General features: G+C 34.0%; 191 protein-coding genes, 3 tRNA genes and 2 pseudogenes (1 of these 196 cut by a window edge). 119 read left to right on the top strand and 77 right to left on the bottom strand.

The genetic code is table 11. The features are described 5' to 3' along the window. Nucleotides 1–300 (top strand): annotated as a pseudogene (locus tag BMX53_RS05920) (IS4 family transposase); the annotation flags it as partial. A gap of 23 nt (nt 301–323) precedes the next feature. On the opposite strand, the pseudogene BMX53_RS05925 reads toward BMX53_RS05920, so the two are convergent. The 5 genes and pseudogenes from BMX53_RS05925 to BMX53_RS05945 form a co-directional block, all read right to left on the bottom strand. Continuing rightward, a pseudogene (locus BMX53_RS05925) lies at nt 324–1,415 on the bottom strand (peptide MFS transporter); the annotation flags it as partial. 540 nt (nt 1,416–1,955) lie between these two features. Next, the gene (locus tag BMX53_RS05930) at nt 1,956–3,593 is read right to left on the bottom strand and encodes an MFS transporter (protein WP_074745084.1); all 1,638 of its coding nucleotides are present in this window, start codon (nt 3,591–3,593) and stop codon (nt 1,956–1,958) included. A 191-nt stretch (nt 3,594–3,784) separates the two neighbouring features. Beyond that, the gene (locus BMX53_RS05935) at nt 3,785–5,323 is read right to left on the bottom strand and encodes a peptide MFS transporter (RefSeq protein WP_063176870.1); all 1,539 of its coding nucleotides are present in this window, start codon (nt 5,321–5,323) and stop codon (nt 3,785–3,787) included. A 39-nt stretch (nt 5,324–5,362) separates the two neighbouring features. Next, nucleotides 5,363–7,132 carry a peptide MFS transporter gene (locus BMX53_RS05940; protein WP_063176869.1) on the bottom strand — a complete coding sequence of 590 codons (1,770 nt, stop codon included), beginning with the start codon at nt 7,130–7,132 and terminating at the stop codon, nt 5,363–5,365. A gap of 80 nt (nt 7,133–7,212) precedes the next feature. Then, nucleotides 7,213–9,378 (bottom strand): S9 family peptidase, encoded by a 2,166-nt coding sequence (locus BMX53_RS05945; RefSeq protein ID WP_063176868.1) that lies wholly within the window; start codon nt 9,376–9,378, stop codon nt 7,213–7,215. A gap of 213 nt (nt 9,379–9,591) precedes the next feature. Here BMX53_RS05945 and BMX53_RS05950 point away from each other — a divergent pair, with 213 nt between their 5' ends. From BMX53_RS05950 to BMX53_RS05990, 10 genes are all read left to right on the top strand, one after another. Next, a complete protein-coding gene (locus tag BMX53_RS05950) occupies nt 9,592–10,908 on the top strand; it encodes a hydroxymethylglutaryl-CoA reductase, degradative (protein ID WP_074745086.1) in 1,317 nt (438 codons plus the stop codon). After that, a complete protein-coding gene (locus tag BMX53_RS05955) occupies nt 10,908–11,828 on the top strand; it encodes a GYDIA family GHMP kinase (RefSeq protein WP_074745088.1) in 921 nt (306 codons plus the stop codon). The genes BMX53_RS05950 and BMX53_RS05955 overlap by 1 nt, the downstream gene beginning before the upstream one ends. 362 nt (nt 11,829–12,190) lie before the next feature. Next, nucleotides 12,191–13,129, top strand: a complete 939-nt coding sequence (locus BMX53_RS05960) for a hypothetical protein (RefSeq protein WP_074745090.1) — start codon at nt 12,191–12,193, stop codon at nt 13,127–13,129. A 22-nt stretch (nt 13,130–13,151) separates the two neighbouring features. After that, nucleotides 13,152–13,652, top strand: coding sequence for a hypothetical protein (locus BMX53_RS05965; RefSeq protein WP_074745293.1), 501 nt, complete (start codon nt 13,152–13,154; stop codon nt 13,650–13,652). 80 nt (nt 13,653–13,732) lie between these two features. Then, on the top strand, nt 13,733–14,125 hold the full coding sequence (locus BMX53_RS05970; RefSeq protein ID WP_074745092.1) for a hypothetical protein: 393 nt from the start codon (nt 13,733–13,735) through the stop codon (nt 14,123–14,125). Nucleotides 14,126–14,226: 101 nt separating this feature from the next. Beyond that, nucleotides 14,227–15,234, top strand: coding sequence for a TQO small subunit DoxD (locus tag BMX53_RS05975; RefSeq protein WP_074745094.1), 1,008 nt, complete (start codon nt 14,227–14,229; stop codon nt 15,232–15,234). Between the two features lie 64 nt (nt 15,235–15,298). Continuing rightward, nucleotides 15,299–16,027 (top strand): YqjF family protein, encoded by a 729-nt coding sequence (locus BMX53_RS05980; protein WP_074745096.1) that lies wholly within the window; start codon nt 15,299–15,301, stop codon nt 16,025–16,027. Between the two features lie 157 nt (nt 16,028–16,184). Further along, entirely contained in the window at nt 16,185–16,856 is a 672-nt protein-coding gene (locus BMX53_RS05985) for a carboxypeptidase-like regulatory domain-containing protein (RefSeq protein ID WP_074745098.1), read from the top strand. Nucleotides 16,857–16,871: 15 nt separating this feature from the next. Continuing rightward, complete coding sequence (locus BMX53_RS19075) at nt 16,872–17,045, top strand: hypothetical protein (RefSeq protein ID WP_167357240.1); 174 nt, start codon at nt 16,872–16,874, stop codon at nt 17,043–17,045. 1 nt (nt 17,046) lies between these two features. Beyond that, nucleotides 17,047–17,664, top strand: a complete 618-nt coding sequence (locus BMX53_RS05990) for a hypothetical protein (protein ID WP_074745100.1) — start codon at nt 17,047–17,049, stop codon at nt 17,662–17,664. Between the two features lie 13 nt (nt 17,665–17,677). Here the strand turns inward: BMX53_RS05990 and BMX53_RS05995 are convergent, their stop codons facing one another. Continuing rightward, complete coding sequence (locus BMX53_RS05995) at nt 17,678–18,088, bottom strand: hypothetical protein (protein WP_074745102.1); 411 nt, start codon at nt 18,086–18,088, stop codon at nt 17,678–17,680. A 9-nt stretch (nt 18,089–18,097) separates the two neighbouring features. Next, nucleotides 18,098–18,649: a hypothetical protein gene (locus BMX53_RS06000; protein ID WP_063176859.1), complete on the bottom strand. Its 552-nt coding sequence runs from the start codon at nt 18,647–18,649 to the stop codon at nt 18,098–18,100. Nucleotides 18,650–18,774: 125 nt separating this feature from the next. Here BMX53_RS06000 and BMX53_RS06005 point away from each other — a divergent pair, with 125 nt between their 5' ends. From BMX53_RS06005 to BMX53_RS06065, 13 genes are all read left to right on the top strand, one after another. After that, on the top strand, nt 18,775–19,998 hold the full coding sequence (locus tag BMX53_RS06005; protein WP_074745104.1) for a BaiN/RdsA family NAD(P)/FAD-dependent oxidoreductase: 1,224 nt from the start codon (nt 18,775–18,777) through the stop codon (nt 19,996–19,998). Nucleotide 19,999: 1 nt separating this feature from the next. Further along, nucleotides 20,000–20,479, top strand: coding sequence for a PH domain-containing protein (locus BMX53_RS06010; RefSeq protein ID WP_038984847.1), 480 nt, complete (start codon nt 20,000–20,002; stop codon nt 20,477–20,479). Nucleotides 20,480–20,683: 204 nt separating this feature from the next. After that, nucleotides 20,684–21,319: an isochorismatase family protein gene (locus BMX53_RS06015; RefSeq protein WP_074745106.1), complete on the top strand. Its 636-nt coding sequence runs from the start codon at nt 20,684–20,686 to the stop codon at nt 21,317–21,319. A gap of 409 nt (nt 21,320–21,728) precedes the next feature. After that, nucleotides 21,729–22,370, top strand: a complete 642-nt coding sequence (locus BMX53_RS06020; protein ID WP_074745295.1) for a DUF6266 family protein — start codon at nt 21,729–21,731, stop codon at nt 22,368–22,370. A 295-nt stretch (nt 22,371–22,665) separates the two neighbouring features. Continuing rightward, nucleotides 22,666–23,337 carry a hypothetical protein gene (locus BMX53_RS06025; protein WP_074745108.1) on the top strand — a complete coding sequence of 224 codons (672 nt, stop codon included), beginning with the start codon at nt 22,666–22,668 and terminating at the stop codon, nt 23,335–23,337. A 130-nt stretch (nt 23,338–23,467) separates the two neighbouring features. Next, entirely contained in the window at nt 23,468–24,553 is a 1,086-nt protein-coding gene (locus BMX53_RS06030) for a diphosphomevalonate decarboxylase (RefSeq protein ID WP_038984850.1), read from the top strand. Between the two features lie 60 nt (nt 24,554–24,613). Beyond that, entirely contained in the window at nt 24,614–25,018 is a 405-nt protein-coding gene (locus tag BMX53_RS06035; protein WP_038984881.1) for a hypothetical protein, read from the top strand. A gap of 38 nt (nt 25,019–25,056) precedes the next feature. Continuing rightward, nucleotides 25,057–25,650, top strand: coding sequence for a penicillin-binding protein activator LpoB (locus BMX53_RS06040; protein WP_038984851.1), 594 nt, complete (start codon nt 25,057–25,059; stop codon nt 25,648–25,650). A gap of 15 nt (nt 25,651–25,665) precedes the next feature. Beyond that, a complete protein-coding gene (locus tag BMX53_RS06045) occupies nt 25,666–27,102 on the top strand; it encodes a COG3014 family protein (RefSeq protein WP_074745110.1) in 1,437 nt (478 codons plus the stop codon). A gap of 9 nt (nt 27,103–27,111) precedes the next feature. Beyond that, nucleotides 27,112–27,465 (top strand): C1orf53 family protein, encoded by a 354-nt coding sequence (locus BMX53_RS06050; protein WP_038984853.1) that lies wholly within the window; start codon nt 27,112–27,114, stop codon nt 27,463–27,465. Between the two features lie 72 nt (nt 27,466–27,537). Further along, entirely contained in the window at nt 27,538–28,476 is a 939-nt protein-coding gene (locus BMX53_RS06055; RefSeq protein WP_038984854.1) for a mevalonate kinase family protein, read from the top strand. Between the two features lie 65 nt (nt 28,477–28,541). After that, nucleotides 28,542–29,465, top strand: coding sequence for a geranylgeranylglycerol-phosphate geranylgeranyltransferase (locus BMX53_RS06060; protein ID WP_038984855.1), 924 nt, complete (start codon nt 28,542–28,544; stop codon nt 29,463–29,465). A gap of 79 nt (nt 29,466–29,544) precedes the next feature. Continuing rightward, nucleotides 29,545–30,543, top strand: a complete 999-nt coding sequence (locus BMX53_RS06065; RefSeq protein WP_038984856.1) for a pseudouridine synthase — start codon at nt 29,545–29,547, stop codon at nt 30,541–30,543. Nucleotides 30,544–30,590: 47 nt separating this feature from the next. Here BMX53_RS06065 and BMX53_RS06070 read toward each other — a convergent pair whose 3' ends face one another. From BMX53_RS06070 to BMX53_RS06080, 3 genes are all read right to left on the bottom strand, one after another. After that, nucleotides 30,591–31,013, bottom strand: coding sequence for an energy transducer TonB (locus BMX53_RS06070; RefSeq protein WP_074745112.1), 423 nt, complete (start codon nt 31,011–31,013; stop codon nt 30,591–30,593). Between the two features lie 125 nt (nt 31,014–31,138). Beyond that, complete coding sequence (locus BMX53_RS06075) at nt 31,139–31,870, bottom strand: pirin family protein (protein ID WP_038984858.1); 732 nt, start codon at nt 31,868–31,870, stop codon at nt 31,139–31,141. Nucleotides 31,871–31,958: 88 nt separating this feature from the next. Continuing rightward, nucleotides 31,959–33,230 carry an acetyl-CoA hydrolase/transferase family protein gene (locus tag BMX53_RS06080; RefSeq protein WP_074745114.1) on the bottom strand — a complete coding sequence of 424 codons (1,272 nt, stop codon included), beginning with the start codon at nt 33,228–33,230 and terminating at the stop codon, nt 31,959–31,961. A 142-nt stretch (nt 33,231–33,372) separates the two neighbouring features. Between BMX53_RS06080 and map the strand changes: the two genes are divergently transcribed. Both map and BMX53_RS06090 read left to right on the top strand, forming a co-directional pair. Next, the gene (gene map / locus BMX53_RS06085; RefSeq protein ID WP_038984860.1) at nt 33,373–34,191 is read left to right on the top strand and encodes a type I methionyl aminopeptidase; all 819 of its coding nucleotides are present in this window, start codon (nt 33,373–33,375) and stop codon (nt 34,189–34,191) included. Nucleotides 34,192–34,207: 16 nt separating this feature from the next. Further along, nucleotides 34,208–34,975, top strand: a complete 768-nt coding sequence (locus BMX53_RS06090; RefSeq protein WP_074745116.1) for a class I SAM-dependent methyltransferase — start codon at nt 34,208–34,210, stop codon at nt 34,973–34,975. 677 nt (nt 34,976–35,652) lie between these two features. Here the strand turns inward: BMX53_RS06090 and BMX53_RS06100 are convergent. Together BMX53_RS06100 and BMX53_RS06105 are read right to left on the bottom strand one after the other, a co-directional pair. Continuing rightward, entirely contained in the window at nt 35,653–36,675 is a 1,023-nt protein-coding gene (locus BMX53_RS06100) for an SseB family protein (RefSeq protein ID WP_074745120.1), read from the bottom strand. Between the two features lie 376 nt (nt 36,676–37,051). Further along, nucleotides 37,052–38,170 (bottom strand): hypothetical protein, encoded by a 1,119-nt coding sequence (locus BMX53_RS06105; RefSeq protein WP_074745122.1) that lies wholly within the window; start codon nt 38,168–38,170, stop codon nt 37,052–37,054. 154 nt (nt 38,171–38,324) lie between these two features. Here BMX53_RS06105 and hxpB point away from each other — a divergent pair, with 154 nt between their 5' ends. The 6 genes from hxpB to BMX53_RS06135 all read left to right on the top strand — a co-directional run bounded on the left by hxpB (nt 38,325) and on the right by BMX53_RS06135 (nt 45,774). Beyond that, nucleotides 38,325–38,993: a hexitol phosphatase HxpB gene (gene hxpB / locus BMX53_RS06110; RefSeq protein WP_074745124.1), complete on the top strand. Its 669-nt coding sequence runs from the start codon at nt 38,325–38,327 to the stop codon at nt 38,991–38,993. Nucleotides 38,994–39,031: 38 nt separating this feature from the next. After that, on the top strand, nt 39,032–40,282 hold the full coding sequence (locus BMX53_RS06115; RefSeq protein WP_074745126.1) for a type IX secretion system plug protein: 1,251 nt from the start codon (nt 39,032–39,034) through the stop codon (nt 40,280–40,282). 57 nt (nt 40,283–40,339) lie between these two features. Continuing rightward, entirely contained in the window at nt 40,340–40,735 is a 396-nt protein-coding gene (gene apaG / locus BMX53_RS06120) for a Co2+/Mg2+ efflux protein ApaG (protein ID WP_038984867.1), read from the top strand. A 448-nt stretch (nt 40,736–41,183) separates the two neighbouring features. After that, entirely contained in the window at nt 41,184–42,809 is a 1,626-nt protein-coding gene (gene pruA, locus BMX53_RS06125) for an L-glutamate gamma-semialdehyde dehydrogenase (protein ID WP_038984868.1), read from the top strand. Nucleotides 42,810–43,306: 497 nt separating this feature from the next. Continuing rightward, a complete protein-coding gene (locus BMX53_RS06130; protein WP_074745128.1) occupies nt 43,307–44,899 on the top strand; it encodes a trimethylamine transporter TmaT in 1,593 nt (530 codons plus the stop codon). Between the two features lie 2 nt (nt 44,900–44,901). Then, nucleotides 44,902–45,774, top strand: coding sequence for a universal stress protein (locus BMX53_RS06135; RefSeq protein WP_074745130.1), 873 nt, complete (start codon nt 44,902–44,904; stop codon nt 45,772–45,774). A 35-nt stretch (nt 45,775–45,809) separates the two neighbouring features. On the opposite strand, the gene rsmG is transcribed toward BMX53_RS06135, so the two are convergent. After that, nucleotides 45,810–46,439: a 16S rRNA (guanine(527)-N(7))-methyltransferase RsmG gene (gene rsmG / locus BMX53_RS06140; protein ID WP_038984871.1), complete on the bottom strand. Its 630-nt coding sequence runs from the start codon at nt 46,437–46,439 to the stop codon at nt 45,810–45,812. Nucleotides 46,440–46,553: 114 nt separating this feature from the next. On the opposite strand from rsmG, the gene BMX53_RS06145 reads away from it, so the two are divergent. Together BMX53_RS06145 and BMX53_RS06150 are read left to right on the top strand one after the other, a co-directional pair. Then, entirely contained in the window at nt 46,554–47,744 is a 1,191-nt protein-coding gene (locus BMX53_RS06145; RefSeq protein ID WP_038984872.1) for a pyridoxal phosphate-dependent aminotransferase, read from the top strand. Between the two features lie 81 nt (nt 47,745–47,825). Further along, nucleotides 47,826–48,404, top strand: coding sequence for a Crp/Fnr family transcriptional regulator (locus BMX53_RS06150; protein WP_038984873.1), 579 nt, complete (start codon nt 47,826–47,828; stop codon nt 48,402–48,404). Between the two features lie 53 nt (nt 48,405–48,457). Here the strand turns inward: BMX53_RS06150 and gpmI are convergent, their stop codons facing one another. Further along, a complete protein-coding gene (gpmI, locus tag BMX53_RS06155; RefSeq protein WP_074745132.1) occupies nt 48,458–49,975 on the bottom strand; it encodes a 2,3-bisphosphoglycerate-independent phosphoglycerate mutase in 1,518 nt (505 codons plus the stop codon). Between the two features lie 193 nt (nt 49,976–50,168). On the opposite strand from gpmI, the gene BMX53_RS06160 reads away from it, so the two are divergent. After that, nucleotides 50,169–50,912 (top strand): murein L,D-transpeptidase catalytic domain family protein, encoded by a 744-nt coding sequence (locus BMX53_RS06160; protein ID WP_074745134.1) that lies wholly within the window; start codon nt 50,169–50,171, stop codon nt 50,910–50,912. 68 nt (nt 50,913–50,980) lie between these two features. Here the strand turns inward: BMX53_RS06160 and BMX53_RS06165 are convergent, their stop codons facing one another. Further along, nucleotides 50,981–52,573, bottom strand: coding sequence for a L,D-transpeptidase family protein (locus BMX53_RS06165; RefSeq protein ID WP_083394387.1), 1,593 nt, complete (start codon nt 52,571–52,573; stop codon nt 50,981–50,983). A 178-nt stretch (nt 52,574–52,751) separates the two neighbouring features. Between BMX53_RS06165 and BMX53_RS06170 the strand changes: the two genes are divergently transcribed. Next, a complete protein-coding gene (locus BMX53_RS06170) occupies nt 52,752–54,632 on the top strand; it encodes a TonB-dependent receptor plug domain-containing protein (protein WP_074745136.1) in 1,881 nt (626 codons plus the stop codon). A gap of 175 nt (nt 54,633–54,807) precedes the next feature. Here the strand turns inward: BMX53_RS06170 and BMX53_RS06175 are convergent, their stop codons facing one another. From BMX53_RS06175 to BMX53_RS06205, 7 genes are all read right to left on the bottom strand, one after another. Continuing rightward, nucleotides 54,808–55,458: a WG repeat-containing protein gene (locus BMX53_RS06175; protein ID WP_063176839.1), complete on the bottom strand. Its 651-nt coding sequence runs from the start codon at nt 55,456–55,458 to the stop codon at nt 54,808–54,810. Nucleotides 55,459–55,530: 72 nt separating this feature from the next. Further along, complete coding sequence (locus BMX53_RS06180; RefSeq protein WP_074745138.1) at nt 55,531–56,280, bottom strand: SDR family NAD(P)-dependent oxidoreductase; 750 nt, start codon at nt 56,278–56,280, stop codon at nt 55,531–55,533. Between the two features lie 25 nt (nt 56,281–56,305). Beyond that, the gene (locus BMX53_RS06185; RefSeq protein WP_074745141.1) at nt 56,306–58,645 is read right to left on the bottom strand and encodes a DUF748 domain-containing protein; all 2,340 of its coding nucleotides are present in this window, start codon (nt 58,643–58,645) and stop codon (nt 56,306–56,308) included. 68 nt (nt 58,646–58,713) lie between these two features. Further along, on the bottom strand, nt 58,714–59,286 hold the full coding sequence (locus tag BMX53_RS06190; RefSeq protein ID WP_038988305.1) for a pentapeptide repeat-containing protein: 573 nt from the start codon (nt 59,284–59,286) through the stop codon (nt 58,714–58,716). A gap of 79 nt (nt 59,287–59,365) precedes the next feature. After that, on the bottom strand, nt 59,366–60,511 hold the full coding sequence (locus BMX53_RS06195; protein ID WP_074745143.1) for a glutathionylspermidine synthase family protein: 1,146 nt from the start codon (nt 60,509–60,511) through the stop codon (nt 59,366–59,368). 3 nt (nt 60,512–60,514) lie between these two features. Further along, a complete protein-coding gene (locus tag BMX53_RS06200) occupies nt 60,515–60,898 on the bottom strand; it encodes a hypothetical protein (protein WP_038988307.1) in 384 nt (127 codons plus the stop codon). Between the two features lie 7 nt (nt 60,899–60,905). Next, entirely contained in the window at nt 60,906–61,196 is a 291-nt protein-coding gene (locus tag BMX53_RS06205) for a hypothetical protein (protein ID WP_074745145.1), read from the bottom strand. Between the two features lie 133 nt (nt 61,197–61,329). Between BMX53_RS06205 and BMX53_RS06210 the strand changes: the two genes are divergently transcribed. Further along, nucleotides 61,330–62,205 (top strand): helix-turn-helix domain-containing protein, encoded by an 876-nt coding sequence (locus tag BMX53_RS06210; protein WP_074745147.1) that lies wholly within the window; start codon nt 61,330–61,332, stop codon nt 62,203–62,205. A 55-nt stretch (nt 62,206–62,260) separates the two neighbouring features. Here the strand turns inward: BMX53_RS06210 and BMX53_RS06215 are convergent. From BMX53_RS06215 to BMX53_RS06225, 3 genes are all read right to left on the bottom strand, one after another. After that, a tRNA-Trp gene (locus tag BMX53_RS06215) sits at nt 62,261–62,331 on the bottom strand. Between the two features lie 51 nt (nt 62,332–62,382). Beyond that, a complete protein-coding gene (locus BMX53_RS06220; RefSeq protein ID WP_038988310.1) occupies nt 62,383–62,757 on the bottom strand; it encodes a DUF983 domain-containing protein in 375 nt (124 codons plus the stop codon). Nucleotides 62,758–62,903: 146 nt separating this feature from the next. Further along, nucleotides 62,904–63,620 (bottom strand): hypothetical protein, encoded by a 717-nt coding sequence (locus BMX53_RS06225; protein WP_074745149.1) that lies wholly within the window; start codon nt 63,618–63,620, stop codon nt 62,904–62,906. Between the two features lie 338 nt (nt 63,621–63,958). On the opposite strand from BMX53_RS06225, the gene BMX53_RS06230 reads away from it, so the two are divergent. Then, complete coding sequence (locus BMX53_RS06230; protein WP_063176832.1) at nt 63,959–64,549, top strand: cytochrome b/b6 domain-containing protein; 591 nt, start codon at nt 63,959–63,961, stop codon at nt 64,547–64,549. A gap of 392 nt (nt 64,550–64,941) precedes the next feature. On the opposite strand, the gene BMX53_RS06235 is transcribed toward BMX53_RS06230, so the two are convergent. Beyond that, nucleotides 64,942–65,970, bottom strand: coding sequence for a hypothetical protein (locus BMX53_RS06235; RefSeq protein WP_074745151.1), 1,029 nt, complete (start codon nt 65,968–65,970; stop codon nt 64,942–64,944). Between the two features lie 126 nt (nt 65,971–66,096). On the opposite strand from BMX53_RS06235, the gene BMX53_RS06240 reads away from it, so the two are divergent. Beyond that, nucleotides 66,097–66,483 carry a hypothetical protein gene (locus BMX53_RS06240; RefSeq protein WP_143061406.1) on the top strand — a complete coding sequence of 129 codons (387 nt, stop codon included), beginning with the start codon at nt 66,097–66,099 and terminating at the stop codon, nt 66,481–66,483. A gap of 10 nt (nt 66,484–66,493) precedes the next feature. Then, nucleotides 66,494–66,934 (top strand): hypothetical protein, encoded by a 441-nt coding sequence (locus BMX53_RS06245; RefSeq protein WP_074745155.1) that lies wholly within the window; start codon nt 66,494–66,496, stop codon nt 66,932–66,934. 48 nt (nt 66,935–66,982) lie between these two features. Here the strand turns inward: BMX53_RS06245 and BMX53_RS06250 are convergent, their stop codons facing one another. After that, nucleotides 66,983–68,377 (bottom strand): hypothetical protein, encoded by a 1,395-nt coding sequence (locus tag BMX53_RS06250; RefSeq protein ID WP_074745157.1) that lies wholly within the window; start codon nt 68,375–68,377, stop codon nt 66,983–66,985. Nucleotides 68,378–68,689: 312 nt separating this feature from the next. Here BMX53_RS06250 and BMX53_RS06255 point away from each other — a divergent pair, with 312 nt between their 5' ends. From BMX53_RS06255 to BMX53_RS06270, 3 genes are all read left to right on the top strand, one after another. Next, nucleotides 68,690–69,691, top strand: coding sequence for a phosphotransferase (locus BMX53_RS06255; protein ID WP_074745159.1), 1,002 nt, complete (start codon nt 68,690–68,692; stop codon nt 69,689–69,691). 281 nt (nt 69,692–69,972) lie between these two features. After that, nucleotides 69,973–71,199, top strand: coding sequence for a site-specific integrase (locus tag BMX53_RS06260; RefSeq protein ID WP_074745299.1), 1,227 nt, complete (start codon nt 69,973–69,975; stop codon nt 71,197–71,199). 196 nt (nt 71,200–71,395) lie between these two features. Then, nucleotides 71,396–72,511 carry a Fic family protein gene (locus BMX53_RS06270; RefSeq protein ID WP_006260539.1) on the top strand — a complete coding sequence of 372 codons (1,116 nt, stop codon included), beginning with the start codon at nt 71,396–71,398 and terminating at the stop codon, nt 72,509–72,511. Between the two features lie 874 nt (nt 72,512–73,385). Here the strand turns inward: BMX53_RS06270 and BMX53_RS06275 are convergent. The 11 genes from BMX53_RS06275 to mce form a co-directional block, all read right to left on the bottom strand. Beyond that, nucleotides 73,386–73,856 (bottom strand): JAB domain-containing protein, encoded by a 471-nt coding sequence (locus BMX53_RS06275; RefSeq protein WP_063176823.1) that lies wholly within the window; start codon nt 73,854–73,856, stop codon nt 73,386–73,388. A 184-nt stretch (nt 73,857–74,040) separates the two neighbouring features. Next, the gene (locus BMX53_RS06280) at nt 74,041–74,553 is read right to left on the bottom strand and encodes a hypothetical protein (RefSeq protein WP_006260541.1); all 513 of its coding nucleotides are present in this window, start codon (nt 74,551–74,553) and stop codon (nt 74,041–74,043) included. 2 nt (nt 74,554–74,555) lie between these two features. Then, complete coding sequence (locus BMX53_RS06285) at nt 74,556–75,482, bottom strand: relaxase/mobilization nuclease domain-containing protein (protein ID WP_074745163.1); 927 nt, start codon at nt 75,480–75,482, stop codon at nt 74,556–74,558. Between the two features lies 1 nt (nt 75,483). Next, complete coding sequence (locus tag BMX53_RS06290; RefSeq protein WP_006257449.1) at nt 75,484–75,783, bottom strand: plasmid mobilization protein; 300 nt, start codon at nt 75,781–75,783, stop codon at nt 75,484–75,486. 98 nt (nt 75,784–75,881) lie between these two features. Continuing rightward, nucleotides 75,882–76,790, bottom strand: a complete 909-nt coding sequence (locus tag BMX53_RS06295) for a toprim domain-containing protein (protein ID WP_074745165.1) — start codon at nt 76,788–76,790, stop codon at nt 75,882–75,884. A 194-nt stretch (nt 76,791–76,984) separates the two neighbouring features. After that, a complete protein-coding gene (locus BMX53_RS06300) occupies nt 76,985–78,226 on the bottom strand; it encodes a primase-helicase family protein (protein WP_006260545.1) in 1,242 nt (413 codons plus the stop codon). Between the two features lie 98 nt (nt 78,227–78,324). Next, the gene (locus BMX53_RS06305; protein ID WP_006260546.1) at nt 78,325–78,612 is read right to left on the bottom strand and encodes a helix-turn-helix transcriptional regulator; all 288 of its coding nucleotides are present in this window, start codon (nt 78,610–78,612) and stop codon (nt 78,325–78,327) included. A 91-nt stretch (nt 78,613–78,703) separates the two neighbouring features. Further along, a complete protein-coding gene (locus tag BMX53_RS06310) occupies nt 78,704–79,528 on the bottom strand; it encodes a hypothetical protein (RefSeq protein WP_074745166.1) in 825 nt (274 codons plus the stop codon). 186 nt (nt 79,529–79,714) lie between these two features. Continuing rightward, a tRNA-Ile gene (locus BMX53_RS06315) sits at nt 79,715–79,788 on the bottom strand. A gap of 24 nt (nt 79,789–79,812) precedes the next feature. Continuing rightward, a tRNA-Ile gene (locus tag BMX53_RS06320) sits at nt 79,813–79,889 on the bottom strand. Nucleotides 79,890–79,958: 69 nt separating this feature from the next. Next, nucleotides 79,959–80,360 carry a methylmalonyl-CoA epimerase gene (gene mce / locus BMX53_RS06325; protein ID WP_038986093.1) on the bottom strand — a complete coding sequence of 134 codons (402 nt, stop codon included), beginning with the start codon at nt 80,358–80,360 and terminating at the stop codon, nt 79,959–79,961. A gap of 70 nt (nt 80,361–80,430) precedes the next feature. Here mce and rbfA point away from each other — a divergent pair, with 70 nt between their 5' ends. The 6 genes from rbfA (at nt 80,431) to BMX53_RS06355 (ending at nt 88,980) form a co-directional block, all read left to right on the top strand. Then, entirely contained in the window at nt 80,431–80,823 is a 393-nt protein-coding gene (gene rbfA, locus BMX53_RS06330; protein WP_038986091.1) for a 30S ribosome-binding factor RbfA, read from the top strand. A gap of 1 nt (nt 80,824) precedes the next feature. Continuing rightward, nucleotides 80,825–82,030, top strand: a complete 1,206-nt coding sequence (locus BMX53_RS06335) for an ABC transporter permease (RefSeq protein WP_074745168.1) — start codon at nt 80,825–80,827, stop codon at nt 82,028–82,030. Between the two features lie 498 nt (nt 82,031–82,528). Next, nucleotides 82,529–85,054 carry a tetratricopeptide repeat protein gene (locus BMX53_RS06340; protein ID WP_074745170.1) on the top strand — a complete coding sequence of 842 codons (2,526 nt, stop codon included), beginning with the start codon at nt 82,529–82,531 and terminating at the stop codon, nt 85,052–85,054. Beyond that, nucleotides 85,054–86,832: an HSP90 family protein gene (locus BMX53_RS06345; protein ID WP_074745172.1), complete on the top strand. Its 1,779-nt coding sequence runs from the start codon at nt 85,054–85,056 to the stop codon at nt 86,830–86,832. The genes BMX53_RS06340 and BMX53_RS06345 overlap by 1 nt, the downstream gene beginning before the upstream one ends. A gap of 4 nt (nt 86,833–86,836) precedes the next feature. Continuing rightward, nucleotides 86,837–87,916, top strand: a complete 1,080-nt coding sequence (locus BMX53_RS06350; protein WP_074745174.1) for a hypothetical protein — start codon at nt 86,837–86,839, stop codon at nt 87,914–87,916. Nucleotides 87,917–87,918: 2 nt separating this feature from the next. Then, nucleotides 87,919–88,980 carry a hypothetical protein gene (locus tag BMX53_RS06355; protein ID WP_074745176.1) on the top strand — a complete coding sequence of 354 codons (1,062 nt, stop codon included), beginning with the start codon at nt 87,919–87,921 and terminating at the stop codon, nt 88,978–88,980. Nucleotides 88,981–89,039: 59 nt separating this feature from the next. On the opposite strand, the gene BMX53_RS06360 is transcribed toward BMX53_RS06355, so the two are convergent. After that, on the bottom strand, nt 89,040–90,347 hold the full coding sequence (locus BMX53_RS06360) for a hypothetical protein (RefSeq protein WP_074745178.1): 1,308 nt from the start codon (nt 90,345–90,347) through the stop codon (nt 89,040–89,042). Between the two features lie 442 nt (nt 90,348–90,789). Here BMX53_RS06360 and BMX53_RS06365 point away from each other — a divergent pair, with 442 nt between their 5' ends. Further along, nucleotides 90,790–91,791 (top strand): 2-hydroxyacid dehydrogenase, encoded by a 1,002-nt coding sequence (locus BMX53_RS06365; RefSeq protein WP_074745180.1) that lies wholly within the window; start codon nt 90,790–90,792, stop codon nt 91,789–91,791. Between the two features lie 201 nt (nt 91,792–91,992). On the opposite strand, the gene BMX53_RS06370 is transcribed toward BMX53_RS06365, so the two are convergent. Next, the gene (locus tag BMX53_RS06370; RefSeq protein ID WP_074745182.1) at nt 91,993–94,362 is read right to left on the bottom strand and encodes an outer membrane beta-barrel family protein; all 2,370 of its coding nucleotides are present in this window, start codon (nt 94,360–94,362) and stop codon (nt 91,993–91,995) included. Between the two features lie 38 nt (nt 94,363–94,400). Continuing rightward, nucleotides 94,401–96,782: an outer membrane beta-barrel family protein gene (locus BMX53_RS06375; protein WP_074745184.1), complete on the bottom strand. Its 2,382-nt coding sequence runs from the start codon at nt 96,780–96,782 to the stop codon at nt 94,401–94,403. 462 nt (nt 96,783–97,244) lie between these two features. Between BMX53_RS06375 and BMX53_RS06380 the strand changes: the two genes are divergently transcribed. Then, the gene (locus tag BMX53_RS06380; protein WP_038986075.1) at nt 97,245–97,529 is read left to right on the top strand and encodes a helix-turn-helix domain-containing protein; all 285 of its coding nucleotides are present in this window, start codon (nt 97,245–97,247) and stop codon (nt 97,527–97,529) included. A gap of 126 nt (nt 97,530–97,655) precedes the next feature. Here the strand turns inward: BMX53_RS06380 and BMX53_RS06385 are convergent, their stop codons facing one another. From BMX53_RS06385 to BMX53_RS06410, 6 genes are all read right to left on the bottom strand, one after another. Continuing rightward, nucleotides 97,656–98,657, bottom strand: coding sequence for a beta-ketoacyl-ACP synthase III (locus BMX53_RS06385; protein ID WP_038986073.1), 1,002 nt, complete (start codon nt 98,655–98,657; stop codon nt 97,656–97,658). 166 nt (nt 98,658–98,823) lie between these two features. Beyond that, entirely contained in the window at nt 98,824–99,717 is an 894-nt protein-coding gene (locus tag BMX53_RS06390; protein ID WP_063176807.1) for a helix-turn-helix domain-containing protein, read from the bottom strand. A 150-nt stretch (nt 99,718–99,867) separates the two neighbouring features. Beyond that, on the bottom strand, nt 99,868–103,053 hold the full coding sequence (locus BMX53_RS06395) for an efflux RND transporter permease subunit (protein WP_074745186.1): 3,186 nt from the start codon (nt 103,051–103,053) through the stop codon (nt 99,868–99,870). 26 nt (nt 103,054–103,079) lie between these two features. Next, the gene (locus BMX53_RS06400; RefSeq protein WP_038986069.1) at nt 103,080–104,141 is read right to left on the bottom strand and encodes an efflux RND transporter periplasmic adaptor subunit; all 1,062 of its coding nucleotides are present in this window, start codon (nt 104,139–104,141) and stop codon (nt 103,080–103,082) included. Between the two features lie 26 nt (nt 104,142–104,167). Beyond that, nucleotides 104,168–105,487: a TolC family protein gene (locus BMX53_RS06405; RefSeq protein WP_074745188.1), complete on the bottom strand. Its 1,320-nt coding sequence runs from the start codon at nt 105,485–105,487 to the stop codon at nt 104,168–104,170. After that, entirely contained in the window at nt 105,487–106,089 is a 603-nt protein-coding gene (locus BMX53_RS06410; RefSeq protein ID WP_063176804.1) for a TetR/AcrR family transcriptional regulator, read from the bottom strand. The genes BMX53_RS06405 and BMX53_RS06410 overlap by 1 nt, the downstream gene beginning before the upstream one ends. A 1,272-nt stretch (nt 106,090–107,361) precedes the next feature. Between BMX53_RS06410 and BMX53_RS06415 the strand changes: the two genes are divergently transcribed. Both BMX53_RS06415 and BMX53_RS06420 read left to right on the top strand, forming a co-directional pair. After that, nucleotides 107,362–108,336 (top strand): polyprenyl synthetase family protein, encoded by a 975-nt coding sequence (locus BMX53_RS06415; protein WP_074745190.1) that lies wholly within the window; start codon nt 107,362–107,364, stop codon nt 108,334–108,336. Between the two features lie 9 nt (nt 108,337–108,345). Further along, nucleotides 108,346–108,693, top strand: a complete 348-nt coding sequence (locus BMX53_RS06420; protein WP_038986063.1) for a hypothetical protein — start codon at nt 108,346–108,348, stop codon at nt 108,691–108,693. Between the two features lie 60 nt (nt 108,694–108,753). Here the strand turns inward: BMX53_RS06420 and BMX53_RS06425 are convergent, their stop codons facing one another. Beyond that, nucleotides 108,754–109,329, bottom strand: a complete 576-nt coding sequence (locus BMX53_RS06425) for a hypothetical protein (RefSeq protein ID WP_074745301.1) — start codon at nt 109,327–109,329, stop codon at nt 108,754–108,756. Between the two features lie 114 nt (nt 109,330–109,443). Between BMX53_RS06425 and BMX53_RS06430 the strand changes: the two genes are divergently transcribed. The 9 genes from BMX53_RS06430 to dgt all read left to right on the top strand — a co-directional run bounded on the left by BMX53_RS06430 (nt 109,444) and on the right by dgt (nt 121,704). Then, entirely contained in the window at nt 109,444–112,215 is a 2,772-nt protein-coding gene (locus BMX53_RS06430) for a 2-oxoglutarate dehydrogenase E1 component (RefSeq protein WP_074745192.1), read from the top strand. A gap of 50 nt (nt 112,216–112,265) precedes the next feature. Continuing rightward, entirely contained in the window at nt 112,266–113,486 is a 1,221-nt protein-coding gene (odhB, locus tag BMX53_RS06435; RefSeq protein WP_074745194.1) for a 2-oxoglutarate dehydrogenase complex dihydrolipoyllysine-residue succinyltransferase, read from the top strand. 90 nt (nt 113,487–113,576) lie between these two features. After that, nucleotides 113,577–114,203, top strand: coding sequence for an SGNH/GDSL hydrolase family protein (locus BMX53_RS06440; RefSeq protein WP_074745196.1), 627 nt, complete (start codon nt 113,577–113,579; stop codon nt 114,201–114,203). A 261-nt stretch (nt 114,204–114,464) separates the two neighbouring features. Continuing rightward, on the top strand, nt 114,465–115,442 hold the full coding sequence (locus BMX53_RS06445; protein WP_038986057.1) for a ribonucleotide-diphosphate reductase subunit beta: 978 nt from the start codon (nt 114,465–114,467) through the stop codon (nt 115,440–115,442). 29 nt (nt 115,443–115,471) lie between these two features. Then, on the top strand, nt 115,472–117,865 hold the full coding sequence (locus BMX53_RS06450; protein WP_074745198.1) for a ribonucleoside-diphosphate reductase subunit alpha: 2,394 nt from the start codon (nt 115,472–115,474) through the stop codon (nt 117,863–117,865). Between the two features lie 230 nt (nt 117,866–118,095). Continuing rightward, entirely contained in the window at nt 118,096–118,320 is a 225-nt protein-coding gene (locus tag BMX53_RS06455; RefSeq protein ID WP_063176796.1) for a hypothetical protein, read from the top strand. A gap of 114 nt (nt 118,321–118,434) precedes the next feature. Then, complete coding sequence (locus BMX53_RS06460) at nt 118,435–119,520, top strand: hypothetical protein (RefSeq protein WP_074745199.1); 1,086 nt, start codon at nt 118,435–118,437, stop codon at nt 119,518–119,520. 104 nt (nt 119,521–119,624) lie between these two features. Continuing rightward, nucleotides 119,625–120,338, top strand: a complete 714-nt coding sequence (locus tag BMX53_RS06465) for an AAA family ATPase (protein ID WP_074745201.1) — start codon at nt 119,625–119,627, stop codon at nt 120,336–120,338. Nucleotides 120,339–120,357: 19 nt separating this feature from the next. Further along, a complete protein-coding gene (gene dgt, locus BMX53_RS06470; RefSeq protein WP_074745203.1) occupies nt 120,358–121,704 on the top strand; it encodes a dGTP triphosphohydrolase in 1,347 nt (448 codons plus the stop codon). Nucleotides 121,705–121,790: 86 nt separating this feature from the next. Here dgt and BMX53_RS06475 read toward each other — a convergent pair whose 3' ends face one another. From BMX53_RS06475 to rplU, 3 genes are all read right to left on the bottom strand, one after another. After that, complete coding sequence (locus tag BMX53_RS06475) at nt 121,791–123,116, bottom strand: hypothetical protein (protein ID WP_074745205.1); 1,326 nt, start codon at nt 123,114–123,116, stop codon at nt 121,791–121,793. A 362-nt stretch (nt 123,117–123,478) separates the two neighbouring features. Then, the gene (rpmA, locus tag BMX53_RS06480; protein WP_006257409.1) at nt 123,479–123,739 is read right to left on the bottom strand and encodes a 50S ribosomal protein L27; all 261 of its coding nucleotides are present in this window, start codon (nt 123,737–123,739) and stop codon (nt 123,479–123,481) included. A 24-nt stretch (nt 123,740–123,763) separates the two neighbouring features. Then, nucleotides 123,764–124,126, bottom strand: coding sequence for a 50S ribosomal protein L21 (gene rplU / locus BMX53_RS06485; RefSeq protein WP_038986049.1), 363 nt, complete (start codon nt 124,124–124,126; stop codon nt 123,764–123,766). 361 nt (nt 124,127–124,487) lie between these two features. Here rplU and BMX53_RS06490 point away from each other — a divergent pair, with 361 nt between their 5' ends. The 3 genes from BMX53_RS06490 to BMX53_RS06500 all read left to right on the top strand — a co-directional run bounded on the left by BMX53_RS06490 (nt 124,488) and on the right by BMX53_RS06500 (nt 128,349). Then, nucleotides 124,488–125,807, top strand: coding sequence for a M16 family metallopeptidase (locus BMX53_RS06490; RefSeq protein WP_038986048.1), 1,320 nt, complete (start codon nt 124,488–124,490; stop codon nt 125,805–125,807). A gap of 17 nt (nt 125,808–125,824) precedes the next feature. Then, nucleotides 125,825–127,876: a M16 family metallopeptidase gene (locus BMX53_RS06495; protein WP_074745207.1), complete on the top strand. Its 2,052-nt coding sequence runs from the start codon at nt 125,825–125,827 to the stop codon at nt 127,874–127,876. 92 nt (nt 127,877–127,968) lie between these two features. Next, nucleotides 127,969–128,349 carry a heavy-metal-associated domain-containing protein gene (locus tag BMX53_RS06500; RefSeq protein WP_244154478.1) on the top strand — a complete coding sequence of 127 codons (381 nt, stop codon included), beginning with the start codon at nt 127,969–127,971 and terminating at the stop codon, nt 128,347–128,349. 368 nt (nt 128,350–128,717) lie between these two features. Here BMX53_RS06500 and gldD read toward each other — a convergent pair whose 3' ends face one another. The 3 genes from gldD to mutY are packed head-to-tail and all read right to left on the bottom strand — an operon-like array spanning nt 128,718 to nt 130,846. Continuing rightward, nucleotides 128,718–129,302: a gliding motility lipoprotein GldD gene (gene gldD, locus BMX53_RS06505; RefSeq protein ID WP_074745209.1), complete on the bottom strand. Its 585-nt coding sequence runs from the start codon at nt 129,300–129,302 to the stop codon at nt 128,718–128,720. Nucleotides 129,303–129,348: 46 nt separating this feature from the next. Further along, nucleotides 129,349–129,792 (bottom strand): single-stranded DNA-binding protein, encoded by a 444-nt coding sequence (locus BMX53_RS06510; RefSeq protein WP_038986043.1) that lies wholly within the window; start codon nt 129,790–129,792, stop codon nt 129,349–129,351. 4 nt (nt 129,793–129,796) lie between these two features. Continuing rightward, nucleotides 129,797–130,846 (bottom strand): A/G-specific adenine glycosylase, encoded by a 1,050-nt coding sequence (gene mutY, locus BMX53_RS06515; protein ID WP_074745211.1) that lies wholly within the window; start codon nt 130,844–130,846, stop codon nt 129,797–129,799. A gap of 139 nt (nt 130,847–130,985) precedes the next feature. Here mutY and BMX53_RS06520 point away from each other — a divergent pair, with 139 nt between their 5' ends. The 3 genes from BMX53_RS06520 to BMX53_RS06530 all read left to right on the top strand — a co-directional run bounded on the left by BMX53_RS06520 (nt 130,986) and on the right by BMX53_RS06530 (nt 136,859). Then, entirely contained in the window at nt 130,986–131,282 is a 297-nt protein-coding gene (locus tag BMX53_RS06520) for an HU family DNA-binding protein (RefSeq protein WP_074745213.1), read from the top strand. Between the two features lie 285 nt (nt 131,283–131,567). Further along, nucleotides 131,568–133,124 (top strand): Rne/Rng family ribonuclease, encoded by a 1,557-nt coding sequence (locus tag BMX53_RS06525; RefSeq protein ID WP_038986104.1) that lies wholly within the window; start codon nt 131,568–131,570, stop codon nt 133,122–133,124. Between the two features lie 342 nt (nt 133,125–133,466). Then, entirely contained in the window at nt 133,467–136,859 is a 3,393-nt protein-coding gene (locus BMX53_RS06530; RefSeq protein ID WP_074745215.1) for a hypothetical protein, read from the top strand. 54 nt (nt 136,860–136,913) lie between these two features. Here BMX53_RS06530 and pbpC read toward each other — a convergent pair whose 3' ends face one another. From pbpC to BMX53_RS06545, 3 genes are read right to left on the bottom strand one after another with little or no spacing between them, the layout of a single operon-like run. Further along, nucleotides 136,914–139,292, bottom strand: coding sequence for a penicillin-binding protein 1C (gene pbpC / locus BMX53_RS06535; RefSeq protein ID WP_074745217.1), 2,379 nt, complete (start codon nt 139,290–139,292; stop codon nt 136,914–136,916). A 60-nt stretch (nt 139,293–139,352) separates the two neighbouring features. After that, complete coding sequence (locus BMX53_RS06540; RefSeq protein ID WP_074745219.1) at nt 139,353–144,878, bottom strand: alpha-2-macroglobulin family protein; 5,526 nt, start codon at nt 144,876–144,878, stop codon at nt 139,353–139,355. Between the two features lie 14 nt (nt 144,879–144,892). After that, complete coding sequence (locus BMX53_RS06545; RefSeq protein ID WP_063176214.1) at nt 144,893–145,336, bottom strand: nucleoside deaminase; 444 nt, start codon at nt 145,334–145,336, stop codon at nt 144,893–144,895. 74 nt (nt 145,337–145,410) lie between these two features. On the opposite strand from BMX53_RS06545, the gene BMX53_RS06550 reads away from it, so the two are divergent. From BMX53_RS06550 to BMX53_RS06560, 3 genes are read left to right on the top strand one after another with little or no spacing between them, the layout of a single operon-like run. Continuing rightward, nucleotides 145,411–147,177 (top strand): 1-deoxy-D-xylulose-5-phosphate synthase, encoded by a 1,767-nt coding sequence (locus BMX53_RS06550; RefSeq protein ID WP_074745221.1) that lies wholly within the window; start codon nt 145,411–145,413, stop codon nt 147,175–147,177. 3 nt (nt 147,178–147,180) lie between these two features. Further along, nucleotides 147,181–148,383 carry a DUF3078 domain-containing protein gene (locus BMX53_RS06555; protein WP_063176216.1) on the top strand — a complete coding sequence of 401 codons (1,203 nt, stop codon included), beginning with the start codon at nt 147,181–147,183 and terminating at the stop codon, nt 148,381–148,383. Between the two features lie 11 nt (nt 148,384–148,394). Beyond that, nucleotides 148,395–149,090, top strand: coding sequence for a porin family protein (locus BMX53_RS06560; RefSeq protein WP_074745223.1), 696 nt, complete (start codon nt 148,395–148,397; stop codon nt 149,088–149,090). Here BMX53_RS06560 and BMX53_RS06565 read toward each other — a convergent pair. From BMX53_RS06565 to BMX53_RS06595, 7 genes are all read right to left on the bottom strand, one after another. Further along, nucleotides 149,078–149,692 (bottom strand): hypothetical protein, encoded by a 615-nt coding sequence (locus BMX53_RS06565; RefSeq protein ID WP_074745225.1) that lies wholly within the window; start codon nt 149,690–149,692, stop codon nt 149,078–149,080. The genes BMX53_RS06560 and BMX53_RS06565 overlap by 13 nt on opposite strands. Nucleotides 149,693–149,703: 11 nt before the next feature. Next, entirely contained in the window at nt 149,704–151,158 is a 1,455-nt protein-coding gene (gene rpoN / locus BMX53_RS06570; protein WP_038984367.1) for an RNA polymerase factor sigma-54, read from the bottom strand. Between the two features lie 111 nt (nt 151,159–151,269). Continuing rightward, the gene (gene asnS / locus BMX53_RS06575; RefSeq protein ID WP_038984365.1) at nt 151,270–152,703 is read right to left on the bottom strand and encodes an asparagine--tRNA ligase; all 1,434 of its coding nucleotides are present in this window, start codon (nt 152,701–152,703) and stop codon (nt 151,270–151,272) included. A gap of 264 nt (nt 152,704–152,967) precedes the next feature. Next, nucleotides 152,968–154,062 (bottom strand): Glu/Leu/Phe/Val dehydrogenase dimerization domain-containing protein, encoded by a 1,095-nt coding sequence (locus BMX53_RS06580; RefSeq protein WP_074745227.1) that lies wholly within the window; start codon nt 154,060–154,062, stop codon nt 152,968–152,970. 193 nt (nt 154,063–154,255) lie between these two features. After that, nucleotides 154,256–154,819, bottom strand: a complete 564-nt coding sequence (frr, locus tag BMX53_RS06585) for a ribosome recycling factor (protein WP_038984361.1) — start codon at nt 154,817–154,819, stop codon at nt 154,256–154,258. 9 nt (nt 154,820–154,828) lie between these two features. Beyond that, a complete protein-coding gene (pyrH, locus tag BMX53_RS06590) occupies nt 154,829–155,548 on the bottom strand; it encodes a UMP kinase (RefSeq protein ID WP_038984359.1) in 720 nt (239 codons plus the stop codon). 45 nt (nt 155,549–155,593) lie between these two features. Further along, nucleotides 155,594–156,391, bottom strand: coding sequence for a patatin-like phospholipase family protein (locus tag BMX53_RS06595; RefSeq protein WP_074745229.1), 798 nt, complete (start codon nt 156,389–156,391; stop codon nt 155,594–155,596). Between the two features lie 170 nt (nt 156,392–156,561). Between BMX53_RS06595 and BMX53_RS06600 the strand changes: the two genes are divergently transcribed. Beyond that, entirely contained in the window at nt 156,562–157,161 is a 600-nt protein-coding gene (locus BMX53_RS06600) for a thioredoxin family protein (RefSeq protein ID WP_063176220.1), read from the top strand. A gap of 77 nt (nt 157,162–157,238) precedes the next feature. On the opposite strand, the gene BMX53_RS06605 is transcribed toward BMX53_RS06600, so the two are convergent. Further along, the gene (locus tag BMX53_RS06605; protein WP_038984354.1) at nt 157,239–157,856 is read right to left on the bottom strand and encodes a YiiX/YebB-like N1pC/P60 family cysteine hydrolase; all 618 of its coding nucleotides are present in this window, start codon (nt 157,854–157,856) and stop codon (nt 157,239–157,241) included. Between the two features lie 186 nt (nt 157,857–158,042). Here BMX53_RS06605 and BMX53_RS06610 point away from each other — a divergent pair, with 186 nt between their 5' ends. Further along, the gene (locus BMX53_RS06610) at nt 158,043–158,411 is read left to right on the top strand and encodes a hypothetical protein (RefSeq protein WP_074745231.1); all 369 of its coding nucleotides are present in this window, start codon (nt 158,043–158,045) and stop codon (nt 158,409–158,411) included. Between the two features lie 198 nt (nt 158,412–158,609). Here the strand turns inward: BMX53_RS06610 and BMX53_RS06615 are convergent, their stop codons facing one another. From BMX53_RS06615 to BMX53_RS06635, 5 genes are all read right to left on the bottom strand, one after another. Beyond that, nucleotides 158,610–159,188, bottom strand: a complete 579-nt coding sequence (locus BMX53_RS06615; RefSeq protein ID WP_074745233.1) for a DUF4240 domain-containing protein — start codon at nt 159,186–159,188, stop codon at nt 158,610–158,612. Between the two features lie 860 nt (nt 159,189–160,048). Then, entirely contained in the window at nt 160,049–160,765 is a 717-nt protein-coding gene (truB, locus tag BMX53_RS06620) for a tRNA pseudouridine(55) synthase TruB (protein WP_038984349.1), read from the bottom strand. A 2-nt stretch (nt 160,766–160,767) separates the two neighbouring features. After that, nucleotides 160,768–161,574, bottom strand: a complete 807-nt coding sequence (locus BMX53_RS06625; protein WP_038984348.1) for an undecaprenyl-diphosphate phosphatase — start codon at nt 161,572–161,574, stop codon at nt 160,768–160,770. Between the two features lie 18 nt (nt 161,575–161,592). Next, nucleotides 161,593–161,853 (bottom strand): DUF3098 domain-containing protein, encoded by a 261-nt coding sequence (locus BMX53_RS06630; RefSeq protein ID WP_074745235.1) that lies wholly within the window; start codon nt 161,851–161,853, stop codon nt 161,593–161,595. 2 nt (nt 161,854–161,855) lie between these two features. Beyond that, nucleotides 161,856–162,737 (bottom strand): cell division protein FtsX, encoded by an 882-nt coding sequence (locus BMX53_RS06635; RefSeq protein WP_074745237.1) that lies wholly within the window; start codon nt 162,735–162,737, stop codon nt 161,856–161,858. Nucleotides 162,738–163,047: 310 nt separating this feature from the next. On the opposite strand from BMX53_RS06635, the gene leuS reads away from it, so the two are divergent. Then, on the top strand, nt 163,048–165,861 hold the full coding sequence (leuS, locus tag BMX53_RS06640; protein ID WP_074745305.1) for a leucine--tRNA ligase: 2,814 nt from the start codon (nt 163,048–163,050) through the stop codon (nt 165,859–165,861). A gap of 225 nt (nt 165,862–166,086) precedes the next feature. Here leuS and BMX53_RS06645 read toward each other — a convergent pair whose 3' ends face one another. Further along, entirely contained in the window at nt 166,087–166,467 is a 381-nt protein-coding gene (locus BMX53_RS06645; RefSeq protein ID WP_038984345.1) for an SPOR domain-containing protein, read from the bottom strand. Between the two features lie 217 nt (nt 166,468–166,684). On the opposite strand from BMX53_RS06645, the gene BMX53_RS06650 reads away from it, so the two are divergent. The 27 genes from BMX53_RS06650 to tsaB all read left to right on the top strand — a co-directional run bounded on the left by BMX53_RS06650 (nt 166,685) and on the right by tsaB (nt 201,023). Then, nucleotides 166,685–167,959: a c-type cytochrome gene (locus BMX53_RS06650; RefSeq protein ID WP_063176226.1), complete on the top strand. Its 1,275-nt coding sequence runs from the start codon at nt 166,685–166,687 to the stop codon at nt 167,957–167,959. A gap of 34 nt (nt 167,960–167,993) precedes the next feature. Next, complete coding sequence (locus BMX53_RS06655) at nt 167,994–171,050, top strand: TAT-variant-translocated molybdopterin oxidoreductase (protein ID WP_063176227.1); 3,057 nt, start codon at nt 167,994–167,996, stop codon at nt 171,048–171,050. A 38-nt stretch (nt 171,051–171,088) separates the two neighbouring features. Further along, nucleotides 171,089–172,498 (top strand): NrfD/PsrC family molybdoenzyme membrane anchor subunit, encoded by a 1,410-nt coding sequence (nrfD, locus tag BMX53_RS06660; protein ID WP_038984342.1) that lies wholly within the window; start codon nt 171,089–171,091, stop codon nt 172,496–172,498. Between the two features lie 6 nt (nt 172,499–172,504). Beyond that, the gene (locus BMX53_RS06665; RefSeq protein ID WP_038984341.1) at nt 172,505–173,032 is read left to right on the top strand and encodes a DUF3341 domain-containing protein; all 528 of its coding nucleotides are present in this window, start codon (nt 172,505–172,507) and stop codon (nt 173,030–173,032) included. Nucleotide 173,033: 1 nt separating this feature from the next. After that, complete coding sequence (locus BMX53_RS06670; protein ID WP_074745239.1) at nt 173,034–173,582, top strand: c-type cytochrome; 549 nt, start codon at nt 173,034–173,036, stop codon at nt 173,580–173,582. Nucleotides 173,583–173,613: 31 nt separating this feature from the next. Next, the gene (locus tag BMX53_RS06675) at nt 173,614–174,921 is read left to right on the top strand and encodes a TroA family protein (protein ID WP_074745241.1); all 1,308 of its coding nucleotides are present in this window, start codon (nt 173,614–173,616) and stop codon (nt 174,919–174,921) included. A gap of 17 nt (nt 174,922–174,938) precedes the next feature. After that, nucleotides 174,939–176,105, top strand: a complete 1,167-nt coding sequence (locus BMX53_RS06680) for a cytochrome c oxidase subunit II (RefSeq protein WP_038984338.1) — start codon at nt 174,939–174,941, stop codon at nt 176,103–176,105. A gap of 28 nt (nt 176,106–176,133) precedes the next feature. Continuing rightward, entirely contained in the window at nt 176,134–177,936 is a 1,803-nt protein-coding gene (locus BMX53_RS06685) for a cytochrome c oxidase subunit I (RefSeq protein ID WP_038984337.1), read from the top strand. 91 nt (nt 177,937–178,027) lie between these two features. Further along, nucleotides 178,028–179,056 (top strand): Holliday junction branch migration DNA helicase RuvB, encoded by a 1,029-nt coding sequence (gene ruvB, locus BMX53_RS06690; protein ID WP_038984336.1) that lies wholly within the window; start codon nt 178,028–178,030, stop codon nt 179,054–179,056. A 23-nt stretch (nt 179,057–179,079) separates the two neighbouring features. Further along, on the top strand, nt 179,080–180,006 hold the full coding sequence (queG, locus tag BMX53_RS06695) for a tRNA epoxyqueuosine(34) reductase QueG (protein ID WP_074745243.1): 927 nt from the start codon (nt 179,080–179,082) through the stop codon (nt 180,004–180,006). Between the two features lie 64 nt (nt 180,007–180,070). Next, nucleotides 180,071–182,350 carry an NADP-dependent malic enzyme gene (locus tag BMX53_RS06700; RefSeq protein WP_074745245.1) on the top strand — a complete coding sequence of 760 codons (2,280 nt, stop codon included), beginning with the start codon at nt 180,071–180,073 and terminating at the stop codon, nt 182,348–182,350. Nucleotides 182,351–182,445: 95 nt separating this feature from the next. Beyond that, nucleotides 182,446–183,027: a Holliday junction branch migration protein RuvA gene (gene ruvA, locus BMX53_RS06705; protein WP_038984333.1), complete on the top strand. Its 582-nt coding sequence runs from the start codon at nt 182,446–182,448 to the stop codon at nt 183,025–183,027. Between the two features lie 3 nt (nt 183,028–183,030). After that, nucleotides 183,031–190,521, top strand: a complete 7,491-nt coding sequence (sov, locus tag BMX53_RS06710; RefSeq protein WP_074745247.1) for a T9SS outer membrane translocon Sov/SprA — start codon at nt 183,031–183,033, stop codon at nt 190,519–190,521. Nucleotides 190,522–190,578: 57 nt separating this feature from the next. Next, nucleotides 190,579–190,959 carry a glycine cleavage system protein GcvH gene (gene gcvH / locus BMX53_RS06715; protein WP_038984331.1) on the top strand — a complete coding sequence of 127 codons (381 nt, stop codon included), beginning with the start codon at nt 190,579–190,581 and terminating at the stop codon, nt 190,957–190,959. Then, nucleotides 190,949–191,329, top strand: coding sequence for a VanZ family protein (locus BMX53_RS06720; protein WP_038984330.1), 381 nt, complete (start codon nt 190,949–190,951; stop codon nt 191,327–191,329). The genes gcvH and BMX53_RS06720 overlap by 11 nt, the downstream gene beginning before the upstream one ends. Before the next feature lie 51 nt (nt 191,330–191,380). Further along, entirely contained in the window at nt 191,381–192,127 is a 747-nt protein-coding gene (deoC, locus tag BMX53_RS06725; protein ID WP_038984329.1) for a deoxyribose-phosphate aldolase, read from the top strand. Between the two features lie 391 nt (nt 192,128–192,518). Then, entirely contained in the window at nt 192,519–193,433 is a 915-nt protein-coding gene (cyoE, locus tag BMX53_RS06730) for a heme o synthase (RefSeq protein WP_074745249.1), read from the top strand. A gap of 1 nt (nt 193,434) precedes the next feature. Next, nucleotides 193,435–194,019 (top strand): cytochrome c oxidase subunit 3, encoded by a 585-nt coding sequence (locus tag BMX53_RS06735; protein WP_063176232.1) that lies wholly within the window; start codon nt 193,435–193,437, stop codon nt 194,017–194,019. 44 nt (nt 194,020–194,063) lie between these two features. After that, nucleotides 194,064–195,044 (top strand): cytochrome c oxidase subunit 3, encoded by a 981-nt coding sequence (locus tag BMX53_RS06740; RefSeq protein WP_063176233.1) that lies wholly within the window; start codon nt 194,064–194,066, stop codon nt 195,042–195,044. 18 nt (nt 195,045–195,062) lie between these two features. Then, nucleotides 195,063–195,419, top strand: a complete 357-nt coding sequence (locus BMX53_RS06745; protein ID WP_038984325.1) for a cytochrome C oxidase subunit IV family protein — start codon at nt 195,063–195,065, stop codon at nt 195,417–195,419. A gap of 78 nt (nt 195,420–195,497) precedes the next feature. Continuing rightward, entirely contained in the window at nt 195,498–196,157 is a 660-nt protein-coding gene (locus tag BMX53_RS06750; protein ID WP_244154479.1) for a hypothetical protein, read from the top strand. Nucleotide 196,158: 1 nt separating this feature from the next. Beyond that, nucleotides 196,159–196,782, top strand: coding sequence for an SCO family protein (locus BMX53_RS06755; RefSeq protein WP_063176235.1), 624 nt, complete (start codon nt 196,159–196,161; stop codon nt 196,780–196,782). Between the two features lie 10 nt (nt 196,783–196,792). Then, entirely contained in the window at nt 196,793–197,335 is a 543-nt protein-coding gene (locus BMX53_RS06760) for a DUF420 domain-containing protein (RefSeq protein WP_038984322.1), read from the top strand. A gap of 12 nt (nt 197,336–197,347) precedes the next feature. Continuing rightward, the gene (locus BMX53_RS06765) at nt 197,348–197,578 is read left to right on the top strand and encodes a hypothetical protein (protein ID WP_074745251.1); all 231 of its coding nucleotides are present in this window, start codon (nt 197,348–197,350) and stop codon (nt 197,576–197,578) included. Between the two features lie 77 nt (nt 197,579–197,655). Next, nucleotides 197,656–199,092: a TolC family protein gene (locus BMX53_RS06770; protein WP_074745253.1), complete on the top strand. Its 1,437-nt coding sequence runs from the start codon at nt 197,656–197,658 to the stop codon at nt 199,090–199,092. A 6-nt stretch (nt 199,093–199,098) separates the two neighbouring features. After that, nucleotides 199,099–200,349 carry an efflux RND transporter periplasmic adaptor subunit gene (locus BMX53_RS06775; RefSeq protein ID WP_038984320.1) on the top strand — a complete coding sequence of 417 codons (1,251 nt, stop codon included), beginning with the start codon at nt 199,099–199,101 and terminating at the stop codon, nt 200,347–200,349. Between the two features lie 2 nt (nt 200,350–200,351). Further along, nucleotides 200,352–201,023: a tRNA (adenosine(37)-N6)-threonylcarbamoyltransferase complex dimerization subunit type 1 TsaB gene (tsaB, locus tag BMX53_RS06780; protein WP_074745255.1), complete on the top strand. Its 672-nt coding sequence runs from the start codon at nt 200,352–200,354 to the stop codon at nt 201,021–201,023. 69 nt (nt 201,024–201,092) lie between these two features. Here the strand turns inward: tsaB and BMX53_RS06785 are convergent, their stop codons facing one another. Then, the gene (locus BMX53_RS06785) at nt 201,093–201,860 is read right to left on the bottom strand and encodes a mechanosensitive ion channel family protein (protein WP_074745257.1); all 768 of its coding nucleotides are present in this window, start codon (nt 201,858–201,860) and stop codon (nt 201,093–201,095) included. Nucleotides 201,861–201,863: 3 nt separating this feature from the next. Then, nucleotides 201,864–203,867, bottom strand: coding sequence for a thioredoxin domain-containing protein (locus BMX53_RS06790; protein ID WP_074745259.1), 2,004 nt, complete (start codon nt 203,865–203,867; stop codon nt 201,864–201,866). A gap of 150 nt (nt 203,868–204,017) precedes the next feature. On the opposite strand from BMX53_RS06790, the gene BMX53_RS06795 reads away from it, so the two are divergent. Further along, nucleotides 204,018–206,297, top strand: coding sequence for an inorganic phosphate transporter (locus BMX53_RS06795; RefSeq protein WP_063176240.1), 2,280 nt, complete (start codon nt 204,018–204,020; stop codon nt 206,295–206,297). Between the two features lie 674 nt (nt 206,298–206,971). Here BMX53_RS06795 and BMX53_RS06800 read toward each other — a convergent pair. Continuing rightward, a complete protein-coding gene (locus BMX53_RS06800) occupies nt 206,972–207,871 on the bottom strand; it encodes a NifU family protein (protein ID WP_074745261.1) in 900 nt (299 codons plus the stop codon). Nucleotides 207,872–207,985: 114 nt separating this feature from the next. Here BMX53_RS06800 and BMX53_RS06805 point away from each other — a divergent pair, with 114 nt between their 5' ends. From BMX53_RS06805 to BMX53_RS06815, 3 genes are read left to right on the top strand one after another with little or no spacing between them, the layout of a single operon-like run. Further along, the gene (locus BMX53_RS06805) at nt 207,986–210,607 is read left to right on the top strand and encodes a T9SS type B sorting domain-containing protein (protein WP_244154480.1); all 2,622 of its coding nucleotides are present in this window, start codon (nt 207,986–207,988) and stop codon (nt 210,605–210,607) included. Nucleotides 210,608–210,614: 7 nt separating this feature from the next. Further along, entirely contained in the window at nt 210,615–211,619 is a 1,005-nt protein-coding gene (locus BMX53_RS06810) for a PorP/SprF family type IX secretion system membrane protein (protein WP_038984312.1), read from the top strand. A 49-nt stretch (nt 211,620–211,668) separates the two neighbouring features. Beyond that, the gene (locus BMX53_RS06815) at nt 211,669–212,178 is read left to right on the top strand and encodes a gamma carbonic anhydrase family protein (RefSeq protein ID WP_038984311.1); all 510 of its coding nucleotides are present in this window, start codon (nt 211,669–211,671) and stop codon (nt 212,176–212,178) included. Between the two features lie 412 nt (nt 212,179–212,590). Here BMX53_RS06815 and BMX53_RS06820 read toward each other — a convergent pair whose 3' ends face one another. Both BMX53_RS06820 and BMX53_RS06825 read right to left on the bottom strand, forming a co-directional pair. Beyond that, entirely contained in the window at nt 212,591–213,361 is a 771-nt protein-coding gene (locus BMX53_RS06820) for an alpha/beta fold hydrolase (RefSeq protein WP_074745263.1), read from the bottom strand. Beyond that, nucleotides 213,361–214,074 carry a pyridoxine 5'-phosphate synthase gene (locus BMX53_RS06825; RefSeq protein ID WP_074745265.1) on the bottom strand — a complete coding sequence of 238 codons (714 nt, stop codon included), beginning with the start codon at nt 214,072–214,074 and terminating at the stop codon, nt 213,361–213,363. Before BMX53_RS06825 ends, BMX53_RS06820 begins: the two co-directional genes overlap by 1 nt. A gap of 93 nt (nt 214,075–214,167) precedes the next feature. Between BMX53_RS06825 and BMX53_RS06830 the strand changes: the two genes are divergently transcribed. The 14 genes from BMX53_RS06830 to clpX all read left to right on the top strand — a co-directional run bounded on the left by BMX53_RS06830 (nt 214,168) and on the right by clpX (nt 229,829). Beyond that, nucleotides 214,168–214,836, top strand: coding sequence for a CBS domain-containing protein (locus BMX53_RS06830; protein ID WP_063176245.1), 669 nt, complete (start codon nt 214,168–214,170; stop codon nt 214,834–214,836). Nucleotide 214,837: 1 nt separating this feature from the next. Then, on the top strand, nt 214,838–215,725 hold the full coding sequence (locus BMX53_RS06835; RefSeq protein WP_074745267.1) for an NAD kinase: 888 nt from the start codon (nt 214,838–214,840) through the stop codon (nt 215,723–215,725). Between the two features lie 137 nt (nt 215,726–215,862). Continuing rightward, a complete protein-coding gene (gene porG, locus BMX53_RS06840) occupies nt 215,863–216,576 on the top strand; it encodes a type IX secretion system protein PorG (RefSeq protein ID WP_074745269.1) in 714 nt (237 codons plus the stop codon). After that, nucleotides 216,577–217,317 carry an isoprenyl transferase gene (locus BMX53_RS06845; RefSeq protein WP_038984305.1) on the top strand — a complete coding sequence of 247 codons (741 nt, stop codon included), beginning with the start codon at nt 216,577–216,579 and terminating at the stop codon, nt 217,315–217,317. It begins immediately after the preceding gene. A gap of 13 nt (nt 217,318–217,330) precedes the next feature. Beyond that, on the top strand, nt 217,331–219,997 hold the full coding sequence (locus BMX53_RS06850; protein WP_038984304.1) for a BamA/OMP85 family outer membrane protein: 2,667 nt from the start codon (nt 217,331–217,333) through the stop codon (nt 219,995–219,997). 30 nt (nt 219,998–220,027) lie between these two features. Continuing rightward, a complete protein-coding gene (locus BMX53_RS06855; RefSeq protein WP_074745271.1) occupies nt 220,028–221,380 on the top strand; it encodes an OmpH/Skp family outer membrane protein in 1,353 nt (450 codons plus the stop codon). Nucleotides 221,381–221,413: 33 nt separating this feature from the next. Further along, on the top strand, nt 221,414–221,929 hold the full coding sequence (locus BMX53_RS06860) for an OmpH/Skp family outer membrane protein (protein WP_038984302.1): 516 nt from the start codon (nt 221,414–221,416) through the stop codon (nt 221,927–221,929). A gap of 71 nt (nt 221,930–222,000) precedes the next feature. Next, nucleotides 222,001–222,780, top strand: coding sequence for a glutamate racemase (murI, locus tag BMX53_RS06865; RefSeq protein ID WP_074745273.1), 780 nt, complete (start codon nt 222,001–222,003; stop codon nt 222,778–222,780). A 353-nt stretch (nt 222,781–223,133) separates the two neighbouring features. Continuing rightward, complete coding sequence (locus BMX53_RS06870) at nt 223,134–224,387, top strand: OmpP1/FadL family transporter (protein WP_074745275.1); 1,254 nt, start codon at nt 223,134–223,136, stop codon at nt 224,385–224,387. Nucleotides 224,388–224,405: 18 nt separating this feature from the next. Beyond that, entirely contained in the window at nt 224,406–226,022 is a 1,617-nt protein-coding gene (locus BMX53_RS06875) for an SGNH/GDSL hydrolase family protein (RefSeq protein ID WP_074745277.1), read from the top strand. 32 nt (nt 226,023–226,054) lie between these two features. Beyond that, entirely contained in the window at nt 226,055–226,411 is a 357-nt protein-coding gene (locus BMX53_RS06880) for a phage holin family protein (RefSeq protein WP_063176252.1), read from the top strand. Nucleotides 226,412–226,508: 97 nt separating this feature from the next. After that, nucleotides 226,509–227,831 carry a trigger factor gene (gene tig / locus BMX53_RS06885; protein WP_063176253.1) on the top strand — a complete coding sequence of 441 codons (1,323 nt, stop codon included), beginning with the start codon at nt 226,509–226,511 and terminating at the stop codon, nt 227,829–227,831. A gap of 93 nt (nt 227,832–227,924) precedes the next feature. Further along, nucleotides 227,925–228,584 (top strand): ATP-dependent Clp endopeptidase proteolytic subunit ClpP, encoded by a 660-nt coding sequence (gene clpP / locus BMX53_RS06890; RefSeq protein WP_038984296.1) that lies wholly within the window; start codon nt 227,925–227,927, stop codon nt 228,582–228,584. 3 nt (nt 228,585–228,587) lie between these two features. Next, nucleotides 228,588–229,829: an ATP-dependent Clp protease ATP-binding subunit ClpX gene (gene clpX / locus BMX53_RS06895; RefSeq protein ID WP_038984295.1), complete on the top strand. Its 1,242-nt coding sequence runs from the start codon at nt 228,588–228,590 to the stop codon at nt 229,827–229,829. Between the two features lie 218 nt (nt 229,830–230,047). Here clpX and BMX53_RS06900 read toward each other — a convergent pair whose 3' ends face one another. Beyond that, nucleotides 230,048–230,686 carry the 3' end of an IS1182 family transposase gene (locus BMX53_RS06900; RefSeq protein ID WP_074745279.1) on the bottom strand. The gene runs 810 nt beyond the window's last position, so 639 of the gene's 1,449 nt are visible here — the last part of the coding sequence; the start codon falls outside the window, past its right edge; it ends in the stop codon at nt 230,048–230,050.

The raw sequence follows: 230,686 nt of genomic DNA on the forward strand, positions 1-230,686 counted from the left end.
TTTGATATTCAGATAGCGCAAACAACTATTGTGTTTATACAGTATTTACTCATAAGTATCCGTTATAGAATGGAAGCTTATGAAACTATTGGAGGTCTATTTAAAGACCTCAAGCAAGATTATATTGAAAACAAATTGAACGTTAGATTATTAGCTGTAGTAGCCTTAATACTTGATGTTTTGGAAAAACTAGTAGAGTCTATTGATATTCATGATATTACAACTAAAATAATTGATAATATTGAATCTTTTGGACTTTTATCCAATAATTATCACTTTAAATATCAGGCTACTACGTGAAAGTAAATTGGTGCGAAACTTGAGTTAAATAATAGTGCTTTGTCACCAGACAGAACTCGCTGTGTGTTATCACGTGCGAAGATGATTAACGATGTAGCTCCTTGCTCAAACGACATCCAGAAGAATATGGTAAAGAAAGCAAAGATGATAACCGCAATCATACGATCTCTAACTACTTTAGCATATCTCACTATACGCGATATAATTAACCACATCAATATTAATAGTCCTGTGACAACTACAACTGCTTTACCATCCATCCCAAATATCTCTGCTGGGAACAATCTAATCTTACCTACGATATAGAATACATCACTAAAGGCATATAAGAATCCAATGATAGTGGTAATAGCTATTAGTATATAGTCTAGTGTTGTAAATGGATTGCGTTTAAGTTCATCCTGTTGAGCAGGAGTTAAGTCTTTTGTGTCTATAGATGTTTCTTCTTTTACTTCTGTAGATTTATTAGGAACATCGCCTATAGCTCCAAATATAGGTTTAGCAAACCAGAATTGTAGAGTACCTAGTAACATGAAGATACCTGCTAATCCAAATCCATAGTGCCATCCGATACGCTCTCCAATGTATCCACATAGCATCATACCAAAGAATGCACCTGCATTAACTCCCATGTAAAATATAGTATAAGCTCCATCTTTTTTCTCAGGGAATGATTTGTACATCTCTGATAGGATAGAAGTCATATTTGGTTTAAAGAATCCTGTACCTACTACTAGTAGTACTAATCCTAGATACATAAAGAATTCTGTTTCTAATGTCATAGAGGCGTGTCCTAGCGTCATTATTAATGAACCTACAACAACTGCCCATCTATAGCCTATATATTTATCAGCTAGTATACCTCCGAAGATAGGAGTAATATATAGTAGCATTGCATAAGTAGCGAATATAGCTCCAGCATCTACTACGCTCATTTCCCATCCAGGATTAAGCCCAATAACTGACATCGTTAAGAACTGAATAAGTAATACGCGCATTCCGTAGAATGAAAATCGCTCCCACATCTCTGTGAAAAATAGAACGAATAATCCTGAAGGATGTCCCAGAACTTTGCTATCGAAGAAATTCGGTCGTGCAGAAGTAGAGTTTTCCATGTGTTTAATAAATAGTGTAATTAAGTTAGTAATAGTCGATTACTATTGATGTTGTAATCTTGTCATAATGGCTAAAAATAGTAAAATAAACTTAAGTTTAATTGTTTTAGTGAAAATTATAAGCGGTTTTTATTGACAGAATGATATTTTTTGCTGGATTTATTTGATTATTGACAATTTTAGGCTTGCAATCGGTGATGTATCAAGAAAAGTGTAAATCAGAAAAGAGATTAACTGATAATATGATAATAATTAAGTAGTTGTGTTTTTTTAATGATGGCCTAGTGAATAGAGGTAGTCTATATGCAAATAAACTATAGAAGGAGCTGTTATTTTTTGGAAGAGTCCAATAGTTGCGACCATAAATGGTCAAAACATTCATAGTAGCTCAAAGAGGTCACTATTAGAATAGTGTTGAGGTAGAAGAGGTAGTTTTGTGTAGTGATTAATTCACCAACGTTCTTTGAATTATTGTTTTGAGATATAGGCATAAAAAAACACCTTAGTCTCTTAAGGTGTTTATATATCTAGAATTTTAGATTATTTTTTTTTCTTTTCGATAGGTCTAATAACCAACCTGTCATAGATCACTAAAGTGATTACTGAGAAGATACCAATAGCGAAGATTACATACCATATTTTATTAGGGTTATAAGTATTCCACAGCATATCTACCATTTCCCAGTGAGATAAACCTAGTTTTTGTTCTGCTAAAGCGAAATATTCGTTCTTAGAGAAAGGGAAGTGTACTTGGCTAATATCAATACTCTTTGATACCGCAAAGTCTTTGAACGATTGTATAACAGTAGGCCAATCTACAGATTCAGCTTTAAGGTTAAACTGTTTTTCGAATGCTGAGATAGACATATTAAGGGTCTTAGCACCTTGTTCGATAAACTGCTCATGACTTACTACTTCAGGCATTGGAACATTACGAGTAGCCATCTCTGTTTTTAGTAGAGATAATTTGTCTGACCAAGATTGGTATAAGTTTCCTGATATAAAGTCTGTAACGAAGTAACTAGCAGCAACTGGTAAGAAGTATGTTCCTTGGTATAAACCATCTTTTCCTTTAGGTGTAATCAACGAGATGAATGAAGATACTGTAGGACTAGACATCATCTCTCCGATAGAGAAGATCATAGTCCCTAAGATTGTGAACAAAGGATTGTGTGTATAGAACGTTAAACCTACACCAATACTTGCTATTAATGCTCCTCTGATTACAGCATTGATATGACGCATCTTAGTCACGAAGTATGAAATAGAGACTTGACAAATGATAATCATAAACGAGTCAATATTAGTAAACCACTCTGGTTTTACTTGACCATCTTGTGTAAGTAATGTCCCTAAGAAAGGTACATTTTCATTAATCCATTCACTTAACACAGCAGAGTTAACCCAGTCTTCGATGAAGTTAGGAAGTGTATTAAATAACTGGTTAAACATGGTCCAGAAGCCAATCATTAACAATAATAGAATTCCTAAACGTACATCTTTTAGAGCTTCGAATATACCTAATACAGAATCTTTAATAGCTTTACCGATAGAGTCTTTAGGCTTTTCTACTTTCGATTCTTTGTAGAAAAATAATACCACAATTAGATTAATAGCAATTACAATGGCTGCTTGTATAAAGATGATTTTCCATCCATAAGTAGTACGTAATCCTGATGACATTGCAGGACCGATAAACCCTCCGATGTTAACCATCATATAGAAGATACCAAAACCTAATGTACCAGTAGATTCATCTGTATTACTCGCAATAATTGCTGATGCTACAGGTTTAAAGAATGCTGCTCCTACTGCAACTAATAAGAATGCTGCATAAACATTAGTAAATGCTGTTACTTCTCCTAAAAGATAATAACCAGCAATCATAATGATAAAGGAAATAATCAATGAAATCTTGTAGCCTATACGGTCAGCGATAACTCCAAAAAATAGAGGGAGAAAGTATAAGATACCTACTACACCTCCCATGATACTACCCTTCTGTACGTGGTCAAACCCAAGTCCTCCCATGTCAGTAGAACCTACTAAATAAAGGCCTAATAAAGTGTAGATACCATACCATGCCCACCGTTCCATCAGTTCCATAAAACTGGCTATCCAGAAGTTTTTATTGAATGATCTTACAGTTTGTCCAAATGTTTTATTATTCTGCGACATGGGATTAGGTTGTTTAAAATTTAAAGGGGTTAAGTTAAGTCCTATATTCTATTCTGCAATGGATGAGAACCAAAAATTTGCTATTCAAATAGAAATATTGATGTAATCGGAGTAATTAGGATAATGTATTTAGATATAAAAAAAGCGCCTTAGTTACCTAAGACGCTTTATATGATAAGTGAGTAGAAGTATTATCTAACTTCTTGCATTAGTTTTTTCATCAATGGAGAAAGTGCAATTAACACAACTCCTGCTATTACAGCATATAGACCTAAGTCTTTATATCCTTCTGTATAAGATATTAATGCGTCATAGTTAGGGTGATTTCCTGTTGCTTCTTCACTAAGGTGAGAAGACATAGATGCTCCTATAATTCCTGCTACATACTGTCCGTATGCACTAGCTAAGAACCACATACCCATCATCATTCCTTGTAAGTTAGCAGTAGATAGTTTAGTCATAATCGAAAGACCGATTGGTGATAAACATAACTCTCCTAATGTGATGATTAATAAGGCAAATGTAAAGAAATCTAAAGAAGTCATACCAGCAGCATCAGCAAATAATCTTGTTGCGAATAGTGCGTAATATCCAGCTCCTAATAGGATAAATCCTAGACCGAATTTCATTACTGTATTAGGTTCAATCTTTTTCTTAGCCATCCAGATCCATAATAGACCTAAGATAGGTGCGATAAAGATGATGAAGAAAGCTCCTCCAGAGTTGTTCACTCCATTAGGATCTAAATGCATACCTAATAATTCTGGTGTTAAGTTTTTAGCTGCGAAGATACTTAGTGACCCTCCTGCTTGTTCGTAGATACCAAAGAATAATACTGAGAAGAAAATAAATACTAAAGCAGCGATAATTTTCTTACGCTCAGAAGAATTTAATTTAGTCATCTCGTAGAATAAGTAGATTAATGCTGCAGGACCTACAGTGTACATAAAGTAAGCTGTATATTCTGTGTTATCAATCATAAATACAATAACAGGAACCATACAGAAAGTTAAGATATATGTACCTACTTCTTTCCATAAAGGCATTCTTGTTTCTGTACCATCTTTAGCAACTTGTTTTGGTTGTAATCCGATAGGACCTAAGTGTCTTTTAGTAAAGATGAAGTTGATTAAACTGATCAACATTACAAAAGCTGCTAAACCAAAAGCAACACTCCAGCGGTGGTCGTGTCCGATAGTATCTGCAAAGAAGTGACCTTTACCAATAGCGATACATACGTATCCTCCGATAAGTGCACCTAAGTTAATCCCTGCGTAGAATAATGAGAATCCTGCGTCTGTACGCTCATCTCCTTTTTTGTATAAGTATCCTACCATTGTTGAGATATTTGGTTTAAAGAAACCTGTACCAATAACAGTAAAAGCAATACCTACAAAGAAGTATGCGTGTGGGTCAATTGCAAGAATGATACTACCTAAGATCATCATTGAGCCTCCCCAGAAAAGAGATTTACGGAAACCTAAGATTTTGTCAGCGAAGATACCTCCTAAGAAAGTAAATGCGTACACGAATGCTTGTGTAGCTCCGTATTGTAAGTTAGCTTGTGCTTCTCCAAAGTGTAGTTGGTCGATCATAAAGAAAACCAACATTCCTCTCATTCCATAGAAGCTAAAACGCTCCCACATCTCTGAGAAGAATAAGCTCCATATTTGTTTCGGGTACTTACCCGAAAAATTCTGAATCTCTTCTAATGTCTGTGTTTGACTCATTTTTTTATTTAATTTATTATTGTGCAATGCACAGTGTTCTTATCGAACACCATGCATTAGTTTTTTCAATAATGGGTTCACTAACATTACCATTACTGCAGCTGCAGCTGGAATTAAAGTGAATAAGAAGAAGAAGTGACTAAGAGAGTATTCTTCTTTGATATTTTCGATTTGTCCCCCTAAGATAGCTGCAAATTTCTGTGCAATAGCAAGAGCTAAATACCACATACCAAACATAAATGCAAGCATTTTACCAGGTACTAATTTAGAAACATAAGATAGTCCTACAGGTGAGATAAATAATTCTCCTAAGGTATGGAATAAGTATGTTAAAATTAGGAATATGATTGACATTTTTACTCCTTCAGTAGCTCCCATAGAACCTAATCCTAAGATTAAGAATCCGATAGCTACGAAGATTAATCCAATACCATACTTGAATGCAGCTGGTGGATTATATTTAGAATCCCATAGTTTAGATACTGTAGATGCTAAAGAAATAATGAAGAATGAGTTCAAGATAGAGAACCAAGATACAGTGATCTCAGAAACCTCTTTATTGAATTCTGCGTTCAACATATAGATAGCCATAGCCCAGATACCAGCAAAACAAATGAATAAAATCACATTAGACATTGCAATTTTAGACCATGTAGCTTTAGCTAATAATACTAGTACCCAAGATATAATAAGTAATGGAATAACTGTTAAACATGTATTGATAATGTTGAATGCAAGTAATGCTGTTCCTTCTAAAGATCTATCTACATAGTCTCTAGCTACTAACACTAATGATGTAGCTCCTTGTTCGAAACTCATGAAGAAGAACATTAGGAAGAATGCTAATAAGATTACTGCAAACATTCTATCTCTAATTACTTTTCCGTAACGTAAAATACGTGAAATCACCAAGTATAAGAAGGTAACTAAGGCAATGATAGCCATCATGTTTTGTCCTCTTAACGCTTCGGTATCTAAGAATGCAAATAAGTCTAATACACCATTTTTAGATAATGGGTCATTAAATGCATATAGTAAACCAATAACTGATACAATACCAATTAAGATGTAGTCAACTAAAGTGTAAGGGTTTTTAGTTTCTTCATCTTCTTTGATTTGCTCTGGTGTTTTAGCTACAGTAGTGTCTACTTTTTTAAGTTCACCTAAGTCTCCCATTAATGGTTTTGCTAACCAGAACTGAATAGTACCTAAAAGCATGAAAATACCTGCTAATCCAAATCCATAGTGCCATCCTTGTGTTTCTGCAAGGTAACCACAAAGCATCATTCCGAAGAAAGCTCCTGAGTTAACTCCCATGTAGAAAATAGTATAAGCACCATCTTTTTTGTCTGGTAATGATTTGTACATCTCTCCTAAGATAGAAGGCATATTCGGTTTAAAGAAACCTGTACCAATCACAAGACAAGCAAGACCTACGAAGAACCATAATTTAGAAATTCCTTCTGCAGCCATAGATGCGTGACCTAAAGTCATAATGATTGCTCCTACAATAACAGCCCAACGTGAACCGATGTATTTATCTGCAATCACTCCTCCTAAGATAGGAGTAAGGTATAATAACATGGCATAAGTACCATATAAAGCACCTGCTTGTTCTGCTGACCAGCCCCATCCAGAGAATGCATCTCCGAAGATAACTTTAGCAGTTAAGAATTGAATTAATAGGACTCTCATTCCGTAGAAAGAGAAACGTTCCCACATTTCTGTAAAGAACAGAACGAATAGACCTGCTGGGTGACCAAGCACCTTTGATTTAAATAGATCTGAGTTAGCTGTTTCTGCTGACATTTAAGTAAATATTAGTTTGTTTTAGTTCGTACATATTGGTGATATAGTACTTTGGTTGGTTTTGGTTGTAAGGTTTTGGCTTATAAATTGTTTAAGATGAAATTAGTCATCTTAGTGTATAATTGTAATCTAGTGTTACCTCCTGAGATACCATGGTTTTTGTCTGGGTAGATTAACCAATCGAAATCTTTGTTCTTTTGAACTAATGATTCGATCATTGCCATAGCGTTTTGTACGTGTACATTATCATCAGCAGTACCGTGGATAAGTAAGTAACGACCTTTTAGCTTTTCAGCATGTGTGATAGGTGAGTTATCATCATATCCTTTTGCGTTCTCTTGAGGAGTAGTCATATATCTCTCTGTGTAAATGCTGTCATAGTATCTCCAATTAATAACTGGTGCTACAGCGATAGCCATTTTAAACACATCATTTCCTTGTAAAAGAACATTTGAAGACATAAATCCTCCGTAACTCCATCCCCAAATACCAATTCTGTTAGTATCTACATAAGATTGAGTACCTAGGTATTTAGCAGCGATGATTTGATCATCTACTTCATATCTACCTAATTGGTTTTGAGTTACTTTTTTGAAGTCAGCTCCTTTAAATCCAGTTCCTCTACCATCTACAGTTACTACTATATATCCTTTTTGAGTAAGCATAGCGTGCCAGTAGTCATTAGAGTCATTCCATTTATCTGCTACAGACTGTGAACCAGGTCCACTGTATTGATACATAAATACTGGATACTTCTTAGAAGGATCAAAGTCTTTAGGCTTCATTACCCAAGCATTTAATTGTAATCCGTTTACAGTTGGGATTTGGATAAACTCTTTAGTAGGTAAGTTGTACTCTACTAGTTTGTTTTCTAATTCTTTGTTGTTAAGAATTTCTTTTACCACTTTACCACTCTTAGAATTCTTTAAAGTGTATGTAGGAGCAGTTGTGTTAGAAGAATAGATATTGATAAACTGTTGGAAGTTAGGGCTAAAGATAGCGTTGTTAGTTCCTAAGTTATCAGATAATTTTTGTTTGTTTTTACCATTAAGGTCTATTGAGTAGATACCTCTATAGATAGAACCTTCTTCTACAGATTGGTAGTATAATTTCTTGTTTTTAGCATCTATACCATAGTAATTAGTTACTTCCCAGTTACCTTTAGTAATTTGGTTTACTAATTTACCTTCTTTGTTATAGTAGTATAGGTGATTGTATCCATCTCTCTCACTTTGCCATACGAAGTCGTTATTGTCTAAGAAAGTAAGTGTATTTACATCTACATAAGCTTTATCTTTTTCGTTTAAGATAAGTTTCTTGTCTAATGTAGTTCCGTCGATAAAGAATATCTTAAGGTCGTTTTGATGTCTATTGATAACCTGAGCACTTAAGTACTTGCTATCATTCGTCCATTTAATTCTAGGAATATAGAAATCATTGAATTCGCTTAGGTTTACTTTCTCTGTTTTACCTGATTTAAGGTCAAAGATGTGAATCGATACTAAAGAGTTCTTTTCTCCTGCTTTAGGATATTTAAATTTATCTTGAGTAGGATATAGACCAGTTCCATAGATATCCATTGAATATTCTGGTACATCAGTCTCGTCAAATTTTACATAGGCTAATTTGTCTCCATCTTTGTTCCAATCAAACATACGTACGATACTGAACTCTTCTTCGTATACCCAATCAGAAATACCGTTAATGATATGATTCTTCTTACCATCATTAGTGATTTGTTGTGTTTTTTGAGAAGCTACGTCATATACAAAAAGGTTGTTTTGATATGCATAAGCGATCTTAGTACCATCATTAGAGAATGTAGGTTCCATAATTTTATGGTCTGCTACTTTTACTAATGTGTTTTTAGTAGGATTGTACAAATAAAAGTCTGCTAAAGCTGAACGACGGAAGATAGAAGTAGAGTTAGTACCTATCAATATTTGCTCTTCTTTGTGATCAAACACATAAGTGTCGATAGACTTTATATTTTGAAAAGCACTAGTAGAGAAGATAGTCTTTGCTTTCTCTAATGTTTCAAAATTGTATAAGTTGATTTCTTGTTGGTCTTTAGCAATGCGTTCAATACGAGTGTATTGATTTGATTTTTCCATCGAATTGACAGATTGCATTACTTTAGTTCTGAATGTACCATTCCAAATTTCTTCTTGTTGAATTTGCCTCTGAGCAACTCCAATTTGTGTGGCGATGATACAAAATAGTAAGGTTAGGTTAAGGTGTTTCATTGTGTATTTAATCGAAAAAACTTCCAATTTTAATGAAAAAATATGATTTACACCAATTTATTTTTTGAATAAGGCAAAAAAAGCTTAATTCTATTGACGCTATATTGGTAATAAATTTCATAATATGATAAACAAAAAGTACTAATAGCTGTTTTTTTAGTTTTTTTAACCTTGTAAGAATGAGTTATCTTTGTGGCATAAACAAAAATAAAGATGGAAGGTAATATTAATGGATTCTCTAAGCTGAGTAAACGTGACAAAATCAATTGGATAGCACAAACGTATTTTTCTAATTCTACAGATATCGTTGAATTAATAGAACAATATTGGAATTCAGATGAAGAATTACAGAAACTCCACGATGAGTTTATAGAGAATACAATCACGAATTTTTATTTGCCTTTTGGTGTTGCTCCTAACTTTAAGATAAACGATAGATGGTACACTGTGCCTATGGTTATCGAAGAGAGTTCTGTAGTGGCAGCAGCTTCTAAAGCTGCAAAGTTTTGGTCTGAAAGAGGAGGTTTTAAAACAACTATTCTTGGAACTGAGAAAATAGGTCAAGTACATTTTATATATAAAGGTGATAAGAATAAACTAGTTGAGTTTATCAAATCGATAGATAAGAAGTTCTATGAAGATACCACTTCTATTACGCAAAACATGCAAAAGCGCGGTGGAGGTATCTCTGCTATAGAACTGAGAGATAAAACTGCGGATGTAGATAATTACTATCAACTGCATGTTACTTTTGAGACAAAAGATAGTATGGGGGCAAACTTCATTAACTCTTGTCTTGAGCAAATCGCTAAAACTTTAAAATCTGAAGCTCTTAACCATATTGCATTTACTGATGAGGAGAAGGCAATAGATGTAGTGATGAGTATCTTGTCTAACTATGTGCCTAATTGTGTGGTTAGAGCTGAGGTGAGTTGCCCTATAGAGGATCTTAAAGGAAAAGATATTAAAGAACCACAATTATTTGCAGAGAAGTTTGTACAAGCTGTGCGTATTGCAGAAGTAGAACCTTTTAGAGCAGTAACCCATAATAAAGGTGTGATGAATGGTGTAGATGCTGTAGTGTTAGCGACTGGTAATGACTTTAGAGCTATCGAAGCCGGAGTACATGCTTATGCTGCACGTAATGGGCAGTACAGTAGTTTATCACATGCAAGTATAGAGAATGGTATCTTTAGATTTTGGATAGATCTACCACTAGCATTGGGAACTGTAGGAGGATTAACTTCTTTACACCCTATGGTAAAGGTAGCTCTAAAAATGCTTCAAAGCCCTTCTGCTACTGAATTAATGCAGATTATAGCAGTTGCAGGTCTAGCACAAAACTTTGCAGCTGTAAAATCACTTACAACGACTGGAATTCAGCAAGGACATATGAAAATGCACTTAATGAATATATTAAACCAATTTAAAGCTAATGATGCTGAACGAGTAAAGGTAGTAGCTCACTTCGAGAAACACGTAGTAACTCACAGTGCAGTAGTTGAATTATTAGAAAGTCTTCGTAAATAATGATACAAGAGTATTATAGCAACGGTAAGCTTCTTATATCAGGAGAGTATGTAGTACTAGAAGGAGCAAAGGCTTTTGCTCTTCCTACTCAATATGGTCAATCTTTATCAGTTAAAGAGAATAGTAGTAATATAATTTCTTGGACTAGCTATGATGTAGATGGACAAGTGTGGATGAAGGAAGAGGTAGCGATTTCTGATATATACGGTACTGAGAGTATACCTGATGGAAGTAATTACTATCAAACCTTAGTAGAAGTATTGAGAGCTGCTCATAAACAGAATCCTGCTATATGTGTAGAGAGCAAAGGTTATGAGGTAGTTTCTAAGCTTACCTTTCCTCGTTTGTGGGGATTAGGTACATCTTCTACTTGGATCAATAATGTAGCTCAATGGTTTGATATAAATCCTTATCAATTACTACAAGAATCCTTTGGAGGCAGTGGTTATGATATTGCATGTGCTCGCTATAATACAGGAGTTTTTTACACCCTAACAGATTTATATAATCCCAAAGTTGAATTAATAGACTTTAAACCTCCATTTGCAGATAATATATATTTCGTTTATCTCAATCAAAAGAAGAGTAGTAAGGAGGCAATAGCCAACTTTAGAGCACAGAAATCTTTGATTAGTGAACAAGTAAAACGCATTTCAGAGATCAGTGTAGAGATGAGTATGTGTACAGAGCTAATTGATTTTATGAACCTTATGAATGAACATGAGGCTGTTATGAGTCAAATATTAAAAGTACCTACTGTGAAAGAAAGCTTATTTAACGACTTCAATGGTTCTATTAAAAGCCTAGGAGGATGGGGTGGTGACTTCGTAATGGTTGCTACCACTGAGAATCCAAAAGATTATTTCAAATCTAAAGGATATGAAATAATGATAAAATACACAGATATGATAATTTTTTAGAAGTTTAACTTCTATTTTAGATTTAAATGCAGTACTTTTAAGCTTTCATAATATAGTATTTTTAAGATTACAACTTATTAGATTCATTAGTAGGATTTGATGTTTAAGTAAGTCTATCATTAATTAAAGAAGAGGCATAAGTGCTATGTTTTGAGTACTGATTTAAGTAATGATTATTAGATTCTACTAATGCTTAATGTAGGTTTTAAGTAAAGAGTGTCTGGAACTTTATGAGCAAATTGGAGAGAAAGACAAACGAGAGGCTACCGTAACTGGTAGCCTCTTTTATTTTATAGATATTTGTCAATATTTTAATTGCTATTGTTTTTTAGTAGCTTCGTTTTGTAGATTAATCAATTGTTATGGCCAATAGAGAACTAATTAATATAACTAAGTTTTTACAGGAGAAAGGCTTCGAGTTTTTAGAAGGTTTAGTGACGCTTTTGAGTTTTGCTGAGAATAAACGCTTAGTGACTGAAACTTTTTTTAATGAAGATGGAAAGCTTCTTACAGACAGAGTGCTGTATGAAGAAATGCTAACGGAAGAAGGGGAGCTAGTGTTTTTAGAATTAGCTAATGATTGGTTTGTCTATATTAAAGAAGATCATACTAGAACAGGAGATAGTAAATATCTTACTCAACTATATAAAAATAAAAAGGCAATTGTAGATAAAGTACAGAAGTATACTCAATGGTCTTGGGCATTAGGAGTATCTAATCATTGGGCTATAGGTATTAATAACCCTAAAGGGAATGGATACTTAGAAGATACGTTATTATTTACTGTTGAGAATACAATAGAAGGGAGAGGTCTATATGTAATGTATCGCAATGAAGAGGTTGGATATGAAGTTGAGTATATGGAATACAATAGAACACTTGGTGGATGGGACTATGAAGGGGAGTTTAAGAAATATGCGATTATCTGTCACAGTCATAATTTAAATGAAATAGAAAATACAGTACAAGGTATTCTGAATCCAGGTGATGAGAACTTACTTAAGTTTATTCAGTATGGTTATTGGTATGTAGTGACTAATAAGTTAATGGCAGGATATAGTAATTATGAAGATGGAGAGCTACTATATTTCGCAAGTACAGATAAATTGTTTTTAGAAGTAGCCTATGAACGACAATTGTTTAAAATTATATTAGGTCGAGTAAAGCACAGTATTACTAAAGGAACTGCCATTATCCATTCAAATAATATAGAGAAATCCATTACCTATTATGTAGAAACAGAACGGGAGTTAGTCAGAAAATTAGAAACATTGTCTTGTATGTCAAATGAATTCGTATAATGAAGAATTGAAAAAAGAAAGTATGAATAGATATTACAGTTATGATCATTTAGACTTAGAAGGAAGAGAAGATTGCAAGAGTTATTATGAAGTATCTGAAGAAGGAGTTTATTTGTGCAGTATTACTTGTAATAAAGGTATTTGGACCAATAGTTATATACAAGTAGAAGATGGTGAGTTCTTTTTACCAGAAGCAATATTAGAACAAGAAGACAAAGAATTCCTAACAGAGATTAGTAGAGTAGAATTTACCAAAGCTCTTCAATTAAGTCAAGCTAGTTTTAAGACAGAGTGGATAGAATTTAAGTCAAGAGCAATGTCTTTATGTGAAGGAGAGATAAGTTGTTTCTACCCACAGGGAGTTGTGATTAAGCTAAATGAACCGTTCTATGGATTAGCTGATTATGATCAGTGTGCTAAAGTCGTACCTAGTGAACAAATGTATCCTGGTACTCCTGTTCGTTTTACAGTTGATTTTATTGATGAAGAGAATTATATCCTACATTTAACTATCAGGGTTTAACAATACTTTGTCAATTAGAATTGTTAAAATTAAACTTAAAGGGCTATTTTTGAGCTTTTAAAGATGAAAATATATATCAAGTGTTAACCTTAAAAAAGAAAATAGCTGTACAAATACAATGTTACCTATGGGTAGCGCTATTGTTATTTACTACAGTAGGATGTTCGGCTAAGAAAGCTTTCTTTGAGGTATCAGGTATTGAAGTAGGTAGTCCTTTAAACGCAAATAAAGCATTAGGAATAAACACTTCTACTAGTTGTGATATAGAGACTTCATCTTTAACTGTTTCTTCAAAACAGTTAAAACAAAAAGCAAAAGGAATATTAGCACATTCTCTGTTTCATACAGCAGAGATAGACTTAGCTTTATTCCATCATACGACTGGAGTACAACCTGATTATATCCTTAATGTAGTAGGTACTGATCCTCCTAAATACGTGTTGTATCAGCAGTTTAAATTAGCTATTGCTTAATCAATTTAAAAAGAATAGAGACAAGCTCTTATATAATAAAGAGTACTTGTCTTGGTAGACTATTTAAAACAAATTGATTACAATATTTTTAATTTAAAATCATGCAAATATTTAATAAGCAGTCGTATACTACGGCTGGATTCTTTACTCTAGGACTTAGGTTAGTTATAGGGTGGACATACTTTTCTGCTTTTTGGCGTAGATTAATTCTTGAGAACAAACTTATAGAAGAAGAAGCTGGGTATATTGGAGTGAAGTTTAATCACTTTTTACCAAATGCTTTAGGTATTAAACCACTTATAGAGTATTTAGTTACTCATCCAGAAGCCCTGTGGTGGTCTATGGTAATCTTTACTATTGTAGAAGCCATTGTTGGGTTATTTATCATGCTTGGGCTATTTACTCGTTTGATGTCTGTAGGTGTCTTCTTCCTCGCTATGGGAATCTTATTGGGATCAGGATGGATCGGAACGACTTGTTTAGACGAATGGCAAATAGGAGTATTAGGTGTTGCATCAGGCTTTATGTTGTTCCTTACAGGAGGAGGTTATGGTTCTCTTGACTATTATTTCTCTAAAAAGGGGAAAGCATTTACTACTAAGAAATGGTTTAGTTACCTAGGTTCGGGCGAACTTTATATTAAGAACCTTAAACCTATTGTATTCATTGGTTCATTTGCTATTTTATTTTTGACATTATACACAAATCAAGTTTTTCATGGGGGTGTATTTGGTACACTACACAATAAGTCTGTGAAACCTAAACTTGAATTAGCAGATGTAACTTGGCATGGTGATAAATTAGAATTTGAAGTATATAGAGTAGAAGGAGCCGATGTTTATGGCTCATTCTTGATCGGAGTACAATTAGAAACTACTGACGGAGAGATTCTTTATAAATGGGATGGAGAAGCACTTGCTAAGATGGAGAAGGACAATATCAATAATCACTATGTGGCTAAGGTAGCTCCTGGAAAACACAGTCTTGTTATTCCATTAGGTGCGAAAGCTATCATGACTTTTAATCCAGAAATACCACATCCAGGAAAGAGTGTTGTACTTCGTCTAATAGATATCAGTGGATTAGAGTGGACTGCTGAAGTGAACTAATATAAAGAGTTTATTATGAGTGTGGTAACTGATAAAATCCGTAAATTGCTGTAAAATTGTAATTATGAGTGTACTAGAAGATGTATTAAAGTCTGTGTCCCATAGACCATGGGCTTTACCAGAAGAACAATGGTTATTCTATCAAGAGTGGAATAGAGCTATCTTTCTTCATTTTGAGGTTCCTTATGATGTACTAAGAGCATTGGTACCTGAAGATCTAGAGATCGATGATTTAGATGGTAAACACTACGTATCTATAGTACCATTTACGATGGAGAATATACGCCCTCGTAGTTTGCCTGCAGTAAGCTTTATCTCTGACTTCGATGAGATTAATGTACGGACCTATGTGAAGATGGAAGGTAAACCAGGTGTTTACTTCTTGAATATAGAAGTAGGAAAAAGCCTATCAGCATTCGTATCTCGTACAGTATCCGGTCTTCCTTATGAAAAGTCAGAAATGAAAAGAACTACTGATACTTATATGTCTTTAAATGAAAAAAAGAGTTTCTTTTTAAGAGCAAAGTATGAGATAGGTGATGTAGTTCAGACCAAGACGTCTTTAGATAAATGGTTGACAGAGCGCTATTGTCTTTATGTTTATGTAGATGAAGAGCTTTACCGCTATGAGATACATCACAAAGAATGGGAAGTACATACCATCTCATTCGAAACTTTAGAGTTTGACTATCGTATAGGAGAGTTACACTTGACAGAAGATAATGTGATTAGTCAACATTATTCTCCTGGTGTAGTAGTAGCTTCATGGGATAAAGAAAAGATAAACTTGTAAGATTTATAATATTATAGTAGAAGCCTCATTGCAATGCAATGAGGCTTTTTTGTTGAATTATAATTGTTTTTGTGACATAATGTACTGTATATATGTTTTCTTAATTATATTTGGTAATAAGTAGTGATTGATATCTAACTTTTAAAGCCAACTCTTTATGAAATACAGAATCGAAATACCAGAGCCATGTCATGAAGACTGGAACCTAATGACCCCTCAGGATAAAGGGAGACACTGTGCTGTATGTGATAAAGTAGTCGTTGACTTCTCTAAAGCAAGTAAGCAAGAGATCATTAATCACATAAAGAAAGAGGGAAAGATATGTGGGCGTATTCCACGTCAGTATATAGGACTAAACTTAGAAGAGGAGAAGATCAGAAAGTCTTTTGGGCTAAATGGTATGGTGGCTACAATGGTAAACTTATTAGCACTAACAACGATAAGTACAGCTGTAGCTCAAGAGAAACCTAAAGTAGAATCTGTATGTCAAGATACTAAGACGAGTACTCCTTTAGCAACGTTAGTGCAGAGTACAACTAAGAACGAGAATACAAGGGTGATTAAAGGAAAGACTTATGAAGGTGGATTAGAATTGCCAGGTGTAACTATTATGATAAAAGGGACTGATATAGGTACTCAGAGTAATCTAGCAGGAGAATATGAATTAGTTGTTCCAGAAAAATATAATACTAAACGATTAACTATAGTTGCAAGTTTTATTGGGTTGAGTGATGTGAAGGTAAAAGTAGGTAAATCAAAAGATAACGTAGACTTCCATTTAGAAACGAGTGGTGAAGTTTTGGGAGATATAGAAATAATTAGGTACTAAGTAAAACAAGAAAAAATGAAGAGAAGTAAAGGATTATTAATAGTAGGTCTATTAATGATATCTATAGGAACGAGCTTAGTAGCAATGCAAAACTTTGGAATAGGTTTATTTTTACTTATCTCAGCAGTAGTAGTGTTACTATTTGCGTTAGGCATCAGTATTAAAGAAAAACGCAATACTAAAAAGTAGTATGGAACATTGTATTATTACATCTGTAACTCGTGATATAACCAAGGAAGAAGTTGAAAAAGTATTTGGAAAAGGTATAGAAGATGAGGTTTTGAAGTTTTGGAATACTTATGAATGTTTACTTTATAATAATGGGATAGCTCTTTTTGGGTTTGATGAGGCTATTGAAAGAAATAGTACATATGAGGTGAATGATTATGTGCCAGATTATTATATGATAGGGAATGATAGTGGAGGTACTGGTATCTTTTTGAAAAGAGGAGATAAAGAATTCATTGTTTACTATCTAGGTTTAGGGGCATTGGGCTCATTACCTTTTGAGTCTTTGGGTATTTCTTTTTTTGAGTGGATAGAAAATGACCCTACCTTAGAAGAAGAGGAAGAGTTTAATTATTTTGATATTATTGTTACAAAGAAACCTGCTGAATTGACTAAGTTTATCTTTGATTTAAAGAAAGAGTTTGATTTGACTATATCTTTAGGGGAGATAAAAAAACAAATAGAGGAAGAGCACTTTGTAGTGCGTCAGAACTTAATTGAAGGAGTTTATAAAAATTTAGTAGATAGATTAAATCAGAAATATGATAACTGTATAAGTTATAAGATTTCTAAAATTTAATCAATGAGAAAACCTAAGACAATAGCTTCTGTAAGCTCATGATCTTATTCTCTCTACCCCAATCATACGTTTTAGAAGTATCAGCTATATGCTTATATAATAGAAGTGCTTTTCTGTTTAGGAGAGCACTTTTTTCGTTTAGGTCACCCTTACATTTTAGTGCCATTAGTTTTAAGATATCTGCTAATGATTCTAGGTTCTCTAAGTCCATCCCATCTATACGAAGTAGGTAGGCTAAAGCTTCTTCATCAGTAGTTTGTATAAGAGAGTCTATATCTAAGAGTAGATTATCTTTAAGAGATGAGGTGAAGTCTTGTACTTGCTGTTCCGTCTCAAAGTCATCGATAGGTAATGAATTAAAAACGGCTCTTAGTAATTGAGCCGTTTGTTGTATCATTCTAAGTACGAGGTCTCTTCTTTCCATATCGGTAGACTATCGTATAGGTCGTAAGGTATTGCTAAACGTAACTTTAAACGGAGTTTGTTTATTGCCGTTATTCTTCATCACATAGATAAATTTAAACATCTTTGCGTGATCACTCTCTATTGTAAGTGAGCCACCCGTGTAGCTGTCTTTTAATACTATGTTCTGTGTGTTCTCTACACGAATAGACTTTGCTATACCTGATCTTAGGTCACTCATAGTCATTCCGTAGTAGTACGATTTACTATCCCCTTTTACAGAGATATTCTCTCCTTTATACCCTTTAGTTAGTATCACTACTGAGTAGTTATCAGCAGTAGCCTTAATATTTTTTAGGTAGTTGTCTTTAGTCTTGTCTGTTACAGATCTAAAGTCATCTCTTACTTGTGCATAGTCAGGTAAGTCAAGGACATCTTTTTCTTCAGGAAGTCTTTCTTCCTCTTTAATTTTTTCGATACGCTCATCAACGGTTAATTCTTTAGGCGGTGTGGTGGCTACATGTGATGCAGATTTACACATGGAGAATAAAACGATTAAAGCTAAGAAAGGTAATTTTTTCATATTCTTAATTTAACAATGATAGTGATGCGATCGTAAGTAAGTATCTTTGTTGCTGTAAAGATAATTTTTTACAGCCAATAAAAAAACTGTAAGGAGGAGTCTTAAACGTTAAAATAGAATATTAGATGAATTATGACGTCATATTAGTCGGAGGTGGAGCAGCTGGTTTTTTTACAGCTATCAATCTGGCAGAACAAAATAAAGGACTTAAAATAGCAATTATAGAGCGCGGTAAAGAGGTACTCTCTAAAGTGAGAATATCAGGAGGAGGTAGATGTAATGTTACCCATGCTTGTTTTGATCCTAAGGAGTTGACACAGTTTTATCCTCGTGGTGCCAAAGAGTTGTTAGGGCCTTTCCATCAGTTCTGTTCAGGCGACACCATAGAGTGGTTTGATCGTCACGGAGTAACACTGAAGATAGAAGAAGACGGAAGAATGTTTCCAGACACAGACTCATCTCAGACTATTATAGACTGCTTTATGAAGGCAGTTCGCGAGTTGAAGATAGATGTTATTACGAGTAGTAGTGTACAAGGAATCTTTAAGAAAGAGAATAGTTGGAAACTAGATACTACGACTGGTAATTATGAAGCGACCTACCTAATCATGACTACAGGTAGCAATCCTAAGATGTGGAACATTGTATCAGAGTTAGGACATAAGATTATCGAGCCTGTACCATCCCTATTTACCTTTAATATTAGCGATAAACGCATCAAAGATTTGATGGGAGTAGCTACACCTGCTGAGGTAAGTGTAAAGGGAACTAAGCTAGAAGCATCAGGACCATTATTAATCACCCATTGGGGGATGAGTGGGCCAGGTATATTGCGTCTATCAGCATGGGGAGCACGTATCTTAGCAGAGAAGAAATATCAGTTTCACATCACGGTTAACTGGATGCCTCAGCACAGCTTCGAATCATTAAAAGAAGAGTTGCAACGCATCCGTAAAGACCATGCTAAGAAGAATGTCATTAAGCGTATAGAGCTAGATCTACCTAATCGCTTATGGGAACGTATGGTAGTAATCTCAGGTATCTCAGAAGACACTAAATGGGCAGATGTGACGAATAAACAGTTAGATATACTATGTGGCGAACTTACTCAAGGGGAATATCAAGTCAATGGTAAGAGTACGTTTAAAGACGAGTTCGTTACTGCGGGAGGTGTCGATCTAAGAGAAGTAAACTTTAAGACCATGGAGAGCAAGCTACATAACAATCTATACTTCGCAGGAGAAATATTAAATATAGATGCCATCACAGGAGGTTTTAACTTTCAGAATGCATGGACGAATGGATATCTAGCTGCCGCAGCTATCACAACTAAAATAGAAGGGAACTAATATGAAATTTAGCTATTATAATATCACGAGTAAGATACTCTTATTTGTGTTTTGCTTATTGCCTTTCTTAGGGATGGCTGTCTTCTTTATACAGGTAGGTAATGGGTTGACGATGTCATTAGGAGGGTTAATGATCTTCTTGATTTTGGTATTTACCTATAAGAGTTTTTTTATCAAAGTAAGTATAGACGAATCAGGGGTGACCTATAAGAGTTTACTTAAAGAGAAGCACCTTAGATGGGATGAGGTTAAGGATATACTTATCGTAGTCAGAGAGAGAAGATCCGTACCAGACTACTATAGATTCGAAGAATGGATGAATGCTGGCAAAGCAGGTAAGAGTTACTTTGTTTTGTTTAGAACTACAGAAGGATTTCCAGTTAACCCTATGTTTATGTTTAGTGCTCCTATAGATGAAGACTATATCAGTGTACAGTTTAGACCTGCTATAAAGCGAGCTATAGAGAAATATCAGAAATAAAGAAAAGGAATAGAGAACAGCACTCTATTCCTTTTTTTGTGCTATTATGAAGGTAGAGTGATAGTGAAGAGGTGATGCACTTATATAAGTGTTGATAGGATCGTACAGTTTATGCTTGCTAAAAACTCTTCTTAATTTAGATTAAGCGATTTTTGTTGATACTGAAGCTATTTTTGAAATATCAAATTTTAATAAATAGTAATTATGAACAAGTTAACACGTATAAATGCAGAAGACGTAGCCTTCTTATTAATCGACCATCAAAGTGGATTGTTTCAAACAGTAAAGGATATCGAAGTAGCTACACTTCGTGAGAATGTAAAAGTATTGGCAGAGATAGCTGCAGTAGAAAATATCCCAGTAATCACGACTGCATCAGAACCAAAAGGGCCTAATGGACCGCTAATGCCTGAGATTCATCAGTTGGCTCCACATGCGCAGTATGTAGGACGTAACGGAGAAGTGAATGCATGGGATACTAAGGAATTCGCAGATGCTGTGAGAGCCACAGGTAAGAAAAAGCTAGTGATTGCTGGTGTATTGACTAGTGTATGTGTTGCTTTTCCAGCTATATCAGCAGCGGCAGAAGGATTCGAAGTATTTGCTGTGATAGATGCTTCTGGAGATATGAGTCCTATGTCAACACAAGTGACGATGAATAGACTGATGATGGCAGGAGTAATCCCAATTACGACTACAGCAGTATTAAGCGAAATCCTTAAAACGTGGAGACATAAGGACGCAGCTGTATATGCTAAAGGTATGTCAACAGTAATGCCTAATTACTTAGCACTAATCGAGAGTTATCAAAAGGCTCAAGATGTAGCATTAGAGAAATAACAAATAGAAGAGGAAGCTTTAAAAGAAAGTTTCCTCTTTTTGTTTATAGTAGATTGATGCTTAAGAGAGGATATGATGAGGTGATTTTTGATTGGATGACCCCTATAGTAGAGAATGAGGCGATGTCTATATTGTTTCCTTGGACATTCCTTGGAGTTTCGTAGGAGATTCATGGCTGTAGGATGTTTTTGTCGAAGGAATGTCCTCGTATACTCCTAGAATACCTCTACCTATCAGAATGAAAAACCTGGAGCAAACCTGGTGATAAATAAATAAAACAAAATAAATTCTGAACAGATCCGAATCAATATTCCTTCCAAAAACGTATTTACTAGCCTGATTAAGAGTCCAAAAAATGGACTACCTGATAAATGAAAAACAGATATATTACCTTGTCAATAAAAAAATCATGGCAGAAGCAAAAAGAGGAATATTGGGAGGAGTATCTGGTAAGGTAGGCCCTGTAGTAGGTGTTCAGTGGAGAAATAGATTTTTTTGGAGGAGTAAAGCAGAGCGAAGCAATAAATCGGCTACAGAGAAACAATTACTCCAACAGGCAAAGATGACATTAGTTTCAGGATTCTTAGCCAAAGGAAGATCATTTATCAATAAATACACCCCAAAAACAATGGGCAAAAAGTCAATGATTAATGGTACAGAGCAGCAGTCATCCTATCTCCTCAAGCACGGTGTAGGTATAGAGGATAACCAATCTTATCTCTTGCTCAACTTAGTGACTATGTCTGTAGGGGTACTTCCTGTGGCACATATAAGCGAAATCAATATACTAAATGATAGACAAATAGAGTTTAAATGGAAAGACAATAGCTTTAATGGTATTACATTAGATACAGATTTATTATGTGTAGTCTTATTTCACAGTGAGATGGACGAACTACATATCTGTGAGAATATTGGACAACGTGTAGATAAAGTTGGGCGTGCTTCTATACCTGATAACTGGACAACAGACAATATACATCTATGGACTATGTGGAAGAATGCAGACGAAACACTTAATAGCACTAGTCTATATCATGAAGTAGGATAAATGGACAATGAGGAATGAATAATGAGCCTTCGGCATTCTGTGAGAGTACTGGTGTGCTGTCATCAGTAGGGGGTGAAGTGCTATTCACCCTACAATGTATTTGTGCAATGGTTTATGGGGCGTAAAGTAATCGCCCGTACTAGTGTTGTTTGCGGGGTGTAGAGTATTTACGCTCATAATAGTGTTGTTGGATAGTATAATTTAATGTGTTTGATTTGGATTAGTATTAATCTTTATATTAATTAACAAAAAACATTATATTTATATCTGTTTTAAAGAAAATGAAATTGTTATTATGAGAGATAATATAAAGTATGGTGTTAAGCTTTCGGGAGTGGGAGTTTTTAGCTTTCTGAAGTTAGCTGTAGTAGGAGTGTCTAGTGCTATTATTAGTTTAATCACGGGGATAGTGTTACTGTCTAATGGATTGTTAGTAGATGAGCAAGGGAAGGCTTATGAGAGTTCGTTCAGCACATTTATTAAGGATTATCCTTATTTGTCGATCTTGTTATTGTTGACAGTGATTAGTATATATTTTGTTTTCTCGTTTGCTAGTCAGTACGCAATGCGCAAGGTAGCTAGTCGTGTGATAGAGGATAAGGCAGAGACTTACCTTGAGCCAATGATGGATAAGGCGATGGATAAAACACTAGGTAATATTAGTGAAGAGGAGAAGAGAAGTATGATACAGAGAGGACTTGACTATTCTGTACTGAAGCTTCAGACTGTAAGTAATATTAAAGAAGAAAGCTCTAATAGATGGGTGAAATATTTATTAGCCTATGGATTCTCTAAGTTAAAGTTAGACGACATCCCATTCGGAGATGAGAAATTTAATGTACGCGATGAGATTAAGAAGCGTGTGATGATAGCGATTAAAGATTTCGCTACTCCTTCTTCACAGTTGTTTTGGGCTATTGTGATTTACCACTGGTTAGTGATTGGCGTTATCTTGTTTATGAGATAATATCTCTTCGAATAGACTGTTTATTAACTGCATTCGTATAATTGTTAAGAGGTGCCATAGATAACTTTTAGTCAAATAGAGGTGCTGTCAATAAAAGATAGTATTTTTGTCTGAAAGAAATCACAGTGCAATGAATATAGAAGACTTTATTTTTGATAGAGAGATAAACTTAAACAGTGTTATAGACGGGAGCTTCTCATGGAGTTCACCTAGTAATATTGCTTTAGTTAAGTATTGGGGAAAGAAAGATAATCAAATACCTGCTAACCCTTCGTTGAGTTTTACATTAAATAACTGTAAGACAGAAACGACAATGACTTATAAAGTAAAGTCAGAGAAGGGAATTAGTTTTGATTTATTATTCGAAGGAAAACCAAAAGAAGACTTCAAGCCAAAGATTCAAAAGTTCTTTGAGAGAATTGTGAAGTATTGCCCATACATTGAAAATTACCATTTCGTTATCGATACTAAGAATACCTTTCCACATAGTTCAGGGATAGCTTCTTCGGCTTCAGGTATGGCTGCTATGGCTGTGAATGTAATGTCACTGGAGAAGAAACTGAATACAGATATGACAGAAGAGTTCTTTAATCAGAAAGCTTCTTTCTTAGCTCGTTTAGGGTCTGGTAGTGCGTGTAGAAGTGTAGCTGGTAGTGTAGTGGTATGGGGAGCGCAGGCAGATATACCTAATAGTTCAGATTTATACGGGGTAAGTTTCCCATTCGAAGTACACGATAAGTTTAAGCATTACTGCGATACTATTCTTTTAGTGGATAAAGGCGAGAAGAAAGTGTCTAGTACTGTAGGACATGACTTGATGCATAACCACCCTTATGCACAACAACGCTTTGGTCAAGCTCATGAGAACTTGTCTAAGTTGAAAAAAATATTGATAGAAGGTAATTTAGAAGAGTTTGTTGCGTTAGTAGAGAGCGAAGCTCTAACTTTACACGCGATGATGATGACTTCGATGCCTTACTTTATCTTGATGAAGCCTAATACACTTCAGATCATTGAGAAAATCTGGGCATTCAGAGAAAAGACATCAATACCAGTGTGTTTTACATTAGATGCTGGGGCAAATGTCCACGTTCTTTACCCAACTAGTGATAAAGACTTCGTTAGTACATTTATTAGACAAGAGCTTGCTGAATTCTGTCAAAATGGACAATTTATAGACGATCAAATAGGAATGGGATCATTATTAATCAAATAATTTTTGTAATTTTATACTACGGTATGCTAATTGCATACTATGAACTTAAAATTTGAAGATATGAAACAGTTAATGACAATTTTTGGTTTAGCAATAGTAAGTTTGTTTTTTAATCAAGCTACTTATGCACAGGAATTAGCTCCAGATCAAAACCCTAACTATAGAGTTAGTATGGTTAAGTATATGGCTGTTAAAGATTCGTTGACTAGTACAATGAGTACAACTGTACAAGATACTTATAAAGCATACGATTGGTATGAAGCTAAATTAGAGCGCAAAGCTCAAAAGAGACAGTGGAAACACGAAGAGCGTATGGCTCGAGCTAAATATGGTAGAAGTTATTCTAGCTATGATAATGGCTACTATGGTAATTACTACAACAGATATAATTCTGGATGGAGTAATTGGAATAATTGGAGACCTAGTATCGGGTTTAAGACTGGGAACTGGTGGTTCTCAATCTAGGATTTAAAAAACAATATGAAAAATAAAAAATAGGGATTATGCAAATTAAACGTATAGCATTAGCTGCAGTTTTAGCTGTGTCTGGATTAGCAATCACTTCATGTGGACGCCAAGTAACTAGAGTAAGTACTGAAGATACTATCGATATCAGCGGTAGATGGAATAACTCTGACTCTAGAGAGGTAGCTCAGGCTATGACAAGACAAATATTAGAAGAGCCATGGATCTATAACTTTAAAGAAGAGAACGAGGGTAAAAAACCTGTAGTTATCGTAGGTATGGTATATAATAAGAGTCATGAGCACATCGAAGCTGAAACATTCACTAAAGATGTAGAGCAGGCTTTTATCCAGTCTCAAAAAGTACGTTTAGTGCAAGGTGGAAAAAAACGTGATGAATTACGTGGTGAGCGTGCTGATCAACAAACGAACGCTTCTGCATCTTCTATGAAGAAATTTGGTTTAGAACAAGGAGCTGACTTCATGTTACAAGGTTCTATCAACTCTATCGTAGATGCTCACAAAAAGAAAAAAGTGGTTTATTACCAAGTTAACTTAGAGTTGACTAATATTCAAACAAACGAAGTTGTGTGGATTGGTGAGAAGAAAATCGCTAAGTACGTAAAAAACTAATTTAAAGGAAAATAGATGGTTTTAAGTAGAACCATATATTCTGTTATAAAAACATCATTGCTTATGGCGGTGATGTTTTTCGTGTTTGGATGTGCTACCTATCACGATAGGATAACAGATTATTATCAGAAATTAGGAGCTTCTGAGTTTGATCTTGCTGATAAGGCTTTGGACAAAAACTCTTTGTTACAGAAGCCTAGAAACCTGCTTCTTTTTTATATGGAAAAGGGGAGGGTAGCACACCTAAAAGGTGAATACGAAGTAAGTAATAGATATTTTAACCAAGCAGATTTATTAGTAGAGGATGGACTAAATACCACTGGTGATTTGGCTGTAGGTCTGTTCTTAAACTCTATGTCTCAAAATTATAAAGGAGAGGAGTTTGAGATTTTTATGCTTCATTATTATAAAGCTCTAAATTATATGTATTTAGGACAGGCTAATGAGGCAATAGTAGAAGCTAGACGTATCTCTCTGCAAAACTATGCTCAAGGTGATAAGTATAAGGAGAAAGCTACGCGCTACTCTAAAGATGCTTTCTCTCTGAACTTGCAAGGTTTAATCTATGAGTACAACAATAATTATAACGATGCTTTTATCGCTTATAGAAATGCTGTAGAGACTTATCAGTCTTCTAAAGATGGTACGTACTACGGTGTGGCTATGCCTACTCATCTAAAGTATGACGTGATGCGTATGGCTGCTAGAAATGGTTTTAATGGTGACTTAGCTAAGTATGAACGCGACTTTAACTTAAAACTAAAGAATCTGCCTGAATCGCCAGGAGGAGAGGTAGTTATTTTTTGGGAGAATGGTAGAGCGCCAATTAAAGAGCAAGAAAACTTATTCTTTACCTTAGCTAAAGGAGAGTCAGGAAGTTTAGTGTTTACTAATGCTTTAGGATTTGTGATTCCTCTTGACTTTGGTATTGCTGGTAAGACTAACTTAAATGATATTCACAGTGTGAATATTGCTTATCCTAAGTATATTGTACAGCCGTTGCCTTATAATAGTGCGACTGTTGTGACTAATGAGTCTACTAAAAGCTCGTTTGAGAAAGCTGAGGATATTGATGCTTTAGCTGTTTTGACTTTAAAGGAAAGAGCGGGTAAAGAGTTAGGTCAGATCTTAACGCGTGTAGCAGTTAAGAAAGCTGCGGAATACGCTGTGAAGGCTGCTGCTAAATCGAATGGGAGTAATGGTAATCCTGATGCTTTATTAGAAGGGATTGGTTTAGGTGTACAGTTGTTTAATATGTTTTCGGAGAAAGCAGATACTCGTAACTGGCAGACACTTCCAGCCCAGGTTAACTATACTCGTGTACCTCTACAGTTAGGTAAGAATACGATTAAAGTAACAATGGAACGCCCTAATGGACAGCGAATAGAGCACAATGTAGAGATAGAAGGTAATGGTAAAATGAAGTTCTATAACTTCGCTACTATGAATTAATATAGGATTATGAGTAAAGATAGAGTGTGTACACACTGTAAGACACCTATAGTATGTAATACAGATGATATTCAGGCATGTGACTGTACTAAAGTGGATATATCAAATGAAACACGTGTTTTTTTAGCAGGTTCGTTTCATAAGTGTCTGTGTAATGACTGTTTGACTAAGTTTGACCAGATGGTAGAATCGTGTAAAGGGAAAGAGTTCCCTAAGCGTAGAAGTGAGATGCAAGAGGGGGTTCATTATTATATGGAGAATGAGTATTTCGTCTTTACAGAACTGTATCATATGATGAAAGGACAATGCTGTCAAAATGGATGTAGACATTGTGTTTATGGCTTTAAAAACAGATATTTATAAAAAATTAAAGGTAAAAAAGAGGGTGTGCAGATATAATGTGTATTTTTGCATCGTGAATTTATAATAACAGCTATGAAAGGACCATTATTTTATTCAAAGATTCTTCTTTTTGGAGAATATGGAATTATTAAGGACTCTAAAGGATTATCTATACCTTATAATTTTTATAAGGGAGCATTAAAGATGTCTGAGAACTTAGAAGGGGTGGCTTTAAAGTCTAATCAAAGTTTAAAGAACTTCGCTGCTTATCTACATGATATGCAAGAGCAAGAGCCTACTTTGGTTAAGTTTGATCTAGAACGTTTAAATACTGAGATAGAAGAGGGATTATACTTTGATTCAAGTATTCCTCAAGGATATGGTGTGGGAAGTAGTGGAGCGTTAGTAGCTGCTATCTATGATCAATATGCTTATGATAAAATCACAGTATTAGAGAACCTTACTAAAGACAAATTACTTGTATTAAAAGGTATATTCGGTAAGATGGAAGCTTTCTTCCATGGTACTAGTTCTGGTTTAGATCCATTAAATAGTTATTTAAGCCTGCCTATCTTAATTAATTCAAAGGATAATATCGAGCCTGCGGGTATTCCATCTCAAAGTGTTGATGGAAAAGGTGCAGTATTCTTGATTGACTCTGGAATAGTTGGAGAGACAGCACCTATGATTACTATCTTTATGGAGAATCTGAAAGATCAAGGATTCCGTCAGATGCTAAAAGATCAGTTCGTAAAATATACTGATGCATGTGTGGAGAACTTCCTTAAAGGTGATGTGAAGTCTTTATTTAGCAATACGAAGTTGTTGTCTAATGTAGTATTAAATCACTTTAAACCTATGATTCCTGAGCAATTCCACAGTGTATGGCAAAAAGGAATTGAGACTAATGACTACTATTTAAAATTATGTGGTTCAGGTGGTGGAGGATATATCTTAGGGTTTACACCTGATATAGATAAAGCTAAAGAGTCTTTAAAAGATTATAAATTAGAAGTGGTATATCAGTTCTAATCAATATATGAAAAAATAAATGTTATAACCTTTCGCTCTTGCGAAACAAAATTGAAACAAGGGAAATGCTGTCTAGGAAAAATAAGTTGCTCTTAGCGAAGATATTTAGCTTGTTCTCAGTAGTGAGAGGTTATAACATTTTTATTATAGTATTGGCGCAATACTTAGCGTCTATATTTATCTTCGCTCCAGATATTAGAGCGTTAGATGTTGTTTTAGATTGGAAGTTGTTTCTAATCATCTTTGGGTCCTCATTAGCGATAGCAGGAGGATATATTATCAATAACTTTTATGATGCAGAGAAGGATTTAATTAATAGACCTATTAAGTCTATGTTAGATCGTTTAGTAAGTCAGACGACGAAGCTACGTGTGTATTTTGCACTTAACTTTTTGGCTGTAGGGATTGTATTCCCAGTGTCTTGGCATGCTTCATTATTCTTTTCTGCCTATATCTTTTTGTTGTGGTTTTATTCTCATAAGTTAAAGAAGTATCCTATCATTGGTAATCTTACAGCTTCATTATTAGCTATTTTACCTTTCTTTAGTATTCTGATGTACTTTAGATTCTATTATCCATCTATCTTTTTGCATGCAGCGTTCTTGTATTTGATCATCTTGATTAGAGAGTTGATAAAGGATATGGAGAATATTAAAGGAGACTTTGCTAATGATTATCAGACTATTCCTGTTCGCTTTGGAGAAGTAAGAGCTAAGCAATTAATCACTTTAGTAACATTGTTGACTCTGATACCTATCTTATTACTTTTAGAGAATAAGAATATTGGGTATATGGTGTATTATTTTTATTTGAGTGTGTTGGTTTTAGTATTGTTCTTGTATCGATTGTGGACATCTAAGACTGTAACGCAGTATCACAGTTTACATCTTAGCCTAAAAATATTGATATTATTAGGTGTTTTTTCTATTGTTTTGATAGATCCAGAGGTGCTAATAAATGGTAAGATACTAATAGAAGAAAAGTTGTAAGTCCTAAAAGTTGTGTAAACTTTTATAGTTATATAAATTAATGCATAGAATAAAACTATCTTTGCAAAAATCTTTTGATATGAATAACGGTAAGTCGAGTTCAGGAAATAATAAATCGAACCGCTCAGGAAGTAAGGGGGCAGCGGGTAAGAAGTCTTTTGGTTCTAGAGATGGAGCTAAGAAGTCGTATAGTGGAAATGACAGTAATAAGAAGTCTTTTGGTTCTAAAGATGGAGCTAAAAAGGCGTATAGTGGAAGTGATAATAATAAAAAACCTTTCGAATCTAAAGAGGGTAAAAAGCCTTTTGGTGCTAATACTGCTAAGAAGTATGATAGTAAACCAAGAGTGAAGAATACTCCGAAAGAAACTGATGAAATACGCTTAAATAAATATATTGGTAACTCTGGTGTTTGTTCTCGTCGTGAGGCAGATATCTATATAGTGTCTGGTAATGTAACTGTGAATGGAGTAGTGGTTACTGAGTTAGGATATAGAGTGAAGAAGACTGATGTGGTAAACTTTGACGGGACTGTTTTAACTCCTGAAAAACTTACTTATGTTTTGTTGAACAAACCAAAAGGGTTTGCAACTATCAATGAGCCTATAGTGTCTTCTGAGAATGTATTGAGCTTACTTAAAGGAGCATCTAAGTATCCTCTAGCTCCTATCGGACGTATGGATAAAACAACTATTGGATTAATGTTGTTTACAAATGATACTAACTTATTACAGAAGTTAAATTCAACAGACTCTCGTTCTTCTAAGTTGTACCATGTGTCTTTAGATAAGAATTTGAAATATGAAGATTTAGAGAAGGTTCAGAAAGGTGTTTATATCGATGAACGCCGTGTTTTTGTAGAAGAGGTATCTTATGTGGATGACCAACCTAAAACAGAAATAGGAATTAAATTAAAAGCATCTAACGTGAAATTAGTTAGAGCTATCTTCGAATCTCTTGGGTACAATGTTATTAAACTTGACCGTGTAATGTATGGTCAATTAACGAAATGGAACTTACCTAGAGGTAAATGGAGATTCTTAACTGATGAAGAGGTAAGAAACTTAAAGAATAGCTAATCTGATTTTAGATATACAAAAAGCTCGCTAGTGATAGCGAGCTTTTTTTATTTGGGAACATTTATGGTAAATGGCAATCTATGTAATGATTTAATCACTTTTTCTCCTTGCATAGCTGGTGTCCATTTCATCTTCTGGAGTATTGTGATTGCTTGTTTTCCAGCTATATCATTCATACAATTAGTAAGTGTAAAGTTGGTAAGTGAACCATCTGTTTCAACATTGAACTGCACAGTAAATGTTAGCTCTTTAGTACCTTCTGGTAAGTTAGGTATTTTGAATTCATTTAAGAATGCTTCATTGAATGCGGCTTTACCTTCAGGATAATGTGCCGCTACTGTCACAGGAGTGTTCGAGGTCTTTTTGCATTTACAGGTAGTGTCTTCTGTATTGTTTTTAGTACTGTGTTCTTGAGAGTAAGTATTTACAGTTATAAATAACAAAGTTAATACGGTTAGTACTTTTTTCATAGTTTGAATTTTCTATTAAAGGTACTTGTTTTTAGTTAGTTATATTTTTGAATGTTTGAATAGTGATATAAAAAAAGGTGAACAATTGTATTGTCCACCTTTGTAAGTTGTATTATATAATATTTTTATTGTAAGTAACTTGGTAATTCCATAGGTATTTCCATTACTAAAACTTGGCTATTCTCATTAGCTTTAATTGTAAAGCTCTCTTCTCCATCTATCCCTACAGCATCTCTTCTGTGTAAGATGTCTTCTCCTACAGTGATATCTCCTTCTAGTACGAATAAGAATACTCCGTTAGATTTGTCTTTTAGCTCATAAGTAAGTTCTTTACCTTGCTCTAAGTCAGTCATGTGAAACCAAGCATTCTGATGAATCCATACTCCTTTATCATCTGGATTAGGAGATAAGATTTGATCCCATTGATTGATTCTATCTTCTTTGTTTAGTTTTAACTGATCATAACGAGGTTTTACGTTCAACTTGTCAGGGAATATCCATATCTGTAAGAATTTACTTTCCTCGTTCTCATTTGGATTAAATTCACTGTGTTGAACACCTGTACCAGCACTCATTACCTGAATTTCGCCTTCGTTAATGATAGTTCCATTTCCCATACTATCTTTATGAGATAAGCTTCCTGATAATGGGATAGAGATAATCTCCATATTATCATGTGGATGAGTACCAAATCCCATACCTGCGGCTACATTGTCATCATTAAGTACACGTAGTACACCGAAGTGTATTCTATCGTTATTTCTGTAGTTAGCGAAGCTAAAAGTATGATGTGATTTTAACCATCCGTGATTAGCATATCCTCTACTGTCGGCTGTGTATATAATTCTTGTTTTCATGTCTCTAATGTTTTGTAGTACAAAGATATGACACGTAATGTCCTAACTCCCTTAATGTAGGTTAAGAAGTTCTTATAACACTAGTAGCCTATTTATTACGCGTGTTATCGAAGTACTCTCTTAAGATATCCTCTCTAAAATCTGGATGAGCAATATTAGCTAGAGCATGTACGCGATCTACAATTGACTTTCCTCTAAGATCAGCTACACCATATTCTGTAACGATGTATTGAGCATGAGCACGAGAAGTTACTACACCAGCACCTTTTTTTAAGAATGGAACAATCTTATTGCCTCCCTTTTTAGTTGTAGCAGACATGGCTATAATAGCTTTTCCACCTTGGCTTCTAGTAGCACCACGCATAAAGTCTACTTGTCCTCCCACACCAGAGTAAATATTAGCCCCTATAGAGTCAGCACATATCTGACCTGTAACATCAATCTCAACAGCAGAGTTGATGGCTATCATCTTTGGGTTTTGTTGAATGATAAAAGGATCATTTGTATATGAACACTCTCTTAGTTCAAAGAAAGGATTGTTATCTACATATTTATACAATTTCTCAGTACCTATAAGGAACGTAGAAATAGCTTTCCCATTAGATATAGTTTGTTGCGAACAGTCTAGCGCACCTGCCTCTATCAAGTCAATAACTCCGTCTGCAAACATCTCTGTGTGCAATCCTAAATGTTTGTGATTCTTTAGGCGTTGTAATACTGCTTCTGGTATAGAGCCTATCCCCATCTGTAAAGTACTACCATCCTCTATCATTTCGGCTATATATCCACCTATCTTATCTTCTACTTCTCCGAACTCAGCACTGTATTCTGTCAATAGAGGAGTGTGGTGTTCTACCAGTACATCTATCTGAGATATGTGTAATACAGCATCTCCAAAGGTTTTAGGCATATAGTTATTTACCTGTGCAATAACTAATTTAGCAGAGCGTATAGCTGCTGCTGCAGCTACTACAGAAGGCCCTAATGAACAGTATCCGTTTTCGTCAGGTGTAGAAACTTGAATTAGAGCAACATCTAGAGGCACTAATCCATTATCAAAAAGCGATGGAAGTTCACTTAGAAATACTGGAGTATAAGTACCATTGCCTTCTCGAATGGTATGTCTAACATTACCTCCCACAAAAAATGAGTTTACAAAAAAGCTCTCTTTATACTTCGGATCAGCATAAGGTGCATTACCTAAAGTATGGATGTGACAGAACTCTACATTTCTTAGTTCTGATGCTCTTGCAACTATTGCATCTATTAAATGATTAGGAGTACATGCTACTGCATGTAGATAGATACGGTCGCCAGACTTGATAAGCTTAGCAGCTTCTTGTGCTGTAGTATAATTCATTTGTTGTGTGTATTTCTTGGGTAAGACAATTTATTTCTTTAAAAGTACAGCATTAGTATATATAAGGCAAACAAAAAGTCTGTATAATCATTTTTTCATTGGTTGTAATAGTGTAATTTTGTAGGATATAAAATTTTAAGGTATGATAATTCCAAAAACTCTTGAAGAAATCGAGTTGATGAGACAGAGCGCATTGCTTGTTTCTAAAACATTAGGAATGATAGCTACAGAGCTAAAACCAGGAGTAACAACTTTAGAGCTTGATGCAAAAGCTGAAGAATTTATTAGAGATCACGGAGCAGTACCAGGATTTAAAGGCCTTTACGGTTGTCCTTCTACATTGTTGACAAGTGTGAATGATCAGATTGTACACGGATTACCTACAGATCGTCCTTTAGAAGAAGGAGATATCGTATCTGTGGATTGTGGTACAGTGATGAATGGATTTTATGGTGACCACGCTTACACATTCGAGATTGGTGATGTAGATCCAGCTACTAAGAAGTTATTACAGATTACAAAAGAATCTCTTTACGTAGGTATTAGAGAGTTCAGATTAGGAAATAGAGTAGAAGACGTAGGTAGTGCTATCCAACGTTACTGTGAGAAAGAAGGATATACTGTAGTACGAGAGCTAGTAGGTCACGGATTAGGACGTAAGATGCACGAAGATCCAGAAATGCCTAACTACGGTAAACCAGGTAATGGTAAACGCTTTGTAGAAGGTATGGTAGTCGCTATCGAACCTATGATTAACTTAGGTACTCGTAATATCAAACAACTTAATGATGGATGGACTATAGTTACACGCGATGGTAAGCCTTCAGCACACTTTGAGCACGATGTAGCATTAGTGAACGGTAAACCAGAATTACTATCTACTTACCAATATATCTATCAAGCATTAGGTATTACTAGCAACGAAGAAGATGAGTTTAGAGCTAAACCATTAGTTCTATAATTACTCAATTCTGTTGATGAAGAAGTTATTCAAAACAATATTGAACATAGTACCTCGACCGATATTAATTCGGTTGAGCTACGTTGTTCGACCTCTTATGGCATGGTACCTTAAGGGAGATACTTATACGGATCCTATAGACGGGAAGAGCTTTAAGACCTTCTTGCCTTATGGCTATGCTAAGCAGCGTCCTAATGTACTTTCTCCTAGTACCCTTTCACTAGAGAGACACCGCCTCCTATGGCTTTATCTTCAACGCGAAACAGACTTTTTTAGCTCACCTAAGAAAGTACTACACTTCGCACCCGAACAAGCTTTTTATAAACGCTTTAAGAAGCAGCCCAATTTAGATTATACTACTACAGACTTAGAATCACCTTTAGCAGACGTTAAAGCAGATATCTGTAATCTTCCTTTTGAGGATAATAGCTTTGATATGATATTGTGTAATCACGTATTAGAGCATATTCCTGATGATACTAAAGCAATGCATGAGCTTTACCGTATCCTTAAACCAGGAGGAATGGGGATATTTCAAATCCCACAAGATATGTCTCGTGCTGTTACTTTTCAAGATGATAGTATAACAGATCCTAAAGAACGTACTCTTATATTTGGTCAATACGATCACGTACGAGTATATGGACGTGATTATTTTGATAAACTTAGATCAATTGGTTTTACTGTAGTCGAAGAAGACTTTATCCATAAACTTACCCAAGAAGAAGTGATTAAGTACTGCCTAGCAGAAGGAGAGATTATACCTGTGTGTTATAAGCCTTAAGTGGTAATGAGGAATGAACAATGAGGAATGAACAATGAGGAATGAATAATGAGGAATGAATAATGACACACCGTATTTAATGTAGAGACGGCAATACATTGCGTCTACCATAAAGTATTTTTATCACACATCATAACGACTGTCTGGTATAAGTATGCGATATTGTGTTATATATTAAGTGGCTTATAATCTAAAAATACTTCTTACATTCTTATTCCAGTGTTTTTGTAGGAGTACAATAAATGTAAGTTCTAATGTAGAAATGATACCTCCCAAAAGAAATATATTTGCCAATCCATGTGTTGAATTTAAAAGTAACTCTGCTAAATAAAGAATCATACATATAGTCCAAGAGTAATTAAGTATTGTTTGTGGTAAATAAAAGTTATTGAACTTGAGATAGTTTATAGTAAATAGGAGTATTCGAAGTAGTATTAAGACAATAAGTATTTGGGTAATAAATACATTTTTGACTATAAATGTTGTTACTATTATAGGAAGCCAGCCGATAGTATTTATAAGACTATAGTATTTGTTTACGTTGATTGTTGGTATACATAATAATAGATTAAACAAGATTATTGTCACAAGTAGTGTATCATAGTATACTAGACTGTTTTTGAATAAGTATACCATGATAAATAAAAATATTACACTACATCTTGTTATAATTCCTTTCATGCGATCATATCCTCTATACTAGGTCTTTTTATTTTACCTGTTATCACGCTTTCTATCATAGACTTTATGTTCTGGTTAATAGGATCATTAGGCTCTATTAGTAACGCCTGGTTTATTAGAGCTAATGCTTCATCGTCTTTTTGAATTAGTATCAAGTTAGCAGCATGATTAGCCATTAAGGTATGGTCATCCGAAGCTCTTCTTAATGCTTCTTCAGAGTATGATACCGTCTTGTCTATATCATTAATATACATAGCCTCAATAGAAGCCTCTCTAGGTACATCGGGATTATCTAATTCTATAGAACACGCTTGTTCTAGCATATTTAATGCTTCTTGATGACGGTCCAATACTTGATAAGACTTAGCCATTAAGAACATACTTGGCCAGTGGTTTGGATATAGTTCTAATGCTTTTTTAAACCCATTGATTGAGTCTTCAAGACGTTTAATGTTATTATCGTCTAAACTATCCTCTTTCTCACCTCCTAGTATAATTAATCCTTCTTGGTCTTTTATTGCCTGGTTGTATAGCAAGTTGAATTGTTCTATATCTTGTTCGTCTATACTCTGATTATTTATACTATCATCTATTACACTGTAGATAGAGCCATCTAGTAAGTCTTTAATCTCTTCAGGGATTAGCACTTTACTATTCGGTGAATAAGGATTAAGTATTAATGTATTGCCTGATGTGAATTGAAATAAGTCTTGCGCTGTCAATGTTATGTAAGGCATACCTTCTTTCAGTTCTCCATTGTCATAAATTCTATCCAAAGAAGAGAATATTGGTATCATACCATTGTCGAATGTGATGATTTGTACTTTAGTATTTTCTCCTTCCGTTAGAGTATTAGTATCTCCGTGATGTAAAGCAATTAGTTCGCTAGCTAGTAGTTGCTGATAAAATGCTTTTAGAGCATTAGTATCTATATCTTTATTTAGAAGACATTTCTCTAGTTCATTTTCAGGAAATGTATTAGTACTCTTTTTCTTTTTGAATAGGTCAAATAATCCCATAGATTTAGTGTGTTAATTCCTTTTAGCTATCTATTCTAGATAGTGAAATATATAATGATAGAGTTGTTTTGGTAATAATAAATCAAACTTAATGAATTTTGATGTAAATGTGTTTGAGTATTTGAATAGATAGGTATATCTGAAAATAAACAATTCTAGAGAGTTTAAAGTCATTTAGGATAAATAATGAGGATCCACCGTATTTAATGTAGAGACGGCAATATATTGCGTCTACTGCAAAGTATATTCCACAACGACTGTCTGGTGTAAGTTCTTTATAACGGATATTTTATTTAAGAATTAAAACATTAATAGAAATTCCTCTTTTTTGATAATTTCATTGATCAGTGTAGTCATTGTTAGTACATGATTCTAATTAATAAAATACGTAGTTACCTTTTCCATCGGTTTTATACTTTGAGATATAATCCAACTTATAGTCTTGTAGGTCTTTGTATACACATTCAGCCACATCTATTTTTTTTAACCTTACCGTTTCATTAATTATAAGATCAGTTTTAAAAGACTCATTTTTACCAGGCTTGTGTATCATATTCTCACCTACTAAACTATAAATAGGGTGTCCTTTATACCAGAGAATTAGTTTAAGACAAACAAGAGTATTTTTTAATATATAAAATATTACATATAATACTAGTAATGAAAAAAGTGCGTAAGCACCTGCTTTAAATATAGCCAAGATGGTTATACCATCTCTATCTAGTTGAACAAAGTAAGGAATTAATACTCCGAAAAGCACAAGCATCAATATGATTTTTGACACAGTGTATTTTCCTACACTAGGAGCAATTATTTTTATTTTTATGCGGTTTATAGTTGTTAGTAAAATAAATGATAGGGCAGTTATCACTAATAAGTATTGTGGTATAAATACAAAGGGAATTATCATAAAGAATAGTAATCCATTGTAAGTAGTTTTGTTTTTTGGAATATAATAATATAGTAACCCCAGAATTATGATAGCTATTGCTAATATCAGCTTAGTCGTCAGGTCGAAAGGGTTTAGTCTGATGTGTAGTGGTGTATTGACACCATCATTTACTACTAGATATTTCTTACTTAAAAGTTCAGTGTCAAAAGTCAGATAATTACCATCATCATCTTTCATGAATGAGATGTTTATATTATCAGAAGTTGTAAGTTTTGGGAAGTTTATATCTTGTTGTTTGACGTTTTTTCCATTTTGATCCTCTAAGATAAAATAAAGTTTATATACAAGTTTCTCATTACTAAATATCGTTTTAGTTTTTCTTTCTTGTATCTTATAATTACCCAAATTAACCCATGGTTTGATGGAGATAGGCTGTCTAGAACGTTTAATTTTATTATAGAATAGTTTAGGAGAGAATGATTCATCATTAAGTATATTCTCTGTTTTATGATTATCTATAGTGTAGTAAAGGTCTATGCCGCTAATAAATAGTAGAATGCATGACAGTATTTTTACCCAAAGACTTGTTTTTAATGATTTCATAGCATGTTTAATGTCGTTCTAATTTACTAAAAAAATACTGTGATATACACTGTTTTCTGTTTAATCTGATTTCTTGTGATGTCTTAAACTAATTCTAAATAACCTTCGGTATCCGTGAGGTTATCCGTATCTTCGTATATATTTTTGACTGATTATGGAAGATAAGAAGATAACGACAGTACTTTTTGATATGGATGGAGTCTTGATTGACTCAGAAGGTTTTTGGCAACAAGCAGAAGAGGAAGTTTTTACCTCTATGGGGGCTACTTGGGATGAAGCGATAGCTATTCAAACACAGGGTAAAACAACAAGAGCAGTGACTGAGTTATGGTATAACCTTTATCCATGGGAAGGAAAGTCTATAGAAGAAGTAGAGCAAATGGTGATCGATAGAGTAGATGAATTAATTAGTACAGAAGGAGAAATAAAAGAAGGAGTAATTCAGACTTTAGAATTTTTAGAGGAACGTAATATCAAGATTGGATTAGCAACTAATTCGCCAGAATCTTTGATTGTTACTGTTTTAAAGCGTTTAGGTATTAAGAAGTACTTCCAGACTATCGTTTCTTCTGAACATGTTGAGCACGGTAAACCTGCACCAGATGTATATCTAAGAGCAGCACATAATCTAGGTAGTCAGCCTAGTGAGTGTCTAGTAGTAGAGGACTCTTTTACTGGTGTTACAGCAGGTAAGAATGCGAAGATGACGGTAGTGGCTATACCTGATGCTGAGCAGTATAATCAAGAGAGATTTGATATTGCTGATTTTAAATTGAATAGTATGATTTTTTTAAACGAAAAAATTGTACCTTTTTTGCAATAATAAGGTAAGAGTTTATTGTATCTATAAAAGTTGATATTATGCGAATTAAGGTTGTGTCTATTATTGTCTGTTTGTTGCTTGTCGTTTCGATGCGAGCACAGGCGCCTCAAAACTTCACTGCAGACTATATTAAGTCTGTTGGATTTATGAGTAATAATAGAGCTGTTAATCCATTCTTTCAACTAGGTGATAGCTTTACTTTACAGTTTGATGATTTATATGGCGATGACAGTGATTATTATTACCGCATTAAGGCATATAACTATGACTGGACTCCTTCTAAGCTTAGACCTATAGATTATATAGACGGATTAGACAGACAGCGTATATTGACGTATGAGAACTCGTTTAATACATTGCAGAATTATACTAATTATAAGCTGACTTTGCCTACTCCTCGTTATCGTATACTTAAGAGTGGTAATTATGTGTTAGAGATATATAATCAGGATGACGAAGTGATTATCAGACGCAAGTTTGTTCTTTATGAGAATGCAGTCAATGTACCTGTACAGATTAAGAGAGCACGTAACCTTGATTTCATTGAGACTAAGCAGAACGTAGAGTTTAGTGTATTACTAGGAGAGGCTGTGTATCAGAATCCAGTGCAGAATATTAAGGTAGCTATTTTTCAAAATGGTAGATGGGATTCGTTTATCACTGATATTAAGCCGCAGTATACGATGGGTAATGACCTAATCTATAAATATGATGAGCAGACACAGTTTTGGGCTAACAATCAGTTTTTAAACTTTGATAATAGTGATATAAAGCAAGTGACGAACATGATCGGTTCTATCACTAGAGATAACGGCATTTATAATACCTATTTATATACGCATGAGAGTCGTAAGAGTAAGGGATATACATATTTCCCAGATATTAATGGGAGTTTTTATCCACGTACGATAAATGGTCGTAATGCTGTGACAGAAGCAGAGTACAGTTGGGTTTATTTTAGTTTTAAACCAGAAGAAGACACACCAACAGGGCTAGATTATTACGTTACAGGGATGTTTAATGACTATGCATTAATCCCTGCTAATAAGATGAATTATAACGAAGAGAAAGGGTACTATGAACAGACGATGTTAGTCAAACAAGGTTTTACTAACTTTAACTATACCGCTGTTTATAAGGGAGTGGTAAGTCCAGACTTAGCACCTGATGGCAACTTTGCGATGACTACTAATCGATATCAAGTAATCGTATATTACAGAGGTAATAGCGATCTATATGATAGAGCGATAGGGATTGGGGAAGGAAATGCAGAGAATATAGTGTACTAATGTGTACAGTATAAAGAAACGAGGATCAATGTGTGTTTTAGTAAGTAAAATAACAAGATGGAAAAGATGATTTCACAAACGACAAAGGGAGTAAAAGTAACAGTAAAGACAGAATACGAGGGCAACTTTTTTAAAACTAAGAAGGTGAGCTACGCGTTCTCTTATACCATTACGATAGAAAATGTATCAGATCATTATGTACAAGTTAAGGGTCGTTTTTGGGAAATATATGATTCACTAAATAGTGCTAAAGTAGTACATGGTGAAGGAGTAGTGGGTGAACAGCCTATTATAGAGCCAGGTTCTAAGTACACGTATAGTAGTGGCTGTGTTCTTAACTCTCCATTAGGAGGAATGAAAGGGTTTTATGAAGTGATGAATATGAGTACGAATAGATTTTTTAATGTAGAAATCCCTTCTTTTAAACTTTCGGCACCATTTGTGCTAAACTAATAATAGTAAGTTTTCGCTTTCATAGAGCGATATTTATATTTGAGATTTTAGAGAAAGCCTATCACAGTTGTGGTAGGCTTTTTTGCGTTTATTGTTAATTATGAGTAAGTCAGAATTGGGATGGTTGACTGTTGGTAGGTATGTGATAGACTTTTTTGTCTTTATTCCAGAAACATTCTAGAGTAGTTTGGAATTTGAGTCATCGGGTAGTGGTCTAGTAATTTAGGACTAAAATTACTTGATAACTACCCTATTATTATCTCATCACAATTTTATGGCCTAAATATCAGTGTTTTGATAAGTTAGTTTGGTTTTTTATAGATCTGTTATTCAGGTTTTTGTATATATTGAAACGTTGGATTTAACTAAAAGGTAAAAACGGCTTTCAATTTTTTTCTTTATATTTGTAGAACATACATTTAGAAACTACATAAATTATAAGCGTAATATGTCAAAAGGATTCTATCAAGTTCCGACTGCGTTCAATGAGCCAGTTAAGTCTTATGCACCAGGAACAAAAGAAAGAGAATTGACTTTGAACTCGTTCAAAGAGCAATACAACACAACAGTTGATATTCCATTATACATTGGTGGAGAAGAAATCAGAACAGGAAATACAAAAGATTTATTCCCTCCATTTGATCACAAACATAAATTAGGTGTTTACCACGAAGCGGATAAAGCATTAGTAGAGAAAGCTATCGCTACTGCATTAGAAGCAAGAAAAAAATGGGCTGCAATGCCATGGGAACACAGAGCATCTATCTTCTTAAAAGCTGCTGAATTATTAGCTGGTCCTTACCGTGCTAAGATTAATGCTGCTACAATGATCGCTCAAGCAAAAACATTACACCAAGCTGAGATTGACTCTGCATGTGAGTTTATTGACTTCTTACGTTTTAACGTGGAGTACATGACTCAAATCTACTCTGAGCAACCTGCTTCTGTAGATGGTGTATGGAACAGATTAGAGCACCGTCCGTTAGAAGGATTCATCTACGCGATTACTCCATTTAACTTTACGGCTATTTCTGGTAACTTACCTTCTGCTCCAGCTATGATGGGTAACGTAGTAGTATGGAAACCTGCTGCAACTCAAATTTACTCTGCTAGAGTAATCGTTGAGGTGTTTAAAGCTGCTGGTTTACCTGATGGTGTTATTAACGTAGTATATGGTAACTCTGGAATGATTACTGATACATTATTAGACAGTGCTGATTTCGCAGGTATCCACTTTACTGGATCTACAGGTGTATTTAACAGCATGTGGGCTCAAATCGGTCAAAATATTAATAAATACAAAACTTACCCTCGTATCGTAGGTGAAACTGGTGGTAAAGACTTCGTATTAGCTCACCCTACAGCTTGTCCAAAAGAGGTAGCTGTAGCGTTAACTAGAGGTGCTTTCGAATACCAAGGTCAGAAGTGTTCTGCTGCTTCTAGAGCTTATGTTCCTGCTTCATTATGGAATCAAGTGAAAGAGTACATGACTGCTGATTTAGCAACTATCAAAATGGGAACTCCAGAAGATCCTACTAACTATGTATCTTCTGTTATCACTGAAGCTTCTTTTGACAAATTAGCAAAAGCTATTGATCAAGCGAAAGCTGACGCTGATGCTGAGGTAATCTTAGGTGGTAAATATGATAAGTCTGTAGGTTACTTTATCGAACCAACAGTTATCTTAACTACTAATCCAAAGTACACTACTATGGAAACTGAGTTATTCGGACCTGTATTAACTATCTACGTTTACGAAGACGCTAAATGGGCTGAGACTCTTAAATTAGTTGATGAAACTTCTATCTATGCATTGACAGGAGCTATCTTCTCTGGATGCCGTTACGCTATCGCTGAGGCTACTGAAGCATTAGTTAACTGTGCTGGTAACTTCTATATCAATGATAAACCAACAGGTGCTGTAGTAGGTCAACAACCATTCGGTGGAGCTAGAGCTTCTGGTACTAACGATAAAGCAGGTTCTATCCTTAACTTACTTCGTTGGGTATCTCCAAGAACGATTAAAGAAACTTTCGTTCCTGCAACTGACTATAAATATCCTTTCTTAGGATAGTCAATTATATAAGAAAGGCGGTTGCAAAAGTGCTAACCGCCTTTTCTTTTATCACTAGAATTCAATTCAGTGCTTTTTATTGGGGATGTATTACCAGATATGGAGTGATGTTATATACGTACTCAGGTGATACTACTAAGTAAGAATACACTATCTATTTTGCTTTTATCTTTTTTCAACGTCAGAAAAAAGTCCCTTTTTATTAGGATCGTTTTTGAAGAGATTACTTTGGGATAAGTGCTTATCAAGACGACTGAGTAAAAATATACATCTATTTTGCTTTTATTATTTTTCGATTGCTGAAAAATGATCCTTTTTTATTCTTAAAGTGCTGGGTTATAATTATTAATTAGGCCTAGATTTTAATCTAATCAAATCTTTAGTCTACCGCTTAGGTCACTCTTAGAGTAGGACTTGCTATGTCTTATAGTGATGTGAGAAGGTGTGTACTATCAGATGATATTAGTTAGATCTGGGTTGTAACAAAAATATAACTCATGTTTAAAAAATTACTTGAAAATAGACAATTGGTGATTAATCCACCTGTCTTTATTACCTCTATTTTATTAATAGTAGCATTAATACTTACTTGCGTTCTTTTTCCTGAAAAAGTAGGTGAGTGGTTTCCTGCTGCTCAGTTAGCTGTAACCTCTAACTTTGGATGGTTCTTTGTTCTAACAGTAAATGTGATTTTGATATTCGCTATATATCTTGCTTTTAGTAAGTTTGGTAAGATACGGTTAGGAGGAGATGATGCTGAACCAGAATTTACTAAGATGTCTTGGTTTGCCATGCTCTTTAGTACAGGTATGGGGATTGGTATTATGTTCTTTAGTATTGCAGAGCCAGTGTCCCATTTCTTTAATACTCCTCGTCCTGTAGATAGCGATATAGAATCTGCTGTACAGGCTATGCAGTTCACTAGTCTTCACTGGGGACTACACGCATGGGGTATTTATGCTATGGTAGGGTTAGCATTAGCTTTCTTTGGGTTTAATCGAAAACTACCTATGACATTCAGATCACTATTCTACCCATTTTGGGGTGAGAAGATACACGGCTGGTGGGGACATATCATAGACATTCTATCTGCGTTAGCTACTGTATTTGGTTTATCTACTTCGTTAGGATTAGGAGTGATACAGATTACAGCAGGATTAGAATATCTGTATGGATGGGATATTACTCTTGGAATGCAGGCAGGTATTATCTTATTTGTAATTAGTATTGCTACAATCTCAGTATTCTCAGGATTAGATAAAGGGGTAAAGCTGCTGAGTAATGCGAATATGTATATCGCAGCTAGCTTTATGTTATTGATATTTATATTAGGGCCGACACTGTTTATTATGAAAGGGTATGTAGAGAATACAGGTGCATATCTAGCTAACTTTATAGATATAAGTACATGGAACGATACTTATTTAGGATCAGGTTGGCAGAATGTATGGACTATATTCTACTGGGCATGGTGGATAGCATGGTCTCCTTTTGTAGGGAGTTTCATTGCACGTATATCTAAAGGGCGTACCGTTAAGGAGTTTGTGTTAGGTGTATTAATTGTTCCTGGGCTAATCACACTACTGTGGATGAACGTATTCGGAGGAAGTGCTTTACATACGATATTATCTGGAGATGTGACGATGATTGCAGCTGTGAAGGCTGATGTATCTACTGCTTTATTCGTATTCTTAGAGAACTTTCCATTTACAAAGTTTCTATCTATCGTAGCGATAGTGTTGATATTCTCCTTCTTTATTACATCGTCTGACTCTGGTTCTTTGGTAGTAGATAATATTACTTCAGGTAGTAATGGAGAGTCACCAGTATGGCAGAGAGTATTTTGGTCTTTTGCTCAAGGGATTATCGCTATCGTATTGTTATGGGGTGGAGGATTAGATGCTCTACAGACAGCAGTGATTATCACTGGACTTCCTTTTGCAGTAATACTCTTGGTGATGTGTTATAGTTTGCAAAAAGGATTGAAGGAGGAGTTGACTAAGACTACCAAAAAAGCTAAGTCAAAACAAGAGAAGAGCTATAAGGAGATTATAGCAGAGTTATTAGAAGAAGAACCTCAAAACAAGTAATTATGGAAATGAACAAGAAACTAGATATTTTAGTAGGATTAGACTTGTCTATAATGGATCAGTTCTTACTGAAGTATATGCAAGTGTTAGATCAGATATTAGATATAAATAAAGCGACTTACATACATAACCTAAAGTTAGGGGAGTTACCTAAAGAGCTTATGCAGCCTGAGAGTATCTCTCGTATTAAGGAGAGAATAGAGAACAAGCTAACTCAATATTTACATTTAGCAGGTGTAAGTTATGACTTTGAAGTTATTGTAACTGTAGAGGGATATACTGAGCTAGCTTTTATGAACTTAGCTAAAAAAGCTACTTATGATTTATTAGTACTTGGTAATAAGCAAGAGTTAGAAGGTACTGGGGCGCTTAGTGATAAGCTCGTACGTATATTCCCATCGTCTATACTGTTAGTGCCTGATACTTTTAATGTACCTATTACGACTATCATTGATGCGATTGACTTCTCTAAGTATACGACTGCAATTATGAGTTGGGCTGATCGCTTTAAGAATAATTCGAAAGGACAGCGAATAGAGCATTCAGCTGTTTATGTGTCTAAGTCTTATCTAGGATCTTATCCTACGATGACCACAAGAGAGTTAGAACGTGTAACGCGTGAGGATATAAAAGAGAAACAGGACAAGTGGAATAAGCGTTATGCTAATTATTCTGATATAGATATCGTACCTGCAGGTGAACGAAATGTATCTGCTTCGTTAATCGAGTATGCGAGAAGTAAGGAGGCAGATCTGCTAATATTAGGTGTGAAGGGAACCACTGGATTTAAAGAGATATTCTTAGGAAGTGTAGCGAATCACTTACTACATCGTCCGACGAATACTTGTCTACTATTCGTAAAGCATAGTAAATAAAACAATAAAGGCTGTCTTCTCAGACAGCCTTTATATTATCCTTTATATTTAAGAGGTAGATAAACTACTTTTTTTGTTTCAAAGAATTCATCAGAGAAGATATTCGCTAAGTCAAATTGTACTGCCTTAGGGAAGTCTTTTAGTTCTTCTGTTAGGTCACCACCTTTTAGATATAAAATACCATTCTCAAACTCGTGAATGTTCTCTTTCTTCGTTTTATGTCTAATCCATTCTACGAAGTCAGGCATATTAGTAACGGCTCTACTTACAATGAAGTCAAACTTCTCGTTTATAGTTTCTGCACGTTTCTGTTCAGCTTTTACATTCTTAAGACCAAGTGCATTCACTACTTCGTTTACTACTCTTATCTTCTTAGCGATGATATCGATTAAGTAAAAGTTAGTCTCAGGATATAATATAGCCAATGGTACACCTGGAAAACCTCCACCTGTTCCTACATCTAGTATTGATGCACCAGGTAAAAATTCCATCACCTTAGCTATTCCTAATGAGTGTAATACGTGTTTAGTGTATAACTCATGTATGTCCTTACGCGAAATAACGTTGATTTTAGCATTCCAATCCGTATATACTTCTTCCAATTTCTCAAATTGAGCAATTTGTTCAGGAGTTAAATCAGGGAAATATTTTAAGATTTCTTCCATGTCGTAAATTTTGACAAAAGTAGGCTTTTTCTTGTTAATAAATAAAAGATAACACGGATTAATAGAGATATAATAATTACCTTTGGTGATAAGTTCCATTAAAATCGCAAAGAGATGAGCAATCAATTTCTATCAGATAGAATAAATAGTCTAACTACTTCACAGACATTAGCAATGGCTGCGAAGGCAAGAGAGTTAAAAGAACAAGGCGTAGACGTGATTAGTTTAAGTCTAGGTGAGCCAGATTTTAATGCTCCAGAGTTTATTAAAGAAGCTGCTATTCAGGCTATAAAAGATAACTATAGCAAGTATCCTCCTGTGGATGGGTATAAAGAATTAAAAGAAGCTATTAGCCATAAGTTTAAAAGAGATAATAATCTAAATTATGCTCCTAGTCAGATTGTAGTATCTACTGGGGCTAAACAGTCATTATATAACGTGGCTCACGTAATGATTAATCCTGGTGATGAGGTGGTAATTCCTGCTCCATACTGGGTAAGTTATGCAGAGATTGTGAAGATGGCTGAAGGAACTCCTGTAGAAGTACCAACTAGTATAGAGAGTGATTTTAAAATTACTCCAGAACAACTAGAGGCTGCTATTACTCCTAAAACGAAGATGATTTGGTTCTGTTCTCCTTGTAATCCAAGTGGATCAGTATATAGCAAAGAAGAGTTTGAGGCAATAGCTAAAGTATTAGAGAAATATCCTAATATCTTCATCTTATCAGATGAGATATATGAACATATTAACTTCACTGGTAATCACTGTAGTATTGGTACTATTGGTAATCTGATAGACCGTACAATCACTGTGAATGGTATCGCTAAGGCATTTGCGATGACAGGTTACCGTATAGGATATATTGGTGCTCCTGAGTTTATCGCTAAAGCATGTACTAAGATGCAAGGACAGGTAACTTCTGGAGCTAATAGTATTGCACAACGTGCTACTATTACTGCAGTAGAAGCAGATCCAAGTGTATTAAAGGATATGGTATCTGCATTTAAAAACAGAAGAGACTTAGTAGTTGGGTTATTAAGAGAAATACCTGGTGTGAAGATTAATGTACCTGAAGGAGCATTCTATGTGTTCCCTGATATGTCTTCTTTCTTTGGTAAAACTCTTCAAGGAGTAAAGATTGATAATGCAGATGACTTATCTATGTATTTATTAGAGAAAGCTCACGTAGCTACTGTAACTGGTGTTGCGTTTGGTAATCCTGACTGTATTCGTATGTCGTATGCGACTAGTGAAGATCAACTAAAAGAAGCTTTTAGAAGAATTAAAGAAGCATTAGCATAGTTTTATGATATTAAAAGAGCCCTCATGTAGGGCTCTTTTTAGTTTATTGTTTATTTTTATACTTTAATAAAAGATTATCAAGTGGACTTATTATTACAGAGCATCGCTAAACACGTTACATTGACTAAAGAAGAACAACAGATTGTCTTGGATTCTTTTACAGTAACTCGTTATCCTGCTAAGACTAAATTGCTTAGTGCAGGTGAAGTATGTATTAACTCTACATTCGTATTATCAGGTATATTGCGTAACTATTGTCTAGATGATCAGGCTGTAGATCATACAGTAAGCTTTGCTGCTCAAGGATGGTGGATTGCAGATATGTATAGTTTCTTATCTCAGAAACCAGGTAATTCGTTTATAGAAGTAGTGGAGGATGCTATAGTGATGACGATGAGTAGAGATCATCAGTTAGCTCTGTTTGATAGAGTACCTAGAGTAGAACGTTACTTTAGAGTATTGATCGAGCGTTCGTTAGTAGCTAATCAACAACGTCTAATGGATAACTTGACCCTACCTGCTGAAGAACGTTATACACGCTTTTTAGAGCGTTTCCCTGAGATTAAGTATTGTCTACCGCAAAAACAGATTGCGTCTTATCTAGGTGTTACTCCTGAGTTTTTTAGTAAGATGAAGAAAAAGATGCTTACAGGTAAGTAAGTATTTGTAAAACTATAAATAAAAAAGCCACTCATTGAGTGGCTTTTCTTATGTTATACTAGAGAATATCTAGTCATTGCTTCTGGTTGAGGTATACCGATCATTTTAAGAATCGTAGGAGCTAAGTCTCCTAATACTCCGTGCTTTACTTCTTTAATATCATTATCTACAATGATGATTGGTACAGGATTAGTAGTATGAGCTGTATTAGGTGTACCGTCTTCATTAATCATCACTTCACAGTTACCATGGTCAGCTAATACAATAGTCGTATATCCGTTATCAAGTGCTGTAGTGATCACTTCTTTCACACATTGGTCTACTGCCTCACACGCTTTAATAGCTGCTTCCATTACTCCTGTATGTCCTACCATATCTCCGTTAGCGAAGTTAAGGCATACGAAGTCAACTTCTCCTTTTTTAAGTTCTGGGATAAGAGCATCTTTTAGATCATAAGCACTCATCTCTGGTTTAAGGTCATAAGTAGCTACTTTTGGCGATGGACATAAGATACGTTGCTCACCTTCGAATGGTAATTCTCTACCTCCTGAGAAGAAGAACGTCACGTGTGGATATTTCTCAGTCTCTGCGATACGGATTTGTTTCTTACCGTGTTGTTCTAATACTTCACCTAGAGTGTTGTTTAGATTCTCTTTGTCATAAACTACGTGTACATTTTTAAATGTATTGTCATAGTTTGTTAAAGTCACAAAGTACAAGTCTAGTTTTTTCATGTCTTGTTCTGGGTGATCTTCTTGAGACAATACATGAGTAAGCTCACGTCCTCTATCTGTACGGAAGTTAAAGAAGATTACTACATCGTCTTTTTCTATATTACCGATAGGTTTATCATTAGCATCTACCATTACGATAGGATCGATAAACTCATCTGTGATATTATTAGCATAGCTAGCTTCGATACTCTTAATAGCATCTGTAGAGTGTGTACCAGCTCCGTTTACTAATAAGTGGTATGCCTTAGCTACACGTTCCCAACGCTTATCCCTATCCATTGCATAGTATCTACCAACGATAGAAGCAAGTTTAGCTGGAGTATTATTGATTTTATCTTCTAATTGTTGTACGTGTTTTAAACCTGATTTAGGATCTACGTCACGTCCATCTGTGAATGCGTGTATAAAGATATCAGAAAGACCTGCTGCAGTAGCTGCATTTACTAATCCGTAAAGGTGTTGTTCATGTGAGTGTACTCCACCATCAGATAAAAGTCCTAAGAAGTGAACTTTCTTATTGTTTTGCTTTGCATAAGCAAAAGCATCTTTTAGAGCAGGTTCATTAGCGATAGAGTTATCTTCTACAGCCATATTTATCTTCACTAAATCTTGGTAAACTATTCTACCAGCACCAAGGTTCATGTGTCCTACTTCAGAATTTCCCATTTGTCCTTTAGGCAGTCCTACATTAAGACCGTCTGTTAGTACGTAGGTATTTGGGTATTTTGTGTATAAACTGTCTATAAATGGAGTATTAGCATGTTCTATAGCTGATACTTTAGGATCTTGAGTTTGTCCCCAACCATCTAAAATCATTAAGATTACTTTCTTATTCATAATAGTGACGTTTAAAATATGTTTTAGTTGTGATATACAAATTTACATATACTTCTATAAAGTTAACTCATTTGAATACTGAAATAATAGGACATATTTCCTTAAATGGTGAAATTTACTTGCTCAGTATAATATTTTTTTTAATTTTACGTTTTCGTAGAAGAGATTTATAGACTTAAAATGAGATGGTTATATGAAACAAAAGAATTTTTATTGGTTATTTGCCTCGGTGGCTTTTTTTGGAAATGTAGTAGGAAGTAATACTTTACCAATGTCGAATGAATATAGTAGTATAGTAGAAAAAGTTGCAAATAATGCAGTAGATTCTGAAGAAAGCAGTTTTGAAAGCACTGCGAAAAGTTTATACTCAAGCTTAGAATTAAATCACTATAATGCACCAGCAAGAGCTGTATTTACAGCAGCGCTAAAAGGGTATTATAAGTTGTTAGAAACAGGAAAAATTAAGAATGAAAAGTTAACTATTGTTGACTTTAGTTTATCATCTGCTAAACCTCGTTTATGGGTGATTGATATGAAAGATAATTCTATTTTACTACAGTCATTAGTGGCTCATGGTAAGAAGACTGGAGAGGAGTATGCTACGACATTCTCTAATAAGGTTAATTCTCATATGAGTAGTTTAGGATTTTATACAACAGGTGAGACTTACAATGGAAGAAATGGGTTTTCTCTTAGATTAGATGGATTAGAAGCAGGAATTAATGATAAGGCAAGAGAAAGAGCTATTGTGATTCATGGTGCTGATTACGCTTCTCCAGATTTAGTAAGAGCACAAGGGAAGTTAGGACGTAGCTACGGATGTCCAGCTGTGCCGATGGAGGTAAATGATGATCTTATAGATATGATTAAAGATAAATCATTATTGTTTATTTATTACCCAAGTAGCCAATACGAATTAAAGTCTAAAATAGTATAAGACTAGTTTATAAATAAAAGAGAACGCCCATTAGATTAGTCTAATGGGCGTTCTCTTTTATTATCTATCTATTGTAGTTTCTTATATAAGTCACTGTCGTAAGCATAAACATCGCCGTAGATAGTTGGCTTTCCTTTAGCATCTACTTGTATCGTCCAGTACAGCTGGTGTATACCAATAGGTTCTTTGTTAGTAGATATATTCTTAGTGTTTTGAGAGTCTAATATTTTCTTGATTTCTTCTTGTGAGATCTCATTTTCTTGAATATCAAAGATAAACTGAGCTAAATCAAAAGGATCTTCTACTCGTATACATCCAGAACTTAGATTTCTCTGTGCTCTACCAAAGTTCGATTTATTAGTCGTGTCGTGTAGATAAACAGCATGATTGTTGTCAAACATGAACTTAATACGACCTAATGTATTACCAACTCCAGCCTTCTGTACATATCGGTATGATGAAGCTTTACTAGAATCCCAGTTCTCTGGAGCTACTACTTTACCTGTACTTTTCTCATAGATAGTAAATCTAGCATTAGAGAAGTAACTTAGGTTAGCTGATGCTTTAGGTGTTAAGTCATTTTTTAAGATAGTAGGTGGTACTGTCCAAGTAGGGTTGATTACAACTGTTTTTAATACTGAAGTAAGAATAGGTGTTTTACGTGAGTTCTTTCCTACGATTACTTTATGTTGTTTGATTGTGTTATGGTCTTTGACAGCTACTAAACTAAAATCTGCAATATTAACTAAGATATAGTCTTTACCTAAGTCTCTAGGAAACCATCTCCATCTTTCTAGATTGACTACTAACTTTTCTTTGATAGTATTCTCTTCTTTTATGATAGCATCTAACGTCTTTTTATCTACTACACCATTCTCAACTAGCTTACTGTTCTTTTGGACTTTCTTAATAGCAGTGATAACTCCTTCATTGTTGATAAAGTCTACTGGTAAATCAGCAGAATAGTAGTTAAGAAATTTCAAGTGTTTCTTGATGTTAACTAGCTCTGGGATAGTATCATTTACTTTATGTGCTTTTGCTGTAAATGTTTTTAGACTGTCTTTGTTTACTGTATAGTAATCAGATAGCTTATTTTTCAAATGAGCATACATGACGTTAGGTGTTCTAAGACTGTCAAAAGATTCATTGATACTTTCTCTGTCTAATGCTAAAAGCATAGTCGCAGCAGTATTAAGTTCTTTTGGGAACATATCCCAATCATTGTACAACTTACGAGGGTTTAAAACGCCATTATACAAATCATTACTAGCATTGTAATAAGCTTTAGTAAATGCAAAGTCTGCTTCCACTTTATCTTTCTCTGATAAGGTAGCATAGTTTGCGTGATAGTTGTGAATTTCTTTAGTATTGTACTTTTTGTTATTAATACCGTCTAGATATGCTTCGTCTAGAGCTTTTAATAACTGCTCTCTATTTGAGCTTTTACTCCATCCTACTTGATACATGTTCTCGATATAGAACTTCTGAATATCTTTAGGAAGTTTAGTTACAGATAAGGTATCCACTAGGAGTAGATTCTCGTCTTCTAGAGCAGCAACCTCAATACTGTCATTTAAGATCAATGTCTGAGCAAATGAGTTAAACTTCTTACAAGAAGTAAGAGCAAGTATACTCATTAAACTGAATATCAGTTGTTTCATTGTTTGGCAATTTTAAGACAAATTTAATGTTTTGGTGTGAATAATTCGCATTTTATTATAAAATTCTTTTATACCTATATTTCTATAAGAGTTGTATCTGGACTAGGAAGTAAGTTAAAAGTGGACTAGTAGTAATGTGTTGAATAGGAATATTTTTGCGGAATTAATAACACCTATTATGAGAAATACTTATGTGGCTTTAGCTGTATTTACTACTTTGTTTTCTTCTTATTCACAAGAACAAAATAAAAGTAATGATGCGATTAAGGATACTAAAATTGAAGAGATAGTTATCTATAATCAAAGACTGCAATTGCCAAGTTCATTAAAGAATAGAAATATCACATTCATTAATAAAGAACAGATAAAACAATTGCCTGTATCTTCTATTAACGAACTATTATCTTATGCTACGGGAGTAGATATCCGTCAGCGTGGACCTTTTGGTACTCAGACAGACTTTAGTATTGACGGAGGTAGTTTTGAACAAAATATCTTATTATTAAACGGGCAAAAGATATCTGATCCACAGACAGGACATAATAGTTTGAATGTGCCAATTCCTCTAGAAGCTATTGAGCGTATCGAGATTGTACGTGGGCCCTCTGCACGTTTATATGGAGTAAACAGTTTAACAGGTGTGGTAAATATTGTTACTCGTAATCCTAAACAAGATGGGCTATTCGCGAACACTTATATCGGTAGTAGCTTTAAGAAGGACAAAGAAGGTGACCATGGAGAGTTGTACAATAATAGAGGAATACAATTAGGAGGGACTTTAGTTAGAGAGAAGGATAACCATATGTTATTTGGTAGCCATGACTCAGGTAATGGTACTCGATATAATACAGCCTTTCACAACAATAAAATATTCTATCAAGGGAATTATACTCCTAATGAGAACAATGCTATTATGGTGTTATCTGGACATGCACGTAGTTCTTTTGGTGCAAATGGGTTCTATGCAGCTCCTGGAGATAAAGAGTCTAAAGAGATAGTATCTACATCTATGGTGAACTTGAGTTCGCGTCATTATTTAAGTGACCGTTTTACTTTATTGCCAAGTGTTGCTTATAGATATAACTTTGATGATTATAGATACTTCAGACATAATCTTGACAAAGCTCGTAGTAGACACTATTCTCATGCGATAACGACTAATGTTAGAGGAGAGTATTTAGCTGACTTTGCTAAGATATCTTTTGGTGGAGAAATGAGATATGAAGAGATCAATTCTACTAATATCGGAGATCACAGCAAGAGTAACTATGGTCTATACGCTGAGATGCAAAGAGAGTTCTTTGATAAACTAGATGTGAATGTTGGGGCATATGTAAACTATAACAGTAAGTACGGATGGGAAGTATTCCCAGGTATTGATGCGAGTTATTCATTTAATGATCATTGGAAAGCAACATTTAATGCAGGAACAGCTAGTAGAATACCATCGTTTACTGATTTGTACTTAGATCAACGTCCAGGTAATATCGGTAACCCGAATTTATTGCCTGAGAAAGCTTATCAAGTTGAGATAGGAGGTAAGTATGTAAATAAAGGATTTAGAGCAGAAGCTTTTGCTTTTTATAGAGATATAGATGATTTTATCGATTGGATAAGAGTAGATACTACTGTGCCATATCAACCATATAATGCTTCTAAGAATAAGACTAAAGGATTTAATACAGCTCTAAAGTATAAATTAGGCAATCAATCTGAATACTGGGACTTAGGACTATCTTACACATATCTTTCACCTAAGATTGAGAATAAAGCAGAAGATAAGATATCTAAGTATGCGATTGAGAGTTTAAGACATCAGCTAGTAGGTACGGTGAATTATACATACAATAAACTTAGTGCTACGTTAGCTAACCGTTTTAATGAGCGTATAAGTTATAAGAGTTACTGGCTGACAGATGTGAGAGTAAACTATAATATGAATAAGTATAGTGTGTATTTAGATGCACAGAACATATTTGATACTACCTATATAGAAGCAGGTGCTGTACCGATGCCAGGTAGATGGTTTATGTTAGGGATAAAGTACAATGGATTATAGAATTCATTAATCATTGGTTAGTTACATAATACTGATAGGAATAATTAGATACTTGTGGGGCTTTTATCTAATTACTTTTCATCAATTATTACTAAGCTAGAATAAGCTTTTGCTATGAAAATTCTAGGATAAAAAAAACGGTAGGCTTTGTACACCTACCGTTTTTTGTTTTTTATTAGTTAGCTACCTTAGTACCTTTCTTGTCTATTGTAAATGATTGAAACCTTACTTCTACTTGAGCTTGTCCATCTTCGAAGTTACTAGCATAGTCATACTGAAATGGGATAACGACCTTACCTTTATGATCTATATAACCAAATAATTGGTCTTTAGAAGCTAAGGCTAATCCATCTGAATAACTTCCTACGAAGTCATAGATAGCAGGAATCACTTTCTTACCTTCAGTATTAAAGAATCCCCATTTACCACCTTCATAAAAAGCTATTTTGTATTCACTACTAGTCTGAAGTTCTTCATAAGTAAAAGGAATGATAATCTCTCCTTTATCATTAATAGCTCCTTGGAAGTCATCTGAAGAAACAATAGAAACTCCTTCTATAAAAGATTCTATTTGATAAAATAGAGGCTCTATATAGATTTCATTCTTGTTGTTTTTAATTCCAAATAACTCTAGCTTCTTATCTTGATACCATCTCAAGTTATTTTGAAACTTAAAATCTGGGTCGTTCTTTAGGTCAATATAAACCGTATCTAACTTTACAATTTCATCTAATTGTAGATTAAGAGATGTAAAGTGACTTTTAGCAGCCCAACTCGATGTGCAACTCAGTCCTACAAAGAGACTTATTGCGAATATTTGTTTCATTCTATTAGTAGATTAACATACTATAATTGCGGTGCAAATGTATTGGTTTTGCAATTATTAATGTTATAATTTTTACATTTTTTTATGGATGGTTGTTGCACCCGCTTGAGCCTTCGGAAATACTGTGATATCAGCTATTTGTACATGCTCTGGTTGGTTGATTATATATGCTATAGCATTAGCAATATCCTCAGCTACTAGAGGAGTATATCCTTGATAGACTTGTGCAGCTCTATCGCTATCTCCTTTAAAGCGAACAAGAGAGAAATCAGTCTCTACAGCACCAGGAGCTACATTAGTTACTTTGATACCTTCTGATAGTAAATCATATCTAAGACCTTTAGAGAATGCTTCTACAGCTGCTTTAGATGCGCAGTAGATTGTTCCGTTCTGGTACGCTTCTTTACCAGCGATAGAAGATAGGTTCACTATATGTCCGCTACCTTTACCCATCATAAGAGGTAATAAAGCCTTAGTTACATAGATAATTCCCTTTACATTGATATCTATCATTGCCTCTAAGTCATCTAGACTAGCCTCTTGGAATGTAGCTAATCCGTGAGCATTACCTGCATTGTTAATCAGGACGTCTATAGTCTGCCAGTTAGCAGGTAGAGTAGCGATTGCATCAAAGGTTGCTTTCTTATCACTTACGTCAAAAGTAAGTGTGGTAACCTCTGTTATTTTAGCTAGTTCATCTTGTATAGCGGCTAAGTTAGCAGTATTTCGTCCACATAATATAAGTCTGTGGTTTGGCGCTAAGGCCTGAGCTGTTGCTTTTCCTATTCCAGAAGTAGCACCAGTGATTAAGGCTGTTTTCATATTGGTAATATTGTGTTGTTTATTGTTATAATACAGTTTGTTTTAAACCTTGCATAATGCATAGCCAAAGGTAATTGAAAAAAGACTTCTCTTGTACTCTGTCCACCGTTTTGATATTAACAGTCTTGACCTCGTCCTTCGTACTCTTTCTTATAAACATATTTCCTACAGCAGATAAGAACTTCTTCTTTTTCTCTCCGTCCTTTTTGTAAATAGTTACTCTTAGATCTTCGTATTTCATTCCATATGTCCCCGTAGCTGATCTGTTATTTCCACTAAAGTTAAACGTCACTAGACTAATGCTCCCTTGAGTAGACGCCTTTATATAAGGTTGTAAGAAGGGTTGCATAGAGTTAGCAGGGAAGTTAGTAATCTTACCTTGTATATTAAATTGGTCACTTCTATTCAGTACATTAAATGTCCAGTCTACTCTTAGAGGAGCAGCATTCATAAAGCGTGCGTTTACAGCTATAGAAGTAGTAGGAACTTTCGTCTGTCCATAACCGCTATATACATTCTTAATCGTAGCATTAAAGTTGTGAAACATAATCTTACCAGGCGCTACAGCATTTTTATCTGTCTCCTCGTATACTAGTTTAGAATTTTTGATAGCCACTGTATTTACTTGTAGGCCAAAAGGAATATCTCTCAATTTCTTACTAAACATCGGTTTAATGCTCATATTGAACGTAGGAGATTTATCTCTAAATATATTAGCATCTAGCTGATTGATGTTTAGCAGTTCTGTTTTAAACAGAAGTACACCAGCTTTGTCAAAGTCCCATTTATAATGCTTTAGAGTAATCTCTTTCGCATTTAATGTAAATATATCATCTGCATATCTAAACATACTCACTGTTTTCTTACGTGAGTACTTAGGCTTCATCACAAAGTTAGTAAGCTTAAGATCCTTATTGTCTATAGATAGATTATCAGCAGTAATATCATAGTACTTCTGAGTATCATACTTAATAGCTCCTGTGGTAAACTTAGTTTTATCATAAGAGAACGGAATCTTATTTAATGAAGTCTTATCATTAATCTCTATATTCAGAATAGTCGCGTTGACATCAGCTATATTCAGTGTGTGTTTATCACCCTTGCGTTGATGTATCGCAAAAGCCCCTTTGTTTACTACTAATGTATCTAGCTTGATGCGATCCATTAGCAGTTTAGTTTTATTAGAAGGCTTTTTCTTTACCTGATTAGGGGTTAACGTAATCGTAGGAGAATCTATAAGTAGTTTATTAATCTCCATTTGTTCACCTGCTTTATTCACTATCTTCGATATAGAGATATTCATCTTCTTTGTCTTCCATGTATCTAGTGCATCTAATGACAGTTTATTAATCTTGATATCCCCAATCTGTAAGTCAAAAGGAACAAGAGAAGGAATGGTATCTACCACTTTTACGATAGGAGTATTGCTCTTCTTTGCATTTTTCTTTTTCCCTTTTTTAGGCTGTTGTTCAGCTACAGTGATATCTTCTTTTAGTTTGTTATTCTTAATAGTGATAGCAGTAGAGTCAGTCTCTATCTTACCTATTTGTAAATAGAAGTGCTTCTCATCTCTATATCCCCAGTCAGTACCTGTAAGGCTTACTTTAGGGATGTTTACAGAGAGTAAGTTCTTCTCCAGATTATTAGAGTTTACAGTCTTCGAAAAAGGCTCTACAGATATCTGATTTACCTCTAGAGAAGTAGGGTTAATGATTACCTTACCTAACGTAAGTTTGTGCCAATCGTTAAGTTTGTTGTACACAGAGTCACAAGACATCGTATATCCTTCATAGCTAAATGGTAGCCCTTTCTCCTTTACTTCTTGTGCAAAGTGAACTCCTGTAATATCAGCATTAAAGTTATATACCTCGTTAAGGCGAGTGTGATTAGCTCTATTTTTGATAACGATATGGGCATTATTTACCGCGATAGTATTGATGTCAATGATATTAGTGATATTGACTTCTTTCGGCTGATCTACCACAGTATCTCCCTGTATCACTACTATATCTAGCGTATTTAGTTTAATCTTATTTGCCTTTAAGTTTTTTGTTTTAAAGAGCTCTTTGATAGCCACACCTTGAATGACGATATTGTCTAGATGGCCTTTTATATAAGTAGTATTTTTATGAGTGATGGTATCCTTAGGAGTAACAGTGATACCGGATACAGTCAGTCTTCGCAGAGCAGGAGAGTAATCGATATCTTCATAAGTAAAGTTATAAGGAGTATCATTTTTCTCAGCTATAAGCTCTGGAAGATGCTTGTATATAAAACGATTTAGTGCATACTTACCGCCTTGGTAAAGACCGATAATAATCAATCCAATTATTAAAAGAGTTTTTACACGTTTAGACAGTTTCATTATGAAAATAAGTTAAATTAATACCTAAAAATACTAATTTATATTTGCTTATTCGTAATAATGATGTCTTATTTTAGAACTAATTGATGTCTAGTTAATAATCCTTCCAGTCCATTTCTAGAGAATATTGCCTTCTTAAGCTTGGTCGTTTGTGGATCTATCTCATAGTTATAGCTAGTGTAGAAGTCCGCTTTCTCAGCATTCGCTTTAGTAAATACTGCACGATGTAGATTACAGTTGTCAAACAGTGCCATAGTCAAATCTGTCTCTGAGAAGTCAACACTAATCATGCTACAGTTAGAGAATAACTGTTTCTTCAGTTTAAGACCATAGAATTGGGCGAACTCTAGATTACAATCTGTAAATGTGAATTCGAAGATAGTCTGATCAATCATTGCAAAGTTTACGCGAGTGAAGTTACACGCTATAAAGTTTACATTGCGTAGCCCTACATAGTTTACTTCTGCGTCTTTAAAACTACAGTTGATAAACTCACAGTCAATAAACATAGTAGCAAGGAAAGAACATCCACTCAAATCACAGTTCTCAAACTTACAGTTTTCAAATTCTCTAAAAGAGATATCATTAAAGCCAAAGACTGTATCCTTATACTTCTGGTCATATATAAATTCGGGTGTCATAAAGGGGGTGTTTAAAAAAACTGATACAGTATTAATCTTTTAGAATGATTAGCACTGTATCAGAATGTTATATAGATGTTTATTCTTCGATAATATGAGGGATGAATCTACTCTTATCGGTAGTAATCCTATTATTACTCTCTCTAAATGTGATACCACAAGACTCTTGTCCGATAACCCAGCTACCGATGATAGAGTATCCTGTAGTCTCCTGATGTAGATTAGCTAATGCTTGACAGATATATCCCTCCTCGCCATAATCACCAGGAGTAGCCTCTACTATGGCTCCATTTTTATACATCGTCACATTAGCACCTTCTCTAGAAAGTAGTGGTTTCTTTACATAATCACGCATGCCATTAGGCGTATCAAAGTATGTTTCTAGTAGCAATGGATGATTAGGATACAGTTGCCATAATACAGCCATAATAGCTTTATTAGACAGTATCATCTTCCATGAAGGTTCTATCCAGTTAGCCTCAGCTTCATCATTAGGAATGTGTAAAGCAAAAGGCTCATATACTAACCATTCCCAAGGGTATAGCTTAAAGATATCTGTTATCGTATCTTCATTAAGATCAGTGAAGTTCACACCATTCCAACCGATATCATCGATATAGATTAGCTGCGTATTGATACCAGCCTGTATAGCTGTATCTCTTAGATACTCTACATTCGTCAAGTCCTCTAAAGTCTCACGCATGCAACTAAAGTGTAGCGTATCACCTTTAAGATATGGCTTAAGCTCTTTCCATGATTCGATTAATCTATCGTGCACAGAGTTAAACTGGTCTTTACGGTCTCTGAAGTAGTGTTGCATCCATTGCCACTGTGTAACCCCAGTCTCATAAAGAGAAGTAGGTGTATCAGCATTAAACTCTAATACCTTTAATTGCTGTTTGATATCGTCATAGACAAAGTCAAAACGGCCATAGATACTCGGTGCATCGTTTTCCCATGACTTAGTAATATGGTCGTGAAAGAAGATAGGTATCTGAAATTGGTCAAACAATTTATTAGTGATTACGTGATCTACAGCCTCTAAACACATTTGCCATAATTCAGTAGTCGCATTGTATACTTTATCAGCAAACTCTGGTGAGATACTGTAGTAGTAATGCTCTATCCAGTAAGGTACATTGTTTTCGTCTGTGTGAAACCCGAATCCGTTATCTTCTAATCTCTTTTGCCAGTTAGAATCAGCTGTCAAATATTTTATTCTCATAGGTTATGAACTAACAGTCGAAGATTTAGAAGTGTTACCAAAACCACCTCTAGCAGAGGTCTGTTTCTTTACAGCATTAGATTTATTCGTATTATTTCCTACGTTAGCTTGATGAGATAGCCCATTACTCGCATATCCCATACCACCTCCCATAAGAGGTCTGAATGCCATATACCACAGTAGTGCACTACCCATACCGCCACCACTACTGTGACGTTGTTGATTATATTGTTCTGTCACATCAGTATACGGAGCTGAGCTATCTGCACGCATATATACCTTTTGTGCTTGTTCTTTGTTTTCTTCTTTTTCAGGAGTCTTAGAGCACGAGGCTAAAGCCGCAGTAATTAAGACTAAGCTGACTGCTTTACTACTTTTTCTATTCATAGTCTATTTATTCTACAGTTACATAAATAGGCACTTTAACTAGCGTAGTCGATGTAGACTCACCCCATGCCTTTACTTCCTTAGCAGTCTTTAACGTATCAGTCTTTTGGGTTACTAACTGTCCATTAGCCCATATTTTTTGACTAGTGATATGTAAGATACTATCACCTGCTACCACAGATTTGATTGTTACTTCACGAGCAGACTGTTTGTCTATCGTTTCTAAATCTGTTTTTTTAGATTCACCTCCACATGATACCAATGCAAATACTGCAAGAATAGGTAGTATATATTTCATAACAATTGTTTTATTCAATGTGGATAAAGATAATAAAGTTTAGCTAAAACACAGTTAAACTAGGCTCTAAATGACGTAAATGACCAATTGTAAATGAAATATGTTATTTTTGCTCATCTAAATATATGGGTAAATGGAAGAGATTACTATTTTACAAATGCGCGATTTGACGGATGAGGTTAAGGGAGCTGACTTTTATGCCAACACTATTCCGCAACACCTTATCACTAATCATAATCACGTAGAGAAGCCGCATAGACACGACTTTTATGTATGTATGATCTTTACACAGGGGAGCGGTACCCACGAGATAGATTTTCACAGTTATGAGATTAAGCCCGGAGCTATCTTTGTATTAGCACCTGGTCAAACACATAGTTGGGTATTATCAGATGATATAGATGGGTATATCTTCTTTCATACTCAGGAGTTTTTCGATTTATATTTCGTGCGTGAGACGATACGTGAGTATCCTGTATTCCGCTCTAGCTACTATCCTAATGGATTGATTATAGAAGGACAAGATAAATTGATCTTAGAGAGTGTGTTTAAGCGTATAGCGGAAGAAGTAGATGGTAATAGATGGAAGAAGAATACAGTACTAGTCAATCTAGCTTCTCTGTTATATATAGAGTTTAATAGGCTTATACTAGCAGGTGATTCGTTCATAGCCGTTTCTAATCTGCAATACAATAATCACCTTCAGCACTTCGAAGATTTATTAGAGAAGAATTTTCAGACAGAGAAGTCAGCAGCAGTATACGCTGAGTGGATGAATATGACACAAAAACACCTAAACAGGGTGTGCAAGACTCTCGTGGATAAGACTACAACTGATATTATCATCGATAGAGTAATACTGGAAGCTAAGCGTATGCTTATCTATACTGGTAAAAGCTTTAATGAGATAGGAAGTATGTTAGGGTATGACGATTATTCATACTTCTCTAAAGTCTTTAAAAAGAAAGTGGGATATACCCCAAAAGAGTTCTTGAAAAAGTATAACTAAATAGGTAAAAACAAAAAGCTCCTTAATGTAAAATTAAGGAGCTTTTTTTCGCTTGCACGGGTGGAGGGATTCGAACCCCCATCAACGGTTTTGGAGACCGCTATTCTACCCTTGAACTACACCCGTTTCTGTCTTAGGTGGTGCAAATATAATAACTTTTATTTGAATAAACCTAGACTATTGCTCATCTTTTTTATAAAATAAGTTTAGCCACATAACGCGTGATAAACGATAATTAAATGTCCACATAATGAAAATTACAAATACGATTGCAATGAATGCATGTAACATTGTGATATTCAAATCAAATAGGTAATTTAAAATTAAACGAAGTACCATAACAGTGATCATCTCTGCTACTGTTAATGCGTAACTCATATACATCGCACCAAAGTAAAATCCTGTTTCTCTATGGAAGTTGTAACCACAAGAACCACATTCTTTCGTCATCTTTGGCATTTTAAATGTAATCGGATTTCCTTTGTCATGGAATATGTGCTCTTTACCACAGTTAGGGCATTTTCCACTAATAACTTTGCTGATATAAGACATAATTTATTTTTTATGCAAAGTAAGCTAAAAAACATGAAAAGGTTATGTTTAATATACTTGTATTTTGGTTGTATTCGGACATTTATATATTTTTAACACCAGATATAAATTGAATTATACTCTTTATAGGTACAAAAAAAGGGAGATTAATAATCTCCCTCTGGTGTATATTCTTCAGATTCTTCAGTAGAAGTTTCTTCTTTTATGTCTAAGTATTCTAATGGGCTAGATTGTTGTTGTCCGTAGCTCTCATCAAACTCTTTAGTTAATAAAGCAATCTCTTCTAGAGTAAGTACTTTCTCTCCTTCAGCTCCTTCTTCAGTTTGGTTATATTTAGCATAGATACGAGCTCTGTCAGCTGCATATTGTTTCTTCGCTACATCTCTTCTTGCGTAGTAGATTTTACGGTCTTTGCTATACTTTCTGTAAATCTCCTTTACGTCAGCAGCATGTGCTACTTCTAATTCTTTTAATTCTGTCTTAAGATCTGTACGCTCTTCACTAGCCTCAGCCATTTCTTTCTTAATCTTATTCCAAGTCTCTAATTGGTCTTCGTCTAGAGTTCTGTTTACAAAAGAGTTGTATCCGTCAAACAAATCACGTTGGTGTTTGTTTTTCTCTACTTCCTCCATTTTTGTTTTAGAGTTTAAGCTTTGTAGATCGCGTTTTACATACTCATTTTTGATAGTGATCGCAGCTACTTGTTTAGAGTTTAGCTTGATCTCATCTTTACGAGCAAGAATCTCTGTTAAGTCAGTGAACTCTATTTTTTTTGCTGGCTCAACTTCTTTTTTAGATTTTCGTTGACCATAAGAAGTACTAATTGACATTAGTATTACGAATAAGAGTAATATCTTTTTCATTCCAATTTTTTTTTGATTCAAATAACAATTTGTTTTTTCACCCTGCAAATTTAATATAAATATTAATACTTTATTTTAAATTTTTTCTGCAAGCTAGTCCTTGATTTTCTTAAAAGTAGTATTAAACTGACAATTTCTAGTACTACTGTGCTTCTTAGCTAATATCTATAACGTATATAATATTAAAATATTGTGCCAAGATGCAGCACTTTATACATTTGATTTATATTATTTGCTATTTATTTGTATATTATTATTTGTTATTTATATATTTGAATATTGTAACTTTTACAAATTAACTATTTTAATATTTAATTTATAAATAAAAGAAGTGAAAAATGAGAGGTAGAGGTGATAGCTATAGTTTGTTATTTAGGCTTTTGCATTGGAGTATAGCTATAGTTATGCTAGGTATATTAGCTACTATACTACTGCGTATGACGTGGTTAAATAAAGGGGCTGTAAGTGATATCATTATGGACTACTGTAATGCTCAAGGGGTAAATATGACACAAGAGAAGGCTGAGGTGCTCGCTAAACGCATCCGCAAGCCGATGTGGGATTGGCATAAGTATCTAGGATATGCATTATGTGTGCTGATATTCTTAAGGTTTTTCTTAGCTATGTTTGGCAAGTTGCCATTGCTAAATCCTTTTAAAGTCGGATATACCTTTAATACTCGTCTAAGAGCTGTAATCTATTTAGTGTTCTATCTATGCGTCATTACTTCTCTACTGACTGGATTAGTGATAGAATTTGACCTAGAGATCTTACCTCGAGTGGATATAAAAATGATACATAAGGCTTCGATTTATTATTTTGCCAGCTTCTTAGTTATTCACTTTGTAGGAGTACTATTAGCTGAGTTAAGTGCTGATAATGGAATTATCTCTCGAATGATTAATGGTAAAAGTAAGTTTGACTTCTAATCTAGTATGGATTTAGAAGTATTAATAATGATTTAGATTTGTTGTGTTATATTTAATTGGAAAGCATCTGTATTTATACAGGTGCTTTTTTTGTTGTTCATAAGATGTGATAAAAAAGTCTAATATTACACCAAATGATTATAACTGCATTCTTGATTTGAAATGATAGTATTTTTAATAATATGGATTGCTCAGCCTGCTGTTCTTTTGTAAACTCATTATGATAAGTACTATTGATAATTGTGTGAGCACTTCAAGAGTATGTTCAAAGGAGAATGCTAGGAGTATCACTCGTGTATTGTTCGACAAACAAGCCTGTTTAGCGTCTAAACTCCTAGCATTGTCCTAGAATAGTCGAAGGAAATAGGTTGAGAATAGTATGTGTAGAAGCATTAGTCATAGCTGTGCTCTAATGTAAGTGTTAAGTTCTCAGTAAGTTTTGTTTTTTCAATAGGTCTGTATAGGTAAAACTTATCTATTTTGTTTTGAAATGTATAAACGTGAACAATGTTATCATGTGATTTATCTTCTGTGGCTGAATCCGAGTATTTACTTATTTCTCTTGTGAATTTTGTAAAGTCAAGATTAGCGTTCATTCGAAAGAAATCATATATTTTTTTAGTTACTTCAAAACTATATGAACCACCTTTCTCTTCATTGAATAAAATATCTATATCTAGTGTCTTGTTGTCTAATATTTCGAAATGAAGAGCATCATCTTCAAAAGCTAATATTTTTATTTTTAGTTCTTTGGTGACTTCTATAGTTTGACCTAGTTGTTGTTGATTGATTTCAGTAACTTCATATTCAGTAGGAAGAGATATTTGGACATTGACATCACCTTCTATATCGTTTATGTTATCCAAATAATTAAAGTAACAATACTCTAGGTAAAGAGGATCGATCTTAGGATACCAACTTCCAGTAGATTGCATTACAGGATTGTCTATAGTGACTTTTTTATTTTTCTTGGTATTTACTAGCGTATTAGACATAATTTTGATTTTAAGAAGGTCTGTAAGATTATCTTTTACTTTGAAACCTCCCGTTGTTCGCTGTTCGTTAATTTCTTCTGTAGACATTGGACGTTTAATTTTAAACATATACTTGTTATCTTCAAGGTTCTGAAAAGTGATAGAGTTCACAACAGATTCAAAAAATGTTTTTGGATTATGTTTTAGAATTAAGTTCCACGGTAGAGAAGAAGTATTCGATTTTCCTATTTTAGCATGGCTATTCTTTGATATCGCAGTGAGATATAGATTGTAATACTCCTGATAAAACTCTTTTTTACTGTTTGCCAATTGATCATCAAGAGACATACTTACATCTTCTCTTTCTTTAAGAGGTGGGTAAGAGTTTTGAGAGAATACGGTATAAGTGGTTAACAGTATTGATGTGATAAGTAATATCTTTTTCATTGTTTAGAGAGCAATTTTGTTTACGTGTAAAGTTAAATTTTTATATCTATTTGATGTATAAATATTTATGTGAATAAAGTGTTCGATAATAAATTATATCTTAGTGATACTATAAAACCACAGACTATGTATAACTACCTTATTTATTTTAGACCACAGACTACACTAACTATAACTGAGCTGAAAGAGGGCTTAAGTGAATATCTAAACGAGCAACAACCTAGTGAGATCAAAATATCTGATGATTGTGTGACAGTTACTTTTGGCGCATATCAGTTTAGATTATTTGTATCTAGTGATAGTCATGTGAATGAGGAGTTACGTGAAATGATAGATGATGGTATGACGGACCTAGATGACAATCCTATAGATGCTAATCTATATGGTGCTTCTACTCTACGTGTAGAGATGGGAGGAGATGTTGATATGGATATGGACCACTTTAACGATTGTATCTTTATACTAGAGTACTTCGAGAGTAGAGGTGATAATGTGATTATTAATGAGGGGTAAAGGATAGTTAATGAGAATATCTTTTGATTTAGATGATACTCTGATCGCTAAGAAGCGATTTCCGTTAGAGAAGGAACCTTTTGTCGCTAAGTTATTGGGTGCGGAGAGACTGAGATTAGGTACTATAACTCTGTTTAAGGCTTTGAGAAGTAAAGGACATCAAATAGGTGTATATACTACTTCTTATCGAAGTAAGACTAAGATCAAACGCATGTTTTGGGCTTATGGTCTTTCTGTAGATTATGTAGTAAATCAGCAGTTACACGAACGCACTTTAGGTAAGAGAAGTAAGAGCATTTCTAAGTATCCACCAGCATTTGAGATTGATTTACACATTGATGATTCTCTAGGGGTAGAACGTGAAGGAGAACTATATGAATTTAATACTGTTATAGTAGCGATGGATGACTTGCAGTGGATGGATAAGATTCTAGAGAGGGTGGAGAGGTAAAGGAATAAAAAAACCTCAGACTTGCTCTGAGGTTGTGATTTCTTTATTTTATTTTTTAAGTAATACATAGCTTCTAGGAGCTAAGAAAATACCCCTTTTAGAGAGTATAGGTTTATCAATACCCCACCAGTTAAAGATTAAAGCGAACTCATTGTAGTCAGTATCAATCGAAAAAGTAACAACTTTTTTGTCAGTAGACCATTTAGGGTTTGTTATTTCTACATGTTTTTTATTGTTAGTAGACTTGTTGTCCTTAAACTCCATCATTTCTAAACTAAAAGGACGTTCTGAGTCCATTGGTTCAGAGAATTCAAGTTGGATATTGTTAGGATTAGTTTTTACGAAGTTCTTGGTATCTACATTAACAAGTGTAGGTAATGTCACATTCTCTTCGATGCTTTTAGCCCATTGTAGTAATGGTAAGTATATTTGTTCAAAATCTTTATCTTTATTCTTTTTGTATAGTTCTTTTACTTTTTCAGAAAATAAGTTTTGTGCAAAGAAACCACGCTCAGCATTCTGATATTGCCAATTTATAGAATGTTTAGCAGCTTGCTGCGGAAAGTACTCTTCTAGGAATAAATCATAAACTGCCCAGGTCATGTATTCATTAAATGAATTAAAAGTATTGTAACCAGAATTATTGTCCCAATATTTTGTATTGAAGTTATCTGTAACTAGTTGTAGGTTTCTAAAGGTAATAGGGTTGATGTATTCGTGGTCTTTTTCGGTAAATATTAAATGATTTGAATTAAGCCTTTCTTCTAAGTTGTCCTCACTGACTACACCATTGATAAAATCTTCGGTAGCAGATGGAAAATCTGCAACAATATCCTTACTTATATCTCGGTGACAATTCATTCTGTTTACTAATGGTGAAAGGTAGATTCTGTAGATTTTATCCTTGTCTTCTTCTGTTGTGATTTGACCAATTCTAGTGTCTAAGAATGTTAGACTTTCTTTCATAAAATTGTATTCTTCATAATTACTTATAATACGACTGTAGAATCCCTTTGCTTGTTGTTGATTATAGAATTCTCTAAAACGTGATTTTTCAACAAAGTCATTGATGAGCTCTAAGTTTTTATCAAAAGGATTATGACCTGGATTGGTGTAAAAATCAAAGTCTCTTTTTAATTTTCCTTTATCATCAAATGAGAATGCAACTGCATCTGTTCTAAAGCTTAGATAGTCTTCCCATTTCTCTCTTGAATAATTTACACTATCAAGAAGAGGATGATTTTTTACTGGATCAAAATATTTAACTACATCTTGATAGTATGTAGTGTTTTTCTGTACTTCCCATTTATCTTCTATTCCATACTTGGTCAATGCTAGAATGATGTTTGATAGTTCATATGTTTCAGGGATTTTAATTTGTACTGTCTGTGCTTTCATTCCAAATGAAAGAAGTAGTACTGTAATCATAATTAGGTGTCTCATTTGATTGTGGATTTGTTTGGCTAATAAATTCAAATATAGTTATTTGAGACCAAGCGAAGAGGGAATATATTGTTTATTACTGATACTTTTGAAAGAATTTAGCTGTTATTGTAAAGAGATAATAATAATTGAGAGTTGTCTGGCTGTATTAGCATATTGATTTTATACAATATGTATTAAGTTTTTTTGAAAACAAAGTATTTTCATTTTGTAGAATATGATGTTCTATGTAGTTTTAAAATGTAGTATTTAAGAATGAATTTATTAGATATAAGCTCAAAGATTTAAAGTAACCTAAAACAATAGTATCAAATGACAACTTTCCCAGTAACAGCATCAACTTTATCAGAAACAGAATTAGGAAACTTTATAAAAGAAAAATACCAATTATCAGAAAACTGCGAGTGTAAACTATTTAGGACAGGGGTCAACCACACTTATTTTATTTCAGATAATGAAACAAAATTTGTCTGTAGAGTTTACTGTCATAATTGGCGAACAAAAGTAGAAATTGAACAGGAGCTGGAACTTCTAAAGTTACTTAGGGATAGTTCCATTTCTATTTCATATCCAATTTCGGATAGTAGTGGAGCTTTTATTCAAGACATAAATGCTCCTGAAGGAATTCGTTATGCTGTACTTTTTTCATTTGCTGAGGGTGAAAAGATGCGATTTATGTCTAAAGAGACTTGTTTCTCAATAGGTTCTTTGATGGCAAAGATTCATAATGTCACAGAAAATAAAAAAATAGACAGAGTAAGTTATGATTCTAAAATACTTTTGAATAATGCATATCAACTTTTAATACCTTATTTTGAAGAGGGGTTGGAAGAAATGAAATACTTAAAAGAAATTGAAAACAAGGTTTCTAAGAAGTTTGAAGAAATTAATGGATTAGAGAATTCAACTGGAATAGTTCACTTAGATATTTGGTATGATAATTTGAGTGTCAACAACGAGAATGAGATTACCATTTTTGATTTTGATAATTGTGGAAATGGGTTGTTAGTTTTGGATGTTGGTTACTTTTTAAAGCAATTGTTTTTTATTGAATCTGATAAAAAGGAGTATGAATTAAAAGCAGAAAGCTTTTTAAAAGGCTATCAGAAAAATAGAAGTCTATCGGATAAAGAAATTGAGTTAATTCCAGAATCCGGTGCTTCAATATTTATGTTTTATCTTGGGGTACAAGCACAAAGATTTGATTGGTCTAATATATTCTTCACTAAGAACTACCTTACAATGTTTGTGGGGAGGATAAAAAGTTGGTTAGATTACTATGAAGAAAAAAATAATTGTAACAAACCTGTATAATGTGTTCATAGGTTTATTTTGATATAAAAACTAAATCACAAACAACCATAAACAAAAAAAGCATTCCGTTAAGAATGCTTTTTTTTTGTGGTCCCACCTGGGCTCGAACCAGGGACTTGCTGATTATGAGCCGGAGAAATGAATGTTGTATTTAATTTCATTTTGTTTCAAACTGACTGATTTTTAGCTAGTTGTAAAATTTTTAAAATATTTTTGTTTCATCTATTTGCACGATAAGTACCGATTTGTTGTACGTATGTTGTACTTTAAAATTATTTATGATGAAAACGAGTTTAAAAATTGTATTAAAAAAGACAAAATTAAGTGATGGAACTTACCCAATTAATCTTAGAGTTACTATTAATAGGAGGTGTAAATTTTATAAAACACCTTATAGTACTGCACCTAAATTTTGGAATGCAAAAGTGGGGGAGTTTACCTCTAAGTTCCCAAATTTTTTACAAGCCAATAGAATATTAAGTACGCTCAAACAAGATGCGTCAAAAGTATTGGACTTGATGATTGAACAAGAAAAAGAATTTACACTTGAAGTATTTGATTCTCTACTTCGACCAGAGAAGGTTGAGATTGTAAAATTTGTTGCTTTTTTTCAAAATAGGATTGAGCAATTCAAAGAAGCAGGTCAAGTTAGTTCAGCAAGTTCATATAATGATTCATTAAAAGCTTTAAAACGTTTTAAGCCTGGGGTGATCAAATATGAGTTTACACAAATTGATTATTCTTTTTTAGTAGCCTTTGAAGCAGACTTAAGATCAAGAGGCTGTACAAATGGAGGAATAGGTATATATATGCGTAATATACGTGCTATTTATAATTCTGCTATTAAATCAAAAATAGCATCTTTGGAGAATTATCCATTTAGAGACTATGTGATTTCTAAGTTGAAATCTACCAAGATAAAAAAAGCACTTACAAAAGAAGAGTTACAGCTGCTACTTGATTATGACTTTTCAGAAAATACTGAAGGAGCTAAGGTGTTGTATACTTATTTATTTAGTTTCTTTTGTCGAGGAATGAACTTTACTGATATCGCTGAATTAAAATGGGATGATATAAACTCTAATCGTTTTAGTTATATCCGAAATAAAACAGGCGTGGCTATTAATGTAAAGATACCAGAGAATAAAGACTTGGATACTATCTTAAACTATTTCAGAATCTATAGGCCATTTGATACAGATTACATCTTTTCAATCCTGGATAAAGATTTAAGCTTATATACTAAAGAAGAACTAAGAGCACGAAAAAGTAGTGTTAGGGATTATTATAATAAGCAATTAAATATCATTGCAAAGGAATGCGGGATTAAAACAAAGATTACCTTTTATACAGCTCGTCATACTTTCGCTACTCTATCATTAAAAAAAGGGGTGAACTTATATATGCTTAAACAGGCCTTTGGGCACCAATCTATTAAAACTACTGAAGCTTATGTAGAGGATTTTAATAGAGAAGAGCTTGATCAGGCATTTGAGAATTTGTTTTAACTATGTTTGTGGGGACTGATAAAACGTGTTTTGTAAATAGGGAAGCTTATTTGATTTTTAATAGAGATTTATCTGTTTCTGTTTTACATTATAATTTAATAAAAAATATTATTGATTACAATAATGTGTATATTTATGTAATCAAACATCTTTGTTTTTGTTTTTATTTGTATTTTTGTAATCAAAATAAAAATGTATGGATTATAATTTAGAGAAAGCGGTAGATTATCATTATGGTGTTTTTCCTCCAAAGAGTATTGATTATGCTCTTTTTATTCAAGAATTAGTGAGGGCTACTGATGCATTGGCACGTTTTGATCAAATGTTAAAAAACCTACATAACACTGAAATTTTATTAGCTCCTTTAAGAAATCAGGAGGCGGTAATATCTTCTAGAATTGAAGGTACAATTAGCACAATGGATGAGATACTTCAATATGAGGCTGATCATGAAGGTGAGGATATCACTACTGCTAAAACCGATGTAATAGAAACTATCTTATACCAACGTGCTTTGAAAAATGCTCAAAGTGCACTTGAAAGTGGCTATGATTTTTCATTAAGCTTTCTTAAGCAAATGCATCAACAGTTATTATATTTAGGTAGAGGAGCAAATAAATCTCCTGGTGAATTTAAGAAAGAACAAAATTATTTGGCAGATAGGTTAAAAAGAGAAATTCAGTTTATTCCTATTAGGCCTGAAAATCTAGTTGATGGATTAGAGCAGCTTTTTAAGTTTCTAGAAAATAGTGATTTTCCTCCGTTAATTAAAACTGCTATTATGCATTTGGAGTTTGAAGCATTGCATCCTTTTAAAGATGGAAATGGAAGAATTGGAAGAATGTTAATTACGCTGAACTTATGGAGAGAAAAAATTCTTTCAGAACCTCATTTTTATATTAGTGGATATTTTGAAGAAAATAAAGATGAATATATAGAACAAATGCGTAATGTTTCCAAAACAAAGGATTGGAATGAATGGATTCTTTTTTTCTTAAAAGCAGTAGAAAATCAAGCAATTAAAAATTTAGAAATAGCTGAGAGTATAAAGAGTTTGTACGAAACTACAAAAACTGAATTCTCTGAGTTACTATCTTCAAAATGGAATATAGAGATACTTGATTTTATATTTACTTATCCAGTATTTAGAAATAATAAATTTGTTAGTACCACAAAGATCCCGAATGCAACAGCAGTACTAATGATTAAAAAATTAGTTGATAATGGCTATTTAGTTTTAAGAGAAGAATCATCAGGGCGTAGAGCTGCGATGTATTCTTTTGAACCTTTAATGAAATTAGTTAGAGTATAAAAATTGTAATCAATATTTTTTGTTTACACAAAAGTGCTGTTTTTTGTAATCAAAGTAGTTAGTCTTCAAAAATTGTAATCAATGTTTTTTGCTTACATAAAAGTGTTGTTTTTTGTAATCAAAGTAGTTAGTCTTCAAAAATTGTAATCAATATTTTTTGTTTACATAAAAGTGCTGTTTTTTGTAATCAAAGTAGTTAGTCTTCAAAAATTGTAATCAATATTTTTTGTTTACATAAAAGTGCTGTTTTTTGTAATCAAACTAGTTAGTCTTCAAAAATTGTAATCAATATTTTTTGATTACATAAAAGTGCTATTTTTTGTAATCAAAGTAGTTAGTCTTCAAAAATTGTAATCAATATTTTTTGCTTACATAAAAGTACTACTTTTTGTAATCAAACTGATTTGTATGAAAGTAGTGAACTTTTGGCGTTTTTTTAAATTGTGTAATTAAATGGCCTAAAAAAGAAATATATATACTGTTTGCTCTTTTAGCTTTTTTTGTAATACACTAAGGTTATATACCTTTTTATATTTGCTTTATCTTGCAGGTATCTTGTTCGGTTTGAGGTACAGTTTTTATTTAAGGTAACATAATTATTGTTAGGTTCTCGTATTGATAAGTATAGTTTTAAGGAATTCTAGAAATGCCCGATTCTAACTAAGAATTGAAATTGCTTAAAATCAAGCTTTTTTTATTTGATGGTTATTTGATATAAACCTAGTTTTAAAAGTTAAACTACTTAAAATCAGTTGTTTTTTTATTTGATGGTTATTTGATAAAGGGGATTTTTAGTTTCTAAGTAAAATTCATTTGAGTCAAATACAAAAGTGAAAACTAGAGTAATTAAGAATATATAAAAAAACAAAGACACCTATAAGGTGCCTTCGTCTGCAAAGGAGTAGTAACTCTCTTCGGTTATAATTAAGTGATCTAAAAGAGTAATATCAAGTATCTTACTTGCTTCTTTTATTTTTCTTGTAATTTGTCTATCAGCATCACTTGGATCTAACTTTCCAGATGGATGATTGTGAATAATTATAAAAGCTGTAGCATTAGCCTTTAGTAAAGCTGAGAAAATAATTCTTAAATCTACTATTGTTGCGGTTATACCTCCCGTTGAAGCTTCTAATACTCCAAGTACTTTATTGTTGTTTGAAAGCATAAGAACTTTAAACTGTTCTAACAATTCAATCTTATTACCATCCCAAGCCTTTAATGCTATTTGATATGCACTATAAGAAGATGTAATTTGAGGTCTCTGTGAAGCCTTTACTTTTGATTTGTAAATTAATTCTACTTCTGAAGCGATAAGCCAATCTTTGTTTAAAACTGTAGTTTCCATAATATTAAATTTTTAAATTAATTATGGAGCCACAGTTGGTAATGGCTTAGCAAGCGCAAGAAACGGGCGCAATAAAGCGAAGACTTTAGTCAAGCATTTATGGGGGTTTTCTTGCTAGCGAACCGCGAGGCATTGCCTAACTTTGTGTAATTATTAATAAAAAATAAAACTAAAAATCAATGTACTATAAAGGCTTTTTTGTGTTATTTTCAGAAGAGATTTTCCACTTTTTATATACCTCAAAGTTCTTTGGATTCTCTTTAAAGAACTGATTCAGATACATTAATTCAAGATTCGATTTCTTATTATTTTCTATTAACTGATTATAATCAGAGTAATGAATTGATTTTTTAATCGCAACGTAAATTGATAAACCACTTGTGAGTAAAAGAAAAATATTAAGGGCTATGATGTAGAACATCTTCTTATGACTAATAGCCCTATATACTTTTAAAAGGTCTTCTTTAGTATCATAAAGTGTGGACTGAAATGCAGTGAAATCATCTTGTAATCTTTGTCTATTATTTGACTCAATTTTGTGTAATTCAGACACATTTACTTTTACTTCAATATTATTTATCCTGTTTGAAAGCTGAGTTTGCAGAGTAATATTTTGCTTGAGTTTTTCTTGCAAGTGAACTACCTGCTGAAATAGTAACTCAGTGAGTTCTGTGAGTGTAGGTTGTTTCTTTGCCATAGTTAAAGATTTAATGTTTGTGTTTGTTTTCGTTTTTTCTTTTTAGTTATATCAGGCATATAATCCTCATAGTAATTTCCATAAGCGTTTAAAAAACTAAATAGACTAACTGTATTTGTATTCCAATTTTCAAAACAGATTTGTTTGTCTTGGTCTTTATATAATACAGTATGAAATAAATCATTATTTGGTTTTGGTATGTTATTTTCAAAGAGTTCATTCAGTTTTAAATTCCGATCAACCTCACTTGCTTTTAGGTTCGTGTTGGTTGGTAAATGAATAAATCTATAGCCTTGAATATTACCTTGTTTGTTTACAGTTGGTTTTACTTCTATTTGATGTGCTAGCATCATATTGATGTACTGATCTAAGTTTTTAGGACGCTCTTTTAAAACAAAATAATGAGCCTTTTTTATTATTTCAGCTGTCTGTTTCTGATTAGTTTTTAAAAGCTCTTTTCTATTTATATTTTCTTGTCTTATTGAAGTCCAATTGTATTTTAGGGCTATTTCGTGAGCGATACTCTGTGCTTGAAATCCGATATAGTTATCTTTTAGTGCTTTTCCATTCTCATCAATACGGTTAATCAAAATGTGAATGTGTTTGTGCTCTTTTTCAGTATGTAAGTAAGCGATGTATTGCGCGCCTTTGGGATCTAATTTTAAACCAACTAAAAAATCTTTTACGAGACTTTCTAAATCTTGGTCTGTCATTTTTCTACTATCTTCAATAGTAGGAGATATAACAACGGAGATTGTATTGTTTTTACAGCGAGTGTTTTGATTTTGTAGAATCTGCATGGTTTGATACATATCTTTCGGAGTTTCCCCCGAAAGATTGTTTCTAGCAAGTTCATAGCCTTTATTTGGATTGATTACATAATTAAAAAGTGCTGCTCCTCCAATACATGTTTTTGCTTTAGCTATCATATTACTTTAGTTTTTCAAGGTGAGCTCTAATTAAGTTTGCTGTTTCAATGGTGGATTCTTTTACCTTAGTGGTATCTCCAAGTTTAAAAAGGTTACCTATTCTTCTAAAGTTATCAGCAAATTTGTTTAGTAGTTTGTAAGTTTCAATTTCATCTTGAGTTAGTTTATAACTTACAGAATATCCCAGGGCAGTACTTCGTAAATATTCAGAAACGCTACAACCAATTTTCTTTGCTTTGTTTTTTATAAGCAGAGATTCAGTAAGGGTAACTCTAAATTCTATCTTGTGTTCTCTTTTCATCGTCTTACCAATTTTGCGACCTTCGGGAGAAAAACGAGTGGTCTTTGTTCCGGTTCAAATTTTCAATTTGTAAGGACAAAGACACATCTCGATGATTCTCACGTCAGTTTATCGCGGTTAATACTCAGTAAATAATCATTGACATCCTTGTAATCTTTATATCTAACTCTTGCATCTTTTGTAATTAATGGAAATGCTGCAATTAATTTCTCAGTGGCTTTATCTCCAGCAGTATCATTGTCAAAACAAGCAACTATGGTTTTATATTTAGATTCAAATGTTTCTGAATTGTCTAAGGTTTTGTATAGAAACTTGTTCGTGGATTGAATAAGGGTATTTTCTAAAGTGTTAACGGAGTTTAAAATGATGTAATCAAACCTATGTTCTAAATTAGGTTTAAGAGTTATAAAGGATAAAAAGTCGATAAAGGCTTCAAATAAAAATACAGTGGATGAATCATTATTTATATAGGTAGGATACTTGGAGCCAAAGCACATTTGAACATATTTATTTCTGAGTTCTACTCCATCAAGTTCATTTTGAAAGCCTATTGCATAATAAGCTTTATCTTTAAGGATATAATGTATTTCCTTACAATACCTTTGAGTTGTTTTAATGCATAAGCCTCTTTGCTTGATGTAATATATAAGGTATTTATTTCTCAGAGGTTTAATTGCTGTAATCTCATAATCTTTCTCATCTTGATTAACCTGTGGATTAAAAAGTTGCTGGTGAACAGAAAAAGAATTGTTTGCTAAGATTTTTAGAGCTTCTTTTATATCACATTTGTAATATAGCATTACAAAGTCAATTACATTTCCTTTATATGTACTATCACCAAAGTCATAGAATACATTTTTAGTTACACTAACACTAAACGATGGAGTGTTTTCTGCTCTAAAAGGAGAATGGTACCAGGCTTGTTTATCATTGATTTTAGTTGGTTTTATACCAAGGCTATCTAAAATAGAAATAATCGATATGTTTTTTGCTTCTTGAATATTCATAATTTGGGTTGTTTAATTGTATGTTATTGATTTATAGTGTTTAAAGTAATATCTGTATGTCATTTAGTTGTCATCTGATCATCTGATCATAATTGTACTAATAGTGAATTACTTTCTTTAGATGAGCGCAGATGAATCGTAGATGACAATCAGTTTATGATTTATTAATACTTAAGTTATTGGTAAATAGTTTATTAGTTATTTATTTCATCTGTCATCTGATTTAAAAGTGTTTCTTTTGAAATCCTGTAATATTTACCCTTGTGAATAGTCCGTTTTAAAGTACTATCCTCTATCTTGACTCGTTCATAATTATTTGAGTTAGTTGATCTAACTAAAGCTATGTTTTCAAGTATTGTTTGTATCTCTCTCATTGTGATATTATGACCTCTGTTATAATAATTCAGAAGAGCATTAATATCAGAAGGAGTGGTGTCTATTTGATCCATATCAAATTCATTGAAAATAATATCAAGTATATCAAGCACCAGGTTTTTGTTTTGAAGATCTACATCGTGTTTTAGTTTATGTAAGGCTTCTGTGTGTAGAGTCTCTGGAGTAAACCACATTCGGGTTTTCTTTTCAGTCGTGAAAGGAACTCTATAGAGATAGTTTAAGAAAATAGGAATCTCCTGAATGAGTTTGGTGAAAAATTCAGTAGATCTCTTTCTTATCGGAGGGACTTTAATAACCCAAAACCTTGTTTCTTCTTTATCTATCTTTAGAAAATTATGCTCGTGATTACTTGTCATGATAATCTTAAGAAAAGACTTCTGCTCAACTTTTTCTTGGCCTTTGTATTCAATTGATTGATACATAGCCGTTGAAATGTATTTGATTGCTTCAACAATATCTTTGTTCTCAGATTTTACTTCTTCTATTAATAAGAGAAGTTTACTATCCATCTCACTATTGAATTTTTCTGTAAATGCATTTGCCTTTACAAAAACAGCATTTTTATCAAAGATTTCTTTTATCCAATTTAAAAATGTGGTTTTTCCTGTTTCACGATTCCTAGATACAAGCACTATAATTGGCAATATTTGTTCTGGATAGAATAATAGAATTTTAAAATAATCTATTGCAAGTAGATATTGATTTCCAAAGATGTGTTGTAGAAAATAATAAGTAATAGGTATCTGTTCTTTAAGTGAATTTAATGAAAGTTCAGAAGTAGTGTCAATGTTATATAGAATAGGAGAGTAGGAATTAAAGTAATCTCCTATAAAATGAGTGTAATGAATGTGATTAGGTTCACATTTATAACCAAAGAATTTAGGTAACTCTTTGATGATATCCTTTCCAAAGTCAGTGATGATTTCAGACTTTCTCCACAGTTTACGTTCAACAATGATTTCTTTACCGTTGACGTTCTTCTTTCTTATCGCATAGTACTCTGTTCCTATTCGAATATATTCTGTTGCAGTTGTATTCATATCAAAAAATTTTCAGAAAGAAGTAGTTATATTTACTACTGTTTTCTTTTGTTATAGAAATAGTTATTTAAGCATTGATAGTAGGGCTATCAATGCTTTTATTTTTTTAACTGTTTTGAAAATTGTGATAGAACTTCTTGGTCGGTAAAGACTCTATATTGTTTAATCCACTCAACTATCTCAAGGCGGTCAAAGAATAAGGTGCCATTGGTAGGTTTGTGATGAGGGATTAAGTTTTTAGAAGTTAACTTATGAATAGTACTGTCTGAAAAGCCAGTATAAGCCATCAAATCTTTAATAGTAAAGATTTCTTTTTGAAACTGATTACCTTTAGTAATCATTAGCTTGATCTCGTTAAGCTCTTGAATGATTTTTAGCGTTGTCATAATAAATGTTTTTTGAATTATGACGCTAAACTATTGCAATGAAGCTACTTGAAATGGTTGTTTGTCAGTTAACTGACATTTAATTTTAGTCTTAGGTCAGTTTTTTAGATAACTGACTTTTTACATTTTCTAAGATTTTAGCATAAGTTTCTTTATGAGCATTTGTAATTAACTTTCTGCCCTTTTTATTTATTGAATCATAGTTTATAGCTGAATAATTTTCTACAGTTGCATATTTAAAGTAGCGACAACTTTCTTTAAGTGTGGTTTTGTGTAAAGTAAATAAATGTACAAATGGTATAAAGAAAGCTTCTAAGAACATGGCACAATGTTGAGACTGAAGTTCTAACTTAATAGAAGAATCAGGATTATCTGTTTTTTTACTAATACAAGATTCTATAACTCTTTTAAAATCTTCCATTGTTGTGTCATCATTAATAACTTCTTTCTTTAATTCATACAAAGTTTCTTTAATGATAGCCTGATGTGCTGTGCTAAAAACAAATACATTGTCATTCTTTTGCTCCTGTTTCTCTTTAGAAGGAGTAGTGATATTAATTGTAATTGTTTTTTTAGAAGGAGATATTAGTAGATACTCTTTAGAATTTTTAAATGATTTAAAAGATTCTTTATATATCAAACTTAGGTGACTGATTAAAAATATGTTCTGCCCTTTGTCAAAATTAATTGCAGCACTTAATAATAATATAGAGTAAATCAATGCTGTTAAAGGCAAAAGGATGTACCATTTAGATATACTATAAAAATATGGTAATTGAAAAGTGGATGTTACCAGGGATATTATTGGTAATAATGCGGCAATTATGTAAGTGAACTTCTTGGAAAGAGTTACAGAGCTTAGCTTTTCAAGCTTCTGGTGAAAGAAAAAAAACGGAGTTTCAATAATAGTATTCATAGTGTCTTGTTGTTGGTTAGTAATAAAAGTACTAAAAATATAACTAACTGCAAGAAAATGAAAACTTTACTATCTTTATAGGGTAAAACAAATTGTTGTACTTTTGTTGTACTGATGAAAAAAAAGGTGAAAAAAGGGCAAAAAAAAAGCACCTATTTTACAATAGATGCTTCTCTGAAATTTTAGTGGTCCCACCTGGGCTCGAACCAGGGACTTACTGATTATGAGTCAGTTACTCTAACCAACTGAGTTATAGGACCGCTCATTTTGAGCGAAAAATTTCGTGGTGGTCCCACCTGGGCTCGAACCAGGGACTTGCTGATTATGAGTCAGCTACTCTAACCAGCTGAGTTATAGGACCAGTTAAAACGTGTTTAACGGGTGCAATATTAGGGTGTTTTATTGACTTATGCAAGCGTTTTAATAGAAATTATTTAATTTCTTGACACAATTCTATCAGTACCCCATTGGTTGTTTTAGGGTGTAAGAATGCAACTAATTTATTATCAGCTCCTTTTTTAGGTTTGTCGTTTAATAAGATAAATCCTTCAGCAGCTAATCTTTTCATCTCTGCTTCGATATCTTCTACGTCAAAAGCGATATGATGGATGCCTTCTCCTTTCTTTTCGATGAATTTAGCAATAGGACTATCAGGGTTAGTAGCTTCTAATAATTCTATTTTATTAGGGCCATTCATAAAGAAAGAAGTTTTTACTCCTTCACTTTCTACTGCTTCTTCTTTATATGCTGGAGCACCGAATAGTTTTTCGAATAAGTTATTAGACGCTTCTAGGTCTTTTACAGCTATTCCGATGTGTTCTATTTTTCGCATTTCTTAGTGTTTTGGGTTATATAAACAAAGATAAAAAAGTTTGCTATTCAAAAAATTGTATTTTTGCATCATGGAAACTAATAGACAAAAGAAGATGGGAGCCCTATTGCAAAAAGATATCGTGGATATCTTGCAAGGAGAGGTGCGTAAGAACGGGATAACTAACTTGGTTATTTCGGTTTCTAAAGTGAATATCACTAGTGATTTATCAGTAGCGAGAGTGTACTTAAGTATATTCCCAATAGATAAAGGTGAAGAGTTATTAAAAGGTATTAAATCTAATGCTCCGTTGATCAAACACGAGCTTTCTCAAAGAGTAAAACACCAAATGAGAAAGGTGCCTGATTTATTATTCTATGTGGATGATAGTTTAGAGTACATTGATCAAATCGATAAAGCGTTGACAAGGGAAGAGAACCCTATCGCTAATCCAGATTTATTAGAAAAGAGAAAGAAAAAATAGATTGAAGTTTTCACTATACATAGCCAAACGTTATGCTTTTAGCAAAAGTAAAAGCAAGGCGATTAATGTTATTACTGCAATAGCCTCTGTGGGTATTGTGGTGAGTGCTATGGCTATGTTTATCGTATTATCGGTATTTAGTGGATTAAAACAATATAGTCTTTCTTTTGTTGATGATTTGGATCCAGATTTAAAAGTTTTTACCCCTAAGGGTAAAAGCTTTGTAGTCAAGGATAGACAGATCTTAGATTTAGAAGAATCTGGTTATTTTAAAGGTGTAGCTAAGGTGGTGGAGGATCGCCTATTGTTTACTTTTAAAGATAAACAGGCTGTATCAACCATAAAGGGTGTGGATTCGGACTTTACGAATGTTAATGACTTTGACGAAAAAGTAGAGTATGGAAACTGGTTAGAACCTGATACGGACGAGGCTGTAGTAGGGGTAGGTATGTCATACTTGCTGTCTATGGGGCTATTTGATACTGAGAATGTCTTCGAGGCGGTGGCTCTTAAACCTGGTAAAGGAACTATAGAGAATCCTGAAGAAGCATTCATTAAAAAACACCTGTGGCCTACTGGGGTATATGTATTGGGTAATGATGACTTAGATAATAAGTACGTGTTCGTAGATATAGATAATGCACGTGAATTACTAAATATACCTGTTAATGAGGTTACTAATCTTGAGTTTGCATTAGCTGATGGTGTGTCAGAAGGTAAGGCTACTCAAAAAATAAATGAAGTACTGGGGGATCAGTACATCGTCAAAAATAAAACACAGCTAAACGATGGGTTATACCGTATGCTAAATATGGAGAACCTAGTTGTTTATTTGATATTTGTATTAGTAGTGATCATGGCTCTGTTTACATTAGTAGGAGCGATGATTATGATTATCTTAGAGAAACAACCAAATATCAAAACACTTAACCAAATAGGTGTGCCTGTGAGAGACTTGCGCAAGATATTTTTGTTTCAGGGGTTGATTATTTGTTTAGTAGGTAGTTTGATAGGCCTTGCATTAGGTGCTATCGTGGTATCGCTACAGATTGCTTTTGGGTTTATATCTATTCGCGAAGGTCTTGCTTATCCAGTAGAATTTAGCTGGGTAAATATTCTATTAGTATTCGCTTCAATAGCTGTGTTAGGACTATTGGCCTCTCTTATTTCTTCATCGAGAGTGAATGCGAGTTATTTAAAACTTTAATTACAAGTAATCATTAGCTTAGAACTGAGAGCTAAGGTTGTTTATTCTCTTTTCTATACTTTGTGATAGAGTAGTTGTTCCTATAGCATCTTCAGGCTATGTAGTTGTGTGATTTGAGTAAATGAACTGTTTCTTGGTTGTAAAAAAGACTGATGTGCTAAAAAATAAGTGGTGTTTTTTGGTTCATTTGTATTACTTATTCTTGTAGTAACTTTTTGATTGTAGGAGTCTAAGCCTTGAAGGTACTACAATATGCGTGTTTAGCGTTGTGAGTTTATGTGCTAAATGCGAGTAAATTTTTTTAATGTTTCTTTTTTCTTGTTTTTGTGTTATTTTTAAGTAAAAAGCGTGTTTTTTTGGAATATTGGTAGTATTTTAATTAACCGAATGTAAGAGGTCTGTAATGGAATTAGGAATTTATTACCAATAGGATTAATTGCCATTTCCCTACATTTGTGTTTATTCGAAACTAAAAAGTAAGATTGAAAAAATATAATTATGAAAGAGTTTAATAAGGAGTATTTAAATTATGTAGGAGAGTTATCTAATGCTGGGGTGTCAATAGAAACGGCTATACAAGAGTGTTTAAATAAAAATGATTATAAAGATCCTCAACAGTGGTACAGAGCTCATGCTTTATGTACGTTAGGGGTACAGACAGATAAATACAACGGAATATTAGAACAATTATACGATCAGCTAAATGAAGATTCGAACTGTATTCACAGTAGTATGAATTTAGAGGAGGATAGCTATGAGAATTGGTTTAAAGATGTAAAAGCACTTAATGATTTGTTTATAGGTAGAGGGTATGCTCCTGCGTATGCTTATCAATACGAATTATTTATCAATTCAAGATACGGGTACAGAGATGAAGAGAAAGCTGCTAACTGCTTAAGAGAAGGGATAGCTTTAGGAGACGACTTGTGTAAATGTTATGTTGGATATGCTAAATATTATGGAACACAAGGCTTTGAATTAGATCAAGATGGGGCAGTTGAATTAATCAAATCTGCTGTAGGTGGTAGAAAAGATAATATTGCTCAGTTGTTCTTATTAAATATAGAATTTAGAAATTGTGGTTCAGCTGAAGAAGGAAAGGCAGTATTAGAAAAATATGACGACTTAATCAACAATAAAAAACGTGGGTTATACATCTTAGCTGATTATTATCTAAGAGAGGATGATAATGCTATGGCAGAGTCGGTACTTAAGGATGGTATCGCTAATACAAGTGCTTACTGTAAATATCTATTAGGGTTGATGGCATGTAATGGGCGATTCGCTGAATTGGGATATACAGAGGAGCAAGGTAGAGAGCTGTTAGCAGAAGCTTTTGACTATGGTATTACACATGCTGGATTTATATTAGGATATTCTTATTTCTATCCACGTACAGAGGGATTAGAGCCAAATAAAGAAATGGGTATAGCGATGTTTAATAAAGCTATTGCTTATTATTCTGGTGAGGCGACATTAGAATTAGCTATTATTTATTTATACAATGCTGAGTACAAGGATATCACTAAAGGGATGGCTTTATTAGATAGAGGTGTTGAGTATGATTATGATAAAGCAATGTCAGAGAAGGGATTTGTATTACTTGATTTCGAAGAAGTAGAACGCAATGTAGTAGAGGCAAAAGCTTTATTAGAACGTTCTATGGCTGCTGGTAATGATTATGCTCCTTATCGTTTAGGATTGGGGTATCAGAATGCAGAGTTTGAAGAAGAGTCTGATTATGAGCAAGCATTATATATGTTTGAATTAGCAGCTGAGCGCAATAACTTATCAGGAATAGAGTTAGCTGGACGTTACCAACGTTTTGGGTATGCTGGAGAACCTAATTTAGAGAAAGCTATCGGTTATTACCAAAAAGGGATAGAATACTATAATTCTAACTACTGTAAGGTGGAGATGGCTATGCTGTTAGAAAGAGGAGAGGGAATAGAACAAGATATAAATGAGGCTGCTCGCCTATATGAAGAGGCTTTAGAAGAAGGGTACACTTATGCTGCTATTCGCTTAGGATTTATGCATGAGGACGGTGCATTAGGCGAACCTGATTATGAGAAAGCTAGAGAGCTAATGGAACTTGCAGCTAGTCAAGATATGGCTGAAGGGGTATATCATTTAGCTCGTTTCTATAGATACGGTACTGGTGGAGAACAGAATGAACGCAAGTCTATGGAATTGTTCAATAAAGCATTAGAGCTTGGATTTGTGGATGCTAATGTTGATATCGCATTGTTCTACGAGGAAGGTGTAGATGGAGGTGAGCCTGATTATGAGAAGGCTTTTGAATATATGATTAAAGGTGCAGAAGCAGGGTTTAGTTATGCACAGTATAAAGTAGGAGTTTATTACTCTTATGGATATTTAGCTGAGACTGATGTTGAGCTAGGTAAAGAATGGTTTGAGAAGTCAGTAGAGAATGGTTCTCCTCTAGGGATGTTATCTCTAGGAGATTATTATTTATATGGATATGGTGAAGAGAAGGAGTATGATAAGGCTCTAGAATACTATATGGCTGCTGAGGAGAGAAACTATATTTCTGAAGGACTTGGTATCTGTTACCAATTTGGATTGGGAGTAGAAGCAGATGAAACTAAAGCATTCCATTATTATAAATTAGCTGCAGATAGACAGTATGACTCGGCTATCTTCCGTTTAGGTCTGTGCTATTTCTATGGTAATGGTACAGATAGAGATTTAGTAGAGGCATTCTTCTACTTAAAACAAGTAGCAGATAGAGGTAATATGGATGCTGCTAGTTATGTAGGTCTAATGTTAGTGAAAGGTGATGGAGCAGAGAAAGATGCTGAATATGGTGTAAGCTACTTAATCCAAGCTGCTGAGGCTGGATTTGATATGGCTCAATATGAGTTAGCGAACTGTTACTTAAAAGGAGAAGGTGTTCCACAGAGTGATGATTCGGCTATGCAATGGTATCAACAGGCTGCTGAGAATGGGAATGAAGATGCACAGAAGATAGTAGGAGGTCCTCGTAAAAGAAGAAGATAATGGAAAATCAGAAACAATTTCAGTTTCAAGTGAATATGAAGGGTATGATAGAACTGTTGTCAGAGCACATTTATAGCTCTCCAACAGTTTTTGTCAGAGAACTTCTACAAAATGGAATGGATGCTGTCACGGTTCGAAAAGGAATCGATGAGAGTTTTAAAGGAAAGATAGACATCACCTTTGAAGGGGATCGTCTAATCTTTCAGGATAATGGTGTAGGTCTAACCCAAGATGATGTTCATCAATTCTTATCTGTAATCGGACAAAGTTCTAAACGTGGAGAATTAGCTGATAAGGACTTAATCGGTAAGTTTGGTATTGGTTTGTTGTCTTGTTTAGTAGTGAGTGAAGCTATTGTGGTGGAGTCTCGATCACTGTATAAAGAGGAGTCTGTAAGATGGACAGGTAAGGCTGATGGAACATACGAAGTAGAGATGATACCACTGTTAGATCAGGTTGGTACTAAGGTTATACTAGATGCAAAAAAGGCTTGGCGTAGCCTATTTAAACGCGAAGAGGTAAAGCAGAATGTGTTGTTCTATGGTAGTGCATTACCAATTGAGGTAAACTTGATAGAGAATGGTGAAGTAGAGCAGTTCTTAGATGGTAATCCTGTATGGTTAGATAATGATAGTTCTAAGGAACAGTTATTACAGTATGGTAAAGAGGTATTTAAGACTCGTTTCTTAGATGTGTTTAGACTTTATTCAGAAGCTGGCGAAATACAAGGAGTCGCTTATATTATTCCAAATAAAGTAAATACTACCGCAACTAAGGAGCACAAGATATTCTTAAAGAAGATGTACCTATGTGATCAGGCTACTAATTTGTTGCCTGAGTGGACTTCTTTTGTTCGATGTATTATAAATTCTAATGGATTACAGCCAACGGCATCTCGTGAGTCTCTAATGAATAATTCGACATTACAGGAAGCTAAGAAGGAGTTGAGTGACTGTTTTAAAGAGTATTTAAAGACGTTATCGATTACTAATCCTGAGGTATTAGAGAAGATTATTAGTATTCACCACATGTTTATTAAAGCATTGGCGGCATCTGATAATGAGATAATGACCATGTTTGAAGACTATTTGCCTTTTGAAACTAATCAGGGGTTAATGTCTTTTGGCGAGATTAAAGAAACATATAAAAATATTTACTATACTCCATCATTAGATGATTATAGACAGATACGTCGTATCGCAGGTTCTCAAAATAAGTTAGTGATTAATGCTGCTTATAGTTATGAGACTGATTTAATCGAAAAGATTAAAAGATCTCATACAGAGTTGACGTTAGAACGCATTGCTCCTAATGATATTTTAGAAGAGTTTGAGGATGCTATCGATGATACTAAGCGCATAGAAGAGTTTATAGAGAAAGCAAATAAGATATTAAAGAGACACTTCTGTAAGGCTGAGGTAAAGCGCTTCGAGCCTAAGGATACTACTGCTATCTATATTGCAAATGAAGATGCTTTAACTTCTAAGAATATTCAGAGTTTATCACAAACGGCTAATCCATTTGCTAGTACATTACAACATTTCAAGAAGAAAGAAGAGGTAATGCCTACACTGTGTTTTAATCAACAGAGTGAACTAGTAGAGAAGGTGATGCTGATAGATGATGAAGAGTTATTCGAAGCATTGATTAATGTTGTATATGTTCAAGCTTTAATGCTAGGGGGGTATACGATTAATAAGAAAGAGATGGATACATTTAACGATGCTCTATACCAGTTTATGATATTAGGGATGTCTAATTTCTTACCAAAGTTTTAATTAGATGATGTATCGATTAGAAATACAAAAGCTGTTATTAGAAATAGATGATAATATAGAAGACGCAGAATTATGTATGCGTCTGATTCGTCAAGGGATACAGATTGCAGATAAACACAATGATTTAGAGTGGGGAGTCGAGATGAGATATAGTCTTATCCACGAAGAACGTGCTACTTCTAGCTGTAGTGAGAGTGTAATGGCTTTTGCTTGGATACTGAATGTCTGTGATCAATACCCAGATCAGTTTCACGAGGCAGACTTTTTATTAGAATATGAGTGGATGCTTTGCTCGGCTTATAGCAATGCTTCTTTATCTACAGAGCAAATACAAGCTGTAGCGGATGATCTTTATCTTCGATTAGATAGAAATCAGATTACCAAAAGAGGGTATTACTTTACGATGGCTGAGTATGTTCAGAATTTAGGAGACTATAGAAAGGGGGAGGAATATATCAAGTTAGCTATGCAGGAGCCTTTTGATGAAGAGAATGTAGAGATAATGGAGTATGATTACCGAATAGAGAATTTAGTTCTTATGGAACGCTTCGATGAGGCTATAATGCTGATGGAGCAGGTAGAACTTAAAAAGCTAACGAACTTTGCTTTGCCTTTTGAGACTTACTGTGCTATGGCTTACTGTATGGCCAAGACTAAAGATAAACGTGCTCAGATCTATTTGGATAAAGCTAAAGCTTCTTTTGAGACATTAAGAGAAGTTAATAGTTCGATGTTATACAGTATGACTCGTCTATTATATGCAATGTATTTATTAGAAGATGAAATGATGTGGGATATCTTTGAACGTATCGCTGATTGGGAAATAGGAGCGGAAGATGATTTGCACTTTATGTTGACAAGACATGCCGCAATGATTTGCTCTCAAGGAGGAACGAAAGAATTAAAGTTGTCACCGAGAGTATCTTACTATGAAGCAAATGGAATGTATGATTTGAATAAGCTATATCATTATTTTGATGAGGTAGCTACTCAGTTAGGTCTTCGCTTTGACAAGCGCAATGGCAGTGACTTTTGCTCAAATGAATACAGAGAATTAAAAGTAATGAATGGACTAAAATTATAGCTATGAATTATAATCTAGAAATACAGAAAATCTTATTAAAGGTAGAAGAATTACCTAGTTTTAGCGATAAGGTAAAAGCATTGAAAGAGGCTATTGCTCTTGCTGATAAACACAACGATCTTGATTGGGGATTTGACTTGAGATTGACGTTAATTCAAAAGGAAAGAAATACATCTAAGTGTGAGGAGAGTTTCCCTGCTTTTGCGTGGATATTAAATGCTAGTGATTCTAATGAAGATTATTTTGATGAGTCAGAGTTCTTGTGGGAGTATAAGTGGATGTTCTGTTCTGCTTACCGCAATGCTTCACTATCGCTTGATCAAATCAAAGGAATTGGTAATGATCTGAGACAACGCCTAAAAAAGAATGGATATAGTGATAGAGCGTATTACAACGTGATGACAGGGTATGCATTACACTTGAGAGACTATAAACTAGCACAGGAGTATATAGAGCTTGCAGATGCTGAGATATTAGATGATATGGCTAATTGTCCTGCATGTGAATTAGATACTAAAGTAGAGACTTTATTAGACTTAGGACATATAGATGAGTCATTGATTAAAGCACAAGATTTGATTAATAAGAAGTTGACTTGTTATTCTATGCCTTTCCAAACGTTCTGTAGTTTCGCATACAAACTTCATGAAGCAGGTGATGAGAGAGCGTCTATTTACTTTGATAAAGCTTTAGATGAATATCACGCACATGATCAATATGATAGTTCAGTAGGGTACTCTATGGGGTTGTTAGTAGCGTATATGTATAAGGTTAATCATCCAGAATTATGGGACTTCTTCTCTCGTATAGCTGAATGGCAGATAGGAGCAGAGGATATCCATATTTATAACTTTGCTAAGTATATGGCTCCGATTATGAAAGGAGAAGGACAGGTAGAGTTGAACTTATCTCCACTGTTGCCTTATTATCAAGAATCAGGAGTGTATCAGTTGTCTGAATTGTTTAGTTACTTTAAAGAGACTGCATATGATTATGCAGATCGCTTTGATCAACGTAATAATAATAGCAATTATAGAAAAGAAGTAGATGCTGCTTTAGCATAATTAAATAAAACACAAAGCCCGAACCTTATATTTATAAAGTTCGGGCTTTTTTTATATGGTTAGAATAAACTAATCTGTCCAATTTGTTCAGTAGTAGATGACTTCTTCTCTTTTTTCTTTTCTTTCTTAGGTTTAGTCTCTGCTTGTTCTGCTTCTACAGTTTCTAAGTCAAATATTTCTATTTGCATTACATCTTTAGCTTGAGTAACCTCGATCTCAGTTTTACCGTAGTGAGCAGGTTCTTCTTCTTTTAAAGACTCTTCATTCTCAGGTTTTACTACTAAGTCATCTGCATCTACATTAATACCTGTTTTTGCAATATTAAATAACTCATTATACTTTGGATTGCTAAAGGCTACTTTTTCTTTCGTACTTGTAGGCTCTTCTGATTCTATGCGATCCTCAGTTGTGATTCTTTCCCAGTCAAGCTTAGGTAGTGCTTCTGGCATAGAAGACATGAACAAGTCACTCTCTGTATCATAGATTGTTTCTTGAGTAGGAAAAACTTCTTTAGAAGTTATTTCACTTTGTAGTTCTGTTTCTTCAGTTGTAGCGAAGATTGTTTCTTCAATAGAAAGTTCCTTTATATGTTCTATAGAAGTAATATCCTCTTCTTGTTCTGTTACTATTTCTTCTAGAATAGTTTCTTTTATATCGTTGTTTCCTTCAATAGTAGGAGTTGTAGTAAGTTCTACTTCTTCTAGAATAGTTTCCTCAATATTGTTATTCTCCTCTATAATTGGAGCTGCTGTAAGTTCTAGTTCTTTAATTTCTAGTTCTAGTACAGGGCTTGCTTCTTCTGTTGTATTTGGAGTAACAGTCTCTTCTTCTTGTTCACCAGCAAAAGCTTCACTAAAGTCAAATAGTATAGGCATCTCTATCTGATCTGTTTTAGTTGGAGTATTTTCTACCTCTTCTAGTACAAGTGTTTTTCCTGGTTTGTTTTCAGTTTGTTCTTCTGTTAGCACATCATCTTGTAATAGTTCTTCGTCAACTATCGTAATATCCTCTTCTTTCGCAAAGATGTCTAACTTATTATTAAGCTCTGTAATTAATCGTTTAATCTTTTTGATATGTAAGTCCTCGCTGAATAATTCTTTAGCGTATACTGCATCTAAAAGCTTATATAGTGAATATGCTTCATGATATTTTAGAACCAAAGAATGCTTTCTATTGTGGTCTAGTATAGATACCTGTTTCTGTATGTTTTTAGCCTTATCTTCTAACTTGTTGATTAAATCTTCTTTGATGCTTATAAGGAGAGCGTCAGTTACGTTTTCTACGATATAATCATCAGTATGCTTAACCATTTTTATGACTGTAAGCAATACGTCATTATTTAACTTAAGTTGAATTTTTGCAATCATTGTACTAGCGAAAAGGCTTATTATATTAAGGTTCAAGAAAGTTCACAAAATAATGAAAAAATATTGTAAGAACTAAGGGTTTAGCAGAAAATATTATTGTTTACAATGTAGTGATATCAATAGATTCGAAGGTTTTTATGTTCTGTTTTTAAAAGTCTGATAATGATTGGTATAGAATAATTACTATTCTGTTTTTAGTGATTGAGTATTAGTCGGCTACTATATACTAATAATGTGTCTAACTTTTTTAGAATGACATAATTTAAGTATTTAGAAGTTTTAATTCTGAATACTGAAATGAATTATGAAAATAGTCAAACAATGACGTAATATAAGTCGCAAAATGTGTTACAATCGTTTTTTATCAGTAACTTTATATAGGAAATTAAGAAGGGAACTTAATTGTATTTCTATAAGATTATTAATATTAAAATAGTAAGATATGAAGATTGCTTTTTTCTCAACGCAACCTTATGATGTAACTTTCTTTAATAAAGAAAATAAACAATTTGACTTTGAATTAGAATACTTCGAAACAGGATTAGAAGAACAGACAGTTGGTTTGGTAACTGAAGATACTGACGTAGTATGTGTATTCGTAAATGATAAAGTAGATGCTGAGGTGATCCAACGCCTAGCAGAGAAGAAGATTAAATACATCGCACTTCGTTGTGCAGGATTTAATAATGTGGATTTAGACGCAGCTCATAAACACAATATCAGAGTATGTCGTGTACCGGCATATTCACCAGAAGCAGTAGCAGAGCATACATTAGCGATGTTATTTACTTTAAACAGAAAAATACACAAAGCTTATAACCGAGTGAGAGAGCAAAACTTCTCTTTAAATGGGCTGTTGGGAACTAATATCTATAAGAAAACTGTAGGTATTATAGGTACAGGTAATATCGGTAGTGTATTCTGTAGAATGATGAAAGCATTAGGTACAGAGGTACTAGCTTATGACGTGTATCCTAATAAAGCACTTGAAGCAGATGGAACAGTTAGGTATGTAGAACTTGATGAATTATTCACTAAGTCTGATATTATCTCTCTACACTGTCCGTTAACACCAGAGACCTTACACATTATTAATGAAGAGAATATTCAGAAAATGAAAGATGGTGTAATGTTAATCAATACGAGTAGAGGTAAACTAATAGATACACATGCTATCATTCAAGGTCTTAGAAATAAGAAAATTGGTGCATTGGGTATCGATGTGTATGAACAAGAAGAGAAGGTGTTCTTTAGAGATTTGTCAGGAACTATCTTAGAGGATGAACGTCTACAGTTATTGACATCATTCCCTAATGTGTTAGTTACTGCTCACCAAGCTTTCTTTACTGATGAAGCGTTAACACAAATCGCCTTTGTAACTCTTGATAATTTAAAACAATTAAGTACTACTAATGAGATAGTAGGACGAGTAGCAGAGTTATAAAAGATAATAGTATTAATATAGAAAAGGGAGTTCAAATCATTGAACTCCCTTTCTGTTTTTATGGATTAGGTTTTGCCATTTCATAGAAGAAAATTAGAATAAAAAAGGAGAGTACTAATTACTCTCCTTAGGTGTTTGTAAATAAGTAAAAGACAGGTATTTATGAGATACCTGCCTTTTGTAATAATCGAATATAACTAACTAATTGCTTCTATTTTTATCTTCAAAGTTTGCTTCTTTGATAGCTTTTTTGTTGTTAGAATTACCGAACGTGTATGAAGCACTGATACTAAATCTACGTGAGTTCCATGTGTTGCTGTAAGTCTGTATATTGTCTTTATAGAACATTGTTCCTTTGCTTTTACCAGTATTGAATATATCAGACAAAGTCATATTTATGTTCAGCTTTTTATCTAATAGAGCTAGTTTAGTACCAAATGATAATGTACTATAAGAGCTGTAATGTGTATTGTCTTCTTTGTTTGGTAATTGGTGATACCAGTTAAGTAATAGTTTTAACGTCTTTGAGCTATTCACGTTGAACGTGTTCTGTGAATAGTAAGAGAATGTTGTACCTTTTTGACCTATTTGGGTAGCTTCTTTACTTCTATAGTAAGGTGCAGATAAGATATAATCACCTCCAGTGTTTGTCTCCCACCACGCAGTGATAGAGTTGTTATAAGAGATATCTATACCATAGTTATCACTATTAAGCATATTGTAACTAGTACTGCTGTATATTCCATTTTCGTATTTGCTTAATTGATCAAATGAGTTCGTCATATGATAGTAATTAAGATTCACAGATAAAGCTCCATCAAATACATAACTCAATTCGTAGTTGTTATTATAAGAAGGGTTTAGCTCTGGATTACCTTGAAAATAAGTAAAACTATTAGAATAATACTTAAACGGATTCAACATATTAGAGTTTGGTCTGTTGATACGTTTAGAGTAATTAAAGCTAAATGTATGAGTCTCGTTAGGTGTAAATGATATATAAGCAGTAGGAAATAACTTGCCATAAGATTTAGTAAATTCCTCTTTAGTTTCTAGTAATTCGCCTGTGGCACTAGTCTGTTCATATCTCAATCCTCCTTTTACGCTCCATTTGTCAGATAACTTTTTACTCATACTGAAGTATGCTGCATAGTTATCTTCATTATAGTTAAAACGATTACTTTTAGTCAAGTCTAGTACTGGAGTATTATTGATTATATTAAAGTACGTTACAGAAGCTTTGTTATCAAAGTTGGTATACTTAGCCCCTAGTTCTATATCAGCCCAAGACAAGGTATAGTTTAAATCTGCATTAACACTGTATACTTGATACTTTAAGTAGTTAGTGTATGTAGAGTTTCTTTTCATCAAGAATTGTGAATCATAATCCTTAATATTAAAAGTTTGGTCAGGCTCATTAGAGAAGTAGTTAGCACCTATAGATAATTTACTTCCTAATGTGTCTAGCTTCTGATCAAAGAACACATTCGCTGTGTGATATAAGTTTTTACTATCAGAATTATTAATAGTATTGATAATAGAATCTACAACTGTAAAAGGAGCACTCTTATAAGTACCTTTTGACACATTAGAAGGATTACTAGTAGCTCTAGTAAAGTTGTACGATCCACCTATTAATGCATTATCCGTTAACTGATAATTCGTAGTCATACTCGCACTTCTATTTTTATATAAGTTATGCGAAGTATTCTCAGTACCCATATAGTTATTTTTATCCTGATAAGTGATATCATTTGTCCATGAGTTATTGCTATTATTAACATTACCCTTTAGCATCACGCTCCACTTTTTATTTTGGTAGTTTAAGCTTCCATTTCCACCTATCACATTAAAGTTGTTATAAGAGTAGTTAGAGCTCACTGTACCATACATTCCCATGCGCTTATTCTTTTTAAGTACGATGTTGATAATACCACCATTACCAGAAGCCTCGTATTTAGCAGAAGGCGTAGTGATAACTTCTATTTTTTCGATATCATCAGAGCGTAGAGTACGTAAGTAATTCGTTAGAGCATCGCCAGATAGCTCTAGCATTTTATCATCTATCATAATCTTTACATTACTTTTACCTACGATGCTAATCTTATCATCCTTTACCTTAATCATTGGGGTAGTAGCTAATGCTTCTAATGCATCCATTCCTTGAGAAGCGATACTATTAGCTGTATTGTACACTAGTCTATCCACTTTGCGTTCTACTAATCTTTTTTCAGCTTGTAGTACTATCTCTTCTAATTGGTTATCACTTTTTACTGAGATAGTCTTTAAATCTAAATCTTTTGTAATCTCTAGTTTTTGTTCATTTACCAGTTGCCCTAGATAGAATATTTTAAATATATAATCTCCTGAGTTTACCTCTTCAATAGAGAATAGACCAGTCTCATCACTAAAACTCTGTTTAACGAAAGTCTCGTCCGTTTTTAGCAATTGTATTTCAGCGTAGTCAACAGGTTTATTTGTTTGGTCTAACACAGCTCCCTTTATTGAGAACTGTGCCATTATGACTTGACTACATAGTATGGTTAGTATTACAGTAAAAAGCTTTTTCATCTTTAGTTAGTTATTCGTTTAAGTAAGGTTGTTATATTTTATTTTCTATTCTTTTCATCAGTGTTCCCTCCTTGGTGATCTCTTACTTTGATTTTAGAGTTACCAAATGAGTAGCTGATACCTACGTTAACATAGCGTTGATCGTAGTAGTTAAAGTAATTTTGCTTGATACCATTGGTTACAGCATATACATTTGTAGTCGAAGTTCTAAAGATATCGTTAGCATATACAGATAAGTTTAGTTTTTTGTCTAGCATAGCATATTTCATCCCAAAGTTTAAACCATAAGTAGGATCTACATCCCATGCATTTGATTGTACTCTAGTTTGGTACCAGAAGTCTAACTGAGCAGTCCAAGTTTTTGACGAATTAAGAAAGAACGTATTATTAGTTGTTAAGTAAGCTCCACCGCCATCTTTAATTACGATATCTACATTTTTGGTTAGACTAGCTTGAGTATAGAAGTAGTATAATCCACTTTGAGACTGTAACCAAGGGAATGTATTAAAGGTATAACTCACTCCAGCATTATAGTTCTTGGTGTTTGTAAAGTTATCTCTATAGTAATTTTGATAATTAGTATTAGGATCTACTACAGGGTATTGTCCGAAGTTATCTTTTGTTTCCCCATAAGAGATATTAAAGTCTAATTTTCCTTTATACGTATAGTTAAGTTCTACTTTATCTGTGAATGCAGGCGCTAGCGAAGGGTTACCTTGTGCGATACTATATTCATTGATATACCATTTGAATGGGTTAAGCTCCCAGAATGCTGGTCTAGAGATACGTCTGTTATAATTAATAGAGAACGTATTATCCTCATTCATTTTATAAGCTACATACACCGTAGGAAATAGTTTAGTGTAGTTCTTTTTGTTCTCGATGTTATACACTTGAGAAGTACCAATAGTCTGTGTATTCTCTAATCTCAATCCTAACTGCATAGTCCATTTGTCATTAAACTCTTTAGATGCATTTACATATACCGCTTGTGTGTTCTCTTTGTATTCGAAGTTATCTTTTTGTTTTAAATCTTCTACAGGTACACCTGTTGTATAGTTGAAGAAGTTTGTTTTGTTTTTTGTTACTACAAAACTAGCTTTTGCACCATACGATAATTTAGCCCATTTTAACGGTTGTTCAAAATCAACTTTAGCACTGAAGTTTTCAATCTTTTGATCACCTGTTGACTTCGCTATGAACATATTGTTAACAGAGTTATCAACAGCTGTTGTTTTTGTGTTGAAAAGTCTCTCTTTGTTATTTATATAACTGAAGTAATCAACATCTGCTGTGAACTTAGTTCCTAGAGTATCAACATTATATGTTAAGTTTAAGTTGGCAGATTGATTGTTATTATTTCCAGTGTTTTCAGACAAAGTTTTGATGTGTTTTACAGGGTTATTAACAGAGTTATTAACAACGATATTACTGTAATCATCAAATGTAGGATCTCCAATACCACCTTTGTATTGACCACCAATAGTAGTCTTGTCAGAGATCTTATAATCTACTTGTATATTACCAGATAAGTAGTCATTGTTGTTATATCTCTTAGAGTCTCCCACCCATGTTTCAGTAGGATAGAATATTTTGTTGTCTTCTATTACATTTAATCCACCTTTAGTACCAGATACACCAGCGATAAGAGATATTTTATCCTTGTTATAGTTAAATGTATTGCTCAGTCTGAATTGGTTTTTAGAAGACTGTTTATATCCTGCACTGATTTGATTATTCCACGCTTCTGCAGGAGCTTCTTTTAGCACTATATTTATTAGTCCACTATTTCCTTCAGCCTCGTACTTAGCAGGAGGTGTAGTGATTACCTCTATCTTTTTGATGTTATCCGACGGGATACTTTTTAGATAGTTTAATAATTCTTCACCTGATAACTGTACTAACTTATCATTGATCATTACACGTACAGAACTCTTTCCTACGATAGTGATAGATTCATTGTCTACTTTAAGGCTTGGAGTTAGCTTTAATAAATCTACAGCATCGTTGTTTGTAGCATGTACTGAGCTTTCAATGTTGAATACAGTACGGTCTACTTTACGTTCAAATACTTTTTTAGTAGTCTCTACTACGATTTCGTCTAGCTTAGTATCTTGCTCTATAGTTATTACTCCTAGATCAAGATCCTTATTTATTTCTAAATTTTTATCATATGCTTTTACACCTAAACTGTGAATTTGAAAAGAGTAAGTGTTATTAGCTATATCATGTATTTCGAATGTTCCTTGTTCGTTTGTATAGGCAGACTGTACTAAGTTGCCTTTTGTATCGATTAGGTATATCTCAGCGAAGTCCACTGGAGCTTTTTCAGCAGTGTGTACTGTACCTTTAATATTGTTCTGAGCATTAACACTTAATGCAGTTAAGAATAAAGCAGTTGAGATAAATAAAGCTTTCATTAGTTTTTCAGATTATATGTTTGTAGAGTATAATCCTATTTGTGTGCCAATAAAATAATATATTTATAAATGACTTTATTTCAATTAGTTATGTTGTTTGTGTGATAGTGTACTGTTCGTTATCGAACATCTTTTTTGTAATAATGAACAATTTATGAACACAAACATCAGCAATGTTTGTGATACTATCAAAAAGTTGTTCAGAAATAGGGTAGGGCTGTAAACAAAGAAAACTGCTTGGGGAGCAGTTTTCTGAGGCTAGATCTATATGATTAAATAATAATTTTGAAAAGAATTAATCACTTTGAGCTAGACTTGGCTTGTTGTTTATGAAAATTTGTACTGCAAAATTAATGATATTTTTGATATCTTTTACTTTATCCGTATAAAAGTGGTACTTTTGTTTGATAAATTTTTTTAAAATTAGTATATTAGAATTAAAGGTTTTTAAAGTATATAGCTATGGACGTCGAAAAAATAAAAAGTATTAGAAAAAATTCAGGATATTCACAGGAGTATGTAGCTGAAAGATTAGGTATATCACAAAAAGCATATTCTGATATAGAGAGTGGTAAAACTAAACTTAAGAATGAGGTATTGTATGAAATAGCTAAGATATTAGACATATCTCCAGCGGCGATTTGTCCTATTTCGTGCGAGTGTATTTCTAGTATAGAAAATAAGCACAAAGAGCTTTTAGCTTATTTAGATGCAAAGGGAGTAGAGTACCCTACTAAATTTATTTAAGTTAATACTTAACGAAGTAAATATAAAAATTAAGGTTCTATACCCTCAACGTATAGATCGTTATTATAAAGAAAGCCTCAAAGTAATCAGTTACTTTGAGGCTTTTTCTTTATGTGTTTATATAGATTAGATTGACCAACGTAGAATACTAGCTCCCCAAGAGAAACCTGCTCCGAAGGCTGTTAGTAATACTAAGTCACCTTTCTTGATTTTATCTGTATTCTCCCATATACACAGAGGTATAGTAGCCGCTATAGTGTTACCATAGTTAGCGATATTTACTAGTGTTTTGTCCTCTTGTATATTGATTTGTTTACCTACAGCATCTATAATTCTTTTATTAGCCTGATGAGGTACTAACCAGTTTACATCATCTATCGTTAGACCATTTCTGTCTAATACATTTAGACATGCCTCACTCATAGACTGTATTGCTTGTTTAAAGACTACCTTACCATCCTGTTTGATATATCTTTTCTCATCGTTTTGCTCTAGATCTGTAGTAGGATATAGTGATCCACCACCTTCGATATTTAAGAACTCTTTTCCTTGACCATTACTTTGCATTAATGCATCGATAACACCTGTCTCTTTAGATGGTTCTAACCATACCACGCCAGCCCCATCACCGAATAGGATGTTCGTAGAGCGATCTTTGATATTTACATAAGCACTTATCTTATCAGCACCTACTACCACTACATTTTTGTAGCGTTGACTCTCTACTAGAGATGCTCCTAAGTCTAGTGCATATAAGAATCCAGAACAAGCAGCATTCACATCAAATCCCCAAACATGGTTAATCCCTAGTTTTTCGCAGATGATATTTGCAGTCGCAGGCATAGGCATATCTGGAGTAGATGTAGCAACAATAATTGCATCTATATCACTAATTTTTTTGTCATAATTAGCGATTAAGTTCTCGATAGCACGTACAGCCATATCTGATGTAGCTAGACCTTTTTCTAAGATTCTACGCTCCTTGATACCTGTTCTTTTTATTATCCACTCGTCATTAGTATCCGTTACTTTAGCTAAGTCTTCATTAGTTCTTTTGTGCTCAGGGACATATCCTCCGATGGCAGTTATATTAGCATATATATTTTTGTGAGTAGTTGTTTTTATCATATTGTTATGCGTCTTTATTTCAAGTAGGGTGAATGTTTGTAACCCTATGTGTGTATTAGTATTTACGCATCAAATATCCGAATTTTTATGATGTATAGATTAGATAATTAAACGTTATAAATTGATAAAAAGACGCTTTTATACCAATACCTTCTGAATAAAATGTTTACGAATTCTTAAAATCTGTAGGCGAAATACCCGTATATGTTTTAAAGAATTTACTAAAAACCGATAAGTCTTGAAAGTTTAGATCATTTACGATATCCGTAATAGTCGTCTTAGGGTTTTTTAGTAAGATTTTTGCCTCTAAAATGATCGTATCTGTAATGATTTGTTTTGGCGTTTTTTGGAATACCTCTACGATAATCTTTGTTAGATGCTTTCGACTGATAAACATTGCCTCAGCATAGTACTGTACACTTCTCTCTTTTTTAAAATGAGTGGATACTAAGTAAATAAACTTTTTAGCTAACTCCTCTCTTCGGTGAATTTTTGTATCGTTTTTTTCTAAAACAGCTTTACTGTAGAAGTTTCCTAACTCATACATCAGTATAGAGAAGTGATGTATGATGAGGTTCTTCGCATAGATGTTATTATTGTTATAGCTTAGTTGGGTAAGTCTTTTTACTGTGTTATTCATAATTCTAAATACGTTTTTGTTTAAAGTAATTACTTTAGGGTATTCAGAAGATAAGAATGATATCAGGCTATGAGATTTAACGTGAAAACCAGCTTCTAAGAATAAGTCTGGATCTATAAATACAGTCTTTACAGCGAAGTCATCTGTCAATCTTTTGATCTCAAAGAATTGATTAGGTAATACTACTAGCAAATCATCTTTCTTAATGATAGTTGGCTCTAGGTTAATCGTTATTTCACATCTACCTTCCGTCACGAGTATTAAACCAAATGTTGTGAATTGGTAGGGCTTGTCAATAACGAAGTACTGTTTGTGCTTTGGCCCAATGTCCAGTATTGCCAATCTCTTGTCCGTAAGAACATTCTTATAGCGATTAGTAATATCGCTTAGAGAATAAACTTGTATATATGAAGTATCCATTGCTGAATTGAGTATTAAATTTTTTCTAAAATTAGTGATTTGGTTGTGGCTACAAGTTAATATAGATTAATAAAAGAAGGGGATAGTATATACTATCCCCTAATCTCTCAACATAATTAACTCTATAAAACTCTATATAAGTTTTGACTATTATTTTTTCTCAATGTGTTTTGCTGTGAACTCATCGATAAAGTCTTTGTTATAATCGTAGTCAGCAGTCATTAATTCGTTATAATCTACTTCCTCTTTTTTGCTAAATCTATTACCGATTTTATCGAATATCGAATAGATAATAGGTACGATAACTAAAGTCAATAGTAGCGAAGATAATAGACCACCTATGATAACTACAGCTAATCCATTGTTCATCTCAGCACCTGCACCATCCGCTAAAGCAATAGGCACCATTCCGATAACCATCGCAATCGTAGTCATTAAGATTGGACGCAGACGAGCATGGTTGGCCGCTATCAGTGCATCGTGTACACTATCTCCAGCATCTACTCTGTGGTTAGCGAAGTCTACCAGTAAGATAGCATTCTTACATACTAGACCGATAAGCATGATGATACCTAAGATAGTGAAGATGTTCAGTGAAATATTAGCTATTGCTAATGCTAATAATGCTCCAATGAACGATAAGGGTACTGAGAAAATAACGATAAACGGCTTAGAGAAGCTATCATATAGCGCTACCATCACTAAGTACACTAAGATAATAGCAGCTAATAATGCGACCCCTAATGTACCAAATCCCTCTTCTTGATCTTCCATCGTACCTGTCCATTGATACTTAACACCTGGCTTCATAGTAAGCTTATCGAATTGTGGTAACCACTCTTCAGCTATTGCACCAGGAGCTCTACCAATTGTTTGAGACTTGATAGTTACAGACGGGCTCTTATCTCTACGCTCTAAGATAGATGGTCCAGAACTATACTTGATGTCAGCGAATTGAGCTAGTTTAATATCTTGACCTACATTATTCTTAAAGCTTATTTCTTTTACATCATCTATCGTTGTTCTAGCATACTCCTGAAATCTGATGTTGATGTCATACTCATATTCACCTGCTCTAAATTTACCATCTGTATTACCATTAAAGGCAGTTTGCATTGTCATACCTACAGTATACATATCTAGTCCTAGAGCAGCCATCTTATCTCTGTCCACCTGTACATTGATCTCAGGGCTACCTGTCTCAGTTGTCAGTTTAGTCTCCATAGTACCAGGTATCTGGTCTAGTATCTCTTTTGCTTGTATAGCGAAGTCCATTGCATCATCTAAGTTAGCCCCAGTCACTGTTAGTGCTAGAGGAGCCTCTTCTGCACCGATTAGACCTACAGTCACCGTCTTAATCTTAGCATCAGCTATCTGTGGTGCTAACTCATTCTTAAGTTTTGCAGCATAGACGAATGAGTTCTCTTTACGCAGTTTCTTATCTGTTAAGATTACGTGTATCTCAGACTTATATTTAGTAGCCTGTGCTCCACCATACCCTTCAGAAGATTGACCTACAGTAGTAATCATATCTACTATCTCAGGCTTAGTGCGCAATACTGCTTCTACCTGCTGAGTTACTTTATTAGTCTGCTGTAGTGACGCATCTTTATCTAACTCTAGCTGTACTAAGAATTCGCCCTTATCTGTCTTAGGGAAAAACTCTGCTCCGATGTATCCCATAGGTAGTAAAGCTATCGATGCGAAGAACGTAATACCTACTACTATTAATACTATAATTGTATTTTTAGTTGAGTTTAATGACCATACTAATAAGTTAGAAATAGTATGTGTGAAGGCATTAAGACCTTTCTCGAATCCATGTATAATCTTACCGAAGAAAGAAGAAGAACTGATCACTTCTATTTTACCATATCTAGAGAACAACCAAGGTACTATCGTGAATGATACTAATAAAGATAACATCGTAGCGATAATAACTGTCACACAGAACTGTTTGATAATATTAGGTACTAACCCTGATGATATAGCGATAGGTAAGAATACTACTACGATAACTAGTGTAATCGCTGTAACAGTAAATCCAATTTCTTTAGCTCCATCATAAGACGCACGTACTTTATTTTTACCCATTTCCATATGTCTGTGGATATTCTCGATAACTACGATGGCGTCATCCACTAAGATACCTACCACTAGAGATAAGGCTAGTAAACTCAACAAGTTTAACGAGTACCCTAATAGATAAATACCAATGAATGTAGCAATCAATGACAATGGAATAGCAACCATTACTATCAAGGCATTTCTCAAACTGTGTAAGAAGAACAACATCACGAAGGCTACTAAGACAATAGCTAAGAACAAGTCAAACATAACTGCATTAGCCGCATCTAGGGTAAACTGAGAAGAGTCATTCGCTACTTTAATCTTTACATTGTTATCGCTATAATTCTTTTCTACCTCCTGTATTGTGGCATGTGTAAGCTCACTTACAGTTACTGCATTAGCGTCAGACTGTTTGATCACCTGCATTAAGATAGTTGACTGTTGGTTCAGACGAGCTATCTTTTCTATTTCTTTAATACCATCCTGTACATCAGCTACATCACCTAAGCGTATATCTATACCTCCCTGAGATGCTATGACTAGGTCTCTCATCTCCTGTATATTCTTATATTTTCCTTCTAGACGGATAATCGTCTGCTTATCATTTGACTTTACATTACCCGTAGGGAAGTCTAAGTTAGCCCCTAAGATCATCTGCTGTACCATAGGTACGCTAAGCCCATAAGCTTCTAGCTTTTTAGGGTCTAGTAGTACTTGTATTTGTCTTTCTTCACCACCGATAAGTTCTACTTTAGCCACCCCGTTTACACGAGAGAAGATAGGCTGTATCTTTTTGTCTAATAGATCATACAGTTCTTTCTCTGTCAAGTCACTAGTGATACTCAACGTAAGAATAGGTAAGTCACTTAATGAATACTTCTGTAGTGAAGGCGGATCTACATCTTTAGGTAAATCCTTTAAGATAGCATTGATCTTACGTTGAGCATCATTTAAAGATAAGTCAACGTTAGCAGAAGAGTTCAGGTATATCATTACTGTAGATAAACTCTCGAATGACATCGCCTCTACTTTCTTTACATTCTCTAGAGATGCTACTGCATCTTCTATTTTTTTGGTTACAGTATTTTCGATCTCAGAAGGTGAGGCTCCTGGGTATACTGTAGCTACTGTAATTACGTTTACTTCAAACTTAGGAACTAATTCGTAACTCAGATTTTTATAACTGAATAAACCACCTAGTAGTAATGCGATAAACATTACGATGATTATACTAGGGCGTTTTATTGATATTTCGGCTATTTTCATAAGTCGATCCTCTTGTTTTTAGGATGTTATTTAATGATTGACACAGGAGCGTTCTCAGTTAAGTTAATCTGTCCTGAGGTGATTACAGTTTCTCCATCTTTAAGACCTTCTAGTACTTCTACGAAGTCTCCGAAGTTGCGACCTGCTACCACTTTTTTAGATACAGCTTTACCATTGACAATAGTAAATACTAAGTTAGAACTCACACTACCCACGAATGCATTACGAGGTACTAATAAGATAGGAGTACCCGAATCTTTCTCTCCGTCAAATATGGCAGAACCGTACATACCTGCTCTAAGCTTGTTATCTTGATTATTAGCTATCAATAAATCTACTGGATAGTTTAGCGCCGCATCTGCTTTAGGAGCGATGAATGTCACCTTGCCTTGGAATGTGTCATTTGGCAATACACTAGCTTTCACCTGTATCATATCACCTTCTTTAAGATTAGCTACATGGCTTTCGTCCACATTCACTCTAAGTTTTAGTTGAGCTACATTCACTAAGTCAAATAATGGAGCACCTGGAGCTACGAACGAACCTAGTTCTACGTGCTTTTTATTAATAATCCCATTGATAGGTGCTTTTATACTAGCATCAGCAGCTGTAATACGAGCAGACTTTAAGTTAGATTCTGCATTCTTTAGCATTAATCTTACTTGGTCTAGTTGCTGTTGAGTCACACCACCTGTTTTAAACGCGCTTTCAAAGCGTACTGCGTCAGCCTTAGCTGTAGCTAGAGCAGCCTCTGCAGTCTGTATCTGTACATTGATTTGGTCACTGTTCACTAACGCGATTACTTGACCTTTCTGTACTCGACTACCTTCATCTACTAACAATTTATTAATACGACCAGGAGTCTCTGCAGAGATAGTAACCTCTTGCTCCGGCATAAAGTTTCCATTTGCTTTATAGCTCGTGTCGAATACCTGTAGCTTCGCTTTCTCAGCACGTACAGTTACTTCAGCATTGCGTTCAGCTACGATAGCAGTTTCTTGATCGTTCTTAGATTTATTACTAGATAATATATAGATAAGACCTCCTACTAAAACAACTAGTACTAGGGCAGTAATTATTTTTTTCATATTCTTTAGATGTTAGATTTAGTGAATTAATCTACTAATGATTTTAACTCTCCTTGAGCTTTGATTAATTGTATCTGTGCTAATTTATAGTCTAGCATAGCAGTAGTATAGTTATTCTCTGCTTCTGTATATGCATTTTCTGCATTTAGTAAGTCAGTTAATGTAGCTAATCCGTGAGTATAGTTATTCTGTATGTTAGATAATATACTCTTTGCTAAAGACACATTGTCTTTCTGAATATCTATAGTGATTAGCGCATTCTCTAGTGACTTCTGAGCATTCTTAAAGTCTAGTGCTAATGCCTGTTTAGTATCATTAATTTGCACGTCTACTTTTCGCTGTTCTATATCTACTTGTCTTACTTTAGCTCTAGTCCCAAATCCACTGAATATTGGTATCTTTAGTGATAGTCCTACTGCAGAAGTATTCATCCAATATACCTTATCAGCAGGCGATCCTCCCCAAGGAAATTTATCTCCCAGTCCTTGATAAGCGAAGTTACCGAATGCAGCTAGTGATGGATAGTAGTCTGCTACTATTGACTTGCGTTTATATTCTAGCAAGTCTTTTTGTTTCTCTAGTAGGTGTATTTCAGTTCTGTTCTCTATTCTGTTTTCTGCTAGTAGACCACTGTCATCTACATTGAATGTAGTCTCTGGCATAACGATAGGAGTGTTGACATCCATACCCATAAAGAATTTTAGAGCATTCTCCTGTAAGTCTATAGCATTTAGAATTTTCTGTCTCGTAGCTTTAATATTGCTTAGACTCACTTTAGTACGATCTAAATCTATCTGTGTAGCTAACCCATTCTTATGCAAATTCTCTATAATATCTTTAATCTTAGTAGTACTAGCTATGGTAGTCTCTATCGTTCTAAGCATTGCTTTAGTCTGATATACTTGATAGTATGTACTAGCTACTTTCTCGATGATTTGTTCGTCAGTTAAGTCTTTATTGATGATGTAAAACTCTTTAGCTGTACGTGCAGCCTTTAGACCCATAAACACCGCTTGGTTAAACAAGACTTGAGAAGCAGTCGCTGATATTCCAGAGTTCCACTTCAGGTTAAAAGGAATCATTTGCGTCTGACCACCCATCGTTAAAGGCATCTCTTGTATCTTCACATTGTTAAGCAGTGTAGCTTCTGCATCGATACGCGGTAGTGCATTCGCTCTTACTTCTTCTATCTGATACTGACTATTCTCTATATCTAGTGTCGCTTGTTTTGCTTCCGCTTTATGTTCTAGCGCGTAGTTCAATGCCTCTTTTAGAGTTAGTGGCTCTTGAGCTTTAGCAATAAAAGCAGTTAGTAATGCAATAAGCGTAATCTTTATCGTTTTCATTATTTATACTTCTGTGTTAGGTCCTTGTATATTTTCATACCTTTTTCTGTAACGATACTTCTGATATGGTACTCTAAGTGTAAGCAGTGTACTTCAGAGTGTGAGTATTCTGACTCAGGGAAGTAGTCTAGATCTTCGATAGCTACTAGTGAAGCAATATAAAATCTAGCTACATAATCTACATCTACATCAGGTCTATATACTCCTTCTCTGATTCCTTTCTCTAAGTTTCGTTCTATGTGCTTAACATAGTTTTTTTCGTGAAACTTCTTTTGCTTTTGAGCAATCTTCGGGTAATACTTTGTCAATTGGTAAAAACATCCTGACGAGTCTATTAAGAATATATCATTGATGTCATTATAAGCAGCTAGTAATTCTGGTATAGCTTCTTCTCCTCGGTTTAAGGTTGCTACTAATTGTTGTGAGAATTTATTGTTAATCGTTACTAGTGCTTTCTCGATTAATTCTGGTTTTGATGCGAAGTGTTGATAAATTGTTTTTTTTGAAATACCTAGTTCTGCGGCTATGTCATCCATTGTCACAGATTTAAATCCTTGGGTCATGAACATTTCTGTTGCTTTCTCTAATATCTGAGTTTCCATTATTCTTTATTTTGATGAGGCAAATATATATTGGAAACTTTTATAAAAATTAAGTTTCCGTTTGATTTATGGAAACTTTAACTTTTATAAAAGTTTCTTGTTTTTGTTAAGTATTTTAAATACAGTTATTTAGTTTTGTTTTTGGTGGAAACTTATTGTATTGTATTCGTTTCTGAGGTGGGTTTTTTTTCTGTTTTTTTAATATAAATAACTGTTTGGTTTTAACCAAGTGACTATTCTCTTTTAGTTCTGTTTGTAATGAGTTAATTATGAGTAGGTCGTGAGTCCGAGATGAGTCCGTTATTTAATGCTTTTTAACGGACTCACTACGGACTCATAACGGACTCACAACGGAGTCACCTTGTCTCGTCCTACTGTAACTGTACAGTTATAGTAGGACGAGATAGAAGTTTATTTTATTGAGAATTAGGATAAACGTTTTAGGGGATATTGTTTTTACTTTTATTAGTAGATGGTTTGGGTACGGGTTTAGTACGGTTTTGAAAACAGGGTCTTGTCCCAAGTAAACACTGGTTTTATCCAAACACTATCCAAACAAAGTCAAAATCATATTTTGTTAGTTGTTGATAATTAGTGTTTTGTGTGTTTTAAGACAGTGCAAAAGAGGTCAAAAAGAGCAAAGGAGATTATTATCTCCAAATGAGGGCAAAGGTGTTATTTTTAATAATGCATTTTCATACAGAAGAGGTATAATACTATATGTCCAACAATGTATTCATTACGACAGTATCATATTGAGTGAATTGCGATTCGGGTGAATTAATTCGAAAATATAAGAAGAGTAATAAAGGGGGAAGGGGAATTAATGAAATAGAATGAGTTAGTTTTTTGGGGACTTCTGTGAGTATAAGTATATCACTGATCCTATAATAGGGAATAGGAGGATAAAAAGTATTATCAATATATATTCTAGTCCTTTATATTTCTTGTTTTTTAGAAGATGAAAAATACTGTATAAAACTAATGCTGAATAGAGACATAATAAGGTTAATATACCAAAAGGGCCTATTAGTCCAAGTGAAATCATAGTTGATTGTTTTTGTTTAATGCAAGTATAGAGGATTAAGAAGAGGAGCTCAATACCATAATAGTGGTATTTTAAGAATAGAATTGTCTAGGCAATTAGTGGAAGGGAGGCAAAATAGACAGAATGATATTAGCAAGAGGGCTTTAATGATAAGGACTTAAAAAAGGGGTATAAATGATTATCTTCAAAAAAAACACGTATTTTTACACAAAATAATTTAAGTAATGCAATCAATAGTTAAGTATAAAGAGCAGATTTCTGAATTTATAGATTCGATTTCTTTATCAGGTACTCCAAAGGAACTTTACGAACCTATTTCTTATATATTATCATTAGGAGGAAAACAAATTCGTCCAGTGTTGACATTAATGGCGGCAGACGTCTTCGGTATTGATCCAAAGAGAGCTATACATGCAGCTACTGCTATAGAGTTGTTTCACAACTTCTCTTTAATGCACGATGATATTATGGATGATGCACCACTGCGCAGAGGTCATCAGACAGTACATGAGAAATGGAATACGAATACTGCTATTTTATCAGGAGATGCTATGTTAATCTTAGCTTATCAGTATTTCGAGAATTATGAGAACAATACATTCCGCGACTTAGCTAAATTATTTAGTAAAACAGCGATAGAGGTATGTGAAGGTCAGCAATGGGATATCTGTTTTGAAAATAGAAACGATGTAAGTATTCCAGAATATATTAAAATGATCAAGTTTAAGACTGCCGTGTTAGTAGGAGCAGCTCTTAAGATGGGGGCTATCGTAGCTGAGACTTCAGAGAAGAATGCTGAGGATATTTATGACTTTGGTATTAATCTAGGGATAGCGTTCCAACTTCAGGATGATTATTTAGATGCGTTCGGTGATGCTGCTACTTTTGGGAAGCAAGTGGGTGGAGATATCTTAGAGAACAAAAAGACATTCCTTTACTTAAAAGGTGTAATGAATGCGAATGATGCTCAACGCGCTGAGTTGGTAAACTATTTCTCTACTACTGATCAAAATGAAGAGGAGAAAGTAAAACGTGTAAAAGAACTGTTCGTAGAGACTGGATCTGCTGCAGAGTCTACTGACTTAATAGAAGAGTATACGTTAAAAGCGTTAGCTATCTTAGATCAAATGGATATTCCAGAAGAGAAAAAAGAGCAGCTTAGAACGTTTAGTCACGAGTTAATGAGAAGAAGAGTATAGTGAACTGTGATGATAGAAGAAGCTGTATCTTATATAGAAGGTAAGTTAAGTGAGTATAACTTATTTGATGAGTTAGTAAGACAGGTCGAAAAAGATTTTCGCATGTCTGTAGATACGTCTATTACCTTTACGGCTGATACTCCATCTAAGCTAGTATACGAAGTGTACAATGAGTTGCACAAGATTATCTCAATGACGACTGTAGCTAAGTTCTCTAGTCTGCTGTACAGAATAGACATAGCAGAGAAAGAGATAAAAGCGATACATAGTGTAGATATAGAAGACTACTTAAAGCAAGTAACTTATATTATACTAAAGAGAGAATTTCAGAAGGTATATATAAGGAGTACTCTTTAACATATAAGTAATAAAAAAAGCACCTCATTGAGGTGCTTTTTTATTCTATGTACTATATGATTAGAAATAGAATCTAACGAAAGGCATATAAGCACTTCCATAGACCATATCTTTCTCTTTATAAAGAACGTTATAACGTACTCCTACAGTAACAGGCCCTTGGCTATAACCTACTCCTAAGAATAAGGCAGTGTTCCAGAAGTTATCATCTATTTTTTGACCTTCGTGATACTTATAAGTGTTATTAACTCTTAACTGTTCAAGTTCTGCAGAAAGCTGAATTTGAGGTATCGGATTAGACAAAGCGATGATGCTACCTCCATATATCCAAGAGTTATACTCTTTAATATTAGAGTTGTAGTAAGATCTGTTTTTACTACTGATGTAACTACCTTGTAAACCAGCACCTACCGAAAAATAAGGGTTTACTTGATACAATGCACTTGGTGCAATCATTATATCTGTATAGCCACTTCCGAAACCAATTCCCAGTCCTCCTCCAAATTTCCATTTATTGCCAAAATCATAATTTTCAGTAGTATTTCCCCTATCTTGTGCAAGAATGGAAAAAGAGCTAGCTAAAAAAAACGATATTGATAAAAAAACGGATAAATACTTGATGTTAAATCTTTTCATTTCCATTTTATAATTTAATTATGAGATAAAAATAAGCAAAAGTTTATAGTTTTGTCATAAAGAGTTGTATTTTTGTAGATATAATATTTAAACAAAAGGTCTTTAGACGAAATTATGGATAGATATTCCTTTTTAAATGCGGCACACACTGCATTTTTTGCAGATTTATATGATCAATATTTAGAGAGCCCAGATAGCGTAGAGCCAAGCTGGAGAGCTTTCTTTCAGGGATTTGATTTTGCAAATGAATACAATGGTGGGCCTGTTGAGCAATTATCACAAGCTTATACGTCAAGTAATAGTGTTGGTGTAGATAGTTCAGCGCAGTTAGGGCAACTTACAAAAGAGTTTGCTGTATTAAAATTAATTGACGCTTACAGAACTTATGGGCATTTGCTGACTAAAACAAACCCATTAAGAGACAGAAAAGTAGAGCATCCAGATTTAAGTTTAGAGAAGTTTGGTCTTTCTCAAGCAGATTTGAATGTTAATTTTGAGGCTGCAAAAACAATACAACTACCAACAGCTACATTGGGACAAATTATTGCCCAATTAGAGAAAATTTACTGTACTACATTAGGTATTGAGTACAAGTACATCACTGATGAAGCGACTGTACAATGGATTCAGAATCACTATGAAGCTACAGAGGCAAAATTTGATAACGAAGAGAAAAAAGAAATCTTGCACAAGTTAATTGAGGCAGTTTCTTTTGAAAACTTCTTAAACACGAAATACGTTGGACAAAAACGTTTCTCACTAGAAGGTCTAGAGGCTGCTATACCAGCTATGGACTTTATGATGGACGCTGCTGCTGATAAAGGAGTAGAGGAAATCGTAGTAGGGATGGCACACCGTGGACGTCTGAATGTATTAGCTAACGTATTCCATAAACCTGCACAGGATATCTTTGCTGAATTTGACGGTAAAGATTACGATGCTGTTGAAGGATTTGACGGAGACGTTAAGTATCACTTAGGGCTTACATCTACACGTAAGACTCGTTCTGGTAAAGAAATTCACGTTAACTTAACGCCTAACCCTTCTCACTTAGAGACTGTAGGTGCTGTTATCGAGGGTATCGCTAGAGCTAAACAAGATACTGTGTTTGTAGATCAACCATCTAAAGTATTACCTATCGCTCTTCACGGAGATGCTGCTATTTCTGGACAAGGAATTGTTTATGAAATCGTACAGATGGCTAAACTTAGAGGGTACAAAACAGAAGGTACTATTCACGTGGTGTTAAACAACCAAGTTGGTTTTACAACTAATTACAGTGATGGTCGTTCTTCTACTTACTCTACAGACGTTGCTAAAGTGACTCAATCTCCTGTATTACACGTGAACGCTGACGATACTGAAGCTGCAGTAAGAGCATTCTTATTCGCTTTAGATTACCGTATGCATTTTGGTACAGATGTATTTATCGACTTAGTTGGGTACCGTAAGTACGGACACAACGAAGGGGATGAACCAAAATTCACTCAACCAATCTTATACAAACTTATCTCTAAACACCCTAACTCTCGTAATATCTATAACGCTAGATTATTAGAGGATAAAGTGGTAGATGATGCTTTCGTAAAATCTTTAGAACAACAGTACAAGGATGCTTTAGAATCTGAGTTATCGACTTCTCGTGAGAGAGAGTTCGCTAAGGTTAGAACATTTATGGAAGAGAACTGGGATGGATTTAACATCGCAGGTCGTGACAAAATGGTGGCTGACTATGTAACTAAAGTTTCTAAAGAAGAATTAACTGCTATCGCTGAGGTAATTACTGAATTACCTGGAGATAAAAAATTCATCAACAAGGTAACAAGACTTATCGGAGACAGAAAAGCTATGTTCTTCGAAAAAGACGCGTTAGACTGGGCGATGGGTGAGTTACTTGCGTATGGTTCATTATTGACTGAAGGGTACGATGTACGTATGTCAGGTCAAGATGTAGAGCGTGGTACTTTCTCTCACAGACACGCAGTAGTAAAAACTGAAGATACTGAGGAGTCAATCATTTTATTAAACCAATTAAAAGAGCAAAAAGGACAAATGAGAATATTCAACTCTCTATTGGCTGAATACGCTGTTTTAGGTTTTGAATATGGATATGCATTGACTAATCCTAATACATTAACTATCTGGGAAGCACAGTTCGGAGATTTCTCTAACGGAGCTCAGATTATGATGGACCAATATATCTCTGCTGCTGAAGATAAATGGAGCAACCAAAATGGTATCGTGATGTTATTACCTCACGGATATGAAAACCAAGGTGCTGAACACTCTTCTGCTAGATTAGAGCGTTACTTACAGTTATGTGCTGAGAGTAATATGTTCGTAACGAATGTAACTACTCCTGCTAACTTCTTCCACTTAATGAGAAGACAAATGATTACTGACTTTAGAAAGCCTTTAATTAATATGTCTCCTAAGAGTTTATTAAGACACCCTGCTGCGGTATCTTCTATCAGTGAGTTTACAGATGGTAAATTCCAATATGTGATTGATGATGCTAATGTAAATGCTGCTGATGTGAAATCTGTAGTATTGTGTAGTGGTAAGTTCTACTACGACTTAGTAGCTAAGCGTGAAGAATTAGGTAGAAAAGACATTGCTTTCGTTCGTATCGAACAATTGTTCCCATTACCAATCGAACAAATTGCTGAAGTGTTTGCTAAATACTCAAAAGCTGATGATTTCGTTTGGGCTCAAGAAGAACCTAAAAACATGGGTGCATACGGACACATGTTAATGAACTTCGACTTGAAACCATTGCGTTATGCAGGTAACCAAGCATTTAGTGCACCGGCTTCAGGAAGTTCTGTACGTTCTAAAAAACGTTACGCTGAAGCAATTGCAAAAGTATTCGACAAGAATTTATAAAAGAAAAAAACGTATTTTTACATAACAATATTTAATTAAAGCATATACAGATGAGCATCTTAGAAATGAAAGTTCCTTCGCCAGGTGAGTCAATTACTGAAGTTGAAATCGCTACATGGTTGGTAAAAGATGGAGATTACGTTGAAAAAGACCAAGCTATTGCTGAAGTAGATTCAGATAAAGCAACTTTAGAATTACCAGCTGAAGAAAGTGGTATTATCACTTTAAAAGCAGAAGAGGGTGACGCAGTTGCTGTAGGTCAAGTAGTTTGTCTAATTGATATGAGTGCTGCAAAACCTGCAGGAGGTGCTTCTACAGAGGCTAAACCAGCTCAAGAGGCTCCTAAAGCAGAAGCTCCTAAAGCTGAACCTGTGCAAGCTGCAGCTACTACTTATGCTACTGGAAGTGCATCTCCAGCTGCTAAGAAAATTTTAGATGAGAAAAACATCAACCCTGCTACTGTAACTGGTACTGGTAAAGATGGTAGAATCACTAAAGATGATGCAGTAAACGCTAAAGCATCTATGGGAACTCCAACAGGAGGATCTAGAGGTGAAGAGCGTAAAAAAATGTCTATGTTACGTCGTAAAGTTGCTGAGCGTTTAGTAGAAGCTAAAAATACGACTGCTATGTTAACTACTTTCAATGAAGTTAACTTAACTAACGTAAACAAATTAAGAAGCGAGTTTAAAGACGCTTTTAAAGCTAAACATGGTGTTGGTTTAGGATTTATGTCTTTCTTTACTAAAGCTGTTACTCGTGCTTTAGAATTGTACCCAGACGTAAACTCTATGATCGATGGTCAAGAGCAAATTAAATATGACTTCGCTGATATCTCTATCGCTGTATCTGGTCCTAAAGGATTAATGGTACCAGTAGTAAGAAATGCTGAGTTATTATCTTTCCGTGGTGTTGAGGCTGAAATTAAACGTTTAGCTATCAGAGCACGTGATGGACAAATCACTGTTGATGAAATGACAGGTGGTACATTTACTATTACTAATGGTGGTGTATTCGGATCTATGTTATCTACTCCTATCATCAACCCTCCTCAATCTGCAATCTTAGGTATGCACAACATTATTGAGCGTCCTATCGCTGTAGAAGGAAGAGTTGAGATTCACCCAATGATGTATCTTGCGTTATCTTATGACCACAGAATTATCGACGGACGTGAGTCAGTAGGTTTCTTAGTGGCTATTAAAGAAGCATTAGAGAATCCAACAGAATTATTATTAGATAATAATCCTAAGAAAGCTTTCGAACTTTAGTAGTTTAAAAACTTTTGAAATATATAAGAAACGACAACTATTTTTTAGTTGTCGTTTTTTTTGTTTCTTTTACTAAAAAATGAAGAGTATATGAAATCAACAAATTGTTTGTTTTTTGGAGATAGTATCACTTTCGGAGAATACGATGGTGTTCTTGGTGGATGGGTTGATGCGCTAAAGCGATATAGTTACGATAAGTTCTATAATGCAGGTAAGGATGAAGTAAATGTGTTTAATCTAGGTATAGGAGGCGAGACTACTGAGGGATTACTTAGACGCGTAGAAGTAGAGATTGCTGCTCGTACTTCTGTAGAGGAGAACTTGGTGTTCTTTTTTTATGGAGCGAATGATTTGGCCATAAAGAACGGTGGTGAAGTGGTGAGTATTGATCAGTTTAATTTGAATCTAGAAAAGGCCATTAATATTGCTAAAAAGATAACAGATAAGGTGTATCTAATAAGTATTTTGCCTATCTCTAGCAAAGTAGAAGGAGTGCTGTCTCCTGCTGGTAAAGTTAGAACTTCAGAACGTGTGCTTATGTATAATGAAGTGGTTAGAGCTGTAGCGAGTAGATGTAAGGTGGAATTAATAGATCTATATCCGTTATTTGCTGATAGGGAAGAGTTATTATCTAAGGATGGTATTCATCCAAATGAGAGAGGGTATGAAGTAATAAGCGAAGTGATAAAACCGTATATTGATAAATATCTAGGGTAGGGATAGAACTTGTTTTTAATGCTACTGATCCTTAGAGTTAATAAGGGATAGTTAGGTAATTGTTAAGTTTTGTTTATTTTTAAAACATTGAATTTTAGATATTTATATAACTATCTGATTATTAGTGATTGTTAATAACTTGTACTTTTTGTGAATAAGTAGCAAGTAGCTTCGTTTTTTATAGACCAAAAAAAACAGCATCTTTGTAAATGAAGGGGTGAATGATTTACCTTGATAATTAAATTTTATACTCAATTTAGTATGGCTATTCAAGAACCAATTTTAACTGAAAACAAAAATAGATTCGTAATATTTCCTATTAAACACCATGACATTTGGGATTGGTATAAAAAGATGGAGGCAAGCTTCTGGACTGCAGAAGAGATTGACTTACATCAAGACTTGTCTGATTGGAACAACAAGTTAAATGAGGACGAGCGTTACTTTATCAAGCATATTCTAGCTTTCTTCGCTGCATCTGATGGTATCGTAAACGAAAACTTAGCAGAGAACTTCGTAAATGAGGTACAATATCCAGAGGCTAAGTTCTTTTATGGGTTCCAAATTATGATGGAGAATATTCATAGTGAAACTTATTCTTTGCTTATTGATACTTATGTGAAAAATGAGGAAGAAAAAGATAAGTTATTTAGAGCTATCGATGTGTTCCCAGCTATTATGAAAAAAGCTGAGTGGGCATTGAAATGGATAGAGTCTGAATCATTTGCAGAGCGTCTAATTGCTTTTGCTGCTGTGGAAGGTATCTTCTTCTCTGGTGCATTCTGTTCGATCTTCTGGTTGAAGAAACGTGGATTAATGCCAGGATTGACATTCTCTAATGAATTAATATCTAGAGATGAAGGTTTACACTGTGACTTTGCAGTACACTTACACAATAATCACTTAGTAAATAAAGTATCTAAAGAACGTATCAGAGAGATACTAGTAAATGCGCTAGATATCGAAAGAGAGTTTATCACTGAATCTCTTCCTGTGAGCTTGATAGGTATGAACTCAACTTTAATGACTCAATATTTAGAGTTCGTTACAGATAGATTACTTGTAGAATTAGGATGTGGGAAAGAATACAATGTGAGTAACCCATTTGACTTTATGGATATGATTTCTCTACAAGGTAAAACAAACTTCTTCGAGAAAAGGGTATCTGAGTACCAAAAAGCAGGAGTGCTTTCTAAAGAAGAAGGGGGTAATAAAATTAGCTTTGACGCTGACTTTTAATTGTTAACTAAAAAAAGGAAAAAGATTAGATGTACGTAATAAAAAGAGACGGAAGAAGAGAGCCTGTAAGTTTTGATAAGATTACAGATCGTATAAGAATATTGTGTTATGAACTAAATGACTTTGTAGACCCTGTAAAGGTGGCTATGAGAGTTATCGAAGGAATATATGATGGTGTAGCTACGTCAGAGTTGGATAATCTAGCTGCTGAAACTGCTGCTTCTATGACAGTGACGCATCCTGATTATGCATTGTTAGCTGCTAGAATTGCTGTATCGAATTTACATAAGAATACTAAAAAGGTGTTCTCTGAGACGGTAGAAGATTTATATAGATATGTAAACCCTCGTACTGGACAAGAAGCTCCTCTTATCGCTGATGATGTTTATGAGGTGATTAAAAAACATGCTGAAAGATTAGATTCTACTATTATCTATCAACGTGATTTTAATTATGATTACTTTGGATTTAAAACATTAGAGCGTTCTTACTTATTGCGTCTTAATGGTAAAATCGTGGAACGCCCACAACATATGCTTATGCGTGTAGCTGTAGGTATTCACTTAGACGATATTGATTCTGTTATCGAAACATATGAATTGATGTCTAAGAAGTATTTTACTCATGCTACTCCAACGTTATTTAACTCTGGTACACCAAAACCTCAGATGTCATCTTGTTTCTTATTAACTATGAAGGATGATAGTATCGAGGGGATATATGATACATTAAAACAAACGGCTAAAATCTCTCAGTCTGCTGGAGGAATTGGTCTATCTATACACAATGTACGTGCTACAGGATCGTATATCAGAGGTACAAATGGTACGTCAAATGGTATCGTTCCAATGTTACGTGTGTATAATGATACAGCGAGATATGTAGATCAAGGAGGTGGTAAACGCAAAGGAAGTTTTGCGATTTACTTAGAGCCTTGGCATGCGGATGTATTTGACTTTATCGATTTGAGAAAGAATCACGGTAAAGAAGAGATGCGTGCGCGTGACTTATTCTTAGCATTGTGGATTAATGACTTATTTATGCAACGTGTGGAGAATGACGATAAATGGACATTAATGTGTCCTAACGAATGTCCTGGTCTATGTGATGTATATGGAGAGGAATTCGAACAACTTTACCTTAAATATGAAAATGAAGGTAAAGGTCGTCGTACTATTAAAGCTCGTGAATTATGGGAGGCTGTATTAGAAGCTCAGATTGAGACTGGTACTCCTTATATGCTATATAAAGATGCTGCTAACTCTAAGTCTAATCAAAAGAATTTAGGAGTAATCAGATCTTCTAATTTATGTACTGAGATAATGGAGTATACTTCTCCTGATGAAGTAGCAGTGTGTAACTTAGCTTCTATCTCTCTGCCTATGTTCGTAGAGGATGGTAAGTTTAATCACCAGTTTTTATTCGATGTGACGAAGCGTATTACGCGTAACTTAAACCGTGTTATCGATAGAAACTACTATCCAGTAGAAGAAGCTTATAATTCTAATATGCGTCATAGACCTGTAGGATTAGGAGTACAAGGATTGGCTGATGCATTTATAATGATGAGAATGCCTTTTACAAGTGCTGAAGCTAAACAATTAAACCAAGAAATATTCGAAACAATATACTTCGCTGCTTTAACAGCTTCTATGGAGATAGCTAAAGAAGAAGGTGCTTATTCTACATTTGAGGGATCTCCTATTTCTAAAGGTGAGTTCCAATACAATATGTGGGGAGTAAAAGATGAGGAGTTAAGTGGAAGATGGGATTGGGCTTCTTTGAGAAAAGAGGTAATGGCTAATGGAGTGAGAAACTCGTTGTTATTAGCGCCGATGCCTACTGCATCTACTTCTCAGATATTAGGTAATAATGAGGCATTCGAACCTTATACTTCTAATATTTATACTAGACGTGTGTTATCTGGTGAGTTTATCGTAGTGAATAAGCATTTATTAAAAGATTTAGTAGAATTAGGTCTGTGGAATGAGGATTTAAAGCAAGAGATTATGCGTGCTAATGGTTCTATTCAACATATTGATTTTATTCCTGCTGATATTAGAGAGTTATACAGAACAGTATGGGAGCTTAGTATGAAGGATATCATAGATATGTCTCGTCAACGTGGATATTTTATTGACCAATCTCAGTCATTAAACTTATTTATGGAAGGAGCTAATTATGCTAAACTTACTTCAATGCACTTCTATGCATGGAAGTCTGGATTAAAAACGGGTATGTACTACTTGCGTACTAAATCAGCTGTAGATGCTATTAAGTTTACGCTTAACAATGAGAAAAAAGTTAATCCAAACGCTATACAAGAAGCGGAGCAAGTGTCTGTAGAAGATTATCAAGCAATGATACAACGTGCAAGAGAGGCTTCTAATAATGATGAAGATTGTGAAATGTGTGGTTCTTAATTGACCATATATTCTAGATATTAAAAGGGTAGTTCTTTGAACTGCCCTTTTTTATTGTTTTATATATAGCCTGTTTATCTATTGGTTAGTTTTATATATACTTCTTTATAAGGATAGGTATATTCTAGTGCAACTAATTATCGTTTATAGGTCTATCTCCGAATCTAGGTTAAAAATGATAGAAGTAAACAATTACTATTGTATCTTTGTGCCATTAACAGTTATGTACTATGGCGAAAGAAACGAAAAAAGGTATATTTAGAGGTATAATTGAAAGAGATGAACAGGGGAACTATTTCTGTGGTTCATACTTATTGGATTACCAATATACAGAGGCTAACTTTAAATTAGGTGATGAAATTAGCATTAAAAAAGCTATTGCTAATCCAAGTAGTAAAAGTAGAGATGCTTATCCAATGAAATCAATGAAATTCTTCTTAGCAGGAGAAGAATAATCAAACGGAAGATATAAGAAGTCTAGGACATGATTGTACAATCATGTCCTTTTTTCGTTTAGGTAGTTAGCTGTCTAGTTGATAATCGTTATATTTACTGTTAAAGAAAAAGTTATGAAGAAAGTGTTGTCCATTGTTGGGACATTAGTTGTATTGGGTGTTGGAGTATTCTTGTATCAACAGTACTTTGGGGAAAGTAATCAAGGATATCCTAACAAACCAAAAGTAGTAGAAGATAGTAAACGTATTAGAACTTTTATAGACGAGACTGATGAGGGATTAGATATTTATTACTTAATTAAAAAGGAGGATGGAACTGATCTTAGAGTTGATAATGTGTACTACTATGATGTAGTGGCTCCTGATTATGCGAATGAGAACTTTATTCGTTTTAGAGATGATAAGCAAGAGTTCGTGGGTTTGTATAATGACAAAGGGGTAGCGGTAATCCCACCAACTTATTCTTCTTTATCAAAAGTACACAATGGGATGTTATATGGTCTTAAAGACGCTGTAAAAGACAATATAGGTAGAAATGGAGATAGACATAGTGTTTTATTAGGTGGAACAACTGTATTGCTCAACACTAAAGGTGAGGTGCTTATCGAAGATATGGATACACCTAATGTGTCTTTAGATATGTTTAGCTTAAAGCTTACTGATGAGCCAATATTGGAGAGTTACTATAAAAGTTATAAAGGCGTAAATGGGAAGTATTATAACTTCGTAGAGTTAGAGAAATACTTTGAAGACTTTGTAAAGAATGATTTCTTACCAAGTACGATGGATAATAAATGGGAGAAGTATCTATCTGATAAAGTGATTACAGATATCGAGATAAAAAATGAGAATGTCGGAGATTATATGAGATATACTAAAGACGAGATGCTCCAAACTCAAAAGCATAAAGTAGTCAAAGCTTTTAACCTTGCTACTGATACTAATGAGGAGGTGCGTAAGCTAGTATATGATGTAAATGATTGGGTAGCTACAGTGGATGAAGAGGTAATAGAGGAGAAGGATAAGAGTATTTATATGAATGAGATAGGGGAGTGGCGTGAAGCAGAGTTTCCAATATTTGAGTTAAATGTAAAAGAAGTACACGAGAGACAAACTCGCTCTAATCACTTTGAGTTTTATAGAAATAAGAAAGGTGAAATGACTTTGTTTAAAATCACTATTCGAGCTAATTATTATTAGTTGATTATGTATAAAACTTTGTTTTTTTCTATATTCTGGAGGAGTAATCTGAGGAATAATAACGGTATATTTGTCTGCTAACAACACACAATTATTTTCAATTTATGAGTTCTTTATTTTATATAGATCGAACGAAGATTTCTTTAGACGATGTTATGTTTAATGACAACGTTAAAGCAGAGATTACACAGTTTTTAAAAGAGTATAAATATCGCGAGGTATTGATGAAGTACAACTTACCTGTTAGTAATAAGATATTGCTATATGGTAAGACTGGATGTGGAAAGACAATGACAGCTAAAGCAATCGCTAAACATCTGGATAAAAAACTAATCATCGTTAACCTAGCTACTATTGTATCTTCTAAATTAGGTGAAACTGCAAAAAATATAGAAAGCCTGTTTAAAGAAATTCAGTACGAGAGCTCTGTATTATTCTTTGATGAGTTTGACTCATTAGGACAGATTAGAGATTATGACAATAAAGATAACAGTGAGATGAAACGCGTTGTTAATGCAATCTTACAGTTGATTGATAATTTGCCACAGAAGTCAATTCTTATGGCTGCAACTAATCAAATCCACATGATAGATGAGGCTTTGGTTAGACGTTTTGAACTACAGTTAGAGTACACTGCTCCGAATAAGGAAGCTCTTGATTTTTATTACGATAAGTTATTAAGTGAATATCCTAAAGAGTACTGTGAACTTACTCGATTATATGAGATATCTTATGCAGAGGCTAAGAATCATGTGTTTAAAACAGTAAAAGATAATATTATAAATAGCCAAATACTTTTAGAGGCTAAGGAACAATAATTTAGTTGAACAATTGCTTATGATGAAATGGGAAAAGTTACTATCGCTAAAGAAGCATGGTGACACTTTTGTTAGAAATAGATTAGATGAAAGTCAAACACGTATTGGGTTTGAGGTTGATTACGATAGGATTATCTTCTCTCCACCTTTTCGTAGTTTACAGGATAAGACACAAGTAATACCGTTATCTAAAACTAACTTTGTTCATACTCGATTAACGCATAGTTTAGAAGTATCTGTAGTAGGACGTTCTTTAGGGCGAATAGTAGGTGCGAGTTTACTTAATAAGTATCATTATTTAGCAGAAGAGTACGGATATACAGTTAATGATTTTGGAGCTATTGTAGCTGCAGCATCATTAGCACATGATATAGGTAATCCTCCTTTCGGACACTCTGGTGAACGTGCAATAGGTGACTTCTTTAAAAGAGGAAAAGGAGCTGTATATAAAGATCAATTAAGTGATAAGGAATGGAGTGATCTTACAGACTTTGAAGGTAATGCTAATGGTTTTGCTGTGTTGACTAAGAGCCGCCCTGGTATGCCAGGAGGACAACGTATCTCTTATGCTACTCTAGGGGCCTTTATGAAGTACCCTAAGGAGAGTTTACCTAAGAAACCGACTAGAGATATCTCAGATAAGAAATATGGCTTCTTTCAAGGCGATAAAGATGCTTTTATTGATGTAGCTAGTGAACTTGGTCTTATTATGAAGACAGATAGAGTGGAAGCTGCATTTTACAGACATCCTTTAGCTTTCTTAGTTGAGGCAGCAGATGATATCTGTTATACTATTACAGACTTCGAAGATGGTATCAACTTAGGATGGATACCAGAAGAGCACGCTTTAGAGTTTTTGATTAAGATAGTACAGAAGAGCATTAATCCTCAAACATATGCGCAGCTGACTTCTAAAGAAGATAGAGTAAGTTATCTGAGAGCTTTAGCTATAGGTAGTTTGATTCAAGATGTATCTAGAGTTTTCTTAGAGAACGAAGAGAAGATATTAGCAGGAGAATTTGCATTTGCTTTAACTGAGAAGTGTAGTTATGTAGCTCAGATGAAAGATATTCTAGCTGTAAGTATAAATAAAGTATATCAAGGCCGAGAGGTTATCGAGAAAGAGATTGTAGGATATAGAGTTATTAATTCATTATTAGAAGCATTTACTACAGCAGTTAATAATGTTTATAATGGAGAAGAGAATCAATACGATCTATTAATCATGTCTTTATTACCAGATAAGTACTTAACTGAAAGTGATAGTCTATATGTACGTCTAATGACTGTATGTCACTTTATCTCAATGCTTACAGATGGTAAGGCTTTAGAGTTGTATAATATGATTAAAGGAAACAATAAGTAATATATTGTTTTATATAAATGAAAAAGAGGTTATAGTAGCTGTTTACTATAACCTCTTTTTTTGCTTAAAATATGTGTGAAATTAAATTACTCTCTCGTTGTAGATATCCAAAGGTGTGCGTATTTCATCATGTCTAGTTTCCATACTTTATCACTCTCTGGCGCTTTAATTGCTTTAGCTTCTTCAATAGTTTTTCCAACGATATCTCCTTTGCTTCCTGCAACAGAGTTTCCGCCATCTTTAGTTGCAATTGCAAAAGTAGCTTTAGAACCATCCTTAGCTATATCTTTTACATACACTGTTAAGAATTGTCCAGTTCTTCCTGAATAATAACCTGTAGAACCTGTTACTTCATATATGATTTGACCTGCTTTCTCGTCTGTAGCAACAGTTTTTAATTTAAATGAAGCTTGATCCCCAAAACCTTGTCCCATATCTGCTTTAAACAGAAATGCTTCTGCATTGTCAACTAATTTGAATACATATTGTGCTAAAGGTAATTTAGTTACAGGATCTAATATTACAGTAGAACCATATGTTCCCTTTAAATTAGCGAAAGCTGAGTTAGTTGTTCCATTATCTTTAGTATATGTTGTAAAACTAGCCTTGATCTCTTCTTGAGAAGCAAATTCTTTTTCAGCATCAGCTTTAGCAGTCGCTGTAGAGAATGTTAATCTAGCGATAGCTACTTTGTCATCTACGATATTTTTAAGTTGTATAACATAGTAGTTGTTCTTTACAGACTCGTCTTTACCTTGTAGTAAGATTTTGTTAGTATTCTTGTTATGAGCTAATACAGTCATATCATATGCACCGTTGAAGTTAACTACTTCATTAGTGAAATTATAGTAGTATGTGTGGCCACTTTGAGAGAATACATACTTACCATTTACAGGCAATGCGATAGGCTCTACTATAGCTCCTTTAGTCAGTTTTAACCAACCGAACTGTCCTTTATTGTGTTCTACTATAATATCCTTAGCTGGATATGCTGATTTGATAGCTTCTATTTCAGATTTAGCAGTTAAGTCCATATTGAACATAAACTCGCTTTTATCATCTTTTATATCTCTAAAGAAGAAAGCTTTGTATTCGCTAGTTTCTTTATTTTTAGCAACGGTTTTAAGTACTCCCTCGCTGTTTTTGTAAGTAGTAATTACATTATATACATCATCTCCTTGACCACTACCTGCCATTCCAGACATTTTCATAGTGATTACATTTTTCTCGAATACGAATGGAATAGGATTACCAGCATGATTAAAAGAATACTCTCCAACAACAGGAGATTCTTTACTTACTTCTGATTGGTCTTTTTGTTCTGGTCTGATAGGTGAATTGTCATCACTAGAACAACTCGTCAGTAAAAATGCACTAATAGCAAATAACGAAAGTACTTTTTTTATCTTCATTTTTGATAGTTATTGTGTTTAATTATTTAGAACAAAAATAAATAAAATAATTAATCAAGCAATATTTATTTATATTATATCTAAATAATAATTATAACTAATTGGTTAATAAATAAATACAGTTTTGTATTTATGATATTAGTATTTAAATTGTTCTAAATAAGAATACTGTATAGTGTCTTTATACGAATAGTAATGACAAAATAAAGCGTGATTAAGAGAGTATTTGATATACTAGATAGGATTAAGTATAATCTTTAGGGAAGTGACATATAGGTATAAAAAAAGACGCTATATGATTATATAGCGTCTTCTCTATGTTTTCTATTTAGTTGTATTACTACAAATAAATATGATGATTCTTAAGCTTCAAATGGTAAAATAGAAACGTAAGACTTGTTGTCTTTTTTCTTTTGGAATTTAACAACACCGTCAACTTTTGCATGTAAAGTATGATCTTTTCCCATGTAAACGTTTTCACCTGCATTGTGCTTAGAACCTCTTTGTCTAACGATGATATTTCCAGCGATAGCTGCTTGACCACCATAAATCTTAACACCTAAACGTTTCGATTCTGATTCTCTACCATTCTTAGAACTACCTACACCTTTTTTGTGTGCCATGACGTTTTAAATTTAGTTTGTTAATTACTCAGCTGCTTCAGCAGTTTCTTTTTTAGTTGCTTTCTTTTTAGCTCCTCCTGCATTGATTCCTTCAATAACAATTTGAGTTAAAGCTTGTCTGTGTCCGTTTTTCTTTTTGTAACCTTTTCTTCTTTTCTTTTTGAAAACGATTACTTTATCACCTTGTAGGTGTTGTAAAACTTTAGCTTCCACAGAAGCACCTTCTATAACTGGGGCGCCAAGAGTGATGTTGTTGTTATCATCAACTAAAAGAACTTTGTCAAAAGTAACTTTTGATCCTTCTTCAGTTGCTAAACGGTGCACATACACTTTTTGGTCTTTGCTAACTTTGAACTGTTGCCCTGCTATCTCTACGATTGCGTACATAACAAAAAATTAAAATGTTTATTAAGGGTGCAAATATACATTTAATTTTTCATTTACAAAAGTTTTAACCAAATCAACTAGATTATTTTTTTACGCTACTAATATGTAAATGAGATAGTTCTGAGAAGTAGATATTCTAGTTGATTTGTTTATGCTAGTAAATGAGTTTATTGTATGTCTTTTAATATGTAATTAATGCGAATATCTCATGACTATTGAGAAATACTGCTGTTTAATGACAGTTATAGGATAAGAATAGAAATGTTTTTAAAAGAAGTTTAAAATATTTTGATAATAACTGTAACATAATATACTAAATATCTACCTATCTTATTATAACCTAATTTCAAAATATTGTAGAATGAAAAAATCTTTGTTGGTTTTAGGCTCTTTATTCTTTGGAGTATCAGCCTTTGCACAGAAAGTGGAATTCGATCAGTACACTTTAGATAACGGATTACACGTTATCTTGCACCAAGATAAATCAGCTCCTGTAGTAGTGACATCTGTGATGTATCACGTAGGAGCTAAAGATGAGAACCCAGAGCGTACTGGTTTTGCTCACTTCTTTGAACATTTATTATTCGAAGGAACTAAGAATATTGAACGCGGTGAGTGGTTTAAGATTGTTACTGCTAATGGAGGTAATAACAATGCTAATACTTCTGATGACCGTACGTATTACTATGAGGTATTCCCATCTAATAACTTAGAGTTAGGATTGTGGATGGAATCAGAGCGTCTTATGCATCCTATCATTAACCAAATAGGTGTGACTACTCAGAATGAGGTAGTGAAAGAAGAGAAGAGACTTCGTATGGACAATCAACCTTATGGACAAGTGTTCACAGAGGTTAAGAAGAACTTATTCACTAAGCACCCATACCGTTGGATGCCTATTGGATCTATGGAACACTTAGATGCAGCTACTCTAGAAGAGTTCTTAGCTTTTAATAAGAAATTTTATATTCCAAATAACGCTGTATTAGTAGTGGCAGGTGACTTCGAAAAAGAGCAAGCTAAGAAGTGGATTAAACAATACTTCGGACCTATCGCTAAAGGTACACCAGTAACTAAAACTAAGATAGAAGAAGCTCCTATCACTAAAGAAATTAAAGGAGAATACCAAGATCCAAATATTCAACTTCCAATGTTGATCGAAGCTTATCGTACGCCTTCTATGAAGACTCGTGATGCTCGTGTGTTAGATATGATTTCGTCTTTATTATCAGGAGGAAAAAGCTCTAGATTATATAAGAAAATCGTAGACCAAAAGAAAATGGCATTAGAAATGTCTTCTTTCAGTATGAGTCAAGAAGATTATGGAGTATATATCGTTTATGGTATTCCGATGCAGGGTGTTACATCTGAAACGCTAGTTAAAGAGATAGATGAAGAAATCGAAAAGTTACAGACTGAATTGATTTCAGAGAGAGACTTCCAAAAGCTTCAAAATGTTTTCGAAAAACAGTATGTTGACGAGAATGCTACTATAGAAGGGGTTGCAGAGAATTTGGCTTCATATTATCTATTATACGGAGATGTAGAGTTAATCAATAAGAATATTGAGATTTACAGAAGTATTACTAGAGAAGAAATCCGCGATGTAGCTAAGAAGTACTTAGGTAAGAACCAAAGATTAATCTTAGATTACGTACCTGCTAAGAAAGCAAACAACTAATTTTAACTGTAGATAAAATGAAGAAAATATATATTTATGCTGCAAGTGTAGTGTTTGCTTTAGCAGCGTTAGAAATGCAAGCACAAGATAGAAAACAACCAGTACCTGGACCTGCTCCTGTAGTACATGTGGGTCAGCCTACAACGTTCACACTTAAGAATGGTATGAAGGTAATGGTAGTACAGAATACTAAACTACCTCGTGTATCTTATACTTTGACTATAGATAATCCATTAGTGTATGATGGAGATAAGGCTGGGGTATCATCTATCCTATCACAGATGTTAGGTAATGGTACAAAGAAGATGAGTAAAGACAAGTTTTTAGAAGAGATTGACTTCCTAGGAGCTAGAATTAACTTCCATACAGGAGGAGCATCAGCTAATGGATTGTCTAAGCACAATGAGACTATTCTTAATTTATTAGCTGATGGAGTATTAAATTCAGTGTTGACACAAGAGGAATTTGATAAGGCGAAAGCAAAAGCACTAGAAGGAGTTAAATCTGGAGAGAACAGTGTGACACAGATAGCTAGACGTGTAGAGAGTGCAGTATTATATGGTAAGAAAACTCCAGTAGGAGAATTCGAAACAGAGAAGACTATTAATAATGTAACTTTTGCAGACGTTCAGGCTTACTATAAAAAATATTACTCACCAGAGAATGCATATTTAGTAATCGTAGGAGATGTTGATTATAAAAAGACTGAAAAAGCGATTAAGAGTCAATTCGAAGGATGGGCTAAAGCTAATACACAGTTTGCAGAATCTAACTATAATGGAAATGTAAAAGCGACAGAGATTAACTTCGTAGATATGTCTAATGCTGTACAGTCAGAGATTTCATTAGTAAATGAGGTGGAATTAAAGATGACAGATAAAGATTACTTCGCAGCTATTTTGGCTAACCAAATCCTTGGAGGAGGAGGAGAAGGGCGTCTGTTCTTAAACTTGCGTGAAGCTCATGGATGGACATACGGAGCGTATTCATCTATTGGTACTACACGTAAATACCCAGGTAAGTTTAGAGCAGGAGCATCTGTGCGTAACGTAGTTACAGATAGCGCTGTTACAGAATTTATTAAAGAAATAGATCTTATCCGTAACACACCAGTTAAAGAAGAGGAACTTAAATTAGCGAAAGCTAAATATGTAGGGAATTTTGTGATGGAAATCCAGAAGCCTGCTACAGTAGCTACGTATGCTTTATATAAAGAATTGTATAATCTACCTGCTGACTTTTACGAAAACTATATCAAGAATATTAATGCAGTGACTGTAGCAGATGTACAGGCTGCTGCTAAAAAATACTTCTTAAAGGATAATATGCGTATCGTTATCGTAGGTAAAGGTGCAGATGTATTACCTGGATTAGAGAAACTAGGGTACTCAATTAAGTATTACTCTAAAGAAGCTGATGAAGTAGCTAAGCCAGAACTTAATAAAGCTTTACCTGCTGGGGTGACTATTAGTTCTATAGTAGATAAGTATCTGAATGCTATCGGTGGAGAAAAGAAAGCAGCTGAAGTGAAGTCTATCGCTGTTACTAGTAGTGCTGAAGTACAAGGGATGAAGTTAGAGTCTATTACTAAGATTAAAGAAGGGTATATCTTATCAGAACAAAAGATGATGGGGAACACAATGTCTAAACAAGTGGTGACTCCTAAAAGTGGATATGCTTTAGTACAAGGACAAAAAATGGAGCTTACAGGTGATAAATTAAAAGAGGTGCAACAAGAAGCTACTATCTTCTCTGAATTAAAGCTAAAAGGAGATAAGAGCGCGACTATCACAGGTGTAGAATCTCTAGATGGTAAAGATGCTGTAGGTATTAAAGTTGGTAAGACTGTTTCTTACTACGATTTAGCTTCAGGACTTAAAGTAGCTACTGTAATGACACAAGAACAAGGAGGTCAAGTAATGAATATGACTACTAAGTACAGTGACTATAGAGATGTTAAAGGAGTAAAAGTTCCTTTTAAACAAGTATTAAATGTAGGTATCGAAATTATCAATATCGTTACTGATGTGAAAATCAATGAAGGAGTATCTGATGCAGATTTTAAATAATTGATTATCTAAACAATAGAAGTAAAAAAGCAACTGAATATTCAGTTGCTTTTTTTATTTTTGCAGTAGGATATTTAATATTAAAAAGAACGATGATGAATATAGTAAAATCAATAGCGGTAGTAATGTTAGGAGCAATGCTATTCGTATCTTGTAAAAAAGAAGCTACTATTGCACCAGCAGGTGAAGATGTTGTTGCTACAACTAATCAGTCAAGTAAAGAAGTGGCAGGTACTATGGAGAAAGCTACTTTTCAGGTAGAAGGAATGACATGTGCTATCGGATGTGCTAAACTTATTGAAGGAAAATTAGCAGCTATGGACGGTGTTAAGTTAGCTCATGTTGACTTTGATACCAAGACAGCTACAGTAGAATTTGACGATGCTAAGCAGAATGCGCAGTCTATCACTACTACAGTAGAGAAGATTGCTAATGGTATCTATAAAGTAGAAAATATGAGTAGTGTGAAGTAAGTCACTACTTGTTATATATAGAAGACTATAGAATAAATTATCGATACAGAATAAACGCAGGTGCTAATGTGCCTGCGTTTTTTTTTGTACTTTGGAGGGGGTGACTCCATAGTGAGTCCATAATGACTCCATAGTGTCTCCATAGTGTCTCCATTAAAACGCGTAAATTGATGGAGACACTATGGATGTATTGTACTGTCATTATCCTTTCACACGCAGGCGAATTCTATCTGAGTTAAGTATGTATATTTACTTAAGGTTTTTTAGAGAATATATTTCTATGATAGAGTAAGAGATAAACAAAAAATGGAACCAATCCATAAGGACTAGTTCCATCGTAATATAAAAATCGAGATGTATTCTAAAGTTTATTCTTTGGCAACAGCAGCTGCCTGTTTATCCTTCCATTTAAGCGTTTCTAGTAATGTTCTCATATCTTTCTTTACATATTCTGCAGCAGGTAAGATAGAGTCAAAGTTAGGTTTAGCATAGAAATATAATGATGCTACCAGAAAGTTTTTAACGCTATCTGTAGCGTAGAACTGCACGTTAGTAGCAGCATTACCTTGAACATTATAAAACATACCGTAAACGCGATCTTTAGGATTCACAAAAGGTTGTTCTATGATTTCATCAGCTTTGACGAAGTGTTCGTATGTTAGCTTCTGAGCATCTTTTAGAAGTAGATTAAGGTTGCCCTCTACAGGTTTATAATTGATAAAGATAGTAGCCTTCATTTGAGGGTAATGTATCTCTAGCGAATTACTTTTGTTCTCTTTAATAGAAGACCATTTATTTTGACTAAACTCGAATCCGTTTGGGTTACTATATTCTGTGTATTCGGGTGTTGGATAGTCTAGAGCTAAGAAAGCGTTAGGCTTAGGTGTAGACTCCTCTTTACATGCGGTAAATAGAGTTAAAAAAAATATAGTGCTTATAATCGGTATTCTCATCTTTCTTATCGTCTGTTAAAAACTGTAATCTATATATGTAACCTAGTTAGAACGGAAGATTGTCATTATTAGTCTCCTTAGGAATATTAAAATTATCTACAGCTTCCTTTTTTTCTTCTTCAAAGGTAGTCTTTGTTCTGTAATCATTATCCTTTTTAGTATCTAAAAACATAAATTCAGTAACCATAATTTCGACTGTTTGTCTAGATACACCATCTTCACCTTGCCATTGGCGCGTGCGTATTCTCCCCTCGACATAAATACGGTCTCCTTTAGTAAGGTATCGTTCGCACACTTCAGCAGCTTTATTCTTAACTACTATATTGTGCCATTCTGTAGAAGTATACTTCTCCCCAGAAGTTTTGTTGACATAAACTTCGTTAGTAGCCAATGGAAAACGACCTATGCAATTACCATTCTCGAAGTAATGCATCTTTACGTTATCACCTAAGTGACCTATTAATGTAACCTTATTAAGTGTGCCGTTCATATTGTTAATATATTAGTGTTTTTAAGTCTAAAGATTTAATAAAGTTATGAATTACAATCGGAAAACCAAATTTATTTAGTTCAGCCCAGGCTGTACTATCCGTGGGAATATTATCTACTCTAACACCCCAAAACTTAATGTGTAGTTTCTGATGTGATAGTTGGTGAGTGATAGCTTCGTTCGTTAGGGCTAATACCTCTTTTATATATAAAGAGTCAAATTTCTCTTTTACATAATCGTTGATATCCTCTGCATTATGCTTAAAACTATCTATTAGAGGAAATTGATATAATTGTTGCCAGATATCTTTCTCTGTTCTTTGTTCTATGATTGTATTTCCGTTAGCGTCTAGTATAATGATAAAGTCTAGGTATCTCTTCTTTACCTTTACTTTAGCTAGTTTGATAGGTAATGTGCTAACTTGGTTAGTCGCATAAGCTACACAGTCATTTATATAAGGACACGCGCTACAGTCAGGACTTTTAGGGGTACACTGTGTAGCACCGAAGTCCATGATAGCTTGATTAAATGTAGCTGGGGCTTCTGCTGGTATTAACGTAGCTGCTAATTCTTGAAATTCTTTCTTAGTACTATTAGCTGAGATGTCAGATGTGATACCATATACTCTAGACAATACTCTGAATACGTTGCCATCTACTACAGGTACCACTTCGTCATAAGCTATAGAGGCTATGGCAGCAGCTGTATATTCTCCTACACCTTTTAATGTTAATAGGTCTTTATAGTTAGTAGGGAAGTTACCATTTAGTTCATACGCTACTTTCTTAGCAGTCGCGTGCAGATTGCGAGCTCTGCTGTAGTATCCTAGACCTTGCCATAATCTCATAACATCGTCTTCAGGAGCATTAGCTAAATCTGTAACGGTAGGATAAGTGTTTAAAAAAGCTTCAAAATAAGGTAAACCTTGTGCAACTCGCGTTTGTTGTAGAATAATTTCTGACAACCAAATTGCGTATGGGTTTTTAGTTTCTCTCCATGGTAAAAAACGTTTGTTTTCTAAATACCAAGTAATGAGTTTGTTAGAAAAAATCATTGTAAAAAGTATTGAACGCAAACTTAAAACTTTATATATTTAAATTTTAATCAATTAAGGTTGAATTATTGGGATATAAATTAATATATTTGCACACTCTAAAAATATCAGACAACAACAAAAATAATTTATATCTAAAATGACGAAAGCAGACATTGTAGCTAAAATTTCAGAAAAATTAGGGCTTGAGAAAGGTGAAGTACAGGCAACAGTAGAATCTTTTATGGATGAAGTAAAAGGATCTCTAGAAGCTGGTGAAAATGTTTATTTAAGAGGTTTCGGTAGTTTTATTATTAAAACTAGAGCTGAGAAAACAGGAAGAAACATCTCTAAAAACACGACTATCAGAATCCCTGCACACAACATTCCTGCATTCAAACCAGCTAAGGTGTTTGTAGAAGGCGTGAAGTCAAACACAGAAGTAAAAGTAAAATAATTTATTAATCTCTAAATTACACACATTATGCCAAGTGGTAAAAAAAGAAAAAGACATAAGGTAGCGACTCACAAACGTAAAAAAAGAGCGAGAGCTAACCGTCACAAAAAGAAAAAGTAGTTTAAAACTACTTTTTTCTTTTAATAGAAGAATACTGAAAAAACTTGCCTTGTATAAGGTAAGTTTTCCAGATAGAAATATCTGTATTGATGTTTAATCCATCTATACAAACTCGTTTGGTCATATTGACATCGTAATGAATGAGTATGGATAAAAATGTACAGTGTGAATAAAGAGCTAATTGTTAGGTCGAATTCTGATACAGTAGATTTTGCCTTATTAAAAGATGGAAAACTAATTGAACTACATCAAGAGAGAGAAGAGAGTGAAGATGATGGATTTCAGGTAGGTGATATATTTATCGCTAAGATCAGAAAGCCTGTTGCAGGACTTAATGCTGCATTTGTTCACGTAGGGTTTGAGAAAGATGCATTTTTGCACTATCACGATTTAGGACCTAATCTTCGAACTTTATTGAAGTTCACTAAACTTGTAAGCGGAGGTAAATTAAAAGATTACTCCTTAAAAAACTTTCCATTTGAAGAAGAAATTGATAAAGATGGTGTGGTTAGTGATGTATTAAGTGCTAATCAATCTTTGTTAGTTCAGATTGTTAAAGAACCTATTTCGACTAAAGGACCTCGTATTAGTTCTGAGTTATCTATCGCAGGACGTTATGTTGTTCTTGTTCCTTTCTCTAATAGAATTTCTATCTCTCAAAAAATAGAATCTAAAGAAGAAAAAGAACGTTTAAAGAAACTTCTACAAACAATTAAACCAAAGGGATTTGGAGTAATAGTACGTACTGTAGCAGAGGGTATGAAGGTAGCAGATATCGATAAGGATCTGCAAAACTTAATGACTCGCTGGAACAATATGTGCAAAAAATTAAGCGTAGCTCATCATCCTTCTAAGGTATTAGGAGAGGTAAATAAAGCATCTTCTATTCTTAGAGATGTCTTTAATGATACCTTTACTGGAATTATCACTGATGATGAAGATATGTTTTACCAAACGAAAGACTATTTGCAAGAGATAGCTCCTTCGAAAGTTTCTATAGTGAAGCACTATCAATCAATGGAAGTTCCGATTTTCGAAAAATATAATATCGAACGTCAGATTAAGACTTCTTTTGGAAGAACTGTATCTATGAGTAAGGGAGCTTATTTAATCATAGAACATACAGAGGCGTTGCACGTTATAGATGTAAACAGTGGAAACCGCTCAAACAAAGCTCAGTCTCAAGAAGACACTGCTCTAGAAGTAAACCTTATCGCTGCTGCTGAGATAGCTAGACAGCTTAGATTAAGGGATATGGGAGGGATTATAGTGGTCGATTTTATTGATATGGGGAATCCAGAGAATAGAAAGACGTTATATGACTTCTTAAAAGAGGAGATGAGTGATGATAAAGCAAAACATAAGATCTTGCCTCCTAGTAAATTTGGATTAATCCAAATCACTAGACAACGTGTTAGACCTGAAGTCAATATCGAAACAAGAGAAGAGGATCCAAATGAACATGGAGAAATCGAAGCTCCTATTCTTGTAATTGACAAAATAAAGGCTGACTTAGAAAATATTATTTCGAAAGATAAATCGAAAAAAATTATCTTAAATACGCATCCATTTATTGCTGCTTATTTAACGAAAGGAATCCCATCTATTAGAGCCAAGTGGTTCTTAGAATTCAAAAAATGGGTAAAAATAATACCACGTGACGCTTACACGTATCTAGAATACCATTTCTTAGATGATAAAGGAAATGAACTTTCAGAATAACAAAAAAACCGCTAGTATATACTAGCGGTTTTTTTGTTATTATTTATTTGATTTTGATGTTTTTAGTTAGACTTAGATATGTTTTACGCTTTTTGTACTGGTTATCAGTAGTTTAGCTTCTAATAAATAAGGCTTTTTGTAGGTTTTTTGTTATAATTCCCTTACTATTTGTGTGTTATACCTTTTACTACTTATTTTTTCTGAGGTTTTATAAGGGTTTGTATTATGTTCTTTACGTTTTAATAGATATTGGTATATAGTTATTTCTTTGATTGTTATAATTATGATAATAATGCAGTAATTTTAGTTAATAACAGTTGTTGTGAGTGAAAAATTAGTAATATGAAAAGCATTCTAATACCAGTGAGCTTGTTATTAAGTGGTTATTTAGCTTATGCGCAAGTAGGGATTGGAACTAAAGCACTTCATATTTCTGCTGTTCTTGATTTAAAGGCTGATGATAGAGGTTTATTAGTACCACAAGTCCAGTTAAAGAGCTTGAGTGATGGCTCTATTGTGAAAGGAGGGGGTCCTCATCTAGGTTTGTTAGTCTTTAATACTACTTCAAATGCTACTTTGCGTCCAGGTTTTTATTATTGGGGTAGTGATAATAGTGGTGATGTTCGAGGAAATCGTTGGATAGCTATAGGGGATGATGTTAATGCTTCTATGGGGAATAAGCCTAAGTTATCTCTAAAAGTAGAAAATAGTAGTTTAGTCTTAGGGGATAAAGATGGGAATATTGCTGCTGTACCATTGGTAGATTTGCAAGTGCCTACTTCTATTGTCGCAGATCCTATTAATAAAGGATCTTATATTTATACTAATGAGTCTAGACAGACTTTTAGGATAGATGTCGTTCAGGATGTGATTACTAATTTCGGTGATATCATTAAGAATAAGGAAGTTGTAAAAGAAATTGTAAAAGTATTAAAAGGTAAGTATGGTAACGTATTATATGAAAGTAATAAGTTTTATACTATTAACCCTGATACAGGAGTAAAAGAAGAGATAATCTGGAGTGATCTAGATACCACTAATAAGAGCTTTACTATTCAGAAAGAAGGTGATATAGATTACCTAGTTATTACTGATAGTAAAAACAATAAAGTTCACATGCCTGTAGCTGAGTTAGCTACAAACAAAACATTTGTCAAAGAGCTGACAGAGAACAAAGAGTTCATCGAGAAAATTACTAATAACAAAGAGTTCATTAAGAATATTATCAACAAGCTGAAAGGTAAGTATGGTAATGTTATTTATGAAGGTGGTAAGTTCTATACAGTAGATCCAGATACAGGAAATAAAACAGAGATTGTATGGAGTGATCTAGATACAACGAATGCTAAGTATGGTATTGAGGCAATCAATGGAGTGGAGAGCATTGTAATTACTGATAGTAAAAACAATAAAGTTCACATGCCTGTAGCTGAGTTAGCTACAAATAAAACATTTGTCAAAGAGCTGACAGAGAACAAAGAGTTTATTGAGAAGATTACTAATAACAACGAGTTCGTTAAGAATATTATCAACAAGCTGAAAGGTAAGTATGGTAATGTATACTATGATGGAAAAGACTTCTATACCTTAGATCCCGATACAGGAGCTAAGACTCTTATTTCATGGAGTGATTTAGATACAACGAATGCTAAGTATGGTATCGAGGCAATCAATGGAGTGGAGAGTATTGTAATTACTGATAGTAAAAACAATAAAGTTCACATGCCTGTAGCTGAGTTAGCTACAAACAAAACATTTGTCAAAGAGCTAACAGAGAACAAAGAGTTCATCGAGAAAATTACTAATAACAATGAGTTCGTCAAGAATATTATCAACAAGTTGAAAAGTAAGTATGGTAATGTTATTTATGAAGGTGGTAAATTCTATACAGTAGATCCAGATACAGGAAATAAAACAGAGATTGTATGGAGCGACTTAGATACTACGAATAAAAAATTTACGCTGGAAACAGAAGCAGGAGTTGATTATTTAGTAATTACAGATAGTAAATTAGGTACAGTTAAGATTGATGTTAAGGAGATTGCTGCGAGTAAAACTTTTATAGATGAGATAACTAATAATCCTAACTTTATTACCAATATTAAAAAGGTTCAGGCTTATGGAAGTATAGTTAATCAAACAAATGCAGAAAACACTTCTGATGTTAAGTTAGCTAAGAAGTTTAATAGTGGTAAAGAGAATGAGGCTGCAGTTTTATTATCAGAGACATTGACATCATTGGCTAAAGTAAAAGAAAATGGTACTTCTGATACGGATAATTTCATTGCTTATAACTATTTAGATGAGACAGGAAAACCTGCTCAAACTCAGATAACTGTTACTTCTGATGTTGTAGATAGTTTTGAACAAATCATTAAGGAACCAAAAGTTATTAATGAACTGAATAAGTTTATTACTAATGCAACAGGTAATGTAACTGTAAGTAAAGATCCAGTAACTAATAACATTACTATTTCTTATAAAGATAATGGTAATACAGAAGAGTTGCATCTAACAACAGAAGTGAAACGTGTTCAGAATTATGGTAGTCTTACTTCAGTAGCAGCAGATAAAGTTGCTAAAACAGGTAAAGGCTTAACATTTAATAATGGAAAAGAGGCTGCAGGTAGTTTTAATGAGTCTTTAACTGGATTTACAACTAAGACAGATAAAGTAACTCTAGAAGATGGAACACAAGGAGATGCTGTCACTTATGTGTATAAAGATGAGTCTACTAATGATCAATTGCTTCCAATTACTGCAGATATTGCTAAGACGTTTAAAACAATAGCTAATCAAGAAGGTAATAAAGAATATATTGAGAATATCGTGAATAATGCAGTGCCTTCTGGATTTACCTTTAATAATGGTAAAGAAGTGAAAGGAAGTTATGTTGAAACTGTGACTTCTTTAGAAAGAAAAGAAACACAAACTAATTTACCAGATAATAAAACAGGTAAGTCAATTAAGTATGAATATAAAGATGAGACAGGTAAGGTTATAGATATTACTGTAACAGATGATGTTGCTTCTTCATTCACAACAATTATTAATCAAGGGGATAACAAAACTGCTATTGAGAATATAATTAAGAACTTAATTAAATCTGAAGGAAGTAAAGTAACAGTTGAGAGAAATGCAACTAGTGGTGATGTAACTTTAGTTATTGTTAATGATCAAAATACAGAGAGAGTTAATATCTCTGCAATGATTAAAGACAACGCTAAAAATCCTTGGTTAGTTCAAGGTAGTGCAAATGTTACAACAACAGATACTGAGAATATCGCTCATACTGGTACAGTAGCAATTGGAGGTAATACTTTATTAAGTAACCCTAAGGCAACAAATACAAAACTATCTGTAACAGGTGATGTTGTTATTGACGGTAAGTTCTTCTCAGCTAACTCTGTTTATGCAGATTATGTGTTTGAAAAATACTTTACAGGGGCTTCAAATCTGAACCTAACTTACGAGTTTAAATCGTTAGATTACGTTAAAGATTTCGTTGAGAAGTATAACCACTTACCTGGTGTTACTAAGATCTCTGATGTTAGTAGATCAGAAGATGGTAAGTACATGATTGACTTTACAGAGCTATCTATTCAGCAACTTGAGAAAATAGAGGAGTTGTATTTACACACTATTGAACAAGAAGGTAAAATAGAAAGCTTAAATAAAAAGGTTGATGAGATGGAAGCAAGATTAAAAGCTTTAGAACAATTATTAAACAAGTAGTATATTTATTTTATAGTCAAAAAGAGGCTGTCTTCATTAAGAAGACAGCCTCTTTTATTTTGAACTACTTAGTTCTATTGTTATTTGTATAGTCTTACTATTTCCATCAGCATCTACTATGGTTAGGTAGTGCGAACCAGGTTCAGTAAGAATAGATTGCTCATGAAACATTGATGTTTCTCCTAAATACTGTTCGTCTAAGTACCAATATAGTTTTTTGATTGGATTATTAGTTGCAGCTTTGGCAATGAACGGTTGTGTTTTAGAGTAGAAATCCTTTGTTAAGTATATTACATCATTGTGTTTAGGATATATAAACTCAGTAGCTGTTTGGTTATTTGCACCTATACAATCCTCTCTAAACGGAGGTAGATCTTTATAATCAGTATAGTACCTCTTGTAAAAATGAGCCATAGTAGGAGGCAGGATAAACCAAGATTGATTGACTATATTATCCAATGATTCACATAGAGTATTGACTTGATATGTTAAGGTTTGATCTAAGTGAACTAGTTTGTGATAGGGGCATAGTTCTGTCTTTTTAGCTCGATATGGGACTAAACTTTTTGTCTTAGGACAATTAGGGCCTGCTAGATGACCAGATTGTGTACAGGTCTCTATTTCGTCCATATCGTTAAGTGGCTGTGCAAACCATGACGTACGAGGAAGTAGATTAAAAACATCAAATAATATAGGTCCAGCCATTCTCACACCACTGATTGAAGGACGTCCTTCTCCAGTAGCATTACCGACCCATACACCTACCACATATTTTTTGTTGACACCTACTGCCCATGCATCTCTTCCTCCAAAACTAGTTCCAGTCTTCCAAGCTATTTTAAGTGATGAGTCATAATATCTCCACGCTTCATCTCCCTCAGGTCTATTCACTAACGTTAGTGCTTTAAATGTGCTATAAATAGCTCCTGCACCTAAAGTATTCTTCTCAGAGCTTTCAGAACCAAAGTCTAATTGAATATCATTATTCCAGTTTAGATTTTGTATTTCATTACTTCTGTATTGCCCTTTAGATTTATTGTAATAGTTAAGTGTAGAAGCGAGACCAGCGTAGGCTTTGGTAATTTCCCATAGATTGCTCTCTGCACCACCTAGTATAAGCGATAATCCATAGTGATTAGGATGTTTATTGATTGACTTGAAACCTAAATTTTGCAACTGGTTATAAAATCTATAAATACCATATTTTTGAAGCATTAATACATATGGAATGTTTAATGATCTAAATAAGGCTTCATCTGCTGGCACTGCACCTTCATACGTACTATTAAAGTTTTCAGGTTTATAACCTGAGATTACTACAGGTATGTCTGCTACTAAAGATTTAGGTAGTAGTTCCGCGTCATCTAACATACTTCCGTATAAGAATGGTTTTAATATACTACCTGTGCTGCGTTGAGCATGGATGATATCTACGTCTTTTTTATGTTCTGCTGTAGTAGGTGTATTTCCTACATAACTAACTATATTGCGTGTCTCTACATCTATAACTATGACAGCAATATTGTATATTTCTGATTGACTATAATTAAAATAATATCCTTTTACGATATCATTAATTCGTTGTTGTATGTTGTAATCAATCGTTGTATTGTTTCGCTGTTGTAGATTAGTCTTAGCCACATATTGTAATAAGTGAGGAGCCATCTGAGGTAACTCGTGTGGCTTTTGTGGCAACGGTTCTTCTATAGCTAATAGATAAGTGTTCTCATCTATAACTTTTTTGTCTAATAACTTTTTAAGTAAGTTATTTCTTTTCTTAAGTAGAAGTTCTTGGTTTTTACCAGGATAGATAAGCCGTGGGGCATTAGGAAGTACAGCGAGTGTTGCACATTCTGCCCATGATAAGTGTTCTGGAGTAGTACCAAAGTAACGCCAAGCTGCAACATCTATACCTACGACATTACCTCCAAATGGAGCATGTGAAGCGTATAAGCGCAATATCTTATCCTTACTATATTTAAACTCTAGACGAGTAGCAAGTATGGCTTCTACAATTTTTTCTGCATAACTTCTCTTTTTACCATCTCTTGCTAATCGGATAGTTTGTTGTGTAAGGGTACTTCCTCCACGAACTACTTTATCAGATTTTAGGTTTGCCTTAAAGGCCTTAAACATAGAGACAGGGTTAACTCCCCAGTGATAGTAAAAGTATTCGTCTTCAAAAGCTATAATACATTCCTTAAACTTATCAGGAACAGAATCTACTTCAGGGAATCGCCATTGTCCATCAGAGGCTATCTGAGCGCCTAGTAATTTGTTGTCTTTACTTTCGATAACAGTAGAATAAGGCTTAGTGAATAGCTGTGATGGTAAACAGAAATAATATATAATTAGAAGAACAAAAAGGATACTAACCTTTATCTTCTTCTTTAAGGACCATGATTTCCAATTTAGGTAGGGTTTAATCTTCATATAAAACAAAAATACAGGGAATATGTATTCCCTGTATTTAATTAATTATTTATAACTCATTTAGTTCGTTACTTCTATCCATTGACCAGATGTACGACTTCTGTATGAGTTGTCATACATCCCTTCTGCATATACACCAGGCATATAATATTTACCTAAGTAAGAGGCATTAAGAACAACTCTTAATGTCTTAGTCTCATTTGGATTTAAGTTAAAATAGAAATTAGAACGGTCATCTCTAATATCTGTATGTCTTACAGGATTGTTATCTCCACCAGCATCAGTGTATCTCAAGTTTACAATTTCCCATCCTGAAGGGACAATATGTGTTAGAGCGACATTCTCTACGCTTCTAGCAGTAGTATTAGTAATTGTAATGAAAGCTACGAATTCTGTTCCTTGGGCTAAACTACTTGGGTTAATAGTCATTCCCCCTGGAGTTCTAAATGCTGTGCGTACACTTAAATTACTTTCTTCTACTAATTCTTTTCCTACAGGTAGTATACCGCTGTATGCTACTCGTGCGTATACAGTAGAGCTGTTTTTGTTGACTAGTTTAACTTGATTGTTACTAGCAATAGATTTAAAGTCATACTCATACATATTGTTTTTAGTAGTAGCATTAGTAGTACTACCACTGTTAGTGAAGTCTACATTAATGCCTTCTGTAGATTTATTACTCTTCACATAAGCAGACATCACATTTAGACCATAAGCTGTGCTCTGAGTACTCATCCATGTGTTAGATCCTAATCTCTTCGCTAATATCATAGCGTACTCATGCATTAGTTTATTGTTAGATTTCGTTAAGATCAATGTTTCTAATGCCATTGCTATTCTACGTTCATAAGAACCATAATAGTAATAATAAGAATCGCTGTTCTCAATTACGGATGTACTAGCAATTAATTTATTAGCAGCATCTTTTTGCCCAGCTAGGGCATAAGTTGCAGCTAAGCGTAGTTTAGAATCAGCAGAGATACCTTTAGTCTCTCTAAGTCTATTCATAGAAGCTAGATCTGCACTACCAGCTAGAGCAAGAGTATACAGTCTATAAGCTTGTGGCAAATCATTTTGGTAGCGACTGTTATAAGACCACTGCTTTACTGCTTTCTGTTGATAAGAGATTGCATTAGCTTTGCTACCAATAGGCAGAGCAAAACCTCTCTTTTCTGCTTCTAGCATAAAGTGTGTTATATAAGAAGTAGTCCAGTCATCAGAATATGAATCACTGCTCCAGTATCTGAAGCTACCATCAGATAACTGACGTTGTGCTAATACTCTTAAACCTTCATTTACGTTTCGTTGTAAGCTTTCCTTTTTGCTTTTGCTTACATATACTAGATCTTCTAAGAATATCTGTGGGAATACACCAGACGTTACTTGTTCACTACATCCGTGAGGATATCTGATAAGGAAGTTAAGTCTAGAGGTAAGATTAATACCAGGGAAAGTAGAAAGCTCTAACGTAGCCTTATTACTTCCTGTCACACCGAAGCGTTCCCATTCTAATTCTTTAGTACTATTTGGTTCTAATACAACATCAACTGCGCGGACAGTAACAGGGTTAGGATTTAATACATCCATTTCCACTACATAAGATGCCTTTTCGTTACCTGATGTAGCTTCTATCTCAACCTTTGAAACACCTGTTTTTTGCATTACTTCTAATTCACAATACACTACCTTTTCATCAGGTTCGTCAAAGTTTACTTGTTGAGTAGCGTTGTTTTGTATTTGGAATTTATCATCTGTTTTTACTCTTACTGTTACGTTTTTCACATGTTTCTCCATAGCGAAGATTGTGATTGGTAGAGTTATTTTCTCTCCAGGTACAGCTCTTCTAGGAAGAGAACCTAATATCATAAGAGGGTTGTTAACCTTCACAGTTTTCTCTACACTTCCATATGCTTTAGTAGCTACATTAGATGCTACCACCATAGCACGTACAGAACCGATGTATTTAGGTAATTTGATTTTATGAGTACCAGTTTTACCACCATCTAATACAAATGGACCTAAGTGAATTACAACAGGTTTAAACCTGTTTGCTTTTTTCACTTGTCCAGCACCTAAATCCTCATCACCACCAATACTAAATACTTGGTTGATTGCCCCACCATAAGCACCTATTACGTTGTCATAGATGTCCCAAGTACGTACTCCTAAAGCAGTTTTACTATAGAAGTTGTTCCACGGGTTAGGTGTCTTAAATCGAGTAAGATCCAATAGACCATCTTCAACGATAGCGATAGTATAAGTCATCTTTTGACCAGCTTTTTCTTTCACTTGAACTGTAAACTCTTGTTCAGGTTTAAGTTTGTCTGGCATTGTGATGACAGGTTCTAGTTTTGTCTTCTTGTTATAAACATTAATTGGAGCAACTCCATACATACGTATAGGAGAGTTGTTTACTGTAGACGCATGAGGTTGTATAGCAGATACACTGATGTATACATTAGGAGCCATTGCATCAGTAGTATTTATCTCAAATGTAGTTTCTCCTTTTTGAGTTTTTACCCAATGAGTTTCTATTACACTTGAACCGTTCTCTACAGAGACTAAAGCTCTACCTCCTTCACTAGAAGGGAATGATAGTTTTATTTTTTCTCCTGTATTATAATCTTTTTTATCTGTTGCAATAGCTAGTACTGTAGCTTCTTTACCTTGTGAATGTTTAGTTTTACCTGACCAATATGGGTAATCTACATATACTACTGAAGAAGCAATATGTTTACCATATTTATCACGAGCTACAATCTCATAAGTACCCCAATCTTGTTCTGGAATAGTCAGAGAGTAAGCTGTAGTACCTTTAGATGATGTAGTGTATTCTACAGCATCTTTGTATACAGAATAATAGTTAGAACTACTGTAACTAGAGGCTCCATCATTATTATTACTCCACCACCAGTAACCTTTTTTGCGGTATACTGTTACTTCTATATCTGCCGATTTAGCTTGACCTTGAGCATTCAGTGTTACGAAAGAGAAGTTTAATGGTTTATCTGTTTCGTAATAACCATATTTATTTGCATCAGGAGCTTTAATACCTACATAAGTGTTATGAGGAGAAATAGTAGCAGTAGATACATCTGTTGACATATCACCACCATTCTCATGTACTGTAGTAGTAAAAATAGCTTTAAGCGTACCAGTATTTTCTGGAATATTAGACATACTTACATAGAAGTTAAAATCTCCATCCAAGTCTGTAGTTCCTGAGTAAGCATTTAATTCTTGAGAACCATAAGAGCTTAAAGTGTTACTGAATGAATAGTTCTTATATCCATCAAAAGTTGTTGTCTGAGGCAATAACTTAAGAGCTACTTCAGCTTTAAGGTTTTTAGCAACACTACCTTGTAACCATTGTACATTGTAGTCTACTTTTACTCCACTTCCTGAATTGTAAACTGTTTTTCCTTCTATATTGTTTTTGATTTTTAAGCGGTTAGGCTTAATAGTTTCAATCTTTATTTGTTTGTAGAATTTAGCTCCACCTACACTAACAACTGCTTGCCAGTTACCAGTTACAGATTCTTGAGTTGTTTTTAACAAGAAAGAGTAGTGGTTATTCGCATTTTTCTTTTGTACTACTTGATCAACCACTTTTCCAAAAGGATCTGAGAATGTTAGCTTAATTGGGTGATTCGCAGGTAGAGGATTAGCTAAGTCATCTAGTATAAAATCTAAGTAGATGTCATCACCAGGTCTCCATACACCCCTTTCTGTATAGATATATCCATTAATTCCTTTCACTAGAGTTGTACCGTCTACGTCATAGTTACTCATTGATAGAGAATTAGCTTCATCTACCTTCACATATGTCGTACTCTTATCATCTTTAACGATAACAAAAGCAGGCTTTTTCTTTTCTAGATTAACAGTTAAGATACCATCTGTATCTGTCTTGGCAGATGTGATTAACTGTTGTTTAAATGTATAAAATTCAACTGTTGCAGCTGCCACAGGATTAGTAGTAATGATATCTGATACTACAACAGTATAGATATTGTTATTTCCTCCTTTTACAATAACACCTAGATCACTTGCTAGTACATTAGTAGCAGGTTTCTCATGGTAATAGTAGTAAGAGTTAGAACAAGGATTATCTTTCTCTTCCCAATTGTAATCATAATAGTAGTAATCGTATTCATCATCATACTCATTAGTTTCCATTTCGTCTAAGTCTGCAGACTCTTCTTCAACAATTTCTTCTTCTTCGATATCACTATTAGAACAGTCGTAAAGAGAATAAGATTTTTTAAATGAGAATTCTACTCTATAAATCGCTCCTGGAGCAGGATTGATTAGAGTTGATAAATCTAATGCGTAAGTATTGTACTTTAATAGCGCATTTGCATTAGGATTGGTTAGTTTGATAGTTGTTTTAGCAATAGGATCAGCTACTCTATACAAACTGTACTTACCATCTAGATTGTTTTCTTGTAAGAACTGTAGAATATTGTTCTCGTAGATTTTATATACTTTTACATCTACAGCATTAAGTGTAGTTGCTTTAAAATTTATTTTTAAGTTTTCAGAACTAGGTAAGATTGTTCCACTACTGATTAATTGAACATCTGGTTTAAGAATACCAAAGTTTAATTCGTATACCTCAGAAGATTGAGTTTTGTTGCCTTTAGTGTCTTCGATACCTGCACTTACTCTTACCATTACTTTATCTTGTAATGCTTTGTCTGCAAATACTTTTAAGACATTCCCTTCAGCAGAAAACGTTAGGTTAGCATCGTTATTCTCTAAGTCAATTAATCCACTAAAGTCTTGGTTCTTCTTGATAGGATTAGAAAAGTTAATCCAGAATGCTTGTGGATCATTAACTACAGGTTCTACTTTAAACTGGTAGAATGCATTTTGTTTAGGCACTGTGTAAACATCAGTGCTCTTAGCATCATTATTAACAGCCTTTCCGTTGATATTTACATCTATAGTTGTTTCAGCAACTTGTCTACTAATCTTGTTTATCGTGAATTTAAACTCCTTAGCTTCTTCTTTGTCGTCAGTTGTAAATTTTATGTCTAAGTTCTTTTTTTCCTGTGAGGCACTTAGAACTTTTTTAGCATCAGCAGTAGATAGCCAGTCACTAGTCGTCAGTGTCCCATTAAGTACATACTCAGTATCACTTACAGTCTGTAAGTCTAATAAATCTGTATGAAAAGTTTGTGGCACAGTCATTACCATAAAAGTAAAGTCTTTTAAGGCTTCTTCTGTATCAACTACTTCTCCTAAGTGGAATGTAATATTATATCTTTGATCTTGTTTTAATCTTTCAGCAGGTATAAAACGTATCACATCATTAGGCATATAGATTACCTTACCTTTCACAGAAGGCGTGATAGTGAATAGGTCTTTATCTAATTCTTCATTAGCTTTCCAATTCTTCCAGTTTTTAGGAATATTAATATCGATAGGGTCTTTAGTAGAGATCACACCAGCAGTAAATGCTAAGATATATTCGCTAAATAGTTTTGGGTTAGAAAGATTGACATTTACATCCCCTTTTTTACATGATTGCAGTGATATAAAAACACAGCAAATGAGGATTAGTAGATTTTTGATTTTCATAGCGGTAGTCAATTTTATTTTCTCTTGTTTTCAAAAAATGTTTTCATAAGATCTGCGCATTCTTGCTCTAATACACCTGAGATAACTTCTGTTTTGGGATGCAGTTGTCCTCCTATTGCTTTAAAACCTCTTTTTTCATCAGAAGCTCCGTAAACAATTTTAGTTATTTGGCTCCAATATAAGGCTCCAGCACACATCTGGCAAGGTTCTAAAGTTACAAATAAAGTGCAGTTTTTCAAATATTTAGCTCCTAAATAATTAGCTGCAGAGGAGATCGCTTGAATCTCTGCATGAGCAGTGACATCGTGAAGTAATTCTGTCAAATTATGACTTTTAGCAATAATCTGATTGTTTGCAACTACTATCGCTCCTACAGGAATTTCTCCTTTGTGGAATGCCTCTTTCGCTTCATTTAAGGCGATTTGCATAAAATATTCGTTTGTGAAAAGTGTATCCATTCTATTGTGTTAAACATAAATGCGAAGTCAAAAGTAAAAACAAAATTGTAATTTTGTTTTTTATTTTATTTGGAATGCCTAAAAACTTACTTGAACATATCAATAGCCCTGAGGAACTTAAGAAACTATCAATTGTTGAATTGCAAGAACTTGCTATAGAATTGCGAAGATTTATAATTGATATAGTAGCTAGTAAAGAAGGGCATTTAGGAGCTAGTTTAGGAGTAGTAGAGTTAACTATTGCTCTTCACTATGTTTTTGATGCACCTAGTGATAACTTGGTATGGGATGTAGGGCATCAGGCGTATGGTCATAAACTTTTGACAGGTAGGAGAGAAGTGTTTCATACGAATAGACAGAAAGATGGTATTAGTGGATTCCCAAAAAGAGAAGAGAGTGTGTATGACGCGTTTGGAGTAGGGCATTCATCCACTGCTATATCAGCTGTTTTGGGTATGGCTTTAGCTGCACAACTTAAAGGTGAGAAAGACAGACAGCATATCGCAGTAGTAGGAGATGCTTCAATTGCTTCTGGTATGGCCTTCGAAGGACTTAATCACGCAGGTGTTACAGATGCCAATATGTTAGTTATTCTAAATGACAATGCAATAGGTATTGATCCTAGTGTTGGAGCGCTTAAAGATTATCTAACTTCTGTAAAAGAAGGAAAGAATCCTCGTGCTAATAATATGATTAAGTCATTACACTTTGATTATTATGGGCCAATTGATGGACATGATTTGCCTCGTCTGATTAAAGAGTTAGAAAGATTAAAACAAATAAAGGGACCAAAGTTTTTACATGTTATTACTACTAAAGGTAAGGGGTTAAAACAGGCAGAAGAGAATCAAGTTAAATATCACGCTCCAGGTAAGTTTAATAAAGAGACAGGAGAATTAATAAAACGAGAAGAAAGCGAATTCCCTTCTAAATTTCAAGACGTTTTTGGATTGACATTAGTGGAGTTGGCTGAGGTAAATAAAAAGATAGTGGGTATTACACCTGCTATGCCTACGGGAAGTTCTCTTAAGTTTATGATGGATGCTTTTCCAGATCGAGCTTTAGATGTAGGAATAGCAGAACAACACGCAGTAACTCTTGCCGCAGGTATGGCTACAGAAGGTTTGATACCATTCTGTGCTATTTACTCTACCTTTTTGCAGAGAGCTTATGATCAAGTGATTCATGATGTTGCATTACAAAATTTACCAGTTGTATTTTGTCTAGACCGAGCAGGATTAGTAGGGGAAGATGGGGCTACACATCAAGGGGTTTACGATATAGCGTATTTAAATTGTATCCCTAATATGGTCATAGCAACACCTTTAAATGAGTTAGAATTGCGTAATTTGCTTTATACTGCTCAGTTAGGTATAGATTACCCATTAGCTATTCGCTATCCTAGAGGAAAAGGATATATTGATTATTCATGGAAGTTCCCTTTTGAGAAAATTAATATAGGAAGTGTTTCTCAAATAAAAAAAGGAAATAAATTTGCATTTATATCTGTTGGAACAATTGGGAACAATGTTATTAAAGCGATGACGTTATCTAATAGTGAAGATTGGTCGCATTATCACTTTAGTTTTGTTAAACCATTGAATGAAGAAGCTTTGCATAGTATATGTCAACAGTATGAAAGGATAATTACTATAGAAGATGGTACTGTGAAAGGAGGATTTGGTAGTATGGTTAGTCAGTTTGTGACAGCTAATTATCCTGGATTATCTGTGCAGATATTAGGGGTAAAAGATGAATTTATAGAACATGCTACTGTTTTAGAGCAACAGCAAGCTTGTAGAATAGATATAGAAAGTATAGTAGAGATTATAAATAAGTAGGTTTTGAAAAAGATTAAGAAAGGTTTAATTGGTTTAGTTGTATTAGGAGGATGTTTAAACTCTTATGCACAAGAAGTTACTGAGAATAAGAATGAAGCTGAGGTTGACATCCAGAGCATCAAGAAAGATACTTTGAATCTTCAAGAGAATCCATTTAATCCATTGATGGGCTTTTTGCCAGCAAAGGATTATAGTGGTGGAACTATCTCTTATGGTAGTAATGCTAGAGGTGATGTTCCTTTCTTTAAACCAGAAGTTTTTGTTGAGAGAAAGAAGCCTAAGGTTAATCAAATAAAAATGAATTATAATCCTAATATCGATTTAAGCCTGCTTCCAATTAATAATGAAATCATTGGATATTGGGAAAAGACAAATAGATTAGGATTAGATTTTAACCAAATAGCATTTGTGAACTGGAGTGCCGGAGGAGATAACTCTATTTCTGGGCTTGTAAAAGGAGAATTTGGAAGAAAGTATATTAAGGGACGTCTAGTATGGGATAATCTCTTAAACTTGAGATATGGGATAAATAAGCAGTCAGATAGAGAGATGCGTAAGACAGATGACGTGATAGAATTAAACTCTACTTTTGGATATAGATCTACTGCTATTTCAGATTGGTATTATGTAGCGAAGTTAAACTTTAAGACTCAGTTTACTAATGGTTATAATTACCCAAACGTAGATAATCCTGTATCTGGATGGATGGCACCTGCTTATCTATTTGTCGGAGCGGGGGCTGAGTATGTAGATCCTAAGACTGATATGAAGTTTTATATTTCTCCTCTTACCCATAAGGCAACATTTGTTAATAATCAAGATTTAGCTGATCAAGGAGCTTTCGGTGTGAACAAAGCAGAGAAAGATGATCTAGGTAATATTATTAAAAGAGGTTCTAGATATAGAGCTGAGATTGGTTTTTTAATAAGTAGTGAATGGAAGAAGGAAATATTTAAGAATATGTTCTATCAACATAAGTTAACTCTATATAGTGATTACGTTGATAACTTTGGTAATGTTGATTTTATGTTTGAGATGAAACTTGACCTAAAGGTAAATGAGTATGTGAGAGCTAACGTAGGTACTTATATGATCTATGATGATAATGTGAAGACAAAGGTTGTTAAAGATGGAGTTACTACTATGGAGGGGCCAAAGATGCAGTTTAAACAGACATTAGGTGTAGGATTAACCTATGCTTTTTAATTAGAAATGCTATGAAGAAATTATTAATTGTTTTAGTATGTCTATTTAGTTCTTATGTCTCTATGGCACAGGAGCTCATTGAAGGGGAAACTGTAGTACAAGATTCTTTAAAAGGAGTGGACTTTAAGTATAGAGAAGACCAGTTCTACTTTGGTATTACTCATACATTAATGCAAGATAAACCTGGAGGGTATTCTCCTAGTTCTGTATCAGTAGGTATGAGTGGAGGTTTCTTACGCGACTTTCCTATTAACAAGAGTCGCAATATAGCTATTGCTCCTGGTGTAGGGTACTCTTATGTAAACTTAAGAGGAAATCTAGGAGTAACACCAGAACATGAACACGTTATTTTAAATTCGTTTAAGAAGAGTAGTATATCTCTACATGCTATAGACTTTCCTATTGAGTTGAGATGGCGTACATCTACACCTTATAGTCATAAGTTCTGGAGAATGTATGTAGGCTTTAAAGCTAGCTATGTGTTCTCTGATCGTACTAAGACTACAACATCAGAGTATTCAACAGAATACTATAATGATAAGAACCAAAATAAGTGGCTTTACGGAATGTACTTATCAGCAGGATTTAATACGTGGAATTTTTATATGTATTACGGTCTTAATAATGTCTATAAGAACGATATTATAAAAGGAGATGCTTATAAGCTTAAAATGTTGAATGTAGGAGTGATGTTCTATATACTATAACGAGCGATACAATAAATAACTCCAGGTAGTATTCCGATTAAGAAGCCTTGTATAATTTCTTTTGAAGTATGTGCTTTAAGAAGTAATCTAGAAGAAGCTACGAAGCCCAATAAAAAAACAAAGCCTATTAAACCTATTATATCTGGTTTTTGAAGTTCTATCAATAGATGAATAAAAAATATAAAACTATTAGCAAGTGTTGCCATGTGTACACTTGCTTTTTGTTTTAATAAGGCAAATAGAAGTAATAGCAAATAACTATTCATCAATCCCCAGAAATATAAACGTATGGTATAAGCACTGTTTTCTAATAGGATATAATCCTTTAGTGTTAGTAGTAAACCTATATTAATGATAAATGGTATAAGCCTTTCCTTTATAGAACTTACCATCACAGTACTATTTATTAGTCTAATGGACTTTAATAGTACATAGATACATATTGGTAATAAGCAAGTCATTATAAGTACTTGTCCTAGGACTATGGAGATTTCTACAGAATTAAAGTAGAAGCTAGCCAAAGAAAAGTATAACAACGTTGTTAAGAAAGGTACAGTTATAGGATGAAATACGTATGAGAATAGTTTTGCTGTTCTTTCCATAGCCAAACTATTTAGATACGTTTACGCATTCTTGCTACCGGAATATCTAACTGTTCTCTATATTTAGCTACAGTTCTTCTAGCGATAGGGTATCCTTTTTCTTTTAGTAAGTCTGCTAATTTATCATCTGGATAAGGTTTCTTTTTATCCTCGTCACCTATTATGTTTTGAAGTATCTTTTTGATTTCTATAGTAGACACCTCTTCTCCTTGATCATTTACCATAGCTTCTGAGAAGAAGTTTTTGATCAATTTAGTACCATAAGGAGTATCTACGTATTTACTATTTGCTACACGAGAGACAGTAGATATATCTAAACCTACTAAATCCGCAATGTCCTTTAAGATCATTGGTTTTAGTTTAGTCTCATCTCCTGTTAAGAAATATTCTTCTTGATACTCTACGATAGCATGCATCGTTACAAATAAAGTCTCTTGACGCTGTTTGATAGCATCAATAAACCATTTAGCACCATCTAATTTTTGTTTGATGAATTGAACCGCATCTTTTTGTGCATTAGAAGACTTTCCAGATTCTTTATAAGTCTGAAGCATCTCTTGATAATCTTTAGATACGTGTAGTTCAGGAGCATTTCTACCATTTAGTAGTAATTCTAGCTCTCCTTCGTTAATTTTAATGGTAAAGTCAGGGATAACATGCTCTACAGCTCTGTCATTACCGATATATGAACCTCCTGGTTTAGGATTAAGTTTTTCTATTTCGTCTATAGCATTTCTAAGAGCCTCTTTAGAAACTCCGTATTTCTGAAGTAATTTATCATAATGCTTTTTAGTAAAAGCATCAAATTGATCTGCTATGATCTCTGTTGCTAAGTCGATAGCATCAGTCTGTGTTTTATTTTTTAGTTGAAGCAATAAACATTCTTGTAAGTCTCTAGCTCCTACACCTGCAGGCTCTAATTCTTGTACGATAAGTAATATCTTCTCTACAGTTTCTTCATCTGTATAAATACCTTGAGTGAAGGCCAAGTCATCTACGATATCTTGTGTCTCACGTCTTAGGTATCCCATATCGTCAATACTTCCTACTAAAAACTCAGCTATCTTACGATCACCGTCAGATAACATAAAAGTGTTTAATTGGTTAAGTAAATCCTGGTGGAAACTCTCATGAGCGATGATTGGCATTTCGTACTCATCATCATCTTTGCTATAATTATTAGACTGCAACTTATAATCAGGAGTCTCGTCATCACTTAGATATTCATCTATGTTGATGTCTTCAGCCTCTATGCGTTCGTTGTCATAATCTTCAAAGTCGTTGTCAAAATCATCAACCTCTTGAGTCTCATTCTCCTTTCCAGTTTCTAACGCTGGGTTTTCAATTAACTCTTCCTTTAGCCTTTGTTCAAAAGCTAGAGTAGGTAACTGAATTAATTTCATCAACTGAATTTGTTGAGGAGATAATTTCTGTGATAATTTAAGTTGTAGACTTTGTTTAAGCATTCGTTGAATATTTATTACAAATAAAAAAAATGTTTACTTTAAAACATATTCTTTTTCAAATTTAGTAAAAATATGTGATAAAGTAAACACTTTTATAAAGCTATTCTGATATTAAAACTCTGCGTTTTGCGGTGTTCTAGGGAAAGGAATTACGTCTCTAATGTTAGTCATTCCAGTTGCGAATAATACAAGACGTTCAAAACCAAGACCGAATCCACTGTGTGGAGCAGTTCCGAATTTTCTAGTGTCTAAATACCACCACAATTCCTCTTTGTCAATTCCCATTTTCTCGATTTTCTCTAATAGAACATCGTAGCGTTCCTCTCTTTGAGAACCTCCTACGATCTCTCCGATTCCAGGGAATAAGATATCCATTGCTCTTACTGTTTTACCATCTTCGTTCATTCTCATATAGAATGCTTTGATCTCAGCAGGGTAATCAAATAAGATTACTGGACATTTAAAGTGTTTCTCTACTAAGTAACGCTCGTGCTCACTTTGTAAATCTGCACCCCATCCATCAATGATATATTTGAACTTTTTATTTTTATTAGGTTTAGAGTTTCTTAAGATATCAACAGCTTCTGTGTAGCTTACACGTTTAAAGTTGTTATCTACTACGAAGCGTAATTTCTCTAATAATGTCATTTCACTACGTTCAGCTTGAGGTTTTGTTTTTTCCTCATCTTGTAAACGTTTATCTAAAAACGCTAAGTCATCAGCACATTTGTCTAATACGTAATTGATTACATATTTGATAAAGTCTTCTGCTAAGTCCATGTTGTCATCTAAGTTATTAAATGCAACCTCTGGTTCGATCATCCAGAACTCAGCTAAGTGACGAGAAGTATTAGAGTTCTCAGCACGGAATGTAGGTCCGAATGTATATACAGAACCTAAAGCCATAGCGTAAGTCTCTGCTTCTAATTGTCCAGATACAGTAAGGTTAGTTGTTTTTCCAAAGAAATCTTCTTTGAAATCTATTTTTCCTTCTTCTGTACGAGGTAAGTTATTTAAATCTAAGTTTGTTACTCTGAACATTTCTCCAGCTCCTTCAGCATCAGATCCTGTGATGATAGGCGCGTTGAAATAGAAGAATCCATTGTCTTGGAAATATTTGTGTACTGCATAAGATAAAACGCTACGTACTCTCATAATAGCCCCAAACATATTCGTACGGATTCTTAAGTGAGCATTCTCACGTAGAAATTCTAAAGAGTGTTTTTTAGGTTGGATAGGGTACTCCTCTGGATTAGCTTCTCCATACACTTTTAGGTGTTCTACTTGTATCTCTACATTTTGACCAGCTCCTTGGCTTTCTACTAATGTTCCTCTAACAGAAATAGCTGCTCCTGTGTGAACTTTCTTTAACAACTCCGCAGGAAACTTATCTAAATCAACAACACATTGAATATTGTTAATCGTTGACCCATCATTCAAGGCGATAAATTGGTTGTTTCTAAACGTTTTTACCCATCCTTTTGCTTTAACTTCATGAAGTAGACCTTTGCCTCCTAGTAGATCGTTAATTTTCGTATGTTTCATCGTGATTTATAATTTTAGTAATCAGTGTCTTATTTCGACAATTTCAAATACTTGCAAAAATAGTAAAATATTGTGTATTATGGAATAAAGATATTGTGATAATGATGTATTAATTACGCCATAACGGAGAATATATTGATATACGTGAATCGGGGGGTAGTGGATAGGATTAGTTAGTGTACATGTATACTGACTTAGTATGAGTTTAAATACAGTATAAACGAAAAGAGCAGCCTATTAATAGACTGCCCTAGCTGTGTGTTGTTAAGCTTGTTTTTTACTGTTTATTCTTTCTTCGGCCTTTTTCATTGCGGCCTGTTGTGATGTCAAGTTGTTTTCTTTAGCGTAGTTCAATACCTCTAAAGTTGTGTTATAGATGTTTTCAGTACGTTTTAAAGCTTCGTCTAATCCATAGTGAGCTATTTCACCGAAAACATTTATAATACCTCCAGCGTTGATTAAAAAGTCTGGAGCATATACGATACCACGTTCCTGAAGATGTTTACCATGTATAGCCTCTACTGCTAATTGGTTATTAGCGGCACCAGCTATTACTTTGGCTTTTATCTTTTCTATAGTATCATCATTTATAGTTGCACCTAAAGCACAAGGAGAGTAGATGTCTACATCCTCTAAGTACAAGTCTGTACCTGTAAATATCTTTGTATTATATTTCTTAGCTACTTCAGCTACTCTTTCTTCATTGATATCAGTGATCGTTACGATAGCTCCGTTCTCAGTAAGGTGTTTCACTAATGTCTCTCCCACATTACCTATACCCTGTACGAGTACTTTTTTACCACTAAGATTATCTGTTCCGAATTGGTATTTAGCAGCTGCTTTCAATCCCATAAATACTCCGTATGCTGTCACAGGAGAAGGATTCCCAGAGCCACCTAAACTTTCAGATATACCAGTTACGTGAGGTGTGATGGTATGTATCAGATCCATATCAGCTGTAGTGGACCCTACATCTTCTGCAGTAATATATCTACCACTAAGTGAGTGTACATACTTAGCAAATGCTTTTATTAATTCTGGGCTTTTATCTTTTTTAGAGTCACCCATGATTACCGCTTTACCACCTCCTAAGTCTAATCCAGAGATAGCAGATTTATAAGTCATTCCTCTAGAGAGGCGAAGTACATCATTTAGTGCTTCCCATTCAGAAGCATAGTTCCACATTCTAGTACCTCCTAGTGCAGGTCCTAGTGTAGTGTTGTGTATACCGATGATAGCTTTTAAACCTGAATCTTTGTCATGACAGAACATAATTTGTTCGTGATTATCAAATGATACTTGTCCAAATACAGGTGCCATGGTTTTTAATTCTTCAGGCGAATAGATTTTTGTATTCATAATCAATGTCTTTTTGGGATTAGTTTTGGTTAGTTAGCTTTTGTAGAAAAGCTTAATCCTTATAAAGATAATGAAAAAAGTATTGATTATTAAGTAGATAAGGGTATAAGGGTGTAGATATGTGAATCCTTCAAAAATATTAGAAGAATAGAAAAGTATTGGATAAAAAAAAATCCGCACACTTGCGGATTTTTTAAACTTTCATGATTTCTGCTTCTTTAACAGCAAGGATATCATCTATTTTTTTAATGTAAGCATCAGTTAATTTCTGTACTCTATCTTCAGCATCTTTACAGATATCTTCAGACGTTCCATTTTTTTCTTCTTTTTTGATGTCATTATTAGCATCTTTACGAGCATTTCTAACACCGATTTTAGCATCATCAGCTTCAGTTTTAGCTTGTTTAGCTAAATCTTTACGTCTCTCCTCTGTAAGAGCAGGGATATTGATGATGATGTTATCTCCATTGTTCATTGGGTTAAGCCCTAAGTTAGCTATCATAATAGCTTTCTCGATAGGTTGTAACATATTTTTTTCCCAAGGAGTAACAGTTAATGTACGAGCATCAGCTGCGTTTACATTAGCTACTTGTGATAGTGGAGTTTGAGAACCATAGTAGTCCACAAATACGGCACCTAACATTTGAGGAGATGCTTTACCAGCACGGATGTTTAATAATGTTTTTTCTAAGTGAGCTACAGTGTTGTCCATAGACTCTTTGGCAGCGTCGATTATTAAATTTATTTCTTCTGTCATAACTATAGATTAATTAACATTTACCACTACGGTAGTTCCTACAGAGTCATTACCTTGGCAAACTTTTAATAAATTATCTTCTTTATTCATATCGAACACTACGATAGGTAATTCATTTTCTCTACTTAGAGTAAATGCTGTAGTATCCATTACATTTAGTCCTTTTGTTAAACAGTCGCTGAAAGAGATTTTCTCGAATTTAACTGCTGTAGGATCTTTTTCAGGATCTGCAGTATATACTCCATCTACTCTTGTCCCTTTTAAGATAACGTCTGCGTTAATCTCTACTCCTCTTAATACAGCAGCTGTATCAGTAGTGAAGTAAGGGTTACCTGTACCAGCACCGAAGATTACGATTCTTCCTTTTTCTAAGTGACGTACAGCTCTTCTTTTGATATAAGGCTCAGCTACAGCTTCTATTTTTAAAGCTGTCTGTAGTCTAGTTAACATTCCAGCAGCTTCTAGAGCTCCTTGTAGTGCCATACCATTGATGATAGTAGCAAGCATTCCCATGTAGTCTCCTTGTACTCGGTCCATTCCTACATTTGCCCCAGCGACACCTCTAAAAATATTTCCTCCACCTATTACAATTGCAATTTCAACACCTAAATCGTGAACTTTTTTTACTTCAGCAGCATATTCTGCTAGTTTTTTAGGATCAATACCATATTGTTGATCTCCCATTAAGGCTTCTCCACTTAATTTTAGTAGAATTCTTTTGTACTTCATTGAAAGATATTTTTAAAGTTTTGCAAATATAAAGATTATATGCTTCTATGGAGTAGCTTTTTTAAAAATATCTTGATTCTCTTTAAAGGACTCTTTTGCAGTATTATACCCTAGTTCATAGATCTCATCCATTTTTTTTCTACTTCTTTCGAATGTCGAGTACAGCGTTAATTCCTTAGGTTCTATTAACCAATCGCATAGTTGTCCACCTTTAGCGTTTTGCATAGTAGTCATTAGCTCATAGGCTCTTACTGTGACAGCTCTTATAGAAGTAAAGTTTTCCGCTTGTACTTGTTGTAATGGGTTGACATTAACACCTATGATTAGATCACATTTCTTTTTGATTACATCTATCGGGAAGTTATTTAGTATTCCACCATCACTATAGATTTTGTCGCCTATTTGATAAGGGGAGAATACACCAGGAAAGGCACTTGAAGCCAATACAGCATCTACTATTCTTGTTTTTTTCTTAAATATTTGTTGTTCTCCCGTTACTATGTTTGTAGCATTGATGTATACAGGTATGTTTAATTCGCCTATAGTCTTGTCTCCAAACACCTTGTTGAGGTATTTGTCAAATGTGTTTACATCTATCAGTCCTGCCTTTTTAAGGGTAAAATGCTGCCAGTTAAACAGGTTTACAGACTTAAAGAAAGTCAATATTTCTTGTGGTTTTATACCTGCTGCATATAGTGATGATACAATAGAACCTGCACTCGTACCAGCTATATAGTTAGGTCTTATGTTTTGTTCATCTAAGAATTGTAATACTCCAGCATGAGCTATTCCTTTATAGCCACCACCTGATAGTACTAATCCTATTTTTTGTTCTATATTCATATTCTATATTATATTAACGTTGAGTTGTTTAATCTGTTTTTGTATAACATAACAGCAACTTTTCTTTTTTAGTATTATTACTGTATTATTTATTTCTAAATAGATACTGTCACTGTAATTTCCTTTAAAAGGTTTATCTTTGATTATAACAATCAATAAATTTACACAAAATGATAAATATTGACTCAAAATACATTGATAAAAGTTTAAGTTATGATGAGTTTCGCCAATTTGTAACTGATGCTTTGACAAACGATAAGAGTAAGTTGAATCTAGAGGAGGATTATATGGCGTATGCTGAATTAAACGAAGCTAGATTACACCGTCTTGACAAAACGATGAAAGTAGAAGAAGAAGTAGCTACTAAACTTGCTAATCTAAAGAAGAAATATACTTGGATAGTAATAACAGAGAGCTGGTGTGGTGATGCAGCTCAGATAGTACCTATCTTAAATAAGATGGCTGAGGCTTGTCCAAATATAGAAATGAGATTAGTATTCAGAGACCAAAATCTTGAGTTGATGGATGCGTTCTTAACAAACGGAGGTAGAGCGATACCAAAGATGATTATTACAGAACAAGACTCTCTAAAGGTATTAGGACACTGGGGACCTAGACCAGCATTAGGACAAAAAGTGGTAACTGACTATAAAGCTGCTCATGGGGTAGTAGACGAGGCAGGTAAAGTGGAACTACAGAAATGGTACACTAAGGACAAAGGACATGAAGTACAAAAAGAAGTTATCGAATTAATGACTTCATTTGAATAAATACAAGAAAAGCTCGTTCGGTATACCGAACGAGCTTTTTTTATTATTGTGACTTTTGGTGTATCTAGCTAGTGATATTATATCTTACCTAATATTACTATTTTTTCGTCTAGCGACATCCCCGCAGGATTACATCCAGGTAGCCCTTCAGGCACTTCCTGATTAAGTTTCTTAAAATAGTCTAACCATACTGGAAAGAATTCTTTAGTAGTCTTAGACTTATAAGTCATCGGAAACAATGGGAATACTTCTTTATTATCATTCGCATTCTTAAATGCATCATAGATTAGTTCAGAACAATAGTACTTATTGTTATCCATTAAGTAATTAACGTCATACGGAATACCTAATTGAGCGATACTAAACTCTTTTGCTTTAGAGATTAGTCCTCTATATTCAGGTTTTAATCTTCCTACATATTGTGCATCTACATTCTTAGCAATAAATTTATCTAGTGGGGTGATACATACTTCAGGCCATGTCGCTTCAATTACTTGTAAGGTACCTTCATGCTCTATTACCATACCGATATGGTTAAAGTTGATCCCATTATAGCCATGAGTAACCTCATTAATAGCTTCACATAAAGGTCCACAGTTAATGTTCTGGAAGATAAAATCTCCTTCTTTATACTCTATCTTTTGTGCCCAAAGAATTTGAGTACTTAGTAGAATAAAGAATATAATATTTCGCATATCAGTAGTTTTGTACGAAGGTAATAGTATTATAATGGCTATTCAATAGTGATAAGTTAAATTATTCCCTCATAATATCAAGTAAACCAAAAGTAGCTTACTCATAAAAACTGAGGGTTCACTTTTTAACAGTATGTTTTCCAATATAGTATATATACTTTCGTTTTTGATGAAAAAGTAGGAGTTATGTTAGTTATCACAAAAAACAAAGGATATTTCCTTATCGGTATCTGTTTGTTTTCTTTGTTTAGCTGTAAAGGAGAACAAGCGGATAGCTCAGAAGATAATGTTACCAAAGAGATTAAAAAGACGGAATATATAGTCATACATAGAGAAAGTACTGTGTCTACTTATCTTGTAGAAGGTGTAGATGTAGAAGGTCTTTACTTCAGAGGAAATGTTAAAATAAAAGGAGATACTGGAGATGGATATATTGCTAAGGATAGCTTATCTCCTAAGGTATATATAGAAGTAAGACGTTCACAGGACGGTGGACTGATAGGGACTGATACTAATGGTAAAGAATACCAATTAGCATTTTTAAACGAAGAGTAAAAAGGCGAATAAATATCCGCCTTTATAATTCGAGATTAAGCATCAGTTAAATACTGTGAGTTAATTTCACTTTATCTTTAGTTTATCTATTTTAAATTATAGTGAAGTATGTTTTTCTATTGACTTCAGTGCTTCTCAGTATCATTGATACTCATCTAGATATCTATTGCAGAATCAGATATTAGTAAAACCTATAATTTAGTACCAGCATCGCTCATATAACTGTGGACATATAGCTTGTAAAGTTTCAGGTTCATCGTCATTCCAATCAAATTCAAAGTTAGGATATTTTCCTTCTCTCGTTAAGTGGTTTTCGTAGTCGATATAGTCGTATAACTCTAATCCTGTTACATTATTGAACGCCTGTAGCGCAACATACCAAAAGCTCTCGAACTCAAAGAAGTCTTCATCTCCATCCTTAATAACATCAATAAGTGTATCTGGATTCTCTTTTGCTTTGTAGTAAACTTCTTTTCCACATGAGATAACCCAGTTTCTGAAGTATTCAAATCCATCATCAGAACAACCACCATTCATTATATAACCAGCGCACCACATATGTGATGTGTAAGTGTCATATAGTAATTTATCAGTCATTAACCTGAAGCCAATAATTTCATAAGGCGTTAATTTTTCAAGAGCTTTGATTAAATAAGCCTCTTGTTCATCTTTGTTAGTTGAATTCTGAATAGAGTGCTCCACAATTTCCCAAAATGTAACCTCATTTAAGGGTAGAGCTATTGGCTTTAATTCTTTTGAATAATCAATTTTGGACATAGTAATAGTCTTAATAATATGAAGTACTAAAGGTAGATATAAATATGAATACTGGAGATGCTGTATTATAATATATCTCTAAATAACACCACAAATGTTATTTAGTAATTAATGCTCCTAATTTTTAATTTTTCAATCATTTTTTAGCGTTAAAATGACCTTATAAAATGGGAAAACACCTTGTTTTTATTTTTTTAGGTAGTAAAAAGGCTTTTTTAGAGGTCTTTTTTATAAAAAGTGATACACTTTTTTCAGTGTAATTAATGCTATTTATTTTTATAAAACATTGATTTTTAATTGTTTGTTTGGTTTTTGTGTGGTTTGGTTATTTTTGTAGGATATGCTCCAAAGCTAGTAAACATCGGTGCTCAAGCTAATTTCTTCGAGGATTCTCCTAGGATTCCCCCATATTGCTCTAACTAGAAGCTATTTTGTAAAAGAACTGTAAACGTATTATGGAAGAACTGTAGAAGAAAGTACTAGTAGTAGTTTTTTAATGAAGAGTTAGAAATACGTGCCTATGATAGTGGATATAAAATGTTGGCTGATATAAAGACACAATATCTTGATGCGATACATCTATCAATTACGTACAGTAGTTACATCTTATGCATTAATGTAGAGATGGATTATGATTCATGTCATTTAATCTATATAGTTGGCAGTAGTAGTAAAATACTTGATACCCGACAATGTGTGAGGATATTGGTTATATTGTGTGACACGCATGTAATGCGTCTGTACTTTACGTGGTTTGTGGAAGTATATCGTGGGGCGTAAAGTATTACGTCCGTACTTGTGGATGTGTTGAGAGGATATAGATATAAAAAAAGCTACAAGGTTAACTTGTAGCTTTAGTCTTAATTATCTTGAGCGATTGCTTTTAATACTTGTTCTTCGAACTCTTCTGGGGTTACAGCATTGATAACGTCAAAGTCACCAATCTTAGTTCTGCGCAGTGCACTTAAATGGGCACCAGAGTTAACTTTATGTCCGAAGTCGTAAGCTAGAGATCTGATGTAAGTTCCTTTAGAACAAACTACTCTAAAATCTACATTAGGCAACTCTGTTTTAGTTAATTCGAATTCTTCTATTGTGATAGGTCTAGTCGCTATCTCTACTTCTTCTCCTTTACGAGCGTGTTCGTATAGACGCTTACCATCCTTCTTTAGAGCAGAGAAGATAGGAGGACGTTGCTCTGTAGTACCCATAAATGATAGTCTAGCTTCGTCTAAAATCACTTCTGTGATGTGCTCTGTAGGGAATGTTTGATCTATTTCTGTCTCTAAGTCATAAGATGGAGTAGTACCACCTAGTGTAATAGTTCCAGTGTATTCTTTTATCTGCCCTTGTAATTCACTAATTTGTTTAGTTGATTTACCAGTACAGATGATTAGTAGTCCTGATGCTAACGGATCTAGTGTTCCTGCATGACCTACTTTAATCTTTTTTAAGTCAAAGTGTTTTTTTAATAGCCATTTGATCTTATTTACTGCTTGAAATGAAGACCAGTGTAATGGTTTGTCTATTAATAATATTTGGCCATTCTGAAAGGCCTCAGCATTGTATTGTATCATTATTATTTAAGATATCCGAAGTATAATAATAGTATAGCTCCAGCTATAATTCTGTAGTATCCCCAAGGTTTAAAACCATACTTTTTGATAATTCCAATAAAGAATTTGATAGCTATGATCGATACGATAAACGCTAACACATTTCCTAATAAGAATAATTTCATGTTTTCAGGACTGTCTAGTAATATCTCGTATCCTATTCTACCTGACTCATATTTTTTTAGTACAATAGAGTACACAGTCACAGCAGCCATAGTAGGTACAGCTAAGAAGAATGAAAATTCAGCAGCTACTTGACGAGAAAGTCCTTGTTGCATACCTCCGATGATAGATGCAGCAGAACGACTCGTACCTGGCATCATCGCAAGACATTGCCAGAAACCGATAGTAACAGCTTGTTTGATAGTAATATCTTCTTCTCTAACTGTCTTAGGGTTTTTAAAGTATTTGTCAATAAAGATTAATACAAAACCACCTATGATAAGCATAATAGCGATATAGATAGTCTCTCCTAATACCTTGTCAATAGCTTCGTCAAATAACTTTCCTAATACAAGAGCAGGGATAACTGCTAGAACTAGTTTTTTATAGAAGTTAAGTTTACTGAAGTCAAAGAATTTTCTCCAATATAAGGCTACTACGGCTAAGATAGCTCCAAACTGAATAGCGGTTTGGAATAATTTTACGAATTCGTCTTCTTGGATACCATAAGCAGAACTTACGAATATCATATGTGCAGTAGATGATACTGGCAAATATTCAGTTAATCCTTCGACTATGGCTAGGAGGATAGCTTGTATTAAATCCATTTAATGTAATATAATTGTTTATTGATTGTCTTTCATTGGTGTGTTATCTTTCTTGAAGATAGCGTAGATAGCAACCCCTATCCCGATAAAGAATACTGTAGGTGCTAAGTGGATACGTCTAAAGCTATAGATGTCTTCATTAAACTCTGTAGGAACATCATTAGTAGCTCCAGCCATTAGGATAAAACTAAGTGCAATAAGTGCAATACTGATTAGTAGTATGATGTAGTTCTTTTTAGCAAAAAGAAGTACGTTTTTATTTTGTTCTAGATCTTTCATGGTTAATAAAGTTCGTCTGATTTAAGGTTTAAAAATCGTTGAGTAGCAAAGAAAGTACTTATACTAGTGATAATTATACCAAGTATAATGATGCCTACTGATACTAGTACTAGTGGCATATAGTCTTCCTTAGGATTGATATTTAAATCTGGTAATTTACTGTCTGCATAGAAAGTTAATGCAGTGATGGCAACAATAGCTAAAATAGAGCTAATCACTCCTAATTTAATACTGTGTATTATAAAAGGGCGTCTGATGAAGCGCTTAGTAGCACCTACCATTTGCATTGTTTTAATTGTGAATCGGCTAGAGAAGATTAATAGACGAAGCGAGCTATTAATTAATAGCATAGATATTACAGTCATGAAAGCTGCAATGATTAATGACCACTTAGTAATCTTGTCTACATTTTCGTTTACTAGATCTACTAATTGTTTATCATACTTAATATCAGAGATAGCCGTATTAGTATTTAACTCTTTTAGGATAGTATCTATACTATCGTTCACTACATATTCTCCCTTAAGATGTATGTCATAAGAGTCTTGTAATGGGTTAAATCCTAGGTACTCTACGAAGTCTTCACCTAGAGTTTCTTGGTGTTCTTTAGCTGCATCTTCTTTAGATACGAATTTAGCTTCTTTGATATATTCTTGTTTAGCTAGGTTAGCTCCGAATTTATCTAAGTCAGCTTTGTTTGTTTTTTTGTCAAAGAATATTGTCATAGGAATATTCTCTCTAAAATTATCAGAGATTTTTTTAGAGTTAATAACAAAAAGACTTAGTGTTCCTAATAAGAATAGAACTAAAAAGATACTAAGGATTACTGAAAAATAAGACGAGATTAATCTTCGCTTTTGATATTTTTCATACGAGCTTGCCATATACTGAAATTTAAGTGTGTAAAAATAACAAACAAAAATGTTTTTATTAAGACAATAACGATTAAAGTTTTCTAATTGTTATAAATATAGTTTATTTTTGCCTGAACTGATGGTTTTTTTGTTGAAATCGCATCTTGAGAAGAACGGAGTCTGCATTTTTGTTGCCTGTTTTAGTTCGGTTTTTAAAGTATTTATAGTAGTTTAGTCAAAAATATTTTGATTCTTACTTATAATGTATTTACTAAACCGAATGGGATAGATGAGGTTGAATAAGAATCCAAGTGTACAATTTGATATATATAATAATAGTATGAAGTATTATCCAAACGAAATTGAAGCTAAATGGCAGAAATTTTGGAAAGAAAACCAAACTTTCAAAACTGAGAATGACGCTGATAAGCCGAAGTATTACATCTTAGACATGTTCCCATATCCATCAGGAGCTGGGTTACACGTGGGACACCCACTCGGATATATCGCATCAGATATCTACACTCGTTTTAAACGCCAAAAAGGTTTTAATGTCCTCCACCCACAAGGGTACGATAGCTTTGGACTTCCTGCTGAGCAGTATGCTATTCAGACAGGTCAGCACCCTGCTGTAACAACTGAGGCAAATATCGCTAGATATAGAGAGCAATTAGATAAAATTGGATTCTCTTTTGACTGGAGTAGAGAAGTACGTACTTCTAATGCTGATTATTATAAGCATACACAATGGATATTTATCCAATTGTTTAATGCGTGGTATAATAAAGTGAGTGATAAAGCTGAATCAATTGATACACTTGTAGCTATTTTTGAAAAAGAAGGAAATGCAAATGTACAGGCTGTATGTGATGAGGCTATCGAAATATTTACTGCTGCTCAATGGAACGCATTAAGCGCAGAAGAAAAAGAAACTATCTTATTAAAGTATAGAATGACATACTTAGCAGAGACTGAAGTTAACTGGTGTCCTGCACTAGGTACTGTTTTGGCTAATGATGAGATTAAAGATGGTTTGTCTGAAAGAGGTGGACACCCTGTAATTAGAAAAAAAATGAAACAGTGGAGTATGCGTATTTCTGCTTATGCAGAACGTTTACTTCAAGGATTAGAAGATATTGACTGGACAGAGAGTATTAAAGAGAGCCAAAGAAACTGGATAGGTAAATCTGTAGGAGCATCTGTGGTATTTAACTTAAAAGAGAGTGATGATACAATAGAGGTGTTTACTACTAGACCTGATACTATTTTCGGTGTTAGTTTTATGACCCTTGCTCCAGAGCATGACTTAGTAAGAAAGATTACTACTGCAGAGCAAAAAGAGGCAGTAGAGGCTTATATAGATGCGACTTCAAAAAGAAGTGAGCGCGATCGTATGGCTGATGTTAAGACTATCTCTGGTGTATTTACTGGAGCGTATGCTGAACATCCTTTCACTAAAGCGCCTATTGAAATATGGATTGGTGATTATGTGTTAGCTGGATATGGTACAGGTGCTGTTATGGCTGTTCCTTGTGGTGATACTAGAGACTACGCTTTTGCTAAGCATTTTAATATTGAGATTAAAAATATCTTTGATCAAGATATCTCTGAAGAAGCTTATGCAGAGAAAGAAGGTTTCTTATTAGTAGAGTCTGATTTCTTAAACGGATTAGGATATAAAGAAGCTACTGCTAAAGCAATCGTAGAATTAGAGAAAATAGGACAAGGAAAAGGTAAGACGAATTACCGTTTACGCGATGCTGTATTCTCTCGTCAACGTTACTGGGGAGAACCATTCCCTGTGTATTATGTAAACAATCTTCCTAAGATGATTGACAAAAAATATTTGCCAATCGTTCTTCCTGAAGTAGAAAAGTATTTGCCAACAGAAGATGGACAACCACCTTTAGGTAATGCTGCTGTTTGGGCTTGGGATACTGTAAATAATAAAGTAGTAGAGAATGATAGGATAGATGGAGTAACTGTATTCCCTCTAGAATTAAATACTATGCCAGGATGGGCTGGTTCTTCATGGTATTGGATGCGTTATATGGATCCTCAAAATACTGAAGATATCGCTTCTCCTGAAGCTTTGGCTTATTGGCAAAATGTTGACTTATATATAGGAGGTAGTGAGCATGCTACAGGACACTTATTGTACAGTCGTTTTTGGAATAAGTTTTTAAAGGATTTCGGTGTTGCTCCAACAGAAGAACCTTTTAAAAAGTTAATCAACCAAGGGATGATCTTAGGTACATCTGCTTTTGTTTATAGAATAGATGGTACGAATAAGTTTATCTCTAAAGATATGATTAAGGATGAGAAAGTTCAACAGTTATACGCTTATGTAGGGCTAGTGAACTCTTCGTCTGAATTAGATACAGAAGGATTTAAGGCATGGAGACCAGATTATGCTAATGCAGAATTTATACTTAATGCTAATGGTAAATATATTGTAGGACATGAGGTAGAGAAGATGTCTAAGTCTTACTTTAACGTTGTGAATCCTGATGATATCTGTGAGGAATACGGAGCTGATACACTTCGTTTATACGAAATGTTCTTAGGTCCTTTAGAGCAAGCTAAACCTTGGAATACTGCTGGTATCTCTGGTGTGGCTGGATTCTTAAAGAAATTGTGGAGACTATACGCAGATGATAATGGAGTGGTGATTACTAATGATGAGCCTACTGCAGAAATGTATAAATCACTTCACAAAACAATAAAGAAGGTTACTGAAGATATAGAGAACTTCTCTTTTAATACTTCTGTTTCTCAATTTATGATTTGTGTGAATGAATTAGCGCAACAAAAGTGTAATCACAGAGCAATATTAGAACCTCTAGCAATAGTTGTTTCTCCTTACGCTCCTCATATTGCTGAAGAGTTGTGGTCTATGTTAGGACATACTACTTCTATTACGTATGCTGAATTCCCAGAATTCAATGCGTCTTATTTAGTAGAGAGTGCAAAAGAGTACCCAGTGTCGTTTAATGGAAAAATGAGATTTAAAATTGAGTTACCATTAGATTTAACTGAAGAGGAAATTAAAGCAATCATTCTAGCAGATGAAAGAACAGTAGCTCAACTTCAAGGTAGAGAGCCTAAGAAAGTAATTATTGTTCCTGGTAAAATTATCAACTTAGTAGGATAAGAATTTGATAGGTAAAAAAGACTTGTCAAAATTGAAATAAAGGAAATGCCTTAGTCGTAAAACTAAGGCATTTCTATTTTTATTAATTCAGTAATAGGTGAGGAAGAATATTAGGAAGAAAATAATAGGGGGCGTAGTTCTTTAATCTGTGTCATCAAATACATGTCAAAATAAAAAAGGGTTGTTGGCATATGCTAACAACCCTTTATATATAAGGTGTAATTTTTATTTACCTGGTCTAATCAATAAGGCGTGTTCAAAGTCTTTTTGAATTAACTTTAAGTTGCGTTCAGCATCTAGTCTAGTTTTATAATTTCCTACCATAACTTTATAAGAAGGATTCGTATAAACGATAGTAGCATTAACATCTGGATACATTCTTCTGAATGTGCTTAAAGCAGATTTTGCTTCAGGACTTTTACCGTAAAAGATTTGAATTTTGAATTTGTCGTTAACGGCAGTAGAAGTATTGTTGTTTTTTTTCTTGTTTAGTAGCTCCTTTACAGCTGAGGGCTCATTTAGCGTAGTTTTAGAAGACTGCGCTATAATTAGGTTATTAGTAAATACAACTAGGTTTAAGACAAGAAAATTTCTTAAAAATCTCATAATGAATAATGTTTGAGACAAATTTACAAATAATCTTGATAATGAGGTATTCAAGTCTTATTTAGAACGCATATAAATTGACTTTTAAGGGAAGTAAAGGTTTTAAGAGTAAGTCATAAATTGTATTTTTGTCGGAGTTTGTAAATAAGGTGTATAAGATAGCGGTCTAATTGGCTGTTAAATAAGACCAAGTTTAGTTGAAAATCATTTTATAACTATGAAAAAAGTGGGTAACCATAATTCGTTTTCAAAGATTTTATTCTTTTGTTTAGCGTTAATGCTATCGTTTACTACAATTTCGTTTGCTCAAGATGCAGCAAAAGGTAAGGAATTGTTTAACTCTAACTGTGCGGCTTGTCACAAGTTAGATGGAAATTCTACTGGACCAGCACTTCGTGGAGTAGTTGAGCGACACGATGTAGCGTGGCTACACAAGTGGATTAAGAGTAGTTCTTCATTGATTAAATCTGGAGATGCTGCTGCTGTTAAATTATTTAACGACTGGAATAAGGTTGTTATGAATGACTTCCCTGCATTGTCAGACGAGGATATTGATAACATTTTAGCTTATACGTCAGAAGTTAAAGCAGAGCCTAAAACTCCTGTTCAAGGTGGTGGAGCTGCTGCTGGTAATGGTAACAATGATGGTGTTTCTAATATGGTAGTATTAGGTGCATTAGTTATCGTTTTAATGCTTTTAGTTACAATGTTGTTCTTCGTTAAGAAGATTTTAAACAAAGTAGTTGAAGCTAATGGATTAACTCCTGAAGTACGCAAAACTGTTCCATTATGTGCAGCATTCGTTAAAAATAAATTTTTAGTGATTGTATCTGTACTAGTATTTGTATTAATCGGATCATACTTCGCTTATGGTTGGATGATGCAAGTAGGTGTTGATAAAGGATACGAACCTATTCAACCAATTCACTTCTCTCACAAGATTCACGCTGGAGATAACGGTATTGATTGTAAATACTGTCACTCATCTGCTAGATCAAGTAAGACATCAGGTATTCCTTCATTAAATGTTTGTATGAACTGTCATAAAAACATTAGTGAATTTACAGGTCAAGAAGGTGTTGATTATGGTAAATACACTCCTGAGTTCTACACAGGTGAGATTCAAAAATTATACGATGCAGTAGGATGGGATCCATCAACTCAAAAATACACTGGAAAAGAAAAACCAGTTAAATGGGTTAGAATTCACAACTTACCTGACTTCGCATATTACAACCACTCTCAACACGTTAATGTTGCAGGTTTAGAATGTCAAACTTGTCACGGACCAGTTGAAGAAATGGAAATTATGAGACAACACTCTCCATTAACAATGGGATGGTGTATTGACTGTCACAGAAAAACTGACGTTAAGTTAGAAAGCAATGAGTACTACGCTAAAATTCACAAAGAATTATCTGAGAAGTATGGAGTTGAGAAATTGACTGTTGCTCAAATGGGAGGTTTAGAATGTGGTAAATGTCACTATTAATAATTTAAGAATAAGAAGCTAATATATATATACAATGGCATCAAACAAAAAATACTGGAAAAGTGTTGAGGAGCTGAATGAAAATAGTTCTATTGTTGAGTCGCTAAGAAACAATGAGTTTGTTGAAGAAATTCCTACTGATGAGTTTCTTGGGGATCAAAATAAATTGTCTTCTTCATCAACAACTCGTCGAGACTTTTTGAAATATGTAGGTTTTTCTACAGCTGCAGCAACATTAGCTGCATGTGAGGGACCTGTTGTGAAATCTATTCCGTATGTAGTTCAGCCAGAAGAAATCATTCCTGGTATTGCAGATTATTATGCAACGACTATAGCAGATGGATTTGACTTTGTAAACGTTTTGATCAAAACTCGTGAGGGACGTCCAATCAAAGTTGATAATAACAGACTAGCGAATGCTTACTCTGGAGCAAATGCTCGTGTGAATGCGTCGGTATTATCTATGTATGACAGTCTGCGTTTAAAGCAATCTAAGATACAAGGTAAAGAAGCATCATGGGATGAAGTAGATGCTAAAGTAAGAGCAAGTCTACAAGATGCTAAATCAAATGGAGGAAACATCGTATTGTTAACTAATACAATGGCTAGCCCATCTACTGATAAGATTATTGCAGAGTTTATCGCTGCTAACCCAACTGCTAAGCACGTTGTTTATGACGCTGTTTCATCTTCTGCTGCTGCAGATGCTTATGAAAAAGCTTATGGTGTACGTGGATTAGCGGATTACGAATTTGCTAATGCTGACGTAATCGTTTCTATCGGTGCTGATTTCTTAGGAGACTGGCAAGGTGGTGGATACGATTCAGCTTATGCTCAAAAACGTATTCCTAAAAATGGAAAAATGTCTAAGCATTTCCAAATGGAGGCTAATATGTCTTTATCTGGTGCTAATGCTGATGTTAGAATTCCATTAACTGTAGCTCAACAAAAAGCTGCGTTAGTAAAAGTATATAACAAAGTTGTAGGTGCTAATGTATCTGCTCCAGCTGTTGATGCTAAATATGCTGATGTAGTTAATAAAGCAGCTGATCAGTTAATCAGCGCTGGTTCTAAAGGGGTTCTTGTTTCGGGAATCGACGATGTAAACGCTCAATTATTAGTATTTGCTATTAATGAGAAATTACAATCAGAAGCTTTCTTACCAGAGCAAACTAAATATGTAAGAAAAGGTAATGCTACTGAAGTAGGTCAGTTAGTTAAAGATATGAATGCTGGAAAAGTTCACACATTGATTATGTCAGGTGTTAACCCAGTTTACACTTTAGCTGATTCTGCTGCTTTTGTAGAAGGATTGAAAAAAGTAAAAACTTCAGTTGCTTTCTCTATGAAAGAGGATGAAACTGCTTTAGTTGCTACTATCGCTGCTGCTGCTCCTCACTATTTAGAGTCTTGGGGTGATGTAATGATCAAAAAAGGTCACTACTCAGTAACTCAGCCAACTATCCGTCCATTATTCAAAACTAGACAATTACAAGATTCATTATTATTATGGTCTGGTAATAATACTGCGTACTATGAGTATGTAAAAGCTGTTGGTAAATCATACGTTACAGATAAAACTTGGAATCAATTAGTTCACGATGGTTTTGCTGTAGTTGGTACAAACTCTAAAGTATCTGCTTCTGCTGATTTCTCTGCTGCAGCATCTACATTAGGAGCTGCTAAAGCCGCTACTGGATTAGAGTTAGTATTCTATACTAAAACTGGTATGGGAGATGGACAACAAGCTAATAACCCTTGGTTACAAGAGTTCCCAGATCCTATCACACGTGTATCTTGGGATAACTACGTAACTGTATCTCAAGCTGATGCTGATAGCTTAGGTATTAAGAACTATCACGTGGCTAACGGAGGTTTAGATGGTAGCTATGTTACTATTGAAGCTAACGGAGTTAAATTAGAGAAAGTTCCAGCTTTAATCCAACCAGGACAAGCTAAAGGAACTATTGGTTTAGCTTTCGGATACGGAAGAAAAGCTGCTCTTAAAGAAGAGATGCAAGTAGGTGTTAATGCTTACTCATTATACAAAGATTTTAACGGAGTTCAAGGTGCTTCTATTACTGTAGAAGGTGGTACACACGAGTTTGCTTGTGTTCAGCTACAAAATACATTAATGAGTAGAGGTGATATCTTAAAAGATACAACTTTAGCAACATTCGTTAAAGAAGAAGCAGAAACTTGGAATATCAAGCCTGTTGTTTCTTATGATCACGCTGAAGTAAAAGCTTCAACTATTGATATCTGGGAATCATTTGATAGAACTGTAGGTCACCACTTTAATTTATCAATTGACTTAAATGCATGTACTGGATGTGGTGCTTGTGTTATTTCTTGTCACGCTGAGAACAACGTACCTGTAGTAGGTAAGTCTGAAATCAGAAGAAGTAGAGATATGCACTGGTTACGTATTGATAGATACTACTCTTCAGAAGATACATTTGCAGGAGATGTTAAGAAAAAAGAAGATGCACATGGATTCGGAGAATACCGTGAGGTGTTCCAAGAATTAGAGCATCCAGCTGAAAACCCACAAGTAGCTTTCCAACCAGTAATGTGTCAACACTGTAACCACGCTCCATGTGAGACTGTGTGTCCAGTAGCTGCTACATCTCATGGACGTCAAGGTCAAAACCATATGGCTTATAACCGTTGTGTTGGTACTAGATACTGTGCGAATAACTGTCCTTACAAAGTAAGACGTTTCAACTGGTTCTTATACTCTCAAAACAGTGAGTTCGATTACCACATGAATGATGATTTAGGACGTATGGTATTAAACCCAGACGTAGTTGTTCGTTCAAGAGGGGTAATGGAGAAATGTTCATTATGTATCCAAATGACTCAAGCTACAATCTTAAAAGCTAAGAATGAAGGTAGAGCAGTTCGTCCAAATGAATTTGAAACTGCATGTTCTGCAGCTTGTTCAAGTGGAGCGATGGTATTTGGAGATGTTAATGATAAAGAATCAGAAATTACTAAATTAGCTGAGTCAGATAGATCTTACCACTTATTAGAGCACATTGGAACTAAACCAAATGTATTCTACCACGTTAAGGTTAGAAATATCTAGTTAAAAGAATTATTAATTAAAGAAACATATAAAGGATTATGTCGTCACATTACGAAGCACCCATTAGAAAACCTTTAGTTATTGGTGAGAAATCATATCACGATATAACTGTGGATGTGGCTAGACCTGTAGAAGGGAGAGCAAACAAACTATGGTGGAGAGTTTTTACTGTAGCTTTATTAGCGTTTCTATGGGGAGTAGGTTGTATGGCTTACACTGTAGGTACAGGTATTGGAACTTGGGGATTAAATAAAACCATTGGATGGGCTTGGGATATTACCAATTTCGTTTGGTGGGTTGGTATCGGTCACGCTGGTACGTTAATTTCTGCTGTATTATTATTATTTAGACAAAAATGGAGAATGGCGATCAACCGTTCTGCAGAGGCAATGACAATTTTCTCTGTAGTTCAGGCTGGTATGTTCCCTATTATTCACATGGGACGTCCATGGTTAGCTTACTGGGTATTACCTATTCCTAACCAATTTGGATCGTTATGGGTTAACTTTAACTCACCATTATTATGGGACGTATTTGCGATTTCTACGTATTTATCAGTATCATTAGTTTTCTGGTGGACTGGTTTACTACCTGACTTCGCTATGTTACGTGATAGAGCTATTACGCCATTTACAAAAAGAGTATATTCAATTTTATCATTTGGTTGGTCAGGTCGTGCAAAAGACTGGCAACGTTTTGAGGAAGTTTCATTAGTATTAGCTGGTTTAGCTACTCCTCTTGTACTTTCTGTACACACGATTGTATCTTTTGACTTTGCTACTTCAGTTATCCCTGGATGGCACACTACAATCTTACCACCATACTTCGTAGCAGGAGCTATCTTCTCTGGATTCGCAATGGTTAATACATTACTTATCATCATGAGAAAAGTTTCTAACTTAGAGGATTATATTACTGTACAACACATCGAATTAATGAACATCATCGTTATGATTACAGGTTCGATTGTTGGGGTAGCATATATTACTGAGTTATGGGTTGCTTGGTATTCAGGAGTAGAGTATGAACAATACGCTTTCTTAAACCGTGCAACAGGACCTTACTGGTGGTCTTACTGGTTAATGATGACTTGTAACGTAATTTCTCCACAGGTAATGTGGTTCAAGAAAATTAGAACAAACATCATGGCTTCGTTCATTATTTCTATCGTTGTAAATATTGGTATGTGGTTTGAGCGTTTCGTAATTATCGTTACATCATTACACAGAGATTACTTACCATCATCATGGACTATGTTCCAACCTACATTCGTAGATGCTGGTATTTATATCGGAACTATTGGATTCTTCTTTGTATTATTCCTATTATACTCTAGAAGCTTCCCAGTAATTGCACAAGCAGAGGTTAAAACAATTTTGAAATCATCAGGAGAGTTTTACAAGAAAGAAAGAGACAGCAAAGAGAATCATCAATCTTTAAATCACTAATATATTATGAGTAATAAAGTAATTCACGCACTATACAACGATGATGATGTGTTGTTACATGCTGTAAAAGAAACACGAGATGCTCATCATCATATTGAGGAAGTTTATACTCCTTTCCCAGTACACGGTCTAGATAAGGCTATGGGATTAAAACCAACTAGATTAGCAATTTGTGCTTTTATCTATGGTTTGATTGGACTTTCTTTTGGTACTTTCATGATGTATTATATTATGATTGTAGATTGGCCTCAAGATATTGGAGGTAAACCAAGTTTTAGCTTCATTCAGAATATGCCATCTTTCGTTCCAATTATGTTCGAGATGACTGTATTATTTGCAGCTCACTTAATGGTTCTTACTTTCTTTATGAGAAGTAAATTATGGCCTTTCAAAAAAGCTGAAAACCCAGATGTAAGAACTACAGATGATCACTTTTTGATGGAGGTTGCTTTAAACACTGACGAAGAGTCAGCTATAGAGTTCTTCAAAAATACAGGTGCAGTTGAAGTTAAAGTAATTGAAAAGCAATTATAGAATGAATACGATATATAAAATAGTAGCTTTAGTAGGAGTATCAGTTTTGACTACTTCTTGTTTTAATAAAGAACGTCCGAATTATCAATTCATGTCAAATATGTATACATCTTCTTCATATGAAACATATGGAGAAGTGCCTACAACAGTTTTTGAAAATGGTAAAGAAGGACAGTTACCTGCTGAAGGATCTGTACCACGCGGATTTCAACCAGAGGAGTATACAAATACTCCAGAAGGTTTAGCAGAGGCTAAAGTAAATTTAAAGTCTCCGTTATCTGCTGAAGAGAAAGATTTAGAGAAAGGTAAAGCGTTATATACAATTTACTGTTCAGTTTGTCATGGTGATGCTGGAGATGGAAAAGGTACTTTAGTGAAAAAAGAGAAATTCTTAGGGGTTCCTAACTATAAAGAGAGAGAACTTACTGAAGGAGGAATCTACCACGTGATTACTTATGGTTTGAATGCAATGGGGTCTCATGCTAATCAGTTAACTCAACACGAGCGTTGGTTAGTTACAGATTACGTTTTAAAATTGAAATCAGAATAATAAATTGTAAAACTTATTTGAAAGTTTAGATATGTACACATTTTCAAAAAATTTGAAGACTTTTGCAATCGTTCTTATGGTTCTTGGACTTGTAGGGATTGCATATGGTTTCTTCAGTGCGCCAAAAGATATTGCTGAAGTAAAGCAGATCTTAACTGAGCAAGCTCATCATGACGGTGGTGAGCATCACGTGACTGCAGCAGATCATTCTGTAGCAGATTCAGCTGATCATGATCATCATGCTGAACACGTATATGGACAGTTAAAAAACAAACCTTGGACAGCTTTATACGTAGGTTGTATATTTGTGATGTTAGTATCAGTAGGTATCTTAGTATTCTACGCTATTAACAACGCAGCAAGTGCTGGATGGTCTCCAGTATTATTCAGAATAATGGAAGGATTATCTGCTTATGTGTTACCAGGTTCTATTATTTTCTTTGTGATCTTAGTAGTTTCGGTAATGGGAGGTAATCATTTATTTATATGGGCAGATCCTGCAGTTGTAGAAGCAGATCATTTAATTGCTGGTAAGTCTGGTTATTTAAATGTTCCTTTCTTCTTAATTAGAGCGGTTATTTACTTAGCTGGTTGGAATTTCTACAGAATGTATGCTCGTAAACAATCTTTAGCTTTAGATGCTAGTGGTGATTTAACTTACTACAAAAAAATCTTCAAAGCTTCTGCTGCTTTTTTAGTTTTCTTTATCGTAACTGAGTCTATGGCATCATGGGATTGGATTATGTCAATTGACACACACTGGTACAGTACATTGTTTGGATGGTATGTATTTGCAAGTTTCTTTGTAACTGCAATTACTGTTATTGCATTCGTAACTTTATACTTAAAAAACAAAGGATATTTAGAGTATGTTAATACAAGTCATATCCACGATTTAGCTAAATTTATGTTTGGATTAAGTATATTCTGGACTTATCTTTGGTTCTCACAATTTATGTTACAATGGTACTCTAATATTCCAGAGGAGGTTACTTACTTCATCTTTAGAATTCAAGAGTATAACTTACCATTCTTCGGAATGTTAGTGTTGAATTTCTTATTGCCTTTATTGTTATTGATCAATACAGATTTCAAACGTTTAACTTGGATTGTGGTAATGGCAGGAACATGTATCATCGCAGGTCACTATATTGACTTCTTTATGATGATTGCTCCTGGTACAGTTGGTGGTTCTTGGTTTATTGGTGTTCCTGAAATTGCATCACTTATGTTCTTCATCGGATTATTTATCTATGTTGGATTTAGTGCAATTGCTAAAGCACCGTTATTAGCTAAGAATAATCCATTAATTGAAGAGAGTAAACATTTTCACTATTAATATTTAAAAATAAACAAATGACAAGTTTATTAATATTAGCTGCAGTGGTATTGTTGGGAGTTGCTGTATGGCAATTAACAAAGATTTTCGACTTGACTCAAGTTGGTTCTCATCCTGATGATATCTCTACAGAGATCGCTAATGAGAAAGATAATAACATCAATGGTTATTTGACTTTCGCTTTCTTAGGATTCATCTATATCTTCACTATCTTCTGTTTAGTAGAGTATGGAAGTTTTCCTTTGATGGATAACCCTGCGTCAGAGCACGGAAAAGAGGTAGACAATTTGATGTGGATCTCAATGGGGTTAATCTTTATTGTTCAAATTTTTACTCAATTCTTATTACACTACTTTGCATTCCAAGGTCGTGGAGTTAAGGGTAGAAAAGCTCGCTTCTTTTCAGATAATGATAAGTTAGAGGCTCTTTGGACAATTATTCCAGTAATTACATTATCAGGTTTAATTCTTTACGGATTATTTGCTTGGAATGATATTATGTTCGTTGATGAAGAAGAAGACGTTCTTATTGTTGAAGTTTACGCTAAACAATTTGGATGGGATGTTCGTTACTCAGGAACAGATAACACTTTAGGTAAAGCAAACGTTCGTTTTATCGAGGGAGTAAATTTAGTAGGAGTTGATATGTCAGATCCTAATGCTGCCGATGATAAAATGGCAAAAGAATTACACTTGCCAAAAGGTAAAAAAGTTGTATTGAAATTCCGTTCTCAAGATGTACTTCACTCAGCTTACTTACCTCACTTTAGAGCACAAATGAACTGTGTTCCTGGTATGGTAACTCAATTTGCATTCGTTCCAACTCTTACAACAGATGAGATGAGAGCAAAAGAGGGGATTATTAAGAAAGTTAGTAATATCAACGAGATTAGAGCTGATAGAAGTAAAGAGTTAATCGCTAAAGGAGAAGAAGCTTTAGATCCATATACATTTGATTACTTATTATTATGTAATAAAATTTGTGGAGCTTCTCACTATAACATGCAAATGAAAGTTGTAGTTGAAACTCCTGAAGAATTCAATGCTTGGTTAAAAGAACTTCCTACATTAAAAGAGCAAGTTATGGCTGAGAAAGCTGCTAACGCACCTGCTCCTGCTGTACAAGAGGTTCCAGCTGTAACTGATTCAGTTGCAACTGAAGCTATCGCTCAAGTAGTAAAGTAAAACTCACATATTAAAATCAATCTATACTATGTCAGTAGAAGGACACGAAAACAATCACGATCATTCACATGATCATGATCATCACGATAAAGGGAACTTCTTTACTAAATATGTGTTTAGTTTAGACCACAAAATGATTGCTAAACAATACCTGATCACAGGTATTGTTATGGGAATCGTTGGGATTGTAATGTCTCTTTTATTCAGAATGCAAATTGCTTGGCCAGAAGAATCTTTTACAGTATTCAAATGGTTATTAGGTGATAAAATGGCTCCTGATGGAGTTATGAAAAACGATGCCTACCTTGCATTAGTAACTATGCACGGTACTATCATGGTATTCTTCGTTTTAACTGCTGGTTTAAGTGGTACGTTCTCGAACTTACTTATTCCATTGCAAATTGGAGCACGTGATATGGCTTCAGGATTCTTAAACATGTTGTCTTACTGGTTATTCTTCATCTCTGCAGTATTAATGATTATTTCATTATTCGTAGAAGGTGGACCTGCATCTTCAGGATGGACTGTATATCCTCCTTTAAGTGCATTACCAAAAGCTATTCCTGGATCAGGAATGGGTATGACATTATGGTTAGTATCTATGGCAATCTTTATTGCATCTTCATTAATGGGATCATTAAACTATGTTGCTACAGTTATTAACTTAAGAACAAAAGGGATGTCTATGACAAGATTACCTTTAACAGTATGGGCTTTATTTACTACAGCTGTTATTGGTATCGTATCTTTCCCTGTATTATTATCAGCTGCTTTATTATTATTATTCGATAGAAGTTTTGGAACATCATTCTTCTTATCTGATATCTATTTAGCAGGAGAGGTATTACATTACCAAGGTGGATCACCTGTATTATATGAGCACTTATTCTGGTTCTTAGGTCACCCTGAGGTTTATATCGTAATCTTACCAGCGATGGGTATTACGTCAGAAATTATTGCTTGTAACGCTCGTAAACCAATCTTTGGTTACCGTGCGATGATCGCTTCTATCTTAGGTATTGCTTTCTTATCAACAATTGTTTGGGGACACCACATGTTCGTATCTGGTATGAACCCATTCTTAGGATCTGTATTTACATTTACTACGTTGTTAATTGCAATTCCATCTGCTGTAAAAGCGTTCAACTATATCACTACAATTTGGAGTGGTAATATCCAAATGAACCCATCAATGTTATTCTGTATCGGATTCGTATCTACGTTTATTACAGGAGGTTTAACAGGGATTATTTTAGGAGATTCAACACTAGATATCAACGTTCACGATACATATTTCGTTATTGCTCACTTCCACTTAGTAATGGGTATTTCTGCTCTTTACGGAATGTTTGCTGGTATCTACCACTGGTTCCCTAAAATGTTTGGACGTATGATGAACAAAAACTTAGGTTATATCCACTTCTGGGTAACTGCAGTTTGTGCTTACGGAGTATTCTTCCCAATGCACTTCATCGGATTAGCTGGTTTACCACGTCGTTACTACTCAAATACTGCATTCCCATTATTTGATGAGTTCTATGATGTAAACGTATTAATTACTGTATTTGCTTTAGTTGGAGCAGCGTTCCAATTAGTGTTCTTATGGAACTTCTTCTACAGTATTTTCTATGGTAAGAAAGCTACTCAAAACCCATGGAGAAGTAACTCACTTGAGTGGACTACACCAGTTGAGCACATCCACGGTAACTGGCCTGGAGAATTACCAGTTGTTTACAGATGGCCTTATGACTACAGTAAACCTGGATTACCAGACGACTTTGCTCCTCAAAATATGCCTTACGTTGAAGGTGAAGAGCAATTACACCACTAATAGATAATTTTTATTAGATATGTAAAAGCCATCCGCGAGGATGGCTTTTTTTGTTTATGTAAGACAGTAAATTTTGGATTATATTTGTAGTATGAATGAGAATTTAAACCCAACAAATAAGCATTATTCTTCTGAAGAGTTAGATGTAGAGAAGAAGTTACGTCCCTTGTCGTTTGACGATTTTGCGGGACAAGATCAAGTGTTAGAGAACTTAAAGATCTTCGTTGAAGCTGCTAATCTAAGAGGTGAAGCTTTAGATCATACTTTGTTTCATGGACCTCCAGGACTTGGAAAGACAACTTTAGCTAATATCTTAGCTAATGAGTTAGATGTTGGGATTAAGATTACTTCTGGACCTGTATTAGATAAACCTGGTGATTTGGCTGGTTTATTAACAAATTTAGAAGAGAGAGATGTTTTGTTTATAGATGAGATACATAGATTAAGTCCTATTGTTGAAGAATATCTGTATTCTGCTATGGAGGATTTTAAGATTGATATTATGATTGAGTCTGGGCCTAATGCACGTACTGTTCAAATACATCTGAATCCTTTTACTTTAGTGGGGGCAACAACGCGTTCTGGATTACTAACTTCTCCTATGCGTGCTCGTTTCGGGATACAAAGTAGATTACAATACTATAATAAGGAATTATTAGCTACTATTATTGAGCGTAGTGCTTCGATATTAGGTGTACATATTGATTTAGAAGCAGCTATAGAGATAGCAGGTAGAAGTAGAGGAACTCCTCGTATAGCTAATGCTCTGCTGCGTCGTGTACGTGATTTTGCTCAAATAAAGGGGAATGGTAGTATTGATATTGAAATTTCTAAATATGCATTGAATTCATTGAATGTGGATTCTTTTGGACTAGATGAGATGGATAACAAGATTCTTAGTACTATTATTGATAAGTTTAAAGGTGGTCCTGTAGGATTATCAACATTAGCTACAGCTGTGTCTGAAAATGGTGAAACTATAGAAGAAGTGTATGAACCTTATCTGATACAAGAGGGATTTATATTAAGAACTCCTCGTGGAAGAGAAGCTACTGAGAAAGCATATAAACATTTGGGACGTGAAAAGAGTAATGTTCAAGGTGGTTTGTTTGATATGTAGTTAGGAGCTTATATTAGATTTACATGATAGAGAATAAAAATAAATATACTACAATGATAAAAACCGAGGCCAAACGCCTTGGTTTTTCGTCTTGTGGAATATCTAAAGCAACCTTTCTTGAGACAGAAGCCCCTCGTTTAGAGCGATGGCTTAATAATCAAATGCACGGAGAGATGTCTTATATGGAGAATCATTTTGATAAGCGTCTTGATCCTCGTCTGTTAGTAGAAGGAGCTAAAAGTGTAGTTTCTTTGACGCTAAATTATTATCCTGAAGAAAGACAAGTAGATGACAATTATAAGATATCTAAATATGCTTATGGGGAAGATTATCATTATGTTATTAAAGATAAATTAAAAGAATTGTTAGCTTTTATTAATGATGAGATTGGTGCTGTGGATGGACGTGTATTTGTTGATTCTGCTCCTGTTTTAGATAAAGCGTGGGCTGCAAAATCTGGATTGGGTTGGGTTGGTAAAAACAATAATTTAATCAATAGAAAAAGTGGTTCATTTTTCTTTATAGCTGAATTAATCATTGATTTGGAATTAGAAGAGGATGGTCCAACAACAGATCATTGTGGTACATGTACTAAATGTATAGATGCTTGCCCTACTGGTGCTATAGAAAGTGCTCATATAGTGAATGGTAGTAAGTGTATCTCTTACTTAACTATAGAACTCAAAGATGATATTCCAGAAGAGTTTAGTGGAAAGTTAGATAATTGGATGTTTGGATGTGATGTTTGTCAAGATGTTTGTCCTTGGAATAGGTTCTCTTCACCCCATAAAGAGGCTAGATTTATTCCTAATAATGAGTTAATACAGTTTAGTGAGAGGGAATGGAAGGAACTTACGAAAGAAACTTTTAATGAAATCTTTAAAAAATCCGCAATAAAGAGGACTAAATACGAGGGCTTGTTGAGAAATATGCAATTTTTAGGGGAGTGAATTTAGTAAATCCGAATTATACTACAAAAAGGTTATCTTTGTTCGTCACATTAAATGTAAATTTATGAATAAAGATAGTTTACGTAGAGAGGCACTAAAATACCACGCAGAACCAACGCCTGGTAAAATTCAAGTAGTCCCTACGAAGAAGTATTCATCACAAAGAGATTTAGCTTTAGCATATTCACCAGGAGTGGCAGAGCCATGTTTAGAAATTGCAAGCGATGTAAATAATGTATATAAATACACAGCAAAAGGTAATTTAGTAGCTGTTATCTCTAACGGTACAGCAGTATTAGGATTAGGAGATATCGGACCAGAGGCTTCTAAACCTGTAATGGAAGGTAAAGGTCTTCTATTTAAAATCTTTGCTGATATTGATGTTTTCGATATTGAGGTAGATACTACAGATGTAGATAAGTTTATCGAAACTGTAAAAAATATTGCTCCAACTTTTGGAGGTATTAACTTAGAAGATATTAAAGCTCCTGAATCTTTTGAAATCGAAAGACGTTTAAAAGAAGAGTTAGATATTCCTGTAATGCACGATGACCAACACGGTACTGCTATTATTTCGGCTGCGGCATTACTAAATGCTGTAGAATTAGCTGGTAAAAAGATGGAAGATATTACTATGGTAGTATCTGGTGCAGGTTCTGCAGCTATCGCATGTGCTAAGTTATATGTTGCTTTTGGTGTTAAACAATCTAATATTAAGATGTTTAATAGCAAGGGAGTATTAAAGAAAGACGATTCACGTATTTCTGATATGCAAAGAGAATTTGCCGTTGATACTGATATTTCTTTAGAAGATGCATTAAAAGGAACTGATGTATTTATCGGTCTTTCAACTGCTGACGTTTTAAAACCAGAAATGCTTTTAGGTATGGCTGATAATCCTATCGTGTTTGCGATGGCTAATCCAAGACCTGAAATTGATTATAACCTTGCTGTAGCTACTCGTAAGGACATTATTATGGCTACTGGACGTTCAGATTTTCCTAACCAAGTAAATAATGTTTTAGGTTTCCCATTTATCTTTAGAGGTGCGTTAGATGTACGTGCAACTAAAATTAATGAAGAAATGAAGATGGCTGCTGTTGTAGCGTTAGCTAAATTGGCTAAAGAACCAGTGCCTGAGCAAGTGAACATTGCTTATGGTGAAACTAAATTCACTTTCGGTAGAGAGTATATTATTCCAAAACCTTTTGATCCTAGATTGATTTCTGTAGTTCCTCCTGCTGTGGCTAAAGCTGCTATGGATTCAGGAATTTCACTTGCTCCAATTACTGATTGGGAAGAGTATAAGGCATCATTAGAGGAAAGAATGGGGTCAGATAATAAATTAGTACGTATGTTGATTAACCGTGCTAAAACTGAACCGAAACGTGTTGTGTATGCTGAAGCAGATCATTTAGACGTATTAAAGGCAGCTCAGATTGCTTATGAAGAAGGTATGGTTACTCCGATTTTATTAGGAGATAAAGAAACTATTATCGAACTTAAGAAAGAGATTGAGTTTACTGCTGACGTTGAAATTATAGATCCTAAAGCAGAAGAACAAAAAGAAAGAAGAGCAGCTTTTGCAAACGCTTATTGGGAAACTAGAAAGCGCAAAGGTGTTACTTTATACGAAGCAGGTAAATTAATGTTAGAGCGCAACTATTTCGCTTCTATGTTGATTAACGAAGGACAAGCTGATGCTATGTTAACAGGATACTCTAGAAGTTATCCAAATGTAGTGAAGCCTATTCTAGAGTTAATCCCTAAAGCACAAGGAGTAAGTAGAGTGGCTACAACTAACCTAATGATGACAAAAAGAGGACCTATGTTCTTAGCGGATACAGCTATTAACCCAGATCCTACTGCAGAAGATTTAGCAAAAATCGCTGTTATGACAGAAAAAACGGTACGTATGTTTGGTATGGAACCTGCTGTAGCGATGCTTTCTTATGCTAACTTTGGTTCAGCACCTAATGCTTCACCAACTAAGATGAAAGAAGCTGTTCGTATCTTACACGAACAATATCCTGATATGGTAGTGGATGGAGAGATTCAAATCGATTTTGCTTTAAATAGCGAAATGTTGAAGAGTAAATTCCCATTCTCTAAGTTAGTGGATAAAAAAGTGAATACGCTTATCTTCCCTAACCTAGATTCAGCAAATATCACTTACAAAATGTTGAAAGAATTGAATAAAGCAACTTCTATAGGTCCAATTATTTTGGGGTTAGATAAAGCTGTTCACGTATTCCAACTAGGTGCTAGTGTTGATGAAATGGTTAATATGACAGCTGTAGCTGTAGTGGATGCACAAGTACGTGAACACCGTAAAAAGAAATAAATTACTGGTATTCTGAATAGTACTTATCAGACTGATTATTTGTTATTAATTAGTTAATATTTATTGTTATTTTTGAAGTAAAATACAATATAAAAATGATAGCACATATTCAAGGACGCCTAGTAGAAAAAACAGCCACAGAAGTGGTAATAGATTGCGGGGGAGTAGGATATCTTATCCATATTTCCCTGCATACTTTTTCTCAAATTGGTTCCTCAGAAAATTTGAGATTATATACTTACCTACAAATAAAAGAAGACGGACATACCTTGTTCGGATTTATAGATAAAATAGAACGTGAACTTTTTAAATTGCTAATATCTGTTTCAGGTATTGGTGGTAATACAGCACGTAATATGTTGTCTTCTATAGCTCCAAAAGATTTACTACAAGCTATAGGTTCTAGTGATGTTAAGACAATTCAATCTGTCAAAGGAATAGGAGCAAAAACGGCTCAACGTGTTATTCTTGATTTACAAGAAAAGGTTCTAAAATTATATAATATTGATGAAGTTTCTCCTGTTATTAACAATACAAATGCAGATGAAGCGTTATCAGCTTTAGAGGTATTAGGTTTTGTTCGTAAATCAGCTGAAAAGGTTGTAGATAAGATTATCAAACAAACACCAGATGCTTCAGTAGAGTTTATAATTAAACAAGCTTTAAAAAATTTATAAATTTTGAAGGAGCAATTTCCTATATCTAAGTCACTTTTTTTTTGGCTGATTACTTTGTTACTAAGTACACAGGTTTTGTGTGCTCAGAATTTAACAGAGCAACCAGTTGATACACTTAAAACTCAATATGATATTGGGAAAATTGTTATACCTGATCCTAGCCTAATTAAGGAGGCGTATTCTTATGATCCTTATACTGATAGTTATTATTTCACGAAGACTTTTGACGGTTTTAATGTTAACTTTCCTCTTATATTAACTCGAAAAGAATTTGAAGAATTAATTATGCGTGCTGAGCTTCGTAAGTATTTCTTACAGAGGTTTAATGTGATGCATGGGCGTGAAGAAAATGAGGAAGTAACAAGGGATATGTTGCCTCGTTATTACGTTAATTCTAAACTATTCAGCACTATTTTTGGATCGAATACAATTGATGTTAAACCTACAGGATCTGTAGAGTTTGATATGGGAATAAGATATAGCAAACAAGATAATCCTATCATGTCTACTCGTAATCGTAAGAATATGGCGTTTGATTTTAATCAACGTATTAGTATGGGATTACAAGGTATGGTAGGTACACGATTAGCAGTAAATATTAATTACGATACTCAAGCTACGTTTAATTTCCAAAATATGATGAAGTTATCATTTGCTCCTGATGAGGATGATATAGTTCGCAAGGTAGAGGTGGGAAACGTAAGTATGCCAATTAGTGGATCTTTAGTTAGAGGTGCACAAAGCTTGTTTGGGGTGAAAACAGAATTACAATTTGGAAGAACAACTATTACAGGAGTGTTCTCTGAACAAAAATCACAAACTACATCTATTAGAGCTGATGGAGGAGGTACTTTAGAGGAGTTTGAGTTGTTCGCATTAGATTACGACGAAGATAGACACTATTTTTTATCTCAATTCTTTAGAAATAATTACGATGAATCTTTAGAGAAATATCCATTTATAAAAAGTCGAGTTCGTATAACTCGTGTAGAGGTTTGGATTACTAATCGTTATGGTCGTGTAAATCAAGCAGGTAATAATTCGCGTAATATTATAGCTCTTCAAGATTTAGGGGAAGGACGTAATAAAAATGGTAAACCAGATACGGATGTTGTTTCTAAAGCAAGTCCAGATTTTTTTACACTAAACGGTATACCTAATGCATATCCTGATAATGCTAATAATAAGTTTGATCCAGGTCAAATAGGTAGTAATTATTTAACGTCAGCAATTAGATTAAATAGTTCTGGTGCATCTGGATTTACAATTCCTATGCAGGAAGGTAGAGACTTCGTGAGATTAGAAGGAGCACGTAAATTAAATGCAAATGAGTTTACATTTCATCCTCAATTAGGTTATATTTCTTTGAATCAGAAGTTATCTAATGATGAAGTATTAGCGGTTGCATTTCAATATTCTATAGGTGATAAAATATACCAAGTTGGTGAATTTGGTACGGATGGAGGGATGACTGTTCTTCCTCCAGGAACGGATGAGAATAATCCGGAAGTACCTCGTAGTCAATCTTTGATATTAAAAATGTTGAAGAGTAATTTGACTTTAGTAGGAGAGCCTGTGTGGAAACTGATGATGAAAAACATTTATCAGATACCTAATGGTATGTATATTTCACAAGACAAGTTCCGTTTTAATATCCTTTATACAGATCCTAGTCCATTAAATTATATTAGTTCAGTAGATGGGAAACCATTACCAGAAGGAGTGGAACGTACTCCATTATTAAAAGTATTCCACTTAGATAGACTGAATTATACAAATGACCCTCAACAAGGAGGTGATGGATTCTTTGACTTCTTACCAAATAGAGGAATGCAAAATACATATGATCCAAATAATGCTGGTAATATGAATAATGGATACGGAAATAACAATGGTTATGGAAGTAATGGGGGATATGGTAATAACAATAATGGAGGTTATGGGAACAATGGAGGTTTTGGGAATGGATATGGTAATAACAACGGCGGTTATGGTAATAATGGTGGATATGGTAATAACAATAACCAATACAATAGTAACACTTTTGAAGGTATTACAATAGATCCGACTTATGGTCGTATTATCTTTACAACTGTAGAACCTTTTGGTGAACATCTTTATAATCAATTAGCAGATAATTCTCTAGGTGGAGATTATAATAGTACAGAGACTTATAATAAAAATCAATCGAAGTACGTATTTAGAAGTATGTATCGTACAACGAAAACAGAAGCACTTAGAAATCAAAATGAGAAGAATAAGTTCCAATTAAAAGGGAAGTTTTCTAGTCAAATGGGAGAAGGAATTCCTATTGGATCTTTTAATGTAGCTCCAGGTTCGGTTGTTGTTAAAGCGGCAGGACGTGTTCTAGTTGAAGGGGTTGATTATACTGTAGACTATAGTAGAGGTCGTGTAATGATATTAGATCCAGGTTTAAAAGCATCTAATACTCCTATAGAGGTATCTGTTGAAAATAATACAATGTTTGGGCAACAGACTAAACGTTTCTTCGGTATGCATGTTGAGCATAAATTTAGTAAAGATTTTATTGTAGGAGGTACATTCTTACAAATGTCTGAACGTCCATTTACGCATAAGTCTGGTTATGGCCAAGAAGCAGTTAATAATACGATATGGGGATTAAACGCTCAGTATTCAACAGAGGTTCCTTTCTTAACTAGAATGGTAAATAAATTACCAAATATTGATACAGATGTAGAATCAAGGGTTTCTGTTAGAGGTGAATTTGCATATTTACAACCAGGTTCGTCTAAATTAGATCAGATGAATGGAGAAGCTACTTCTTATATAGATGACTTTGAAGGTATGCAATCTGTAATTGATGTTAAATCTCCTATGTCTTGGAAATTATCAAGTGTACCAGTTGGATTTTATGGTTTAAACGAAGTAGAAAAGAATAGTTATGAAGTAGTAGAAGAACCTGCTTATTCATTAGAAGATGGCTTTAGACGATCTAAAATGTCATGGTATACAATAGATCCTACTTTTTACGTTGGTAATAAACCTGCTGGCGTGTCAGACATTGATTTGTCTTCAAATAGAACAAGAAGAATTTATAGCGATGAATTATTCCCGAATAAAGATATAGCATACGGTGAGAGTAGAGTGATTAATACTCTAGACTTAAGTTATTACCCAGAAGAGAGGGGACCTTATAACTTTAATAAGAGTTACTTGACTAATCCAAGATCACTTACGCCTAGAAGAAACTGGGCAGGTATCATGAGAGGATTGACAACAACAAACTTTGAGCAGGCTAATATTGAATTTGTGGAGTTTTGGGTTATGGATCCTTATGTTGGTAAAACTGGAGATACAGCTTCTGAAATTAATACAGGGGAATTGAGATTAAACTTAGGGTTTATTTCAGAAGATGTATTAAGAGATGGACATAAACAGTACGAAAATGGATTGCCTGATACTGGGGCAAATGCTGTAACAACTATAAATACTATCTGGGGTAAGGTGCCTTCAGCTCCTTCATTAGTTTATGCATTTGATAATAATGCAGAAAATAGAAGGTTACAAGACGTCGGTTTAGATGGATTAAATGACGAAGAAGAGAAGTTATTCTTTAAAGACTTTGCTAGTTTTAGTGATCCTGCAGGTGATAACTTTATACATTATCTTGACGCTAGTGGTGGTATCTTAGAGAGATATCGCGATTATAATGGAACTGAAAATAATAGCCCAGCAGGTGGAGGTAGAGCTGGAAATAACCAACCTGATGCAGAGGATATTGATGGAGATAATACGATGAATACTATTAATGCGTATTATGAGTATAAAGTGAATATTAAACCTGGAGCAGCAGTAGGTGATAATTATGTAACTGATGTAAGACAGACAAAAGTTCAATTACCTGATGGTTCTCTATCTGATGTTAGATGGATTCAATATAAAATACCTATTGATACCAAAGGGAAGAAAGTAGGACCTATTGAAGATACTAGATCTATACGTTTTATGCGTATGTATCTAACTGGTTTTGAGAAAGAGGTTACTTTACGTTTTGGAACTTTAAATTTAGTGCGATCTGATTGGAAAAGATATACTAGAAATTTAATCGAAGATGGATCCGGTAATACTGAAGAGAAGTACCCAAATACAAAAGTTGATGTTACTTCTGTTAACCTAACAGATAATTATGATCGTAAACCTATTCCTTATGTTACACCTCCTGGTGTAAGAAGAGAACAAGTGTACATGAATAATACACTGATCAATCAGAATGAGCAGTCTTTATCAGTGAAAGTAACAGATTTAAAACGTGTTCCAGACACACAAATTAAAGGTGATGCAAGAGGTGTATTCAAGAGTTTTAATGTGGACATGCGCCAGTATAAAAAACTGAGAATGTTTATTCACGGAGAATCTTTAGAAGGTGGAGAGAGTACTAGACGTTTACAAGATTATGAAATGGCTGCGTTTATTCGTATTGGTAATGACGTTGTAGAAAACTTCTATGAAATAGAAATACCTCTGAAAATAACTAATGGAGGAGAAACTAATCCTGATAATATTTGGCCTAAAGAAAATGAACTAGATATTCAATTAGATTTATTAGCTAAATTGAAGTTATTAAAAATGGGAGAGGTTGCTTTACCTGGTTTTGATGCTACAAAAACATATTATGTAGATGAAGCTATTTTAGATCCAGGTGCTGTAAATAAACCTAACAAAGTTAAACTAGGTATTAAGGGTAACCCAAACTTTGGAAAAGTGAGAATGATGATGATTGGGGTTAGAAATATTACACCTGGTGCAGAAGAGCTATCAGGAGAGTTCTGGTTTGATGAGCTACGCATGTCGGATATGGATAATAAAGGTGGTTGGGCAGGTACAATGACAGTTGATGCAAACCTAGCTGATTTTGCTAATATATCTATGACAGGTATGAAATCTACAATAGGTTTTGGAGGTTTAGAACAAGGGCCACAACAGCGTAGTCGTGAAGATCGTGTATCGTATAATATTATGACTAATGTTAATCTAGGACAATTATTGCCTAAGAAGTGGGGGATTACCTTACCTTTTAATTATGCGATAAGTGAAGAGTTTATTACACCTGAATATGATCCTGTTAATCCAGATTTAAAACTTAGCTATATTAAGGCAGGAGCGAAGTCATCTGCAGTAGCGGAAGAAGCTGAGAAGAGAGCTATTGATTATACAAAACGTAAGAGTATAAACTTTATTGGTGTAAATAAACAAAGAGGACCAGAACAAAAAAGTCATATTTATGACATAGAAAATGTGACATTGTCACATTCATATAACGAAGTAAGACATCATGATTTTGAGATTGAATCTATGTTGGAACAACAGGTTAGAACTTCATTAGATTATACATATGCTTTCGAGACAAAATCTGTAGAGCCATTTAAGAATATTGGTTTTATGCAGGGTGGTTATTGGGCTCTATTAAAAGATTTTAATTTTAATTATATGCCTACTAATATCTCTTTTAGCTCTAATATTATGCGTCAGTATAATAGACAGGAATATAGATTGTTAGATGTTGAGGGTATCGGCTTAGATCCATTATATAGAAGAAATTATTTCTTTAATTATAATTATGGTTTCAACTTTGATTTGACGAAGTCTCTACGTTTAAGTTATATTGGAGGTAGTAATAATGTGGTACGAAATTATTATGATAGTGTAAATGGTATTGTGGATAATTCGAATACTATTTGGGATGATTATTTTAATGTAGGAGAACCAAATCAGTTTACTCAACAATTTACATTGAATTATGAATTACCATTGAACAAAATTCCATTGTTATCATTCATTAGGTCTACTTATGCATATACTGGTAGTTTTAACTGGCAACGTGCTTCTGAAGCATATTCTAATATTGAAATTGATGGTGTTAATTATAATTTAGGAAATACTATTCAGAATGCTAGAACACAGCGCTTGAATACAACTTTTGGTATGGAAACCCTTTATCGTTATTTAGGTTTAGTAAAAAGTAATGATAGAAGGAAAACTCAATCAAAAGCGAAAAAAGCAGCTATTGTGCCAGGACAAAAGGTAGTTCAATCAACTGAAAATACTAAAAAAGATAGTGCTAAAAAAGAAAAAGGAGAACCGTCAGAATTCGCAATTAAGACTAAGGATTTCTTCATAGGGCTATTGACCTCTGTTAAGAATATACAGGTTAATTATTCAGAGAATAGCGGTACGATGTTGCCTGGGTTCTTGCCAAGTGTTGGTTTCTTTGGAACTAGTAAACCGGATTTAGGATTTGTCTTTGGTAGCCAAGCGGATATTAGGTACAATGCAGCGCGTAGTGGTTATTTAACGGAGTTTCCAGAGATGAATCAACCATACACTACTATCAGTAATAAGACATTAAACCTTAATGCGTCAGTGGTACTTATTCCAGATTTGACTATTGACCTTTATGCTGAGAGAATGAAGTCTGATAATTACTCTGAACAGTTTGTGGTAGAGAATGGTCAATATATGCCTCAAGCACCGTATAGTTATGGGAACTTTAGTATTTCTACTGTAATGATTAAAACAGCTTTCTCTAGTAGTGATTTAATGAATTCTGCTACTTTCGATAGAATGTTAGATAATCGTATTATTGTAGCAAATAGATTAGCAACTGAGAGAGGTATAGATATTACTAATCCAGCTAACCTAGATAGAGAAGGATTCCCAATTGGATATAGTAAAGGAAGTCAAGCTGTACTATTGCCTTCTTTTATCGCAGCTTATGAAGGTAAAGATGCTAATAAGGTTTCGACAGGATTATTTAGAAACATACCATTACCTAACTGGAATTTAAAATACAGAGGATTGATGAAGATTGACTGGTTTAAGGAGCATTTTAAAAATTTCTCTATTAATCATGGATATAGAGCTTCGTATACTTTGGGGTCTTTCAGCTATAATACAGATTACTATAAAGCACCAAATGCAATAAATAAGTATGGAGATTATCCTTCTAAGTACGTAGTTAATAATGCTACAATGTATGAGCAGTTTAATCCATTAGTTCGATTTGATGCAGAGACTAAATCATCTATTAGAATGTCTTTAGAGATGCGAAAAGATAGAATGCTTTCTTTAAGCTTTGACAATAATTTATTAACGGAGACTAATGGAAATGATTTCGTTTTAGGTTTAGGTTATAGAGTAAAAGATGTTGGATTTAACTCTATGTATGCTAATCAAGGTATGGGAGGAAGAATCTCAAGTGATATCAATATCAAGGCAGATTTGACATTAACAAAAAGAGAAACAGTAGTTAGATATTTGGATTATGGAAATAGTCAATCTGGAGGAGGACAGGATATGTGGTCTTTAAGATTAACGGCAGATTATATGTTAAGTAAAAACTTAACTGCTATCTTCTTTTATGATCATTCTTTCTCTAAAGCAGTTATTTCTACTATGTATCCGATTACGAATATTCGTGCAGGATTTACAATGAGATATAATTTTGGAAATTAGTGTTTATTAATTCCACATTATGTAATAATATTATACATTTGCTAAAAACTTATTATAATGAATATACCAGCTAATTTAAAGTACACTAAAGATCACGAGTGGGTAGCTATCGAAGGAGATGTTGCTACAATTGGAATTACTGACTTTGCTCAGAGAGAACTTGGAGACATCGTTTATGTTGAAGTTGAAACATTAGATCAAACTTTAGATAAAGATGAAGTTTTCGGTACTGTAGAAGCAGTTAAAACAGTTTCTGACTTATTCTTACCATTGTCAGGAGAGGTTGTTGAATTTAATGAAGGTTTAGAAACAGAGCCAGAATTAGTAAATACTGATCCTTACGGAGCAGGATGGATGATAAAAGTTAAAGTATCTAATGTAGATGAGATTGCAGATCTATTATCAGATGCACAATATAAAGAATTGATTGGAGCGTAAATTATACTTCGTTATTGGGACACTTTGGACAGTAGTTGTTCTAGCAGCATGTTTACTGAGTAGTGAAACAATTGCGAAAGCACCAAGATTTGATATTCCTTATAAGGACAAACTTGCACATTTTACTTTTTATTTTGTATTTTCCATAATTTGGTTTAAATATTATGTAAAAAGTAACCCAAATACATCTAGAATTAAGTTAAGTATTCGTATCTTTACTATAGCTAGTTTGATGGGTGGAATTGTTGAAGTACTTCAGTATTATTTCACAGCATCTAGAAGTGCCGAATGGGCAGATGAACTAGCGAATTGTTTAGGTAGTTTATTTGGGGTATTACTATGTTTGACTCTTTTTAGAAGAAAGAAATAAAGATTTAAATGACCCCTAATGGGGTCATTTTTTGTTTAATATATTTAGATTATGAGAGACTTAAGGGAATTTATGGATTCTACTTATTTAAAATTAGCTGATCAAGCTGGTTTAACAGAAGTAGAAAATAATCAGGTAGTGGCAGATTTAGTTCAAGAGGCTATCGATGAAAAATTTAAGTTAGCAATGATTCGTCCTGATCAAGTTAAGATGGGACGTAAGATGGTAGATGCAGCGAATTCTAAAGTAGCTATTGGTACTGTTATTGATTTTCCAGAAGGGAATCGTGGGTTAGAAGCTAAATTAGCTGAAGCAAAACAAGCTGTTGCGGATGGAGTTGATGAAATTGATTACGTTGTTGATTACACAGCTTTCCAAAAAGGAGAAGTTGAGCAAGTTAAAAAAGAAGTAGAAGAGTGTACTAGATATGGTTTAGAAGCTGGTAAAGTAGTTAAGTGGATTTTAGAGACTGCTGCATTAACAGATAATCAGATTGTACAATTAACAGCTCTTATCAAAAATGTTGTATTAGCTAAATTCAATGAGAAAGACTACGAGAAAGTATTCGTTAAGTCTTCTACAGGATTCTATAAAACAGAGGGTGGTAAACCTAATGGAGCAACATTAGAAGCAATGGTTTTAATGTTAGAGAACGCAGGTCCTCTTTCAGTAAAAGCTTCAGGTGGAGTGAGAGATAAAGATTTTGCTATTAAGTTAATTGATTTAGGGGTAAAACGTTTAGGTACTTCTTCTGCTAAAGCAATAGTTGAAGGAACAGGTACTGTTGATAACTACTAGAATAATTCTTGGAAAATATGAAGGCACCTTATTTAAGGTGCCTTTTTTTGTTCAGCTAGTTCTGAATTATTTGTATCATTTTGGGGTAACTTGGTTTGTTTATGGTGCTTTGTGTTATATAGAAAGATTTTAAATAGAATAGAAGTTGTTAGTATAACTATAATTAATGTTAAAAAGACGTATTTGATTCGTTTTCTTTATCATAGCAATCGTAGCTGTTTGTGATTATCATCTAAGTATTTTTTGTGAAATGGTTGTTTTATTTGAGTGTTGTTTTTTTAGGTTGCTAATATTTGAAGATATTTTAAAAAACAGGTTAATATAAGCAGCATACGTTGTTTATAGGGTTTGTTTTAAAAATTGAACTATATTTGCACATCATTAAAAATAAATGAAAACAGCTTTGAATTTATCGTCTGAAAAAAGTACGTCAACCTCGTTGTTGGCGGAATTTAAAGAATTAACTAAAATGAGGTTGGCACTCAGTGTAGTTTTTTCTACTATAGCGGGGTATTTTTTGGCTATACCCGATGTTGGAAGTATTGATGTGTATACTATTCTGGCATTAGCTATTGGAGGTTATTGTATGGTAGGAGCTTCTAATGCGTTTAATCAAATTATCGAGAGAGATTTAGATGTGAAGATGACGCGAACAATGAATCGCCCTATACCATCAGGAAGAGTTAAACCTAATGCAGCATTTGTATTAGCATGTACACTAACTATTGCAGGTATTGCTATTTTATATATAGTTAACCCTAAAACTGCAATGTTTGGTGCTATTTCTATTTTCTTATATACGAGTGTTTATACTCCTCTTAAGACTATTACTCCATTATCTGTATTTGTAGGAGCTTTTCCTGGAGCTATACCATTTATGTTAGGATGGGTAGCAGCTACTAATGATTTTGGAATTGAAGCAGGTACACTGTTTATTATCCAATTCTTTTGGCAATTCCCACACTTTTGGGCAATTGGGTGGTTCTTATATGATGATTATAAAAAAGGAGGATTCTCTATGTTACCTACAGGTCAAAGGGATACTAAAACTGCAACACAAATCATCTTATATACTATTTGGTTAATTATTGCTTCAGTTTTTCCAGTATTTGGAGTTACAGGACGTTTATATTTAACACCAGTTTCTGCTGTATTAGTATTATTAGCTGGTTTATGGATGTTATGGGCAGGAATTAAACTGTATAAGAAGAGAACTGATAAAGCAGCGCGTTCACTTATGTTAGTAAGTGTGACGTATATCTCTTTAATACAGATAATCTATATACTTGATAAAATTTTAAGATAACATGGAGGATTTAACAGTTCAAGAACAATACGAAAGAAAAGGGAAGGCATTGAAAGTAATGATGCTTTTCGGTATTGGGAGTATCATGATGGTATTTGCGGGTCTTACTAGTGCATATGTTGTTAGTAAGTCACGACCAGATTGGTTAGCAGACTTCCAATTGCCAAATTCTTTTTTATATAGTACATTAGCAATTGTGTTGAGTAGTATTACTTTTCACCTTGCTTTTAAAGCGATAAAGAACAATGATCGCAATAAAACGACTACTTATCTAGTTTCTACTTTGATTTTAGGATTGTTATTCGTTTTTTTGCAGTTCAAAGGCTTTAATGAAGTAATATCTATGGGATATTTCTTCACTGGAAGTGAAAGTACAATCACAACATCATTTTTGTATGTAATAGTTATTGTACACATTGCTCACTTAGCAGGAGGGCTTTTGGCATTATTGTATGTAATTTATAATCATTTTAAACAAAAGTACAATTCGCAGCAATATATTGGTATTGAATTGTGTGCATGGTTTTGGCACTTTTTAGACTTATTGTGGATTTATTTGTTTTTATTTTTTACATTCTTTAAATAAAAAAAATAAACTAAATTTGAAAACTTTATAACTAACAACATTTTATGGGAGCGACAGTTACTACAGCAGCTACTAAAGAAACTACTTGGGGTGGAGGAAATGAGCCTCTTAAAGTAAGCTATGGTAAAATGATGATGTGGTATTTCATATTATCAGATTCATTAACTTTTTGTGGATTCCTTGTAGGATACGGGTTTACTCGTTACAAATTCATGGATACTTGGCCTATTGCAGACGAAGTATTTAATCACTTTCCATTTTTACATGGTGTAGATGCACCAATGTACTATGTGGCATTGATGACTTTTATTTTGATCTTCTCTTCAGTTACTATGGTTTTAGCTGTTGATGCAGGACACCAAATGAAGAAAAATAAAGTTGCAGTTTACATGTTCATGACTATTATCGGAGGATTAGTATTCTTGGGGTCTCAAGCATGGGAATGGAAAAACTTTATTAGCGGAACTTATGGAGCAGTTGAGACTAGAGGAGGTTCTATCTTACAGTTCGTAGGTGAAGATGGTAAACAAATTGCATTAGCTGATTTTGCTAAAGTTGATCCAAACAGAGATGAGGCGACTTTGACAAGAGCAAAAGGAACTTGGTTCGTTAAAGGAGCAGAGGCAACTACTTATTCAATTGCTGAAGTAAAAGCTGGTTTCGAAGCTAATCCAAACGTGAGAATCAGAACTCAATTAACTACTGACACTAAGCACAAAGAAATTTTAACTAGAGAAGAGTCTGTTAAACGTCTTGAAGATGCTGTATTAGTAGTAGAAGGAGCTAACTTAATCCGCAACGAGTATGGACACAAAACTTTTGCTGATTTCTTCTTCTTCATTACTGGATTCCACGGATTCCACGTATTTACAGGAATTTTAATCAACGTAGTAATATTCTTCAACGTATTATTAGGTACTTACCAAAGAAGAGGTACTTATGAAATGGTTGAAAAAGGAGGATTATACTGGCACTTTGTGGATTTAGTATGGGTGTTTGTATTTACATTCTTCTATTTAGTTTAATTTTTAAAAATAAGAAAAATGGCAGCAGAAGGAGCACATCATTCAAATACAAAGAGAATCTGGACAGTATTCGTAATCATGTCTTTAGTTACTCTAGTAGAGGTTGTTTTAGGTATTATTAAACCAGCATCTCTACACCACGTTCATATTTTTGGATTGAGTTTATTAAACTATATTTTCATTATTTTAACTATCGTTAAGGCATACTACATTATGTGGGCATTTATGCACTTAGAACAAGAAAAATCAGCTTTCAGATGGTCTGTAGCAGGTATTCTAACTTTCTTATGTGTTTACTTAATTGCTCTTGTTTTGACAGAAGGTAATTATATCTATGAAGTATTCCATAACTCACAATATAAGTGGATATTTTAATAACATATTATATATTTTAAAGGCGGTTTATTGACCGCCTTTTTTTATTTTTGTTAGTTAAGTCAACAATTATTTAAAATGAAGAAATATTTAATTCTTACGTTGCTTTTTGTGATGCCTATTTGTGCATATTTGTTCTTTGCAACGGGTGTTAATCAGTTTAAACGTTTACCTGTAATTACTGAAGAAGTAAATGATTTACCTAAGGGAAAAGACTTCTTAAATAAGAACCCATCTTTAAATGGTAAGATTACAGTTTTAGGTTTTCCAGGCGCACATTTATTTAAGGATAAAGGTGATGCTTTTAACTTAAATCAAAAGATATATAATAAATATAGAGAGTTTGAAGACTTTCAATTGATTATGGTATTGCCATATGGTAGTGAGGCTGAAGCTCAGAAAGTAGTGGATGAGTTAAGTCCTATCTCTGATATGTCTAATTGGAATTATCTATTCTTAAAACCAGAAGAAATCCAAGAGTTTTATAATTCACTAGGTCTGGTAGGTAAGTTAGATAGCGATATGGCTACTACTAATGTTTATATCATCGATAAAGATCGTAAACTTCGTGGTCGTAAAGGGAGTAATAAAGTTGGAGATTATGAATATAAAGAAGGTTATTCAACAATCTCTGCCGCAGAGTTACATAATGATATGATGGACGACGTTAAAGTTGTTTTAGCAGAGTATCGTATGGCATTAAAAGAGTATAAGAAAATAAATTCTAAAAAGGAATAGTATGAAGGATAAGTCATATATCTGGATCTCATTGGTGATCTTAGTATTTGGTATTTGGGCTGTGCCTAAGATTATTAAAAAGTTTGAGAAGGCTGACCTTATGGTTATAGGTACTGCTCCTCAATTTGAATTAGTTGATCAAAATAATAAGACTATAAATAATAATAGTTATAAAGGTAAAGTGTATGTTGTAGAGTTCTTCTTTGCTAATTGCCCAACTATCTGTCCTATTATGAATGCTAATATGATGAAACTACAGGAGACGTTTTATGGTAAAATGGACTTTGGTATCGCATCTATTACTATTGACCCTACTAGAGATACTGTTGAAGCTCTTAAAGCACATGCAGATGGATTAGGAGTAAAGAATCCTTACTGGCATATGATGACAGGTGATGCTAAATACATTTATGATATAGCGAAGAAGTTTAATATGTATACAGGAGTTAATCCTGATGCACCTGGTGGATTTGAACACTCTGGATTATTTGCATTAGTTGATAAAGAAGGTAATATCCGCAGTCGTAAAGACGAGCATGGAAACCCAGTAGTATACTATGATGGTACTTCTGATGAAGGAATTAAATGGTTAAAAGAGGATATTAAAGCATTATTAGACGAATAAATTATTAAAAATGGAATCAAATACAGAACAAAAATATAATAAGTGGATATGGATATTATCTATTGTAATACCTGTCGTAGTAGCTATTTTATTTGGAGTTAATTTACAGAAACTAGGTTATGATGTTAAACCTTTATCTTTCTTACCTCCTATCTATGCTACCATAAATGGACTTACTGCAGTATTATTATTTCTTGCTGTAGCAGCTATCAAGAAAGGGAATAAACAATTACATGAACGTTTAATTAAATGTTGTATTGCTTGTTCAGTAGCTTTCTTAGCTATGTATGTTGCATACCACATGACATCTATTGAGACTAAGTTTGGAGGAGAGGGAATCATCAGATATGTTTATTTCTTTATTCTTATTACACATATATTATTGTCTATCATTATTATTCCTTTTGTGTTGTTTACATTCGTACGTGGTATTTCAGGATCTTATGCAAGACATAAAAAATTAGCACGTATTACATATCCTATGTGGATGTATGTAGCAGTGACAGGAGTAATCGTATATTTAATGATTTCTCCATATTATATTAACGCATAATATTTAGTAAATATGAAAAAGTTAGGTTGGGGACTTGTTTTCTCTTTCTTGCTTTTCTCTTACGATGTTTCAGCTCAATGTGCAATGTGTAGAGCTACACTAGAGACTGAGGATGGAGGAGTAAAAGCTGAAGCTGTAAATGATGGAATTGTTTATTTGATGATATTCCCATATTTATTAGTAGGATTAGCAATGTACTTTAGTTATAAAGTCTATAAAAACAAAAGAAATACAAAATCATAATAGAAAACCGCTAATATTAGCGGTTTTTTTTATTACTTTATACTTGATAACTAAATTATTAATCAATATAAAGCTAAATGAAACGCTTACTATTAACTATAGCGACAATCTTTATCTCGTCTAGTAGTATGTCTATATATGGACAGGAGAATACTCTATGGTCACTAGAGAAGTGTATTGATTATGCTATTCAGCACAACATACGTATTAAGCAATACGAATTAGATGAACAAAGTGCTGATATAAATAAGGATATTGTAATAGGGAGTTTTATGCCTAGTGTTAATTTGACTGGTAATCATTCTTGGACTATTGCAGATCAACCGAATCAAATAACTAGCAATATAGAAAGCCAAACTATACAGAGTACCACTCTGGGTCTAGGTATGAATGTAGATCTGTATAATGGATCAAAGAAACAGAATACATTGGTTAAAGCTAGGTTGTCGCATTTGGCTTCTCAGTATCAACTTCAAAAGATGAAGGAAGATATCGCTCTTAATGTGATTAATTCATACTTACAAATCCTGTTTAATAAAGAATTGGTTAAAACGAATAAACAGCAATTAGAATACGATAAGAGTCAAGAAGAACGTACTCAAGAACTAGTGAATGCTGGTGTAGTCCCTAGAGGAGATCTATTAGAAGCACAAGCAACAGTAGCTGTGGCAACGCAACGACTAATTATTTCTCAGAATGAATTAGTGATGGCTAGGTTAAACTTAGCACAGCTATTACAGATTACATCTTATGAATCTTTTGATGTTGTAGATAAAGATTACGAGATAGGAGAATCTAAAATGTTGGCTCATACAGCTCAAGATATTTCGGATAGAGCAGCAGAAAGCCTTACAGACTTAAAAACAGCGGATGTTAATGTACATATAGCAGAACAAGATGTTAAGATAGCTAAGTCTGCTTATAGTCCTTCTCTACAAGCCTTTTATAACTTAGGAACGAATATCAATTATCAGGATCGATTAATAGGTATGGAATTATTACCTAGTACAAGTGAGATTGGATATGTAGAAGGATCTAATCAGCGAGTATTAAGAAATAATAGTATGGCTATTTATGGAGGCCCTAATTCGTTCTTTAACCAGTTTAGTGACAACTTTAATTCCAATTTCGGAGTTAGTCTAAGGGTTCCAATATTTAATGGTTTTTCGACTAAGAATAATGTGAAGTTAAAGAAGTTAATGCTTAAACAGATAGAAAATGAACGAGAAGTAAAAGCATTAAATCTAGAACAATTAGTATTTAAAGCATACACAGATACAGAAAGTGCTTTAAAGAAATACGAAGCAAGTAATATTAGTTTAGAAGCTAGAAAGCTTTCTTTACAATATGCTAAGGAACGCTATTCTGTAGGAATGATAAGTATCTTTGATTTAAATCAGAATCAAAACTTATATGTGTCAGCTCAGTCTGACTTATTAAGGTCTAAGTATGAATATATTTTTAAGACCAAGATACTAGAGTACTATTTTGGTATTCCATTATTTAAAAACTAAGATGTTATGAAGAAAAAATATATTGTAATAGTAGTTGTTATTCTTATCATTGGTTTTCTGTTGAGTAAGTTTGCATTTGGCAATAAAGAAGAAGCTACTATTGTTGAGACTGTGGAATTAGACAAATCTAATATTATAGAGACTGTCTCTGGTACAGGTAAGATACAACCAGAAATAGAGATTAAAATATCTTCAGAAGTATCTGGAGAAATCATAAATTTGCCAATCAAAGAAGGGCAAGTAGTTCATAAAGGTGATTTGTTGGTGGTAATTAACCCTGACTTATATACTTCTGCTATGAATAGAATGGATGCTATGCTAGCTACTAGTAAGGCAGGTTTATCTCAAGCAGAAGCACAATTGAAAGAGACGAAGTCCAACTATGATAGAAATAGTAAGTTATATGATAAGGGAGTAATCTCTAGATCTGAATGGGATCAAGTAGTACGTGCTTATGAAGTAGCAAAGGCAGCACAGACATCTGCATATTACAATGTAGAGAGTGCTAAGGCAGCGTTAGCAGAGTCAAAGGGGAACTTGCTTCGTACCACGATTTATGCACCAGCTTATGGGACTATATCTAAAGTGAATGTAGAATTAGGAGAGCGTGTATTAGGAACGCAACAGATGGCGGGTACTGAGATATTACGAGTAGCTAACTTAAGTAGTATGGAGGTAGAAGTAGATATAAATGAGAATGACATCGTTAAGGTAAAGCTAGGTGATGAGACTCGTATTAATGTAGATGCTTATCTTAAGAAAGAGTTTAGAGGAGTAGTAACTAGTATTTCTAATTCAGCTTCAAATACAACCTTAGCAGCTGATCAAGTGACTACGTTTAAGGTAAAGATTAAAGTGCTTAAGGAGTCTTATGAAGACTTGCTTAATAAGGATATAGAGAACTATTCTCCTTTTAGACCTGGAATGACTGCAGCAGTAGATATTATTACTAATGTTAAGAATGATATATTAGCTGTACCTATTAGTGCTGTGGTAATGAAGACACCAACAGATACTGTAGTAGATAAGACTGAAGGTAAGAAGGTATTTGACAAAGAACTGATGCGTGAAGCAGTCTTTGTGAATGATAAAGGAGTTGCTAAACTAAGGTTTGTGAAGACAGGTATACAAGATGATACTAATATTCAGATCATATCAGGATTAAAGAAAGATGATGTAATTATTACAGGACCATATTCGACTGTAAGTAGAACGCTTCAACACGGAGCGAAAGTAGAAGTAGAAAGTAAAAAATAACAATGATAACGATTTTATCTATTGAGACAGCAACTAAGAATTGTTCTGTTTCATTATCAGTAACTGGAGAAGTAATAGCATGTAAAGAAATTGCAGAAGAGAACTTTTCTCACGCAGAGAAACTACATGTTTTTATAGAAGAGTTATTAAAAGAAAATAACAAAACACTAAAAGATCTATCAGCTATTGCTATTAGCCAAGGGCCGGGTTCATATACAGGTTTGCGTATTGGTGTATCTTCTGTAAAGGGATTGTGTTATGGATTATCTATTCCATTAATAGCCTTAGATACATTAGAAATTTTAGCTAGACAAATTAAGGTAGAACAAGGATATATTGTACCTATGTTAGATGCACGTAGAATGGAAGTATTCTCAGTGCTTTTTGATAAAGATTATGTAAGACAAGGAGATATTGAAGCTATCGTTATAGATGAAAACTCATTCTCTAAACATGCAGACAGTACCTTACATCTAATAGGTGATGGAGCTATGAAGTGCCAGGAAGTACTATCAGGAGATAACTTTGTGTATTATCCAGAAGTAACTTATCCATCTGCACGTGAGATGGGAGAGATGGCATATCAGAAGTATTTAAAAGAAGATTTTGTAGACGTAGCTTACTTTGAGCCATTCTACTTAAAAGACTTCGTATTAATACAAAAGAAAAAATAAGACAATAAAAAAAGACGGTTAACAAGTTGAATTGTTAACCGTCTTTTTTTATTATAAGGATACAACAGATTACATAGCATCACTTATTTTTCTTGCTTTTAAGAGCACATAAGAGCAGGCTGTAGTGTAATTGTCATTCTCTACCCACACTTGTACAGTGTAAGTAATTTTAGTATCTAGTAATTCTTTTATCAGGATACGAGGTTTTGGTTGTGATAATACCTTATCATACTTATCTAACTCCTCTTGTAGTTTTTCTATAAATAGTGTTGTGTTTTTTAATAGCGTTGTTTGTACAGCTATCTCAGCACGTCTTAGATTATTCTGAGTAATATTCTTAATCTTTCCATTAGACAATACCCCATTAGGAATGTAGACTACATTGTTTTGATATGTTAATATCTGTGTAGAGAAGATATGGATGGTCAATACCTTGCCTGATTCTCCTTGAGCCTCTATAACATCTCCAATTCTAAAAGGTTTGAATAGAATAATCAATACACCTCCAGCGAAGTTGCTTAACGATCCTTGTAGTGACAGACCTATGGCTAAACTCATCGCACCAATAATTGCTACGAATGAACTAGTCTGTATTCCTAGTTTGGAAGCAATGATGACAAATAATAAAATGCGCATTCCCCAAATCAACATATCTAATATGAAGCTAGAGAAAGTAGGATCAATGTTCTTTTTCAGAAATATCTTCTTAGCTAATCTTTGTAAGAAGCGTATCATCCATAATCCCAATCCTAAGATAAATAGCGAAGTCACTATCTCTGGGATATAAGTGATAATATCTTCTATATATTTAGACAGTAATGTATCTAGTTTTTGCATGTTTTATAAACTGTATTGTTCTAATTTCGAGTTATCTGCACTAGGGGCCTGACAGGCATTATTCATACAAAGGTAATGAACAGTCTCCTCATTAACCACATATTTAGATAGATAAGGAATACTCGAATTACCGTCCATATTAAATACAAAAGCTCTAGAGATTACCTTACTACGTGTATTTAAATTATCTTTTAGAGAATCTTTACCTACCCAAGTTAGTTCCATTGGTTGCTGTAGATATAGCTGTACTAGTAACCAATGAGAGTAAGCAGATGGATAATCTATCATAGATAGCATAGTTTCTGTCATATTAGTAGCTAACTCTGTATAATAGGTATGTTCATATAGAACTCCTAGTTTTAGCAAGTTCATAGCCATAATAGCATTAGACGAAGGAATAACATTGTCTTCAGTCTCTATAGCAGGAGTGATCACGTCATCACTAGAGTACTTACTAAAGTAAAAGAATTTACTTTTGTGATCTAAGAAGTGGTCTAGTGTATAGTCCGTGATATTCTTTGCTGTGCTAATATAATGTTCTTCACCAGTGTGTTCAAATAGATTAATCAATGCCTGTATATAGAAAGCATAGTCATCTAAGAAGGCTTCTATCTTGGCATCACCATTTTTATAAGTACGCAATAGACCTAATTCTTCATTCCATAGTTTGTTTTGGATAAATGAATAGTTCTCTTCAGCTAATTTTAGATATTTTGTATTAGCTGTAGCTGTATAAGCATCTAGTAGACCAGAGATATACATAGCATTCCATGAGGTCAATGTCTTATCATCTAGTCTAGGTTTCGCTCTATGACTTCTATAAGTATTAAGTAAGTTTTCCCAATTGCTCTTTTTCTCTTTTAATAGTTCTAATGAGATATTGTATTCTTGAGCAATAGTCTCTAGTGGTTGAGTTTGTATCAATACATAATGATCTTCTTCCCAATGTCCAAAAGAGTTGATATTAAATACTGTACTAAATAGATCAAAATCCTCTTTGATAAGAGATTTTAATTCTTCTATAGTCCATACATAATACGCTCCCTCTTCTAAGTGATCTTGTTGGTTAAGACTATCAGCATCTAATGCAGAATAATAACCTCCCTCTCCATTAGCCCAATTCGTAGAAATGAAGTTAATCGTTTTATCAATAATTTCTTTATATAACTCATCTTTAGTACGCTTATACCCATCAGCATATACAGATAGCAACTGTGCATTGTCATAAAGCATTTTTTCAAAGTGAGGCACGTGCCATTTATGATCTACAGCATATCTAGAGAAACCACCTTCTACAGTATCAAATATTCCACCCCACGCCATGCGAGTTAATGTCAAGTCAATATAATCTAGCAAGGTTTGGTCTTGATGTAAGACCGCTTTTTTCTGTAGATAAAGTAAGTTAGTAGGCATCATAAATTTTGGGGCTCTATCATATCCTCCGTATTCCCAATCAAAGCTTCTCTTCCACGTATCTAGTAGAATGTCTATATTAAATCTAGACTCTTCTTGTGCTGCAGGAGCTTGGCTCAGAATAGTAATCCCTTCATTTAATTGATTAGCGAAATCTAATACAGTATCTTTTTTTTCTTGATAGAGCTTATTTAACTGAAACAATGAATCTACCCAAGCGTCCTTTCTGAAGTAAGTCCCACCCCAGATAGGTTTACCATCAGGTAAGCATACCACATTAAGAGGCCATCCTCCTTGTTTAGTCATAATCTGTACAGCCTTCATATAGAAGTTGTCTAGATGAGGAAGTTCTTCTCTATCCACTTTAATCGAAATAAAGTGAGTGTTCATTACATCAGCGACATCTTCATTTTCGAAGCTTTCATGTTCCATTACATGACACCAGTGACACGTAGAATAGCCAATACTCACTATGATAAGCTTGTCTTGCTGTTGAGCGAGTGTTAAAGTTTCCTTATTCCACGCTTTCCAATGTATGGGGTTATTAGCGTGTTGTAATAAGTAAGGGCTTGATTCTAAGTGTAGTGTGTTCATATTGAGTTTTAATTGTTCTTGTTGAATAACAAAAGTAGTCAATTGTATCCTATCCTAAAAAAGATTAATTCGCATTAATAACGTTCGCTTAACATCGGACTTGAATTTTATGGTCAATTTTGCACTACACTTAATTTAAATATAATATTAATGGAACAGATTTTTATTGTAATGCTGATAGCCTTAGGGGTATTAGCTATTATCGATTTAACTGTTGGGGTAAGTAATGACGCTGTTAACTTTCTGAATTCTGCCCTTGGATCTAAGGCAGTTACATTTAGAACGATTATGATAGTGGCTTCACTAGGTATATTAGTTGGAGCGCTCTTCTCTGGAGGAATGATGGAAATAGCCCGAAGTGGTATTTTCGTCCCTAGTATGTTCTCCTTTAATGACGTTATGGTCATCTTCCTCGCGGTTATGATTACAGACGTATTACTACTGGACGTGTTTAACTCTATGGGATTACCTACATCGACTACAGTATCTATTGTATTCGAGTTATTAGGGTCAGCAGTATGTCTTGCAGTTATAAAGATTATGGCTAATAATGACAGCTGGTCAGTATTGCCTAATTATATTAATACAGAGAAAGCCACGGAGATTGTAGTTAGTATTTTACTATCGGTGATACTTTCGTTTACTTTAGGTACGTTAGTACAGTACATCTCTAGGTTAATCTTTACTTTCCAGGTAGAACAAAAATTAAAGTATTTCGGTGCTATATTTGGTGGAGTAGCGATTACAGCTATTACATTCTTTATCCTAGTAAAAGGGTTAAAAGGAGCTAGTTTTATCACTAAAGAGACTAGTACATGGATTGGAAATAACCAATTAATTATTATTGGTTTAAGTTTGGTATTCTGGACTATATTCTCACAATTCTTAATGAGTATATTCAAGTTAAATATACTTCGTGTAATTATTGTAATTGGAACATTTGCTCTAGCATTAGCATTCGCTGGTAATGACTTAGTGAACTTCATTGGAGTGCCTATTGCAGCATACCAATCATTTGGATTCTTTATGGAATCAGGACAATCTCCTGATACTTATATGATGGCTAAGTTAGCCGAGGAAAATGTAGTAGCTCCATTCTATTTCTTAGCTATTGCTGGAATCGTTATGGTGTATACATTATGGACTTCTAAGAAAGCAAAGAACGTTATCGAGACGGAGATGAGCTTAGCTAGACAAGATACAGGTGGTACTGCAGAGAAATTCTCACCGAATATCTTATCTAAAGTTATCGTACGTGGAATGGTATTGATAGGAATGGTTGTTGATTATTTTTTACCAAAATCATTACAACTTAAGATGGACAAGCGTTTTGAGATTCCTAAAAAACCAAAAAACAAAGCTCCAAAAGACGAACCAGCATTCGATATGGTACGTGCATCAGTTAACCTTATTGTAGCGAGTATCTTGATTTCTATTGGTACATCTATGAAGTTACCATTATCTACTACATATGTTACGTTTATGGTGGCTATGGGTACATCATTCGCAGATAGAGCTTGGGATAGAGATTCGGCTGTGTATCGTGTAGCAGGAGTATTTAACGTTATCGGAGGATGGTTTGTGACAGCTATTGTTGCTTTTATCGCTTCATTCGTTATCGCTTATGTATTAAAGATAGGAGAGATTTACGCTCTAGTAGGAATGTTGATTTTAGTAGGGATATTATTATACAGAAGTAATAAATCATATATCAAAAAATCAAAAGAGAAAGAGGATAAAGATGCTAAACTTGATAATGTAGACATACAAACTATACAAGGAGTTGCATCAGAAAGTTCTTCTCAGATAGCAACAGTAATTACTAAAGCTAATGAGCTATTTACAGTAGTAATAGATGGAGTAGCTCTTCAAGACATCACTAATCTTAAGAAAAGTAAGAAACAACTTAAGAAGTTAGAGAAAGAGGTAGATGACCTAAGAGGTAATGTTTATTTCTTTATTAAGAATCTAGATGAGACATCTGTAGAGGCGAGTAAGTTCTATGTGTTGACTCTAGGATATCTACAAGATATGATTAAGGCTATTAATTTTATAGCACAGAATAGTTATACTCACGTAGATAATAACCATAAGAAATTGAAGTTTAACCAGATTAGAGATCTAAAACTAATCGATAAGAAGCTTCAAATATTATTTGATAAAATAGTTATTCTATTCACTGAAGAGAAATTCTCTCAGATTGATGAGATCTTAAGTGAAAAAGAAGATTTAATAGCAACAGTGGATAAGTTAATCCAAAAACAAATTATCCGTATTCGTACTACTGAGACGAGTCCTAAGAATAGTAAGTTATACTTCTCTATTCTATTTGAAACGGATGAATTAATCAAATCAACAATTGGATTGTTAGAGTTGTTTAAGGATTTCGATATTGACGTAAAGAGGAAGTCATTCATTAGAATGAGCTAATCTATATTTAATTTAAGTGAAGGGAAGAGGCTGCGTGAGCGGCCTCTTTTCGTTTATTGTTACATAGCATTTGATATTTGTAGGCAGGTATGAGTAGTCTGAATTGTCCAGAGTGATAATTAAGTCTATTTATATCTGCCTTTTTTTGTGTTCGCGAAATAGCTTGTTCCACGATTCGTCCAAGATGACTTTACAGTTCTCTTATAAAATGACTCTCAGCTAGAGCAAAATGGGAGAATCCTAGGAGAACTGTGAAAGGATTTGTCCGTAATGCCCATAAACACTAGCCTTAGGGGATGTTGTGTTTTTTAATAGAAGTAAGGTGTTTTGTTTTAAATATCTGATTTTTAATGTATTGTGTGCGTTTTTGGAATCTTTTGGAACAAAAAAAGTGTATCACTTTTTTGTTTTTTGCCTCAAAAAAGACCTTTTCTACATAAAAAATAGAAAAAAGTCCCTTAAAAAGTGTTTTGTGGAAGACTAGAAGAAGTGTTTTTAAGTTTAAAATCAAAAAAAGGATGAGTTTTATTAGAAGAGGTCATTGATGGAAAATAATGAGGTAGATAGGATATCTTAGAGATATGTTCATGATAGAAACTATATAGAGGAAGTATATAGGCATAAAAAAAGGTAGAACATAACGTTCTACCTTTTATATTTTAAGCAAGTATTGATTAGCCATTAAGAGCCTCTACGATGATAGCTTCATCGTTAAGCATATGTCTAAGCATACCTTCGATACCATTTTTTAGAGTGAATGTAGAAGAAGGACATCCGCTACATGCACCTTGTAGTATTACGTGAACTACATTAGATTCTTGGTCATATTTTTGGAATGCGATATTACCACCATCTGCCTGTACAGCTGGTTTTACGTTCTCTTCTAAGATATTGATGATGCGTTGAGACTTTTCGTCTAGAGAGTCGAAGTGTTCATCAGCCGCCGCTTCGATAGCTTTAGTATCAGAGATTAAAGACTCATCTACAGCTAAGTTTCCATTTTCTAAGAACTCTTTAATGAATGAACGAGTAACTTGGATTAGTTGATCCCACTCGAATGCATCGTATTTAGAGATAGAAACATAGTTCTCGTCAATAAAGATTTCTTTAACGAATGATTGTTTGAAAAGTTCTTTAGCTAGAGGAGAAGCACTAGCTTCATCTATATTTTTGAACTCTACACCTTTTTTTGTTAATAATTTATTAGCAACGAATTTAATTACTGAAGGGTTTGGAGTTGATTCAGCATAAATAGTAATTGGTTGCTTTTTTATTTCTTTTTTAGAATCTATTAGGATTTTCTTACCTTTAGCCAAGAAAAGATCTATTTGGTCTGCAACTGTCTCTTTTACTTCATCCCACTCGACAATTGAAAATTTTTCGATGGCGATAAAATTATTTGAGATATAAACCGTTTTAACAAAAGGAAGATAAAATAATTCCTTAGCTAAAGGTGATTCTGCAGTCTCATCTATATTTTTGAACTCGTAGTTTTCCCCTTTAGTTATAAAATCTGGTAAAACAAATTTTATGATAGTTGGGTTTGACGTATTTTGAATTTGTATTTTTGACATGTTAATTTAGTTTTTTTCAAAATTAGCAAAGAAATGTACTAAGCGTCACGAAGATAAGATTTTTAAACATTTAATTAACATTAGTAAGCACTAACAATTTAATATAGCGAGAAAATGGGCAAAAGAATGTGGCTTTCATTATTTGTACTTTCAGGAGCTCTGTCTGTAGGGGCTGTAGTAGGAGGTATAAATCCTTATGACTATATAGGGAATAAAGCAATAGCTGAAGTGGCTAGTGAACAGGAAGAACCAAAACCAGAGGTGAAAGTAGGAAAGCCTCATGATATAGAGCAGGCACTTCCTAAAAATACTGCTTCGGGTAACTTTAGAGTATTCTTGGGGGAAGCGATTAAGGCAAAAAATACTGGAGTAACGATAGATGCTGAAGGCAACGCTATTGTTCCTGATGGTTATGTATATAGCTTTCACAATACTCCAAATGAAGCTAGTCAAGGTACTAATAAGATAAATGAGATTCTTTATATAGATAAGTTTAATCCAGCTAGTGCACCACTTACTAAGTATCTTAGAGTACAGTCTGTAGTAGATCCTGCTAAAGTGACTGTGACAGCATTCTTAATTAAAGTAAAGCCAGATGAAGGAGCTACATTAAATGATAGAGTGACAGGACGTCCTGATCAGTATAAATCTGCAGATGATAAGGGGAATGCTACTTTCGTCTTACTAGAAGATAAAAACCAGTTATATTATGGTAATTCTAATACAGAGTTATACAAAGTAGACGGTACTGTAAAAACAAAATTGACAGATGTTGAGGTAGATAAGTTTACTACAAATAAAAATCAAGTAATAGAGGCTAAAATAATACTTGATGGGGAGACAGCTATTCGTCAGTTTACATTATACGTAGAGACGTTAAAAGTTAGTGGTGTTAATCCTGTTTTAGAATCTGTAGAGACTAGAAGAGATAAGGATAATCGTTATGGTAATTTTAATCTGAAGCCAACTATCCCTGCTTTATTAGCTGCTGGTGAGAATCCTGATTATTATACAATCACCTTCCACAAAACAACAGCTGATGCGATAGCTAATAAAGAAGCATTAGATATTACTAAACCTATCGAAGGTGCACATGGTACTGATGTGACTGCTCGTATTTCTTATAAATTAGCGAAGTCGGCTAATCCTATTGTATCAACTGCACAAAAGGTTAAGTTTACTATTATAGATAAACCTACTATTCCTGCTCTTCCTAATGTATCTTACTGTGATAGTAAGATAGCATCTTATAGTTTGACTATAGATGGACAGGCTACAGTAATCGCTGATGGAAGACCTATAGCTACAGAGGAAGAAATGGCTAAGCCTGATTTTGATCCTAAAGGGAAATACTCTATTGGGTATTTTAACTCTGAAGAAGATGCTATCGCTAATACAAATAAGATTGTTGGTGTTGAAATTACAGTGAATTTAGATGAAGCTCGTAAGATATGGACTCGTTTAACTAGCTTAGAAGACAATAACTTTAATACTGCATTCTTTTATGCGTCATTAGGTTATGATAATTTAAAAACAGTAAATGTGTCAGATGAGACATTTGAATATTGCCAGATAGAGAATGTTAGTGGAGACTCTATTATAAATCTTAGAAGATATGAGAATGTGATATTAGGGAAATCTTCATTCACTAACATTCCAGATACAAATCCTACCAAAAAGATTATGGCTGTGTATTATAAGGATGAAGCTGATGCATTAGCTGATAAACGTATGCCAGATAGTCTAGTAACGGCTTATCCTATCAGAATGGGGCAAGTGAAGGGGCCTATCTATACAAGGGTGGTAATGACAGAAGGGTTTAAATGTATGGCAGATAACTTCTCTACATTTAAAGTATCTTTAGGGGTTGAGTTAGCTATTGATTACTTACCTAAACAAAGTGAACAGCAACTGTGTATTAATACAGATAATAACGAGATAATTCCAGTTACACTAAGTATAGAAAATAAAGACGTAAAAGGTAGAGCTATAACTATTGATTGGCAACGTGAAAAGTCAAGAAATAATGGGCTTATATTTTATGAATCTGTACCAAATACAGCTGATAAAACTTCAATTCAAATAACAGAGCCTGGTAACTATAGAGCAGTAGCTCATTATGCTAAACCTCCTTATCCTGGAATTGAATCATGTTCGGCAAGTTCTATTGTATGGACAGTAAAAGCGCCGCCTAAAGTAGTGGTAGAAGGAGCTGATGAGACTGGTATGATTAACAGTATGGAAGTGGATGAAAAAGGTGAAACAATGGTGCGCTTAGGTGTACTAGATGGAGGTACAAGTACTGTGACTGATGGATATGAGTTTGCGATAGATAATAGCGCATTCCAGCCTTCTAGCCAGTTTTATAACGTGCCTATCGGAGAGCACGTAGCTTATGCTAGAAACATCAAAACAGGATGTTTAGCTTCTATTAAGTTTTCAGTATTCGGTTATCCTAAATACTTTACTCCTAACGGAGATGGATATAATGATACATGGAATATTCCTGGACTGAAAGGACATAATGAAGCTCGTATCTATATCTATGATAAATCAGGTAGATTATTAAAACAGTTAAGTCCTCATACAGAAGGATGGGATGGAACGTGGAATGGTAAACAAATGCCTTCTACAGACTATTGGTTCACGGTAGAGTTCGTAAATGACTATAAAACACCAGACGAAAGAAACGGACGTAAAGTAAGTTATAAAGGACACTTTTCTTTAAAAAGATAATTAAGTTATGAATATAATTAAGAAGCGCTATTTAGCTATTGCATTATTGGTTTCTCAAATTGGTTTTGCGCAAGAAGGACTAACAGTAAATTCTGAATATTTAGCAGATAACTATTATCTATTGCACCCTGCTATGGCGGGTATTAAGAATAGTACTAATATAAAATTAACGACTAGACAGCAGTGGAGTGGAGTAGATGATGCTCCTCGTCTGATGACGATGAATGCGAGTACTAGATTAAGTGATCAATCGGCTATCGGTGTTATCGGGTTTAACGATAAGAATGGTTATCACTCACAGACAGGATTTAAGGCAACGTATGCTCACCATATTACATTCAGTGAGTCTCGTTATGACTTAAACCAACTATCGTTTGGTATGAGTGCTGGTTTTGCACAGACGAAGTTAGACGAGAGTGAGTTTGGTGGATTTGATCCAAATGTGGGAGGAGGAATAGAATTAAAAGATTCTTACTTCTCTGTTGACTTTGGTGCTGCTTATCACTATCAGAATTTCTTCTCTATGTTTACAGTGAAGAATGCAGTAAGTAGTAAGAGTAAGATGTATTCAGATGCAGAAAGTAATAATCTTCGCAAGTATATCTTAGGAGCTGGTTACGCATTTGGTAATACACGTTATGGAACAGGATGGATCTATGAACCGTCTGTGTTAGCTCAATATACGGAAGAACGCGAAGACTTCGCTTTAGATGTTAATATGAAAGTGTATAGACAGTTTGAGTTTGGTAAAATTTGGGCGGGAGCATCATTCCGTTCTAACTTTAATGGAACAGATTATTTCGTAGACGGTAAATCAAAGACTCAACGTTATCAATATATCTCACCAATGCTAGGAGGTAGTTATAAGAATGTAAACTTTTCTTATGCTTACACAAAGCTGATGGGAGATATCACTTTTGGAAATGGAGGTTTTCACCAATTCACAGTAGGGTTTAATATCTTCCCAAAAAGAACAAGTTTAGAATGTAATTGTCCTACGGCAAAAGATTAATACACAAAAAATCCCGATATTTATCGGGATTTTTTTATTGCTATATATTATGATTATAAAAGAAATAAGAGGTAAATATCCTCAGATACCTGAAGATTGCTATGTGGCTGAGAATGCTACTATAGTAGGTGATGTAACATTAGGAGCTAACTGTAGTGTTTGGTTTAATGCTGTAATACGTGGAGATGTGAACTCTATTACTATTGGAGATAAGGTAAATATACAAGATGGAGCAATCGTTCATTGTACGTACTTAAAACACCCTACAGTAATCGGGAACAACGTTTCTATTGGACACAATGCTATGGTACACGGATGTGTAATCCACGATAATGTATTAATCGGCATGGGTGCTATAGTTATGGATAATTGTGTAGTACACAGTAATACTATTATCGCTGCTGGAGCTGTAGTAACTCAAGGCACTGTAGTGGAGTCTGGTGCTATCTATGCAGGTATGCCTGCTAAGAAGGTAAAAGATATCAGTGCTTCTGACTTCGGAGGAGAGGTAGAGCGCATTGCTAATAATTATGTGATGTACTCTAGCTGGTACAAATAGAATTACTAGTTTTTAATTACTAATTATGGGTGTGTTGTAATTAATACAAAGTATCTTCGTTTCGCTTGTCACACGATATATTTTTTATATGCTACGAAGTCAGGAGACTTCGCAGAGCGAGGGACGAATACTTTGCGTCTACCACCTAGTAACCACAAACTATGTTATGAGATTTCGCAGAGCAGGTGCGTAATTAATAAAGATTATTCTAGTTGCAGTTTGTCATCCTGAAGAAGGAAGGATCACACTCGAAATTCCACAAAGGTACAGACGCAATACTTTGCGTGTCACACAATGTAACTGTTTTATGAGGAATATTGCAGTATGTAATGCATATTATAAAACGAAAAGGTCGGATAATAAATATCCGACCTTTTCATATTGTATAAAACTGTAAACAGTTTATCTATGTCTAGTTTAAGAACTCTTTGACGATGTCAAAAAACATTTGAGGGTTCTCTGCGTGTAACCAGTGTCCTGTATTAGGAATAGTCTTGATGATAGAGTTAGGGAAGTGTTCTTTGATAAGTACTTCATCTTTCTCTTGGATATATTTAGAGTTACCCCCTCTGATAAATAAAGTATTACCCGTGTACTCTGCACCATCTTCAACGCCTTCACCTACTACATCTTCATTCTTATTAAATGCGTTTAGGTTAAATCTGAAGCCTAGTTGACCTGGCTCAACCCAGTATAAACTCTTCATTAAGAATAGACGTGTACCAACTTCAGAAATATGAGAAGCGATGATCTCTTCTACCTCTTTTCTACTTGGTTTAGTAGAGAAGTCTACAGCATTAAGAGCAGCTAGGATATCTTGATGATGAGGTGCATAACTCCTAGGTGATATGTCAGCTACAATAAGTTTCTCCACTTTAGCAGGGTAGCGAGTTGCTAATTTCATAGCTACTTTACCTCCCATAGAATGGCCTAATACTACAGCGTCACACATAGCGTGATGATCCATATAACGAACAATATCTTCAACCATAAAGTCATAAGACCAATCATCTGAATGAAAACTGCGACCGTGGTTTCTAAGGTCTAATAGGTGTACTTCGTACCCTATTTCAGCCATTTGTTTACCGAAGGTGTTCCAGTTGTCAGACATTCCCATGTATCCGTGCATTACGATTAATGGAATACCTTCACCTTCTATTTTAGAATATAAGATTTCTGTCATTATTGTAATTTTCTGATATACATGTTTACTACATTCTCTAGACCTAAGTAAAGAGATTCTGATATTAAAGCATGTCCTATAGATACCTCTAACAGGTTAGGAATATTGTTTTTAAAGAACTCGATATTGTCAAGGCTAAGATCATGCCCGGCATTTACTCCTAATCCTAATTCGTTTGCTAGTTCTGCAGCTTTAGTATAAGGGATGATTGCTTTCTCATTTCCTTTAGCATATTCTGCCGCGAAGTGTTCAGTATATAACTCTATACGATCAGCACCTACTACTTTAGCACCTTCTATCATTTCTAATACAGGGTCTACGAAGATAGAAGTACGGATATTACGAGATTTACATTCTTGGATTACTTCTTGTAGAAATGCTTTGTGCTTGATAGTATCCCATCCAGCATTAGATGTCAGTGCATCTACAGCATCTGGAACTAAAGTTACTTGAGTAGGAGCACACTCATATACTAAGTTTAAGAAGTTGTCCATAGGATTACCTTCTATGTTATATTCAGTGTAGACTACATCTACTAGGTCACGAGCATCTTGATAACGGATATGTCTTTCGTCAGGTCTTGGATGTATAGTTACTCCTTGAGCACCGAACTTTTGTACATCTTTGGCTACTTGCAATAAATTAGGAACATCTCCTCCTCTTGAGTTTCTTAGAGTAGCAATTTTGTTGATATTAACAGATAGCTTAGTCATAAAATTAAGTTTTAAAGACAAAAATACAAACTATAATTAACGTCTATTGTTTTATTTTTGATTATTTTGCACTTCTAAATAAGAACTTAAATTATGTTATCTCCTGACTTCTTTCTATTGACAGATTATCCAGTCTGTAAACTGAATACTCTTGTAAAAGATATTCTTCCGCTTCTAGAAAAAAGCAATTATTCACATATCCCAGTTGTGAATATGGATGAGATATGGATAGGTAACATAAATACAGAAGATATCTATACTGCTGATGAAGAAAGCAGTATACAGGATGTGATGTATGATCTAGACAAGTTCTATTTGTTAGAATCTTCAAACCTGAATCCTTTTGATTTCTTTGACTTATTTAGTCAATGTGATACGAATATGATTCCCTTACTAGACGAAGAAGGTCATATTAAAGGAGTTTATAATCGAGAATATTTGCTTAATGAATGGAGTAAAACGTTGTTTTTTGAAGAACGTGGTACTACATTTGTTATCGAAAAAGGATATGAAGACTATAGTTTTTCTGAAATATCACAAATTATTGAAAGTAATAATGCTAAGGTGATAGGCTTAATGTTGTTGTCAAACAATAATTATAGAGCGCAGATGTTAGTAAAAACAAATAGTGTAAATACTAAAACAATCTTAGATGATCTAAGACGCTATGGGTATGACATAGTTAGTACTCTTTCTGAAGATACTCATATCAATGATCTTAAAGAGAGAACAGAATACCTTAATAAATATCTAAACATATAATATGAAGTTTGCGATTTATGGACAGACTGCTAAACCTATAGTACAGAATATTGTACGTAGGTTGTTTAACCTATTTCAGAAACACGAGAATACAGAAGTGATTTTTGAAGAACAGTTTTACAGTCTATTGAATGAACAAGGTATTCTTGAAAAAGAATACGAGACGTTTGGAACAAATAACCCTTTGACTAGTGAAGTCGATTTTTTTATTAGTGTAGGAGGTGATGGAACGATGCTGCGTGCTGCTAATTTTATTAAGAATACAGATATTCCTATTGTAGGGATTAATGCAGGAAGATTAGGATTTTTGGCTAATGTACAACACGATAATTTAGAGGAACACATTCCTTTATTGTTTGAGAATAAATTTAAGAGATCAAAAAGATCTCTATTGAGCTTAAATTGTCAACCTGAAGAGAATAACACTTTTGATATTCAGTATGCGTTAAACGAGGTTACCGTTTCTAGAAAGAATACTACGTCTATGATTACAGTAGAGACGTATTTAGATGACGAGTTTTTAGCGACTTATTGGGCTGACGGTTTAATTATCTCTACACCTTCTGGATCTACAGGATATTCATTGAGTTGTGGAGGGCCTATTATCGAGCCAGAGACAGGATGTTTTGTTTTAACTCCATTGGCACCACATAATTTAAATGTAAGGCCATTAGTAATACGAGATAACTTAACTATAAAATTAAAAGTTAGTTCTAGAGAGAAGCAGTTTTTAGTGTCGCTAGATACAACTACGAAGGCAGTAGATAACGATACAGAGGTGATTATTACTAAAGCACCATTTACAGTTGATTTAGTAGAGTTCCCAACTCAAAGTTTTATAAAAACATTGAGAAACAAATTATTGTGGGGAGAAGATAAAAGAAACTAAAAACTCAGTAAACAATATACTTTTTAAGTAATTTGAACGTTTAAAACACAATGGATACTACACATAGTGGTAAACAGTGAGAAAAAAAAAGACTTTTAAATGTCTATATTACTATATTTGTAAATTATTTTAACAGAATGAATAAAATTCTTATATCTCTACTACTGTTACTTACATCAGTTATAGCACAGGCTCAAATTCACGAAATAGGTGTTGGGATAGGTGGCTCTAATTATGTAGGAGATATTGGTTCTACTCAATATATAGCACCAAAGGATATAGGATATAATATATTTTACCGTTGGAATAGAAGTCCTCGACACTCTTTTAGATTTAGCTATTCTAATCACTCTATATTAGGTGATGATGCTAAATCAGATATGGGAAGTAGAAAGGAAAGAGGATATAGCTTTACAAATACTGTACAACAATTGTCAGTTGGAGTAGAGTTTAATTTCTTTGAGTTTGATTTACACGAAGAGAACTTTGGTTTTACTCCATATTTGTTTGTTGGAGTATCGGGAATCAGATATAACGATTTATACTTTAGGCCGACAACCCCTATCGAGGGATTTGAGTCTACTAGTGTAGATTTAGTAAAAGGAGATAAGAAGAATTCGATAGCAATTCCCTTTGCAGGTGGATTAAAATTAAGACTTACTCCGCAAATAAATCTAAATGCTGAGGTGGCTGCACATTATACCTTTACTAATAACTTAGATGGTAGTAGCCCTACTGGAGCAAATAGAAAATCATATAGTTTTGGAAAAAATGGAAATGATTGGTTTTTTTACTCAGGTATATCAATAAGTTATACATTTGGAAAAAATCCATGTTATTGCGCAGATTAAATGAATTTAAAAGAGCAAATTAATACAAACAACTTACCTAATCACTTAGCTATCATTATGGATGGCAATGGAAGATGGGCAAAGAAACAAGGGTTCTTAAGATCCTTAGGTCATGAGAATGGCGTAAAATCTGTGCGTTCAACTATTAAGGCTTGTACAGAATTAGGAATAGGGCATTTAACTTTATATGCTTTCTCTACTGAAAATTGGAATCGCCCAAAGCTAGAGGTAGATATGTTAATGAAGCTTTTAGTGAAGTCACTGAAAAAGGAATTACCAACTTTTATTAAAAACAACATTAAACTTAATGCAATAGGAGACTTAAGTCAATTGCCTGAAAAGGCATATAAACAATTGCAAGAGGTGATGGAGCTTACTAAGGACAATACTCGCCTGACTTTGACGTTAGCATTGAGTTATGGTTCTAGAGCTGAAATCGTAAATGCTGTAAAAGAAATTTCATTTAAAGTTAAAAATAACTTAATTTCGGAGGCTGATATTGATGAATCAGTTATTAATAATCATCTTTACACGAATGCTCTACCTGATGTAGATCTGTTAGTTAGAACAAGTGGAGAGCAAAGAATCAGTAATTTCCTACTATGGCAAATCGCTTATTCTGAGCTATATTTTACAGAAGTTCTGTGGCCGGATTTTACGGAAGAAGAACTTTATAAAGCCCTTCTAGTCTACCAAGGTAGAGAAAGAAGGTTTGGAAAAACAAGTGAACAAATAAAATAAAAAACCGAATCTAATGTTTCAAAAAGGTACATCTCTTTTTGCACTGTTTATCGCAGGTTTAATATACACTCATGCAAACGCACAGGATAGTATAAAAGCCCCTTCTTTTGAAGCTCCTAAGATCTATACTTTAGGAGATATAACTGTGACAGGAAAATACAGCTTAAATCCACAAACGATAGTTACTTTTACGGGACTTTCAAAAGGCCAAAAAATAGCAGTGCCAGGGGAAGAACTTTCTCATGCTTTAAAAAAGCTATGGGGTGTTGGTTCTTTTACAGATATTAACTTCTATGAAACATCTGTAGTTGGCGATACTATAAATATCGAATTAACGATTAATGAATTGCCACGTCTTAACAGTGTTAAGATAAAAGGTTATAAAAAGGCAAAGTCTGAAGCACTTATAAAAGAAGCTAAGTTAACTAGAGGAAAAATCGTTAATGATAACTTCTTGTCTACAACGAAGTACTTCTTGTTAAATAAATATAAGAAAGACGGATACTATAACACTAAAGTTACTTTAAATACTATCGTTACTGATTCAACTAATAGAAAAGTTGATTTAGTAGTAGGTGTAGATAAAGGTAAGAAAGTGCGTATCGACGAGATTACTTTTAATGGTAACTCTCAATTGACAGATAAGAAGCTTAAAAAGGCAATGAAGGAAACGAAACAACGCAGTCCTTTTAACCCATTACGTATCTTCAAACCTTCTAAGTTTATCAAAGCTAAGTATGAAGAGGATCTATTAAAGATCGTAGATAAGTATAAAGAAAATGGATATCGCGATGCTCGTGTTATCGCTGATACTACGAGTTATGATCCTGCTACTAATAGAATGAAAATTAATATTGATGTTACTGAAGGTAACAAATATTACTTCGGTGATATTCGTTTCATTGGTAATACAGTATATACTAATAGTCAGTTAAAACAAGTATTAGGTATAGACAAAGGAGAAGTTTACAACGGTATCTTGTTAGATAAGCGTATTGATGATAAAACGAATCCTGATGCTTATAGTGTTACTAACGTGTATCAAAACAATGGATATTTATTCTCTAATGTTAACCCTGTAGAGGTTAAGACTGCGAATGATACGATTGATTTTGAGGTGCGTATTGTAGAAGGTCCAATTGCTAAGTTTAATAATATTACAGCTTCTGGTAACGACAATACACATGATCACGTAATTCATAGAGATCTTAGAACTCGTCCTGGAGAGACATGGAGTAAAGCTCTAGTAATGGAGACTATCCGTAGATTAGGAGGGTTAAATATATTCGATGCTCAAGCTATTGTACCAGATGTAAAGAATGCTGATCCAAGTTCAGGAACAGTTGATATCGATTGGCAAGTAACTGAAAAAGGATCTAGCCAGGTAGAATTACAAGGTGGTTACGGTGGTGGAGGATTCATCGGTACATTAGGACTTTCGTTTAATAACTTCTCATTGAGAAATATATTTAATAAAAAGTCTTATAAGCCTTTCCCAATGGGAGATGGACAATCATTAGCTCTACGTTTACAAGGTAGTTCATACTACCAAACATATAGTTTAAGTTTCTCTGAACCTTGGTTTGGTGGACGTAAACCTATTAACTTCTTCGGTACAGTAGCATATAGTACACAAAACTTATATGACTACGTGAATCGTCGTACAGATAGAAGTAGAGGATTTGATATTACTACAGTTCAGTTTGGAGTTGCTAAACAATTAAATGTTCCAGATGATAACTTCGTATTATCACATACATTGAGTTTCCAATATTATAATATGAAAAACTATAATACTGGATTATTTACATTCGGAGATGGAGAGTCTCGTAACTTAGCATATCAGATAGAATTGAGAAGAGATAACCGTGGTAATGACCCAATCTTCCCTACTTATGGTTCTTTCTTTAGTATTAGTGGTAAGTTCACAGCTCCATATTCATTGTTTAACAATGTAGATTATAAAAATTTAGGTAATCAACAAGAGTATAAATTACGTGCTAAGGAAGGTGCTATTGATCCAGCTACTGGAGCAGCTATACCTGCAGGTACATATTTAGATTCAAACTATAGACCAGTAAATAATTGGGAAGATGCTACTGCAGATGTAAGTAAAGTTGACCAAAAGAAATTTAACTGGTTAGAGTATTATAAACTTAAATTTAAAGGAGACTGGTATACTACTATCTATGATAAATTAGTTGTACGTACATTAGCTGAGTTTGGATTTATGGGAGCTTACAACAGTAATCGTGGAGTAGTTCCATTTGAAAGATTCTATGTTGGAGGTGATGGATTAGCGAATTATTCGTTAGATGGACGTGAGGTAATTCAATTGAGAGGTTACCAAAACCAGACATTGACACCATATAATGATAGAGGAGAACAAATTGGAGGTACTATTTACAATAAATTTACGTTAGAATTACGTTACCCTATTACATTAAAGCCTAGTGCATCAGTTTATGTATTGACATTCGCTGAAGCAGGTAACTCATTTGAGTCGTTTAAAACTTATAGCCCATTTGAATTAAAGAGATCTGCCGGATTTGGTGTGAGAGTCTTTATGCCAATGTTTGGATTATTAGGTATTGACTTTGGATATGGGTTCGATTCGGTTCCTGGAACAAATCAAAAGAGTGGATTCCAAACACACTTTATTCTTGGACAATCGTTTTAATGTACTAGTTGCATAAAAAACTGATTTAGAATGAGAACGTATTTAGCTTTAATTTTTAGTATTTTTGGTATAGTAATTTCTTTTGCACAAGGAGGAAGTGCTCGTGTGGCTTACATTGATATGGAGTACATATTAAGCCAGACTCCTGAGTATATAGAAGCAACAGGCCAGTTAGACGAAAGAGCTGGTACATGGAAATCTGATGTTGATAAGAAGAAAGCTGAGATAAAGAAGCTGAAAGATAATTTGGCAGCAGAGCGAATTTTGTTGACTAGAGAACTTATTGATGAAAAAGAAGAAGAGATTTCTATTTTAGAGGATGAACTTTTTCAATATCAACAGAAGCGCTTTGGTACTTCAGGGGATTTGATAACACAAAAGATTATGTTAGCTAAGCCAATCCAGGATCAAGTATTCGCTGTGGTGGAGGATATAGCAGAAGCTAGGAAATTTGATTACGTGTTAGATAAAAATACTGAAGCAACTATGGTAATTGCTACAAAAAAGCACGATATTAGCGACTTAGTTTTGCGTAGATTAGCAACAGCTAGACGTAAACAAGGAATGACTAAATCAGAAGCAAGAGCTGTAGAAGAAGAAGAGCAGAAAGAAGATGCAATGTCTCTTAGACAAATGAGACGTGAGGAACAAGCAAGGCTTAAGGAAGAAGCTGAGAAGCGAATGCGTCAAGAAGAGAAGAAGCGACAAGAAGAGTTAGCAAATGATGTAAACTATCAGAAGGAGCAGGAACTTAAGAAACGCAGAGAGGATCAAATCAAAGCACAACTAGACCGTCAGGCTCAACAAGAAAAGGAACGTCAGGAGAGAATAAATGCTCGCAATGAAGAGTTGAGAAGACGTAGAGAGGAAGCGGAGAGTAAACGTTCTGAAACTAAATCTGGGCCAACTACTGAAGAAAAAGTAGAAAAGCAAAGAGAAGAAATAAAGAAACGAGAAGAGGAAGCTGAACAGAAGAGAAAAGAAACTGCTGAACGAAAAGAACAGATGAAGCAGGAACGCATTAAAGAAATGCAGTCTCAGAAAGATGAAGCAGATAAGATAAAAGCAGAAAAAGAGCAAAAACTAAGAGACGAGATGGAGCGTAGAAAACGAGAAGCTCTAGAGCGTAACTCTAAAAAGAGTTCTGTAGATATCGAAAAGTTAATGGAAGAACGTCGTTTAGCACAAGAGAAGAGGGCAGCTGAGGATCAACGTAAAAAAGAAGAAGCTTTAAAACGTAGACAAGAAATGATCGAAGAGGCTCAGCGTAGAGATGAGGAACGTAGACAGAGGGCCATTAAAGAACAAGAAGAAAGAAAGCAAATGATCTTGCAAAAACAAGAGGAAGCTAGAAGACAAGCTGAAGAAGCTAGTAAAAGATAGAATAACAATAAAATAAATCAAAAATCGAGAAAGATGAGAAAAATGAAATCTTTATTAATTGCAGCTGCATTATTTTTCGGAGTGAGTTCAACTGCTGTAATGGCTCAATCTAAAGTAGCACACGTTGACGCAAGAGCTTTAATGGCTGAATTACCAGCAATGAAAAATGCTCAAGCAGAATTAAAGAAAATCGGTGAAGGATATGAGAAAAATTTCTCAACTATGATGTCTGAATACCAAACTAAGATTCAAAAATATCAAGGTGAAGCAGCTACAGCTGGTGACGCTAAAAACGAAGAGAGAGCTAAAGAAATCGACCAATTACAACAAAGAATTCAAGAGTTCCAAAATACAGCTCAACAAGAACTTCAAAAGAAAGAAGTTGAGTTAACTCAACCAATCTTAGAGAAAGCTTTAGCAGCTATTCAAAAAGTTGGAAAAGCAAAAGGATTTGAGTATGTATTAGATTCTTCTACTGGTTCTGGAGTATTATTAGCTAATGGAACTAACATTTTAGCTGATGTGAAAAAAGAATTAGGTGTAAACTAATTTTAGTTCAAAACGGATAAACATAATTAAAAACCACTCTATAATTTAGGGTGGTTTTTTTATATTTGTATATGACTAAAAACAATCCAATAGGAATATTTGACTCTGGTATAGGAGGTACTACTATATGGCGAGAGATTAACCTCTTGATGCCAAATGAAAATACTATGTATATAGGTGATCAACTTTATGCTCCTTATGGTGTTAGACCTAAGCAGGAGATAGTAGAGTTATCATGTAAAAATATAGATTATCTTCTTTCTCTTGATTGTAAAATCATTGTAGTGGCTTGTAATACGGCTACAACAATGGCTATTGCAGAGATGAGAGCTAAGTATAATGTACCAATTATAGGGATAGAACCCGCTATAAAGCCTGCTACTATTTTAAGTAAGACTTCAAAGATTGGTATTTTAGCGACTAAAGGAACGATTACAAGTGACTTCTTTGCTTCTAAGGTTAAACAGTATCCTGAAACTCAGATTATAGAGCAAATAGGGTTTGAACTAGTTACTCTTATTGAAACAGGAAGATTGCATTCTCCTGAAATGATAGATTTATTGAAGACATATCTTGATCCTATGGTAGAACAAGGGATAGATACTCTAGTGTTGGGGTGTACTCATTATCCTTATTTAATTCCTATAATAGAAACGCTAATTCCAAGTGATATTAAGATAATTGATTCAGGTAGAGCTGTGGCAAAACAGACTAGAAAAGTATTGGAAGAATTAGATTTACTTACTACGAGGAATGATCTTGGTAATAGTTGTTTTTATAGTAATACAGATGTTACTATATTGAAGAGCTTTGTCCCAGAAGCAAGTGTTGTTGAGTATAGAGATTTCTAGTAAATAGTATTGATAAAATAGTAAAAGAGATGAGTGAAAGCTTATCTCTTTTTTTGTTTATATTGATTTGGAGTATTTTTTTGGGGTGTAATAATCTTTTTACTAGATAGATAATCAGTGTTTTATGGAAATTTCAAAAACTATATTAGAGGATAGAGGTATGAGGTGTTAATGTATGCATGCATAATTGTTTGTTTTTATTAATAAATGCTTTTGAAATTGATTGATATTGCTTTTTATTTTAATAATAATGAAAAAGTAAAATTACGAATGTTAAAAATGGACTTAAATATTTGTAAAACTATAAGAACTGTATATATTTGAAATAAACGAATTATAAATAACAGTCAATTATGATAAGAAAATTATTATCACTGTCTTTGCTTACTTTGTTATCTACGTCTGCTTTTGCTGGTGGATATAGAGTTGCAATGCAAGGGAATAAACAACTTGCAATGGGACATACAGGAGTAGCAGTCATAAGCAATGGTGCGGAATCTTTATTCTTTAACCCTGCTGCATCTGTTTATTCGGAAAATAAGTTTGATATATCAGGAGGGGTTAGTTACTTAGTAGCTGACACTAAATTCCAAAATAAAACTTATGGATGGGAAAATGAGACTCGTAATCCAGGAACACCTTTTTATTTATATGGAAGTTACAAAGCAACTGATTGGATGACAGTTGGTTTAGCTGTGTATTCACCATATGGAAGTAAAGTAGAGTGGGATAAGGATTGGCAGGGATCTCATTTAGTTAATAATATTGATTTAAAAGCTATCTATTTTCAACCAACTGTAGCGATTAAGGTTAGTAAACACTTCAGTTTTGGAGGGGGACCTATATTCGTAAATGGTGGAGTTACATTCAATAAGAACTTATCTCGTAGTATGACGGATGAGCAAGGAAATAGAACAAATGTAACAGTAGAAGCTAAGAATGTAACTGCATGGGGATGGACTGCAGGTTATTTAGTAAACGTGGATGATCATTTGCGTTTAGGACTTAACTATCGTTCTAAAATTATTATGAACGAGACTAGTGGAAAGTCTAAATTTGAAAACGTACCTAGATTTGGTCAAAGTATCTTTAAAGACGGTACGATAAAAGCTGAGATGCCATTACCAGCAGAGTTAACTGTAGGGGCATCTTATACGTGGAATAAATGGTTATTTGCATTCGATTACAATAGATCATTCTGGACAGCTTATAAAGCTTTAACTATTGATTTTGTTGATAATCCAGCTATTGGTACTTCAGTAAACCCTCGTAATTACAAAGACTCAAGTACTTACCGTTTAGGAGTTCAATATACAATGAATGAACAATTGACATTAAGAGCTGGTTGGTATTATGATGAGAGCCCTGTACAAAAAGGATACTTCGCTCCAGAAACACCACGTAATGATTCACGTGCATATACAGGAGGTCTTAGTTATAAATTTAAGAATGGTATCGGAATAGACTTGTCATTCAGTTACCTACATTTCAGTGATACTAATAGTTCTTATGATTACTATATGGAAGATGGACATAATGTGTCTTTCGGTGGAACATATAAATCTGCTGTAACTAGTGGAGGTATTGGAGTAAGCTATAGTTTTTAATTTAATTAAGAAGAAATCATGAAAAAAAGATATTTATTACTATTACCAGCGATAGCTGTATTAGCTTCTTGTGAACCTTCTATTAAGGATGAAATTGACTCAAGTACGTATAGTGCAGGAGAGGCTAATTTTAGCTCTTATGTAGCAGTAGGTAATTCACTTACATCTGGGTTTATGGATGGGACTGTGTTTAAATCAGGTCAAAAAAACTCTTTTCCTAATATTTTAGCAGGTCAGTTTAAGATAGTAGGTGGGGGAGAATTTACTCAACCATCTTATGAAGATGATGTTAATGATGTAGGAGGATTATTATTTACAGGAGCTCCAAATGAAGGCTTTCCGTCTAAATTGATTGTGAATATGCAGCCTGGAGCTGATGGACAACCATTAGGACCTCAGAATATAAATAAACCTGTGACTATAGAAGCTAGTAAGCAACAGAAAAAAGCATATCACAATGCTGGAGTACCTGGAGCTAAAACGTTTCACTTAATAGCACCTGGTTATGGAAGTTTAGCAGGATTAACTCAAGGTACAGCTAATCCATACTTTGTACGTACAGCTACATCTGATAATACAACTGTGTTAGCCGATGCAATGAGTTTAAAACCAACATTTTTTACTAACTGGATTGGAGCGAATGATGTATTATCATATGCGACTTCAGGTGGAGAAGGAGTTGATCAAAATAAAGCAGGAGGTTTAAATCCAGCAGTGTATGGATCTAATGATATTACTCATGCAGGAGTATTTAAACAAGTGTATGAAGGAATTACTACTACATTAACTTCGCAAGGAGCTAAAGGAGTGGTTGCTACTATTCCTGATGTGACAGCTATTCCATTCTTTACAACTGTACCTTATAATCCGTTATCTCCTCAAGTTATTGGGGTTGACAATATCGATCAGTTAAATGTTTTTGTAGGAATGCTTAAGCAAATATTAACTGCAGCAGGTGAAGGTAGTCGTTTAGAATTATTTAGCAAGACTAAGGCTAATCCGTTGTTAATTCAAGATAAGACATTAAAAGATATGGGACCTGTATTGGTTCAAGCTATTAAAGGATTAGTAGCAAGTGGAAAATTTCCATTACCTGTTACAGATGCTGAGATAGCTTTTATCGGTGCTACTTATGGCCAAGCTCGTCATGCTACAGCTAAAGACTTAATGTTACTTACTAGTAAGTCTCAAATTGGATTGCCAGTAAAAACTGGAAATGCTGCAATGGATTCATTCTTGAAAAAAGGGGTAACTGTGCCAATCGAAGATAAATTTGTATTAAATCCAGTAGAGCAAGCTAATATTAAAGAAGCAACAGTTACTTTTAATACTATCATTAAAGCAACAGCAGCTAGTAAAGGATTAGCAGTGGCAGATATGAATGATATCTTAAACAAAGCCGTAGCTGGATTAAGAGTTGAAGATGGTCAGATTTATACAGCTGATTACTTTAAAGGGATGGGGAACTTAAATACAGTTATGTTCTCTCTTGATGGAGTACACTTAAATGCGAGAGGTTATGCATTTATTGCATCAGAGATATTAAAAACAATTAATAAACATTATAAAGCTAATATTCCATTAGTTAATCCTGCTGTTTATCCAGGTCCTACATTAGTAGTTGGTAATAAGTAAAATTCTGTTTACTTTTAACAAAAAGATTAAATATGGGATTTATTGTAAGATTATTAATTACGACTGGACTAGTTGTATTATTAGCAAACATTTTACCAGGAGTACATGTGGATAGTTTCACAACTGGTTTATGGGTAGCAGTAGCATTAGGGCTTCTTAATATGTTTTTGAAACCTATATTAGTAATATTTACTTTACCAGCAACAATACTGACGTTGGGATTGTTTTTATTTGTAATAAATGCATTGATTATACAATCGGCAGCATATTTTGTAAATGGTTTTGTAGTAGATGGATTCTGGTACGCTATGTTGTTTAGTATTGTATTGACTTTTTGTCAATCTATAGTAAATGGCTTTTTGCAAAAAGATGAGCCTAGAAGAGGATAAAAAAATTAATAGTTGAAATACAATTACTTAAAAAGTTGTTTGGGTTGTAAAAATAATATATTTTTGCAACCCAATTTTATATGTAAATACATCAAAAATGAATATCACAAGAAATAACGTAGATGCTCTTAATGCAATCGTAACTATTGAGCTTGCTAAAGAAGATTACCAAGGTAATGTAGATAACGTTTTATCTAACTACAAAAAGAACGCAAACGTTCCAGGATTTAGAAAAGGTGCAGTACCTATGAGTTTAATCGTTAAACAATACGGTAAAGCTGTATTATTTGAAGAAGTAAACAAAATCTTACAAGAGAAATTAGGTAATTATCTTGCAGAAGAGAAATTAGATATTTTAGGAAACCCATTACCAGTAGCTAATGATATTAACTGGGATGCTGATGTATTAAAATTTGATTTCGAATTAGGATTAGCTCCTGAGTTTACTTTAGACTTAGAAGGTAAAAATAAAATCAAAAAGTTCAAAGTTGTAGCTGATGATGCTATGCTTGATGAGCAAGTTGAGTTTATCCAAAAACAATATGGAAAAATGATCTCTAAAGAGGTAGTAGAAGAAACTTCAGAAATGGTAGGTACTTTTGCTAACGAAGAAGAGGGAATCAACAATGAAGTTAAAATCGCTGTAAGCGACATTAGAACTAAAACTAACCAAAAGAAATTTATTGGTAAAAAAGTAGGTGACCAAGTTACTGTAAGTACTAAAGGTTTATTCGAAGATGACCACAAATTAATGGAAGTTTTAGCTGTTGATCACGATAGAGTTCACGGTTTAGAAATCGATGTAGTATTCACTATCAACGAAATCAACGAAACTGAGAAAGCTGAATTAAACCAAGAGTTATTCGACAAATTGTTCGGAGAAGGTGTTGTAACATCTGTTGAACAATTAAAAGAAAAAATCAAAGAAGATGCTGAGAAACAATTCGCAGCTCAAGCTGATCAAAAGTTCTTAAACGATGTTTATGAGCACTTATTAGACAGTTCTTCTTTTGAATTACCAGCTGCTTTCTTAACTAAATGGTTAATGGATGCTGGAGAAACTCCAATGACAGCTGAAGAAGCTGCTGCTGAGTATGCTAAATCTGAAAAAGGTTTACGTTTCCAATTAATCGAAGGAAAAGTAATGTCTCAATTTGACTTACAATTAAACTTCGAAGAAATTAAAGAACACACTACTAAATTAATCAAAGAACAAATGGCTCAATTCGGTCAAATGGATCCTGAAGATAAAGTAGTAGAAGATATCGTAGCTAGAGTAATGTCTAACCAAGATGAGGTAAGACGTATTTCTGAGCAAGTAATGAATGAAAAAGTTTTAGCTTTATTCAACGAAAAAGTAAAAGCTGAAGTAAAAGAAGTTTCTTACAAAGATTTCGTTAAGGAAATGTACGGAGAATAATATCCGAAAAAAAATAAGTATATTTGAGCGTCTTTCTGGCTACAGAAAGGCGCTTATTTTTTTATTGAGTATTAAACAAAATTGAAAAAGAATATGGATTTTGGTAAAGAGTTTCAAAAGTTCGCTACAAAGCACCAAGGAATAAACAGCATGTACTACGATAAAATCGTAAGTAGCATGACTCCTTATATTATTGAAGAAAGACAAATGAATGTTGCATCTATGGATGTATTCTCTCGTTTGATGATGGATAGAATTATTTTTTTAGGAACAGCTATTGATGATTATGTTGCAAACATTATTCAAGCTCAATTGTTATTCTTAGAAAGTGTAGATAACCAAAAAGATATTAGTATCTATGTTAACTCTCCTGGAGGAGGTGTATATGCTGGTTTAGGTATCTATGATACAATGCAGTTAATCAAACCTGATGTAGCTACTATCTGTACAGGTATGGCAGCTTCTATGGGAGCAGTATTATTATGTGCTGGGGCTGATGGTAAACGTTCTGCATTACCTCACTCTCGTGTAATGATTCACCAACCATTAGGTGGAGCTCAAGGACAGGCTTCTGATATTGAGATTACAGCTCGTGAGATTTTGAAATTAAAGAATGAATTATACGAAATCATTTCTAAACACTCTGGACAATCAATGGAGAAAGTACACCATGATAGTGATCGTGACTACTGGATGATAGCTCAAGAAGCAAAAGAGTATGGAATGATTGATGAGGTTTTAATTAGAAAATAATTTATGGCTAAAGACGAAATGTCATGTTCATTTTGTGGACGTGCTAAATCTGATACTAATATTTTAATAGCAGGTATAGATGCTCATATTTGTGATAGATGTGTAGAGCAAGCATACGGTATCGTACTTGAAGAAGAACAATCTAAAAACTTAGGTGATTTATCTTCAGATTTATTGCTTAAGAAACCAATGGAAATTCGTGAGTTCTTAGATGAATATGTTATTGGTCAAGATCAAACGAAAAAAGTAATGTCTGTAGCTGTGTACAATCACTACAAACGTTTATTGCAAGAGTTAAATGGTGATGACCAAGACATCGAAATTGAAAAGAGTAATATCTTAATGGTTGGACAAACTGGTACAGGTAAGACTTTAGTGGCGAAGACTATTGCTAGAATGCTTAATGTGCCTTTAGCTATTGTAGATGCTACTGTATTAACAGAAGCAGGTTATGTAGGTGAGGATGTTGAAGGTATTTTAACCAAGTTACTTCAAGCTGCTGATTATGATGTAGAAAAAGCAGAACGCGGTATTATCTTTATCGATGAGATTGATAAGATTGCTCGTAAGAGTGATAATCCATCTATCACACGAGATGTATCTGGAGAAGGAGTTCAACAAGCTCTATTAAAGCTTCTAGAGGGAAGTGTAGTAAATGTACCACCAAAAGGAGGTAGAAAACATCCTGATCAAAAGTTTATTGAAGTAAATACTAAAGATATTCTTTTTGTGGCAGGAGGTGCTTTTGATGGTATTGAAAGAATTATTTCTAAGCGTTTAAATATGCAAGCAGTTGGATATAAATCTACTGTAGAAGGAGATTTAATCGATCGTAAGAATTTAATGCAATATATCATTCCTAAAGATATTAAGGATTATGGATTAATTCCTGAAATTATTGGAAGATTACCAGTGTTAACACATATGGATCCATTAGATAGAACTACGCTTAGAGCGATTCTAACTGAACCTAAAAATGCTTTGATTAAACAGTATGAAAAATTGTTTGATATGGATGGTATTAAGTTCTCTATTACTGATGAAGCTCTTGACTACATTGTAGATAAAGCTTTAGAATATAAATTAGGAGCAAGAGGATTGAGATCATTATGTGAAGCTATCTTGACTGATGCTATGTATGAATTGCCTAGTAAAGATGAGGTAAAAGAACTTGTAGTTGATAAAGATTACACTGTTCACGCTTTGAATAAAAACTTATTGCAGCGATTAGAAGTTGCATCTTAAATAAAAAAATAGGCTGTCCATTTGGGAGAGCACTGAAAAAGTGAGCTATTTCAGAGTTTCTCGTTTTCATAGGCACAAAAAAGACGCTTTAAAAGAGGTTTAAGATAACCTTTCTTTAAAGCGTCTTTTTATTTAATTAAATTGAGTTAAATATATTGGAGCTTATTTAAGCATAAATAGGCTTTTTTATACGTGATAATAGAGCTTATAAGATTACCTTATAGTAATTTCAGTATTCTTTTTAGGTTTACAGTAAAAATAGCCAGGGCACCTTGCATTTGCATAGAGGTTAAGCCATAAGAAATCGCTGTATCATATCCATGTACATTCTTTAGTTCGGCATTTTTAGCTTCAATTTTGTAGCGATGTTTCGATTGTTCTTTAAACTCTTGTGTTTGTTCAAAAGCTATTTGATCTAAATGTGTTTGACTTGATATAGAAACAGAATATGATTTAGTTTTTGCACCTGGTTTATAACAACCTTCTCTTAAAGGGCATTGTTTACATTTCTCTACGTCAAAGTAATATGTTTTGACTTGATTAACGTTATCTCCTTTTTTGCCTTGAGTGGCCTTTCTAATAGCTAAATGACCAGCAGGACAGACAAACATATCAGCATCTTTGTTAAAATCAAATTGATCTTCTTTTTTTCTTGCTCCTTGACTAATAACAGGGTTTACTTTAGAAATGACCTTAATTTTATTCTCTTTTGCATATACTAAATTGTCTTTTCCAGAGTATGCCCGATCTCCTATGACAGATTTAACAGTCATTCCATTTTTAATAGACTCTTCTATTAATGTAGGTAATACTGGACCATCTCCTTTTTCACCCGAAGTTACTACTGCTGCAGTGAT

The organism is Myroides marinus (assembly GCF_900109075.1).
Taxonomy (GTDB): domain Bacteria; phylum Bacteroidota; class Bacteroidia; order Flavobacteriales; family Flavobacteriaceae; genus Flavobacterium; species Flavobacterium marinum_A.

Coding starts and splice junctions, on each gene's coding strand:
- BMX53_RS05930 (WP_074745084.1), bottom strand. CDS start 3,593: ATGTCGCAGAATAATAAAACATTTGGACAAACTGTAAGATCATTCAAT.
- BMX53_RS05935 (WP_063176870.1), bottom strand. CDS start 5,323: ATGAGTCAAACACAGACATTAGAAGAGATTCAGAATTTTTCGGGTAAG.
- BMX53_RS05940 (WP_063176869.1), bottom strand. CDS start 7,132: ATGTCAGCAGAAACAGCTAACTCAGATCTATTTAAATCAAAGGTGCTT.
- BMX53_RS05945 (WP_063176868.1), bottom strand. CDS start 9,378: ATGAAACACCTTAACCTAACCTTACTATTTTGTATCATCGCCACACAA.
- BMX53_RS05950 (WP_074745086.1), top strand. CDS start 9,592: ATGGAAGGTAATATTAATGGATTCTCTAAGCTGAGTAAACGTGACAAA.
- BMX53_RS05955 (WP_074745088.1), top strand. CDS start 10,908: ATGATACAAGAGTATTATAGCAACGGTAAGCTTCTTATATCAGGAGAG.
- BMX53_RS05960 (WP_074745090.1), top strand. CDS start 12,191: ATGGCCAATAGAGAACTAATTAATATAACTAAGTTTTTACAGGAGAAA.
- BMX53_RS05965 (WP_074745293.1), top strand. CDS start 13,152: ATGAATAGATATTACAGTTATGATCATTTAGACTTAGAAGGAAGAGAA.
- BMX53_RS05975 (WP_074745094.1), top strand. CDS start 14,227: ATGCAAATATTTAATAAGCAGTCGTATACTACGGCTGGATTCTTTACT.
- BMX53_RS05980 (WP_074745096.1), top strand. CDS start 15,299: ATGAGTGTACTAGAAGATGTATTAAAGTCTGTGTCCCATAGACCATGG.
- BMX53_RS05985 (WP_074745098.1), top strand. CDS start 16,185: ATGAAATACAGAATCGAAATACCAGAGCCATGTCATGAAGACTGGAAC.
- BMX53_RS19075 (WP_167357240.1), top strand. CDS start 16,872: ATGAAGAGAAGTAAAGGATTATTAATAGTAGGTCTATTAATGATATCT.
- BMX53_RS05990 (WP_074745100.1), top strand. CDS start 17,047: ATGGAACATTGTATTATTACATCTGTAACTCGTGATATAACCAAGGAA.
- BMX53_RS05995 (WP_074745102.1), bottom strand. CDS start 18,088: ATGGAAAGAAGAGACCTCGTACTTAGAATGATACAACAAACGGCTCAA.
- BMX53_RS06000 (WP_063176859.1), bottom strand. CDS start 18,649: ATGAAAAAATTACCTTTCTTAGCTTTAATCGTTTTATTCTCCATGTGT.
- BMX53_RS06005 (WP_074745104.1), top strand. CDS start 18,775: ATGAATTATGACGTCATATTAGTCGGAGGTGGAGCAGCTGGTTTTTTT.
- BMX53_RS06010 (WP_038984847.1), top strand. CDS start 20,000: ATGAAATTTAGCTATTATAATATCACGAGTAAGATACTCTTATTTGTG.
- BMX53_RS06015 (WP_074745106.1), top strand. CDS start 20,684: ATGAACAAGTTAACACGTATAAATGCAGAAGACGTAGCCTTCTTATTA.
- BMX53_RS06020 (WP_074745295.1), top strand. CDS start 21,729: ATGGCAGAAGCAAAAAGAGGAATATTGGGAGGAGTATCTGGTAAGGTA.
- BMX53_RS06025 (WP_074745108.1), top strand. CDS start 22,666: ATGAGAGATAATATAAAGTATGGTGTTAAGCTTTCGGGAGTGGGAGTT.
- BMX53_RS06030 (WP_038984850.1), top strand. CDS start 23,468: ATGAATATAGAAGACTTTATTTTTGATAGAGAGATAAACTTAAACAGT.
- BMX53_RS06035 (WP_038984881.1), top strand. CDS start 24,614: ATGAAACAGTTAATGACAATTTTTGGTTTAGCAATAGTAAGTTTGTTT.
- BMX53_RS06040 (WP_038984851.1), top strand. CDS start 25,057: ATGCAAATTAAACGTATAGCATTAGCTGCAGTTTTAGCTGTGTCTGGA.
- BMX53_RS06045 (WP_074745110.1), top strand. CDS start 25,666: ATGGTTTTAAGTAGAACCATATATTCTGTTATAAAAACATCATTGCTT.
- BMX53_RS06050 (WP_038984853.1), top strand. CDS start 27,112: ATGAGTAAAGATAGAGTGTGTACACACTGTAAGACACCTATAGTATGT.
- BMX53_RS06055 (WP_038984854.1), top strand. CDS start 27,538: ATGAAAGGACCATTATTTTATTCAAAGATTCTTCTTTTTGGAGAATAT.
- BMX53_RS06060 (WP_038984855.1), top strand. CDS start 28,542: ATGCTGTCTAGGAAAAATAAGTTGCTCTTAGCGAAGATATTTAGCTTG.
- BMX53_RS06065 (WP_038984856.1), top strand. CDS start 29,545: ATGAATAACGGTAAGTCGAGTTCAGGAAATAATAAATCGAACCGCTCA.
- BMX53_RS06070 (WP_074745112.1), bottom strand. CDS start 31,013: ATGAAAAAAGTACTAACCGTATTAACTTTGTTATTTATAACTGTAAAT.
- BMX53_RS06075 (WP_038984858.1), bottom strand. CDS start 31,870: ATGAAAACAAGAATTATATACACAGCCGACAGTAGAGGATATGCTAAT.
- BMX53_RS06080 (WP_074745114.1), bottom strand. CDS start 33,230: ATGAATTATACTACAGCACAAGAAGCTGCTAAGCTTATCAAGTCTGGC.
- map (WP_038984860.1), top strand. CDS start 33,373: ATGATAATTCCAAAAACTCTTGAAGAAATCGAGTTGATGAGACAGAGC.
- BMX53_RS06090 (WP_074745116.1), top strand. CDS start 34,208: ATGAAGAAGTTATTCAAAACAATATTGAACATAGTACCTCGACCGATA.
- BMX53_RS06100 (WP_074745120.1), bottom strand. CDS start 36,675: ATGGGATTATTTGACCTATTCAAAAAGAAAAAGAGTACTAATACATTT.
- BMX53_RS06105 (WP_074745122.1), bottom strand. CDS start 38,170: ATGAAATCATTAAAAACAAGTCTTTGGGTAAAAATACTGTCATGCATT.
- hxpB (WP_074745124.1), top strand. CDS start 38,325: ATGGAAGATAAGAAGATAACGACAGTACTTTTTGATATGGATGGAGTC.
- BMX53_RS06115 (WP_074745126.1), top strand. CDS start 39,032: ATGCGAATTAAGGTTGTGTCTATTATTGTCTGTTTGTTGCTTGTCGTT.
- apaG (WP_038984867.1), top strand. CDS start 40,340: ATGGAAAAGATGATTTCACAAACGACAAAGGGAGTAAAAGTAACAGTA.
- pruA (WP_038984868.1), top strand. CDS start 41,184: ATGTCAAAAGGATTCTATCAAGTTCCGACTGCGTTCAATGAGCCAGTT.
- BMX53_RS06130 (WP_074745128.1), top strand. CDS start 43,307: ATGTTTAAAAAATTACTTGAAAATAGACAATTGGTGATTAATCCACCT.
- BMX53_RS06135 (WP_074745130.1), top strand. CDS start 44,902: ATGGAAATGAACAAGAAACTAGATATTTTAGTAGGATTAGACTTGTCT.
- rsmG (WP_038984871.1), bottom strand. CDS start 46,439: ATGGAAGAAATCTTAAAATATTTCCCTGATTTAACTCCTGAACAAATT.
- BMX53_RS06145 (WP_038984872.1), top strand. CDS start 46,554: ATGAGCAATCAATTTCTATCAGATAGAATAAATAGTCTAACTACTTCA.
- gpmI (WP_074745132.1), bottom strand. CDS start 49,975: ATGAATAAGAAAGTAATCTTAATGATTTTAGATGGTTGGGGACAAACT.
- BMX53_RS06160 (WP_074745134.1), top strand. CDS start 50,169: ATGAAACAAAAGAATTTTTATTGGTTATTTGCCTCGGTGGCTTTTTTT.
- BMX53_RS06165 (WP_083394387.1), bottom strand. CDS start 52,573: ATGAAACAACTGATATTCAGTTTAATGAGTATACTTGCTCTTACTTCT.
- BMX53_RS06170 (WP_074745136.1), top strand. CDS start 52,752: ATGAGAAATACTTATGTGGCTTTAGCTGTATTTACTACTTTGTTTTCT.
- BMX53_RS06175 (WP_063176839.1), bottom strand. CDS start 55,458: ATGAAACAAATATTCGCAATAAGTCTCTTTGTAGGACTGAGTTGCACA.
- BMX53_RS06180 (WP_074745138.1), bottom strand. CDS start 56,280: ATGAAAACAGCCTTAATCACTGGTGCTACTTCTGGAATAGGAAAAGCA.
- BMX53_RS06185 (WP_074745141.1), bottom strand. CDS start 58,645: ATGAAACTGTCTAAACGTGTAAAAACTCTTTTAATAATTGGATTGATT.
- BMX53_RS06190 (WP_038988305.1), bottom strand. CDS start 59,286: ATGACACCCGAATTTATATATGACCAGAAGTATAAGGATACAGTCTTT.
- BMX53_RS06195 (WP_074745143.1), bottom strand. CDS start 60,511: ATGAGAATAAAATATTTGACAGCTGATTCTAACTGGCAAAAGAGATTA.
- BMX53_RS06200 (WP_038988307.1), bottom strand. CDS start 60,898: ATGAATAGAAAAAGTAGTAAAGCAGTCAGCTTAGTCTTAATTACTGCG.
- BMX53_RS06205 (WP_074745145.1), bottom strand. CDS start 61,196: ATGAAATATATACTACCTATTCTTGCAGTATTTGCATTGGTATCATGT.
- BMX53_RS06210 (WP_074745147.1), top strand. CDS start 61,330: ATGGAAGAGATTACTATTTTACAAATGCGCGATTTGACGGATGAGGTT.
- BMX53_RS06220 (WP_038988310.1), bottom strand. CDS start 62,757: ATGTCTTATATCAGCAAAGTTATTAGTGGAAAATGCCCTAACTGTGGT.
- BMX53_RS06225 (WP_074745149.1), bottom strand. CDS start 63,620: ATGAAAAAGATATTACTCTTATTCGTAATACTAATGTCAATTAGTACT.
- BMX53_RS06230 (WP_063176832.1), top strand. CDS start 63,959: ATGAGAGGTAGAGGTGATAGCTATAGTTTGTTATTTAGGCTTTTGCAT.
- BMX53_RS06235 (WP_074745151.1), bottom strand. CDS start 65,970: ATGAAAAAGATATTACTTATCACATCAATACTGTTAACCACTTATACC.
- BMX53_RS06240 (WP_143061406.1), top strand. CDS start 66,097: ATGTATAACTACCTTATTTATTTTAGACCACAGACTACACTAACTATA.
- BMX53_RS06245 (WP_074745155.1), top strand. CDS start 66,494: ATGAGAATATCTTTTGATTTAGATGATACTCTGATCGCTAAGAAGCGA.
- BMX53_RS06250 (WP_074745157.1), bottom strand. CDS start 68,377: ATGAGACACCTAATTATGATTACAGTACTACTTCTTTCATTTGGAATG.
- BMX53_RS06255 (WP_074745159.1), top strand. CDS start 68,690: ATGACAACTTTCCCAGTAACAGCATCAACTTTATCAGAAACAGAATTA.
- BMX53_RS06260 (WP_074745299.1), top strand. CDS start 69,973: ATGAAAACGAGTTTAAAAATTGTATTAAAAAAGACAAAATTAAGTGAT.
- BMX53_RS06270 (WP_006260539.1), top strand. CDS start 71,396: ATGGATTATAATTTAGAGAAAGCGGTAGATTATCATTATGGTGTTTTT.
- BMX53_RS06275 (WP_063176823.1), bottom strand. CDS start 73,856: ATGGAAACTACAGTTTTAAACAAAGATTGGCTTATCGCTTCAGAAGTA.
- BMX53_RS06280 (WP_006260541.1), bottom strand. CDS start 74,553: ATGGCAAAGAAACAACCTACACTCACAGAACTCACTGAGTTACTATTT.
- BMX53_RS06285 (WP_074745163.1), bottom strand. CDS start 75,482: ATGATAGCTAAAGCAAAAACATGTATTGGAGGAGCAGCACTTTTTAAT.
- BMX53_RS06290 (WP_006257449.1), bottom strand. CDS start 75,783: ATGAAAAGAGAACACAAGATAGAATTTAGAGTTACCCTTACTGAATCT.
- BMX53_RS06295 (WP_074745165.1), bottom strand. CDS start 76,790: ATGAATATTCAAGAAGCAAAAAACATATCGATTATTTCTATTTTAGAT.
- BMX53_RS06300 (WP_006260545.1), bottom strand. CDS start 78,226: ATGAATACAACTGCAACAGAATATATTCGAATAGGAACAGAGTACTAT.
- BMX53_RS06305 (WP_006260546.1), bottom strand. CDS start 78,612: ATGACAACGCTAAAAATCATTCAAGAGCTTAACGAGATCAAGCTAATG.
- BMX53_RS06310 (WP_074745166.1), bottom strand. CDS start 79,528: ATGAATACTATTATTGAAACTCCGTTTTTTTTCTTTCACCAGAAGCTT.
- mce (WP_038986093.1), bottom strand. CDS start 80,360: ATGCGAAAAATAGAACACATCGGAATAGCTGTAAAAGACCTAGAAGCG.
- rbfA (WP_038986091.1), top strand. CDS start 80,431: ATGGAAACTAATAGACAAAAGAAGATGGGAGCCCTATTGCAAAAAGAT.
- BMX53_RS06340 (WP_074745170.1), top strand. CDS start 82,529: ATGAAAGAGTTTAATAAGGAGTATTTAAATTATGTAGGAGAGTTATCT.
- BMX53_RS06345 (WP_074745172.1), top strand. CDS start 85,054: ATGGAAAATCAGAAACAATTTCAGTTTCAAGTGAATATGAAGGGTATG.
- BMX53_RS06350 (WP_074745174.1), top strand. CDS start 86,837: ATGATGTATCGATTAGAAATACAAAAGCTGTTATTAGAAATAGATGAT.
- BMX53_RS06355 (WP_074745176.1), top strand. CDS start 87,919: ATGAATTATAATCTAGAAATACAGAAAATCTTATTAAAGGTAGAAGAA.
- BMX53_RS06360 (WP_074745178.1), bottom strand. CDS start 90,347: ATGATTGCAAAAATTCAACTTAAGTTAAATAATGACGTATTGCTTACA.
- BMX53_RS06365 (WP_074745180.1), top strand. CDS start 90,790: ATGAAGATTGCTTTTTTCTCAACGCAACCTTATGATGTAACTTTCTTT.
- BMX53_RS06370 (WP_074745182.1), bottom strand. CDS start 94,362: ATGAAAAAGCTTTTTACTGTAATACTAACCATACTATGTAGTCAAGTC.
- BMX53_RS06375 (WP_074745184.1), bottom strand. CDS start 96,782: ATGAAAGCTTTATTTATCTCAACTGCTTTATTCTTAACTGCATTAAGT.
- BMX53_RS06380 (WP_038986075.1), top strand. CDS start 97,245: ATGGACGTCGAAAAAATAAAAAGTATTAGAAAAAATTCAGGATATTCA.
- BMX53_RS06385 (WP_038986073.1), bottom strand. CDS start 98,657: ATGATAAAAACAACTACTCACAAAAATATATATGCTAATATAACTGCC.
- BMX53_RS06390 (WP_063176807.1), bottom strand. CDS start 99,717: ATGGATACTTCATATATACAAGTTTATTCTCTAAGCGATATTACTAAT.
- BMX53_RS06395 (WP_074745186.1), bottom strand. CDS start 103,053: ATGAAAATAGCCGAAATATCAATAAAACGCCCTAGTATAATCATCGTA.
- BMX53_RS06400 (WP_038986069.1), bottom strand. CDS start 104,141: ATGAAAAAAATAATTACTGCCCTAGTACTAGTTGTTTTAGTAGGAGGT.
- BMX53_RS06405 (WP_074745188.1), bottom strand. CDS start 105,487: ATGAAAACGATAAAGATTACGCTTATTGCATTACTAACTGCTTTTATT.
- BMX53_RS06410 (WP_063176804.1), bottom strand. CDS start 106,089: ATGGAAACTCAGATATTAGAGAAAGCAACAGAAATGTTCATGACCCAA.
- BMX53_RS06415 (WP_074745190.1), top strand. CDS start 107,362: ATGCAATCAATAGTTAAGTATAAAGAGCAGATTTCTGAATTTATAGAT.
- BMX53_RS06420 (WP_038986063.1), top strand. CDS start 108,346: ATGATAGAAGAAGCTGTATCTTATATAGAAGGTAAGTTAAGTGAGTAT.
- BMX53_RS06425 (WP_074745301.1), bottom strand. CDS start 109,329: ATGAAAAGATTTAACATCAAGTATTTATCCGTTTTTTTATCAATATCG.
- BMX53_RS06430 (WP_074745192.1), top strand. CDS start 109,444: ATGGATAGATATTCCTTTTTAAATGCGGCACACACTGCATTTTTTGCA.
- odhB (WP_074745194.1), top strand. CDS start 112,266: ATGAGCATCTTAGAAATGAAAGTTCCTTCGCCAGGTGAGTCAATTACT.
- BMX53_RS06440 (WP_074745196.1), top strand. CDS start 113,577: ATGAAATCAACAAATTGTTTGTTTTTTGGAGATAGTATCACTTTCGGA.
- BMX53_RS06445 (WP_038986057.1), top strand. CDS start 114,465: ATGGCTATTCAAGAACCAATTTTAACTGAAAACAAAAATAGATTCGTA.
- BMX53_RS06450 (WP_074745198.1), top strand. CDS start 115,472: ATGTACGTAATAAAAAGAGACGGAAGAAGAGAGCCTGTAAGTTTTGAT.
- BMX53_RS06455 (WP_063176796.1), top strand. CDS start 118,096: ATGGCGAAAGAAACGAAAAAAGGTATATTTAGAGGTATAATTGAAAGA.
- BMX53_RS06460 (WP_074745199.1), top strand. CDS start 118,435: ATGAAGAAAGTGTTGTCCATTGTTGGGACATTAGTTGTATTGGGTGTT.
- BMX53_RS06465 (WP_074745201.1), top strand. CDS start 119,625: ATGAGTTCTTTATTTTATATAGATCGAACGAAGATTTCTTTAGACGAT.
- dgt (WP_074745203.1), top strand. CDS start 120,358: ATGATGAAATGGGAAAAGTTACTATCGCTAAAGAAGCATGGTGACACT.
- BMX53_RS06475 (WP_074745205.1), bottom strand. CDS start 123,116: ATGAAGATAAAAAAAGTACTTTCGTTATTTGCTATTAGTGCATTTTTA.
- rpmA (WP_006257409.1), bottom strand. CDS start 123,739: ATGGCACACAAAAAAGGTGTAGGTAGTTCTAAGAATGGTAGAGAATCA.
- rplU (WP_038986049.1), bottom strand. CDS start 124,126: ATGTACGCAATCGTAGAGATAGCAGGGCAACAGTTCAAAGTTAGCAAA.
- BMX53_RS06490 (WP_038986048.1), top strand. CDS start 124,488: ATGAAAAAATCTTTGTTGGTTTTAGGCTCTTTATTCTTTGGAGTATCA.
- BMX53_RS06495 (WP_074745207.1), top strand. CDS start 125,825: ATGAAGAAAATATATATTTATGCTGCAAGTGTAGTGTTTGCTTTAGCA.
- BMX53_RS06500 (WP_244154478.1), top strand. CDS start 127,969: ATGATGAATATAGTAAAATCAATAGCGGTAGTAATGTTAGGAGCAATG.
- gldD (WP_074745209.1), bottom strand. CDS start 129,302: ATGAGAATACCGATTATAAGCACTATATTTTTTTTAACTCTATTTACC.
- BMX53_RS06510 (WP_038986043.1), bottom strand. CDS start 129,792: ATGAACGGCACACTTAATAAGGTTACATTAATAGGTCACTTAGGTGAT.
- mutY (WP_074745211.1), bottom strand. CDS start 130,846: ATGATTTTTTCTAACAAACTCATTACTTGGTATTTAGAAAACAAACGT.
- BMX53_RS06520 (WP_074745213.1), top strand. CDS start 130,986: ATGACGAAAGCAGACATTGTAGCTAAAATTTCAGAAAAATTAGGGCTT.
- BMX53_RS06530 (WP_074745215.1), top strand. CDS start 133,467: ATGAAAAGCATTCTAATACCAGTGAGCTTGTTATTAAGTGGTTATTTA.
- pbpC (WP_074745217.1), bottom strand. CDS start 139,292: ATGAAGATTAAACCCTACCTAAATTGGAAATCATGGTCCTTAAAGAAG.
- BMX53_RS06540 (WP_074745219.1), bottom strand. CDS start 144,878: ATGAAAATCAAAAATCTACTAATCCTCATTTGCTGTGTTTTTATATCA.
- BMX53_RS06545 (WP_063176214.1), bottom strand. CDS start 145,336: ATGGATACACTTTTCACAAACGAATATTTTATGCAAATCGCCTTAAAT.
- BMX53_RS06550 (WP_074745221.1), top strand. CDS start 145,411: ATGCCTAAAAACTTACTTGAACATATCAATAGCCCTGAGGAACTTAAG.
- BMX53_RS06560 (WP_074745223.1), top strand. CDS start 148,395: ATGAAGAAATTATTAATTGTTTTAGTATGTCTATTTAGTTCTTATGTC.
- BMX53_RS06565 (WP_074745225.1), bottom strand. CDS start 149,692: ATGGAAAGAACAGCAAAACTATTCTCATACGTATTTCATCCTATAACT.
- rpoN (WP_038984367.1), bottom strand. CDS start 151,158: ATGCTTAAACAAAGTCTACAACTTAAATTATCACAGAAATTATCTCCT.
- asnS (WP_038984365.1), bottom strand. CDS start 152,703: ATGAAACATACGAAAATTAACGATCTACTAGGAGGCAAAGGTCTACTT.
- BMX53_RS06580 (WP_074745227.1), bottom strand. CDS start 154,062: ATGAATACAAAAATCTATTCGCCTGAAGAATTAAAAACCATGGCACCT.
- frr (WP_038984361.1), bottom strand. CDS start 154,819: ATGACAGAAGAAATAAATTTAATAATCGACGCTGCCAAAGAGTCTATG.
- pyrH (WP_038984359.1), bottom strand. CDS start 155,548: ATGAAGTACAAAAGAATTCTACTAAAATTAAGTGGAGAAGCCTTAATG.
- BMX53_RS06595 (WP_074745229.1), bottom strand. CDS start 156,391: ATGAATATAGAACAAAAAATAGGATTAGTACTATCAGGTGGTGGCTAT.
- BMX53_RS06600 (WP_063176220.1), top strand. CDS start 156,562: ATGATAAATATTGACTCAAAATACATTGATAAAAGTTTAAGTTATGAT.
- BMX53_RS06605 (WP_038984354.1), bottom strand. CDS start 157,856: ATGCGAAATATTATATTCTTTATTCTACTAAGTACTCAAATTCTTTGG.
- BMX53_RS06610 (WP_074745231.1), top strand. CDS start 158,043: ATGTTAGTTATCACAAAAAACAAAGGATATTTCCTTATCGGTATCTGT.
- BMX53_RS06615 (WP_074745233.1), bottom strand. CDS start 159,188: ATGTCCAAAATTGATTATTCAAAAGAATTAAAGCCAATAGCTCTACCC.
- truB (WP_038984349.1), bottom strand. CDS start 160,765: ATGATACAATACAATGCTGAGGCCTTTCAGAATGGCCAAATATTATTA.
- BMX53_RS06625 (WP_038984348.1), bottom strand. CDS start 161,574: ATGGATTTAATACAAGCTATCCTCCTAGCCATAGTCGAAGGATTAACT.
- BMX53_RS06630 (WP_074745235.1), bottom strand. CDS start 161,853: ATGAAAGATCTAGAACAAAATAAAAACGTACTTCTTTTTGCTAAAAAG.
- BMX53_RS06635 (WP_074745237.1), bottom strand. CDS start 162,737: ATGGCAAGCTCGTATGAAAAATATCAAAAGCGAAGATTAATCTCGTCT.
- leuS (WP_074745305.1), top strand. CDS start 163,048: ATGAAGTATTATCCAAACGAAATTGAAGCTAAATGGCAGAAATTTTGG.
- BMX53_RS06645 (WP_038984345.1), bottom strand. CDS start 166,467: ATGAGATTTTTAAGAAATTTTCTTGTCTTAAACCTAGTTGTATTTACT.
- BMX53_RS06650 (WP_063176226.1), top strand. CDS start 166,685: ATGAAAAAAGTGGGTAACCATAATTCGTTTTCAAAGATTTTATTCTTT.
- BMX53_RS06655 (WP_063176227.1), top strand. CDS start 167,994: ATGGCATCAAACAAAAAATACTGGAAAAGTGTTGAGGAGCTGAATGAA.
- nrfD (WP_038984342.1), top strand. CDS start 171,089: ATGTCGTCACATTACGAAGCACCCATTAGAAAACCTTTAGTTATTGGT.
- BMX53_RS06665 (WP_038984341.1), top strand. CDS start 172,505: ATGAGTAATAAAGTAATTCACGCACTATACAACGATGATGATGTGTTG.
- BMX53_RS06670 (WP_074745239.1), top strand. CDS start 173,034: ATGAATACGATATATAAAATAGTAGCTTTAGTAGGAGTATCAGTTTTG.
- BMX53_RS06675 (WP_074745241.1), top strand. CDS start 173,614: ATGTACACATTTTCAAAAAATTTGAAGACTTTTGCAATCGTTCTTATG.
- BMX53_RS06680 (WP_038984338.1), top strand. CDS start 174,939: ATGACAAGTTTATTAATATTAGCTGCAGTGGTATTGTTGGGAGTTGCT.
- BMX53_RS06685 (WP_038984337.1), top strand. CDS start 176,134: ATGTCAGTAGAAGGACACGAAAACAATCACGATCATTCACATGATCAT.
- ruvB (WP_038984336.1), top strand. CDS start 178,028: ATGAATGAGAATTTAAACCCAACAAATAAGCATTATTCTTCTGAAGAG.
- queG (WP_074745243.1), top strand. CDS start 179,080: ATGATAGAGAATAAAAATAAATATACTACAATGATAAAAACCGAGGCC.
- BMX53_RS06700 (WP_074745245.1), top strand. CDS start 180,071: ATGAATAAAGATAGTTTACGTAGAGAGGCACTAAAATACCACGCAGAA.
- ruvA (WP_038984333.1), top strand. CDS start 182,446: ATGATAGCACATATTCAAGGACGCCTAGTAGAAAAAACAGCCACAGAA.
- gcvH (WP_038984331.1), top strand. CDS start 190,579: ATGAATATACCAGCTAATTTAAAGTACACTAAAGATCACGAGTGGGTA.
- deoC (WP_038984329.1), top strand. CDS start 191,381: ATGAGAGACTTAAGGGAATTTATGGATTCTACTTATTTAAAATTAGCT.
- cyoE (WP_074745249.1), top strand. CDS start 192,519: ATGAAAACAGCTTTGAATTTATCGTCTGAAAAAAGTACGTCAACCTCG.
- BMX53_RS06735 (WP_063176232.1), top strand. CDS start 193,435: ATGGAGGATTTAACAGTTCAAGAACAATACGAAAGAAAAGGGAAGGCA.
- BMX53_RS06740 (WP_063176233.1), top strand. CDS start 194,064: ATGGGAGCGACAGTTACTACAGCAGCTACTAAAGAAACTACTTGGGGT.
- BMX53_RS06745 (WP_038984325.1), top strand. CDS start 195,063: ATGGCAGCAGAAGGAGCACATCATTCAAATACAAAGAGAATCTGGACA.
- BMX53_RS06750 (WP_244154479.1), top strand. CDS start 195,498: ATGAAGAAATATTTAATTCTTACGTTGCTTTTTGTGATGCCTATTTGT.
- BMX53_RS06755 (WP_063176235.1), top strand. CDS start 196,159: ATGAAGGATAAGTCATATATCTGGATCTCATTGGTGATCTTAGTATTT.
- BMX53_RS06760 (WP_038984322.1), top strand. CDS start 196,793: ATGGAATCAAATACAGAACAAAAATATAATAAGTGGATATGGATATTA.
- BMX53_RS06765 (WP_074745251.1), top strand. CDS start 197,348: ATGAAAAAGTTAGGTTGGGGACTTGTTTTCTCTTTCTTGCTTTTCTCT.
- BMX53_RS06770 (WP_074745253.1), top strand. CDS start 197,656: ATGAAACGCTTACTATTAACTATAGCGACAATCTTTATCTCGTCTAGT.
- BMX53_RS06775 (WP_038984320.1), top strand. CDS start 199,099: ATGAAGAAAAAATATATTGTAATAGTAGTTGTTATTCTTATCATTGGT.
- tsaB (WP_074745255.1), top strand. CDS start 200,352: ATGATAACGATTTTATCTATTGAGACAGCAACTAAGAATTGTTCTGTT.
- BMX53_RS06785 (WP_074745257.1), bottom strand. CDS start 201,860: ATGCAAAAACTAGATACATTACTGTCTAAATATATAGAAGATATTATC.
- BMX53_RS06790 (WP_074745259.1), bottom strand. CDS start 203,867: ATGAACACACTACACTTAGAATCAAGCCCTTACTTATTACAACACGCT.
- BMX53_RS06795 (WP_063176240.1), top strand. CDS start 204,018: ATGGAACAGATTTTTATTGTAATGCTGATAGCCTTAGGGGTATTAGCT.
- BMX53_RS06800 (WP_074745261.1), bottom strand. CDS start 207,871: ATGTCAAAAATACAAATTCAAAATACGTCAAACCCAACTATCATAAAA.
- BMX53_RS06805 (WP_244154480.1), top strand. CDS start 207,986: ATGGGCAAAAGAATGTGGCTTTCATTATTTGTACTTTCAGGAGCTCTG.
- BMX53_RS06810 (WP_038984312.1), top strand. CDS start 210,615: ATGAATATAATTAAGAAGCGCTATTTAGCTATTGCATTATTGGTTTCT.
- BMX53_RS06815 (WP_038984311.1), top strand. CDS start 211,669: ATGATTATAAAAGAAATAAGAGGTAAATATCCTCAGATACCTGAAGAT.
- BMX53_RS06820 (WP_074745263.1), bottom strand. CDS start 213,361: ATGACAGAAATCTTATATTCTAAAATAGAAGGTGAAGGTATTCCATTA.
- BMX53_RS06825 (WP_074745265.1), bottom strand. CDS start 214,074: ATGACTAAGCTATCTGTTAATATCAACAAAATTGCTACTCTAAGAAAC.
- BMX53_RS06830 (WP_063176245.1), top strand. CDS start 214,168: ATGTTATCTCCTGACTTCTTTCTATTGACAGATTATCCAGTCTGTAAA.
- BMX53_RS06835 (WP_074745267.1), top strand. CDS start 214,838: ATGAAGTTTGCGATTTATGGACAGACTGCTAAACCTATAGTACAGAAT.
- porG (WP_074745269.1), top strand. CDS start 215,863: ATGAATAAAATTCTTATATCTCTACTACTGTTACTTACATCAGTTATA.
- BMX53_RS06845 (WP_038984305.1), top strand. CDS start 216,577: ATGAATTTAAAAGAGCAAATTAATACAAACAACTTACCTAATCACTTA.
- BMX53_RS06850 (WP_038984304.1), top strand. CDS start 217,331: ATGTTTCAAAAAGGTACATCTCTTTTTGCACTGTTTATCGCAGGTTTA.
- BMX53_RS06855 (WP_074745271.1), top strand. CDS start 220,028: ATGAGAACGTATTTAGCTTTAATTTTTAGTATTTTTGGTATAGTAATT.
- BMX53_RS06860 (WP_038984302.1), top strand. CDS start 221,414: ATGAGAAAAATGAAATCTTTATTAATTGCAGCTGCATTATTTTTCGGA.
- murI (WP_074745273.1), top strand. CDS start 222,001: ATGACTAAAAACAATCCAATAGGAATATTTGACTCTGGTATAGGAGGT.
- BMX53_RS06870 (WP_074745275.1), top strand. CDS start 223,134: ATGATAAGAAAATTATTATCACTGTCTTTGCTTACTTTGTTATCTACG.
- BMX53_RS06875 (WP_074745277.1), top strand. CDS start 224,406: ATGAAAAAAAGATATTTATTACTATTACCAGCGATAGCTGTATTAGCT.
- BMX53_RS06880 (WP_063176252.1), top strand. CDS start 226,055: ATGGGATTTATTGTAAGATTATTAATTACGACTGGACTAGTTGTATTA.
- tig (WP_063176253.1), top strand. CDS start 226,509: ATGAATATCACAAGAAATAACGTAGATGCTCTTAATGCAATCGTAACT.
- clpP (WP_038984296.1), top strand. CDS start 227,925: ATGGATTTTGGTAAAGAGTTTCAAAAGTTCGCTACAAAGCACCAAGGA.
- clpX (WP_038984295.1), top strand. CDS start 228,588: ATGGCTAAAGACGAAATGTCATGTTCATTTTGTGGACGTGCTAAATCT.